The organism is Natronomonas marina (genome assembly GCF_024298905.1).
GTDB lineage: Archaea > Halobacteriota > Halobacteria > Halobacteriales > Haloarculaceae > Natronomonas > Natronomonas marina.
The window spans coordinates 1,093,403-1,311,113 of the sequence record NZ_CP101154.1 but is presented as its reverse complement, the minus strand read 5'-3'; the positions used below and the strand labels follow the sequence as shown (position 1 = coordinate 1,311,113).

Below are 217,711 nucleotides of genomic sequence, written 5' to 3'. Positions count from 1 at the left end.
ACTGGCCAGGGACGCGCCGTCCGTCCTCGGCGGTCTCTTCCGCGGACAGGCGTGGCTCGCCGAGCGGCTCGACCCCTCGTTCGTCGTCGGGCAGTACACGGCGGACGGTGCCGGGGCGGTAGCCGACGACGTCGCGGCGGTCGTCGTCGCCGACTTCCTCGAGGCGTTCGCCCGCCACCGCAGCGGTGCTGTCCGGGAGTTCCGGGAGACGACGACGGACTGGGGCATCGATTTCGAGGCGATAGACGCACCGGTGCGGTTCTGGCACGGGGACGACGACACGAACGTGCCGCTCTCGGGCGTCCGGCAGTTCGAATCGCGGGTCCCCGGCGCCGAACTGCACGTCCTCAAGGACGCGGACCACCTCCGGACGCTGCTCCGGAGCGTCCCCGACGTCCTGGCGGAACAGGTACGGTAGCGCCGCGTGGACGGTCACCGTCCTCCGATCACGAACCGCCGACAGCGGCGTTCCGGGCGAGGCGCCGGCGAACCCGTCGATTGATGTGGCGGTCGGACGAACGCTTGCTCGACCGTGGCATGAAACGGGCCGAGTTCTCCGTGACCTACCCCGACCGGTTCGTCCATCCCATCCAGCGGCGACTCACGGAGGTGCCGTCGCTCGGGCGGGCGGAGCTTCTGATGTGGAGTCCGACCGAGGACGCGACGACGCTACTGTGGTGTGACGGCGGGCGGGAGGCGACGGAACGGGCGGTCGAGGCGGTCGACTCGCTGCTCGTCACCGAGTTCGTCGAGGACGTCGACGGGACCTACGCGTTCCTCCGGCAGCGCGACTACGAACTGCCGGCCGCGTTGCTGGACCTGGTCGCGGAGTCGCGGGCGATATTCCTGCCGCCGGTCGTCTTCCTCGACACGGGGGAGGTACGGTTCGAGGCAGTCGGCGAGGCGACGGCGCTCAGCGCGTTCTACGGGGAACTGTCCGACCTCGGCGAACCCACCATCGAACGGGTTCGGGAGTTCGAGCGGACGCACTCGCCGTCGTCGCTCACCGACCGACAGCGAGCGGCCCTGGAGGCGGCGGTGTCGCTCGGTTACTACGAGATACCCCGCGAGGGAACGGTCGCGGACGTCGCGGCCGTTCTGGACTGCTCGACGAGTACGGCCGGCGAACTGGTCCGGAAGGCGGAGGCGGCGGTGGTCCGAAACTACACCGAACGGCGCTGACGGGGACTGCCGCCGGACGAGCGTGCGCCTACGGCTCTCCGTCTTCGGACGTAGGATCTCGGTCCTCGGGGATGTGCTCGTCGAGTTCCTCATCGAGGCGCCGCACGCCGAGCCGCTCCAGCAGGTAGTTGAGCCCCTGCCAGAGCTTCTCGACCTGCGGGATGTTGGCGATAGTCACCGCGAGCTGGCCCGCGCCGAGCAGGCCCATGAGGGCCAGCCCGGCCGCGAAGAACGGGTCGCCGTCGAAGTAGGCGTTGGCCGCAAAGACGAAGAAGCCGAGGCTGAAGCCGGCCTCTATCTTCGCCTCCAGCAGGTTGATCGTCCGATCGACCTTGTCGAGCCGGCGGTCGACCGCCCGGAGCGTCTCGTTGGCCTCCCGGACCGCTTCGGCCGCCTCGTCTTCGATGCGCTCGACGCGGTCGAGGGTCTCGTTTGCGTCCTCGACGAGTTCCTCGGCCTCGGTCAGAGCCTCGGTGAACCCCTCGTCCCCGAGGAGCATCATCAGCTTCCGGGCGTTGTCGATGTCCGAGAGCATACCTCATCCTCCGGCGCGCGCCGTATCCGCTTTTGGGTGGTGCCCCGATTCCGACGACGGTATCGTACTCGACCGCCCCGGGCGGATACACTCGCCGTCGCCGCCGACCGACCGGCAGCGAGCGAATCACGGCGGGCGGCCCCGAAACGCTCAGTTCGGCCCACTCACTGCCCGAGATGCGCTCGTAGGTGCTAAGCGAGCCTTTAATACCACAGCGGCCGAACTCTCTCGCAATCGGAGGGGTCGGCCACCGCGGGGGTAGTACGATTCCCGTCGAGGGTACCATGAACGACCGTTTTCACAGGCCAGCAACCACCTCGCCAGTCGCCGAACTCTCCCGCGCTCCCGTCGAGCGGGGCGCCCCGACCGGACCCCGACCGACCCGTCGGCGACCGGTCGGCCGTCGGCGGTCGCGGCGGGGCCGCCGTGCGGTCGCGTTCGTGGTGGTGCTGCTCGTCGCAGCCGTCTTGGCGGTCGGAATCGGCGCGGTCCCGGCGGCCGCGGCGCCCACGACGCACGTCGTCGACGCGAGCGGCGGCGGCGACTACACGACCATCCAGGCGGCCCTCGACGCGAGCGCCGACGGGGACACCGTCGAGGTCCGTCCGGGCACCTACCGCGAGCAGGTCGTCGTCGACACGAACGTCACGCTCGTCGCGCCGGATGGTGCGACGCTGAACGGGTCGACGTTCGCCGGTGAGTCGGTCGGTATCGCGGTCGACCCGTCGCTCTCGACGGGTCTGGTCGTCGAGGGGTTCACCATCGAGCGCTACGGGGACGGTATCGGCTCGGGCACGTCGGCCACCGAGGACGCACCCGGATACCACTACGACGATTACGACGAGTCGGCTATCACCGGCGGCTGGACGATCAGGGAGGTCACGGTCCAGCACAACGCCGAGGACGGCATCGACATCGCGGCAGCCTCCGTCGCGTGGACGATTTCCGACGTTACGGCGCTCCACAACGGTGACGACGGCATCGAGGTGGGCGGTTACGACGGGAGCGCCGCCTGGACCATCCGCGGGGCCAACGCCTCCCTGAACCGGGACGTCGGTATCACGGTCGGCCTCTCGGAAGGCGACTGGCGCATTCTCGACTCCACGACGAACGACAACTTCGACGGCCTCGGCATGGGCGTCTACATCCTGAGCCGCGAGAGCGCATGGACGATCGGGAACCACACGGCGTCGGGTAACTCCTTCTACGGCATCGACGTGGCGGGCAGTTTCAGCGGCGCGTGGACCATCCACAACTCGACGCTCTCGGACAACAGCGGGTCGGGACTCAACGCGCACGACGTCGAGAGCAACTGGGTCGTCCGTGATACCGTCCTGCGCGGGAACTACGACTGGGGGCTCAGGGCGGGGAACTCGCCCGACGAGTTCCGCCTGGAGCGAATCACGGTCCGCGACAACAGCCTGGGCGGCATCGCAGCCACGTACACCACCGGGCAGTGGCGCATCGAGAACTCCACCATCGAGAACAACGGCGACTACCGCGGCAGGTTCGGACTCAACGCCGAATACACGGAGGGGCTCTGGACCGTCACCAACACCAGCATCACAGGCAACGTCAACGGCGGCATCAACGCCGAGGAGGGCGCGACCGACCGCCCCGTCGGGGACGCGACCGACAACTGGTGGGGACAGTCCAGCGGACCGGCGGCCGGACAGTGCGTCGGGAACGTCGACTGCGTTCCATACCTCGATAGCTCGCCGGCCGGCGACGCCGGAACCGAACTCGACCCCTACCTCGACGGGGGCGTCGTCGACACCGACGGGCTCCGCCGGGCCATCGACGACTGGCGGGCCGGCGATATCGGCACCGACCTGTTGCGGGACATCATCGACTACTGGCGCACCGGCGAGAACGTCGAGTAGAGCTCCGACCGGACGGTCGCTACTCGTCGCCGCGGCGCTGTCGCATCTGCTGGCGGGTGAACTGCGGGGTCGCCCGGAGGCCCTTCTTTTGGCGGAACGACCGCCACAGCATGACGGCGACCGGGACGGCGACGGCGGCGGGCACGAGCGCGGCCACGAGCGTCGAGAAGGCGTACAGCACTGCCGAGGCCATGATCGTCGCCGACAGCAGGCCGCCGAGGATGAGCCGTTTGGCCAGCCGATCCAGTGCTCGTTCGTCGTCGGAGACCTCGAACTGGACGGTGACGTCGCCGCGGTCGACGCTGTCGAGGGTCCGCTCGAGCTTCGGCGGTACCCGGACCATCGACTGTCCGAACTCCTGGAACTCCGTGGCCCGCTCCGCTACGAAGTCGCGGGCGCTATCCTCGATGAACCCCTCCTCGCCGAGGTAGTCGGTCGCGACCGCGATGAAGTCGAAGTCGGGGTCCAGCGTCACGCAGACGCCCTCGACGACGGTGGCGACCCGCAGCACCAGCGCGAGGTTGGGCGGCAAGCGGAGCGGGAACTCGTAGATGGTGTCCTCGACCTGCTGGATGATCTGCTGGACGCGGTACTGTTCGATGTTCTCGCCGCGGGCGTCGGCGATGGCCAGTTCCATCACGTTCGACATCACCTCGCGGTCGGCCTCGGGGCTGAGCGTCCCCATCTCGATGAGCGTGTCGAGGATGGCGTCGGTGTCCTGGCGGGCGACGGCCATGTAGAACTCGACGATCTTCTCCTGGATGAGCGGGTCGACCCGGCCGGACATCCCGAAGTCGTAGAAGACGACGGTGCCGTCGTCCTTGACGGCGAGGTTGCCGGGGTGGGGGTCGGCGTGGAAGACGCCGTCCTCGACGATCATCTGAAGGTAGACGCGCTGCAGCGTCGTCGCCAGCGCGGTCCGGTCGACACCCAGCGCGTCCAGGTCGTCGATCTGGGAGATCTTCGTCCCGCCGACGTACTCCATCGTCAGGACGCGCTTACTGGAGAGTTCGGGCACCGCCGCCGGGACCCGTACCCGGTCGTTGTCGGCGAGGTTGGTTCCGATCTCCTCGAGCATCCGGCGCTCGCGCTCGTAGTCCATCTCCTCGCGGATGGTCTTCTCGAACTCGTCGGCCAGCGTCTCCAGCGAGAACGACCGCGCCCGGTCGACGAACCGCATCAGGATCGGCAGCGACCACCGAATGACCCGGAGGTCGGCCTCGACGAGTCGCTCGATGCCGGGGCGGCGGATCTTCACGGCGACCCGACGACCCTCGTAGGTGGCGACGTACACCTGCCCGAGGCTGGCGCCGCTTATCGCCTCGGTCGTGAAGTCGTCGAACGTCTCCTCAACGCGGCCGATGTCGGCCTCGAGTATCTCCCTGGCGTCGGCCCACTCGGCTGGCGGGACGTCGTCCTGCAGGGACTCGAACTCCTCGACGTACTCGGGGGGCAACACGTCGGGACGCGTCGACAGCAGCTGGCCCAGCTTGATGAACGTCGGCCCCAGCGTCAGGAGCGAGTCCAGGAGCGAGCGTGCCCGCTTCCGGCGGGTTTCGGCCGACACCTGTCGGCTCGCGCCGAACAGGAGAAACCGGTTGCGGTCACGGGCGTACGCCAGGAGTAGCGGCAGGAACTGGTAGGCGACGACGACGAACCGCCGATAGGAGCGGAGGGTCACCCACGTCCACCTCAGGAGATCGGAATACGCTCACCGCCGTCGTCGGCCGACTTGGGCAATCGAAGCCGGAGGACGCCCCGCTCGACATCGCCCTCCGCGTCGGCCCCGGTCGCGTCCGGGGGGAGCGGCAACTCGGCGTCGAGAAACAGCGACCGCTCCTCGGTCACGTAGCGGAACGACGCCGGGATCGACTTCTCCCTGCGCGCCTCGACGCGGAGCCGTCCGTCCTTGACCGTCACGTCGACCGTGTCGGCGCTGGCGCCCGGTAGATCGAGAACGAGGAGGTAGGCATCGTCACTCTCCAGCATGTCCGCAAACACCGTTTCCGGCAGGTCGCCCAACGCCTCGCGCAGTTGCATACGACCACGTACGGCCGGCGGCGCGTTAAAGCCCCCGGTGGCGGAGGCTCCGGGACCGAAACCGTCGATAGATACTTGATAACACACACCAGAGATTTACTGATGGCACGCGCGAGCAGGTCGCCGGGAGGTGGGGCGCGGGGCGCGATGATCTACAACGACGGCCCGAAGGCGGTTACGCTCCGGGTGATGGTCGGCGGCCGACAGCGGCCGGATTCGGTGACGCTCCCGCCGAAGGAATCGGTTACCGTCCCGGCGACCCCACCGGGGGAGGTCACGGTGGACGCCGACGGCGGTACCGCGACGGCTCCCGCATCGATCGCGCCCACCTTCGTCGTCCGGCCCGACTCGGTGCTCGTCGTCCCGGAGTGAGCCTTTTGACGCCGGCACCCTCAGTGGGCATATGAGCGACGTACGTCGGTCGGGCTTCAAGGAGCGGACGCGGGTGGCGACGGCACGCCAGCGCCTGCTCGAGACCGACCGGATCGAGCGAACCGAGCGGATTCCACTGTCGGCCGCCGACGGACGCGTCGTGGCCGACCCGATAGACGCCGCCCGGGACGTGCCCCACTACGCCCGCGCCGCGATGGACGGGTGGGCGGTCCGCGCCGAGGACACCTTCGGCGCCTCGGACCGCTCGCCGTCGGTGCTGCGGCCCGCCGACTCGGTCGGTCCCGACGCCGCAGTCCGGGTCCACACCGGGAGCGAACTGCCGGCCGGTGCCGACGCCGTCGTGAAAGTCGAAGACGTCGAGACCGTCAACGACGACCTGGAGGTGTTCGACGCCGTCGCCGGCGGCGAGAACGTCGCCCCCGTCGGCGAGGACGTCGAGGCGGGCCAGCGCCTCTACGACCCCGGCGACCAGTTGCGGCCCTCGGACCTGGGCCTGCTGAAGGCCACCGGCGTCGACGTCGTCGAGGCGGTCGCCGAACCCGAGGTGGCCGTCGTCCCGACCGGCGAGGAACTGGTCCAGGCCGACCCCGCCCCCGGGGAGGTAATCGAGACGAACCGCTTTACCGTCTCCCGACTTGCCGAGCGGTGGGGCGCCGACGTGACGCGGCGCAACATCGTCACCGACGACTTCGAGGCGCTGCGGGCGGCCGTCGAGCGGGACCTCACCCGCGACGTCGTCGTCACCACCGGCGGCTCCTCGGTCGGCGAGCGGGACCTGATCCCGGAGGTGGTCGAGGAACTGGGCGAGGTGTTCGTCCACGGCGTCGCGCTGAAGCCCGGCCACCCTGTCGCGCTGGGCCGAGTGAACGGCGTGACCGTCGTCATGCTGCCCGGCTACCCGGTCGCGGCCATCGTCAACGCCGTCCAGTTCCTCCGGCCGCTGATCAAGCACCTGGGCCGGATGCCCGCCCACCCCCTGCCCACGAGGGAGGCGACGCTAACCCGGAAGATACGTAGCGAACCCGGCGTCAAGACGTTCGCCCGCGTGAAACTGGAGCGCGTCTCGCAGGGCGACCAGAACGGGTCCAGCGGCGAGGGGAACGGGCCACGAGACGAGAGCGACGACGGCCTGGAGGCGACGCCGACTCGGGCCAGCGGGGCCGGTGTCCTCTCCAGCGTCGCCCTGGCGGACGGCTGGGTCGTCGTCCCCGAACCGCGGGAGGGGATACCGGCCGGCGAGACCGTCGCCGTCGAGAACTGGGAGTACCATGAGTAGAAAGGAGTTCCGCGACCTCGCCGACCCCGAGGCGGCCCGCGAGGCCATCGCGTCGCTGGAGCTGCGGCCGGACGACGAGACGGTCCCGCTCCGTGAGGCCCGCGGCCGCGTGCTCGCCGAACGCGTCGACGCGGAACTGGACGTGCCGGGCTTCGACCGCGCCAGCGTCGACGGCTACGCGGTCCGGGCGGCCGACACCTTCGGCGCCGACGAGGCCGAGCCCGCCCGCCTCGAACTGGTCGGCGAGGTCCACGCCGGCGTCGAACCCGACGTCGAGGTCGGCGACGGCGAGTGCGCCGAGGTATCGACCGGCGCCGTCCTGCCGCCCGGCGCCGACGCGGTGGTAATGGTCGAGCGAACGGACAGGGTGTCGCGGAGCGACACCGAACGGTCTCGCGGAGAGGGCGAGCGGAGCGAGTCCGAACCGCGAGACGCGGAGGGTGACGACGTCCTCGTCCGCACGTCGCTGGCGCCGGGCGACCGCGTGATGTTCGCCGGCGCGGACGTGGCGGCCGGCGAGCGCGCGCTCGGGCCGGGAACGGTGCTCACTTCGCGGGAAATCGGCCTGCTGTCGGCGCTCGGCGTCGACGAGGTGCCCGTCCGCGGGAGGCCCACGGTGGGCATCATCTCGACGGGCGACGAACTGGTCCGGCCCGGCGACCCGCTGAACAGCGACGCCGGCGAGATATACGACGTCAACAGCTACACGACGGCGACGGCCGTCGAGGAGGCCGGCGGCGAGGCGCGGCTCTACCCCCACGCCGGCGACGACTACGACGCCATGGAGTCCGTCCTCCGGGAGGCCGCCGCGGAGTGCGACCTGGTGCTGTCCTCGGGGTCGACCTCGGCGTCGGCCGTCGACGTCATCTACCGCGTCGTCGAGGAGTCCGGCGAACTCCTGCTGCACGGCGTCGCGGTCAAGCCGGGCAAGCCGATGCTGGTCGGCCGGCTCGCCGGGAGTGCATACGTCGGCCTGCCCGGCTACCCCGTCTCGGCGCTGACCATCTTCCGGACCTTCGTCGCACCGGCCATCCGCGAGGCCGCCGGCCTGCCCGAACCGCAGACGGCGACCGTCGAGGGGTCGATGGCCGTCCGGGAGCGCTACGAGGAGGGCCGCCTGCGGTACATGCCGGTCGGCCTCGTCACGGACGGCGACGGCGAGACGCTCGTCTACCCGGTCGACAAGGGCAGCGGCGCGACGACGAGCCTCGTCGAGGCCGACGGCGTCGTCGCGGTCCCGCCCGACGTCGAGTACCTCGACGCCGACGAGCGCGTCGAGGTCCAGCTGTTCTCGCCGGACGTCCGGCCGCCCGCCGTCTTCGGTGCCGGCGAGGACGACCCCGCCCTCTCCCGGTTGCTCGACCGCGTCGAGCGGCCGCGCTACCTCGGCGTGGGCAGCCGGCAGGGGGCACGCCGACTCCGCGACGGCGTCACCGACGTGGCCGTCCTCACGGGCGAGGCCGACCCCGACGGCGCCGTCGAACTCGGCGGCTGGTCCCGCGAGTGGGGGCTACTCGTTCCCGAGGGCAATCCGAAGGGAGTCGAGGGGGTGGCCGACCTGGTCGACCGCGAGGTGCGGTTCGTCAACCGGACGACCGACTCGGGGCTGCGGACGACGCTCGGGAACGCCGTCGCCGACCTGGCCGACGAGCGCGGCGTCGACCGCCACAGTCTCGTCGAGGGAATCGACGGCTTCGAGTTCGCGGTCCGGGCCCACGAATCGCCCGCGAGGAAGGTGCTGGCGGGGGCGGCCGACGCCGGTCTCGGCCTGCGGGCGACGGCCGAATCGCTCGGGATGGGCTTCGTGGCCTGCGGCGAGGAGTCCGTCCGGGTTGTCGCCAGCGAGGCCCGCCGCGAGAAGCCGGGCGTCCGGGACTTCGAGACCGCCCTGGCGTCCGTCGAGGACGTCGTGGCCGACCTGCCGGGCTATCGGGCGGAGTGACCGAGCGCCCGGCGACGTATCGCGGTCCGTAGCGGTCGCCCCGAGTCGGCGCCAACTATTCGGCGGATACGCGGGCCCGGAGCTTCTCGAGGCGCCGTTCGGGGGTGGGTTCCAGCCACCGCTGCCAGACCGCTCGGGACGGGTCGACTCGCGTCTTCGTCTCGAGGAACTCCAGATACGTCCCGCGTCCGCAGTTCGCCGCTGCCCGGCGGTCCGCACGATAGACCAGCCACCGTTCGATCACCGGCAGGCAGACCGCGAAATACCCGACTGCGGGGAGGAACCCCGCAACCGGAAGGAGCCGGTTCAAACCCGGTGGGAACGCGGCACCGATCCGCGGAGCAGCGAGTACCAGCACCACGCCGACTCCGATTGCCACGTTGTGTATCGCTCGACCGTGACTGCGGACGTGGGACGAGACGTGCGAAATCAGACACTCCAGTTCGTCTCGGTCGAGCGTCTCGACCGCGGTCGAACTCACCACCCATCGCGGCGGAAGCGTGCTGAACCGCGTCGCCGTGATCCGGTCGCCGTCGACTACCTTCCTCTTCGATCCCCGGTCGATGTCTTCGGGTAGAGCGTCGACCGTGGTCCCGACGTCGGTCGCCGAATCTCTCACGGCCCAGACGACGTAGCCGACGGCGGCTTTTATGAAGTACGTGCCGACGACGATGACCGAGAGAGCCAGTAAGCTCCCGAGGAGTGAACGGGTGACCTCTCCGAGGACCATACGCGAAGGGGACTAGTCGACGACAAATTATTAAATTTTCTATAATATAGAGAGATAATAAATCCAGGTCGCAACTGAATCCTCGGTTACGGCGGACGGCCCGGTTACGTGACGAAGAAATCCGACTTCGCGTCGGGGTCGCCCGCGTCCTGGAGCCGTTCGATCTTCGAGGGCGCGCGGTTCCGGATGATGACGATGTCGTATCCGCCACGGCTCGAGATATTGCCGCCGACGCTCGTGACCGAGGTGACGATGCGACCGGCGTTCTCGCTGCCGAGAAACACCATCGAGGCGTCCTCCTGACGGGCGGCCTTCGAGATCTGCGTGCTTATCGTCCCGGTCGGGGCGTACTTGTCGACGGTGATGTGGCGGAAGTCGGCCTCGGGGACGAGGTCGACGACCCGTTCGTGGAGCGACGAGATGATGGACTTCACGTCGAACGGTTCCTCCGGGCCAAGCCAGCCGTGTTCGCGGGCGTACTGCTTGTTCCGGCGCGGGACGACCGTCACGGCCAGGACCCGCTCGTCGAGTACGTCTGCGAACTCGCTCGCGCGAACGAGCGCGGTCTCGGCCAGTTCCGAGCCGTCGAAGGGGACGACGAACGTCATGTGTGAAGTTGTACGGGATCGAGAATAAATGAATCGCCGGTCCCTTCCGGGGGTGGCGTTCGAACGAGAGTGTTTACCGAGTGGTCCGGTAGACTGGCTTCGAACTCGGCGTGATGACCTCGAAAGCCCTCGGCCCTTTCAGTCCACCAGGGACCGCCGGGGTCAGCCGACATCCTGGCGGACTGAAAGGGCGAGCGGCGGTCGGCCCCTCCCGGACGACGCAAGCACCGCAGGGAGCGGAGCGACCGAGGCGCGCAGCGAGTCCCGGAGGGTCGAGCGCCGCGAGGGCTTTCGAGGTCGTCAACGAGTGAGTTCGCTCCGATATCCGTGAACCACCCACTACATTCGCACGCTCATCCGAACACCGCCCTTCCGCACCGCGCGTTCGACGAACGCTACGACTGGACGAGTTCGTCGACCCCTTCGAGGCGGTGGTCGCCGACCACACAGAGACCGCGCCGTTCGTGGCCGTGGCGCTCGACGTGGGCGCCGTCGAGACCGGCGTTCCAGGCGGCACCGACGTCCTGCGGGCCGTCCCCGACCAGCACGCCCGACCCGCCGCGGGCGCCGGCCGCGTGTAGCGCCATGTGGACCGGTTCGGGGTCGGGTTTCCACCCCGTCTCGGGCGTACAGCAGACCACCGCGTCGAACCAGTCCCGGATGTCCAGCGTCTCCAGCACCGGGTCGGTGAGGTGCTCCTGGCAGTGGGTCACCAGCACCGTCGGCGCCTCGAGTTCGCCGACGACGGCCGCGTCGTCGTGGAGGAAGGTCGCCTCCGCGCGGGCCTGGCCGTCCTCCTCGGCGTGGAACGCCTCCCAGAAGGCATCGACGTCGACGCCCCACGCCTCGAGCTGGTCGTTGCGGACGCCGCCGAGACCGTGCCAGATGGTCTCGGCCTGCTCGTCGGTGAACCCGTAGCCGAGGCGGTCGCCCACCCGCCCGAAAACGTCGTGGATGTACGCCGGTTCGACGTCGACGAGCGTCCCGTCGAGGTCGAACGCCCAGTGGTCGTACGGCGGGACAGTCATGGACTCGTACGGTAGCGGGCTGTCCGGTAAGTGTCTTCCGGGTCGGACCGGTCCCGCTCGCCCGGTCGTCGGACGGTCACCGGGTCGCCGGTCATCGGTCGACGACGTGGACCCGCGAGCCGAGGTACTTCTTGACGACCTCGGCGGCGTCCTCGGCCCGGAAGAGCGCGAGGTCGTCGGCGATTTCGGCCTTCAGCGCCTCGAAGTACGCCGCCTCCGTCCGGAGTTCGCGGAACTCGATGGAGACGACGTCGGCGTCGAGGGCCGCCGCCGCCGACTGCCGGAGGTAGTCGGGGTCGTTCACTTCGCCCCGCCAGAGGTTGTCCCGGAAGAACAGCCAGCCGTCCTCGCCGGGGTCGGCGGCCCGCCTGAACAGCGTCGTCTCGACGGTCGCGGGGTCGAGCCGCAGGTCCGGATCGTCCGGCGAGAGGTCGACCCGCACCGAGAAGACGTACTCCGCCTCGCCGGTCGCCATCAGTCCGCCAGTTCGTTCAGCCGGGCGGCGAGGTCGGTGTCGTTTTCGGTGATGCCGCCGGCGTCGTGGGTGGTCAGCCGGACCTCCACCTCCCGCCAGCCGACGGTCATCTCTGGGTGGTGGAACGCCTCCTCGGCGAGACCGCCGGCGCCGGCCGCGAAGCCGACGCCCTCGAGGTAGGAGTCGAACTCGAAGGTGCGGGCGATTTCGTCGCCGTCGCGCTCCCAGCCGTCCGGTAGCCGTGCCTCGATTTCCTCGTCAGAGAGCAGGTCGCTCATGGCCGAACGGAGGGCCGCAGCGGGCATAAAACCACGCCGTTCAGCCGACGAGCGTCTCGTAGGCCTCGGTCACGCGCTTGAACTCCTCCTCGTCGCCGCCGCGGTCCGGGTGGACGTCCTTGACCTTCCGCCGATAGGCCCGTTTCACGTCGCTCTCGTCGGCGCCGGGGTCGAGGTCGAGTCGCCGGTAGGCCTCGGCGGGGCTGAGACCGGTCGCGGCCTGACGGCCGGCGGGTCCACGCTGCCGTCGTCCCCGACGCTGGCGTTGCCCCCGACGGGCCCGCTCCCGGTCGCGGCGCGCCTCCCGGCGGGCGCCGGCGCCGAACCCGCCGCCCGGTCCGTCGGCGGTCCCGCGGCGCCTGCTCCGGGCGACCCGCTCGCGGAGCTTTCCGGATGACTGGTACCAGAAGAGGGCCGTCGCCGCTCCCAGCGGGACCGCGAGGACGAACAGGACGGGCTCGAAGGCCGCGACCGCGATCAAAAGGACCGTCGCGGTCATCGCCGCGAAGACGAACGTGAGGCCGACGAGGAGCCGGTCTTGCTGCACGGCCGCTCTAGGGGCCACACCCACGTAAGCCTCCGGCTTTATCAGCCTGCGGACACAACGTCCGGTATGAGCGTCGCGGGGCTCTGTGAAATCTGTGAGGCGGCCACCGTCGAGGACAGCTGTGACCGCTGTGGACGGCTCGTCTGTGCGAAACACTACGACACCGAGACTGGGCTCTGTACGGACTGTCTGGCCGACCTCCGTGACGTGCCGGCCGACGAGCGCGAGGAGCGCGACTACCCCGACGGCGTCGACGAGTATCGGTTCTAGGACCCCCACTTTTTGCACGTCGCGGCTTCGCCGCGCCGGCAAAAACGTGGGGAAAATATGCGCGCGTGCTCCTTTCGCTCGCTTCGCTCGCTCCAGTCCGCGCGCGCTACGGCGATTCGGCGCCTTCGGCGCCTCATCGCCGGGAACCGCGAGCGCGCCCGCGGCGCGCTCGCGGATGCTGGTCGGCCGCTCCGTCCTACCGATACCGGTTCAGCCGCCGCTTCAGTTTCTTCGCGGCATCGCCGGCCGCCCGGAAGTAGGCAGCCTCGTCGTCGGCCCCCTCGCCGGCGAAGATGACGCCCCGCGAGGAGTTGACCAGGCCGACGCCGTCGGCGAGACCGTACTCGATTGCGGCCTCGGCGTCGCCCCCCTGGGCGCCGACGCCCGGCACGAGGAAGGGCAAATCGACGAGTTCCCGGACCGCCTCGAGTTCTTCGGGCGCCGTCGCCCCGACGACGAGGCCGACGTTGTCGTGCTCGTTCCACTCGGCGGCGCGCTGGGCGACGTACTCGTAGAGCGGCTTGCCGTTGCCGACCTCGAGGTTCTGGAAGTCGGCGCCGCCGGGGTTGGAGGTCCGACACAGCACGATGACGCCCTTCTCCGGCATCGAGAGGTACGGCTCCAGGGTGTCTCTGCCCATGTAGGGGTTCACCGTCATGGCGTCGACGCCGAGGCCGTCGTCGTCCAGCAGGTCGGCGTACTGGCGGGCGGTGTTGCCGATGTCGCCTCGCTTCGCGTCCAGCAGGACGGGAACGCCCTTCCCGTGGGCGTAGGCGACGGTCTCTTCCAGCGCGCGCCAGCCGTCGGGGTCCTCGTAGAAGGCGGCGTTGGGCTTGAAGCAGGCGGCGTGTTCGTGGGTCGCGTCGATGATTCGGCGGTTGAACTGCCACCGCGGGAGGTCGCCGTCGAGGAACTCGGGGAGTCGGTCGCGGTCGGGATCCAGGCCGACAGAGACGACGCTGTCGACGGCCGCGATGCGGTCCCGGAGGTCGTCGAAGAAGCTCATCGGCGGCGATGCTCGGGCGGCCACCAAAACGCTGCCGCTCGACGGCCCGCAGAAGCTATACCCCACAGGCTCCAATCCGTGACCGTGTTCCAGGCCGTCGCGTTCGACCTCGACGACACGCTCGCGGTGACGAGCCGCGACCGTGCGACGCTGCTGGAGGACGCGACGGCCAGCGCGGACGTCGACGCCGGCCTCGACCGGGACGCCTACCTCGAGGCCCACCGCGAGCACAGCGGCTCCGAGAGCCGCCGGCCGGTGTTCGAGGCGCTCCTCGACGAGCGGGCGGACGCCGGCGCGCTCACCCGCGCCTACCGCGAGGCCGTCGGCGAGGCCATGGAGCCGGTCGAGGGCGCGGCGGACGTCCTGGCGACCCTCCGCGAGCGCTACCGGGTCGGTCTCCTGACCGACGGTCCCGAGCGGACCCAGCGGGACAAACTCGGGCGACTGGGGTGGGGCGACGCCTTCGACGCCGTCGTCGTCACGGGCGGCATCGACGCGCCGAAACCCGAACCGGGGGGTTTCGTCGCGCTGGCCGACGCCCTCGGCGTCTCGGCCTCGACGGTCGCCTACGTCGGCGACGACCCCGACCGCGACGTCGCCGGCGCAGCGACGGCCGGGATGACGCCCGTGCAGGTGGTCTACGACGGCGGACCCGCGGTCCACCCGCTCGCGGCCGCCACCGTCGAGCGCTCGGCGTTGCGGTCGCTACCCGGACTCCTCGAGCGCCTCGGCGACGGCGCGGACGACGCGTAGCGCGGGCTTTACCTCGGCACCGTTCTCGACGAAGACGAGCGTCCGCGGCGGGGCGACCGCCTTCGGCCGGACGCGGAGGCCCTCACCGTGGCCCGCGTCGGCGGCCCGCTGGACGCCGACGAGGAACTCGATGTGGGCCCGGTCGGGGTGGACGTACGCTTCCGCGAGTCGGCGGCCGTCCTCGATTTCGACCGCGTAGGCGAAGGTGCCGGCCTCGGTCTGCTCGACGTCGTCGCGGGCGTCGACGACCGACAGCCGACCGAGGACGCCCCGCTCGTGGCCGTGAACCTCCGAGGAGAGCAGCCGCGCGATGCGTTCGCCGTCTCCGAGTTCCTCGTCGACCATTACAGCTCCGAGCGGGCGGCTTCGGCGTGTTCCTGGACGTCGATACCCTGCCGGTGTGCGTAGAGGACGGCCGCCGCCTCGACGGTGACGGCCAGTTCCGACTGCAGGCCGTTGACGGCGGCGACGGCCTCCTGTTTCTCGTGGCCCGCCTCGACCAGTTCGTCGAGCACTCGCTCGAACGTCGAGCGCGCCTGGAGGATGGACTCGCCGGGAGCGAACCCCTCCGGAACGTCGACCTCGCCGGGGTCGAAGGCGGCCCGCACCTGGCCGTCCCCGCGCTCGAGCAGCCCCTCGCTGGCGGCGACGTCGACCAGGCGCTTGGCCTGGTCCGGCGAGAACCAGTCGCGGTCCAGGGAGAGAGCGACCACGAACGCGCTCTCGCCCATCTCGCTGGCTCCCTCCTCCCGGAAGGGGGCCGCGACGGCGCGCTTGAGGCTCATGGACGCCGAGAGTGGCGGCGCCAGCAAATAGGCGTCGGTCGACCGGTGGGAGTCGGCGTCGAGCCGGACGGACGGACGGACGGGACCGCTGTCGGGCGCTTCAGTCGGCGCCGACCTCGTGGCCGGCGTCGGCCGCCGCCTCGCCCGCGTCGACGTCGAGACTCGTCCGGACCCACGGTGCGAGCTGGCTGACCTTCGTCGACCCCTCCTTCGTCTGGACGACGATACCGTCCTCGGAGAGTCGCTCGAGGTGGTACGACACCGTGCTGTAGCTCCTGTCGACCGCCTCGACCAGGTCACCGACCGTCGCCGTCCCGCAGTCGCGGAGCTCCTCGATGATGGTGCCGGGCATCTCGTCTTCGAGCGCCGCCACCAGCTCCTCGTTCTCCACGCCGTGCGGGAAGAACCGACGGTTGCCGCGTATCTTGTCCGACCTGACGAGTCGCTCGCGCTCGAGGACCCGGGCGTGGTGTCGGACGGTCGAAAGCGACGCGTCCGAACGCTCCGACAGCTCGGTCAGTGTGATCCCCGGCGAGTTCTCGATCCACCGCTTCATCCGTGCCCGGAGGTCGTGCTCCAGGGGATCCTTGCCGTCGTTGCCGAACCGGAACGCGACCGCTAGCCGACCTCCCCAGTCGGCGAGGACGGCCGCGGCCGCCGAGAGGGCGCTCGCAAGCGGCTTGAGGAGGACGACGACGACCAGAGCCCCCACCGGCAGTACCGCGTCCGGGATCGGAACCCCGGCGAACGGCGCCAGCGATCCGATCAACGTCGGCGAATTCTCGGTCGTCCCGATGGAGCCGCTACCGGCAGGTTCGGAGGCGTCGGCCTCCGGACGGGCCTCGCTGTCGGCCGCCGTCCGATCCGGTCGTGAGGCCTCCCGGGAGAGCCCGTCCTGGGAGCCGCCGGTGCTCTCGTCCGCGACAGACGGCCCCATCTCGGCCGGCGCGGTCGGCGCGACCGGCGCGGCCGACTCCGGACTCTCGAGGTCGGGCGAGGTCGGGTCCACGCTCGGGGACCGCCGATCGAAGGAATCCGGCCGGAGGACGACGGGGACGTCCCGCAGGTCGGCCTCGGGGAGCCGGGCCAGAACGGTCAGACGGACCGGAGCGGACAGTCGGTTCGACCCCGTTTTGCGGTCCGTGACCGAGCGCGAATCACCGACTTCCACCTCCAGTGCCGCCGTCTCCTCTCGGCTCTCACTTCGGTCGGTCGTTTCGCCGCCACTCTCGGATTCGGTTCCGTCAACGGAGATGCCGACGGCGTCCACGGACTCGACGGTCCGCTCGGAGGCGGTATCGACGGTGTCACGTACCACGTCGACGGCTCCCGAGACCGTCCGATTCTCCTCCGAGTGGTTCCCGAAGCGTCCGTCGTCCCCGGACGAATCGTCGTCGGCCCAATCGTCGTTCCCGTCCCAGGCGGCCGCCGTTCCCACGAGCGGCCCGGCCAGGAGGGCAACGACCACCACCAGCCCGATTGCGACTGTTCTCGTTCGGGTTCCCATTTGCGCCACCGATGGTTGGCTCTTCGACTGTGTCTGTATCACGCTTCTTCCGGGCATGCACGGTCATTTATTACCCCGGTCGGTGGACGACTGCGAGGCGCTCGGATCGGGTCGCACGCAATCGTTTCGACGGCGTTGTTAGAACGTTCATATCCGTAAACGCCGTCCGTCCGGTAACGGCATGACCGACGACTCGAAGTTGTCACGACGCACCTTCCTCAAGGGTGTCGGAGCGACCGCGATAGCTGCCGCCGCCGATCCGGCGCTGGGCGCCGAGACGGCCGGCGGACTGGACGAACGGTTCCTCAACTGGCGGGCCGTCGAGGCCCGGAAGGTCTGGGACCGCGGCTTCCGCGGCCGACGGGACCGGACGCTCGCACTGACCGATTCCGGCGTCGAGGGGCGCCACCCCGACCTCGGTCCCTGGAACGGCGTTCGCGCCGAGATCGAGGACGGCGAGTTCTCGCTCGTCCGGGGCGACGATGGCAGCGACGGAGGCGGCGGCGCAGTCCCCGAGTTCGAACCCGTCACCGGACCGGACGGCGAGCCGCTCACCGAATCGGACAGCGGGACGTTCACGCCCGGCGCCTTCGTCGCGCCGAACCAGCAACTCAGCGAGGTCCGGGGCGCGACGTTCACCGCGAAGACGACGAGCAAGCTGGACGCCTCGCTGTCGTGGACGCCGCCGGGCAACGACCTGGAGTTCCGCATCGACAACGTGACCGACGAGCGGACGGAGGTCGGCCGCGTCGCCTCCGCGAACAACCCCGAGGAGCTACTCGTCGACGTCACCGAGGGCGAGGAGTACCAGTTCGTCATCGAACTGTACGCCTCCGTCGCCGGCCAGTACACCGTCGAGGCGACGTACGTCGAGGCGGTCTCGGCGGACGCCGGCACCGAGACGAGCACCGCCGACGTCACCGACGTCGACCCCTTCGCGGACCTCTCGCACAAGACGTTCGGCTGGTACGACGCCGGCAGCCGCTACGGCTCCTTCGACAAGCCGCGGGACCAGAACGGCCACGGAACGCACGTCTCCTCCATCATGGCCGGCTCCGGCCGGGCCAGCACCCTCGAGGAGTCGACCGTCCACGAGGAGAACGCGACGCTTTTGCCGGGCGACTTCCGCGAGTACGAGGTCGAGGCGAGCGCCGGACGGAGCGTCTGGGCCTCGGCGTTCGGCTCCAACATCAACCTCTACATCATCGACGAGGACGGCCAGGAACTCGACCAGTCGCCGGTCCGGAAGGACTCCATCATCCTCGAGCACCCCATCGAGGAGGACGGCACCTACACCGTCCAGGTGCGGCCGCGCGAGACGGACACCGTCGTCGAGGGGGTGGGCGAGCAGGCACAGGCCGGCAACCCGACGGCTGGCACCCTCGAACGCATCGCCGTCGGCACCACGAAACTGCCGGCCGAGGCCACCGGCGAGGCGGCCGCCGCCAGCGACGACGCCGAGACGGCGCTGCACCCCGGCGTCGCGCCCAACGCCGGCGTGGTCGGTCTCCAGGGACTCGGCACCCCGACTGCCGACCTCGGCACCCACGCCGAGGCGTTCAAGGAGGCGTTCAACATCCGCTCGGTCAACATGTCGTGGGGCCCGCTCGCTGGCGCGCCGCTGGGCCAGGTCGAACAGCTCGACAGCACTCGCGCGGACGTCCGCCGCATCACCGAGGGCGGAATATTGGTGTGTGCCTCCGCCGGGAATTTCTTCACGCCCGCGAACGGCAACGGCGGGCCGGCGGCGGCCGACGAGGCCATCTCCGTCGTCGCAACGGGACCGTTCGACGGCATCGCCACGTACTCCTCGGGCGGCATCGGCGGGATCGACGAGCAGAGCGACCCGACCTCGGAGTCCAGCCCCGTCTACGCCAAGCCGGACGTCACCGCGCCGGGCGGCGATATCTCACCGGACGCGCTGGCGAACATCGCCCTCGGGCTGGCGACGAACCCGCCGGCCGTCCCCGTTCCGGAGCCGCCGGTCGGCATCAGCTACCCCATCCCGTCGAACTACGAACTCGCGCGAGCGGCGAAGAACGGCTCGCCGGAGAAGACCTACGGCGACGCCGACGGGCGACCGGATTCCGGCGCCGACGAACCGTTCGCGCCGCGGGACTACACCGACAAGGCCGGGACCTCGATGTCGTCGCCGTACGTCAACGGCGTCGCCGGTCTCCTCGCCGAGGCGATGGAGTTCGGCCGCCCGGACGGTGGCGAGCGCCCCGAGGCCATCACGCTGCCCGAACCGGCCGAGACGACCGAGAGCGACGTCTACCGGCTGAAGGCCCTCCTGCTTGCGACGGCGAGCGAGTCCGTGTTCACGGCGGCGCCGTACCACGTCGCCCAGAACCCGCCGAAGGCACCCACCTACGACTTCGGTGGCCGCGACCCCTTCGAGGGGTTCGGCCGGGTGAACCCCGACGCCGCCGTCGACGCCGTCACCCGCGACCTGACGCCGGAGTTGACCGCCGGCAGCGACGACGACCCGACGACCGGCGCCTCGACGACCGAGGAGACGCTCGGGCTGTACGTCCCCGAGGACTCCCGGGCGACCGCGGGCTACGTCACCGCGCCGACCGGCTCGATGACCGTCAGCGTCGATCTATCGCACCTCTCGGGCGGCAACAAGGGCAAGGCGGCGGGCGACCCCCACGTCGACCTGTTCGTCTACGACCCCGCCTCACCCTCCGACCGCGGTGAGCCGACCATCGTCGCCCGCGGGCAGGGCCTCACGGGTGCGCCCTCGGTCTCCGTGACCGTCCCCGAGACCGAGTCCGGCGAGAAGACCTACGTCGTCGTCGCAAAGCTGGTGAACGTCCCCGGCGTCGTCAACGGTCACGACGTCCAGAGTCACTTCGATCTCACGGTCGAACTCGACGCGACGGGCGAGAGCTTCGCCGTCTCGGGCGGGGCACGGACCGGCGACGGGACCCTCTTCACCGCCGGCCAGACCAACCGGATGACCGTCGAGGTAACCGACCCCGACGAGGCGGCGGTCGTCCGCGACGTCGTCCCCGGCGCCTGGGAGGTGCTGGAGCAGTTCTCCGAGGACGTCGACCGCGTCGAGCAGCCGACCGATGGCGGCCCGAAGTACGTCTACTTCGATTCGTCGGCCGCTACCGGCGAGACCACCTCCTACACCTACTTCGTCGAGGCCCCGGACACGCTGGCCGACTCCGGTCAGTACCAGTTCGGCCCCGCGGAGGCCGCCCCGGCCGCCGAGGCCGACGACCCCGAGACGACGTTCGTCGCGGTGCCGAACACCTCCAGCACGGTCGGCGTCATCGGCATCGACACGAACGACCCGACCGGTAGCCTCCCGGAGGCCCCCGGCGGCGACCCGCCGGAGCCGCCGACCGGCGACCTCCCGGACGGCTCCGACTGAGGACCTCCAACCCCACCGGAGTCACGAACCCTTTTCACCCGAACCACCCGACAACGGGGTATGGAGAGTCTCAACCGGATGGCCGTCGAACTCGCCGACGAGGCCATCGACTTCGCTGACGAACTGGCCATCGAGGTCCACGAACTCGACAACGGCGCCGTCGTGCTGGACTTCGGCGTCGAGGCGGTCGGCGGCATCGAGGCCGGCCTCCTGCTCGCCGAGATACAGACGGGCGGGCTGGCGACCGTCCAGACCGGCGTCGACGAGGTGGCCGGCGCGCCGCTGACCCACGTCGAGACCACGACGGACCACCCCGCGCTGGCGCTTCTGTGCGCCCAGAAGGCGGGCTGGGAGCTGTCGGTCGAGGGCTTCGAGGGACTCGGCAGCGGTCCCGCCCGCGCGCTGGTCGCCGAGGAGGAGGAGTTCCAGCGGGTCGGCTACCGGGACGCCGCCGACTTCGCGGTGCTGGCCGTCGAGAGCGACGCGTTGCCCGGCGAGGCGGTCGCCGAACACGTCGCCGAGATGACCGGCGTCCCCGTCTCCAGCGTCTTCCTGCCGACGTTCTCGACGGCCAGCGTCACCGGCAGCGTCGCGCTGGCGAGTCGGGCCGCCGAACTCGCGGTCTTCCGGCTGTCGGAACTCGGCTACGACCCTCTCGACGTGCTGTCGGTCGCCGGCGCTGCGCCGGTCGCGCCCGTCGCCGAAGACGACGAGGCGGCGATGGCCCGCACCAACGACGCCCTGGCGTACGGCGGGCAGGTCCACGTCACCGTCGACGCCGCCTTCGACCGCTTCGGCGAAATCACCTCGACGGTCGGCGAGGCTTACGGGACCACCTTCGCCGAGGTCTTCGCCGAACACGACTGGGACTTCTACGACGTTCCGGTCGAGGTGTTCGCGCCCGCGCAGGTGACCGTCGACGTGGCGGGCGAGGGCGTCGAGGTGGTCGGCGGGACCGACGAGGCGCTCCTGGCCGAGAGTTTCGGCCTGTCGCCGTGAAGTTCAAGGTCCTCCCGGAGCCCGCGGCGTCGGTCGAGTCCGTCGCCGAGATGCAGGCGGCGGTTCCGCTGGTCCCCGACGGGGAGACGTCCTGCTGTGCGCGGCTGATGCGGCGGACCGACGTGGCCGCCCAGGACGCCGCCAAGGAGTGGCTGACCTTCCTCCGGGCGCTGGAACTCGTCGAGGAGACGGAGGGCCAGTACCGGCGGCTCCCCCTCGAGGCCGACCCCGAGCGGCTCCGGGGGGCGTTCCGCGAGCGGGTCTACCTCGCCGAGGAGGTGCTGTCGGTGCTTTCGGCCGTCGAGGAACCGATTGGCGTCGAGGCGGTCTTCGAGCGACTCGAGGACCGGGTCCCGCAGTGGGAACGGCTCCGCCACACCGACGAGGCGGGCGTCTGGCGCGAGCGCGTCCGGCGGCTGCTGGAGTGGGCGGTCGTGCTCAGCCTCGCGGAACGGGCCGACGGCGGCTACGTCGCGGCCTGACGGCCCGGACGGTTCCAAACCGTTTATACTCCGCCGACGGGAACCGGTGGGTATGCCGAAAGAGCAGACCGAGGTCCGAGACCTCCAGGAGGGCAACTACGTGATGATCGACGACGTTCCGTCGAAGATCTCCTCCTACAGCACGTCCAAGCCCGGAAAACACGGCAGCGCGAAGGCCCGCGTCGAGGGTCAGGGCGTCTTCGACGGCCAGAAGCGCAACTTCACCCAGCCGGTCGACGCGAAGGTGTGGGTGCCCATCGTCAACCGCAAGCAGGGCCAGGTCGTCTCCGTCTCCGGCGGTGACATGCAGGTGATGGACTTAGAGACCTACGAGACCATCACGATGCGCATCCCCGAGGACCTGGACCCCTCGCCCGACGACGAGATCGAGTACCTCGAGTACGAGGGCCAGCGCAAGGTCGTCTGAGGTCGCATGGGCGAGTTCCCCGGCGCGAGTGCCGACCCCGAGGCGGCCCGCTACGCCGTCGTCGGCGCGCCGCTCGACGTCTCCACTACCTTCCGTCCCGGCGCCCGGTTCGGCCCGGAACGCGTCCGGCGGTTCGCCCGCCCGTTCGACGATTACGACCACCGCACCGACCGCCACTTCTCGGATCTCGTCGCCGACGCCGGCGACGTCGACCCCTGGAACGACGCCGCCGACTACCTCGAGTTCCTCGCCGGCCGCCTCGGTGACCACCACGAGGCCGGTCGACTCCCGCTTCTCGTCGGCGGCGAGCACACCGTCACCGTCGCCGGCCTCCGGGCGGCCGACCCGGACGTCTACGTCTGTCTGGACGCCCACCTCGACTGCTACGAGTCGTACGCCGGCGACGAGTTCTCCCACGCCACCGTCACCCACCACGCTCTCGGGGTCGCCGACGAGGCGGTGCTGCTCGGCGCCCGGACCGGCAGCGAGACCGAGTGGGACCGCGCCGCCGAGACCGACGTGACGGTCGTCGCTCCCGAGGCCGTCCCCGACTGGGAGCCCTCGTTCGACGGCGACGCCTACCTCAGCGTCGACGTCGACGCCGCCGACCCCGCCTTCGCGCCCGGAACCGGGACGCCGGAACCGTTCGGCCTCCGGCCCCGGGAGATGCGTCGGGTCGTCCGTGCGGTCGCGCCCGACGCCGTCGGCTTCGACGTCGTCGAGGTGAACGACCGCGACGACGGACAGGCGGCCTCGCTGGCGGCGAAACTCCTCCGGGAGTTCGTCTTCGCTCACGCCGAGGTGGGCGACACCTAAGCCGAAGTGGAAAGCACTACGTTCCCCACAGCAGATACACGAGCCATGAGCTTCGAGGTTCCCGACGACTGTCGGTATCTGGAGACCCACGAGTGGGCGCGACCCGACGGCGACACCGTCCGCATCGGCATTACGGACTTCGCACAGGACGAACTCGGCGACGTGGTCTTCGTCGAACTCCCGTCGGTCGGCGACGAAATCGAGCGGGACGCCGAGTTCGGCGTCATCGAGTCCATCAAGGCCGTCTCGGACCTGTACGCGCCGGTGTCAGGCGAGGTGACGGCCGTCAACGAGGCGCTGTTCGACGAACCCGAACTGGTCAACGAGGCGCCCTTCGGCGACGGCTGGATGCTGGAGGTCGAACTCGCCGAGGAGGGCGACCTCGATGCGCTTCTGTCGCCCGCCGAGTACGAGGACCAGATCGCCTGAGACCCGGCCGCACCGACCGCGGCGAACGCCTCGAGAATGACGGCTCGCTCGCGGATTCGGTCGCTTCGAAGACCGTCGGCCGATGGCCGCCGTGGAGAACGAGACCCCCGCTGGCCGCCGAAACCGTCGCCTGCGGACGGTCCCTCCTTTTCCCACTCACAAACAAATAAGACGAATCGGCACCTACGTACACGCAACCGAATGGTCGACGACACCCAACTCGCCGAAAGCAGGTCTATCCATCGGCAGACCGGGAAGACCTTCTACTTTGCGACGCGGCTGTTGCCCGAACGGGTTCGGCATCCGACGTACGTCCTCTATGCGTTCTTCCGGGTCGCCGACGAGGTGGTCGACGATCCGGGCGGGATGTCGCCCGACGAGCAGCGCGAGCGGCTACTCGAGATTCGGGACGCCGCCCTCGGCCGGGAACCGACCGACGACCCCGTTCTGGCAGCCTTCTCCGAGGTGCGCGAGGAGTACGGTATCCCCGACGAGGAGGTCGAGGTGTTCATCGACGCGATGCTGACCGACATCGAGACATCCCGCTACGAGACCTACGAGGAACTCGAAGAGTACATGCGTGGGTCGGCCGCCGCCGTCGGGGTCATGATGACCACCATCATGGAGACGGACGACCTCGAGACCGCCCTCCCGCACGCCCGCAAACTGGGCGAGGCCTTCCAGTTGACGAACTTCGTCCGGGACGTCGGCGAGGACATCGTCGACCGCGACCGGATATACCTGCCGCAGGAGACGCTCTCGGCGTACGGCGCCGAACCCGAAGCGATCGAGACCCGGCGGTTCACCGAGGAACTCGGCGACGCCATCGAGCACGAACTCCGGCGCGCCGAGAGTCTCTATCGGGAGGGCGTCGCCGGTATCAAGTACCTCCCGAAGGACTGCCAGTTGCCCGTGTTGACCGCCGCGGTGCTGTACGTCGACCACCACCGCCTCGTCCGGGCGCGGGACCACGACACCGTCACGGCGACGCCCTCGCTGGGGACGCTCCGGAAACTCGCACTCGTCGCGCGGACGCGGTGGCACTGGCTGTGGTCCGACGACCCCGAGGCCGTCTTCGAGAAGGTCAGCGGCCTCTCGATGACCGACGACCGGTCGCCAGCGGCCGGTCCCGGCGGGCCGGTTCCCATGCGCTGACGTGGCGGGGACCGACCGCGCCTACGAACTCGGATTCCAGTCGCTCTCCGAGAGCGAGGAGTACGACGCCAACCGACTGCCCGTCGATGGGTCGATTCCCGGGTGGCTCTCGGGGGCGCTGATACGCAACGGGCCCGGGAGCTTCGAGTTCGGCGACGAGCGGGCGACCCACTGGTTCGACGGTCTCGCCATGTTGCGCCGGTACGGGTTCGACGATGGCGAGGTGCGCTACACGAACCGGTTCCTGCGGACGGACGCCTACGCCGACGCCGAGGACGGCGGCACGGCCGGCGAGTTCGCCACCACCGGCGGCGTCCTCGAACAGGCCCGGCGGTGGCTGGCCGCGCTCGGCCCGCCGGAGTCGACCGACAACGCCAACGTCCACGTCGCCCGGTTCGGCGACCACTACGTCGCGCTGACGGAGGCGCCGCGCCGGGTCGCCTTCGATCCCGTGACGCTCGAGACCCGCGGAGAGTTCCGCTGGACGGACGACGTCCCCGAGCACATGGCGACGGCCCACGTCACCGTCGACCCGGTGCGCCGCGAGACGGTGGGCTACTCGACGACGTTCGGCCGGACGCCGCAGTACCACCTCTACCGCGTCCCCTTCGGCAGCGCCGGGCGCGAGCGGTTCGCCGCCGTCGACGCCGAGGGCCCGGGCTACGTCCACGACTGCGTCCTGACCGAGAACTACGCCGTCCTCGTCGAACCGCCGCTCCGCATCTCCATCCTGCGAGCGCTTTCGCCGTGGGGTGACGGCATCTTCGACGCCTTCGAGTACGACGCCGACCGGGAGACCCGCTTTCTCGTCGTCGACCGCGACACCGGCGACCTCGTCGCCGAGCGCCGGGGGCCGCCCGCCTTCGTCTTCCACCACGTCAACGCCTTCGAGGACGGCGACGACCTGGTGGTCGACCTGGTGGCCTTCGAGGACGCCGGCATCGTCGACGCGCTGTCGTTCGACACCCTCTCGGGGGACGCCTTCGCGGCGGCACCTCCCGGTCGGCTGGACCGCTACCGACTCGGTCTCGAAACCGACCGCGTCGAGCGCTCGCGGCGCTACGACGGCGGCCTGGAACTGCCGACGGTCCCGCAGTCGGTCCGTGGCCGGGAGTACCGCTACGCCTACGCGCAGGCGACCGACCGCGAGGGCGCCAACGGCCTCGTGAAGGTCGACCTCGAGCGAGGGACGGCCGTCGAGTGGTGGGAGCGAGGCGTCTACGTCGAGGAACCCCGGATGGTTCCCCACCCCGACACCGACCGCGAGGACGAGGGCGTCGTCCTGGCGCCGGCGCTCGACACCCGCCGCGAGCGGTCGATGCTGCTCGTCTTCGACGCGGAAACGCTCACCGAGCGAGCGCGAGCGCCGCTGCCGCACGCCCTCCCATTCGGCTTCCACGGGCGGTTCTTCCCCGAACTCGAGGGGTAGTGTGCCGCGGACGGGGTCAGCGCCCTCGGCCGCCAGCTGACGAAGCCGCTTGACGCAGCAATCCGGTTCTATCGATGCTGAAAACCGCTGGAAAATCCGCTCAGTACCCCTGACAATCGAGCAGGAAGGGTGACTCACAATCCTCTTTGACTCTGCAGAAAGCACTTTACGTAACTATCGAAAGGAAATTCGAATGAATCGTCGCGTGGTGCTCGAAGCAGGTCGGATCGGCCTCATAACCGCCACTGCGGGTTGTCTCGAAGAACCCGGCGACCTATACGACAGTATATAGATATGTATCGAACGGGGAGTGCAATCTTAGGAACTATCACAGGGTCGGTGATCGGATCCGTGTCGTATTTCCTCCTTATACCGAACAGATTGTATGCTATCTCGGTATTCCTACTATATTCGTTCGGTGTGTTCCTTCTAATAGACCACGTCCGTATTCTCGGAATGAAGGGAGACAGCGGTGGCAGTTGGTGGGTGATAGCGTTCGGAGGAATAATCGGTACAGCTCTGATCGTGATGCAAGAAGTGTACACGCCAGTAGAAGTGTTTGCTGTCGGGGCGATCGATATGCCGTCAGAAAACGTCGCTCAACTCTCCGTGGAGTTCACGATAATGCTTTATTTATTCGTCTTCTCCATCGCTCTGGTTTCGTTAAATATCGGTCTCGGGATGGCGATTGCTGACCTGAGTGGTGATTGAACTCCCATCACCGCTCGGGGAAGTCGAAGCGGTCGGTCCGGTAGAGACCGTAACCGTAGGCCGCCGAAAGCGCCGCCGGCACCCAGTTGCCGAAGTAGAGGTTGATCGTCCCCCACAGGATGACGAAGCTCACCAGGTCGTCGAGCATGAACCGGCAGGACTCCAGGCGCCCGAGGACGCGCTCCCGGTCCAGGGCGGCGTCGACGAGCAGGACGGAGACGGTCGCCGACAGCACCCACCCGGCGAAGTTGAGCCACGGCACGCCGTAGTAGAGGCCGCCGGCCTCGTAGGCCCAGAAGCCGACGGCGACGGCGCCGGGGTCGAGCACGAGATCCATCCCGACGACGGCGGCGGCGACGACCGGCACGCGGACGGTCGCCCGGCGGGCGGCGTCGCCGAACAGGAGCAGCGACAGGAGGTAGGCGTTGACCACGAGCGGGACGAAGAACAGCGGCAGCGCGGCCGGAATCCCTGCGACCATCGGCCCGAGGTCGATGCCGTACTCGAAGGCGCCGTAGGGGTAGCCGGTCCGGACGCCGACGAGTTCGACGGCGTAGGTGTAGCCACAGAGGGCGGCGAAACCGGCGGCGGCCCGCCGCGTGAAGACGGGCGCGAGTCCGGCCACGAGCGGCAGCCGCATCACCGCGACGCCGAACAGGAGGAAGTAGGGGTTGAAGGAGAGCGGCCCGGGTAACAGCCCCTCGGCGGAGGCAAGCAGCGTCACCGCACCCAGCGCCGGGAAGACGACGGCGATGGTGAAGCGGTTCTCGACGACGAGTTCGTCGAGGCGGGCCTCCAAGCGGCCCCGCGCCGGCAACTCGACGCTAGCCATACAGCATCACCCACAGCGCGGCCAGCGTCAGGGCCATGCCGGCGACGGTGTTGACCGCCGGGAACCACCAGTAGGCCCGGTCGACGTCGACGTCGGCGGCGACGATGCCGGCGACGAACAGCGGGTACACCCCGAGGACGGCGGCGAAGAAGGGATGGACGACCCCGAAGACGGCCGCGGCCGCCAGCCAGCAGCACCCGCAGTAGGCGTAGGTTCGCCGCTCGCCGAGGACGGTCGCCGTCGTCCGAATCCCCGCCCGGCGGTCGGGTTCGATGTCGGGAATGGCCGAGAAGGTGTGCATCCCCATCGCCCACAGCCAGCCGCCGGCAACGGCCAGGAGTGGCGGCGCCCGACCGGCGAGGGCGGCGTAGGCGACGACGCCCGGCAGGACGTACAGCCCGTTCGAGACCGAGTCGAGAAACGGCGTCGTCTTGAACCGCAGCGGCGGCGCGGAGTACTCGGCGGCCAGGAGGAGGAAGGCGACCATCGCGGCGGCGCCGGCCGTCGGCAACAGCGGGAGGAAGGCGAGACCGGCCGCGCCGGTGAGGACGACCAGCGCCGGCACGAGGCGGTCGCCCCGGTAGCGGACCTCGCGGTCGTCCTTCTTCGGGTTGCCCTCGTCGATGTCGGCGTCGAAGACGTCGTTGACGCCGTAGAGGAAGACGTTCGCCGGCAGGAGGAAGTACGCGAACAGCGCGACGGCGACGGGGGCGAACAGTTCGGCGGGCCCGTCGGCGCCGTAGGCGACGCCGACGACCACCGGCCCGGCGAGGTAGAGCCAGAAGCGCGGCCGGGACATCCGGAGGACGTAGCCCGCCCGCGTCGTCTCGCTGGGCAGCGTCCGGTCCAGGAGCGTGTCCGTCATGCGTGGAGACGTGGGTCGTTCGGACGCGGGGTAATTAGGCCTGGGTATCTTCCAGCAGCGCGTCGGCGGTGTGCTCGCCGCTGATGAGACACATCGGGACGCCGATGCCGGGCGTGGTGTAGGAGCCGGTGAAGTACAGTCCCGGGCAGTCCTCCGAGCGGTGCGGCGGCCGGAGGAGTGCGGTCTGTCGGAGCGTGTGGGCCAGTCCCAGGGCGGTCCCCTCGCGGCTGTTGTACCGGTCGGCGAACTCCGAGACGGCGAAGGTCTCCTCGAAGACGATGCGGTCCCGGAGGTCGACGCCGGTGTTGGCGGCGATGTCGTCCAAGAGGAGGTCCCGGTACCAGGTGCGGACCTCCTCGGTGTCGTCGAGACCGGGCGCGATGGGGACGAGCGCGAAGAGGTTCGAGTGGCCCTCGGGGGCGACGTCGTCGTCGGTCTTCGAGGGGACACAGAGGTAGTAGGCGGGGTCCTCGGGCCAGGCGGGGTCGTCGAATATCTGCTCGAAGTGGCCGTCCCAGTCGGTCGGCAACACCAGCGTGTGGTGCGCCAGCGGTTCGACGTCGCCCTCGACGCCCATGTACATGAGGAACGCCGAGGGAGCGTACGTCCGGGAGTCCCAGTACTCCTCGTCGTACTGCCGTTCGTGTTCGGGGAGCAGTTCCTGCTCGGTGTGGGCGTAGTCGGCGTCGCTGACGACGTAGTCGGCGCGGACGTCGCCGGCCCGGTTCTCGACGACGAACCCCGACTTCCGATTGACGATTTCGGTCACCTCGGCGTCCGTGACGTAGTCGACGCCGAGTTGCCGGCCCAACTCGACGCAGGCGTCGACGACCGACCGCATGCCGTCCTCGGGGTAGTGGACGCCGAGGTTGAAGTCGACGTGGCTCATCATGTTGTACAGCGCCGGCGTGTTCGAGGGCGCGCCCCCGAGGAAGACCAGCGAGTACTGGGCGATCTGTTTGAGCTTCGGGTGCTCGAAGTAGTCGTCGACATAGTCGTCCATCGTGCCGAGCAACTGGAGACCGATGGGCGCTGCACGCATGACGTCGAGGTCGATCCAGTCCCGGAGCCGCGGTCGGTCGGTGTAGACGAAGTCCTCCATGGCCACCTCGTAGTGGGTCTCGGAGGTGTCGAGGTACGACTCCAGGGCCGCGCCCGCGCCGTCCTCGTAGGACTCGAAGAGGTCGTACATCTCCTCGCGGTCGTCGGTCACCGCGACGGAGTCGCCGTCCTTGAAGAAGATGCGGTAGTGGGGGTCGAGCCGTTCGAGACGGTAGAAGTCCGACGGCTCGCGGCCGAAGTGCGAGAAGAACCGCTCGAAGACGTCGGGCATCAGGTACCAGGAGGGCCCCATGTCGAACCGGAAGCCATCGGTCTCCAGCACGGAGGCGCGGCCCCCAAGCTGTTCGTTCTTCTCCAGCACCGTCACGTCGAGACCGGCGTCGGCGAGGTAGCAGGCCGTCGAGAGGCCGCCGAAGCCGGATCCGACGACGACGACTGACTCGTCGGTGGACATACCTCGTCCTTTGTTCGGAACCCCCATTAAAACGGGTGTGTGGGAAATCCGGACCCCTTGGGAAACGTCCTTGTCGCCGCCGGCCGACCCGACGGTATGGACACTGCTGTCGTCACCGGTGCCTCCCGCGGCGTCGGGGAGGCGGTCGCCCGCCGGTTCGCGGCCGAGGGCGTCCACGTCGTGCTGTGTGCGAGGGACGCCGAGGAACTCGACGCCGTCGCCGGGAAGGTCTCGGCGGCGGGCGGCGCGGCGACGGCGATGCGGGCCGACGTCCGCGACGAGTACGACGTCGAGCGGCTGATGGAGACGGCGGCGCGGGCGGGCGAGACCGGCGGCATCGACTGCGTCGTCGCCAACGCCGGCGTCTACCACGGCGCCCCGGGCGAGACGCCGCTAGACGAGGAGAGCTACTCGGGGTTCGACGACACGCTCCGGGTGAACGTCCGGGGCGTCTTCACGACCATCCGGGAGGCCGTCCCGCACCTCACCGAGGGCGCCCGCGCGTTCGTCCCCTCGGGGGCCGTCGCCCGCGAGGCCAAGAGCGGGTTCGGCGCCTACGCCGTCTCGAAGGCCGGCGCCGAGGCCGTCGTCCGCCAGTTCGCCGCGGAACTGGACGCCGTCGTCGGCGTGCTCGACCTCGGCCAGGTCGAAACCGAGTTGACGAACCACATGCAGGGCCGGGCGCCCGAGGACGTCGCGCCGATGTTCTGGTGGGCGGCGACGGCGGCCGACGCCGGGACGGTCGACGGCGAGGTGGTCGGTCTCGGGGAGTGGAAGCGGGCGACCCGCTAGCCGTCCAGCCCCTCCACGGACCGGACGACGAGCACCGGGCCGACGGAGGCTGCCGCGAGGCGTTCGGCCTCGTCTCCGAACAGGAAGGCGGACAGCGACGGCGCCGCCTGGCCCATCACGATGGCGTCGTGGTCGGGGACGGCCTCGACCAGCGCGTCGAACGGGTCGCCGGCGAGGACGTGTTCGGTCGTCGTCTCGATGCCGGCCTCGCGGAGCCGGCTCGCGGCCCGCTCCAGCCGCTCGCCGGCCCCCTCGGACGCGCTGGCGAGAAAGAGGGTCACGGCGATGTCACGGTTGCCGACGAGGTCGGCGACGAACCCGAGGACGCGGTCGACCGCCACGTCGCCCGATAGCGGGACGAGGAGGCGCTCGACCTCGCCGGTCGCGCCGTTGATGGCGTAGGCACGGGCGCCGACCTCGTCGGCGACCCGGTCGACCGTCTGCTGGCGGTCGTGGGTGAAGACGAGCCGGGGTTCGGTGGCCCCGCCCGCCGCGCGGAACTCGTCGGCGACGTCCTCCAGCGCCGAGACGGCCCGCTCCTCGTACTGCTCGCGGGCCTGGTCCGGCGGCGTCTGCTCCGGCAGGACGTGGTAGCCGAGCACCGTCACGTCGACGGTGCCGAGCAGGTCCATCAGGCCGGCGGCGACCGACTCGCCCTCCAGTATCTCGACGGGAACGAGCACGCGGGTCATCAGAGAGCCCCCTTGAGTTTCACGTCCCCGGCGTAATAGAAGTACCACCCGGCCGTGGCGGCCATGATGGCGAGGCCGACGACCTGCGAGAGCCGCTGCATGAACCCGATGAGCGCGAAGCTCGCGACGGCGCCGACGACCGGTACCGCGGGGTAGCCGGGCACGCGGAAGTCCGGGTCGTACCACTCGGGTTCGTCCCGACGGAGTGCTATCAGTGCCACGCACATCAGCCCGTACATCACGAGATGGAGGAAGGAAGCGACCTCGGCGAGTATCTCGACCTGGCCCGTCGCGGTCAGCGCCAGGATGGGTCCACCGGCCAGCCCCAGCGCGACGTGGGGCGTGCCGTACCGGAGATTGATCCGGCTGGCCCGTCGCGGCAACAGCGCGTCCTTCGAGACGGCGTAGATGGCCCGCGACGTCGAGAGGACCGACGCGTTCGCGCTCGACATCGTCGCCAGCAGGCCGCCGAAGACGATGGCCAGCGCGCCTGCCGGCCCGAGCAACTCGCCGCCGACCTCGACCATCGCGGTCTCTCCGAGTCGACCCAGCGCCTCGCTGCCGATCGCGCTCGTCGCAACGAAGATGGTCGCCACGTAGAGGACGCCGACGACGAGGACCGACCCGACCATCGCCAGCGGCAGGTTCCGGCCGGGCGCCTTCATCTCGCCGGCGACGGTCGCCACCTGTGCGAAGCCGAGATACGAGGTGAAGACCAGGGCAGCCGTCGAGAGGACGGGAAAGGGACCGAACGGTGCGAACCGCTCCGGTGCGGTCGGTCGACCGACGACCCCCACGGCGTCGAGGACGCCGAACGTGAGGAAGACGCCGAGTATCGCCAAAAGCAGCGCGACGACGCCGTTCTGGAGTTTGGCGGCGTTCTCCGTGCCGGTCACGTTCAGGACTGTAAAGCCTGCGCCGACCAGCAGCGCGATGGGGATGACCAGTCCCTCGCCGGCGGCGACGCCCGCCAGTCCCAGCGCGTCGACGGCGTAGAAACCGAAGCCGACGAGGTAAAACGCCGTTGCGAACACCAGCCCGAACCAGAGCGAGAGACCGACCACGGCTCCGGCGAGCGCGCCCAGCCCCCGCGAGATGAAGTAGTAACCGCCGCCGGACTTCGGCATCGCGGTCGCCAGCTCGGAGGCCGGCAGCGCCACGAGCAGCGCGATCACCGCGCCGATGGCGAAGGAGGCCGCCGCGGCGGGCCCGGCACGCCCCGCCGCCAGGCCGGGAAAGACGAAGATGCCGGCGCCGATCATCGTCCCGATGCCGATGGCCAGCCCCCCCGAGAGGCCGAGCGTGCGCTCGAGTTCGGCGTTCTCGGTGACCGTTGCTCCCTCGGTCTCGACTACGGTCTCGGCCACCGGCGCCTCACCGTCGATGTTCTGCCCGCTCGCTTCGTCCATGTGCCGGCGGTTGACACGCCGGAGTGTTGAAACCTGTCCGGGGCGACCGGGAGCCGCCCCTCCAGCGAGCGCCTACAGCCCGGTCGGGTGTTCGAGGAACGTCGTCTCCAGCCCCCACGACTCGGCCAGGTCCGCCAGCGCCCGGACGCCGAACGTCTCGGTGGCGTAGTGGCCCGCCAGGAAGACGTTCAGACCGGCCTCGCGGGCCTCGTGGTAGACCTTCTGTTTTCCCTCGCCGGTGACGAAGGCGTCGACGCCGGTCTCGGCCGCCTCGCGCACCCAGTCGGCGCCGCCGCCGGTGACGATGCCGACGTCCTCGATGCGGTCGGGACCGAAGTCCAGCACGTCGACGGGTTTCCCGCCGGTGTCCAGGGCCGACAGCCGGTCCCGCAGCCCCTCGACCGTGTAGGGGTCGGCGGCGCTGGCCCGCTGACCGATGGTGACGCCGCCCAGTTCGCCGAACGGTCCGGTCACCTCGCAGTCGAGGAAGTCGGCCAGCCGTGCGGCGTTGCCGAGTTCGTCGTGGCCGTCCAGCGGGAGATGGGAGACGTACAGCGAGAGGTCGTTCTCGACGAGCGCGGCGACGCGGTCGTACTCCCGGCCCGTCACCCGGTCGAGACCGCCCCAGACCATCCCGTGGTGGACGACGAGCAGGTCCGCACCCGCCTCCGCTGCCGCCGTCGCGGTCGCCTCGACGCCGTCGACGGCGACGGCGACGCGTTCGACCTCGCGTCCGTCCGCGCGCCCGACCTGCAGGCCGTTCGGACTCGCGTCGACGTCGGCGTAGGCGCCGTGATCCAGCCGGTCGTCCAGCCGGTCGCAGAACTCCGAAAGCTCCATACACGCTCCCTCTCGCCGGGGACTCTTGTATCGCCCGGCCCGGCGGTTCGCTCGGGGTTATTAAGAATTCTCCTGTATTTGTGAATCGATGGTATTATCAGTTCCTATGTTAGTAGTTTCGGGTAGATGGGAACGGATACCGGAAGCGCGAACATCGGACTGGACCGCCCCTCCCTGGTCGGCGTCGCCGGCGTCGTCGGGCTGGTTGGACTGACGGGACTGGTACTGGCGGGCGCCCCCTGGAAGGTGCTCGTCATCTCGTGGGTGGCCTTCGCCGCGATGGCCGGCGCGGCGGCCCTGGGGGCCCGCACCGACGGGGAGGACGCCGTCGGACTCGTGTGGGGCTACGGTCTCGCCAGCGGCGCGATGGTCACGAGCGCCGCGGTCTTTCTCGTACCGCAGGCCATCGGCTTCGACTCGGCGGTCGGCGGGTTCGGCGTCGCAGCCGGCCTACTCGGGGGATACAGCGGCCACACCGTCGGGCACCGCCTCAGCCACCGCGAGGCCTTCGACAGCGCGCCGGCACAGTTGGCGGCCCACTCGCTTTCGGCCGGCGCCATCATCGGGCTGGTGTACGCGGCGCTGCCGGGGCTGGGGCTCCTGCTCGGACTGTCCATCGTCTCCCACAAGGGACCTGCGGGCTACGCGGCGGCCCGCAGGCTCCGGGGCGCCGACGAGCCGGTTTCGGTGCTGCTGTTGCCGTCGGCGGGCGTCGGCCTGACGGCGATTCCGACGGCACTGTTGCAGCCGCCCAGCACGCCCGCCGTCAACGCCGCCATCTTCGGGTTCGCCGCCGGCGTCTTCCTCCACGTCGCCATGGACTTTTTGCCGGAGTGCGAGGTCGGCGGCGAGGTGACCGAGGCGGCCGGCGTTGACGCCGACGCCCACGCGCTGCTGGACCGCATGCGCGTCCACGCCGTCGCCAGCACCGTCGCCGGCGCGCTCGCGGTGTTCGGCGCCTGGCTCGTCGTCGCCTGACATCGCCGGGTTAGGATTGCTCGTAGAAGGGCAGCGACTCGACCTCGGCCCGCTTCTCTTCGCCCCGGACGACCACCGAAAGCGCCGTCCCCGGGTCGGCGTGTGCGACCGGGACGTACCCGAGGGCGATGGCGTCGCCGAGCGTCGGACTCATCGTCCCGCTGGTGACCGTCCCGACGACGTCGCCGTCGACGACTATCTCGTGGCCGTGGCGCGCGATGCCGCGCTCGCGGAGACGGAAGCCGACGAGCGTCTCCTCGACGCCCGTCTCCTGCTGCCGTTCGAGGGCCTCGCGGCCGACGAACTCGGTGTCGAGGTCGACGACGAAGCCGATGCCCGCCTCGAACGGCGTCCGGGGGTTCTCCTCGGGGTGGAAGTCCTGCCCGGACAGCAGGAACCCGGACTCCAGACGGAGCGTGTCGCGGGCGCCGAGTCCGCAGGGCTGACACTCAAGCGCCGCCCAGACGGCCGCCGCGTCGTCGGCGTCGAACAGCACCTCGACGCCGTCCTCGCCGGTGTAGCCGGTGCGGGCGACGAGACAGTCGGCGCCCCCGATCGTCCGGCGCTCGGCGGTGAACCGACCGATATCGCCCGGCGACTCGCACAGGTCGCCGAGGAGGTCGATGGCGTCGGGGCCCTGGAGGGCGACCATCCCGTACTCGTCGGTCCGGTTGTCGACGGTCGCCGTCAGGTCCCACGCCTCGGCGTGGTCGACCCACCGCTCGTGGGTCTCGGCGTCGTGGCCCGCGTTCGGGACGAAGAGGTAGCCGTCCCCCTCCGGGAGTCGGTAGACGACGGTGTCGTCCAGCATGTGACCGTCCTCGTCGGTGATGGCGGCGTACTGAGCGTCACCGGGGCCGAGGGCGGAAATATCGTTCGTGGTCAGGCGGTCCATCAGTTCGGCCGCGTCCGGTCCCGACACCTCGATCTGGCCCATGTGGGAGACGTCGAACTTGCCGGCGGCCGTCCGGACGGCCTCGTGTTCGGTGCGGATGGAGTCGAACTCGACGGGCATCTCCCAGCCGCCGAACTCGGTCAGTTTCGCGCCCGCGTCGGCGTGGGCGGCGGCCAGCGGCGGCGCTCTGAGTGACATACCCGGGGCCTCGGCGGCCGGGGAGTAAGTCCTTCCGTCCGACCGTCAGCGATTTGACGAGGGCCCCCGGAGGCCGAATATGGGACTGCTGGATCGACTCCGCGGCCGGGCGAGGCGGGTCGGTATCTTCGTCGACGGCCCGAACGTCTTCCGCTCGGAGTTCGACGTCGACCTCGATGACCTTCGGGAGATAGCCCGCGAGGAGGGGCCGGTCGCGGTCTCGCGGGTCTACGTCGACGAGAACGCCAGCGCCGGCCTGATACAGGCCGCGGAGGCCCGCGGGTTCGAGGTGGTGACGACCAGCGGCGACGTCGACGTGAAACTCGCCGTCGACGCCGTCGAGGGCGTCACTGCCGGGCAGTTCGACACGCTCGTGGTCGTCTCCCGGGACACGGACTTCAAGCCGGTGCTGGAGACGGCGGCAAAGCGTGGCCTCCGGACGGTCGCGGTCGCGCCCGGCGTCCACGGCCGCTCGGACGCGCTCAGAAACGCCGCCAACGACGAGATAACCCTGGAGTGACCATGGCTGCCGGTATCACACTCCCCGCGCCCGGCGCGGTCGTTCCGGCCGTCGGCCGGAACGACACCACCCCGACGGAGGGCTGCCGATGACGGTCCTGGGCGGTCTCCTGCCCGACAGTACGGCGGTGTACGTCGCCGTCGTCGCCGTCACCACGGCGATGATATGGGCCGGGAGCGGGTGGCTGGAGCGCTCCGCCGAGGACCTCTCGGCGTACTACGGGCTGCCGCCGGTGGTGCAGGGGTCGGTCGTCGTGGCCGTGGGGTCGAGTTTCCCCGAACTGGCCAGCGTCGTCATCACTGCCCTCGAAGACTCCTTCGGGATGGGCGTCGGCGCCATCGTCGGGTCCGCGATCTTCAACATCCTCGTCATCCCCGCCGTCTCCGGCATCGTGACGAAGAACCCCCTCGACGTGGACCGGACGGTCGTCTACAAGGAGGCGCAGTTCTACATGCTCGCCGTCTCGACGCTCGTCATCACGTTCGCGCTGGCCATCATCTACTTCCCGGTCGACGGCGGGACGACCCTCGACGGGAGCGTCACCCGGCTGCTCGCAACGATTCCGCTCTCGGTCTACGGGCTGTACCTGTTCATCCAGTGGCAGGACGTCGGCGACTACGACGGCGACGACGCCGGCAGCGACATCGACGTGCGCCGGGAGTGGGGGTGGCTGGCGGTCGGCCTGGTCGTCATCCTCGTCGCCGTCGAGTTGCTCGTCGGGGCCGTCAACGGGCTGAACGCCACCTTCGACATCCCGGAGTTCCTCGCGGGCGTGACCATCATCGCGGCGGCGACGAGCCTGCCGGACGCGCTCGTCAGCGTCCGGGCAGCCCGGGGCGGCCGAACCGTCACCAGCCTCGGGAACGTCCTCGGGAGCAACACGTTCGACCTGCTGGTTGCGATTCCGATCGGCGTGCTCATCGCCGGCAGCGCCACCGTCTCCTTCACCGTCGCGGCGCCGATGATGGGCGTGCTGACCGTGGCGACGGTACTGCTCTTCGCGTTCCTGCGGACGGACCTCTCGCTGACCGACCCGGAGGCGTACGCGCTCCTCGTCGCCTACCTCGTCTTCGTCGGCTGGGTGGTCGGCGAGACCGTCGGCACCTTCGAGTTGCTCCGGGGGTGAGGCCCGGGCCGCCCGGAGCGTGCCGCTTTTGGCCCGACCGCTCGAAGGGGCGGGCATGTACGACGGACCCGTCCTCGACAACCACCTCCACCTCGACCCGGTCAACGGCCGGGGTGCCGAGGCCGCCGCCGAGTTCGCCGAGGCCGGCGGCACCCACCTGAACGTCCTGAACAAGCCCTCCTGGAACCTGGCCGGCGAGGTCGACGACGCCGACGGCTTCCGGGAGACGTTCGACATCACCGTCGAGGTGACGGCGGAAGCCGACGAGATACTGCCCGGCCGCGCCTGGCCCGTCCTCGGCGTGCATCCGGCGCTCGTCTCCCGACTCGTCGACCGCGGCTACGACCCCGACGAGGCCGCCGACCTCATGCGGACCGGTATCGACGTGGCCGCCGAGTACGCCGCCGACGGCCCGGCGTTGGCCATCAAGTCCGGCCGACCCCACTACGATGTCGACGACGCCGTCTGGGCGGCCTCCAACGAGGTGATGCGCCACGCCTTCCAGCGGGGCGCCGAGGTGGGCTGTGCCGTCCAGCTACACACCGAGGGCGGCGAGGACTTCCGGGAGGTCGCCGAGTGGGCCGAGGCCGCCGGGCTCCCCCGCGAGCGGGTCGTCAAGCACTACGCCGACGGCTACGTCGAGGGTCCGATTCCGAGCGTCGTCTGCGACAAGGACGAACTCGAGCGGGCCTGTGGCGGCGACTGGCCCTTCTTCATGGAGACGGACTTCATCGACGACCCCGACCGACCGGGGGCCGTCTTCGGCCCGAAGACGGTCCCGAGTCGGACGACGTGGCTCGCCCAGGAGGGCTACGGGGACGCGCTGTATCGCGCCCACGTCGAGACGCCCGCGCGGGTCTACGGCGTCGACACCGAAGGAACGCTGGCGTAATCCGGCCACAAGCCATTTTTTATACCCGGGTGACCACACGACCAGTATGTCAGTCGGGCAGAACAACGACGGTCGGCCGTACGTCGTGGGTGCAGCAGCCGGGCTCGTCGCGTGGCTCGTCGGGTACGTCCTCACGTACCTGCTCTCGGCGACGGAACTCGACGACAGCCTGATAAACAGGTTCGTCCAGTTCGCCGAGGGTGATTCGGCGACGTACGAACTCGTCGGGTGGGTGTTCTACAACGCCCACTTCGTCTCGATCCGGTACGTCAACGTCCCGATCTCGCTCCCGCAGAACTTCGTCGGCGGCGAGGACGGATTCTCCGTGGTCCTGTTCGTCGTCCCGCCGCTTTTGCTCTTCGCGGCGGGGCTTGCGATCGGTCGCTACCGCGGCATCGCCGACACCGCCGAAGGTGCCATCACGGGCGCGCTCGTCGTTCCCGGCTACCTCGTGCTGTCGGTGGCAGGCGTCTTCCTGTTCGAGGTGACCGTCGGCGACGCATCCGGGGCGCCGGCGCTGCTGCCCGCGCTCGTCCTCGCGGGGCTGCTCTATCCCGCCGTCTTCGGCGCGCTGGGCGGCGTCGTCGCCGCCGCGACGACCGACGAGCAGTCAGTCCTCTCCTAGCGGGCGGGCGACGATTTCGCCCCACGGCTCGAAGCCGTGCCGCTCGTAGAAGGCGCGGGCGCGCTCGTTGCCGGGGTCGACGTCGAGCAGCAACCGCTCCAGCGGGAGGTCCTGCGCTTCGGCCAGCGCCGTCGCCGCCGCCAAGAGGTCGTCGGCGACGCCAGTCCCGCGGGACGCCGGGGCGACGTAGAGTTCGTTCACGACCGCGGCGTCCCAGACGAACGCCAGTCGCTCGGGCAACAGGAAGACGTAGCCGACGAGTTCGCCGTCCGCCGCCTCCGCGACGGTCACACAGCGTGACTCGTCGTCGACGCAGCGGTCGACCCACGCCAGCCACCGCCGCCGGTAGTCGTCGGTCAGTTTCTCCTCGTAGCTCGCAGCCTTCTCCTCGCCGCCGCCGGCACCCAGCGCCGTCTCGAAGTCGGTCTTCAGCGCCCACAGCGCCGCCCGGTCGTCGTCGGGGTCGTACGGTCGCAGCCCGACCGAGTCCGTCGCGTCCATCTACTCGTCGTCCGGGGGCGAGGACTGTAGTCGCTTCGCACCCAGCGTGAGGAGTCCGGTGACGACGAAGTACAGCTGCCACCCCCGGACCGCGACGGGCGCCCGGCGGTCGGTCGGTCCCGGACCCGGTTCGTCGGACGGCTGGGCCGGGTTGGCGACGTGGGTGTTGCTGGTGGTCCCGCTCTGGCCGGCGTCGACGGTCGTCGTTCCGGTGTCGGGGTCGGCGGTGATCTCGACGAACGTCTGGACGAACCCGTCGGCGGTCGAGAGGTACGCCCGTCCGCCGAGCTGGAAGAACCGGTCGATGGCGGGGTAAAACAGGTTGACCCCCTCGAGGTGGTACCAGTCGAGCGCGACGTGGGCGAAGACGTGGACGAAGAGACCGACCCACGCGATTCGGGCGGCGGCGGCGCCGAACCGCGCCCGCAGCCACGACTTCTCGCGGGCGGTGTCCCAGTACAGCACCGCCCCGACGGCGAGCGGGAGGAGGAGGTTGTGCAGCAGCGCCCGGTGGGCGCCGTCGAGGACGAGTCCCGCCAGCGTGTCGGCCTCCGGGAAAAGCAGGACGCCGACGACGACGACCAGCGCCCGCCTGTCGTAGTAGGTCCCGAGCAGGCCGACCGCCAGGAGGAAGGCGAGTCCGGCGTGGACGACCGAGGAGGGCATCAGCGACCCCTCCGTTCGACGAGGGCGCGGGCCGGCAGGATCGCCGCGGCCGCCGCGACGACGACGAGTTGCCACCCCGAGTCGACGAGGTGGACCTGCCGGTCGACGCCCGGGGGGTTGGACGTGCCGGGCGTGGGGTTGACCCACGAGGCCATGTGGCGGCTCTCGGTCGTGCCCTGGGTGGCGGCGACCAGCCAGCCGTCGCCGAACTCGACGTAGGTCTGGACGACGCCCTCCTGCGTCGAGAGGACGAGTTTGCCGACGATGGCGAAGTAGCGGTTCGAGACGGGGTACAGTACGGCCGCACTCTGGATGTTGAACAGGTCCAGCCCGATACCGGCGACGGCGTAGACGGCGACGGCGACCCAGGCGATCCGGACGCCGTACCAGCCGTAGCGGGAGCGGAGCCACGATTCCTCTCGGGAGGTGTCGTAGTAGAGGACGGCTCCAGCGGCGAGGGGGACGAACAGCGTGTGGAGGGCGGCGTTGGTCGCGCCGTGGATCCACAGGCTGAGGAGGGCGTCGAGGTCGGGCAGGGCGGCGGCGGCGACGACGACGGCCATCGACTTCCGGTCGAAGGCGGCCCCGAGCAGCGCGACCCCCAGGAGGACGCCGACGGCGACGGTCACGAGGGTCGGCGGCATTGCCGGAACGTGGGCCCAGGGAGACATAAGTTCGCTGGCGACGAGGCTCCGGCGGTCGTTCGTCGCGCCGTCGGGACCGCTGCGTCACTCCGGCGTGAAGATGTCCTCGATGCGGCACTCGAAGTGGGCGGCCAGCTGAAAGGCCAGCTCCAGGGAGGGATCGTACCGCTCGCGCTCGATGGCGTTTATCGTCTGTCGCGTGACGTCGACGGCCGCCGCCAGGTCGGCCTGGCTCATGCCGGCGGCCTCCCGTCGCTCCCGGAGGTCGTTCTTCATCGGTACCGGTAGTAGAGGACGACGAGTCCGAGCGTCCCGTAGAGACCCGCGGTTGCGAATGCCACCGCGCTACTCGCGGGCCCCCACGAGAACTGTCCGGTCGCCGACAGCGCGACCAGCGAGGGGTAGACCAGCGCCGACAGCCAGCCGAACAGCGTCAGTGTCGTCGCGCTCGCCCGGCCCATCAGTTCGTCGTCGCGCTCGTCGTAGATTCTGGTCTCGGTCACCGCCGGCAGGGCGAAGACCGTCCCGAGCGCGAGGACGTAGATGCCGATGCCGACGAACGGTCGCTGCAGGACTGTCCCGGCCGCCAGCGCGACGGCAGCGAGCAGGCTGAGACCGACGGTAGCACGTTTGTACGTACCGGGGTCGAATCGTGTCGTAGTCGTGCTCATTGTCGTGTATTGGGGTGTCGTTCGATGGTTGTTCAGGAGCGCAATACGACGGCGGTGTACACGAGCCCGTAGACGCCGAACATGCCGGCGTAGCCGTAGAGCGCGCCCATGGCGAGGGGCGGCAGCGCGTATCCGGCCGCCTGGAGGGCGGGCGTCGCGGGCGCGACTGCGATGAGGACGATGGCAATGATACCGACCGTCGTGGTCGCAGTTTTCGCCTCCATCCGTTCGTGGCGCTCGTCGTACAGCGTCACCGAACTGCCCTTCCAGACGGCGACGAAGCCCAGGAAGCCAGCCCAGTAGACGCCGAGTGCGACGAGCGGTAGCTCGAGGCGAAGGCCGGCTATGTAACTGACGATTCCCACCGCTAGCGCGCCGTACATCGCGATCCGGTAGCGCCGTCGCCTGGAGGGCTGATTCGTCGTCGGGTTCGCGTTTCCGGTCATGGTATCACCTGTAAAGGGCACTTGTCGTAAAGCTCCCTTTACAGTAAAGCGTACTTTACACACCTACTTCAATCCTGTGGTCGTCCCACCGGTGCTGTTCGGGTACGCCCGAGAATGATTCTCCGGATCACGTCGAACGCTCCGACTCGCTGGCGTCGGGGGCCTCGCTCGGCGCGCTCGCGTCGCTCGCGTGCGTCGTCCGAGACGGACGTTCACCAGCGAGTCCCCGGTACCGAGCAGGCGAGGGGTTTCGAAGGGCCTCCAGCCGTTGCAGCGTCACGCCACCCGCACGCTACGCACTACCCGACCGGTAGTACTGGTTCAGGAAGCGAGCGAGAACCGGCAGGTCACGGAGGTGGAGGAGTTTCGTGATGGCCCGGAGGTCGCCGTCGTTGGCCCGCGTGAGGGTGTCGTGATCGAGGCGGTTGAGGTCGGCCAGGAGCCGGTCGTACCGGTCGTTCGGCGCGAGGTAGAGGAGATGAGTCATCCGCAGCCGCGAGTTCATCCGCGGGGCGACGTCCTCGTGCCAGAGGTCGTCGTACGTCGAAAGCGCCTCGGCGGAGGTGTCCGGCTCCGAGCGGCTGAAGCAGTTGTCGATGGTGATCGCCGCAGCGCGCCCGGACTTCATCCCCTTGTGGATGCCCTCCCCCCACAGCGGGTCGATGGTGGGGACGGTGTCGCCGACCGCCATGAAGTTGTCCGTGCTCAGCGACGCGGGCGGCTGGATGTGGGCGGAGCCGCGGTGCTGTCTCCCCTCGATGCGGGTGGCGTCCTCGAAGCGCGGGTCGGTTTCCAGCCAGTGATCGAGGTAGCCGTCGATGGTGCGGTCGACCTCCGAGTAGCGCTGGTAGCTGTCGTTGCGGATGTAGCAGAGCCCGACCTTCGCCGTGTCCTCGCCCGTGTGGAAGATCCACGAGTAGCCGCCGGGCGCGTACTCGTGGTCCAGGCGCAGCATCATCGCGTCGTGGAGGTCGGCGTACTCGTCGTGGTCGATCGCCACGCCCTCGAACTCGTACTCGATGCCGATGGCTTGGTTGTTGCGGTCCAGATCGCAGACGTCGAGTGCCTTCGCAAGCGGTGCCGCCGGTCCGGTCGCGTCGACGACGACATCGGCGTAGACCTCCTCGGAGCCGTTGAACCGGACGCCGACCACCTCGCCGTCCTCGATGATCGGCTTCGAGACACGGGCGTCGAACCAGTACTCGGCGCCCTTCTCGCGGCTGTCCTCGACGAGGAACCGTTTGAACGCGCCGAAGTCCAACACTGCGCCGGGGTTGTGCTGGACGAAGTAGTCGTTCGGGGACTCGATGACGACGTTGTCGGTGAAGTTCATCACCACCTCGTCGGGCACGTTGAACGACGCCATCATCGAGGGGAAGGTGCCGCCGGTGGACTTGTTGCTCTGACGTGGGAACTCCGCCTCCGGTTCCGTCTCGAGGACGACGACGTCGTAGCCGCGGGCCGCGACGTCGCGGGCACACTGTGCGCCCGCCGGTCCCGCGCCGGCGACGACCACGTCAAAGCGCTCTGGCATAGTGGTTTCCTCTCGCGTGGTGGTAATTAGTTTTCCTGACTCTAACCGAAAGAACCGACCTCAGTCGTCCGCCGGGGCGGCGTCCGCGCCGGTGTCGGCCCCCGCGGTGACGGCGGCACCGTTCGCGTCGAGGGCCTCGACGATGAGTTCCGCGACGTCGACGATTTCGATGTCCTCCTCGAAGCCGCCGGTCTTGCGGCCGTCCTCGTACATCGTCATGCACATCGGGCAGGCGACGACGAACTTCTCGACGGCGTCGCCGGCCTCGGTGTCCTCCAGGGCCTCCCGGAGGCGTTCCTCGCTCGGTTTCTCCTCCTCCTCGAGGTCCATCCAGAGACCGCCGCCGCCGCCGCCACAGCAGAAGGAGTTCTCCCGGTTGCGCGGCATCTCGTGGAGGTCACAGCCGGTCGCGCGGACGAGTTCCCGCGGCGCCTCGTACTCGTCGTTGAACCGTCCGAGGTGACAGGGGTCGTGGTAGGTGACCGTGTAGTCGAGTTCGTTCCCCGCGAGCCCGAGCGCGTCGACGCCGACCAGTTCCTCGACGGCCTGCGTCCAGTGGTACACCTCGACGTCGCCCTCGCGGTTCCAGTAGCCCTCGATGGCGAACTCCATCATCGGGTCGTCGGCGAACTCCTCGAAGTCGACCTCCGGGTACTCGTTTTTGAACGTGTTGTACGAGTGGGGGTCCGTACAGACGATCTTCTCGTAGTCGCACTGCTGGAAGCTGTCGACGAGCGTGCCGGCCTGTTCGACGAACAGGAACTCCTCGCCGATGCGCCGGATGTCGTTGCCGTCGTACACCTCGTCCTCGTAGAGGATGCCGACGGAGACGTCGGCGTGCTCGAAGATGCGGGCAAGCGAGCGGGCGACCTTCTTGTTGCGGTCGTCGTAACTGGGGTAGTCGCCGACGTACCAGAGGTACTCGACGGACTCCTCGCGGGCGTCCGCGACCTCGAACTCCAACTCGTCGGTCCAGGCGCCGCGGTCCGACGGCGAGTCGCCGAAGGTGTTGCCCTTCGTCATCACGTTCTGGAAGGTGTCCTGAATCTGGGGGCGGACGTCGCCCTGGTCGACCTGCTGGCGGTTCAGCCGGGTGAAGCTCTTGAGGTGCTCGATTTCGACCGGGCAGGCGTCCATGCAGGCCATACAGGCCATACAGGACTCCATCGTCTCGGTGTCGATGACGCCGCTGCCGTCGGCGATTATCTCCTTGGTCTCGCCGCCGGCGTCGAGGTCCTGGCGGTACTCCTTCAAATCGAGGATGACGTCGCGAGGGTCCAGCGGTCGACCGGAGGCCTTCGCCGGACAGACCGACGAACAGCGGCCGCACTTCGTGCAGGCGTCTTGGTCGAGCAGTTCCTTCCAGGTGAAGTCGTCGATGGACTCGGCGTTGGTCGCGTCCAGGTCCGAGGGCACGCCCGGCAGGCGGGCGCCCGCTTTCTCGTCGCGGGTGACGACGTTGGCGAACGACGAGAACATGTGGAACGGCTTGGCGTAGGGGATGGCGGCGATGAAGACGAACGCCAGCAGGGTGTGGGACCACCACGCCAGCGGATAGACGGCAGCGGCCATCGAGGCGTCCATCCCGATGGCGCCCAGGCCGAGGGCGACGGCGGTACCGACGAAACTGACTGACTCGGGACCCTGCCCGAGGATGCGGAGCCCCTCCAGCAGGAACCCGCCGAGGCCGATGAGGAACAAAGACCACACGAGGAAGGCGTCCTCCCAGTTGGTGTGCTTGCCCCACAGCCGGTCGTTCCGCCTGACGTAGCGGCGCCAGATGGCCACGCCCAGGCCGACGACGAACAGCAGTCCCAGAGCGTCGGTCACCAGCTGGTAGGAGAGGTAGAAGTCGCCGACCCAGAAGGACTCGCCGGTGGCGACTCGGTAGAGGTCGATGTCGATGAAGAGGATGGTCGTTGCGATGAGCAGCGTCAGAAAGCCCCAGAGGATGAAGGCGTGCATCAGCCCGCCGACGAGGTCGCGGTTGAACTGCTTTTCGTTGGAGCCGACGATCTTGGCCGCCGAGGCGATCCGTCTCGGCAGGTCGTCGAGACGGTCGAACCAGTCCTCGGTACCCTCCGCGTAGCGGGCGAATCGCTGGTAGATACCGATGGCGGCGACGAGAACGGTCAGCGTGGCGAGGAAGTAGAAGACCACCTTCTGGACCGGGCCGATCTGCCAGTAGGTCTCGCGGGCGACCTCACCCCCTGCCTGGAGCGGAAGCGGCGATGGCATACGAAAACACGCGGGGACGTATCCGCTTAAGTTTTGTTACACGGCCCCACGAGACCGCCACACGAGAGGGTTTCAACCGCTGACACTGTTGATTGCCGGCTCCCTTATATTGCGCCGTTGAGGGCGACGACGAGAAGGCCGGCAGCGAGCGCGAGCGCCGGCCCGTCACGGTAGCCGAACCGCAACTCGGGGAGGGTCGGGTTCCAGGCGAAACAGCGAGCCTGTAGCGCGAGCGCGAGACGGTCGGCCCGCTCGAAGGCGCGGTTCAGCGCGGCGACGGTCAGGAGCCGGATTCGGTCGACTATCGACCGCTCGGTGCCGAGGCGTGCACGCTGGGCGTCCCGGATGCGGGCGACATCGTCCTGCAGGACGGGGAGAAACCGGAAGACGAACGCCGCACCCATCCCGAGAAACTGGCCCGCCTTGCCGGGCACCGTCCGCTGGATCGCCGCCCGGGACTCCCGGACTGGCGTCGTCCGGACGTAGGCGGCGGTGAGGAGCAACACGAGGACAACACGATAGCTCGCAAGCGCCGGCCCGACCGCGTCGGCGACGACGAACCACGGTGACCCGAGCGTCGCGCCCTCCAGAAGCGGTGCCACGACGACGACGGGCAGGGCGAACCGGAACTCCCAGAGGCTCCCGAGCGGCGACGTCCGGGCCACCGCAAGTATGCCGCCGACGAGGGCCGTCAGCGCGAGGAGGCCCCGGGGCGTCGTGTAGACGAAGGCGGCCGCGACGAAGGCCACCTGCACCAGAAGCTTCGACCGGGGGTCGAGCCGGTGGACAGGCGTCGCCCCCGGTTCGTAGGCCAGCGTCATGGCGGCCGGACGTCGAGCGCCTCCAGGTCCGACTCGACCGCCGCGGGCGGGCCGTCGACGGCGATCTCGCCGTCGGCGAGGACGACCACCCTGTCGGCGAGTTCGCTCACCGCTCCGAGGTCGTGGGTGACGACGACGACGCTCGTTCCGGTCTCGTGGAGGGACGCGAGGCGGTCGAACAGTTGCTCCCTCGCGGGCCAGTCCAGCCCGGTGAACGGTTCGTCCAGCACGAGGTGGGACGGCTCCATGGCCAGCGCGCCGGCGATGGCGACCCGGGCCTGCTCGCCGCCCGAGAGCCGGTCGATGCGTTCGTCCAGCCGGTCGGCCATCCCGACCGCCGACAGCGCCGACCCGACGCGGGCGTCTATCTCCTCGCGGGGCAGTCCCAGGTTCTCCGGGCCGAAGGCGACGTCGGCGCCGACGGTGGCGGCGACGAAGCAGTCACGGGGGTTCTGGAAGACCATCCCGACGGCGGTTCTGGCCGCCACCAGGTCCTCGCCGACCGGGTCGCCGTCGACGTACACCTCGCCCTCGTCCGGTTCGAGGAGACCGTTGAAGTGCCTGACGAGGGTCGTCTTGCCGGAGCCGTTGGCGCCCGCCAGGACGAGAAAGGAACCGTCCTCGACGGTGAGGGAGACGCCGTCGACGGCGGTGGTGTCGCCGTAGCGGTGGGTCAGCCCGTCCGTCCGTATCATCCGGCGCGGATGGCGTCGGTCTGCACGACGAGGATTGCGGCGACCATCTTGATTATCTCGGCGGGGACGAACGGCACCACGCCCGCCAGGATGGCCGCGACCGGACCGATGGCCTGGACGTACATGATACCGAGAGTCCCGAGGGCGTAGATGACGACGGTTCCGGCGGTCATCGCGGCCACGAGCCGTGAAACGGGAACCGCCGACGGCTCCCGGAGTTCCGACGTACCGTGAACGACGTAGCCGACGAGGGCCGCCGCCGGCGGGTACGACCAGAGGTAGCCGAAGGACGGGTCGCCGCCGAGGAGGTTGGCGAGCCCCGCCGAACCGCCCTCGAAGACGGGCGCGCCGACGGCGCCCGCCGCCAGGTACAGGACCATCGCGCCCCCGCCCCACACCGGGCCGAGCAGGATTCCCGCGAGGAACACGCCGAGAACCTGTAGCGTCACGTTGATGGACGTCACGGGAATCGGGAACGAGACGAACGCGAACGCGCCCGTCAGCGCCGCGAACAGCGCCGCCCGCGCGATGTTGAGCGTGGTTTCGTCGCCGACGAGGTCGACCTCGGAAGTCGTGGCATCGGCCATGAGCGGCCTCGCTCGTCAACCGACTTCACTGTACCGATTGACAGCGAACGATACGTTTATATATTGTCAAGACACAATTAAATGGCCACTGTGACCGAAAACACGGAAGAGTTGCGGGATATATTCAAGGATGTCGCGGACGAAGATACCGTGACAGAAACCCAAGAGGAACCCCGAGGCTCGCTGACCGCCGAGCGCGCGTCCGAGGAACGACTCGTCGAGATAGTCGAGCGGATGCGGGCCGACCACGAGTTCGAGACCGCGCTGTCCGACGAGGAACTCGCAGGGGTCGTCGAACGGTTCTACGAGGGCGACTCCGACGCCGCTATCGCCGACGCCCTCGACGTCTCGCGCCGCGACGTCTTCCGCGCCCGTATGGACCTCCATCTCGTCCGCGACCGGGATACCGACCCCCCCTTCGAACTCACCGACCTCCGGGAGTTGCTCGCCGAGGAGTACCCCACGAGCGAGATCGCCGAGCGCCTCGACGTCTTCCGCGCCCGTATGGACCTCCATCTCGTCCGCGACCGGGATACCGACCCCCCCTTCGAACTCACCGACCTCCGGGAGTTGCTCGCCGAGGAGTACCCCACGAGCGAGATCGCCGAGCGCCTCGACGTCTCCGCGTCGACGGTCCGGCGGTATCGCCGGGTCGTCGAGGCCCAAAACGAATCACGACGCGTCAGCGAACGCTTCCAAAGCGAGTTCGAGGACGTCCTCCTCGAGACCGAGATGAGCGAGCAGTTCACCGACGACGTGGCCGAGGACGGCCTCGAAGAGGCGACCGAAGGCACCGAGACGAACGTCTCCTTCTGAGCCCGACGCCACACCCCTGTATTCAAGTACCGGGACGGGACCACCGTGCCCGTGCGCTGACGATTGCCGGCAGTCCGCCGAAGCGATAGTGCGGGACACGGGCTGTCACAAAAGCGATGTCCCGCCTGCTCGTTACAGTTCGACGCGGACGTCGCGTTCCTCGACGTACCGTTCGACGCGGTTCCGGAGGACACCGTCGCCCGGCCAGGTGACATCCACCCCGAGAGCGTCGGGGTCGCCGACGTAGGTCCACACCTCGCCGCGGTCGCTCGGCACCCGGACGCGGACGTAGAGCCCCCGGTCGAGACCCTCGTAGGCGTCGAGCGTATCAAGGTCGCCCTCGGCCAGCCGTAGCACCCGCCCCTCAGTCTCCCCGCCCGGCGCGAGCGTCGGATACCGGCTCTCGACGCGACGGAGACCGACGAGCCGTGCGTCCGGCCCGAAATCGGCGTGCCCGAGCACCTCGCGGGCCCGGTCCGGGTCCCGGAGCGTCCCGTAGACGAAGGCGTCCATGGGGTCGCGTTGGCGTCGCCGCTACAAGAAAGGTCTAACCGGGGGCGTCCGAAGGACCGCCGATGCGCGAGCGGCTCCTGTCGGTGTGGCGCCGCGTCCTGTCGCTGTCGTGGCCGGTGATGGTCGAGCAGACGACGCGGACGCTGATGCGGACCGTCGACATCGTCGTGACGGCGCTGTTCTCGCCGGTGGCCGTCGCGGCGATCGGTCTCGCGGACCTCTACGCCAGGTTCCCCCTGTGGGTTGGCCTCGGGATGGGCAGCGGTGCAATCGCGCTGTCCTCGCAGGACACCGGGAGCGGCGCGACCGCGAACCGCGACGAGGCCATCTCGCAGGCGCTCGTCGTCGGCGCCGTCGTCGGCGTCCCCTTCGCCGTTCTCGGCGTCTCGTTCGGTCGACCCGCGATCGCGCTGCTCGGTGCGCCCGCGGAGGTCGCCCGCGTCGGCGGGCGGTACCTCGCTATCGTCCTTGCGACGGCTCCCGCCCGTCACGTCGGTCTCATCGCCGCCCGCTCGCTCCAGGGGACGGGCGACACGCGAACGCCGATGTACGTCAACATCGTCGCCAACGGCCTCAACATCGCCGGGTCGGTGATCCTCGGACTGGGGCTGTTCGGGGCGCCGCGGCTGGCCGTCGTTGGCGTCGGAATCTCGACGGCGACCGCGAACGTGTTCACCGCGACGATGCTCCTCGTCGCGCTCGCGACCGACTGGGCCGACGCGAACCTCACCCGACCACGGGACCTCGTCATCACCAGCCAGTTGCTCCGCGTGAGCGCGCCGTCGGTCGCCGAGGGCCTCGCCTCGACGCTGGCGGAGTTCCCGCTCAACGCCATCCTGCTCGGCTTCGGGACGGAGATAAACGCCGCATTCCACATCGGCCGCCGGCTCTACCAGCAGGTGACTGGGCCGCTCTCCCGGGGGTTCTACGTTGGCGCGAGCGTGCTCGTGGGGCAATCGCTCGGCGAAAGCGATCCAGCCGAGGCCCGGTTCCGGGGCTGGGCGACCGTCGCGCTCGGCGCCCTGACGGTCGGGAGCGTCGGCGCGCTGCTGGCCGTCGCGGCCGAGCCCGTCGTCTCGGCGTTCGCCGACGACGCAACCACCGCCCGGCACGCGACGAACTTCGCCCGCGTCTACGGGCTCACCGCGCCATTCCTCGTCACGTTCGCGGTGCTACAGGGGTCGCTGGCGGGCGCCAGCGAGACGCGCCTGCCCTTCCTCGCACGTACCTCCGGGATGGCCCTCTTCATGCTCGGGTTCACCTACCTGGTCGGCGTCGTGCTCGGGTACGGCGTCGTCGGCGCGTACGCCGGGATCGGGCTGACGTTCGTCTGGATGGCGCTCGTCGTCACCGTCGGCTTCTACGGGGGCGGCTGGGCCGAGCGGGCGGCCTCGATGCTCGAGGAGCGCGGGAGCCTCCCCTCGGAGTGAGCGGCCGGTCGAGCCTCGGCGCGTCGGTGCCGGCCCGACCGGGAGCTGCTCGGTCGAAGCCCTGAATACACGGTAGGCGAATATGGAAACGAATGCTGCCGTCCTCCTGGAAGCGAGACATCGCGAGCGGGCTCGTCATCCTCGTGCCCCTCATCGTCACGGCGTACGTCGTCGCCGTCATCTACCGGACCATAGCGAGCATCCCCTACGTCGATAGCGTGCTGACCAACCAGGACCCCATCGTCCAGGTGGCCATCACGCTCGTGCTGTTCGCACTCCTGGTCCTCTCCATCGGGTACCTGATGCGGACCACGCTGGGTGACCTTCTGGAGGCCGCCCTCGACAATATCATGAACCAGTTGCCGGGGCTCCGCGTCGTCTACAACGCCTCGAAGATGGCCGTCGAGACCGCGGTCTCCGGTCCCGAGGACCTCCAGACGCCCGTGAAGATAGAGACCTGGAACGGGATGCGGATGACGGCGTTCAAGACGGGAAAGACGACGCCGGACGGCCGAGATGTCCTCTTTTTGCCGACCGCCCCCAACATCACGACCGGCTTCGTCGTCGAGGTCGAACCCGACCAGTACGAGGAGGTAAACGAGAGCGTGGAGGACGCCCTGACGCGAATCCTCAGCGCCGGCTTCGGCGAGAACCAGAACACAGGCATCGCCATCGACGTGACGGAGGGCGGTCCGGTCGCCAGGGCCGACGAGAAGGAGACCACCGACGACTGACCCCACCGTACCACCGCCCGAACGTCCGACCCGCCGTCCCGCCCGGAGGACCTACCCGCTCACGACCGCCCGCAGCGCGAACAGGGCGTTCTCCTTGCGCTCCATGACGCGACGGTAGAAGTACGACAGCCACCGGGTCCCGTAGGGGGCGTACTGGTAGACGGTGACGCCGTCGGCGGCCAGTTCTCGCTGGGCGTCCTCGCGGACGCCCATCAGCATCTGTACCTCGTAGTCGGTGCCGTACGCCTCGTGGAGGTCGCCGGCCAGGGCTATCATCTCGGGGTCGTGACTTCCGACCGCGACCCCGCCGTCGAACGTCTCGAAGGCGAGTTCGAGGAGGTCGCGGTAGGCCGCGTCGACGCGCGCCTTGTCCGTGTAGGCGATGTCGGCCGGTTCCTCGTAGGCGCCCTTCACCAGACGGACCTTCCCCGGCAAATCCGCCAGCCGTTCGACGTCGCCCGGCGTCCGTTCGAGGTTCGCCTGCAGGCAGAGCCCCATCTCGGGGTAGCGCCGGACCTGGGTCTCGAAGGCGTCCAGTGTCGCGTCGGTGGTCGTGTGGTCCTCCATGTCCACCCAGACGAACCGGTCGTGCTCCGCGGCGGCGTCGACGACGCGCCCGAGGTTCTCCCGGAAGAGTGCCTCGCCGACGTCGAGACCGAGCTGTGAGGGCTTCACCGAGATGCAGGCGTCCAGGTCCGTCGCGCCGAGTTCCGCCAGGAGGTCGCGGTAGGTGTCGGCGTCCTCGTCGGCCGGGCCGCGCGCCTCGTAGTGCTCGCCGAGGAGGTTGAGAATCGCGCCGACGCCGTCGTCGTTGAGCTGGCGAGCGTGGTCCATCGCGGCGGCGGCCGTCTCGCCGGCGACGAACCGTCGGGCGATTGGCGGTATCATGCTGGCAAATACTGCCGGGCTGCTCAAGAGCGTACCCCTTTCCGGGCGGACTCGCCGGTCTTTTAGGCGGGCCGCGCGGACCCCGGCACATGGTAGTCGAGACGGTCGTCGTCGCGGTGTGGGCGATGCTGCCCGCGTACGTCCCGAACAACGCGGCGGTGCTGGCCGGCGGTGGCCGCCCGATTGACGGCGGTCGGACCCTCTCGGACGGGAAGCGCGCCCTCGGCGACGGCAAGACCTGGCGAGGGACCGCCGTCGGCACCGCCGTCGGCGTCGCCGTCGCCCTAGTTCTCAACCGGCTCCGGCCGGTCGCCACCGACGCGACCGGGGTCGGCGTCCCCGAGTTCCCGCTGCTCGCGGCCGTGGCGCTCGCCTTCGGTGCGATGCTCGGTGACATTCTCGCGTCGTTCCTCAAGCGCCGGACCGGCCGGGAGCGCGGCGCCGCCTTCCCGGGCGTCGACCAGCTGGACTTCGTGGTCGTCTCGCTGGCACTGACGCTTCTCGTGGCGACCGAATGGTTCCTGGCGACGTTCACGCTGCCCGTCCTCGTCGCCGTCGTCGTCCTCACGCCGCTGTTGCACGTCTCGACGAACGGTATCGCGTACGCGCTGGGACTGAAGGACGAACCCTGGTAGCGGCCTCCGGGAAGACGGCGAGGGTAGAGCGCGTCGGCGAGAGACGGCTGCGAGACCAACCACTGCGCGTTCGATAAATGGAGAAACGTTCGGAAGGCGGTACGAGGGTCGGTCGGGTGGTGTGGCTGTGGCGTGGCCCGGGGATTACATCATGCCGCCCATGCCGCCGCCCATGCCGCCCATGCCGCCGCCCATGCCGCCCATGCCGCCGCCGGGGCCGCCGGCACCGCCGGGCATGTCCTCGCCGTCGTCGTCGTCGGAGCTACCGCCCTTCAGGTCGCCGGCGGCGATGACGTCGTCGATGCGGAGGATCATCACGGCCGCCTCGGTGGCGGACTCGATGGCCTGGGTCTTCACGCGGAGCGGCTCGACGACGCCGTCGTCTTCCATGTCGACGACGTCGCCGGTGTAGGCGTCCAGCCCGAAGACGGAGCCGTCGTCGGCGTGCTGGCTGCGGAGGTCGACCAGCGAGTCGATGGGGTCGAGACCGGCGTTCTCCGCCAGCGTCCGCGGGATGACGTCGACGGCGTCGGCGAAAGCCTCGACGGCCAGCTGCTCGCGGCCGCCGACGGAGTCGGCGTAGTCACGCAGGCCGAGCGCCAGCGCCGTCTCGGGGGCGCCGCCGCCGGGCAGGACCTTGCCCTCGTCCAGCGTCGTGCGGACGACGCCGAGGCTGTCCTCGACTGCGCGCTCGACCTCGTCGACGACGTGCTCGGTGCCGCCGCGGAGGATGAGCGTGACCGCGCGGGCCTCCTCGACGTCCTCGACGAAGATCTTCTCCTCGCCGGCGATGTCCTTCTGGGCGACGGAGCCGGCGAAGCCGAGGTCTTCCTCGGTGATGTCGTCGATGTTGGAGACGACGCGGCCGCCGGTCGAGCGGGCCAGCGCCTTCATGTCGGACTTCTTCGCCCGGCGGACGGCGATGATGCCCTCCTGGGCGAGGTAGTGCTGGGCCATGTCGTCGATGCCCTTCTGGCAGAAGACGACGTCAGCGCCGACCTCCTTGAGCTTGTCCACCATCTCCCGCAGTTGGCGTTCCTCCTGCTCGAGGAACTGCTCGAGCTGATCGGGGTCGGTGACGTTGACCTCGGCGTCGATCTCGGTCTCCTTGACCTCGATGGGCGTGTCCAGCAGCGCGATGTCGGCGTCCTCGGCGAAGTACGGCATGTTGTCGTGGACGCGCTCCTTGCCCACGATGACGCCCTCGACGAGTTCGGACTCGTCGACGGCGCCGCCGACGACCTTCTCGATCTTGATGTTGTCCGTGTCGATGTCGCCGTCGTCGGCGACCGCACGGACGGCCTGGACGGTGAGTTCCGCCAGCAGGTCCTTCGAGGCCTCGGCGCCCTTGCCGGTCATCGCCGTGGCGGCGATGGACTCGAGGATCTCGGTGTCGTCGGCGTCGACGTCGATGGCGATGTCCTCGAGAATCTCCTTGGCCTCGGCGGCGGCCTGCCGGTACCCCTGTGCGAGGATGGTGGCGTGGATGTCCTGTTCGAGGAGGTCCTCGGCCTTCGAGAGGAGTTCGCCGGCGATGACGACCGACGTGGTCGTGCCGTCACCGACCTCCTCCTCCTGTGTCTCGGCGACCTCGACGATCATGTTGGCCGCCGGGTGCTCGATGTCCATCTCGCCGAGGATGGTGACGCCGTCGTTCGTGACGACGACGTTGCCCGTCGAGTCGACGAGCATCTTGTCCATCCCTTTGGGACCGAGCGTCGTCCGTACGGACTCGGCGACCGCCTTGCCGGCGGTGATGTTCATCGACTGGGCGTCGCGCCCGGACGTTCGCTGGCTCTCCTCCGAGAGAACGATGAGGGGCTGGTTGCCCATCTGTTGTGCCATGGTCGTCTGAACGATTGTCTGTGGTTCTATATAAAAGTTGCTGAAATCGGCTCCGGAAACCGCCGGAAGGGGCCGCTGTGAGGATGTGAACACGTTACACACAATATTTATATATTACTTTTTCGCAGTTCGGTCGGCGACGCCAGCCCGGGACGATCCGGTGACGATCTCCCCGAAATGCGTCGGCACAACGCCTATTCGTCGGGCCCGCCAACGCCGTAGCGATGACCTTCGACCCGAACGAACCCGAACTCGACGCCGACGCGGTGGCACAGCGCGTCGACGGCGCCATCGAGAACAACGAGGTCGCACTGTTCATGAAGGGCGACGAACTGATGCCGCAGTGCGGCTACTCCGAGCGCGCGCTCGGACTGATAAAACAGTACCGCGACGACGTCGAGGTGATCGACACGCTCCAGAACCTCGACGCCTTCCGGGCAGAACTGGAGGCCCACAGCGGCTGGGAGACGATCCCGCAGACCTTCGTCGACGGCGAGTTCGTCGGCGGCAGCGACATCCTGACGGAACTCGAGGAGCGCGGCGAACTCGCGGAGACGCTGAACGTTCCGGACGCGACAGCGGAAGAAAGCGCAGCGACCGACGACGCCGAGGCCCCGTTCTGAAGCCGGCCGGCGCTCAGCCCGTGAACTGGTGGTACTCGATGTCGTTGGACTTCATCTCGCTGTGGCGGCGCTCCAGAAACGAGTAGACCGCCCCGTGAGGCGCGCCGTCGAGTATCATCTCGGCGGCACTGCGGACGGCCTCGACCTGTTCGGGCTTGCCGATGATGCCGAGCGTCGTTCCGTAGATGACCACGTCGGCACCGCTGAGTTCCTCCATCAGTTCGCGGGTCCGGCCGTCCTCGCCGATGAGACGGCCCTTCTGCCGCCGGAGGTCGTTCTTGTTCCGCGTGGCCGCCTCGATGTCGACGATGTCGAACAGTTGCATCTCGTCGTCGAGCAGGCGCATCGCCTCCTCCGGAGCGAACCCGCGGCCGATGGCCTCGACGATGTCCGGCCCCTTCAGCCCGAGGATGGGGTCGCCGACGGACTCGATCTTCACCGACCCCGTCTCGCTGTCGATGTCCAGACGGACCTCGGCGCGGGACTCGATCTCCCGCATGGTCTCACCCCCCTCGCCGATGAGCACGCCGATGCGGTCGTCGGGAACAGTGACGTGTTTCATACCCTCGCTTGGGTGGGCGCCCTTTTAAGGGTTCGCCGGGGCGTGTGTTCGATACCCACGGACCGGGACCCGACGCGCCGCTACAACTCCAGTTCGAACTCGTACTCGGGGTGGAGTTCGCCGCCGACCTCGCCGCGGGCCTCGAGCCCCCGGGTGAACCCCCGCGCCTCGAAGAACCCCACGCCGACGGCGTTGTCGGCGAGGACGCCGCAGGCGATTCGGTCGACGCCCACCTCGCGCGCCCACTCCGCTATCTCGTCCAGCAGCGCCGACCCCACGCCCTCGCCCCAGCGGTCGGGGTGGACGTAGAGGGTGTGTAACTCCACCTCGTCGGCCCACGTCCGCTCGGCGCTGGCAAAGCCCACCACCTCGCCGTCCGCGACCGCGACGAGGAACTCGACGTCGTCGTGGTCGACGGCCGCCGCCAGTAGCTCCGCGTCGTAGTTCTCCGCCAGCCCCGCCTCGACGGTTTCGGGGGCGAGGAAGCCGCCGTAGGCGGCGTACCACGCGTCCCGCGCGACAGCCTCGACGGTCTCGATGTCCTCCTCGCTGGCCGGCCGAACGGTCACGCTCATACGGAGTCCTCGACGCCGAGGAACTCGACGTCGTCGGCGTCCGTGTCGACGACGGCGACCGTCCGGTCGTCGTCGCCGACGGTCGGGAAGTGCGCCCCGGGGTTGACGACCGTCGTCTCGCCGACCTCACGGCGCTCCCGGACGTGCCAGTGCCCGTGGAGGACGTAGTCGTACTCCCCCGAGGCTGCAAGCGCCTCGATGACCGGCCGCTGTTCGCCGTGCAGGACAGCGAACTCAAGGCCGCCGAACTCCAGTTCCGCGAACCGGCCGTGGAGCCGACCGCCGTCAAGCGATCCGAAGGCGTCGATCAGCCCCTCCCGTTCGCCGTCGTTGTTGCCGCGGACGGCGTGGACCGGCACGCCATCCAGGTCCAGGTGCGGGACGACCGGCGGCGAGATGAAGTCGCCGCAGTGGACGACGGCCTCGACGTTCGCGGACGCAAAGCGATCCATTGCCGCCTGCACTGCCGGGACGTTGTCGTGGGTGTCGGAGATGACGCCGAGCTTCATGTGGGGGTCTTCGTCGCCACCGGAAAAGAAGCCTCGGGCGACCGCCGGGGCGGTGTTCAGAGAGGCGTCGGAGACGGGGTAGAGAACGGCTCGAAAGCCCTCGCCCGTTCAGTCCACCAGGGCACCCCACGTCGGCCAGCCGTCGCTTCTCTGAACAGGACCCGTCGCCCACTGCATAGCTTTTACTTCGTTCGATGTCTGTGGAAGGTATGCCAACAGACCTCATCACGTTGAGCGCGGACGGTAGCGTCTCGGACCTAGCGGTCCGGGCCGAAGCACTGGGGTACGACTGTCTGTGGACCGGTGAACTGTGGGGCCGTGACTCGCTCGTTGCGCTGACGGCCGCCGCGGAGGCGACCGAGGGGATCGATCTGGGAACCGCCATCGTCAACACGTACGGGCGAACGCCCGCGACGCTGGCCCAGGCCGCAGCCACCATCCAGAGGATTTCCGGCGGCCGCTTCCGTCTCGGTTTGGGGACGAGCACCGGCAAGGTCGTCGAGGACCTCCACGGCATGGCCTTCGAGAACCCGCCGCGTCGCTTCCACGAGACCGCCGAACTCACCCGGCGGTTCCTCACCGGCGAGGGACGTATCGAATACGACGGCCAGGTGTTCTCGGTCGCGGACTTCCCCTCCCTGGAAACCGACGTGCCGGTCTACGGGGCCGCTCTCGGGCCGGCGATGCGCCGTGCCGTCGGCCGGACCGTCGACGGCTGGCTCCCGCACAACATCCCGTTCCACGACCTGGGGGCGGCCTTCGAGACGGTCGCCGAGGCCGCCCGCGAGGCCGACCGCGACCCCGCCGACATCACGGTCGCCCCGTACGTCCCGTCGGCTGTCAGCGAGGACCCAGAGGAGGCCGTCGAGACCGTCCGGGGACACATCGCGTACTACGTCGGTAGCGGGGCGGGTTACCGGGCCGCGGTGGCCGCCCACTACGAGGGAACGGACGAGATCGCGGCGGCCTGGCAGGCAGGCGACCGCGCCGGCGCGCGGGAGGCAGTCACCGACGAGATGGTCGAGGGACTGGCGGTGGCGGGCACGCCCGACCGGGCCCGCGAGCAGTTCGACGACATCGCGGCGCTCGATGTCGTCGACCGGCCGATCGTCGCCGTCCCCGGAGGCGCCAGCGACGCCGTCACCGACCGGACCGTCGAGACGCTGGCCCCGGCCCGGAGGTAGGCGTCCGGCGCCGGGCGACCGGGGTCACATCCCGATCCCGGTCGCCATCAGGAACAGCGCGATCGAGATGACCGAAAAGAGGACGCCCACGCCCTTCTTGATCACGTCGGTGTCCAGGGCGTTCGAGACGTAGGGGGCTATCTGGCCGCCGGTGACGGTCGCCGGCACGGTGAAGACGACCATGTTCCACGGCGTCTTGGCGATGCTCAGCGCGTGGCCGCCGGGAACGATGGCCCCGCCGAATATGTGGACGAGCGAGGCCAGGATGGCCGTGGCCGCGACGACGATGTGGTTCGTCCCGATAGCGATCCGGGTCGGGACCTCCGTCCGGAGCTGGGAGATGATCCCGAGTTCGCCGATGCCGAAGCCAGCCAGCCCCTGAAACGTCCCGCCGATGCTGTAGTTGGCGAACCGTTCGAGATAGCCCGTCAGCGAGTACCGGTAGGTCTCGCCGACGCGGTCGACGCGAGTGACCTGTCCGTCGCCGTCCCTGCCGACGCCGGCCGGCCCGAGTTTGCCGTCGTCGTCGGGCAACTCCTCGGACGTACCGCCGTCGGCCGCCGCCGTCGCGTCGCTTTCGGCGGCCTCCTCGTGGTCGAGGTCCGCTTTGAACATGAGGTACGCCGCCGTCAGGAGCGCAACGCCGAGTGCGGCGTGGAACAGCGGCTCCGGGATGAAGAACGACAGGATGGCGCCGGCCACGACGAACGGGACGCTGCCGGCGACGAGCGTCAGCGCCAGTCGCCGGTCGACGAGGCCGTGCTTGACGAACGCGATGGCGGAACTGGACAGTCCGAAGGACTCGCTGATCAGCCCCACCTTCACCAGCGTCTCCGGTTCGAGGGGATACGCGAAGACCGGGAAGATGAAGATCAAGAACGGGACGAACAGCGCCGACCCGCTGATGCCGACGGTGTTGACGATGGTCGCCCCCAGCAGGAAGAAGGGGAACAGCCACCAGTACTCCAGCCAGTATCCCGAACCGCCGTCGCCCGAGATCGGGGCGGCGAAAAAGACGAGCAGTACGAACAGCACCGGCGCCGTGAAGACGAAGAGGTGCTGATACTTCAGAAACGACTTCTGGAGCCGTTGACTCGTACTCGTACTCATCGGTTTAGCGTATCAGGAGAGTGTCCGTCGCCGTGGTTGCGAGGTGCTCGCCGGGTCGCGCCGCACCGTCCGCCTGGAGGGAACGGCATCCGGCCGCCGTGGGGGACCGTCTCGCCGGCATTCAGGTAAATCCTCCCGACGAAGACATCACGATTCGAAACGCATCGACGCTCTCGTCGACGTGGCGAACCATAATCTGGTTGCCCGGAAGTAATCCCCGAATAAAAAACCTGTGAGGAAGGTGTCCTTTGGTAAATGAACGCATGGAAGGCCAGCAGCGGTATTTACCGGTATTTCGCGCTCTTCGGAGCCGCGTCGCGCCACGTTTGCCGCCCCCCGGAGAGAAGAGCCGGTGGAAGGAATGGTTGAACCTTCTACGCGCCGGGACAGTGTACCGTCCCGCGTGTACCCGGAGGACTGGGACGCCTTCGACGGGGACGATATCACCACCCGGCTCCACGAGTGGTACGAGAGCGACCCCTTCGACGTCGGGCTGATGACCGCCGACGCCCTCCGCCAATACGGAACCAATCAATCGTGGGGTGACGCCGGACGCGAGGTCCGGCATCGGGTTCGGATCCCCGACGGAGCACTCTTCCGAACGAACGGAGTGAGAGAATTAGTCGAGTCTGACGGCCGTACCGTAGGCGATAACTTCCGAAGCGCCCTGGGTCACCTCGGACGTTTCCATTCGGACGTTCACGACGGCATCGGCTCCCATCTCGACGGCGTCCGCTTCCATCCGCTCGATGGCCTGATCGCGGGCATCGGAGAGCAACGTCGAGTAGGCCTTCAGTTCCCCGCCGGCGAGGTTCCGTATTCCCTGGGTGATGTCTCGGCCGACGTTCCGCGCCCGGACGGTGTTGCCGCGGGCGATACCGAGCACCTCCACTATCTCGTGCCCGGCGACGGTCTCGGTCGTGACGGTGGCGACGAGCGACCGCTGTACGTCTGTCGAAACGGCTTCTGAGGACATATCTACCACCGAAACGTCGGCAGAGGTGATAAATCAGTAGTGACCCGTGCGTTCACGGAGCGCGGCCGTGCCCCCGAAGAGAGGGACCGCGGCGCCCCGGTCGCCGACGTCGACCGCCGCGGCCGTTAGCCGTCGAGCGCCTGTTCCGGCAGGCTGATGTACCGGGAGAAGTCCTCTCCCTCGCAGTTGAAACACGACTTCGGGCCCGTCGTCGACGATGTCGCAACGACGTTCCCGCAGTGCCGGCAGACGTGGAGGTGGTTTCTGTCCGCCATGCTTACTCGAGGACGCTTTCCTCGACCTCGCCGAACGTCATCACGGGTGCGATTCGGCCATCGTGGTCCTCGAGGAACGGTGAGCCGAGGAAATTGGTGACGTCGTCGAAACGCTCGGCTTCCAGCACGAAGTACATCCTGTGCTCGTTAGGCGTCACGTACGAGCCGTGCAGTTCCGCGTCGTGTTCCGCTGCTCGCTTCTCTGTACTCCCGATCCACGCTCTGGCCGTCTCCTTGAGCTCTTCCCGTGCCCAGCAATTGTCGGCGGAATGTTCGAGTGTCGCGACGAATTTCATTGTGTTACACCGTCCCACCCGACTGGACCCCTTCACCTTGTTATAGGCTGAACAGGCGCAATACCACGCCGTTCACGGCGTGGATACGCGCCGTCACTCAGTGACTCTTTCCACCGACTCCGACAGGCCGGATATTCCACGTCAAACACATATTTTAATAGACTTTGTTTCATAACTAGTTATGAACACAGTACGATGCTGGAGACGACCCGCACCTACGTCGCACGCATCACGAACCACAGTCAGGTTCGTGACGACCTCGACCAGTGCGGGTTTGCCGCATCGAAACTGTGGAACGTCGGTCGCTACTATATCCAACAACGGTGGGATGACGATGGCGAAATACCCGACGAAGCCGAACTGAAATCGGAGTTGAAAGACCACGAACGCTACAGTGACCTCCATTCTCAGTCAAGTCAGCGAGTTCTCGAAGAACTTGCTGAGGCGTTCACGGGCTGGTACAACTCCGACGACGGCAACAACCCACCGGGCTACCGGAAACGTGGCGATGACCATCCACGCTCGACCGTGACGTGGAAACAGAAGGGCATCAAACACGACGACAAGCACGGCCAACTCCGGCTCTCAAAAGGCTTCAACCTGAAAGAGAATCGGTCTGACTACATCCTCGCGGAGTACGAAACCCGCTCCGACGTACAGGTGGAGAACATCCAACAGGTGCGTGCCGTCTGGAACGGCAACCGCTGGAAACTGCACCTCGTCTGCAAGAAGGAAATTCCCGTCGAGGACGCCCCCGGCGAGAAGACGGCGGGTATCGACCTCGGCATTAGCAGATTGGGCGAGAAGCCCCCACCCTCAAGGAGCGACCGGATGGGAGCGAGTAGGGTGGGGATGAATCGCCCTGCGAGGGATGCTTATCTTTAAGTTTCTACAGGTGGATAATCGAGGTACGGCGCATGGATTACGCACTCAAGTATCGGTTGTTTCCTGACAGTCAGCAGCGGGAGCAACTGGACTGGGTGCGTGACACCGTGCGACAACTCTACAACCACAGTCTGTACCGCTACAACCGGATACCCGAAACCGAGGGCACTGTCAAACAGCGCGTCACACAGGTCAGAGATGAGATCCCCGATTTGAAAGACTGGTGGACTGATCTGACGAACATCTACTCGACAGTCCTTCAACAGGCTGTTGAGCAGATTGCCACCAACATCGAAAACCTCGGGAAACTCAAGCAGAAAGGCTACTCGGTTGGGTCGTTAAACTGGAAAGCGCCACAGGAGTATCGGAGTTTCACGTATCGCCAACGGGGTTTCGAACTCGATGAGAAGAGTGGCCCCAATGGACGTGGACTCCTGACACTCAAGAAAGTCAACGGCGACACCATCGACGTTCCGATACGGCTCCATCGACCACTCCCAGACGACGTTGACGTGAAACACGTCACGGTCAAAAAAGACCAGACGGGTGCATGGTATGCCTGCCTCAACATTGAAGAAGGCGCACCTGAGAAACCGGCCCCCGACGAGATTGACACCGAGGATACTGTCGGGTTGGACCTCGGCATCACGAACTTCCATGACTCTGATGGACGCCAAATCAGTCGTCTCGACTTATCCAGTGACCGTGAACGCTTGGAGCGGGAACAACGGAAGCTCTCCCGGAAAGAACACCGGTCGAACAACTGGGAAAAACAGCGACAGACGGTGGCTGAAGTGCATAAGCGGATGCGGCAGAAGAAACTGGACTTCAAGCATAAGGTTGCGGCGTTCTACACCAGCGAGTTCGACGCTGTGTTTGTGGAAGACCTCAACGTGAAGTCACTGCTTGAAGACGACAAGAACGGTCGGAACACCCACGAAATTGGATGGCGAGCCTTCATCACTATTCTCAAACACCACGGTAACAAGCGTGGGTGTCACGTCGTGGAAGTTGACCCGGAAGACACGACGAAAGAATGCAATCAGTGTGGTGTGAAAACCGAGAAGCCGTTGTGGGTCCGGGAACACTCATGCCCGAGTTGCGGTTTTGAAACCGACCGTGACTATAATGCCGCGTTGAACGTCTGGGAACGGGGCTTGCGGAAGCTAGGAGTGGTTCACTCCGAAGCAACGCCTGCGGAGACTGGAACCGCTGTGGACACGGATGCCATCCATGAAGTGTCTGCAAGTTCCGTCGTGGAAACAGGAAGCCCCTGCCTCAAGGAACGAACGGCATAGCCGTGAGTGAGTAGGCAGGGGTAGTTCACGAATACTAGAAATCGTTTCAACACCTGAACCAAATAGCTATTACAAACTAGATGGGGAGGAATTGACTGATATTCAACAAGAACATATTGAATGGGCGATAACGCAGGACGAGAAAGATAAACATGCGGATGGTCCTAAGATACATGACTACGTCACCGACGAAGAGCCGCCAATTCAGTCGCTCCACCAGATTCACTGTATCTACCCGCCGCTAAACGAATGGCGGATTTTCGGTCGCTATACGACACACCACTAACAGATGAAAAGGCCAGGCGAGTCGTCGATGCCGTGTTGCATGACGACCTCACCCGACTTCAAGAATCTGATTCGTCAGAACAACATGCCGGAATACCTAATTTCGATTAACTATTCTGATACGGCAAACGTCTCCAACTAGACTAAAACTACCGTCTAATTATGTCCTCCAGTACAGGGTAGGACAGTATAGATGATCACTCGGGACCATACTCATGGAGGTGGTCAATCCCCGCACGGGGACCGTCATTAACGTACATCCGCTGTGTGATTTCTACTGACGGATGCCCCATCGCTCGTGATACCTCCCATAGTCCGGCGTCAGTCTCAATGACCATGTACGTACTAAACCCGTGGCGTACGTTATGAGCGGTAATTTTCCATCGGTTCGGAATCTTATTGCCTTCTCCATCGGTTCCGGCATTCGCATCCGCGTAGATTTTCCGGTTGATTCCAGCTTCATTCAGTAGTTGAGACTGGCCGTCTCAATGCATACGGTTCCGAATCTACTGGAAGCAACTTATTCTTGTCACTCGCTGAATCTTCTGGAGTGATCGCTCTTGAAATAGGCTGGGGCTTCAATCACCGATTATTTCTTGGAGACGGGTGTTGATATGCTGAAAAAGAACCTCTAGAAGGGTGCGGTCGGGGCTCCATCGTCCTCTCCGCCGCTTTCTCCGCTGTCGGTTGTTTCTCCAGGGAATGACGGGCTCTTGCCGCCGTGGCCACTCCCGCCACCACCGCCGGTATTAGCGTGAACGGTCTCTATTTCGGCAATCTCGTTCACCATCCGTTTCTTGATGGCCTGAATCGTCATCGGAGAGATACCGCACCCGCTGCACGCACCTCCGAGTTGGATGGACACCTCGCCGCTTTCCCGGTCAAGGTTCTGGATCGCTGCCGACCCGCCGTGCATTTCGATCTGTGGAAAGTTCTTCTGTAGGAAGGTACCGATTTCCTCGCGCAGGTCATCCTCACTTTTCGCTTCGGAACTCATACCCCGCTGTTTCGACTCTGGCCGTATAACTCTGAATCAACATGATTTTTTGACATGTTCTAAAGTGATATCATCAGCGGTATAATTAGTCCCCCAACTCCCGAGTGGCCAGGGGTGTAGTCACTGCCAGGTCCGGGCACTGAATCTTTTATTCTTCCGACCGTCGATCCAGTGATGACCGAATTCGACCCGGAGAAATTCGAAGACAAATACGTCCATTACTTCGAAGAACTGGAGACGGCATACTCGAATGCGTACCAGCAACTCCACGGACAGGCCGACTCAGAGGTTCTTCGCGCCATCGACCGACAGGTGCTCAACGAGAGTGAACCGGTCTACGAGGGCGATGGACAATTCCGTATCACCTTACCTGACGATATTGAAGAGCGGAAACAGACCTTGCCCGGCGACGAGGAGACCTTTGATGCCCTTCTCACTGAATTCGTCGATCGGATCGAAGATGAATTGCGCCAGATCTTCGGATTTGAAGAGTAAGCGCGGGGCAGGGTCCCTTGATCTGGAGGGTGGATCAAAAAATAGTCGCCACGAATACAGCGGTAGTGATATCGTTTCGCTCTCGCCCCCTGAGCTACTGAATTGAATTAGACCGGATCGCTCCGCTCGCGTGTCGCTTCTCCGATGCCAGCATTCGCTGAACAAGCAGGACACGCGTACACTACGCCTGACTCATCGCCAAACACTCGTATGAACCGATCCGAAACGTGCTCTCCGCAGGTGCTGCATTCTGGCATGGTGTTATCGATACGAAAGGCATCCAATCCCGGATCGGGGAGTGTCGTCGTCTACGCGATTCAGAATAGGCGCAATGTTGATCAGAGCGTCTTCGCATCCACGATAGTTCGACACGACACCGGTTGGGACAGCGGGCGAACGGTGAACCGACATGTCAGTATCTGTGATCGCTCAGTAGAACTCTCCGACGAGGTCCATCGCGTCGTCCGGGGCGCCGTCGGGAATGTCGGCCATGTTCTCGGTGAGTCCTTCGCGCTGTTCCCAGGGGGTGGAGTTCTCGTCTCGGTAAATGATGACTTGGTACTCCTTGTCGGCGTCGAGGATGGCATCTTTGGCATCGTCGTAGTCGGTGGGGTCGTGGTCGCTTTCTTGTAGATCGACGATGGAGTCTCTGAAGTAGTCGTAGGTATCCACGTCGTTGGACGTGACACATGGTGAGTAGACGTTGACGAAGCCGAAGCCGTCGTGTTCGACCGCCTGCTGGACGATCTCGGTGTGGCGCTGTGCGTCCGACGAGAACGACTGAGCAATGAACGTCCCGCCGGCAGCCAGCGCGAGCGCGAGTGGGTTGACCGGCGGCTGTTTCGGACCATCGGGCGTCGTCAACGTCTCGAAGTCCTCACGCGATGTCGGCGAGGCTTGGCCTTTCGTCAGCCCGTAGATGCGGTTATCCATGACGACGTAGCTCATGTCGACGTTGCGGCGGACGGCGTGGATGAAGTGGCCCGCACCGATCGAGTACCCGTCACCGTCACCACCGGCGACCATGACCTCCAAGTTCGGGTTGGCCAGCTTCGTTCCAACACAGGGAGCGCGCGGCCGTGGACGCCGTGGAGCGCCTAGCTGTGCATGTAGGTACCGATCTTCCCCGAGCACCCGATACCGGCGACGACGAACGTGTTGTCCGGGTCATTGCTGGTGTTTGCGAGCGCTTTCATCATCCCGTTCATCGTCCCGAAATCACCGCAGCCGGGACACCAGGTGGGCTGCTTGTCGGATTTGAAGTCGGTGAATCTGACGTCTGAGCTCATGTTGTTATCCTCTCTGCCTCCCGATCTTGACAGCCGGATTCGCCGGCGTATTGTTTCTCATTCCCGGTCACCAGTCGCTCAAATGAATGCTTGTCATCACTTCGATTGTTTGAGTGTATTGGGATCTACTCGTTCAATTCCTGCGTCAGCGAGTTCGGTGTTCACTGCCGGAGGAAGCGTTTCGAGTGTCTCGTCTACTTGTGGAGCAACGGATATACCGTCGACTCGCAGTGCCACTAACTTTCCACGGTTGCCCTGTGCGGCGACCTCGAATTCGAACGGGCGATCTCGTTCGTCGAGCGCATACACCCAGACTTTCGAGAGGCCGTTTGCGCTCTCCCAGTGAGCGCTGTTGAGGACGCTGAGGCTCCCTGCAGGGGGAACACACGGCGAGCCACACGCCTGGCACTGGCCTGGATGAGGCGAGGTGCCAACGTACTCGTAGTCGGTCCCGCACCGGTAACACTGTAATGTCAGAATCATCGTCAGCGCTCCTCCTCTCGGGGGTCAGAGCCTCCCAGCACGTCCCGGGTCAACGTCGATGGCGTCGACAGGGCAGACGTCGACACAGAGCATACAGTCGATGCACTGGTCCTCGTAGGTGGGGTCGGCCTTGATTTCGGACTCGGGGTGGCCAGGGGTATCGGTCCACTCGAATACGTCGACGGGGCAATCCTCCAGACAGGCCCCATCCGCGATACAGATGTCGAAATCCACTGCGACATGGGTTCCGTGGATGCCCTGTTTATCCTCCCTTGGTTCCTCGCCATCTGTCGTCCATACCCGGTGGTCCTCGTGGCGGTCAACTTCCTCGTGGGTGGTCTCGAAACTCGGATCGATAGCCATTGAGATATCCTCTAGTAGTTTAGCGTTCAGCCGCCCTGGTCACTACCCGAGCGATCCCTCCATCTCGAGTTCGATGAGCCGGTTCATTTCGACCGCGTACTCGATGGGCAGTTCCTCCGTGAGCGGCTCGATGAACCCCGAGACGATCATCTGCTTTGCGTCGTCGTCGTCCAGCCCACGTGATTCGAGGTAGAAGACGTCCTCGTCACCGATCTTGCCGACGGTCGCCTCGTGGGCGACGTCGACTTTCGACTCCTCGATCTCCATGTACGGCATCGTGTCCGACGTCGACTCGTTGTCGAACATCAGCGCGTCACACTCGACGGCCGTCGAGGAGTCAGTAGCGCCGTCGGCGATGTGGACGAGGCCGCGGTAGTTGGTGCGGCCGCCGTCCTTGGCGATGGATTTGGACTCGATGGTCGACTTCGTGTTCGGCGCGTTGTGGTACACCTTCGCGCCGGTGTCGATGTTCTGTCCTTCGCCAGCCATGGCGATGGTGATGTGGTTGTCCGTCGCGCCGGGGCCCTTGAGGATGGTCGAGGGGTACAGCATCGTGGCTTTCGAGCCCATCGACCCCGACACCCACTCCATTGTGGCGTCCTTCTCGGCGATGGCGCGTTTGGTGTTGAGGTTGTAGGTGTTCTTCGACCAGTTCTGGACGGTCGAGTACTGGACGTGAGCGTTCTCCTTGACGAACACCTCGACGCCACCGCTGTGGAGATTGAACGCCGAGTATTTCGGCGCGGAACAGCCCTCGATGTAGTGAACTTCGGAGTTCTCCTCGGCGACGATGAGGGTGTGTTCGAACTGGCCCATCCCCTCAGAGTTCATCCGGAAGTACGCCTGCACGGGCATGTCGACGTTCGTGTCCTCGGGGACGTAGACGAACGAGCCGCCCGACCAGATCGCGCCGTGTAGCGCCGCGAACTTGTTGTCGCTCGGTGGCACGGCCTTGGTCATGAAGTACTCCTTGACGATGTCTTCATGCTCCTGGACGGCCTTGTCCATGTCACAGAAGATGACGCCCTTGTCCTCCCAGCGCTCTTGCATGTTCTGGTAGACGATTTCGGACTCGTACTGGGCGCCGACGCCCGAGAGGGCGTTCTTCTCGGCCTCGGGGATGCCGAGTTTGTCGAAGGTGTCCTGAATCTCCTCGGGAAGGTCTTCCCAGTTCTCGGCGCCGCCGCGCGTCTCGATGTCCGGGCGAATGTAGGGGACGATCTCGTCGATGTCGACCTCGCTCAGGTCCGGCTGACCAGGCCAGTCGGTCGGCATCGGCATCTCCTGGAACTGCTTCAGCGCTCGCAGCCGGCGCTGGAGCATCCACTCGGGCTCGTCTTTGTCTTCCGAGATCAGGCGGATAGTCTCCTCGGTGAGCCCTTTCTCAGCCTCGAAGGCCGACTTCTCCTCCTTCTTGAACTCGAAGCGAGCTTCGGTATCAGTGTCTTGAAGATGGTCTTGTTCTGAACTCATGAACTTACGTTGAGACTCTGGCCCCATAAGTTTGATTCATAACTATCTTTAATAGCTATCTCTATGAATATTCTCTTAATCTCCGAGTCTGAGTAGTCAGATCGGTAATCGATTTTTGCGATATAAAAACTTACTATCGTACGGGGTCAAAAGCCGTACATGGTATCATTATCCCCTGCTCGTCAGTCCAGGAAGCAGTCTGATAGCCGACCTCCGCTCAGAGTCGGTATACCCCGTTTGTCTGCCACTTTCCAGAGTTACCGGGTTTGGGATATCCGCTTGTCCCGCCGGCAGCGACGCTCCCGCTCTGTTATCGGGGGGAGCTGAACGTGACTGAATCATTTACTACGCCAAGGGTTCGCGAAGAAGGCTCTCCCGAGGAACACGGTGAGACGGCCGAAGAGGAGCAGAATGAACCATCGGCCAGAACGTGTCCGGAGTGCAGTGGACGCATCGTCCACGACGAGGCACAGGCCGAAACCCACTGTCAAGACTGTGGCCGCGTACTCGAATCAGATCAGATTGACCGCGGACCTGAATGGCGTGCGTTCGATTCGCGCGAAAAGAATGACAAGTCGCGGGTCGGAGCCCCCCAAACCCAGCAATTACACGATCGTGGCCTATCGACGGTTATTGACTGGCGAGACGAAGACGCGTATGGACGGTCGCTCTCGTCCCGTCAGCGAAAGAAAATGCAACGCCTCCGGAAATGGGACGAGCGGTTTCGGACGAAAAACAATCGGGAACGGAATCTAAAGCAGGCGCTGGGGGAGATCAACCGGATGGCCTCCGCGCTTGGATGTCCCGATCCGATCAGGGAAACGACGAGTGTGTTGTATCGGCAGGCACTGGAAAAGGACATGCTCCGGGGCCGGTCGATCGAGGGAATGGCAACAGCAGCCCTCTACGCCGGGTCACGTCTGGAGAATGCGCCCCGGACACTCGATGAAGTTGCTGCCGTGAGTCGTGTCGATAAAATCGAGATCGAGCGCACCTATCGCTATCTGGCAGATGAACTGGAGCTCGAAATGGCCCCGACGGATCCTGAAGCATACATTGCCCGGTTCGCTTCCCAGCTGGAGTGTCCCGATGAAACGGAACGTCGAAGTCGGGAACTGACTCAAGCCGCGGTCGAAGCGGGTGTTCACAGTGGGCGAAACCCAGTCGGGATTGCAGCATCAGCGCTATATGCAGCTGCCAAACTCACAAATCAAGACGTCATCCAGGACGATCTGGCCGAAATCGCTAACGTGAGCAAGGTCACGATTCGGAACCGGTACACGGAAATTCTTGAAGCGGCAGACGAGGTGTCAAGTGGGTGAATAGATCTAAGCGGAAAGCAGTCCTCTTCTGTTCGTCATGTGGGCACGAAAGCCCCATTGAAGGCGATTGGAACGTTCCTTCTGATGGTGGCCAGTACCGGCTCGAATGCCCAGACTGTGGAGCTCGACTATTCGCCGTTAGCTAAAGTACTGTGAGGGTGCAGCCTGTATCTTAACAGTCTTGAGCCTCTACTGGTAGATCATGAGAGAAACCGATCCGGATCACCCTGAAGGAACGGTGTATGTGTGCCGAGAGTGTGGAACCGGTGTTAAAAACGCGGGGCAGGGAAACAAGTGTCCCGATTGTGGTGGCCCAATGCGAAACACAGCTGTCCCGCATGACTAATCGTTCATTATTCTGAACAGTACATCATAGCCAGTTGACTCAAACGACCGCTCGTGACTCCGCCGATCAAGTGGAACCCACCGGGATCAAGGGCTTTATCCGATGAAATCAGGCATCTAAACAAGACCCAGAGAGTGTATGCAGCAAACACTCCGAACAAGAATTACTGATCGCTGACCACTAATTGCAGACGGTATGTGAGTCTCAGTGCGAGTTCCGTCCGGACGAGTGCGGTCAAACGTCGTGTTCGTTACTAGCGTTTATCTTTCCAAGTGACAGTGCGCCCCCACGTCGTCGCCTTGCCCCACAGGCCCGAGCGCATACACTCCAGCTCGACGATCTGGCTGTTGTCGACGAACAGGTTCACCTCGGGGCCGAAGTTCTTGATGTACCACTCGAACATCTCCGGTCCTGGCGCCTCGAACACCAGATTCTCCGTGCCGAGTTCGTTGGCGATCCGGTAGGCGACGTCGGTGCGCCACTCTTCGACCTCTTCGGTAATCCCTTCAGCCTCGACCATCAGCAAGTCCGCGCCTGCGTCGAGGTGCTTTCGCCCCTCCTCGATTGCCTGTTCGGGGTCCTGCTGGCCTTGACGCTCCAGTTCCTCGGGATCAGAGGCACCGCCCGCGCCGAACTGGACATTGATTTCGGGTTTCGGTTCGATATCGTACTCCTCATCTGCCACCTCGGTCAGGCGGACGATGTCGTCGCTACCCATTGCGAGGAATCCACTGGAGATCTCGACGATGTCGAACCCAAGGCGCTCGGCTTCCTCAAAGTACTCGTGAATCTTGTCGTTGTCCCGCACGAGGACGTTCTCGATGTACCCTCCAGTGGAGACCTTCATGTCGTGTTCGTGGCAGATGTCGATGAGGTCTGTGACGGCGTCTTCGGGCATCAGCGCGAACGACCCGCCGGAGAACTTGTAGATGTCGACGTACTGGCCCATCGTCTCTAGGATATCCCGTAGCTCCCGAGGGCCCATCGGATCGTAGTAGGGCCCCCGAATCTCCGTGATGCCCCTCTCGCGTGGCTTCTCCTCCCTCTCGTTGTGGTGCAGGAACTCGAAGGTGCGCTCAACCATCGTTCATACGGACATTCGTCCGCTTGGCACTTAGAGACAGCGTCAGAAGGGAAGCGGACTGCCGTTGCCACGTATGGCCAGGACCTATGCCAGCAATCCTACGAGGTCGTCGAGGTCGGTCGATTCGAGATCTCGCACCGTTTCGACGACCTCCGTGCGACGGCGCTCGTCGAACTGGCTCGCCGTGGCATGGAACTTCGCCTCGACCTGGTCCCAGTCCATCGGCTGCGTGGGATGGCCCTGGAAGGCATTCTTTTCGACGACGTACGTGGTACCGTCGGTCATCGTGATCTCGATGCGCGCAGGCATCTCGCCGCACTCGAACCGTTCGGTGAACGTGCTGTCCTCCTCGACCTCGACCGTCCGTAGCAGCCGCTGGACATCGTCGGCCCGGATGCGCTCAGCCTCGTACTGCTCGTTGCCCATCTCCCGGTCGATGAGCGCGGCCGCGAGCATGTAGGGCAGCGAGTGGTCGGCTTGGGCCTTCGTCTCTACTGCGTATCGGTCCCCCTCGCCACCGCCGATAATGAGAGCCGCGCCGCCGAACGTGTCCAGGTGGATAGAGTCGACCCGCCCGTGGTCGATGTCCTCGGCCTCGGCGAGTTCGATGATGCCCTCGACGGCCGACTGCGCGTAGGTCTCGGCGACGTATCGCTTGGTCATTACGTCGTGGACCCGCGAGCAAGCGGGGTCGAGATCGACCGTGAAATCGCCGCTGATGACCTGCTTCCAGCCCTTCTGGCCCTCGAAGAGGTTCTTCGGCCCTTCCATGCCCTCCTGCGCGAGTAGGCAGGCGTACGTCGCATTGCGTGCGGCGTTTGCAGACGCGATGCCTTTCCACTCGTTGATACCGCCGGTTCGGGTGACCCGGAGAGCGTTGTGGGCGGTACCCGCGATGCCAATGGCGTTCCTCGTCGCCTCAACGTCGAGGTTCAGCATCTTCGCGACGCCGCAGGCGGCCGAGATGACGGTGTGGGTCACGTGGTCGAATCCTTCATCCCGAACCGGTGCATTCCAAGCGAGTTCCCCTTGGACCTCGTAGGCCACGCCGATGCCTTCCAGCAGTTCCTCCCCTGTGGCGCCGGCCTCCTCTCCAGCGGCGACGACGGCACCGATGTTGTCGCTGGGGTGGGGCGTCTCTCCCGGCGCCAGAAACGAGTCCATGAAGTCGAGGTACCGGGTGAGAGCAGTGTTGTGCATCGCGGCACCGACCGGCGAAGCTGACTCGCTGCGCCCCCATAACGTACAGCTGGTGCCTGGATTCGCCCGGCGGCAGGTGTCGTGGATGTCCTCGACCGGTTCATGACCTAGCGCGGCGATGCCGATTCCGAGGGAATCCAGTGTGCGTTTCTTTAGCTCTTCGCGTGTGTTCTCCGAGAAGTCCTCGTGGGAGACGGCGTCGACGAACGCGGCGAGTTCTTCGGTAGTTGTCATGGACGTGTGAGTACGAATCCCAAACGGAAACCGCTTGGCCGTCCTTGTTAACGGACGTCCGTAGTCGGCATCAGTAGCTCTTACCCCTCCCTGTGTCATACAACGGTCATCACGCTACGGAGGATGAACACCGAAGCGGGAGCCGCAGACGCCGTCGGCATGATCGCGCGACATCACGCCCGTCGGCTGCTCACGCGTCGTAGGCGTGGCTTTCGAGCGTCTCCAGATCCACGGAATCCAGCACTGCCTCGTTGGTCGCTTCGAGAACAACGGGTGGGACGGTCGTCTCCGGGAGGCGTTCGGCTCGCGTGGCTTCAAGCGCCTCGATCCACCGTCCGAGACAGAGACACCAGCGATCGCCAGGGGAAAGCCCGGGAAACTCTAACTCCGGACGCGGCGTCACAAGGTCGTTGCCCTGCGCTTTGCTGAACGACAGGAATTCGTCGGTCATGACCGCACAGAGCTCGTGTCTGCCTCGATCGTTGGGATGCGTTCCACAGCAGCCATCGCGATCGAAGCCAGTCCTCGGATCAGTGCTACAGGTGGCAAGTTCCTCGCCGAGGACGTTTCGTTCGGGCATACCGATAGAGCGTGATCCATGGCCAAAAGCCTCCCCGTCGGTGATTGTTTCTATGTCACCCTCGTTACTCCAGCCTACATCATGTCATACGTAACCGTGCAAGGGTGGTGATGGGGTTAACGGGCTTGAGGCATAACTCGACTGCATGGACGTCGTCAATCCTTCGACCGGTGAACGGATCGAATCGTACGAAACTCATACGAAAGACGACATTGACGGTTCTCTTGATCAAGCCACGACAGCCTTCGAGGAGTGGCGAAATCGTCCGCTCAGGGAACGCGAAGAGCTGCTCGAGAGCGCAGCTGAAGTCCTCCGCGAGAACAAACAGGAGTACGCCGAGACGATGACCCGAGAGATGGGTAAACCCATCACTCAGGCCGTCTCCGAAGTCGAGAAGTGCGCGTGGGTCTGTAACCACTACGCCAAGTCGGCCAGCGAGTATCTCCAGCCAGAAGGCCACTCCAGTCCGTCTGGCTCGAGCGTCAAGACCGTCTACGAACCGCTCGGCCCGGTTCTCGCAGTCATGCCATGGAACTTTCCCTTCTGGCAGGTCTTCCGGTTCGCCGCGCCGTACCTGACTGTGGGCAACGTCGGCCTCCTGAAACACGCCTCGAATGTCCCCGGCTGTGCCAAAGCCATCGAGGATGTTTTTAACGAAGCCGGCTACCCCGACGGTGTCTTCCAGTCGCTGCTGGTTCCCTCCGATCTCGTTGACGACATCATCGCCGACGACCGTCTGCGAGCCGTGACGCTCACGGGAAGCGGTCCGGCTGGTCGGGCCGTCGCATCGACAGCCGGTGAGCACCTCAAAAAAACCGTCCTCGAACTCGGTGGGAGCGATCCATTCGTCGTTCTTGACGACGCCGACGTCGCTGAGGCCGCCGAGATGGGTGCCTGGGCTCGCAACCAGAACGGCGGCCAGTCTTGCATCGCCGCCAAGCGCTTCATCATCCACACGGACGTTTACGACACGTTCGTCGACGAACTCGTCTCGGAAATCAAGTCCTACACGGTCGGCGATCCGATGGACGAAGACACGGACATCGGTCCCCAGGCCCGCCAAGATCTCATGGAGGAACTCCACGAGCAGGTCCAGCAGAGCGTCGACGCCGGCGCAGAAATCGCGACCGGCGGTGAACCGCTTGATCGGGAGGGGACCTACTACCTGCCGACCGTCCTGACTGACGTGCCCGAAGGCTGTCCTGCTGATGCCGAAGAGACATTCGGTCCAGTGGCCGCTGTATATGAGGTGGCCGACGAGGAGCGGGCGATTGCGAAGGCCAACGACACCGACTTCGGACTGGGTGCAAGCATCTGGACCGAGGACCGCGACCGCGGCGAGCGCGTCGGCCGGGAAATCAACGCCGGTTGTGTCTATGTAAACCAACTCGTCAAATCAGACCCCCGCGTGCCCTTCGGCGGCATCAAGGAGTCCGGATACGGCCGTGAACTCTCCGGTGACGGTATCAGGGAGTTCGTCAACAGGAAGACGATCTGGGTGGAATAAATGAAGGCATCGGACCTGTTGGTCGCGGCACTGGAACGCGAGGGTGTCGAGCACGTCTTCGGCCTGCCAGGCGAGGAGATGGAGGACCTGCTGTTCTCGCTGCGAGACTCGAAGGTGACTTTCGTGCCAGTGCGCCACGAGCAGGGCGCGGCCTTTATGGCCGATGTCTACGGACGGCTGACCGGCGAGGCCGGGGTCTGTCTCTCGACGCTTGGACCCGGTGCGACGAATCTGCTGACCGGCGTCGCCGACGCGCATCTGGACAAGAGTCCGCTAGTGGCCATCACCGCGCAGGGTGGTCTTGAGCGGCTCCATCAGGAGAGTCACCAGGCGATAGACGTCGTCGATATGTTCGAGCCGGTCACGAAATGGAACACCCAGATCGATGCCCCAGACATCATCCATGAGTCGGTCCGGAAGGCGTTCAAGCTAGCCGAGCACGAGAAACCGGGCGCGACTCACCTCGAACTCCCCGAGAACGTCGCAGCCGAGGAGACACTAATGGAGCCGCTCGCTGTCCGCGAGAGAGTCGAGTCCGCCGCACCCAACGCGCACGCTCTCGACCGGATGAAGGAGTTACTCAAGAATGCACAGCGTCCGATCATCATCACGGGCAACGGAGCCGTGCGGACCCAGGCAGCGGAACAACTTCGCGAACTCGTCTCCGTGACGGACCTGCCGGTCGTCTCGACGTACATGGGCAAGGGTGCGGTATCGGACGCCGAACGGCACTCGTTGATGACGCTCGGCTCCGGTGCACAGAAGGAAGCGACGAGCGCTATCGACGAGGCCGACCTGGTGCTTACCGTCGGGTACGATATTGCCGAACACGACCCGGCTGACTGGGGACACGGGAACGCCGATATCGTTCACGTCGACAGCGAACCGGCCGAGGTGTACGAAGCCTACTCGCCTGAGGTTGAAGTCGTCGCCGACATCGGACAGACGCTCCAGGAACTGGTCGACTGGTGTCGGGAAGCTGGACTCTCCTTCGGCACTGACTGGTACACCGATTACCGGGAACGAATAGTCACTGATGTCGACCGTGAACCAGGGTCGGATCCTCCTTTCACTGTTCGAGACGTGTTGCCAGTACTCCGGGACGCGATGGCTCCCGAGGACGTGCTCATCTCGGACGTTGGCAGTCACAAGATGGCGATCGCACAGAACTTCCCGACGTACGAGCCGAACACCTGCATCATCTCGAACGGTCTCGCATCAATGGGGATCGCGGTTCCGGGGGGTCTCGCAGCCGACCTGGCGGTCGATGCGAACGTCGTCGCAGCAACTGGAGACGGGGGATTCCTAATGAATGCCGCCGAGATCGAGACGGCGACCCGGTCCGGTTGTGGCTACACCATCATCGTATTCAACGACGACAATTACGGACTCATTTCGGAGAAACAGCGCGACCACACAGGTGAGTCGTTTGGAAATCAGCTAACCAATCCAGATCTCGTGGCCTTCGCCGAGAGCTTCGGTATCGACGGGTACCGGCCCGAATCGAGACCCGACCTCCAGGAGGTGCTCACGTCTGCAGTCGGTGATGACATGGCACTCATCGAAGTTCCCGTCGAATGAACACCCCCACCGATTCACAGAGCGAAGAATACGTCGCAATCATCGATCAAGACGAAGTCACCGACGAAGTACGGAACATCGCAGTCAAGTACGATCCGTTGAATCGGTCCGGACACGAGGGCTTTCACATCACCGATGATGGCGAACTCCACATCGACGAGAGCAAGGTGATGCGAGAGCACAAGCTAATCGAAAAGAAAATTCCCAACGACGCGATTCGAATCGTCCCGCTTCCGTCCGAAACAGGCCAGCTCGTTCACCAGTACGCCGAAAACGGATTTCGACTGGATAACCTCCCGGCTCCAGACGATGGGGCGGTTATCGGCCTCCTCGGCCGGAACGGAATCGGGAAGACCACGGCCTTGCGTATCTTGGCCGGTGAGTTGGTTCCGAACTTCGGAACACAAGACCGGATCGACTGGGACAGGGCGGTCGAATCGTTTCGGGGGACAACTCTCCAGACGCATCTCGAACGGCTCCGTGACGGAACGGTTACAACGGCCTACAAAAGCCAGCGAGTCGACTCACTGTCCGATACGGACGACGAGACGGTTCGACAACGACTGCTCTCGCGGTCGACCGACCCCGATGACCTCATCGATACACTTGGCCTCCAATCAATCAGTGGCCGGTCGCTAGGTGACCTCTCCGGTGGTGAACGACAGCGTGTCGCCATCGCAACGACGCTGTTGAGCGATGCAGACCTCTACTTGTTCGACGAACCGTCGTCCTTCCTAGACGCCAAACAGCGGTCGACTGTTTCGCACGTAATCCACGAACGTATTCAGGATACCGATGCGTCAGCGATCGTCATCGAACACGATCTGGCGATGCTTGACCTACTCTCCGACGGGGTCCATATCTTGTATGGGGCCCCGGGTGGCTTCGGAGTCGCCTCCCAGCGACTCTCGGTTCGTGCAGGTATCAATCAGTTTCTGGACGGATACCTGGCCGAAGAGAACGTTCAGATCCGCGGCGATGCTATCGAGTTCCCTTCAGCCAGCGAGCGTGGGTTACCCAACAAGGACCCAGTCTTCGAATACCCGGAACTACAGAAGGAATTCACCGGATTCGCGTTGTCAGTCGATTCAGGCCAGATTTACGCGAGTGAATCGATCGGTATCGTCGGAGAGAACGCTCTCGGAAAGACGACGTTCGTGAAACTACTCGCAGGGGGTATTGAACCTGATAGCGGAGCTGTTCCGGGTACTCTTTCTGTCTCATACAAACCACAGTACATAGCGCCGGATAGCCAGGCGACAGTGCGCGAACAGTTCGCAGCGGTTACTGACATCCACTCCCGGCGCTTCAAAACATGGATCCGAGACCCGTTCGATCTCGAGGTGCTGTACGACCGACATCTCGATTCCCTCTCCGGCGGCGAACTACAGCGAGTCGGTGTCGCACTGTGCCTCGCTCGCGATGCCGATCTGTATCTCATCGACGAGCCGTCTGCGTTTTTGGACGTTGACCGGCGTGTGTCCCTCGCTGACCAGATTCATCAATTTAGCAAACGAATTGATCAACCGGTTTTTGTTGTTGATCACGATCTCTTCGTAATTGATCGATTCGCCGATCGCTTAGTCGTGTTCGAAGGAACCCCAGGAGAACGTGGGCACGCGAAGGCACCACAATCGATACGAGATGGGATGAACACGTTTCTCTCATCGCTTGAGATTACGTTCCGTCGCGATGAGCGCACGGGACGTCCCCGAGTCAACAAGCCTGGCAGCCAACTTGACCGAGAACAAAAAGCCAATAGAGAATACTACTATGATCGGCGTCGTTGATCAGGCCCACGCCGCCCCGTGCGAAGAGCATGTCGACCGAGACGGGAGCTCTCTCGGCAATCCACTCCTCGAACTCGTCAAGGGTGTCGTAGTACTCGAGCATGTTCGGGTGGAACAGCAACGCGGCCCCCGGCCGGGTCTGGTCCCCGATCCGGCCTCGCCGAGGCCCGCGGCGCTGTGGGGTCGCGCGTCCGTCCGGTAGACCCCCACCCGCCGGAGCATCACCGTCGGTCCCGCGACGGCTTCGCCGTCGAAAGTGAGTATTTGTGATCGGTGCAGGCTACTCTGGAGCGTATTCTTCGTGAATCCGATCCATCCGCGCCGCCATTACGAAGTCGGTTTTGTGCAGTCCGTCGATTTTGTGCGTCCACATTTCGACTCCCACCTCGCCCCATTAAAGCGAGATATCTGGATGATGCCACTCTTGTTCAGCAAGTTCCCCGATCTCGTACGTGAACTCAAGTGCATCGCGGAAATCTTCGAACGGATACTCCGCTTCAAGATGATGGTCATTAACGACTTCCCAGACATCATCGTCGATTTCAGTTAGGTACTCGGCGTACTCTGCCTCTGTGAGCGGTTCGTCCTCTGATGTACAGGCCTCACATGCTTCGTCGGCAAGTGATGATGCCATGCCCATACGTTCGACGCGCTCGATACTTGTGTGTTCGTTCTTCGGTAGGCTGGCGGAAGTGGCCGGAACCAGTAGTGCACCCCACTGAAGACGGGGCAGTTCCACGGACATACTTGGCCTTACCTCGACGGGGATGCCCTGATCTCCTGATCTGGTCCCGCTACGCTACAGGAGAGCAGTCTAATCTGCTGTGTTGAATAGCGGCCTCTGAGCCGAGGTGAACCGAACTCAATTTTGAAATCACTCGCAGCACCTGCTTACAAGCCGACTCAATGTCCGACCCTCCACGCCAGCACCGCTATTCAACAGAGCAGTCTAATCAGATATTCAGAACGTTCCAACTCCGTCGTGAACTATACTGTAGCCCCGGACGAGGAGTACTCGTACACGCGGTCGAAGCCACTCTCTGAATCCGACGACGGTCTTGCCCGCACGGGACAGCGCGACGAACTGGTCGTTGTTCACCGATTGGGGGTTCGATCGCTGCCGGCCCGCTTACCGATGTACTCGCGTTTCTCCGGGGATCTATTCGATGATTTCCGGGCCTGGCCGGTTATCGTGCAGGACGATATCCGCCGTTTCGAGCAGCCGTTTGGCCTTAACCGTCAGCAGCTCCGGCTCACCGGGACCGCTTCCGATGAGATACACAGTCCCTGGTTGATCCATCTCACTCATCGTAGACGTCCCGGTCGCGTGTCGTGTCGGCGGCGTCGATAAGCTCGGCGGCACCCCGGTCTGCGAGATCATCGGCGAACGCGCTGGCCTGCTTGACGTACTGTTTGGTCGAGAGATCGCGGCTCGCCGTTACCGATTCCTCGCCGTCCTGGCTATACACCTGCACGACGACGTGGACGAAGTTGCTCTCGACGATCGCATAGACCCCGATCGGTGCGATACAGCCACCCCCGAGGGTCCCGAGGATCACGCGTTCCGTCGTCGTCTCGATTCTTGTCCGGGGATGATCGACAGCGTCGTGAATCGCCTCGCTGGCGTCACTGTCATCGAGGGCCGTGACGGCGATGGCACCCTGGCCGGGGGCCGGCGCGACTGTCCGCGGCGGCAGTGTGACGTACTCGAGGTGTCGATCGAACCCGCTCCGTTCGATACCGGCGGCCGCGAGAACGATCGCGTCGAACTCGGTCTCGACGGTCCGTTCCATCGCCCGCCGTTCGATCTCGGCGAGATCGTTGAACCACTCGTCGACGGTGAGATTGTCATCGATCGCGCCGGCGGTCGCCGTTTGTGTTCCGTCCGTATTCTCGCCCTCGCTCTCGATGGCCTCGTCCTCCTTGGCGTCGAGTCGTGCCTGGTGTTCGGCCTGGAGGTGTGGCGCGAGGAGTTTCTCGATGCGGGTATCGATGTTCCCCCGGAGTGGTTCGACATCGAGATCCGACCGTCTGGCGAGCAACTGGGCACGCCGTCGGAGGCTGGCGGTCCCAACGCGTGCCCCTTCTGGGAGTGTCTCGAGGTCGTAACCGTCGGGAGAAATGAGGACATCCTCGGGCGATGCCCGTTTGGGGATGCCGGCGACAGTTAGCTCCTCGGGCTGTTCGGTCGGCATGTCCTTCATCGAATGAATCGCCCCGTCGAGTTCGTCCTCAAGAAATTCCTCATCGAGCGCGCGGACGAAGGCACCGGTCTTCCCGAGCCGATGGATGAGTTCGTCTCTGAGTTGATCGCCGCGAGTTTCGACTTCGACGAGTTGGACCTCGTATCGGCGATCCTCGAGGGCTTCCTTGACGATTGCCGCCTGTCGCTGGGCGAGGTCGGATCCCCTCGTCGCCAGCCGTAGGGTCCCGCAGGTGCTCATATCCTCGCATCGGCCGTCAGGAATAAAACCTCCTTCCTCATCGATGGCTGCACGCCACCGGCTGGCGTACCCGGTCTGATCCGTTCGAGTGTTACTGAGACTATATTTCCCAAGCGATCAAAGAACGGATGCATCGACACCCACGGGCAGGTGTCAAACGCGTATTCTCGAGGCTGAAGTCGTTCACCGGTTTTGACCGCGTCCGTGCACGCAAGGAAAACAAACGTCAACGTTGAGAGTCAAGCTGTTCTCTCGGCGGTGGCGCTGGTTGCAGCATCGCTGACCGCAAAACGGCAGGGAAAAACAGGATTGATACGATCACCAAGTCGGCTTATCTGACCAACAGTGCAGGGCCTTTCGACTCAATATTATCGTGTCACTCATGCTCTCCATCTTGCACGTCCTCAGCTTCGCATATGGTTTCTATCACAAATGGGGTACAAGATGCAGAGGGGCGCAACCGCGAGCCACTCATTTCAGCGAGCGCGTCAGCGCGAGCAGGGTAGGGTAGTTCACAAGGAACAACTTATTAAAATGGAAACCTTAGACACTAAAGATAACACATGTCCCTTTCCTTTGACACAACGTACAAAGATTTGGACTCCAACCTCTATTCGAGAGTGACGCCTGAAGATATCAATAATCCGGAGATTTTACTTCTTAATGAAGATTTGTGTGATGGCCTTGGATTAAATAAAGAGGATTTGAACAGTCAGATTCTTTCAGGGCAAAAACTTCTGGAAGAACCGATTGCTCAAGCATATGCAGGACATCAATTTGGAAGTTATACTGTACTTGGCGACGGAAGAGCGATGATACTAGGCGAACATGTGCACGATGGTAATAGATACGATATTCAACTGAAAGGGTCTGGTCGAACGCCGTACTCCGGAAGAGGCGATGGGAACGCAACTGTTAGTTCCATGCTCAGAGAGTATATTTACTCATACGCGATGCAAAATCTTGGTATAAAAACATCTAGGAGTCTGGCAGTAATCGAGACCGACGGATCAGTTCAGAGACGTAGAACAGAACCCGGAGCCATCCTTGTAAGAGTGATGAGAAGCCACATTAGATACGGCACTTTCCAATATGTGGCAAGTCAAGCATCTGAAGAACTTGAGGAATTCACTGATTATGTAATCGACAGGCACTATCCTCACTTGAATAACAAGGATAAAAAATACACAGATTTTTTTGATGAAGTTATGCGATCTTCTATAAATATGGTAGTTGACTGGATGCGTGTAGGATTCATACACGGCGTCATGAATACAGACAACATGAGTATAGATGGGGAAACATTTGATTACGGACCATGTACATTCATGAATTATTACGACGAAGATGCTGTCTTCAGCTCTGTGGACAAAAGAGGTAGATACTCTTTCGGGAATCAAAAACCTATTTTGAAATGGAATCTTGGACGTTTCGCAGAATCCCTAAAACAGCTTTTTCAAGAATCATCTCACGCTTTTGATGAACTAGAAGCCAAGCTAGACAATTTTGAAGAAATATTCGATGCTAAATACTATAGTATGATGAGAAAGAAACTAGGGATCAAATCAGACGGAGAGGAAGCAATAGTAGATGCATTCTTAGACTGGCTTCGTGAATCTAGAGCAGACTACACGAATACATTCATAGAATTAGAAACTCCTGGCTCCTTTGATGACCCAGTCTATTCATCTGAAGATTTCAAACATATCCGAAATGAATTATCTGGTATCGGCTTGGATAGGAAGATGATGAAGAAAACTAATCCCCGTTATATTCCCCGCAACTACTTGATAGAAGAGGCACTAAATGAGTATCTAGAAAAAGAAAATCTCTCTAAATTCAAGGATTTATTGAATGTCTTGAAAAATCCTTATGAATCGAAAGATGCGAATTCACAATTTCAACAACCGCCTTCAGAAAAATTTGATTCAGAGTACACAACTTATTGCAACACGTGATAGGGGTTTTATAAGGGATTTTTATTATCAAAAGTCGTTTTATTTAATTCACTGAATACCCAGAGAACGTTAGTAAAAAGATCATAAGACTCGCTCCCTCTATTCAGCACTCGATTCCCGATAGAGATTGGGAAGGTTCCTGGTCACAGCAGTATGTGTTTTCTCCGTTACCGTCGGCAGAGACGTGCGAAACTCTTCTCTGACACCGTTCAGGTTTAGCTAAAGACCAGGGAGATGAGGACAAACGACGAGCCATCCTGAGAGGATCTTCGTATGATATACTTAGATGAATATTGATAAATAAATATATTTAAACGAATATTGCAGAAGGGCATCCGTCTTATTTGAGCCGTTCTTGAAGAACAGCCGGGCAAGCCGTGGTCACGCCCTGGATGGAGAGGATCTGATCGCTAACGATTTCATTCAGCTCGGTACTTCCTGTCGCCTCGAGTTCGGCCATCAACATGTGGTCCCCGGTCGCGGTATATAACGCAGTCAGCGAGTCGAGATCTCTGAGTTTACTCGTCGCCTCAACGTACTGGTCGCTCTCGACGTCAATTCCCACCATCGCAATGCTCTGGTGGTTGACTTTCTTTGGGTCGATCTCGACAGTGTACCCGACGATAGCGCCTTCCTCCTCGAGTTTCTGGATATATTTTCGGGCGGTAGGTCGCGCGACGCCAGCCTGGTCGGCGATCTCTCCGAGAGAAGCTTTCGGATCCTCTTTGAGAATGGAGAGCAGACGATGCTCGAGTTCCTCAGCGTCCATTGTACCTGATTTTATATGAAGCGGTGATCATCGTGCTGGCAGTCGTGTTCAGGTGCGGAAAGATTCGCCACAGCCACACTCCGAGACCACGTTGGGATTTTCAACATCAAAGCCTGCGCCTTGGAGACCCGTCTCATACTCAACAACACTCCCCGCAATATATTGGATACTCGCGGGATCAACGAACACTCGCAGGCCCTGGTGCTCGTAGATCATATCATCTTCGTCGGGACTCGTATCGAACCGCATCCCATATGACAGACCCGCGCATCCTCCTTGCTGGACGAATAGCCGAAGTCCTGCCGTGTCAGTGTCCAAGCTCTCTTCCTCTAAGAGAGCCAGAGCCTTATTCGAGGCAGCTTCTGAAACTTCGATTTCAGGTTGTTCACTCTCCTGGGCCGTCGTACTCATACGTTGAGTTGATTGGGCCAGGGTGTTAACCATGACGCTCAAATCTGTGACGTAGAGTTAAGGCTCGAAATTGTCGAGAGACAGCTATACGCGTGGTCTCAGAGCGGTAGATTCCGCTGAAGACAGCCATCGCTGGACATCATAGAAATCGATCGTCGGACCGAGTTGACCGGATCATGGGCCGTGAGGCGTCAAGCCACCCTATTTCTGCCGTGTTGAATAGCGATCTAATCCGCTTATATCGCGGAGTAGAAGGGCGAAGCCGAGGAAATCGATTCTGTCCATGGAAGTCGATCTCCTCGACTTCGTTGAGCAGTGTCGGCACCTAGTCAAACAAGCGTTGGGGAAGCACGCGGGCGAGCCCGCCAGCGGCGGGTTCGCCCGCTGGAAACACGTCGTTCTGCACTGTTTTCGGCTCGAAGAAGACCACAGCTACCGCGAAACGCCGAATCGGCTGGAGTATATCGCCGAGATTCGTGACGTACTCGACTTAGATCGGGACGATCTGCCGGACTACAGCACGATCTACAAATCGTTCGACCGGCTGAAAATGTGGGTGTGGCGGGCGCTGCTGCGCGTTTCAGCGCAGCAGCACCCGCAGTCCGGACACGCAGCACTCGATAGTACGTTCTTCGACCGCCGCTCGGCCTCGTCGTACTATCGCCAGCGGTCGGGAAGTAACGTTCAAACACTAAAAGTGACGACATTAACCGACAGAGAGTCTCTTGCCGTCCTTGACGTACATATCTCAGCCCGGTGGAAACACGATACGAAGACCGGGCCGCGGGTCGTCCGCCGGAACGCGGACGACCTGCTGTCCGTGGCTGCTGACAAAGCGTTCCACAACTGGATCACGAAATACGAGTTCTACGCGCTCGGTGTCGAGCCACTAATTTTACAGCGTGGATCGAGACCGTTGACGGTGGGACATAACGCTCTCATCCGGACAAAAGGCTATTCTCAGCGCTGGATGGCCGAGACTTCGTATTCGACAACGAAGCGCTCGCTCGGCGATGCCGTGCGAGCGCTCGGCTGGTATCGACAGTTCCGTGAAATCGTCCTGATGTTCGCCGTCTCGAACATAGAACCGCTCTGTGAGCCACTCTAACCGCGACTCAGCATCTATTCAACACGGCAGAATTTTCAGTCATTTGCAGCTGAATCCTAGTATAGTATTGTGGCGGATATTCAACACTGGTGTTATACGTGTGGCGACCCATATGTATGTATGAGACAAAATGTCGGCTCAGTAGACGAAACGCTCAGAACGGCAGTTGGTGCAGTTACGGGAACAATATCGATTGCAATACTCACTGGGACTCTTTCGCTTCCAACAGTGCTCTCTCCCGTGCTGGGAATCGTTGCGATTATGATGCTCGCTACGGCGACGGTGGGAACCTGCCCCATCTACTCGATGTTCGGCATCGACTCCTGTTCGCGCAACTCCAGTCCGTCATGACGGTCGATACCGTCCGCTCGAAGCGGTGAGTTGGTACGCCTTCATTTACTCTACAGTCGCAGCTGCTGTGTTGAATAGCGGCCTCTGAGCCGAGGTGAACCGAACTCAATTTTGAAATCACTCGCAGCACCTGCTTACAAGCCGACTCAATGTCCGACCCTCCACGCCAGCACCGCTATTCAACAGAGCATTCTGGAGATCCCTATAGGGTATCCACTGTTTCCAGTTCCGAAGCCCAGCTGCCGTCTTCGTCCGAATCGGTAGTGTCCCAGCGCCACGCTCCCGGGTTTTTATATGTCAAGCGCCGCAAATCAGGGCTGAAGCAGGCCAAAACCCGGGATATGGCGAGGAGATTCGAGGGGTATGCGGATACCCGTCGTTCGCAACGGCGGGGCTTCCCAAGCCACTAGCCCGGGTTCAATTCCCGGACGGCGCATGCGCGGCGTGAACGCAGTGAACGCCGCGTGCGAAACGAACGGCGAGCGGAGCGAGCCGTGAGTTGCGAGGCGCGACCAGCGGGAGCGCCTCGATCATGTCGAGCGGCGACCGCAGGGACGCCGCGAGCGCATCTCTCGAAGGCGGGGGCGGTTCCGAACGGCCCGCTCGGATTCGCCCGCCGGCGCGCCGGTCGGGGGTATCGTTCAGACCGTTCAAACCGTTCACGACCGGCCGAGTCGCTGGACGTTCGCGGGCCTTTAAGACGATTCCGCTTGACGTGTCGATTACGATGACCGACACGCGACCGGGAACGGAGGAGACGCTGCAGAGCCTCGTGAGCGAGATGAACGGACTCGGCGGCGGGGGCGAGGACGGGGACGCCGAGCCTGCGGCCCGCACCGAGGCGGTCGTCGAGGAGACGGCGGCGACGCTGTACGACGGCGACTCCCTCTCCATCGAGGAGGGCCTGGTCAAGGAGTCGCTGCCGAACCTCCTGACGGCGCTCGTCGAATTGCGGCGCAGCGAGACCCACGGCAAGGGCGTCATGGAGGACCTCGAGCGGTTCTTCGGGGTCGATCTGAGTCCGGGGACGGTGTATCCGGTGCTGCACGACCTCGAGGAGGGGGGCCTGCTGTCGGTCCACGAACTCGTCCAGACGAAGGAGTACAGCATCGACGACGGCGACGCCGCCCGGCAGCGACTCGAGGACGCGATGGGACAGCACCTCGCGCTGGGGCTGGTCTTCCGCCGGGCGCTCGAAGGACTCGACGAGTCCGACGACGGCGACGACACGACGATTCGGCTCTGAGCGCGGTCACTCGACGGCTCGTTCCCGGTCGTCCGACTCGCGTATCGCCAGCAGTTCTTCGGTCCCGTCCCGGTCGAAGGTCATCGGCCGGCGCCACCACGGCCCCTTCCCGGAGTCGCTGGACAGCTCCGTGACGAGGCGGTTGGCGTCGACGCCGGCGCTTCGACTCGACAGCGGGACGGCCCGTTCGTACAGTCCCGAGTCGGCGTCGTCGCCGTACAGCAGCACCTCGGCGTCGAAGGTCGCTCGCTTGCGGTGGGCGTTCGTCTCGAATATCGCCCGCTCGTCGGCCGGGAGGTTCCGGTACGCCTCGGGCGTCAGGGGGTCCCGTGCCAGCCGGAACTGCCCGATGACGTAGGCGCCCCACTCCGGCGCTATCCAGTCGGCGGGAGTGTCGCCGACCGTCGAGAGCGTGGCGTAGAAGAAGACGTGGTCGCCGGCCGACAGTTCCAGCAGCGGGCGTGCCTTCACCCCGTGGGGGTCGCCGTAGGTGTAGCGGTCACAGCCGTGGACGCCCGCGAAGGTCGGGTCCAGGTGGACGGGCCGGTCGGCGACCGAACTCGCGTCGATTGTGAGGTCGAGATCGCCGTAGGTCGGGACGGCGGCGTCCTCACGGGTCGGTTCCGACTCGGGGATGGGGACGTACTCGAAGCGGCCGTCCCCGTGGATGGGCCCCCGGAACCCGGGTTCGTTCGTGTTCGCACCGACGTTGATGGCGACGCTCCGCATGCCCCGAGTTCGAGCGCCGGCAGGAAAACGGCTTCCACTGGGGGCGATGGCCGGTCCCGAACCAGCAACGGTTTTGTGCTCCGCCGCCTGTGCCGCACCAATGCGACAACAGCGCGTCGTCGTCCTGGGCGTGCTCCTCCTGCTTTCGGTCGGCGTCCTCGGCGGTCTCGCGGTGACGGCCGACGACGCCGTCGAGGCCGAGGGTGACGAACCGTACCCGGGGAAGACGCTCGTGTCGGTGCAGGCGTACGGCTGGTTCGGCAACCACAACGGCGACGTCTTCATCGTCGACCGCTCGGGCGAGCGCGTCTGGGAGTACGCCCCGGGCAACGCCGCCGTCTTCGACGCCGAGATGCTCGACAACGGCAACGTGATGGTCTCCTTCGGCCAGAAGGTTCCGGACCCCGACTGTCCGGAGCGGTGGGCCAACACCACCGGCGACCACTGCGTGCACAACCGGGTCCAGGAGGTCGACCCCGACACGAACGAGGTGGTCTGGGAGTACGACTGGTACGACCGGCAGATCTCCTACCACGAGGTCCACGACGCCGACCGCCTCGAGAGCGGCGAGACGGTCATCATCGACATGGCGCGGCACCGGACGTTCACGGTCGCCCGCAACGGGACGGTGACCTGGGAGTGGTCCGCCAAGGAGCACCTCGACGAGGGCAGCGAGTTCTGGGCCGAACACGTCGAGGGCACCTCCCGCGAGGACCACGCCTACACCGGGCCGAGACAGGACTGGACCCACATGAACGATGTCGACCGCCTCGAGAACGGCAACTTCCTGATGTCCATCAGGAACTTCGACGTCGTCGTCGAGGTCGACCCCGACACCGACGACATCGTCGAGGTGTACGGCGAACCGGGCAACCACAGCATCATGTACGAACAGCACGACCCCAATTACCTCGAGGCCCACGACAACCTCATCGTCGCCGACAGCGAGAACAACCGCATCGTCGAGTACGACGCGGAGACGATGGAGGAGGTGTGGCGCTACGAGGGGCCGAGCGCCGACGACCGGCTCCAGTGGCCCCGGGACGCCGACCGGATGCCGAACGGGAACACGCTGGTCGTCGACTCCCGGAACTTCCGGGTGCTGGAGGTCAACGCCGACGGCGAGGTCGTCTGGGCCCACGACATGTCCGGTCGGCGGGGCATCGTCTACGACGCCGACCGCATCGGTCCCGACCGCAATCTCGGGGAGGAACCGGAGTCGGTCCCGCCGGGCGGGAACCTCGAGGGCACCGACCACGGCGGCCTGAGCGGCGCCATCGCCGTCGCTGACTCCTGGGTCGGGTTCGTCCTGCCGCAGTGGGTCGGGGTCTACGGGCTGGTGGCGATTCTGGTCGGCCTGGGTGCCGCCGGTGGCCTCGCCTGGGAGGGCTACCGGCACCGCCGGGCGACCTGACTCACTCCGGTGGCGCCCGGTCGCGCCCGAACTCGTCGAAGACGTCGATGTCGTCGGGCACCTCGTAGGGGAGGCGGCGCTCGTCGCGGCCGTCGGGGTGGTCGCCGTCGAGGGGTTCGGCGACCGACTCCCAGCCCGGTTTCACGCGGACACTCTTTGCGGGCGTCCCGACGGCGACATGGTGGGCCGGCACGTCCGACTGGGCGACCGCGCGGGCCCCGAGGATGGCGTTCTCGCCGACCTTCACGCCCGCCCGGACCATCGAGTCGTAGGTGAGGCGGGCGTCGTCCTCGACGACGGTGTGGAAGTTCTCGACGTGAGTCTGGTCGACGACGTCGTGGTCGTGGCTGTAGACGTGGACGCCGTCGGAGATGGAGACGCGATTGCCGACGGTGAGTTTCCCGCGGTCGTCGAGGTGGACGTCGTCGTGGACGATCACGTTGTCGCCGACGGAGATGTTGTGGCCGTAGGTGAACGTGATGCCCTTGAAGAACCGACAGTTCTCGCCGCACTCCGCGAAGAGGTGATCCGCGAGCATCCGGCGGAACCGGAGCGCGAACTCGACGTTGTCGGCCATTGGCGTCGCGTCGAACTGCCGCCAGAGCCACTGGAGGTGTTTGGAGTCCTCGAAGGCGTCCTCGTCCTTCTCGGCGTAGTACTCGCTCTCCAGCGTCGCGTTGCAGGGGTCGTACCCCTGGAGTCGGACCCGTTCGGCCGGCGAGACCGCCTCGCCGGCCTGCCACCGCTCGTAGGCGTCCCGGTCGCCGTGGAGGTCGACGAGCACGTCCTCGACGACCTCGCAGGTGTCTTCCTCGCTTGCCAGCCGACGGTCGACCTGCCCGAGGAACTCCTCGAGTCCCTCCTCGGCCTCCGGCGGCAGCGAGACGTGGCGCTTCGTCATACCGTCCCGCAAGGGACCCGCAGTGTTAGGGATTGCTGTTGTGCGACCGGCACACGACCGACGGCGGGGACCGCTCGCGGCCCGCATCGAGCCCCGACACCGTCGGTGGATTTTTACTCGGAGTTTCCCATACGTGGAGTATCGATTCGTGGGGGGAACCAAACATGACAGGAATCCGGGGAGACGAGCGGGCACCGAGTGACGTGCGTCGGGGCGACCGTCGCGGGGACGAGAGGGGGACGCGAGGGGGTACCGTCGCGGACGGCGGTTCGCACCCGTCGCTCGAGTCGACGCTGTACGGCCTGTCGAGGGCCGACGACGCGGCGGCGTACGCCCGTCGCCACGGTCTCGACGTCGAGGAGGGAACCGTCGCCGTCGAGGTACGCCTCGCGGCGGGCGCGTCGGCACCCGAGGACCGCCTCGAAACGGTCGGGGCACGCTTCGAGGATCGTCTCGAAGCCACCGTCGCGGTGGACGAACTGCTCCCGCTCGCCGAAGCACCGTCGGTCAGCTACGTCGACCGACCCGAGGTTCCTCACCGACACCCCGACAGATGAACGAACGCAGATCGCTGCTACTCACGGTGGTCGTCGTGGCGGTTCTCGGCGTCGCTGCCGGTGGGCTGGTCGTCGCCGGCGCCTCGGGTGCCGACGGCGGGTCCGACGTACCGGGCGTCAACAGCACCGGCCATCCGAACGTCGAACACGGCCTCCTGGCCGGCGACGGGAGCGTGGCGGCCGAGTCCGGCGACACCGACGGGATCCGGGTCGTCGTCGAGGCCACGGCGGGTCGCGGCGACGAGGCCGCCGACGCCGCCGCCGACCGCGGAACCGTCGAGGCCCACCACGGCAATCTGATACAGGCCACGGTGCCGCGGGACCGCATCGAGTCGCTCGGCGAGGAACCCGCCGTGGCGTTCGTGCGGACACCGCTGCGGCCCGAGCAGGCCGAGTTGACCAGCGAGGGCGTCGAGACGATCCGGGCCAACGTCGCCGCCGACCGGAACGCGACAGGTGACGGCGCGACGGTGGCGCTCATCGACCTCGGCTTCGACCCTGACCACCCGCCCATCGCCGACAACGTCGTCGAGACGAAGGATTTCAGCGGCGAGGGCATCGAGGGGCCGCCGTACATCCCGACCTCACACGGCGACGCCGTCGGCGAGATCGTCGTCGACGTCGCGCCCGACGCCGACCTGATCCTCGTGACCGCCGAGACGGGGCTACAGCTGTTGAACGCCATGGAGTGGGTCAACGCCCACGAGGATGTCGACGCCGTCGGGATGTCGCTGGGCTTCAAGGGCGGCGTCCCGAACGACGGCACCTCGGTGTTCGACCAGGAGATAGACGACGGGGTCGAGAGCGGGACGGCCTGGTTCGTCTCCTCGGGCAACGAGGGCGACGGTCAGCACTGGCACGGCCAGTGGCGCGACGAGGACGGCGACGATCTGCTGGAGTTCTCCGATCCGGGCGCCGACGCCGACGAGTGCAACGACTTCCAGGCGGCCGGGTTCGTCGAGGCGACGCTGCAGTGGAACGACTGGCCCACCTCCGACCAGCGGTACGCCCTCGAACTCCTGAAGTACGACGACACCAGCGGCGCGTTCGAGCGCGTGGCGTTCTCGAACAACGCCCAGTCCCCGGACAACAGCGTCCGACCCCGAGAGCAAGTGTCCTACTCGCCCCAGGAGTCCGGCGTCCACGACTACTGTCTGGCCATCCACCGCGAGAACGCCGACGGGACCGCCGACTTCGACCTCTTCACCAGCGACGGCATCGACCTCGAGTACAGCACCGTCGAGCGGAGCGTGACGCCGCCGGCGACGACGAAACGGGGCATTGCCGTCGGCGCCGTCTACTGGGACACGGAGACCCTGGAGCCGTACTCCTCGCGGGGGCCGACCATCGACGGGCGTCTCAAGCCGGAAATCGTCGCCCCGGCGCGGGTCTCGACGGAGGCCTACGGCCAGAACGGGTTCGCCGGCACCTCGGCAGCGGCGCCCCACGCCGCCGGCGCGGCGGCGCTCGTCCACGGCGCCAACGCCTCCGCGACGGGCGCCGGCCTGCAGGACCGCGTCGTCGAAACCGCCGTCGCCCCCGACGGCGAGAACTACGGTTCGTACCCGAACGACGCGGTCGGGTACGGCCTGACCGACGCGGCGCTGGCCGTCCCGCCGCAGAACCCCCGGAACGTCTCCGTGGCCGGCCCCGTCGACAACGAGTCGGTCGACGCCGTGTCCGTCACCGTCGCCTTCGGCGCCGAACCGAAACCCGGAGACGTGACGGTCCGCTTCGAGGACGGGGTCGGCGACACCGTCACGGCGACGGCGCCGACCGACACGACCGACGGGACGACGAACGTGACGGTCAACGCCACGACGCTCGCCGACGGCACCCTGACCGTCACCGCGTCGGCGACCGGCGACCAGGGGTGGTCGAACGCCGCCGGCTACACCGCCACCGAGACCGTCCAGAAGGACGTCGGCCCGAGTCTCGACGACTACGCCGGCGAGAGCGACGTCGTGCAGAACGCCGGTCTCCGGCAGGCGGTCGACGACTGGCGGGCCGGCGACATCGAGACCGGCCTGCTCCGGGACGTGGTCGACGCCTGGCGGACGGGCGAGACGGTCGCCTGATCCCGCTCCTGCGGGCCGGGACCGAACCCCGATGGCTAAGTGCTTCAACGCCCTACCGCCGGGCATGAACTACCGGACGCTGGGCGACTCCGGCGTGGAGGTCTCCGAGATCGGCTTCGGCGCGTGGGTCGTCGGCACCGACTGGTGGGGCGACCGCAGCGAGTCACAGGCCAAGGAGATGCTGCAGTACGCGGTCGACCAGGGCATCACCTACTTCGACACCGGCGATGTCTACGGCCACGGCCGCTCGGAGGAACTGGTCGGGGAGGCGCTCGCCGAGATGCGCGAGGAGGTCACCGTCGCCACGAAGATTGGCTACGACTTCTACGACAACCCGCAGGCGGGCCACGGCGAGTTGCCCAAGGAGATGCACCGCGACTACCTCGAGGAGGCCTTCGAGAAGTCGCTGGACCGCCTCGGCATGGAGCGGGTCGACGTGCTGCAGTTGCACAACGCCAACGCCGAGGAGATGGACGCCGAGGTGCTGGAGTTCCTCGACGAGGTCCGCGAGTCCGGCCGTGCCGACGCAATCGGGCTGGCGCTCGGTCCCTCCATCGGCTGGCTCGCGGAGGGCGACCTCGCCATCGAGGAGGAGTTCGACGCCGTCCAGCTGGTGTGGAACCTGCTGGAACAGGAGGTCGGCAACCACTTCCTCGACACCATCGAGCGGACCGGCTCCTCGACGAGCCTGATCCCGCGGGTGCCGCACTCCTCGGGGCTCTTGAACGAGCAGGTCACCCCCGAGACGGAACTCGGCGAGGGCGACCACCGCGCCTACCGGCCCGACGAGTGGTACGAGTCCGGCTGGGAGAAGATCGAGGCGCTTCGGTTCCTCGAAGGGGATGGCCAGCGAACGATGGCGCAGGCCAGCCTCCAGTGGCTGCTGTACCACGACGAGGTGGCGACGGTCACGCCGACGTTCCGGACCCGCGAGGACATCGACGAGTGGGCCGCCGCGAGCGGGGTGCCGCCGCTCTCCGACGCCGAGTACGAGCGGGTCCAGGGGCTGTACGCCGACGACTTCGGCATCGAGCGCGACGACGGCATGGACGCGCTGCGGTCGTCGGTCGGCGGCGAGGACATCGAGGCCGCCGGTCTCGAGAAGGAGTCGGCCGGGACCTGACCGTGCCCGACCGCCCACCGGGTCGGCGCCCGGACCGGGGACGGTCTCCCGCGTGAGCCGACCGACAGAAGGCGAGACCTACACGTTCGAGCGGACGTTCACGACCGACGAGGTCCGCCGGTTCGCCGACCTCTCGGGGGACACCCAGCCGCGGCACACCGAGCCGGATTCGGAGGGCAGACTCCTCGTCCACGGCCTGTTGACGGCGACGCTGCCGACGAAGATCGGCGGCGATCTGGAGATGCTCGCCCACACGATGGACCTCGAGTTCCGCCGGCCCGTCCACACCGGCGAGCGGATTCGCTGCGAGTGGACCCACGAGCGCGTCGAGGAACGCGCCGACGACTACGCGGTCACCGCCGGCGTCGTCTGCACGAACGAGACCGGCGAGACGGTGCTGACCGCGAGCATCGACGGACTGCTCCGGAAGGACGGCTGAGCGACGGGGCGCCCCGCTTTAGCTCCCCCACCGTTCCGAAACGCGGTTATGTCTCGGCCGTCCAACTCCGGGTAATGGGACTCATCCGCGTCGTCTGGGGCACAGCGACGGGGTCGACGGCGATGGCCTCCTATGACGCCGCCCTCGCCGAGGCGAACGTCCACGACTACAACCTCGTGTCGGTCTCGTCGGTCGTCCCCGCGGCGGCGACCGTCGAGGCGGTCGGCGAGGCGCCGGACCTGGGCCCCGCCGGCGAGCGTCTCACCGTCGTCGAGGGGCGGGCCACGGTCGGACCGGACGAGCCGGGACCGGCCGTTGCTTCGCTCGGCTGGTCGCGGGAACCGGACGGCCCCGGCATCTTCTACGAGGCGTCGGGGACCGACCCAGAGGCCGTCGAGGCGCGCGTCGAGGCGGGGTTGGCCGCCGGCCGAAAGCTCCGCGACTGGGACTTCGACGTCGAGGGACGGCGGACGGTCACGGCTTCGGCCGACGACGAGGCGTACACGAGCGCGGTCGTCCTCGCCGTCTACGGCGAGAGTACGCCGATCCTGTGACCTCCGTGTGCGTACGTCTCTCACCCGAGCCGACGGGTTTTTAACGGATTGCCATGTAGAGCGGGCAAGCCACATGCACGGAAACTCCCCCCACGCCGGGCCCGCCGAGGCCGAGCCCTCAATCGAGAGCCGCCGTGCCCTCCGTCGGGAACTGGTCGACGTCGCCACCTCGACGCGCGCGCTGCTGTCCGACGAGTTCGTCGTCGGCGCCGAGATATCCGGCAACACCGACGGTCTCCAGGCGACCGTCGCCGTCCAGCCGCCCGCCGGCTCCGTCGTCTCGGCCGGGTTCGACCCCGACGAGGACGACGCCACTGCCGAGACGCTGGCCCAGGAACTCGCCGCCGGCGCCGTCTTCGAGGCCAAACGCGCCGCCCGCGAGGGTCCCCGAGCGGCCCGGTAGGTCCCGTCGCCTTCTCCCGTCGTTCGTTCTCGAACGCGTTACCGACGGTCACCGGCGGGTCGTCGGTCCTACCTTCGACCGCCGGGCGCTCCGGCGCCGAGAGGCCGCCGCCGTCGGTTTTCCGTCCCCATCCCGACCCCGCCGCCGGGGACCCGGCCACTGATATGCGTCGCCGCCGAGGCACCCGTATGCTCGTCACGCTCGAGGGCATCGACGGCAGCGGCAAGACGACCGTCGCGGAGGCCCTCCGGGACAGCCTCCCGGCCGAGGAGACGGTGTTCACCCGGGAGCCGACCGATTCGTGGTACGGCGAGGCGGTCGACCGCTCCATCGACGACGACGGGGCGGACCCACTGGCGGAACTGTTCCTCTACACCGCCGACCACGCCGACCACCTCTCGCGGGTCGTCCGGCCGGCCCTGGAGTCGGGGAAACTCGTCGTCTCGGACCGCTACTCGGACTCCCGGTACGCCTACCAGGGCGCGACGCTGGAGGGCGTCGTCAAGCGGCCGATGGAGTACGTCCGGGGCATCCACCAGCCGTTCACTCGCCCGCCGGACCTGACGCTTTACTTCGACGTACCGCCGGAGACGGGCGCCGAGCGGGCGGGCGCGACGAACAAGTTCGAGACGGCCGGCTATCTCGCCCGGGTGCAGGACAACTACGAGCGGCTCGTCGAGACCGACCCGGACCGGTTCGTCCGCATCGACGCCACGCGGTCGCCGGAAGCGGTTCTCGACGCCGTCGAGGACACCCTCGAGCGGGTCCGCTAGACGGTGTCGGGCACCTCGACCTCGTCGGGCGAGGGCATCCAGAAGTAATCGAAGGCGATGCCGAGCGTCAGCGGCACGAGGACGGTCACGCCGAGGACGGTCGCGGCGTCGCCGAGGTTGGGTCCGAGGATCTGTCCAAGGAGGAGCGTCGCCACGACGAGGACGACCGGCGTCAGGAGTAGTGTGTAGAGGACGCCGCCCCAGCGGGTCTCCATCCGGACCCGGAACATCCGGGTGAGGACCGCCGCGAGGAACGTGTTCAGGCCGAGGAGGACGACCAGCCCGACCGCTTCGAAGACCGAGACCATACCGTACGTAGGGAGTCGAGGCTCTTTGCTCTGTCCGTCCGTCACGGCTTTGCCCCCGGGCGACGGAGTCCCGGTATGCACCGCGTTATCGGCGAGCGCGACCCCGAGCGGGCCGACGACGAACTGGCCCGGACGCTGCTGCGGGAGATGGTCCGGGCCCGCCTCTTCGACGAGCGGGCCTTCGCCCTCCAGCGACAGGGCTGGATGAGCGGCTACCCCCCGTTCCGGGGACAGGAGGCCTCACAGGTCGGGGCGGCGACGGCGCTGGCCGACGACGACTGGCTGGTGCCGACCTACCGCTCGAACGCCGCACAGTTGACCCGCGGCGTGCCGATGGCCGACATCCTCCGATTCCGGCGCGGCTACCCCGAGTTCGGCTCCGGCCACGATGTCCCGGTCCTCCCACAGGCGGTTCCCATCGCCTCCCAGATACCGCACGCGACCGGGCTGGGGATGGCGGCGAACTACCGGGAGAGCGACGAGGCCGTCCTCTGTTGTTTCGGCGACGGCGCCACGAGCGAGGGGGACTTCCACGAGGGACTGAACTTCGCCGGCGTCTTCGAGGCGCCGGTCGTGTTCTTCTGTGAGAACAACGGCTGGGCCATCTCGACGCCGGAGACGAGACAGACCGCCAGCGAGACCATCGCCGCGAAGGCGGAGGCCTACGGCATCGACGGCTACCGCGTCGACGGCAACGACCCCCTGGCGGTCCACGAGGCCGTCGACCGCGCGCTGGCGGACGCCCGGGCCGGCGCGCCGGTCCTGCTCGAGAGTCTCACCTACCGGCAGGGACCCCACACGACGAGCGACGACCCCGACCGCTACGACGACCGGGCGACGTTCCCCGAGTGGCGGACCCGCGATCCAATCGAGCGCTTCGTCGAGTACCTCGAGGCGGGCGGCGTCGTCGAGGCGGGCTTCGTCGAGGCGGTCCGGGAGGCCGCGGCCGAGGACTTCGAGGCGGCCCGCGAGGCCGCCGAGGCCGCCGAACCGGACCCCGACGACGTCTTCGAGTACGTCTACGAGGAACCGACGCCGGCGCTACGGCGACAGCGGGCGGCGCTGGAAGAACACCTCCGGCGACACGGCGACCCCTACGAGTAGCTACTCGAGACAGACGTAGGTCTTCGTGTCGACCACGTCGTCGAGGCTCCGGATCTCGGTGGCGACCGAGTTGATGACGTCGTACACCTCCTCGGCCTCGGCTTCGACGATGAGGTCGTAGTCGCCGGCGACGATGTTGGCGTCGGCGACGTGGTCGAACCCCCGGACGGTCTCGAGGAGGGCCTCCGCCTGCCCGGTGCCTGCCTTGACCATGATGAACGCCCGAACCATGGGACCGGTTCGCAGAGGGCGGCGAAAAAACTTTCCCGGTACGGGGGCGGCCCGTGCGACGGAGTAACATTATTGGGTCCGGTCGTCGTAGGGGGTTCCATGCGATTCGTAATCGTCGGAGCGGGTCGGGTCGGGATGCGAACCGCTCGGGTCCTGCGGGAGGAGGGCCACGAGACGGTCATCATCGAGCCCGACGAGACGAAGGTGAACCGCCTCGAGGACGAGGGGTTCGAGGTGGTCCACGGCGACGGCAGCGACGAGGAGACCCTCCTGGCGCAGGACCTCGACGCCGCCGACGGGGTTGCGGCGCTGTCCGGCGACCTCGTCGTCAACTTCGTGGTCTGCATGATCGGCACCGCCCACGACTGCCGGACGGTGATGCGGGTCGACAACGACTACCGCGAGTACGTCGTCCAGAAGTACGCCTCCGACGTCGACGAGGTGATCTATCCCGAGCGGCTGGGCGCTATCGCCGCGAAGAACGCCCTGGTCGGCGGGAACGTCCGCGCGGTCGCCGACGTCGCCCAGAACCTCCAGCTCGTCCAGCTGACGGTGACGCAGGACTCGCCGATGCGGGGGTACTCCCTGTCGGAGATAGAGCTGCCGGCCGACGCCCGCATCCTCGCGTTCGGCAAGGCAGACGGCCCGCTTGCGATCCCGGACCCGGACCTCTCGATGGAGGCCGGCGACCGCCTCGTCGTCATCGCCGACTTCAGCGTCCTGCGGGACGTCCAGCAGATCATCGTCGGCGAGCGGGGCGCCTCCGTCGCCAGGGGGGGTGCCTGAGATGGTCGTCGCCTACGTCATGGTGAAGGCCCACACCGGCGAGGCCGACCGCCTCCGCGACGACATCGAGGCCGTCGACGGGGTCACCTCCGCCCACATCGTCGCCGGCGACGTCGACATCATCGCCAAGGTGGAGGTCGACTCGCCGGGCGAGGTCAAGACCATCGCCGCGACCACCATCCAGAACCTCGACGGCGTTGAGGACACCCACACCTACGTCGCCATGGACTCGTAGTCGGCACACGGCTTTTACCCGCGCCCGCCGTAGCTCGTGTATGCTACAGATTCGCGGCTCGGCCCGCGGCACCGACCTGACGGGGACGCTGTACGAACGCGGCGAGGAACCGCCGCAGTTCCGGGGCGCGCCCGACGACGACGCGCCCTACGTGTGGGTCTGCGACGCGTTCTACGAGGTCGACAGCGGGGGGACGACCCAGCAGCTCGGCGACCGGACGGTCCAGGTCGCCTTCGAGTCGCCGATGCCGCGCGGCTTCGAGACCCGTGAGGCGGCCGTCGAGGCCGCCACCGAGCACGTCCGCACCCAGTTCGCCCGCCTCGGCGTCCCCGCCGAGGAGGTCACCGTCGACGTCATCGAGGTCGCCGAGGACGTCGCCCCCTAGACGACAAGCCCCCACCGCTCGTCGTCGTAGCTGCGGTCCCGTTCGGCGTCGAACCGCTCCTCGATGGCGCGGCCCAGCGCAGCCTTCTCCTCGCGGCTGATGCGCGCCAGCTCGTCGGCCTTGGCGACGGCCAGCGGCGGCCCGCGCTCGCCCGCGACGTCCCGGAGCAACTGCGTCGTCAGCGCCTCCCGACGGTCGGGGTCCCGGGTGAAGACGGCCGGCGCCTCCACCCGGAACAGCAGGTCCTCGCGGGGGTCGTAGATACAGAAGAACGTCACCTCGTAGTCGGCGGGGTCGAGTTCTCGGTCGAGTCCCAGGGCGTCGCCGTCGGCCGAGAGCGGTTCGTCGACGCCGCACCGCGAGACGAACCAGTTGGTGAACGTCAACTGGTCGGTCCGGCGCTCGCCCTCGTCGTCGGTCCGCTCTAAGGCGCGCCTGAAGAAGGCGGCGTCGTCGACCCACGGCGCCCGATTTTCGCTGCGGACCGCCCGCGTGATGGCCTTCGAGCCGCTGTTCTTGACGAAGCCGACGAGCGGGACGTCCCGCTCGGCGAACGTCTCGACCAGTTCGATGTAGCCCGCGACGACGTCGCGGGGCCGCTTTTCCTCGACGAGGAGGTCGGCCAGTTCGGGGTGGCGGTCGCTCCAGGCGAGCAGTCCCTTCGGGTAGATGGGCCCATCCAGCACGAGCAGGTCCTCGACCACCTCGGCCTGCATCCTGGCGTGGGTCGCCTCCGCGAGGTACAGCGACAGCGCGTGGACGACGGCCTCCTCGTAGCGGCTGACGCGGGGCGCCTGCAGGATGCGCCCCCGCGAGTAGCCGCGGTCGAACATCGTCCACTCGTCTTCCTCGCAGTCGACGGTTGCGTCGTTGGAGTGGACCGTCGCCACGACGGACCGGGCGCGGTGGAGTTCGAGGTCGGAGGGGACGGCCGCCATCGCGGCCTGGGCGACGTCGAGTACGAGGCCGTTGGTGAACGTCGTGGGGTTGATCGTCCCCGAGTCGAGGCCGTGCTGGGTCGGGAACGGGGCCGCCTGCAGGGCCGCGTCCTCGACGTCGACGCGTTTGCGGCCCAGCTCGTCCAGCGGCTCGATGACCCGCCGGCCGCCGTCCCACAGGGGGTCGAGGAACTCCTCGAAGACAGTGTCGGCGAACGTCTCGTGGTCGGTGGCGTCGACCCGCTGGTCGATGCGGCCCGCCAGTTGCGCGATGCCGTCGAAGTGGACGGGGTCGAGGGTCATGGTTTCCCTGGGTCGCTGTCGGTGTTAAATGGTGGCCAGGGCTCCGGGAGGCGCCTTCGGGGGCCGGGCCAGCCGGGTCACCGGTCCCGCTGGCGGTCGAGGAGGCGTTCGATGGCCCGCTCGGGGTCGTCGTCGCCGAGGGCGGACTCGACGAGGAGCCGCCCGCCCAGCACCGCGGGGCTCAACACGGCGTCGGCGCCGGCACGCCTGAGCTTCGGGACGTTCTCGCGGTCGGTCGCGGCGGCGACGATGCGGAGGTCGGGGTTGAGTTCCCGGGCGGTCAGGATGGCCAGCGCGTCCTGGGCGTCGTCCTCGGTCGCCGCGAAGAGGGCGGCGGCGCGCTCGACGTGGACGCGCTGCTGCGGTTCCTCGTCGCTTGGGTCCCCCGTGACGACCTCGATGCCGCGTTCGTTGAGCCGCTTTGCGGTCTCGGGGTCGTTCGTGATGACGACGGCGGGAACGTCGCCGAGGCTCTCGAGTATCGGTTCGGTCAGGTCGCCGTAGCCGGCGAGGACGTAGTGGTCATCCAGGAGTTCGAGCTGTCTGTCTGTCATGTTTCCGAGCGCCGTCGCGAGGCGGGCCTCGATGAGCGGGCCCAGGAGCGTCCCCAGTGCGACGGCGAAACTGGCGACGCCGGCGAGCAGCACGGACATAGAGAAGAGGCGGCCGACCTGCGTGGTGGCGGTGGTGTCGCCGTACCCGACCGTCGAGGCGGTGACGAGCGTGAAGTAGAAGGCGTCCAGCACGGTGTTCACGCCCGCGAACTCCTCGCGGAGCGCGTAGGTGCCGACGGTGCCGTACAGCTGGACGCCGACGATGGCCGCGAGCGAGGCCAACTGCGACAGGCCGAGGTTCACGCGGCGGTCGAAGTACCGGCGGTTGGCCGCCACCGCGGGGATGGAGACCACCGAGAGGACGACGAGCGGAAACGAGAGGATGCTGGACTGGACGAGTCCCTGGGCGGCGGTGACCGGGAGCAGTACGACGGCCGACAGCCAGGCCATTCGGTAGCCGCGGCGGAGGCCGTAGGCGCCGAACAAAAGCAGGAAGCCGGTCATCGTCCCGGTGAAGCCGGCCGCCCGGGCGGCCGTCGTCGGGACGAACGACGCCAGCGGTCCCGACACCTCCGTCGCCCCGATGTTGACGATGCCGGTGAGGACGGAGAGGACGGCGGCGATAGCAGTCAACAGCACGGCGGCCCTGACGCGGAGGAGTCGACCGCCGGACGGCGGGTTTCCCGAGGACCCTGCCATACCGGGCTACTCGACAGCGGGTCGAATAAACCCGCCGGTCGCTGGTGGAGACCCCCGAACCGCCGGCACTCCGGCCTCCGACCTCGCCGGTAGTAGTTTACCGGAGGCCGGTGTGGTGGCGGGCATGGCGCAGCCGCTTCCCGTCGAGATACTCTTCGGCATCTATCTCGGCGTCCTCACGGGGGTGTTTCCGGCTCTGGTTTCGTGGGGGCTCGGCTTCCTGTTCAAGTACGTCACCGGTGTCTCGATTCCGGCCTTCGGCGTGGTCGTGCTCGCCCTGGCGCTGGCCGGCATCAACGGCGGGCTGCTGGCGCTGAACGACCCCGCCGTCGTCGGGTCGGGCTTTCGCGTCGTCGTCGCGCTCATCGTCGTGTCGATGGTGTCGATGTACGCCCACGCGAGGGGCGACAGGATGGGCGCGGAGTTCCCGCGACGGCTGTCGCTGTCGAAGCTCCGCGATCGGACCCTCTCGAACGAGGTGGTCGAACTCGTCGGCTCGCGCGGGGAGGTCCACGTCGAGGTCACCGGCGAGGTCGTCGACATGGAGGGATACCCGCCGCTGTCGGCGGCCACGAGGGAGGCGATCAGGACCGGGGAGTGGCGGTTTCCCGCCGACCTGCCGCTCTCGGAACTGGAGACCCGCTTCGAGGACCGGTTGCGGACCGAACTGGACCTGGCCGACGTCTCGGCGACCATCGACGAGCGCGGGACCGCAACCGTCGTCGCCGCGCCGCCGCTCTCGGGGGTGTCGAAGCGGGTCCCGTCCGGCAAGCGGGCGGTCTCCGTCGAGGCGCTCGTCCCCACCGGTCTCGCCCGGGGCGATGAGGTCACGCTCTCCGCCGGAGGGGTCTCGGTCGACGGCACCGTCGTCGCCGCGCGGACGGGGGCCGCGAGCGGCCGGACGGCGACGACCGACGGCGGGACACCGGCGGAGCCGGCGCCGCCGGTCGCCGCGCCCACGACGACCGGGGGCGAGGGACGGCTCACCGTCGCCGTCGCGCGGGCCGACGCGGAGACGCTGCTCGGCGTCGACCGGCCGACGGTCGTCGTCACCGCCCGCGGCACCCGCCGGGAGTACGAACTCCTCTCGCTGTTGCGGCGGGCGGGCAAGCGGTTCCGGAAGGTCACCGTCCGGCAGACGAGCGGCCTCGTCGGAACGCGGCTGGGCGACGCCGACCTGCGAAACGCCCACGCCGTCGCGGTACTCGGCGTCGAGCGGCCGGACGGCTGGCTCGTCGCCCCCGACGGGGACGTCGAACTGCGGGCCAGCGACGAACTGTTCGTCGTCGGAACCGCCCAGGCGCTCGACGCCTTCGAGGAGGTACTGGCGTGACCGCTGCCGTCCTCCAGGGCGCTGTCGGGGAGAGCCTCGCCGTCGACGCCGCGTGGCTCGTCGTGCTCACGGTGCTGTCGGCGGTTCTCGGGGCGGGCATGGGGCTCCTCCACCGGTGGTACGCCAACGAGCGCGTGCCGGATGGCCTCGCCGTCCTGGTCGGACTCAGCGGCGTCGCACTGTCGCTGAACACCTCCGGCGCGCTGGGCGAGGTCATCGGCGGACAGGGGGAACTGGTGGCGACCGGGACGGCACTTTTCAACGTCGTCGTGTTCTTCGTCGCCGCGGTCGCGGCCGACGTCGGCGGGCGGGCCGGCGACCGGCTCGGTCTCGGTTTCTTCGCGGTCTCCGGGGCCCGGACCGTCGAACGGGACGTCAGCCGCATCGTCAAGACCGTCGGCCGCGTCATCACCGTCGAGGTTCCCGAGGAGATCGGCGACATCGACGGCTACGACCCCGTCGACCCGGTCGTCAAGGAGGCGCTGGCCGGCCAGCAACTGGTCTTTCCCCGGCGGCTCACGCTGGAGGCGCTGCGGGCGCGGTTCGTCGAGCGGCTCCGGACCGACTACGGCGTCGGCCACGTCGACGTCGACTTCGCCGACGACGGGAGCGTCGAGTACCTCGCGCTCGGGAGCCGCGAGGCCGGCCTCGGCCCGACGCTGCCGCCCGGCAGCGCCGCCGTGGCGGTCAGGGCCGACCCGCCGAACAACGCCAGTCCCGGCGACGCGGTCCAGGTGTGGGCCCTCGGGGACCCGAGAGCCGGCGACGGTCCCGAGCGGGTCCTCACGGCCGAGATCCGGGGCACCGCCGACGACGTCGTCACGCTCGCGGTCGACGAGGCGGAGACGGACCTCCTCGACCCCGAGGCCCGCTATCGGCTCGTTACGCTGCCCGCCGAGGTGCGGGCCGACCGGGAGTTCGCCGGCCAGTTGCGCTCCGCCGCGGAGACGATGGGTGCCGTCAACCTGGCGGTCGGGAGCCCGCTGGCCGCCAGCACCGTCGGCGCGCTGGATCTCGCCGTCGTCGCGGTCCGGCCGGCCGACGGCCCGATAGAGGCCATTCCGCCGCGGGACCGGCCGCTCGCGGCCGGGGAGACGGTGTACGCCATCGCCCGACCGGAGCGCCTCCGGAAGTTCGAGGCGGCTGCCGGCGGGACCCCGGACGCGCCGGGGGTCCCCGCCGAGTAGTCGTCAGAGCCAAATCGGTCGGGCCCGGAGTACGGGTATGGCCGACGACCCCGTCGACCCGAGCGAGATCGGCGAGCGGGACGCACCTCCAATCGAGGAGGCCCCCTACAAGATCATCTTCGAGGCCAACAAGTGCATCGCCGCGGGCAAGTGCGCGGAGGTCTCGGACAACTGGGAGATGGAGCTCTCTACGGGTATCGCCCAGCCGAACGTCTACTTCTTCGACGAGGCGGACCTCGATCACAACGTCCGGGCTGCGGAGGTATGCCCGGCGAAGAAGGACCGGGGCGTCATCCACGTCGTCGACCGACGCACCGACGAAGAGATAGCGCCCGACCCGGAGGGCGACGGGAGCCTCTCGGTCGACTGGTGACGGGGGGCGACCGAAACGCCCATTGGCGGCGCTCCCGGATTCACGATCGCGCGAGGGTGGCCGAGTCTGGACAAAGGCGGCGGACTTAAGATCCGCTCCTGTAGAGGTCCGTGGGTTCGAATCCCTCCCCTCGCACTTATCGGTCGAGGAAGGTGAGAGCCCTGCGAGTGGCGGCGGAGTACGAAGCCGACGGACCGCAGTCCGGGGCCGCGGCGCAGCGAGGTGTCCGGTGCGTCTCGGCTCGGTTCGAATCCGGTGATCGAGCGATTGTGGCAGCAACAAACGAAGAGTGCGCACGTACGCGGGGGTTGCCGAGCAGCGGGGGGTCGTTCGTCCTGTCGATGTACTCACCTGTACATCGGTACTCACTCGTGGTAACGACAGCCATATCTGTCGATTAATAGGCCGGCGACCCGCCTCCGTGGAGCGCAAATTTCCGCGCAATACTCAGTCCCAATACCTAGTCATTTATAAGGGGCGAGGGATATGGAACGGACGAGATGACAGGGGATAGTAGCCTTTCCCGACGTAAGTTCCTCACAGCAACCGGCGGTACGGCGGCCGCGGTGGCCGTAGCGGGCTGTGGGCAAGGTAACGGAAACGGCGACGGCAACGGAAACGGCGACGGCAACGGGAACGGTGACGACCCGACCGCGACCGAGATGGAGGGCCCGGTCCTGGCCACGGAGGCCCAGAAGGCCCAGGACGCCTGGGAGAAGTACCAGAACAACCAGGCGCCCGACCAGGAGGAGGCCCGCAACGAGGCCTTCGTCACCGTCGAGGAGGCCGTCCGAGACGACATGGTACTCTTGCCGCTGTACCACCGCCTCGGCGAGCGGTTCTCCTACGACTGGGCCAGCGTTCCCAAGCGCGGCTCGCTGGGGAGCCACCGCCAGCAGCTCCAGAACGCCACGGTCGACACCTCCAGCGACCAGAAGTCGGAGAACGTCCTCAACCTCCGCAACGCGCCGATGTCGTCGCTGGACCCCATCCAGTCGACGGACACCGCGTCGGGTATCGTCATCGGACAGATGTACGAGAACCTGACGAACTACAAGAACGGCATCGCGACGCAGCTGGAGAACCAGCTGGCCACGGAGGTCGAGGTGTCCGACGACCTGCTGACGTACACCTTCACGCTCGAGGAGGGCGTCGAGTACCACAAGGGCGGCGAGGTGACGGCCGCCGACTTCGTGTACGCGTTCCGCCGGCTTGCGGAGTCGCCCAACAGCCAGCGGGCGAACTTCGTCCTCGACGAACTCGGCGTCGAACACGAGACGGAGACGGTGACGGTGACGCCGACGGCCGAGGACGGTGAACCCTCCGAGGAGGAGCGGCTCGTCCCCGGTTCGCTCGCGGTCGAGGCCACCGGCGAGTACACCCTCGAGATGACGCTGATGAGTCCCCAGCCGTTCGCGCTGGACATCCTCGCGTACGACTCCTTCGCCGCCATCCCGGAGGGCTACGTCGGCGACGTCGAGGGCTACGACGGCGAGGTCACCCAGGACGAGTTCTCGACGTCGGTCGCCAACGGCTGTGGGCCGTTCCAGCTGAACGAGTGGGTCCCGGACGACCACGCGCAGGTCGACCGCTTCGACAACTACCACGGCTCGACCGCGGAACTGGACTCGGTCCACTGGCAGATCATCTCCGACGACAACGCCTACTGGACCGCGATCAACGAGCGGAACCTGGACGTCTTCGGCATCCCGACGACGTTCTACAACCCGGACAACGTCGAGGCCGAACAGGACGACCTGGGCCGCCAGGTCGGTACGTACGGCCCGCTCGAGAACGGCGACACGGTTAACTACCTCGGCGTGCCGGAGCTGACGACCTTCTACGTCGCCTGGAACGTCCCGCAGGCTCCGAAGGCGGTCCGACAGGCCGTCGCCTACGTGACCGACCACCAGCAGCTCATCGACGAGGTGTTCAAGGGGCGCGGCCAGCCGGCCTTCAGCTTCACGCCGCCGGGCATGTGGCCCACCGGCACCGACGGCTACAACGAGTGGGTCGAGAACTGGCCCTACGCGCGCAACGAGACCGACCGCGAGTCGGCCACGCAGGTGCTCAACGAGGCCGGATTCACGTCGGACGACCCCTTCGAGATCACGCTGACGACCTACGACTCGGAGGTCTTCCAGCAGTTCGGCCAGATCACGCGTGACAAGCTCAGCGGGACCGGCGTCTCGCTGAACCTCGAGAAGGCGCCGTTCAACACGCTCATCAGCCGCGGACAGAGCGGCGAACTCGCCTTCTACTCGCTCGGCTGGATCTGGAGCTGGGTCTCGCCGGCCTACGGTCTTTTCGGCTTCGAGCCGAAGAACACCGACACCAGCACGATGCCCGCCGAGACGAACGGCTACTACCTCGACTGGCAGGTCGGCCTCGAGGACGAAGGCTAACTCGGCGCAGTCTCGCTTTTTCGTCTCCGACGCCCCGTCCCGGGGAACCGTGGCCCATAAGGTCATTGAACCTATACCCATCGGATAGCACAAATATGACCACTGCTACAGCAGCAAGTGAGAAGGCATGAGTCGCTGGCGATACTTCTTCAAGCGGCTCCTGCTGTCGATTCCCGTCCTCTTTTTGGTGATGACGCTCATCTTCGTCATCCTCAGGATGGGGCCGCTGGACCCCGTCGCCGCGATACTCGGCCCGGACGCCGGCGCGGCGTCCGGCAACCGGATACGCGAGCAGCTCGGTCTGAACCAGCCCCTCTGGAAGCAGTACGTCGACTACATGTGGAGCCTGCTGACCTTCGACCTGGGACAGTCGTGGGTCGTTCAGGAGAACCGCAAGGTCACCACCCTCCTCCGCATCTTCGGCCCGCGGACCCTGTGGCTGGGCTTTTGGGCCATCCTGCTGCCGCTTTTCGTCGGCATCCCGCTCGGCTTCTACGGCGGGCTCAACCCCAACAGCTGGGGCGACTACCTCGCCTCCTCGGGCGGCATCATCTGGCTGGCGATGCCGAACTTCTGGCTGTCGATCATGCTTCTGATGGTGCTTCGGCGGAGCGACGGGGGCGGGCTCTTCGGGTTCGACTGGTACACGTTCGGCCCGAACACCGAGTCGATAATCGGGTCGCCGCCGCTGGACTTCTTCGTACTCACCGACTGGGCGAGCCTCGGCGTCCTCTCGGTCCCGACGGGGGTGAACTTCGACCCCACGGGGCTGTTCGTGGCCATCAAGGTGATACTCCCGCCGGCCATCGTGCTGGGGTCGGCGTCGATGGCGACGGAGCTCCGGATCGGCCGGACGGCCATCCTGGAGACTATCAACTCCAACTACGTCGAGACGGCCAAGGCCAAGGGACTGCCGAGCCGCGTCATAGTTTGGAAGCACGTCTTCCGGAACGCGATGATCCCGCTGCTTCCGGTCATCACCACCGAGGCGTTCCTGCTCATCGGGGGGTCGGTCATCGTCGAGGTCATCTTCAACATCAACGGCATCGGTGCGCTGTTCTTCCAGGCCGCGACCCAGGGTGACCTGCCGCTGGCGGGCGCGTTGCTCTTCATCTTCACCCTGATAATCATCGGCCTGAACATCCTGCAGGACCTGCTGTACACGATTCTGGACCCGCGCGTGGGGTACGACTGACAATGAGCACGACCAACGACACGGACGACAGGCCGCTTCGAGAACGAATCGCTGAGAACCCGCGACCGGCGCTCGTGTGGCTGGCCGGCGCCCTGCTGTTGCTCGCCGCCGAACTCGGCCGTCTCGCCGGCGCGCTGGTGAAGGCGGGTGACGCCATCCTCTTCACCGTCGGTGGTCTCTCGACGGTGCCGAGCTGGGTCGCCAGCAACGTCGGGCAGACGCTCGGGGTCATCGTCGGCAGCGTCGCCTACTGGATCGCCATCCTCCTCATGCTGTTTCTCGCCGGGGTCGTCGTCAAGTGGCTATTCGTGCCGATATCGCTCGTCGGCCGGCTGGGAATCGACCGCAGCGCCGCCCAGGAGGAGATCCTCGAACGGGGAATCATCGCGGCGGTCATCGGGGTCTTCACCGCCCTGGTCGTGTTGACTCCATTCGGGGCGGTGTTCGACGCCGCGCTTGGCGCGCTGGCCGGTCTCGGGGACGCGGTCGCACAGTTGCCCTCGGTGACCAGCCGCGAGGTGATCCCCAACCAGGGGTACCGCGACCCCAACGGCAGCGGCTGGGAGGGCACGTTCCTCGGGCTGTCGCCGGCGTGGGCGTGGGCGCTCCGGGTGTTCGTCGTCTACGCCTACGCGTTCCTCGTTTTGGCGTGGGTCTGGAAGGGGTACAACGTCTTCCGGGACCACTACCGGGAGGCCGACTGGACGCCCCGCGACGACACCGTCAACCGATTCCGGGGCCACTACTGGGGACTCTTCGGTTTCGCCATCATCTTCGCGTTCGTCGTGATGGCGCTTTGGGCACCCGCCCTCGGTCCCGCGACGGCCCAGGAGAACATCTACAACCCCTACGAACACGAGGTCCAGTACGTCGAGGACGGCGAGGTCAAGACGACCACCCACGGAGTGGCAAACATCAACAGCCGCTCGCAGGGCGGCGACCAGAACGTCGGCCCGCTGAGCTACGACGAGTACAGCCGGTGGGCACCGCTCGGAACCAATCAGGCCGGCAAGGACATGGCGACGGAGGTGGTATACGGGGCTCGTACGTCGCTCTTCGTCGCCCTGCTCGCCATCGGGCTCGGGGTCATCATCGCGCTTGTGCTGTCGCTGGTGACGGCCTACTACAAGGGGCTCGTCGACCTCCTCACGATACTCACCAGCGACACCATCATCTCCATCCCGGCGTTCCTGCTCGTGTTGCTGTTATCGGTGCTGTTCAGGAAGGCGAACCACCCGATAATCGACATCTACGACGGTGGACTCCTGCTCGGACTCATCTTCGCGGGGGTGTACTGGCCGTCGCTGTGGCGCACGATACGCGGTCCCTCGTTACAGGTCGCCGAGGAGGAGTGGGTCGACGCCGCCAAGAGCTACGGCCAGAGCCCGTTCATGACGATGCGCAAGCACATGGCTCCCTACGTCGGCACGTACCTGATGATATACGGGTCGCTGCTGCTCGGCGGCATCATCATCTCGACGGCGGCGCTGTCGTTCCTGGGGCTGGGCATCGGCCGCCCGACCCCGGAGTGGGGCCGTATCGTCAGCGGCGGCCGGTCGTACATCTCGACGTCGTCGTGGCACATCTCGACCATCCCGGGCATCATGATCGTCTTCGTCGTCATGGGGTTCAACGCCCTCGGTGACGGCATCCGCGACGCCATCGACCCCGAGAGCGACATCGGTGAAGGTGGCGAGGCCGCGGCAACCGGTGGTGGTGGGTGATGGCGGTCGAGACGACCGTCGAGCGGACGGCCGAAGAGACCGACGCCATCGTGACCGTCCGGAACCTCCAGACGGCCTTCTTCACCCAGAAGGAGACCATCCGGGCGGTCGACGGCATCTCCTTCGACCTCACGCCCGGCGATACGGTCGGCATCGTCGGCGAGAGCGGGTCCGGCAAGAGCGTCACGGCCCGCTCGCTGATGGGGCTCATCGAGTCGCCGGGGCGGGTCCTCCAGGGGTCGAGCATCCGCTACCGCGACGTCGAGACGGTCCGGGAGTTCGCCGACCGCTTCCCCAAGCGGACCGTCGACGTCGCCTCGCTGCCCGACCGGGACCCGGAGGAACTGTTCGCGGATTCGTCGGTCGACGCCACGCCCTCGGACTTCGGCTACGACGAGGCGGGCGAGGCCTCCGTCGTCGACTTCGCCGCGGCGGGCTACACCGACGCAATCGACGGCGTCGACGCCAACGACTGCGTCTTCGTCACCGACGGGGACCCGGCGTCGCCGGCCGACATCCAGGACGGCTTCGTCGAGATCTCGCGGCTGGAGGGCAAGGCCCAGCGCGCGATGCGGGGCGGCAAGATAGCGATGGTGTTTCAGGACCCGCTGACGAGCCTCAATCCCGTCTACACCGTCGGCAACCAGATCAAGGAGGCGCTGGACCTCCACCAGGACATCAGCGGCCAGGAGGCGACCCGGGAGGCGATCAACCTGCTGGAAGCGGTCGGCATCCCGGACGCCCGCCGTCGGGTCAGGGAGTATCCCCACCAGTTCTCCGGCGGGATGCGCCAGCGGGCCGTCATCGCGATGGCGCTGGCCTGCGAGCCCGAGGTGCTCATCTGCGACGAGCCGACGACGGCGCTGGACGTGACCATCCAGGCGCAGATCCTCGACCTGCTGGCGGACTTACAGGCCGACCGGGACCTCTCGATCATGTTCATCACCCACGACATGGGGGTCATCGCGGAGGTCACCGACCGTGTGAACGTCATGTACGCGGGCGAGATCGTCGAGCGGGCCGACGCCGAGTCGCTGTTCGGCACCCCGAAACACCCCTACACGCAGGGGCTGCTCCGGTCGATACCCGGCAGCCAGTCCGGTGAGCGCCTCGAGACGATTCCGGGCAACGTGCCGACGCCGAACGAACCGGCCACGGACTGCCGGTTCGCGCCGCGGTGTCCGAAGGCCTTCGAGGAGTGCGAGCAGGTCCACCCGACCCACGTCCCCGTCGACGCCGACGCCGAGGGGCACACGGCGGCCTGCCTGCTGTACCCCGAGGGGATGCCGACCGACGAGGCGGTCAGACACCACATCGAGAAGCAGTCCGGCGGTGAATCACGATGAGTTCGGAAACACAGGCGACCGGACGGGTCGAATCGGCCGACGAGGAGGACGTGATGGTCCGGGTCCGCAACCTGCGGACCTACTACGAGAACGACTCGCTGTTCGGCGATCCGCCGGTCAAGGCGGTCGACGGCGTCTCCTTCGACATCCGTCGCGGCGAGACGCTCGGGCTGGTCGGCGAGTCGGGTTGCGGGAAGAGCACGCTCGGCCGGACGCTGGTCCAGCTTGAGTCGGCCACCGGCGGCGAGATCGAGTTCGACGGCCGGGACGTCACATCCCTGTCGGGCAAACAGCTCCAGCGGTGGCGGCGGAACGCACAGATGGTGTTCCAGGACCCCGACTCCAGCCTCAACGACCGAATGACCGTGGGGGAGATCATCCGCGAACCGCTGGATGTCCACGACTGGAAGACCCCGAAGGAGCGCCGCCAGCGCGTCCGGGAACTGCTCGATACGGTCGGGCTCCAGCGGGAACACTACTACCGGTACCCCCACCAGTTCTCCGGCGGCCAGCGCCAGCGAATCGGCATCGCACGGACGCTGACGCTCGAACCGGAGTTCATCGTGCTCGACGAACCGGTCTCGGCGCTGGACGTCTCCGTGCAGGCGGAGGTCATCAACCTCCTGGAGGACCTCCAGAACGAGTTCGGCCTCACCTACCTCTTTATCGCCCACGACCTGAGCGTCGTCAGGCACATCTGTGACCGCGTCGCGGTGATGTACCTCGGTCACATCATGGAGGTCGGCCCGACCGAGGAGCTGTTCACGGACCCGTCGAACCCCTACACGCACGCGCTCCTGTCGGCCATCCCCGAGGCGGACCCGACCGCCGAGAAGGACCGGATAACGCTGCACGGCACGCCGCCCAATCCGCGCTATCCGCCCGAAGGCTGTCCGTTCAGCACCCGGTGTCCGGCCCGCATCCGCCCCGAAAAGTACGACGACCTCGACGACGAGCTGTGGAGTCAGCTCAACACGCTCCGGGAGGCGCTCCGCGAGCGTGACCGCGCCGAACGGACCATCAAGGAGCGCTTCGGCGAGCTACTCGGGCGGGACCCCCGGTTCGGGACCATCGACGAGGTGTACGACGAACTGTTCGGCGACCTCGAGGTGCCCGAGGAGGTCCAGTCGGTCCTCGACGAGATCGCCGACCACGTCCGGAACAAGGACGAATCCAGCGCGCTCGCGCTGATCAAAGAGGAGTTCGGCGGGGTCTGTGAGGAGTCTGCCCCCGAGTACCACACCGTCAGCGACTCCGGCCGACAGAGCTTCTGTCACCGCCACACCGAGGAGTACCGCTCGCCCGAGCAGACGCTCGAGGACCGACACCACTGACGAGACTCGATGGAATCGATTCGGACCCGGGTCAGAACCGCCGCGCTGGTCTGTCTGGACACCGGCTCCTACGTGGCCGTCGTGGCCGCCGCGACGACGGTGCTCGCCTTCCTGTTCGGCATCGTGACCGGCGGCGGGTTCGTTCGCGCGAAGGCGCTTCTGTTCGTCGCGGGGTTCGGCCTGATGGCGTACTCGACGGCCCGGCTGTGGCCGACCTCGCCCGAGGACACCGACGGAGGCCGCATGCAGGGCGTCACCGCCGAGAACGGCCGGTCCATCCCTGCCCCCCACCAGCAGACCCGGTTCGAGGAGATGGCGCGCCGGCTGCCGCCGGCGCGGTGGGCGCGACTCCCGCCGGCCGACCGCCGGCTGACGCCGGCCGGCAAGCTGTTCTGGAGCAGCCTGGCCGTCCTCGTGGTGTCGTACCTGATGGAGAGCGTCTTCGGAATCGTGTAGCCGGCCGTCGACGCCGGTGTAGGCGGCCCGTAGCCGGCTGCCGACGAGGATTAAGAGTTATCCGGCCGCTCGCCGGAGTGGGGGACATGAGCTTCGAACAGGACAACGACGACGACAGGAAGGGCATGACGCCCACCTCGGACGCCGAACGGGAGGCCTGGGAACTGACCCACGAGGACATGGAAGCCATCGCGGCCGAGCGCCGCGAGGAGGGCTGGGAAGTCACGACCGCGACGGCGCTGCACACGAACCCCGTGGGCCGCAACACGGGCGAGGACCCCGAGCGGTTCGGCATCGAGTACATCGTCGCCGACAACCACGCCGACGACCTCCGGGCCGCCTACGAGCGGGCCGACGGGGAGTTCCCGGAGTTCGTCGTCTACCGTCGGGAGGTCGGTCCCTCCGTCTTCATCGTCGTCGAACTGATGGACCCCGACACGGAGACGGAGATCGTCGTCGCCGGACACTACGACGGCCGCCGCGCCGGCGGTCTCGCCAACGCGGCCATCGAGACCGGCGAGATGTACAGCTACGCGAAGACGCTCGACGGCACGGAACTCGGCTCGTTCTACCACGAGGAGTACGAACCCTTCTTCCCCGACGTTGAGGCCGCCGACGGCGACGACCCCGCCTGAGTCCGGCAGGGCCGTCCACGCTCCGTCACGACGGGCTTTTCAGCGACCCTCCCCTATCCGTTCTCGATGACCGACACGCCCCCCGAGCGGGCCGTCCGGGCCTTCGACGCCCACGACGCCTTCGAGCGCGACGGCGAGTGGTTCGCGGTGACGACGACGACCTTCGACGGCCGGGTGACCGCCGAGGCGACCGACGAGTGGGCGCTGTACTACACGCTGGAGGTGCGCGCGCCGACGCTCGCTGCGGCCACGGCCGACGAGGTGGGACCCGCCGTCGAGTCGGGGTGGTTCGACACCTACGAGCGCCGCCTGGAGGACGCGACGATGGCCGTCCGCGAGGACGTCGAACTCGACGAACAGCGGGTCTTCGAGGAGGCCGGCGACGCCGTCGCCGTCTTCGGCTTCGAGTGGGGCAACGCCGACCGCGCGCCCGACATCGCCAAGGCCATCGCCGAGTTCGTCGAGGGGACCTACGTGGAGGGCGTCGTCCCCGGCTACGAGTACGAACCGCCGGTCTCGGAGTTGCTCTCGCGGGCCCGCCAGTCCGGCGGCGAGGGCGGGGAGCGCGGCCCGATGCCACTTTGAGCTACCCACCGCTAAAGCGGTGGGATTCTTCAGCATGGACTCCCGTTCCGGCCGAAACCTCGGCAGGTGATTCATAGTCACCGTTCACGTTCAGCGTCCCGCTGTTCAAGCGCACGCCCAAGGGTGCGCCTTCGCCGCCCCCAGTTTGGTTGCGACGAAGATACCGCAGACCGATGTTCTTCGCGGCGTTGTAATCGGCGTGGTTTTCGTAGCCACACTTCTGGCAGTCGAATGATTCACTCTCGCGGTTGTCCGGATGGGTGAACCCACAGTGTGAACACCGCCGCGAGGTGTTCTCGGGGTCAACCTGTTCTACGCCGATGCCGTACTCTGCGGCTTTGTACTCGACGTATTCGTAGAGGCGGCGGAACGCCCACTCGTGGCCCCACGACGCACCAGTACGCTCACGAATGTCCGTCAAATCTTCAAACGCGATCACTGAACACTCGTGGTCGCGGGCTTCAGCGACTAACTCGTTTGATATTCGGTGAAGCGTCATTTTGAACCGGCCTTCTTCTTTGCGTCCGACTGCCTGCATATTCTCGTGTGCCCACCGTGTTCCGCACGCTTGCAGGTCCCCACGACGCTTCTCGTACTCTCGCCGCCAGTGGTCGAACTCGTCACCCGTCCAGAACGTGCCGGTACTGGTGACGGCGAGATTATTCACGCCGAGGTCAACGCCAAGCACCGTCCCGTGCGTGGTCGTTGCCTGTCCCGGCGTGTCAGCCTCCACGTCCGTCTTGCAGTGGATGTGAAGTTGCCACTCGCCGTGCTTGCGGTGTAACTCCGCCCCGGTCGTCTCGTACTCGTCGGAGAACAGGTATTCGCTATGGGGCGTGTCACTGTCTTCGTCTGGTAGCACATAGTCGGCTTCGATACGACCGTCTGTGGTGGCGAGGGACACGTAGTCGTCGTAGAACGTGGCGGTACGGTGGTCGTAGACGACGTGTGGCGAGGTCATGCGCGGCTTCGACGCCTTCTTTCTCTGTTTCCACCGCTCAACCACGCTCTTACAGGCTTCAGCGGCTTTATTTCGGGCGGCTTGGACAAGGCCTCCGTTGAAGCCATTTGTCGCTTCTCGCACATCATCGTAGGTCTCGTCGTTCAGCGTGGTCTTGCTGGTGGTGACGTACTCGCCTTGGAAGGCGTGGTCGACGACGTATTGAGCGCACCAGAGAAACGTGTCTACGGTGTCTTCGAGAAGCGCGGCATCGTCACTATCCACGTCAAGCGTGACGGGAACAGTACGCCGCACTTCCATATCTTATATGTACAGCCTGTGCTTCTTAAATACTGGGGAGTCAGCCTGCTACTGTCTGTTGGTTTGATTCCCAGTCGTCGGCTTCATCCCACCCCTAAAGGGGTGGGTTTTCGCCTCGCATTTTCTATAAACCCACGTTTTTGCACGCTCCGGCGGTTCGGCGCGTCAGCGCCGAACCCGCCTCCGCGGCAAAAACGTGGGTGTAAACATGCGCGCGTGCTCCTGCCGCGCTCTCCCTGCGGTCGAGCGCGTTAGTCCGCGCGCGCTACGGCGACTCGACGGCTCCGCCGTCTCGTCGCCGGGAACCGCGAGCGCGCCACCAGCGCGCTCGCGGATGCTGGCTCTCTGCGCCCGCTCCTCTACTTTTGCCCCGCCACGGGAGGGTTTTTGCCGGATGGCGACCACACCCCGGGTATGTCCGACCTGGGCGACTTCGCCAGCCACGACCCCGACGACTCCTCGGGGGGAGAATCCGACGTCGACGTCGAGACCGACGAGGACGACGACTTCGAGGAGGTGTCGGCCTCGCCGGTCGGGAGCGACCGCGGCATCGGGACGCTGTCGGCCTCCGAGGGCCTCGTCGTCAGCGAGGAGGCCGACGACACCTGCCTCCGGGCGTACGTCACCGTCCAGAACCGCTCTGCGGTCCGCATCGGCAGCTACCTCGTCGCCCCCTACCCCGATGGGGAGCGACTGTTCTGCCGCATCGTCGCCCTGGAGTACGCCCAGGAGTTCCGCTCGGACGACGCGACCGAGATTCACGCCCGGCGGGCGATGCGCCGGGACGACATCGACGAGAACGATTACAAGTTCATGGCGTCGCTGGAACCGGTGGCGGTGCTGTACACGGACGGCGAGACGGGCGGGACCGCCGACGATGGCGACCTCAAGCGCCGGATGACCGACCGAGTTCCCAAGCCGGAGACGGTCGTCCGGCAGGCCGAGGACTCGACCGAGATCAAGACCGGCCTGAAGATTCCGGAGGCGGGCGTCTTCCTGGGGCACCTCTCGGTCGGCGGCGAGAAGGTTCGCACCGCCGCCGAACCGCCGACCATCGACTACCGGCTGAAGGACGACTACGAGGCCGGCGACCCGCTCGTGTTCCGGCACACGCTCGTCGCCGGCGGCACCGGATCGGGCAAGACCCACGCCGCCAAGAACGTCCTCCGGCAGTACCTCGCCGAGGACCGCCGGTATCCCGTCGACGGCGGCCGAGAGGTCGCCCCGGCGGTCGTCCAGTTCGACCCGCAGGACGAGTACGCCCAGATGCACGACGACAACCCGACGATGGACGCCGCCGCCGAGCGCCGCCTCGAACGGGAGGGAATCGCCCACGGCGGCGTCGAGGACACGAAGGCGTTCGTCCCCAAGGTGGGCGACGCGACCTACGCGGCGGCCCACCACGGCGCCGAGCAGGTCGAGTTCACCATCCCCTTCGGGATGGTCGAAACCAACCCCTGGCTCATCGCCGGGTCGGACCTCAACGACAACCAGTACACCGCCCTGCGGTACCTGCTGAACCGCTTCTTCGACGGCCGCGACGGCGGCACCTACGAGGCGTTCATGTCGTTCCTCGACGACCCGGCGCTGAAGGAGGAACTCGACGAGTCCGGCCGGGTCCACGAGGCGACCTTCGACGCCGTGCGGCGGCGGGCCTACGGGTTCGGCGACGTCTTCGACGCCGAGGCGCGTCCCATCACGGAGATGGTCCGGGAGTTCGTCCGCCCGGGCGGCCTGACGACGGTCCCGACCTACCACATCAACGACTCCAGGGCGACGACGACCGTCGTCCTGGCGGTGGCCTCGCTGCTCGTCGACCAGAAACTCTCGAACGACCCGACCTACGAGCGCATCGAGGAGACGCCGCTCGTCCTCGGCGTCGACGAGGCGCACAACTTCCTGACGGACGCCGACAGCGTCCAGGCCAGGAAGGTCATCGGCAAGTTCGCCGAGGCCGCAAAACAGGGCCGCAAGGAGCGTCTCGGGCTCTTTCTCATCACGCAGGACCCCCAGGACATCGCCGACCCCATCTTCAAGCAGATCAACACCACCGTCGTGTTGAACCTCGGCGACGAGGACGCCATCTCGGCGGTCAACATCCCCTCGAACCTGGAGGGGAAGGTCCCCTACATGGAGAAGGGTCAGATGGTGGTGTACTCGCCGGACAACTCCGAACCGGTCGAACTCGTCGGCCTGTCGAACTGCGTGACGCGACACGGGGACTGACGGCTCCCTCCTCCCCAGATCGAAACGGAGGGGTGAGATTCAACACGATTTCCCGGGTACGAAGCCAGTACCAGTGAGCGTCCAGTTGGAGAATCACCGTCGGTCGCGCGGCGACGAGCGAACGCAGTGAGCGAGTCGCCGTAGCGCCCGACGACTACCGCGCCGGCGAGCGAAGCGAGGCGGCGCGACTGGAGGAGGGCGCGCATATTTTCCCCACGTTTTTGCCGGCGCGCCGGAGGCGCGCCGTGTAAAAGTGGGTTAGAAGATGTTCGCCTGCCGGTACACCGAGATGCCGTCGCTCGTGATCTCGTAGGGCTTGGTCTCCCGGGAGTGGTTGGCGTTCCGTATCTTCTGGATCTCGATGGCCAGTCGCGTCTCGCGGAACTCCGAGCGGACGTACTGGAGGACGAAGACGCCGTCGGTGAGGTACTCGATGATGCCGTGCCGGGAGGCGTAGGGGTTGCCCTGGGCGGCCTCGCTGGTGAGCATCGTCGTCACGCCGGCCTGCTTCAGCGAGCGGGTGAAGTCGAAGATTTCCGTCCGGCGCTCGGCCTGGTTGTCGTACATCATCTCCAGAAGCGAGACGGAGTCGAGCACGAGTCGTTCGGCCTCGAAGGCGTCGACAAGCCGGGGGAGGTCCCCGCGGATGGAGGTGAGGCTGTTGGCCATCTCGATTGGGTCGAGGTCGACGATGGCGAGTTCGTCGGACTCGATGTACTCGTCGAAGGGCCACCCCTTCTCGGTGGCGGCCTGGATGACGTCCTCGCGGCTCTCCTCGAGGGTGATGTAGATGGCCTTCTGGTCCTTCTCGAGGCCACGCTGGAGGTACTGGAGGCCGAACGTCGTCTTGCCGGTCCCGGCGGCGCCCATGGCGACCAGAAGCGAGCGCTCGGGGATGCCGCCCTGTATCATCTCGTCGAGGCCCTCGATGCCGAGGTCGATGCGCGGGATGTCGGACTCGAAGTCCTCCTCGAAGCCCTCGCTTCCGGTCCCGCCCTCGAAGGCCGAGGCGAAGTCGTCCTCGAAGAGGTCGTCGTCGTCGAGGGAGTCGCCGCCGGCGTCCTCGAACCAGTCGTCCTCGTTCCCGCTCATGTTCGGCCCCGGCGTGCCTCGCGCATACGGGCCGTTGGACATACGGCAACGTTAATGTTACCCGTCAGGTCCGGCTTCGGGTGGCTTTTGTCCCTGGACGGAGAAGGGAGGTTCGATGCACGTCGGCATCGTCGCCCAGCAGGGAAACGCCCGGGCTGCCGAACTCGCCGACCGGATCCGCCGGAACGTCGAGGCGACCGTCTCCGTCGACGAGGCGACCGCGGCGAGTCTGGGGTGTCCGGGAACGCCGGTGGGCGAACTCGGCGAGTGCGATCTGGTCGTCTCCATCGGCGGCGACGGGACCTTCCTCTTTACCGCCCGGGAGGTGACGCCGACGCCGGTCATGGGGGTCAACCTCGGCGAGGTCGGGTTCCTGAACGTCGTCTCGCCCGAGGAGGCCGTCGAGACGGTCCGGCGGGCCGCCGAGCGGTCCCGCGAGGGCACCCTCGACTGCCAGGAACTGCCGCAGATACGGGCGACCGGCGAGGGGTGGACGCTGCCGGCGGCCGTCAACGAGGTGGCGGTGCTCGGCCCCCGACGGGGCCGGAACAACGGCGTCGGCATCGAGATACGGGTCGACGGCGCGCTCTACTCGGGGAGCCACGCCGACGGTGCGCTGGTCTCGACGCCGACCGGGTCGACGGCCTACAACCTCAGCGAGGGCGGGCCGCTGGTCCACCCGGCGGTGTCGGCCTTCGTCGTCACGGAGATGTGTGCCGAGGGACCGATGCCGCCGCTTGCGGTGCCGACGGACGCCGAGGTGACCGTCCGGGTCGAGGCGGCCGATCACGCCTTCGTCGTCGCCGACGGCCGGACCCGAGAACGGGTCACTCCGCCGACGAACGTCCGGCTACGACGGGCCGAGGAGCCGGTCCGGATCGCCGGGCCGCCGCTGGAGTTCTTCGCCGCGCTCGGGAAACTGGAGTGAGACGCGTGCCGGCGAAGCGAGCCGGAGGGTGAGACGCGCCGCCTGCCCGCGAACCCCGCCGGTTTCCGGCGCTTCCCCTTTCGAAAGCCCTAACGTCGACCGAACCCACTTAAATCACAATGAGTCAACAGCTGCCGGACGTGCAGGCGTCCACGCCCGACGTGAGCGTCGGCCTGAACCGGGTCGGGGTGACGGGCGTCGAGAAGCTCGTGAAGCTCCACCGGCCCGAGGACCGCCCCATCGTGCTGATGGCGGAGTTCGACGTCTTCGTCGACCTGCCGAGTTGGCGGAAGGGAGCGGACATGAGCCGGAACATGGAGGTCGTCGACGAGATGCTCGAGGAGGCGGTCTCCGAGCCGGCGATGGCCGTCGAGGACGTCTGCGGTGACGTCGCCGAGCGCCTGCTGGAGAAACACGACTACACGACGCAGGCGGAGGTCCGCATGGAGGCCGAGTACATGATCCGCGAGGAGACGCCGGCGACGGGCCGGCCGACGCAGGCCACCGCCGACATCGTCGCCTCCGCGACGGCGACCGAGGAGGGCACCCGCGAGGAGGTCGGCTGTCAGGTCGTCGGGATGACGGTCTGTCCGTGCTCGCAGGGGATGAGCGAGTCCCGCGCCCGCGACGTCCTCCAGGGGCTGGACGTCGATCGGGACACCATCGACCGGTTCCTCGAGGAGGTACCGCAACCGGGCCACTCCCAGCGGGGGCACGCGACGCTGACCGTCGAGACGGCGGGCGATCCGTCGGTCGACCTCAACGACCTCATCGAGATCGCCCGCGACTCGATGAGCGCCCGGATCTACAACCTCGCAAAGCGACCGGACGAGGACCACATGACCTTCGAGAGCCACAGCGACGCGAAGTTCGTCGAGGACTGCGTCCGTGCGATGGCCGAGGGGCTGGTCGAGGCGTACCCCGACCTGCCGGACGACGCCGTGGTGCGGATGGAGCAGTCCAACGACGAGTCGATCCACCAGCACAACGCCCACGCCGAGCGGGTCGCGGAGTTCGCCCAGCTGAAGCGGGAAGTCAACGGCGAGGACTGAGCGGGAGCCGGCGGTTCCGGGGACGGTGCGCTATTCTGCGGGGCGAGGCAGGTCGATGGTGACGACGTTCCCGTCATCGCCTGCTCGCCGGAATCGAATCTCACCGTCGGAGAGATCGACCACCAGGTAGACGAGCCACAGGCCGAGCCCCGTGCCGTGGTTGAGGGCGGTCGGCTCGGCCTCTCCTATCAGGGGCTCGTACTCGTTGCTCGGGATGGGGGGTGCGTTGTCCCGCAGCGTTATCTCGACCGCGTCGCTCTCCTGGTCAATCTCGACCTCGACGTCGATCGTCGGGTCGCAGTCGGCGTGCTCGGCCGCGTTCTCGAGCAGTTCCACCAGGGCGCGTCGGAGCGACGGGAGCGCGACGACGTCGGCCGCGTTTGCCCCCTCGATCGTGATCGAGCAGCTCGGGTGTGACTCCCGGATCTCGGCGGTGACCTCCTCGAGGAGGGCGACAACGTCGATCTGCTTCGGGTCGTCGAACCCGAAGAGGACGTCGATGATCTCCCGTTCCTTGGCCGCCGTATCGAGCAGGTCGTCGGCGGTCTCGAGGACGGTCGCCATCTCCTTGGCGACCGCCGCTCCGCCCTCCGTTCGGGCGAGTTCCGCGTGGCCCATGATGACGTTCAGGTCGTTGCGGATGTTGTGCCGCAACAGGTTGTCCATCACGCGGAGCTGTCGCTCGCGGCGCCGCCGGTCGGTGATGTCGCGGGCGAAGCCGGCGATCCTGGTGACCGTCCCGTCCTCGACGACGGGACGAGCCTCCACCCACACCCAGCGGCGGTACCCCAGTTCCGGATTGACGCGGTACTCGATGTCGGTCGCCTCGCCGGCGGCGACACGGTCCATCGCGTCGAGGACGCGGGGTCTGTCCTCCGGGTGGATGCCCGCCATGAAGTGGTGGGGGTCCTCGCGGAGTCGCTCGACGGACTGTCCCCAGATGTCCTCGTAGGCGTCGTTGACGAACAGCAACTCGTTCCAGTCGCCGTCGAACATCCAGAGGACGTCGGCGGCGTTGGCGGCCAGTTCCCGGAGCCTGTCCTCCGTCAGCCGTCTGTGCCGTTCGGCTCGCTTCCGGTCGGTGACATCCCGGGAACTGACGACGTAGCCCTCGATGTCGGGGACGGTGGCGTTCGAGAGCCGGCTCTCGAGCCAGACCCACTCGCCGTCGGCGGTCCGGTGGCGGTACTCGGCGGTGGCGGTCGTCGGCTCGTCGGTGGCGACGAGCCGCTCGAACCGCTCGGTGATCTCCTCGCGGTCCTCCGGGTGGATGTAGTCGGGGGCGTGTTCCCCGACGAGGTCTGCGGCCGGTATCCCGAGGATGCGTTCGCTGGCGTCGTTCGCGTACCGGTAGGTCCCCGACTCGTCGATGACGACGAGCAGGTCCCGGACGTGCTCGAGCAGCGCGGCGGGCTGGGCCGGGTCGTCCATCGTGTCGGGTTCGTGTCGAATTTGTGATGGCCCGTCTTTGGTGTTGCGCCTGGCTCGCCGGTCGTGTCACCGCGGGACTCACGCGTCGCCGGGGCCGTCGGGGACGCGGCCGGCCGGTCAGAAGCTCAGTTCGTCGGCGGCGTCCCACCGCGGCTCGAACTCCGTGCGGACGTTGCCGGCGAACTCCCGGTCCTTGAGGTCGATCATCGCAAAGACCTCCTGGCTCTTCAGGGGGTGGGGCACCTCGATGACGACCTCGCTTTCGTCGACGAGGGTGAACGTACCGGAGACGTTCTCGCTGGTGCGGACCGAGAACGTGTCGTGTTCCATCAGCGACTCCTGGTAGCGTTCGCCGATGGACTCCGGGAGGATGGGCACGAGGTCGGGCCGCATCAGGAGTCGGACCTCGACGCCGCGCTCGAGGGCTCCGGCGAGTTCGTCGAGGATGAGCGTCCCGACCGTGTCGATGTCGAAGAACTGCTCGGTGTAGGTCGAAAGCACCATCACGATCCGGGACTCGGCGGCCGAGAGCCGCTCGACGAGCAGGTCGACGGTCTCCTCCGGCCCGACGGCGGCCGTCCAGAACGTCTCCTCGACGGGTTCGGCGGTCTCCAGTTCACCGGTGAGGTCGTCGACGATCTCCTCGTACTGGTTTGCCTTCTCCTCGAGTTCGCGCTTCTTGTCGTCGAGCAGTCGGTCGAGGGCGGTCGTCGGCTCGACGGCGACGTACTTCTTCGGCCGGGAGGCGGATTGAGAGCGGACGAGGTTGTACTGTTCGATGCTGTTGAGCACGTCGTAGATGCGACCCATCGGAACGTCGCTGACCCGTGACAACTCCTTTGCGGTTGTCGGACCCGTCTTCAGGAGAGCGCGGTACGCACGAGCCTCGTACTCGGACAGGCCGAGGTCTCTCAGACTTGCCATTGTTCACTGTCTCCACCCCGGGGATTATAAACGCACCGCAAGTTTACGAGCGGTTTGAGTTGTTGTCGGCGCGGTTACCCGTCGGCCGGGTCCTCGGCGGCGCGGTCGAGCAGTTCCTCGGGAGTCGTCGCGGGCGCCGTCGCCTCGCCGCCGCGGACGACGACTGCGTCGGCCCGCTCCCCGGGCACGACGACCTTCTCGTGGTCGGCGATGCGGAGCGCGGCGCGGTGGAGGTCCGTCCCGGCCGGCGGCGTCCGGACGACGAGCGGGTCGTAGTGGGCGCGGGCGCAGGCGGCGGCGTACCCCGCGGCCTCGACGCCCATCCGGTCGTAGGCGCCGGCGAAGGCCGCCAGGGTGTCGACGGCCGTCTCGCGGTACCGCTCGGTGCCGGTCAGCGCCCACAGGTCCAGCAGCGCGTCGGCCATCTCGGCGTTGGTCTCCAGCGGGCGGAGCGGCCGCTCCAGCAGGCCGGCGCCGGTCGGTTCGCCGTCGAGGAAGGCCCCGCCCTCGTCGACGAGGCGGTCGATCGCGTCGTCGGCGACGGCGCGGGCGGGGTCGAGCCAGCCGTCGGGGCCGGTGACCTGTGCGGCGGCGGTGAGACCGGCCAGCACGCGGGCGTGGTCGACGAGCAGGCCGTCCTCGCTGTCCTCGCCGTCGAAGTGGGCGACGCGGCCCTGCTCGACGAGCGTCTCCAGGACGTACTCGAGGGCGCGCTCGGCGTAGCGTCGGGCGCCCTCGTGGTCCGTGAGGGCCGCAAAGCGGAACAGCGCCTCGCAGGCCAGGCCGTTGCGGTCGGCCAGCACCGTCGCGTCGACGGCCGGGGGCTCCGTCTCCTCGCGCTCGGTCGGTTCCAGCAGGTAGTAGTCGCTTTCGGCCTGGCTCGCGGCGAAGGCCTCGCCGGTCCAGGCCGTCGTCGTCAGGTAGTCGACGGTGCCCTCGGCGGTGTCGCGGTAGGCGTCCTCGCCGGTGTAGAGGTAGCCGGTCGTGAATGCCCGGACCAGCGCCGCGTTCTCGTCAGTCAGTTTCTCACGGTGCGGTTCGCCCCACCGGCGGGTCTCGGCGAACCGGTAGAAGCCGCCGCCGTAGGTGTCGTGCAGGTGCGTCCGGACGGCTTCGAGGGTCCTCGTCGCCCGCCCGCGGTCCCGCTTGCAGGCGAACTCGACGGTCCGGGCCAGCGGGAACTTCGCGCCCGACCCCCACCCGCCGAACTCCTCGTCGAAGGCGGCGGCGACCTGCTCGACCATGTGGGCCTCGATCTCGGCGGTCACCTCGCCGGGTGGGGTCTCGGCGTCGGAAAGCGAGCGCGGCACCCGGCCGGCCGCCGCGCCCTTGGCGTCCCACGATTCGCGGACCCGGTCGAGTACCTGCCGCAACCCATCCGTGCCGAGGTACGTCGCCCCGGAGAGCACCTCGCCGTCGGGGGTCAGGAAGGCCGTCGTCGGGAAGCCGCCCATGTTGTACCGCTCGCGGACGCGGGGGTGGCGGTCGACGTCGACGCGGACGGGGACGAAGCTCTCGCCGACGTTGGCGGCGAGTTTGGGGTCCGAGTAGGCCTCCTCGTCCATCCGCCGGCACCACTCACACCACGGCGCGGTCAGCGAGAGCAGGACGGGCTTGCCGGCCCGGTCGGCCGTCTCGAAGGGGTCGGGACCCCACTCGTGCCAGTCGACGAGGGTCCCGTCTCGGAAGGTCATACCGGCCGTTTCGGCGGGACGAGGGAAAGCGTGTCGAAGTGGGCAGTCAGTCCCGTCGGCGCAACACGAGCACCCGGAGGATGTCGCCGTAGGCGGGCCGGGTGATGAGGACGCCGACGAGGACGCCGACGATGGTGACGATGGCGAACCCGCGGAGGTCCCCGAGCGACAGGACCGCCAGCGGCGACATGGCGATGATGGTCGTCGCGGCGGCGGCCCCGATGACCCAGAAGGCCTTCCGGAACCGCGATTCGAACACCTTCGAGGTCTCGATGTTGCCCCGTTGCATTATCTCGTCGGCGATTATCACGAGGTCGTCGACCCCCGTCCCGATGACGGCGATGAAGCCGGCGATGTGCGATAGTTCCAGCGGCAAGCCGACCGCGGCGGCGAAGCCGAGCAGGACGTACACCTCCGCGGCCGCCGTCAGCACCATCGGCGCGGCGACGTCGGCCCGCCGGTACCGGAAGAACACCATCAGCGAGACGGCGACGACGGCGGCGGCGCCGGTCAGAAGCGACAGCGGCTTGAACTGCTGGGCGAGGCTCGGCAGCAGGAAGAACGTCGTCCCTTCCTCCAGGTCGAGTTGGGTCGGCAGCGCCCCGACCTTCAGGTTGATCTCGAGTTCGCGCGCCTCCTCGAAGTTGGTCGTCTGGGTGATGTACCCCGGGTCCTGAACGAACTGACCGCTCCTGAAGGAGCTAGCGAGGTCGTTGCCCACGCTCGCAGCGTAGACGACCTCGCCGTCACGGACGGTGAGGAGACAGCGGCCGGGGCTGCTCTGTCTGTTCTCCTCCAGCGACTGATTGAGGTCGTAGTTACACCGGGTTCCGCCCTGTCGGTCGAAGCCGTACTCCTGCATCGCCGACTGGAACCCCGGGGCGGCCTCGTCGGTCAGCGTGACCGGGACGAACGGCGGGTCGTTGCCCTCCGGAATGGTGGCCTGGCCGACGTTTGCGAAGTCCTCCTGTGTCGTGAGGTTGGCCGTCCGGTACTCGGTTTCGTTGCCCGTCTCGACGGGGTAGAGTGCGACGGTCTGGACGAGCCCCTGTTCGCCGATGAGGTCGAGGACGTCCTCGCGGTCGGCGCCGGGCACCTCGACGAGGATGAACGTCTCGCCCGGCGACGTCGCCTGCGTGACCGTGCCGCCGCTGAGGCCGCTGCGGTCGATCTTGCTGCTGAGGACGTCGACGGCGTCCTCGCGGGTCTCGGCGGTGACGCCCTTCCGGACGTCGTCCTGGCTGGCCGAGAGATCGGCCGCCTGCAGCGCGGCGGCGAACTCCGCCTGGGTGACGTTGCCGTTGTCCGCGTCGACGAACACCTCGACGGTGCCGTCCCGGGGGTCGGCCCGGACGTCGCCGGGACCGATGTCCAGTTCGGCCTGGAGCGTCTCCTCGATTTGGCCGGCCTGGTCGGCGTCGAACGTCAGGCCCTCGGCGGTCATCCCGACCAGCGGCGCCCGGACCTGGGTGCCGCCGGCCAACTCGAGACCGAACCGGAGGTTGGTGTACTCGGAGGCGGTCGACTGGGGGGCGGCGCTCCCGTTCGTCGCGTTCGTCGCGTTCGTGTCGCCGCCGGGACCGCCCGCGCCGAGCGGCGCGAAGATGGCGACCGTACTCACGACGACGAAGACGACCAGAAGCCAGATACGCCAGTTCTCCCTGATATTGAGTTTCATTTCGCTATTGCCTCGTACTTGTAGTAGCGCAGCAGGCTCACGTTGAGCAGGTAGGTGTTCATCAGGTCGGCGGTGAGGCCGAACACGAGTACGATACCGATTTCGGGCAGCAGCGGGATACCGAGCAGCGTGGCGGCGACGGCCATCACCACCATCGCGGCGATGGAGGTGATGGTCATCGTCACCCCCGTCCGCATCGCCCGGAAGGTCGCGGTGTAGAAGTCACCGCGCCGCCGGATGACGTGGTTGTTCAAGAGGAGATCGGAGTCGACCGAGTACCCGATGAGCATCAGCAGCGCCGCGACCGTCCCGAGCGACAGCTGGATGCCGAACAGCCGCATCAGCGCCAGCGGTATCATGATGTCCGAGAAGGCCGACGCCACGACGGCGATGGAGGGGATGAACGTCCGGAACATCAGGAAGACCAACGCGGCCATCCCGGCGAAGGCCACCAGCAGGCCGATGATGGCCTGCCGCTGGGAGTCGGCGGCGAAACTGGCCGACCGCTCGCTGATTTGCGGGACTTCGTAGCCGGCCTCCTCGGCCTGCTGGGCCAGCGGGTCGGCGTCGTCCGTCTGGAACGTCAACTGGTAGGTGTTCTCCTGTGTCGCGATGGGCGTCAGCGACTCGATGTTCTCGTCGAAGGTGGCCTCGATTTCGGCGGGCGAGTCGTCGGTGACGATTCGTAGCTCCGTGCCGCCGGTGAACTCGATCCCGAGCGGCACCGGCGAGCCCACCATCACCGTTGCGACGGCGAGCACCCCGATAGAGAGCGCCAGAAGCGCCAGCGGTACCGCGACCAACTGGCGGTTGGTGTAGTCGGAGTAGTCTACCTTCAGTACCGACAGGTCCATGAATCCCGGTGTGCGTGCCCCGTGAATAAGGGTTGTCGTTTGTGCGTCGAAACGGTCCGAGGCGGCGCTCTCGGGCGGCGCGACTCGCCGCCGGCCGCGTCCCGAACCGTTAATCCCCGCCGCCACCACGTTCCCGTCGATGGCGACGCCGACGCTGGAACGCATCACCGTCTACCCGGTCAAGTCGCTGGACCCCCACCGGACGCTGGAACGCGTCGAGGTCCGCGAGGACGGCGGGCTGGCCTACGACCGCGAGTTCGCTATCGTCGACGAGTCCGGCGAGTACGTCAACGGCAAGAACGAACCGCGCGTCCACGCGTTGCGGTCGTGGTTCGACCCCAAGGCAGGCCGCCTGACGCTCCGTGGCCCGGACGGCGACCCTGCGGCCTTCGACCTCGAGGCGGTCGACGCCATCGAGTCGTGGCTCGCCGAGTTCTTCGGGCGGCCGGTCGAACTCCGCCGGAACGAGCGGGGCGGCTTCCCGGACGACACCCACGCGTCGGGACCGACCCTCGTCGCCGAGGCGACCGTCGAGGCGGTGGCGGGGTGGTTCGACGGCATCGACGCCGACGAGATGGAGCGGCGCCTCCGGCCGAACCTCGTCGTCTCGGGCGTCGAGGCCTTCTGGGAGGACCGCCTCTACGCCGACCGCGAGACGGCGGTCGCCTTCCGGGTCGGCGACTGCGAGTTCCTCGGCTCGAACCCCTGTCAGCGCTGTGTCGTCCCGACGCGGGACCCCGAGACGGGCGAGGAGACGCCGGGCTTCCGCGAGCGGTTCGTCGAGAAGCGCCGCGAGACGCTGCCGGTGTGGGCCGACGACGCGTGGTTCGACCACCACTTCCGGCTGATGGTCAACACCTTTGTGCCGGCCGGAAGCGTCGGCGAGACGCTGCGCGTCGGCGACGAACTCGAAATCCTCGGCGAGCGACCGTACCCGGAGTGACGCCTACGGCAGGTAGCGGACGCTGACGATTCCGGGCTGGCTACGAACCTCGACGCGGGCGACGCCGAGTCTCGCCGCCCGCGCGAGCGTCGCCTCGTCCTCGAGCACGTCGGTGACGGCCCGCTCGGTGCCGTCCTCGGGGACGGTCAGGACGTGGAGTTCGCCGGTCCCGGCCCGCTCCCGTCTCGTCACCTCGCCCTCGGACTGGTCGGCCGCGACGTCGCGGGCCTGCGTCGTCGGGGGTTCGGGGCTCTCCTCGACGGTGAGGCTCCGCCGCTCGTCGACGTCGACGAGCGCGTAGGCCACCTCCATCGGCGGTTCGGGTTCGACGGCGCCTTCGACGACGTCGCCCTCCTCGATTCCGGGGTTGTCCGCGAGCGTGTGTACCTGCCCGCGGTCGACGTCCTTCAGGACGGCCGAGTCCTCGTCGGCGTGGGTGACGAGGAAGCGACCCTCTCGTCGTTCGGCATCCTCTTCGGTGCTCATACCTCGACGGACGGGTTCGGATGTCTTCGGCGTTTCGTCCGACGCCGGTCCGTCCGCTAAGAGTCGCCTACCGACCGTATATCCTCTATAACAAATATCCGATCTACCGATTCCGTTCACGATGAATACCGAACTCAGTCGTCACGAACTCACAGCGCGCGAACCGGGAGGAACCGACGGATGACCGACGAGTCGGCGGCGGGGATACTATCGGTTCTGGGAGTTCTGTTGGTGGTGGTCCTGTTTCTCGTCGGGGTCACCGCCGGTTTCGGTTCTATCGGCCCTCTGGACGGGTCCCAGTCGCAATCGCTCCAGCAGGACGACCGAACGCCGGATAGTCCCTGCCAGGGCGACGAGGAGCTGCTGGCCAAATACAACTGGGAGCAGTCCGACGGCACATACCAGTTCGTTCTGGACGACGGCGCTGACGTGGTGACGTTCGATATCGTCGCGTTGGACGACGGCGACCCTGCTTCCGGTCCGGTCGAGGTGAACTGGACGGCCCAAGAGCCGGTCGACGTCGTAGTGGTCCAGGCGGGAGGAGGAGCCGCACCCGAGCAGGTGGTCGAGATCGATCCACCGGCGACTGACGGCACCATCGTGACGGAGCAGGGGATCAGCTTCCTGGCGTTCTGTGTGATACCGGCAACGCCGACGCCAACGCCGACTGCGACACCAACACCGACGCCAACGCCGACTGCGACACCAACACCGACTGCGACACCAACGCCGACACCGACCGAGACGCCGACACCGACCGAGACGCCGACGCCAACGCCGACACCGACCGAGACGCCGACGCCAACGCCGACACCGACCGAGACGCCGACGCCAACGCCGACACCGACCGAGACGCCGACGCCAACGCCGACACCGACCGAGACGCCGACGCCAACGCCGACACCGACCGAGACGCCGACGCCAACGCCGACTGCGACACCAACACCGACGCCAACGCCGACTGCGACACCAACACCGACACCGACCGAGACGCCACAGAGTGAGACGGTGTACTGGCAGGTCGACTTCGGCCCCGGGTCGGAGCCGCCGGACCCACCGGACTACGCCGGGAACGGTCTGGACCTGATGGCGGCGCTGGGGAACTCCGACGACGGCGTCACGGACAACCCCTCGCTCCTCCGGCAGGAAGACGCCGGGGAGCTAGGTGACGTCACCATCGTCGACCAGTCGTTCTCGTTCGACGCGGCCGGCGCTCCGACCGAGGTAACGGTCGAGTTCGAGGTCGAGGAGGGGGCCCCGGAGCGGGACCTCCATCTCGCGGTGTTCGTGCTCCCGGGACCGTACGAGTACTCCGAGGTCGACCAACAGGAACTGTACGCGTCCACGAGCGTGACCGTCGAGGGCGGTGACAGTGCCGAGATGACGCTCAGTATCCCTCAGGAACCGACAGAATAGCTCGCAACCGGCGGGCCACCTCCGGCTTCGTAATGGACCGGGAATTGCGGCGACTTCTCCGGCGGGCGGCTACGGATCGTCCCTCGGCCTGCGATGGCGGGTGAAGACCCGCACCGGTTCAGCCCAGCAGGTAGCCGAGCCGGGGGTACCGCTCCAACAGCGGCTGGCCGCCGATCTCGTAGCCCTCGACGTAGGCGTCGAGTCCTAGGATGCGGCCGGCGCCGAAGGCGGCGACCGAGAGGAACACGAGCATGTACATGAAGTCGCTGTTGATGAACCCGTGAGCCATGTCCCAGTTGCCGAAGTAGAACAACAGCATCATGAGCGCCCCGAAGAACGCCGCCAGCCGGGTCAAAAGCCCGGCCATGAGACCGAGACCGATGGCGACCTCGCCGTACGGGACTGCGACGTTCACGAACTCGACGAACCACGGGGACGCGGCCATCCAGGCGAACATCGCTTCCAGCGGGTTGCCGTTGGCCGCCGCGACGTTCGTCAGGTAGCCGCCCGCGGCGAAGCCGTTCAGCACCTTCTCCGCGCCCGAGTAGAGGAACGCGAAGCCGATGACGAGCCGGAGCGCCAGGACGAACCAGGCGCTGAGACCGTGTGCCTTCCCCCGGACGGTCAGCCCGCCCAGCGTGCTTTCGAAAACGTTCGTGCCGTTCAGTGTGTTCTTGGTGGACATACGTTTCTCCTATATCCGGAGAGACGCGTCGTTCGGACGTATAACCTCCCCGTGAGTCCCGGGAGCCGGGACAGCGCCGCAGTGCGGTGGTTCTCCCGGCTTCCGCTCGTCAGTCGCCGTCAGCCGAGCCACCGGTGGACGACGAGGATGAGTACGGCACCGGCCAGCGGGATGGTCCACGACAGCGCCTCCGGGACGGCGTACAGCGCCTCGACCAGCGGCGCGGCGAGCCCCGACGGATCGGGCCGGGTCGACACCTGGCCGTCTATCTCGAAGCGGGCCGGCATCGAGGCGACGGCGCCGAGATACAGCGTCACGAGGTAGACGACGCCGGCGCCGGCCAGGCCCGCGTCGTAGCCGGGGTCGCCGCCCTCGCGCCTGTGGTGGCGGGCGACGAACAGCACGGGCGCGACCAGCGGCGCGACGACCAGGAAGCCGAACAGGACGAACACCGACCGGACGAAGGTGATGGTCCCGCCGGAGAGGTTCGCCGTCGAGGCGACGGTGACGACTAGGGCGAAGGTGAAGAAGATCGCGAGGATGGCGGCCAGCAGGCCGCCGACGGCGGTGTAGGCCCGGAAGAGCCGGGAGTCGCTCCGCCGGAAGGCGTAGGGGAAGGCCCCGAAAAATCCCGAGTAGTCGTCGCTCATCACCGGCCGTAGGGCCGTCCGGTGAATAAGCGCCGCGATTCCGGGCGACGGTAGTGTTCAGGGCGAGTCCCACATCAAAGCCCCTCCCTCAACGAGCGAGGTCGCAAGACCGAGCGAAGTAGGGAGAGGTCGGTTACACGAGAGGAACGCTGTATCACTCCGATCGATTCCCTGTTCTGTCGAAGCGGGGGCTGCCGGAGTCGTTGGTGAATCTACCCGCAGGCTTATTTGATGGGCGTCAAAAGAGGGATGTATGTCGGACGCAGATACAAATGATACACCGGATCCGGACAAGACGAATATCAACATCCGGATCACCGAGTCGTTTCTGGAGGACATCGACACGACGTGGGAGCAAGAGGGGTTCAACTCCCGAAGCGAGTTCATCCGGTACGTGCTCCGGGACGCGGTGAAACACCCCGCGTTCACGCGGGCGACCTGGAAGGAGATCGCTTCCGAGGAACACAAACTGCGGACCGGGGAGGGCGAGGGCGTCAGCAGCGAGGAGGTGAAGGCCCAGTTGGAGCAGGATGACTGACGACTGGGACTGGGAGCTCCGGGCGTCCGCCGAGGACACGTTCGAAGGGCTGGACGACCACCAGCAAGACCGCCTCGTCTCGAAATTGGACGAGATTGTCGACGACGAGTGGCGGACGCCCGACGAGTATCTGGAACCGCTCACCGGGTCGCCGTATTCGAAACTCAGAATCGGATCGTTTCGGTTGGCATGTTCGGCCCGCCAGGATGAGCAGCTACTCCGCGTCTACAGCATCGAACACCGGTCAGGCGCATACACCGCGGACGACGATTGATTGACGATATCCGACAGGAACGACAGCGGTATGTTGGCACGCTTATCCGGACACCGCCCCGGCCGACACCGCCAAGGCCTTACTCCAGCGGCACGCGCCCGGTGGCATGAACGTCGACATCGGCAACGCTCTGGCGGTCGAGGCCTCGCCGGGGGTCGCAGCGGACTCCCTGGAACGACTCGACGAGCGGGTCGCCCGTGCCCACGAGCGGGTCGCGGACGGCATCGAGGACCGGGAGTTCGGCTACGCCAGCCTCGCGCTGCCGGCCGACACCGACGCCGGGGAAATCCGGGCGGCCGTCGAGGGGTTCGACCCCGAGGCGGTCCTGACGGTCGGCATCGGCGGGTCCGCGCTGGGCGCCGAGACGATCACGGCCGCGCTGGGTCTCGAGGGGCACCACACCCTGGACAACGTCGACCCCGCCGAGACGACCCGCCTGCTGGAGGAACTGCCGCTCGAGGAGACGCTCGTCAACGTCGTCTCTCGGTCGGGGACGACCGCCGAGACGCTGTCGAACTTTCTGGTCGTCCGGGCGGCGATGGCGGAGGCGGGCGTCGACTGGACCGAGCGGACCGTCGTCACGACGGGCGAGTCGGGCCCGCTGGCGGAACTGGCGGCGACGGAGGACCTGCCGACCTGTTCGGTCCCGGCGGGGGTCCCGGGCCGGTTCTCGGCGCTGTCGGCCGTCGGACTCGTTCCGGCGGCGGCGCTGGGCGGCGACATCGAGGGCGTCCTCGCCGGTGGCGCCGAGGGGCGGGCGGCGCTGGCCCCGTCGCTGTTCGACTGTCCGGCCTACGCCTACGGCGCGGTCGCCTACGCCCTGGAGTGTCGCGGCGCGACGACGAACGCCGTGGTGCCGTACGCGGAGGCGCTGGAGCCGTTCGCGGAGTGGTTCGCACAGCTGTGGGCCGAGAGCCTCGGCAAGGACGGCCTCGGGCAGACGCCCGCCCGCGCGCTGGGCGCGACCGACCAGCACTCCCAGCTGCAGCTGTACCGCGCCGGCCGGAAGGACAAGCTGGTCACGCTGTTGCGGCCCCGAGAGCGGGTCGACCGTCCCATCCCGGAGACGGACGTCGAGGCCCTGTCGTACCTCGGCGGGTCGACGCTCGGCGAACTGCTGGACGCGGAGTTCGAGGCGACGGAGGCGTCGCTGGCGGCCGCGGGCGTCCCGAACGTCCGCATCGAGTTCGACCGCCTGGACGCGGCGAGCGTCGGCCGCCTGCTGTACGACATGGAGGCCGCCTGCGTGCTGTGCGGGGAACTGCTGGAGGTGTCGACGTTCACCCAGCCGGCCGTCGAGTGGGGAAAGCGGGCTGCGAGGGGCCTGCTCGGTGGCGGCGAGTTCGAGGAGAGCGAGGCGGTCGCCGAGAAGACGACGCTGGACATCGAGTAGCGGCCAGGGGTGGTCGCCGTCGCTCGGCTACAGCCCGCCGGTCAACTCAAGATAGTTGACGGCGAACGTGACGGCGTTGTACACGCCGTGGGCGACGGCGGGTACCAGGAGGTTGCCGGTGTGCTCGTAGAGCGCCCCCAGCAGGCCGCCGAGGACGAACAGGACGACCAGCGTCGTCGCCAGCGACTCGACGGAGCCGCCGCCGAGGCTGTAGGCGGGGACGTGGACGGCGGCGAAGACGACGGCGGCGATGCCGACCGCGGGGGCGGTGCTGAACGCCTCCTTGAGCCGGGTCTGGACGACGCCCCGGTAGAGCAGTTCCTCGACGGGTCCGGTGATGAGGATGGAAAGCGGTATCAGCGGCAACAGCATCGCCGGGTTGTCCGCGGCCGACTGGGAGACGGAGTGATCGGTCACGGAGAGGCCGAGCTGTTCGGCGACGAAGGTCGCCGCCGCCAGCGTCCCGAACAGCGCGAGGACGCCGGCGACGATCCAGGCGAGGTCGCGGGCGGTCGGCCGCCCGACGCGGAGGTACGACAGCGACCGGTCGGAGGCGTCCAGGTAGAAGGCCGCGACCGCGAGGATGCCGCTGTACTGTGCGAGCATCAACACGGTGGCCCGCTCGGGCGACCCCTCAGCCAGCGGAACGAGGGCACCGACCAGCGACACGGCGAAGGTGACGAAGACGAGGCCGGCGAGGAAGCCAGCGAGGCCGACGCCCGCGGCGGCGACGACGGTCGAGACGGGATCGCGCTCGGCGGAGACGCTCATTGCCGGCCGTAGGGTTCGACGGCCGATTAATCTTGTCAGTCCGCCGTCCGTCGCCCGTCTGACGGGTATTTATGCTAGACGGTGACATACCTACCGGCATGCGTCGCTACACGCTCGTCTGTGACGACGACACGGCGCGGCGTGTCGAGGGGCTCGCCGCGGAGTACGACCTCACCGAACAGGAGGTCCTCGAACAACTGGTCGGGGTCGGGCTCGAGGAACTCGACTAGGGGCGCTTCCGTTCGAGGTCGCTGCCGCAGATGCTACAGCGGTCGCGGTGCTCGTCGAAGGTCCGGCCGCAGCCCTGACACTGGAACTGCCAGTCGCGCCGCTCGTCGATGCCCTCCTGTGCGATGACGTCGACGGCGACGTCGAGCTTCTCGGCGACGTTCTGCATCGCGTAGTCGTCGGTGACGAGCGTCGCGTCGAGTTCGAACGACGCGGCCAGCAGACGGACGTCGGTCCGCGAGAGGGTCTCGGCGTCGCCCGTCTCGCGGGCGGCCCGCTCGACGCGTTCGACGGTCTCGGGTTCGGGGATGTGGATGCGCATTCCCGACCCCTCCAGCGCGTCGAAGCGGTAGCCGGCCTCGTCTTCGAGTTCCTCGCGCACCAGCGGGATGGTAGCGATGGACTCCTCGGTGGTGTGATCGTGAATGAACGCCGACGAATCGAGAACCTGCATCGAGATCAGCGGTCGACGACGACGGTGTCCTTCACCGCCTGCACGCGGCTGACGGGGATGAGGTAGTTGCCGTGGTCGTCGCGCGGGAAGTCGGGTTCGACGGTGGCGTTGGCAGGGTCGACCACCAGGTCCCGCAACGTCCCCGTCTTCAGGTCCATCGTGATGTTGTACAGCGTTCCGAGGCTGGCACCGTCCGAACCCATGACCTCCTTGTCGGAGAGGTTCTCCGCGAGTATCTCGGGCATGGGTCCCGCTTGCAGGGCGCTCGCTATCAACGTTCGGGTCCGCGGCGACGATTTCGGAGGAATTTGGGTCAACGTTGAAGGGCCGGGCCGACCCCCTCCCTGGTATGGAACGTCGACGATACCTCCAGTTGGTCGCGGCCGCCGGCGGTGCCGTCTCGATTGCAGGTTGTACGGACGACGGCGGCAACGGCGGCGGAGAGCCGACGGACACGGCGACGGATACCGACGAGGGGATGGACACGGCGACGGATACCGACGAGGGGATGGACACGGCGACGGCCACCGAGACGGAGACGCCGACCGAGACGGCCGAGCAGACGGAGACGCCGACCGAGACGGCCGAGCAGACGGCGACGCCGCCGTCCGACCCCGACCAGCGGGTCGCCGTCGGGGCCAACGGCCTCAACTTCGAGCCCGCGGGCTTCGAGATATCCGTCGGCGACACGGTGTTGTGGGAGTGGGTGGGTTCGGGACACAACATCGCCGTCGAGAGCAAGCCCGACGGCGCCGACTGGTCCGGCAAGGCCGAGGAGTTCAGCTACGGCGAGGGCACCGTCCACGCCCACACCTTCGAGGTCGCCGGCGAGTACGACTACGTCTGTGAGCCGCACCAGAGCAACGGCATGACGGGAAGCTTCACGGTCAGCGAGTGACCGGCCGCCCCGGGAAATCGAATCGACCGGCCGACAACCGGCAAATGACCGACGAACCGACATTGAAACCGTTATATGCCGGCGACGGCCACTGTTCGACAAGAGGGACCGTCTATGTCTGATGCCGACGCTACCGACGCCGGGGACGCCGCATCGCTACGGACGCCCATCGTCGCCGTACTCGGGCACGTCGACCACGGCAAGACGAGCCTGCTCGACGAGGTGCGCGGCTCGGCCGTGACCGCCGGCGAGTCCGGTGCCATCACCCAGCACATCGGCGCGACGGCCGTCCCGCTGTCGACCATCTCCGACATCGCCGGCAAGCTCGTCGACCCCGAGGACTTCGATCTGCCCGGCCTGCTGTTCATCGACACGCCCGGCCACCACTCGTTTTCGACGCTGCGCTCCCGCGGCGGGGCGCTCGCGGACATCGCCATCCTCGTCGTCGACGTCAACGACGGCTTCCAGCCGCAGACCCTGGAGGCCGTCGACATCCTCAAGCGGACCGAGACGCCGTTCATCGTCGCCGCCAACAAGATCGACACCATCCCGGGGTGGAACCCGAACCCGGACGCGCCCGTTCAGGAGACGCTCGAAAAGCAGAGCGACCGGGCCGAGTCACGGCTCAACGAGAAGCTCTACGAACTCATCGGCGACCTCTCCGACAACGGCTTCTCGGCGGACATGTACTGGCGGGTCCAGGACTTCCGGGCGAACATCGGCGTCGTCCCCGTCTCCGCCGAGACCGGCGAGGGCGTCCCCGACCTGCTGACGGTGCTGATGGGTCTCTCCCAGCGCTACCTCAAAGAGGAGATGTCCATCGACGTCGGCGGTCCCGGCGTCGGCACCGTTCTCGAGGTCACCGAGGAGCGCGGCTTCGGGACGACGCTGGACCTGGTGCTGTACGACGGCACCGTCCGGGCGGACGACACCATCGTCGTCGGCGGAACGGGCGAGCCCATCGTCACCGAGGTGCGCGCACTGTTGCAGCCGCGGCCGCTGGCGGAGATACGGACCGAAAAGCAGTTCGAGCAGGTCGAGGAGGTCCGGGCCGCCGCCGGCCTGAAGATAGCGGCCCCGGACCTCGACGACGCGATGGCGGGCGCGCCCGTCCGCGTCGTCCGCGACCGGCCGCTGGAGGACGTCATCGAGGAGGTCCGCGCGGAACTGGCCGACATCGAGGTCACGACCGAGGAGGACGGCGTCGTCGTCAAGGCCGACACCCTCGGCTCGCTGGAGGCCATCGCCGCCGCCTTAGAGGAGGCGGAGGTGCCCATCGTCCGGGCGGAGGTCGGCGACGTGGCACCGCGGGACATCGCGGTCGCCTCCACCGCCGAGGAGCCGAAACACGAGGCCGTCCTCGGCTTCAACGTCGACGTGCTGGACGACGCCGAGCGCGAGGCCGAGGAGAAGGACGTGCGGCTGTTCGTCGACGACGTCATCTACCAGCTGGTCGAGTCCTACGAGGAGCACGTCGAGACCATCGAGCGCGCCCAGCAGGAGCAGGTGCTCGACAAGATACAGCGACCCTGTCGGTTCCGGGTGCTGGAGGACCACGTCTTCCGGCAGTCCAACCCCGCCGTCGTCGGTGTCGAGGTGCTGTCGGGCACGCTGAAGCGCAACTCCCGCGTCGAGAAGTGGGCGGGCAACGAGCCCGAACGCGTCGGCGAACTCAAGTCCCTGCAGGACGCCGGCGAGGACATCGACGAGGCCCGAACCGGCGAACAGGTCGCCGCATCCATCGACGGTCCCACCGTCGGCCGACAGATCGAGGAGGGCGACGAACTCTGGACCGAGTTGCCCGAGAAACACGCGAAGATCCTCGAGCAGGAACTGTCCGACGAGATTCCCGCCGACGAACTCGAGGCGCTCGGGATGTACCTCGACAAACACCGGAACCGCGATCCGTTCTGGGGGAAGTAGCGGCGCTGTAATCCGGTTTAGGCCTGCAAGAGCGGTATCAGGGACCTCCTCGTAGCCGCCGGTAATTAGATTTAATTATCCGGAGTTCCACAGGGGTGGTATGGAGGAGACGCCCACCCGGTACGACGGTCTGCTGGCGGCGATGCCCGCCTCGGTCGGCGTGGGCGTCCTCGCCGGCTGGCTCATGGCCATTCCGATGGCGCTCGGGGTGGGTCTCGGGAGTGCGCTGGCCAGCGTCTTCGTCGCCACGTCGCTGTTTCTCGTGCCGCCCGAGTGACGCTCCTGTTGGTTCTCCGTATTCCCCGCTCTACAGCTCTCGTTTTGGCCGTGTGACGACACTGTCTTTCTCTACTCCGAAGCCCTCGGTCCGTCCGTGTGACGACGGCTCTTTTCCTCCCCGAAGCCCTCGGTCGGCTGGCGGACCTCGCTGTGGGGGATATCCTCGCTCCCGTCGGTCGCTCGGATAGTGCCCCCCACAGCGGCCGCCACCCGCCCTCGCCCTTCGAGTCCGCCAGGACCCGCACCACACACCTCCCCAACCGACTCGTCGCGGGTCTCGCTGCGCTCGACCGCGCGACTCGTCCCTCGCGCGCGTTGCTCGCGCGCGCCGAGAACGAAGTCGAAAAGGCGCTATCGGGGTTCGGCGCCCGTCCCGGCTTCGACTGCCCCCAACTCGAACCGCCCTCGGGAGACGGGGACGCCGCCGTAGGGGTCGGCCTCCAGAAGCAACGAGCCGTCGAGGTCGGCGTAGTCGAGCAGCGGCAAGAGGTGGGCCGCGCCCGCGATGGCGGCGTTCGTCTCGAGCATGCAGCCACACATCACCTCCAGCCCCTGTGCGCGGGCGGCGTGGATCAACTCGACGGCGGGCGTGAGGCCGCCGGTCTTCATCAGCTTCAGGTTGGCGATGTCACACCGGTCGGCGATTTCGGGCACGTCGGCGGCGGTCCGGCAGGACTCGTCGGCCGCGATTGGCAGCGGCGAGTGCTCGTGGACGTACCGGAGGCCCTCGGGGTTCTCGGCGGGCACCGGCTGTTCGACGAACTCGACGCCGTGGTCGGCCAGCGCCTCGCAGTGGGCGACGGCTGCCTTCGGCGTCCAGGCCTCGTTGGCGTCCACGCGAATCCGGACGTCGGGCGCGACGGCGCGGACGGCCTCGACGATGCGGCGGTCCCGGTCGGTCCCCAGTTTCAGCTTCAACACGGGGTAGCCGGCGTCGACGGCCTCGCGGGCACGCCGCTGCATCACGGCCGTCTCGGCGATGCCGACGGTGAAGGAGGTCGCGGGCCGGCGCTCGGGGTCGGCCGACAGCCCCAGCAGGCGGTAGACGGGTTCGCCGAGCAACTTCCCCGCGAGGTCCCACAGCGCCACGTCGACTGCAGCGCGGGCGGCCGGGTTCCCGCGGGCGACGGCCCGCATCCGTTCGGCTATCTCCCGACGCGCGTGGGGGTCGGCGACGGCCTCGGCCGCGGCGAGCAGGTCGGGCAACAGCGCCTCGACGGTCCCCGTCGTCTCGCCGTAGTGAGCCGCGGATGCGGCGGCGCCGTAGCCGGTCTCGCCGCCGTGCTCGAGTTCGACGACGACGTTCTCCGCGGTCGTGGTCGTCCCGCGGGCGATGGTGAACGGCACCGAAAGCGGGAGTTCGACGGTCTCGACGCGCCAGTTCATAGCTGCTCGACGAGCCTCCCGGCGCCGTCCCGGACGGGGTCGACGGCCGGCGCGCCGATGGCTTCCCCGTAGTCCGTCAGGGCCGCCTCGGCGGCCGACTCCCCGAGGCCCGAGGTGTTCAGCGCGCCGCCGAGCAGGTCGGTCGGGGCGACGGGGTCGGCCACGTCGCAGTACAGTTCCGCGACCCGTCCGGGGTCGGGTATCGGGAACGACTCGTAGCCGTGAATCGCCTCGCGTCCGGCCTCGTGGCACAGCACCAGGTGCTCGGGCATGGCGCCGTGGAGGATGCCGCAGGTGACCGCCGAGTACGCCGGGTGGACGATGGCGCCCTGCCCCTCGACGAAGAGGTAGTCGTGCTCGTCGGCCCGCTCTTTCAGCATCCGCTCGACGGCGCCGTTCGTGAAGTCGCTGATCGTCCGGTCGACGGGGATGCCCCACCCGGCTATCACGATGCCCGTCTGCCCGGTCGGGACGAATCCGGCGTCGAACCCGGCCTCGCGGGCGGCCTCGACGAGTTCGAGCGTGGTCGTCATCTTGCCGGTCGAGCAGTCGGTGCCGACCGTCAGGACCACCTCGACATCCAACTCGCGGGCGACGCCCTCCGCGACGGTGAGGTCGTCGGGCGGCTTCCGGACGTCGCGCAACTCGACGCCGTACTCGTCGGCCAGGGCGACGAACTCCTCGTCGTCGTTCAGGAAGTAGTGCAGGCCGGCGATTACGTCTGCGCCGCGCTCGATTGCGGCCCGGACGTCCGGCCGCCAGGAGTCCTCGAAGCCGCCGCCGATGGGCGCGATGCCGATTATGAGGGCGTCGAAGTCGGGCGCCTCGGCGACGCTCTCGACGACCGGCACCGCCGAGTCGAGGTCGGGGAGGTGGTCGCCGACGGTCGTGCCCGCCGTCTCTCGGTCGAGAACGGCGACGACGTCGTGGTCGGCGTACCGGAGGACGCCGACGGCGGTCTTGGCGCGGTCGGGGAACTGCTCGTGAGCGAGGACGGCGACGCGCATACGCCCGACAGGCGGGCCGAAAACATAAACGCACCACTCACCGAGTGAGGCTGTTCTTCAGGGCCACAACCCGCGGAGTTCGTGGGCCCGAGCAACCCGGGAGAGAGCGACGATGTAGGCGGCGGTCCGCCAGGAGACGTCGCGGCGCTCGTATTCGTCCCGGATCGATTCCCAGGCAGCCATCATCTCGGCTTCCAGTTCCTCGTTTACGCGTTCGCGGGACCACTTGCGGCGGTTGATGTCCTGGAGCCACTCGAAGTACGACACCGTCACGCCGCCGGCATTGGCGAGGATATCGGGAACGACGGGAATGCGGCGCTGCTGAAGGATCGACTCGGCGGCGAAGGTGACGGGGCCGTTGGCCCCCTCGACGACGAGGTCGGCCTGGATATCGCTGGCGTTGGCGCCGGTGATGGCGTTTCCGACTGCACACGGTGTGAGTACATCGACGTCCAACTCGAGGAGTTCCTCGTTGGTGATGGCGTCGCCGTCGCTGTCGGTGACCGCCTCGGGCGTTTCGTCGTGGGCGGGGATTTCCTGAACGGCCAGCCCCTCCGGGTCGTAGGCGGCACCGTTGACGTCGCTGACGGCGACGATGTCGGCGCCCCACGACTCCAGCAGACGGGCGGCGTTGGCCCCGACGCTGCCGAACCCCTGGACGGCAATGGTCGCTCCCTCGACGGGGCGGTCGTAGTACTTGCAGGCTTCCCGCACCACGATGGCGACGCTGTAACCGGGTGCCTCCTCTCGACCGTAACTGCCGCCGATTTCGGGCGGCTTGCCGGTGACGACCCCGGGTGTCGTCTCGCCCTGCTGGACGCTGTAGGCATCCATGAACCACGCCATCGTCTGTGGGTCGGTCCCCATGTCCGGCGCGGGAACGTCGGTGTTCGGGCCGACGATGTCCCGTAGCTCCTCGGCGAAGCGGCGCGTCAGTCGTTCTCGTTCGTTCTCCGAGAGGTCCTTCGGGTTCACGACGACACCACCCTTGGCACCACCGAGCGGCAGATCCATCACCGCCGTCTTCCAGGTCATCCACATCGCCAGGCCGATACACTCCGCCTCGGAGACGTCCGGATGAAAGCGGATACCGCCCTTGAACGGCCCGCGGACGTCGTCGTGCTGGGCCCGGTAGCCCTCGAGAACCTCGACCGTCCCGTCGTCCCGCTCCAGCGGTATCGAGACGCGCTGAACCCGCGCCGGGTGTTTCAGCCGCTCGACGACGTTCGGGTCGAGGTCCAGTTCGGCAGCCGCGTGTTCGAGCTGGCGTCGGGCCGTCTCCAGCGCCGACACCGGCGCCGAGCGGTCGGTTCCTGCGCCCTCGCCCGACCGGGTGGATTCCGAAGCCATCTATTCGAGCGGCATCGAACAGTTCCTGATGTCGTCGCCACACTCGGGGCACGTCCCTGGATTCGTCGCGGCGCGCTCGGACCACCCACAAGTCAGGCATTCGTAGAGTAACCGGTCGTCGCCGGCTGCGACGTCCCAGACGGTGCAGACACTACCGGAGTCTTCGGTACCCATGACCGCAAATTTTGCGCTCGCCGGGATATGTCCAACCCTGTTTTATCGAACGTGTCGGCACCTGTCACCCTTCGTTATCAAACCCATTTCCGTCGAACAGGAACGAAAGCAGATTCCGCTGGGCCTTCCGGTTGAGCTGGTAGAACGCGCTCGAGGAGACCTCGAGCGCCTCGGCGATGTCCTCGCCGGTCGCCTCCCGCGGCGCCTCGAAATAACCGCTGTGGTATGCCGTCCGGGCGGCCTCGAGTTGGCGGTCGGTTAGCCTGTCGGCGAGGCGCGACCGGAGCTTCGGACCGCTGGCGTGCCGTCGGTCACGCTCGCGCCGGGCGCGGAGCTCGGGCCGCTCGTACCAGCCCTCTATCACCTCGTCGATTCTTCGCACGTCGGTCGACCCGGGAACGGTGACGACGAGCGTCGCGCCGTCACCATCGGCTCTCAACCGACGCAGCACTGCGCCGTGGTCGGCGAGGGTCGTCCCGATGAACGGCTCCGAGAGTTTCAGTCGGAGCGTGCCGCCGTCTTTCTCGTCTGCGATGACCCGTGCCTCGTCGACGGAGACGAACGCTCTGGCGGCCCGTGCGACTTCCTCGACGGTCCCCCGCTCTACCGTGACGAACAGCAACACCCGGTCGTCGAGGCGTTCGGCTCCGCCGTCGACGGCCAGTTCGGTGTCGGTGCGCGTCGCCAGCCCGTACAGGAGACACTCCTCGTCGGTGACACCGTAGGTCAGTTCCGTGACCGTGCCGCCCAGGAGGGCGTCGCGCTGTCTGGCCGAACCTATCGCCGAGGCGATGGTCTCGCCCAACTCCACGAGGACGCTGTCGATGGGGTCGTCGATGGCGTTGGCTCCGCTGGCGTAGACAGTCAACGCGCCGTAGGTCGCACCTTCGTACTTCAGCGGGACGCTGATGACCGACTGAAGACCAAGCGAAAGCGCCTCGACGCGCCAGTCGTCGCCACGAGGGTCCGAAGCGACGTTCGATACCGTCGTTGGCTCGCCGCGCCGTATCGTCTCGGCGGAGGGCTCGGTCGTCTCGTCGACCGTTTCGGGCAAGGCATCGAGGTAACTCCGGCCGGTACCCGACCACGCGCGCACCTCCAGGCCGGTTGCGGTCCGTTCGCCGACCCAGGCTAGCTCGAACCGTCCGGCCGCAGTCAGTCGGTTGCAGACGGCCGTCTCGATCTCCTCGCGGGTTTCCGCGCCGACGAGCGCCCGATCGATCTCGCGGATGATGTCGTTGGTCCGGTTGATCTCGACCAGTCGCTCGTTCCGCCGCTGCAGGGCCTCTTCCTGCTCGCGGAGTTCCGACTCTCGATCGATGCGGTCCAGCGCCGCCTCGGCCGTGGCGGCAAACAGGTCCGCGAGCTCGATGGTCACGTCGTCGACGCCGCTGGGGGTCTCACAGCCGACCACGAGTACGCCGTTGTCACCAACCGGCAGGTACGCCGCAGCCCGCAGATCGGTCGTCGGGTTCGAGAGGCGGTCGGCCCGCCGAACGTCGTCGAAGTACGCGACCTCGCTACGGACGAACGCCGTCCCGACGAGTGTGTTCGTGTCCGGTGGCAGCGACGGCAACTGACCGTGTAGCTCCGAGAACGGTTCGGTTACTGCCGCTGGCTGCAGCAGGTTGTCGTCCCCGTCGAAGAGGTAGCAGGCAGCGCCGTCGACGGGCAGTCCCTCGGTTACGTCGCCGACCAGCAGTTCGACTGCCTCCGTCCGGGATTCAGCGGCCAGAAGCTGACGGCTCGTGTCGTGCAGCGTCGTCAGCGCCCGCTCCCGCTCCTTCCGTTTCGTGATATCGCGGCAGCTGTAGAGCCGCGTCCCGCCCTGAATCGAGACTTCCTTGACGTTCACCAGCAGAGTGTGTTCCTCGCCATCGCTGTCGGTCACCGTACATTCGATGTTCGTGAGAACTCCCTCCTCGGCTAGCCTCTCTTCGGCGAAGACGTCCTCGCCCAGTAGCTCCGCTATGCTCCCGAGTTCGTGTATCTCCTCGGCCGTGTAGCCGAAAATGAAGTGGACGTTCGGACAGACGTACGTGAACCGTCCCGCCTCGTCGGTAACGAGGACGGTGTCGGTCATGTTGTTCAGCGTGATGCGGTGGAGCCGTTCGGATTCCCTGAGCTCCGCCTCCAGCCGGCGCTGCTCCGTTGCGGTCTCGAGGGCGTGCTCGACCCGTTCGGCGAGACAGTCCCGGACGTCGCCGGACGGGACGTACTCGTCTGCCCCGGCAGCGACGGTGTCGCTCGCTAGTCGTTCTGACCCTTCCTGCGGTGCGACGACGACCGGAACGCGGCCGTTCGCCTCTCGAATTGCCGAGACTGCTTCCGAACCGCTGGCGCCCTCGAGCGCGGCACCGACGACGATGCAGTCGATTTCCGGGCCGGCGGCTTCCAGTTCGTCGCAGGCCGTTTCGACCGTCGTCGCCGTGACGAACGCCGTCCCATCGGCGAAGGACGCGCGGGCGTCGCCGAACCACTCCCCACGACCGGCAAGCAGGATTCGCCGGCGGCTGTCCCGCGCGGTGGCGCCGTGTCCCATAGCTACCTGCTCCGTGCGGGAGGAAAATAAGCCTGTTAGTCCAGCGGGCTCACACGTCGCGGTCGGACGAGTTGACATCCTCCCACGGCTGAAGCCGTGGGCTTTCGTCTCGTAATTCTGTAAACGGCGGCACGGCGGTCGGCAGTTCGAACGCCTCGGGGCCGCGAACTTCGCCCCTCAGAGACCGTACAGCGGGACTGCCCAGAAGTCGTCGTAGGCGTCGCCTAACGCCGCCTCGGGCTCGCCCGTCGCGTCGACCGCAGCCGTCGCGTCGGCGTCGAACTCGCCGACCAGCCGGCGGTCGCCGGTCACGTACAGTCGGTCCGCGTCGACGCCGGACAGCGCCGCCTCGCATCGTTCGACGTGCTCGGCGATCTGCTCGTCGCGGAGCCGTTCGAAGCGGGATTGTGAGAAGCCGCCCTTCGAGTGGTCGCTCTTGACGTCGCTCGTGAAACCCTCGAAGTCGACGCGCTCGTCGCCCTCGTAGACGCCGACGGCGAAGACGTCCGACCGCACCAGCGCCAGCGCGTAGCGGCCCGTCGGCTGCAGCCACGCGCGGTCCAGTTCCGGGCCGTCGCTCCAGGTGGTGAACGGCTCGGGGGCGACGGGCGGCCGCAGCGCCGCCGCGACCAGGCCGGCGTCGTCGGCACAGACCAGACAGGGCGCCGCCCGCGAGAGGAGTCCGGCACGGCCCTCCAGCAGATCCGCGACAGCGTCGGGAACCGCCTCGTCGACGTAGGCGGTCAGCACGCTCTCGGGACCGTTTTCCAGACGTTCCAGCCGCGAGAGGACGGTCTCGAGGCGGCGACCGCGAACCGACTCCCGGTGACGGAAGGTCAGGTCGACCGATTCCTCGGTCTCCTCGAGTTGGCCCTCGAGGTCGGCGATGCGGTCCTCGAGGCGGTTGACGCGCTCCTCGGCCTCCTGGCGTGCGCGTGCCGCCTCCGACCGCCGCTCGCGCTCGGCGTCCAGCTGTGCCTGCAGGCTCTCGCGTTCGTCTTCGAGTTCCGCGATGCGCTCCTTCAGCTCCGTCCGCCCGAGGAGGTCGTCGAGCATCGGCGGACCGAGGGCGGGGGCGGCCTAAAACCCCGCGGGGTCGTCGCCGCCGACGGACCCGAGGTCCAGCAGCTGTGCGGCCCGGTCGGCCTTCGCCAGCAGCACCTCGCTGAGCGCGGGCGGGTTCTCGACGCCCGTCGCGGGGAGGACGGACGGCGGGAGCGCGACGGTCCGACCCGGCACCCCGTCGGCGGCGTGAACCGGGACGTGCGTCGATCCGATCTTCATCACCAGCGGCGCGGGCCCGTCGCCGTCGTAGAGCTGCTCGCTGACCTGTTCGTGCTGCTCGCGGTGCATCACGGCGCGCTCGTCCTCGTGGGGCTCGACGTAGAGCCGGCCCAGGTAGTACCCGCTCGAGAATCGTTCGAACATGCGGCCACATGTATGTGGGTCGTTACCACGGATAAAGCTTGGCCGGGAGGCTTTTGCCGTCGTGCAAACAGCGTCGATGGCCGCCGACACGAATTCCGGGGTGGATCGGCGGTCCGAAACCATCTCGTCGCTCTATGAACTCTCTGCGGCAATCTCGGGCGTTCGTTCCCGTGATTGAACGATCAGAACGGATGTCGGGTTTTTACGAGGTCGAGGTTCGAACCTCCGGTAATGAAACGAGCTGCTGTCGTGGCCGGATTCGCCGTGGGCGTCGCGCTGCTCGCGGCCGTCGCCGTCGGCGGTGCGGGATCGACGGCGGCGCAGGCCGACGCCGACGGGAACGCCTCCTTCGGTGCGGACGTCTCCTCGTTCATGCAGGCCAGCAGCGCCGAAGCGGAAGGCGAGGTCGAAAGCGAGATGTTCGCCGCCGCGCTGAACCGAACCGAGAACCCCGACGAGCGCCGCAAACTCATCGAGCAGCGCCAGGAGGCGCTCGAAGAGCGCCAGCAGCGCCTCCAGAACCGCCAGGCGGAACTGAACGGGAGCGGTCCGGTCGCCCAGACCGCCATTGCGACGCAGGTAGCGGTCGGCGCAACCGAACTCCGGGAGTCGGTCAACCGCACCGAACGCGCCGCCGTGGCAGCGGGGCTCGACACCAGCGCGCTGGCAGCGATACGGGCCAACGCCAGCGAGATGCGCGGCAACGCCGTCGCCGAGATAGCGGGCGGCATCGGCGTGTCCTCGAACCCCGGCGGCGGACCACCGGTCGACGTCCCAGGAGCGGCGGGCGACGACGAGGCGGACTCGAACGAATCCGAGAGTGAAGACCGCCCTGGGGCGGGTGAGGGGTCGGATGGAGACGGGGGGCCCCCGGAGGATGCCCCCGGGAACGGCACGGAGGGAAATGAGGGACCGCCGGAGGATGCCCCCGGGAACGGCACGGAGGGAAATGAGGGGCCGCCGGAGGACGCTCCTGGGAACGGGGACGGCGACGAGGAAGACGAAACCGACGAGGACGATCCGGGGAACGGCGGTCCGCCGGACGACCCCGCCTGACGGGCGACGGCAGGGCCTCCGGTTCGCGTCACCCTTTTTCGTGCGGGGTGTGAAGGGTCACACGATGGACTCGGCGGCGTTCCTCGACTTGCTCGGCAACGAGAACCGGCGGCGCATCCTCCGGCTTCTCGCCCGCAAGCCCTGTTACGTCACCGAGATAAGCGAGTACCTCGGCGTCAGTCCGAAGGCCGTCATCGACCACCTGCGGAAGCTCGACGAGGCCGGCCTCGTCGAGTCCCACGTCGACGACGGCCGCCGGAAGTACTTCTCTATCGCACGGAACCTCCGGCTCGAGGTCAACGTCTCGCCGTACGATTTCGGGACCAAGAGCGCCTACTCCGCGTCGCCGAACCTGGACATCACCTCCTGGCGGTACGTCTCGCTGGACATCGAGCGGGCCGACGACCCCGAGGAGGCGTCCTCGGAGACGGACCTGTCGGCGCTGGCCGAGGAACTCGGTCGCCTCGAGCGACTGGAGAACGAACTGTCGATGGCCCAGCGGTGGGTCCAGGGGCGACTCACCCAGACGCTCGACGAGATAAGCGCTCACTTCGAGGGCGTGGACGGCCGATTCTACGGCGAGTTGCTCCGGGGGCTGGCGACCGGCCCGGCGACGCCGGCGGAGTTGAGCCGCCGCGTCGAGGCGCCGCCGGACGTCGTCGCCGACGCCCTCGAGGGACTGGCCGCCCACGGCGTCGTCGAAGAGGACGGCGAGCAGTGGCGGCTGACCGACTGACCCGTCAAACCTCCCGCGTCAGGCCGTCCCGCAGGTCACGGCCGAAGTAGTGGCCGAGGGCGCCGACGGCACAGCCGACGCCGCCAGCCACCGCCGCCAGCGGCACGCCGAACCCGCCGAGGGCGGCGACGACGGCGTAGCCGACGAGCGTGCTCGCGCCGAAGCTAACGCCGCCGGCCACCGCCGTCTCCAGGTAGCGGCGGCGCTCGGCCACCAGTCCGAAGAGGAAGGTGGCGGCGAAGACGCCGACGAGTCCCGCGCCCGGCAGCGGGACGACGGCGTTCGCGGCCACCAGTCCCCCGACCGACAGCAACAGTGCCGCGAGGAAGGCCCGCGGCGAGAAGACGCGTTTGGCGCGAGTGCCGACCCGCTCCGTGCCCCCCGGCTCGGACGCCGATTCGTCGGTCCGTCCGTCGGAATCGTCGAGACCGACGTCGAACTCGGTGGCGTCGACCTCCTCGACCGACGAGCGGTCGCGGGTCCGGGTCCGGTCGCGGCTCATACCTCGGCGGAGGGCCGCCAGCGGTATCGGTCTTTTCCCGGCCGAAGGGTGTCTTTGAAGGTGACCGGGCCGGTACGGGCGGGTATGAACCCAGGGGACCGCGTTCGCGTCGACCGCGGCACCGCCACCTACGAGGGCGTGCTGATGCCGTCGACGACGGCCGACAACCTCGTCGTCAAACTCGACGGCGGCTACAACGTCGGCGTCGACCGCGCGGACGCCGCAGTCGAGGTACTGGAGACGGACACCTACGACGTCGAGAGTCCGGGCGACGCCGGCGGCACCTCCGAAATCACCTTCGACGAGGAGTTGCCGACCGTCGCGCTCATCTCGACGGGCGGCACCATCGCCTCGACGGTCGACTACCGCACCGGCGCCGTCACCGCACAGTTCGACGCCGAGGACGTCCTCCGGGCGGTGCCGGAACTGGCCGGCCGGGCCAACTATCGCGGCCGGGTCGTCGCCAACATCCTCTCGGAGAACATGACGCCCGACGTGTGGGTCGACCTCGCCGAAGCCGTCCGCGAGGAAATCGAGGCCGGCGCCGACGGCGTCGTCGTCATGCACGGCACCGACACGATGCAGTACACGGCGTCGGCGCTGTCGTTCGTGCTCGACACGCCGGTGCCGGTCGTCTTCACCGGCAGCCAGCGGTCGGCGGACCGTCCCTCCTCGGACAACGTGATGAACGCGGTCTGTGCGGTCGAGGCGGCGACGGCCGACCACTCGGAGGTGCTGGTCTGCATGCACGAAGACGAGTCCGACGACGTCTGTGCGCTGCACCGCGGCACCCGGGTCCGGAAGAACCACACGTCCCGACGGGACGCCTTCGAGACCGTCGGCGCGAGACCGCTCGGCGAGGTCGAGTGGGAATCCGGCGAGGTGACCTTCCGGCGCGAGGTGGCCGACCGCGGCGCCACCGACCTCGACCTGGCGGCCGACCTCGAGCGGGACGTCGAACTCGTGAAGTTCGTCCCCGGGACTGGCCCGGCGGCGCTGGACGCCGCCGCCGATGCCGAAGGAATCGTCCTCGAGGGCACCGGTCTCGGCCACGTCAACACGGGCTGGATCGACCGCATCGAGGAACTCGTCGCGGACGGCACCACGGTCGTGATGACGAGCCAGTGTCTCGAGGGCCGGGTCTGCGACCGCGTCTACGACACGGGCCGGGACCTGCTCTCGGCCGGCGTGGTCGAGGCCGGCGACACGCTGCCGGCGACGGCCTACGTGAAACTGATGTGGGCGCTGGCGAACGTTGACAGCGTCGAGGAGACGATGCGGCGGTCGGTCGCCGGCGAACTGCAGGCGCGGTCGGTTCCGTGGACGTGACGACCGTCGAGACGCGGCCGGCCCGTCACGCCGACCGCGAGGCCGTCGTCGCCTTCACCGAGGACACCTGGCCGGAACTGGGCGGCGACTACATCCCCCGCGTCTTCGACGAGTGGGTCGACGCCGACGGTCCGGACCAGCGGACCGTCGTCGCCTGCGTCGACGACCGGCCGGTCGGCATCTGTCAGGGCGTCCTGCTGTCGGACCACGAGGCGTGGGCCCAGGGGATGCGCGTCGACCCCGACTACCGGGGTGCGGCGATCAGCCCGAACCTGAGCCACGCGGTCTTCGAGTGGGCGGCCGAGCGGGACGCGACCGTCTGCCGGAACATGGTCTTCTCGTGGAACGCCGCCGGTCTCGGACAGTCCCGGGCGGTCGGCTTCGACCCGGTCACGGAGTTCCGCTGGCTCGAACCCGACCCGGACGCCGACGCCGACCACGACCTCGACCGCAGCGACGACCCCGCCGTCGCCTGGAGCGCCTTCCAGGGCAGCGAGGCCGCCCGCCACCTCCGGGGGCTGGGGCTGGACCTCGCCGAGTCCTGGGCGCTGGCCGAGGTGACGAGGGAGCGTCTCGCGGACGCGGAGGCGGCCTTCGCCCTCCGGGACGACGACCGCAGACGGGCCACGACCTACCGGACGCGGACCTTCGAGCGGGAGAACGACGACGGCGTCGAGGAGACGTGGGCCGAGTACGGCGTCGGCGCCTGGGACGACCACGAGGCGTTGGGTGCGCTGGCGGCGGCCGTGGCCCGCGACGCCGCCGCAGTCGGTGCCGAGAACGCCCGAATGCTGGTCCCCGAGACCCCGCGACACGTCTCCGACGCCGCGTACGCACGCGTCGCGTTCGCCGACGACCCGGACTTCGTGCTGGAGCGGGACCTGACGGAGTACGGCGGCGCGTAGCGGCGTCAGTGGTTCCGGTCGCTCCCGGCCGAACCGACGGTGGCGTCGCCGTCCTCGTCGATACCGATGGTGGTGGTGGTGGCCGACCCCTCGCCGTCGAAGGTGTGGGTCCGGACGGTCGATTCGCCGTCGACCGTGATCTTCACCTCGTACTCGCCGGTCTCTTCGAAGGGGTCGATGTCGACATCGGACTCCGCGTCGACGGTCCGGCCCGCGGCGTAGACGGGATCGGGGTCGTCGGCGAGGGCGCCGATCTCGACGACGACCGCGTGGGCGACGTCGTCCTGATTGACGAGGATCAGGCTGGTGGCCGACTGCTCGTTCGACTGTATGGCGCTACACCCTGCGGTGAGGACGAGTCCACAGAGGAGCAGGCTGACCGCGACCGACCGCGTGGAGGGCTGCATACGGTCCGGTTCCCCGCCTCCGGTAAGTCCCTTCCGGTCGCCGGACCGTGTGCCGCCCGCGCTTCGCGGGTCGCGGCCCACGGTTACAGCGATAGCGAGGCGAGGGCTTCCCGTTCACACCTCCAGATCGAAGGCGACGGCGACGGCGCCCTCGCCGACCCCGAAGTAGGCTAGCCGGTACCGCCCGGCCTGCAGGTCGGGACAGACCTCCGCCTCTCCCTGGACCGACGCCTCGACGATGCCCGCCTCGGTCAGTTCTATCGACCAGTCGAACCCCTCGCCGGGGCCGTGAGAGACGGCCTCGTCGGTGTAGACGAACGCCTCGGTCTCGTCGATGACCCTCACGTCCTGCCAGCCCGCCTCGGTGCGAACCTGGAGGTTGTACTTGGCGCTGTTGCCGGTCTCGACGGGTTCGTCGGCGACGTTCGTCAGGCCGACGTTGAGCGTGTCGCCGTAGTCGTAGGCCAGGTCGTCGACGCGGAGCGAGAGCGTCGTCCGACCGTCGCGCTCGTAGTCGCCCCACTGGCGGTCGTCCTCGTCGAAACGCTGGTCGTGCCGCTCGACGCCGGCCAACTCACACGACAGCGAGGCGACGGGGTCGGCGTCGGCGTCGGGCCGGACGTTGCCCGGCAGGTCCTCGGGGGCCGGCGACAGCGAGTCGTCGACGCTCGCGGCGACGGTCGAACTCTCGCCGCGGCCGTCGGTGACATCGACGACGGCGCGGTCCGGCGGGTCGGCGTTGAACGCCACCCGGAGCAGCGACGAGGGGTAGACCAGCGCCTCCGTACAGCTCTCGCCTCCGGTGCTGGTGTCACGGACGGTCGCCGAGGCCCGGATGCCCTCGTCGCCGACGCGGACGCCGTCGATTTCGAGTTCGTCGTGGCAGCCGTCCGGGCCGACGGACTCGACGAGGACGAGCCGTTCGGACTCGTAGTCGACGCCGTCGACGAACTCGAGTATCCGGTCGCGGCGCTCCTCCGGGAGGTCGTACTTCGTCAGGAGGGAGCGCTGTCGCGCCTCGGAGTCGACGACGACGACGTAGCCGGTGGCGTCGTCCCAGCCGACGGCGCCGCGGACGGCGAAGGGGGTCGTCTCCGCGTCGGTGACCGAAAGCACCGCCCGCGGGGGACTCTCGGTCGGGACCCGCTCGCCGTCGCCGCCGAGACAGCCGGCGAGCGCCGCGCCGACCCCGAGACAGCCGGCCCGGAGTGCGTCTCGTCTACCGATGTTCATTCGTCGGGTGAAGGACGGGCGGACCCAAGTGGTTTCCGACCGCGGGCTACCGGGCGCCGCCGCTGACGGGCGGGAACAGCGCCAGTTCGTCGCCCGCCTCCAGGACGGTGTCGTGGCCCGCGTCCTTCACGAACGGGTCGTGGTCGTTCCGGAGGACGCGGATGTGGTCGCGTATCTCGCCGTCCTCGTCGAGGACCTCCGCCTCGAGTTCGGGGTGGGCCACGAGCAGTTGCTCGAAGGCCTCCCCGAAGGTGTCGCCCGGCCCCGCCTCGACGGTGACGCGCTTCGTGCCCGCCGCCTCCGCGAGGTTGGCGAACAGTCGCCAGTCCATAGCGGAAGTCGGGTCGGGTCGCTCTTCAGGCTGTCGACACGGCGGTCCCGAGCAGGCGGTCCCGGTAGGTCCGGTAGGCGTCCTCGTCGAAGACGAGCTGGAGGTGGGTCCGCCGGCGGGCGGGCCGGTTCTCGTCGGCGCCCCGCCGGACGTCGTCGGGGAGTTCCGCGCGCCGGGGGCCGACCACGAGCGGGTCGAGGCTCCCCCAGACCGCGGTGTAGCGGACGCCCTCGGCCGTGGCGCCGTCGTTGAGCGTCCCGAGGAACTCGCTGCCGGGCACCATGTCGCGGCCGCCGGGCGTCCGGGTCGCGAGGTGGGCGGCTCTGGTGCCCTGGTGTGGCGTCCCCAGCGTCACGAGTTCGCGGACGTACGGCGCCGCGCCGAGTTCCTCGAGGGCCCACCGCGTCCCGAGGCCGCCCATCGAGTGGGCGACGACGTCGACCGGACAGCCCCGCTCGTCGTGGACCGACTCGACCGTGGCCGCGACGTCGGCGCCGTACGTGCGGGGGGAGTCGCTGGCCTCCCCGACCCGGTCGCCGAAGCTGACGGTGTGGAGGTCCGCCTCCTCGTAGCCGTCCCCCCGGAGGTGGTCCCTGAGTCGGCGCCACCAGGCTGTCTCGCCGGTGTCGGCGAAGCCGTGGACGAGGACGACCGGCCGGCGGTCGGCGCCGCTCGCGCCGACCGGAACGGCGGCGCCGCTCGCCCGCCGGAGCAGTTCGCGTCGGTTCCGCTCGGTCACGGTCGGGCGTTGCCCGTCGAGGCGTTACACCTTTTCGCCACGGATCGGCGGCGCTTTTAACGTCGGGAGGGGGACGTAACCCTTACCGCCGTCGGCGCGGAACGGCGAGCAATGCGAGACATCTTCGAGGTGCGGGACTTCGACGGTCTCGGTCGCATCGGCGAACTCGAGGTCCCGCGGGCCGGCGTCACCGTCGAGACGCCGGCGCTCCTGCCGGTCATCAACCCCCACATCCGGACAATCGAACCGGCGACGCTCGAGTCGGAGTTCGGCGCCGACGTCCTCATCACGAACGGCTACGTCCTCTACAAGAGCGACGAGTACCGCGAGCGGGCCCTCGAGGAGGGGCTTCACGACCTGCTGGACTTCTCGGGGGCCATCATGACGGACTCGGGATCGTTCCAGCTGTCGGAGTACGGCGAGATATCGGTGACCAACGAGGAGATACTCCGCTTCCAGCACGAGGTGGGCTCCGACATCGGGACGCCGGTCGACATCCCGACGCCGCCGGATGCGGGCCGAGAGCGGGCCGAATCGGAACTGGCGACGACGCAGGAGCGCCTGGCGGCCGCCGAGGACGTCGACGTCGGCGAGATGCTCGTCAACGCGCCCGTCCAGGGGTCGACCTACCCGGACCTCCGGGAGGCGGCCGCCGAACACGCCTACGGGACGAGCCTGGACGTCTTCCCGGTCGGCGCGGTCGTCCCGCTGATGAACGGCTACCGGTACGCCGAGATGGTCGAGGTGGTGCTGGCGGCGAAGCGGGGGCTGGGCGCCGACGCGCCGGTCCACCTGTTCGGCGCCGGCCACCCGATGATGTTCGCGCTGGCGGTGGCGGCGGGCTGTGACCTGTTCGACTCGGCGGCCTACGCGCTGTACGCCCGCGACGACCGCTACCTGACCGTCTCGGGCACCGACCACCTCGACGACCTCGATTACCTCCCCTGCGGGTGTCCGGTCTGTGCGAGTCACACGGCCGCGGAACTGCGCGCCCTCGAGGAGCGACCCCGCGAGGAGCGACTGGCCGAGCACAACCTCCACGTCAGCTACCGCGAGTTGCGGACGGTCCGGCAGGCGCTCCGGGAGGGGAACCTGCTGGAACTCGTCGAGCGCCGCGCCCGCGGGCACCCGGCGATGGTCGACGGCTACGAGGCGCTGCTGGACGGCGCCGACCAACTGGAGGCCGCCGACCCCGTCTCGAAGGGGACCTTCTTCCACCTCTCGTCGGCCTCGGCCCGCCGGCCGGAGGTCCGGCGACACCACGAACGGCTCGCTCGGCTGTCGGTCGAGGGCGACGACGTGCTCCTGTCGGAGGGCGACGACAACGACCGCTTCGACGAGACCTGGCGACTCCGGCCGCCGTTCGGACCGTTCCCGGCGGCGCTGTCGGACAGCTACCCGCTGACCGCCGAGACCCCGGAGCGACTCGACCGCGACGCCTACGAGGCGGCCGCCGCGGGCGTCCGGCGACTCATCGAGGCCAACCCCAACGTCGCGTTCACCGTCGCCCACTGGGAGTGGCCCGACGCGGCGCTTTCGGCGCTGCCGGACGGCGTCGGGACGCTGGAACTCGGTCCCGACAGCGAGCCCCCCTCCGACGCCGACGGCTGACCGGGCCGGCCGCGGGGCTTTTGCCGCTCCCGTGCCAACCGTCCGCATGGACGAGGCGCCGTCGCTGCACCCCGAGGTCCGCGAGACGGCCGGCCGAATCGCGGCGATGGAGACCCGCGGAGCCGCGGCCATCGCCGACGCGGCCGCCGCGGCGCTGGGCGCCCAGGCCGAGACCAGCGACGCCGACTCCGCGGCGGCGTTCCGCGCCGAGATGCGGGCCGCCGCCCGGACGCTGCACGACACCCGGCCGACGGCGGTCAGCCTGCCCAACGCCCTCCGGTACGTCCTCGCGGATCTGTCCGGCGAGGACGTGGAGACGCTGCGGGCGACCGTCGCGCGACGGGTCGAGCGGTTCCGGGCCGACCTCGAGGACGCACGGAAGCGACTCGGCCGCATCGGCGCCGGCCGACTCCGCGACGGCGACGCTGTGATGACGCACTGTCACTCGACGGACGTCCTGGCGTGTATCGAGGCTGCCGTCGAGCGGGGCGCCGACCTCGAGGCGGTCGTCAAGGAGACCCGGCCGCGCAACCAGGGCCACGTAACCGCCCGTCGGCTGCGGGAACTGGGCGTCCCCGTGACGCTCGTCGTCGACAGCGCGGCCCACCGTTTCCTCGACGAGGTCGATCACCTGCTGGTCGGCGCCGACAGCATCGCCGCCGACGGCAGCGTCGTCAACAAGATCGGGACCGCCGGCCTCGCCGTCTCGGCGCGGGACCGCGGCGTCCCCGTCGCCGTCGCCGCCCAGTCGATCAAGCTCGCGCCGGGGACGCTGACGGGCGAGGCCGTCGAAATCGAACGCCGCGACGCCGGGGAAGTCCTCGATTCGGCGACCCGCGAGGAACTCGACGTCGAGGTGGCGAACCCGGCCTTCGACGTGACGCCGCCGCGTCACGTCGACGCCATCGTCACCGAACACGGCCAGTTCCCGCCCGAGAGCGTCGTCGTGCTGATGCGGGAGCTGTTCGGCGAGGAGGTCGCCGAGCCGTGGCACGGGTGAGGGAGATGATGGAAACGCCTTTCCGGGCTCACCGACTCGCCTCCGGTAATGACCAGCGTCAAGGACTTCCGCGTCGAGGAGCCCGCGACGGCCGACGGTCTCGGGCGCGGGGCGTTCGTCTTCACCGACGACTACTCGGTGTTCGACTGGGGGAAGATGCCCGACTCCATCCCGAACAAGGGGGCGTCGCTGTGCGCGATGGGGGCGGCCAACTTCGAGCGGCTGGAGGCCGAGGGCGTCCCGACGCACTACCGGGGCGTCGTCTCGGGCGGGGAGGTCGTTCCGCTCTCGGCGGTGGCCACGCCCCCCCGCGAGATGGCCATCGAGCTGACGCAGGTCCCCGATCTGCCCCACGACGGCCGCGAGTACGACTACGAGGCGTTCCACGCGGCGGCCGCGGAGAACTACCTGATCCCGCTGGAGATCGTCTTCCGGAACACGGTGCCGGTCGGGTCGTCGCTCCGGGGGCGGGCCGATCCCGACGAGTTCGGCCTCGAACACGACACCTGGCCCGACGAGCCGGTCGACCTCCCGGAGCCGGTGGTCGAGTTCTCCACGAAGTTCGAGGAGTCCGACCGGTACCTCTCCCGGGCGGAGGCCGACGACATCGCCGGTAGAGCCGACGTCGAGGACCTGGAGGCGGTCGCCCGCCGGGTCAACGACCTCGTCACGGAGACGGCCGCCGAGGCCGGCCTGAAACACGAGGACGGCAAGATCGAGTGTTGCTACTTCGACGGCGAGATACGGGTCGCCGACGTCGTCGGCACCTTCGACGAGAACAGGTTCTCCCACGGGGGCCAGCAGCTCTCGAAGGAGGTCGTCCGGCAGTACCACAAGCGGACCCAGCCGGAGTGGGTCGAGGCGGTCGAGGCGGCCAAGGCAGCCGCGAAGGAGCGCGACGTCGCCGACTGGCGGACGCTCTGCGAGCGCGAACCGGAGCCGCTCGCCGACCACGTCGTCGACGCGGTCCGTGACATGTACTCGGCGGGCGCAAACGCCTACCTCGACCGGGAACTGTTCGACGCGCCGCCGCTGTCGGCCGCTGTCGAGACCGTCCGAGAACTGTAGCGCGGTGCTCCCGTCGGCGTCGCGGGCGAATCCCGGACGTTTTTACTCGTAGACGGCGAACCGTCGTGTATGTACCCGCTGCAGACCATCTCCGACCCGGCGATGGCCGTCGCAGTCCTCGTCATCGCCCTGAGCATAGTCGTGCCGGCGGCCTTCGTGTGGGCCTACGGGAAGATACGGGAACCCCCGGAGACCGAAGACGAAGAGGACGACCGTCGGCGCGTCGGCGTCTGATCACTCTTCCTGTCGCAGGATGACGACCATCGACAGCCCGGAGATGACGAGCAACAGCAACGCGGGGATCGCCACGTAGCTCTGGTAGCCGGCCGCTCTGGCCGCCCAGATTCGGGTCACGAGCGTCTCGAAGCCGATCGGCCGCAAAAGCAGCGTCGCGGGCAGTTCCTTCATCGTCGTGAGGAAGACCAGCGCGGCGCCGGCGACGATGCCGGGCGCGATGAGCGGCAGCGTCACCCGCCGGAACGACGAGAGCGGGCCCTCGCCGAGCGTCCGGGCAGCCTCGTTCAGCCGGGGGTTCACCTGCAGGACGGAGGTCCGGGTCGACCCGACCGCCTGCGGCATGAAGCGGACGACGTAGGCGAACACGAGGATGGGGAGCGTCTGGTAGACGCCGATCTCGATTCCCGCGACCTCGATGGAGCCGTATCTGGCGCCGAAGAAGACGAGCGCGAGCCCGATGACGATGCCGGGGACGGCGTAGCCGACGTAGGTGGTCCGCTCGAACAGCGACCCGAGACGACTGTCGTACCGCGCCGAGAGGTACGCGACGGGCAGCGCCGCCAGCGCCGCGAACAGCGCGGCCAGCCCGCCGGCGGTCGCGGAGTTGAGCAGCCACTCCCACTGGAAGACGAACTCCCTGGAGGGGCTCGTCTGGCTCGTGACGAGGAACCACACGAACACGCCTATCGGCATCCCCAGCGTGACGGTTCCGAGCAGGGCACAGAAGCCGACCGCGGGCCACTTCCAGCGCCCGAGTTCGATGTCGGTCGTCGACCCGCCGGCGCCGGCCGTATAGAGGGTGCCGGTCCGGCGGACGCGGGATTCGATCGCGAGGATGAACACGGTCAGCGCGACCAGCTGCAGCGAGAGGAAGGCGGCGAAGTCGTCGCCGCCGATGGACTGCTGCTTGAGGAATATCTCGCGGGTGAACACGTCCGCCTGGAGGAAGGCCGGCGTCCCGAAGTCCGAGACGGCGTACAGCGCCACGAGCAGGGCGCCGGCGGCGATGGCGGGGCGTATCTGCGGGAGCGTCACCCGCCGGAACGTCGACAACCAGCCGTGGTTCAGCGTCCGGGCGGCGTCGACGAGCGACTTGTCGAAGGTCTTCAGCGCCGCCCGGGTCGTGATGAAGACGTAGGGATACGTGTAGAGGGTGATTATCAGGACCGCCGAGGACAGCCCGTAGACGTCCGGCAACTCCTGTACACCGAGCGGTTCGAGCCACCCCTGGACGATGCCCCGGGGCCGGAACATCGTGACGAACGCGAAGGCGCCCAGATAGCTGGGAATGGCAAGCGGCAGCGAGACGATGATAGTCCAGAACCGACGACCGGGCAGGTCGGTACGGACCGTAAGCACCGCCAGCGGCACCGCGAGCAGGACCGAAAGGACCGTCACGCTCACCATCAACAGCAGACTGTTGAGGAATATCTCGACGGTCCTGTCGTTGAACAGGAGGCCGCTCGCCCGATCGGGAGGGACGGTGCTCGCCCGCATGACGACCCAGGTCAGCGGGAAGACGAGCGCCGCCGCGACCGCGCCGCTCAGCAGCGTCAACGCGAGCGGTCGTTCCGTCGAGGAGTCGGCGGTGCCTGTCATCGTTCGAAGCGAGGGGTTCGGAGTCGGTTAGGTCTTCCCAAACGGCGCGGACGCTATCGGTCTGGGTTCGTTCCCCGGTCCACCAAGGGAGCCGGGGACGACAGGGGACAGACGCGAAGTCGGCGGGTCGGACCACACCCCGGGTGATGCCCACGGCGTCCGGGGTCGTCCGCGCGTGGGGCGGCGGGTGCTCGTGCCCGGTGGATCGCCGCGCTCCCACGCTATCGGTTTAGGCGTACCTAAAACACAAAAAAGTGTCGACTCCGCTCAGTCGTCGCCGGTGACCACGTCGCCGAGGCCGTCGATTGGTCGGTCCGGCAGGCGTTCGTCGACGCTCTTCGGCAGCCCGAGCCGGTAGTCGTCGGGGTCGACCTCGCTGCGGAGCTCCGTCCGGCCGCGGTACACCGAGACGGCGTCTTCGAGGTGGAGCCGGACGGCCTCCAAAAGCGCCTCGGCCTCCAGCGGCTGGCCGCGCCGCTCCAGCTGCTCGACGTCGGCGCCCGGCGGCGCGTTGAATGCCCGCTGGGTGATGATGGGTCCCTGGTCGAGGTCGGTGGTCACGTAGTGGGCGGTCACGCCCGCGATGCGGACGCCGTCCTCGCGGGCCTGCCGGTAGGCTTCCGCGCCGGGAAACGCTGGCAGAAGCGAGGGGTGGACGTTGATGATGCGGTCCTCGTAGCGGAAGACGACCTCCGGGCCGAGGATGCGCATGTAGCGGGCCAACACGATGAGGTCGGTCTCGTACTCGTCGAGCAACTCCAGCAGGTGCTGTTCGTCCGGCGTGCCCTTTTCGTCGCCGACGTCGTGGAAGTCTATCCCGTAGTGTTCGGCCAGCGGCTGGAGGTCGTCGTGGTTCCCGATGACGACCTCGATGTCGGCGCCCAACTCGCCGTCGGCCCACGCCTCGAGCAGCGCCTCCAGGCAGTGCGACTCCTTGGTGACCAGCACGGCGATGGTCTGGGTCTCCCGCTCGGCCGGGAACCGTACCCGGATGTCCTGACCCAGTTCCTCGCCGAGTTCGTGCAGCGCCTCCCGGAGTTCCGCCTCCGTACAGGTCATCTCGGTGGCGTCGACGTGCATCGTCATCCGGAAGACGCCGTCCCGGACCGCCTGGTCGAGGTCCTCGATGTTGATGTCCCGCTCGAACAAGAGCGTCGTCACCCGCGCGATGAGTCCCGTGTCGTCGTCGCCGACGACCGTTATCTCGGTGTAGTTGCGGCTCACGGTCGTCGCCTCCGGGCTCGGATGTGGTTCGTCATACACCCCCGTGGGAGGGCGGCGGTCAAAAGGGCGACGTTCCGGGCGTACGGCGGTTTTTATGTTAGGACGACCGACGGGCCCTCGAGAACCCGCTCGTGGCCCGCTTCGACGGACACGAGGTCAACGTGGGGTCGCTCGAACAGCAGATAGCGTACAAACTCTTTCTCGGAACCGAGAAGGACTTCGAGGACGCGCTGCACCTCCATACGGTCTTTCGGGAACAGCTTGATACCGATGCGCTCGAAACGTACGTCGAGGAACTGGAGGTGTCGGACCGATATGCCGAACTTAGAGGAGCTTAGGGACCAACAGCGGGCCAACGTCGCACAGCGACGCGAGTTCGTCAAGCGGTGGGCGGAACACGTCAGGGACACCGCCGACGAGGAGTGGTCGGCGGAGGTCAACGTGGTCATCGACTCCCAGTACGAGGGGTCAGCTACCCACGACTGAAGTCGTGGGCTTGTCGGTGAGGCGCGTGGCCGACGCCGCTTCGTGGCCGAACCAATACACGAACGTGAATACCTCCCCGAAGACACAACCGTTTTCACGCACGAACACGCCTCGTCAGGTATGACCGCCTACACCGCGACCGTGACGGTTCGGCTCAAGCGGGGCGTGCTCGACCCCGAGGCCGAGACGACACAGCAGGCGCTGCAGCGACTCGGGTTCGAACTCGACGACCTCCGCTCGGCGGACCGCTTCGAGGTCGACCTCGACGCCGCCGACGCCGCCGACGCCGAGGAGCGAGCCACCGAGATGGCCGAGCGCCTGCTGGCGAACCCGACCATCCACGACTACGACGTCGAGGTCGCCGAGGCGTAGATGACGGTCGCGATACACACGACGGCGACGCCCGGTTCCCACCCGCGACGGCGGTGGTCACTGTGACCGTCGCAGTCATCCGGTTCGGCGGCTCGAACTGCGACCGCGACGCCCGCCGGGCCCTGGAGCACCTCGGCGTCGACGCCGAAATCGTCTGGCACGAGGACGGACTCCCCGAGGACACCGACGGCATCGTCGTCCCCGGCGGCTTCTCGTACGGCGACTACCTCCGGGCGGGCGCGATGGCGGCACGGGCGCCTATCATGGACGAGGTCCGCGCCGCCGCCGCCGAGGGCACGCCCGTCCTCGGCGTCTGCAACGGCGCCCAGATCGGCTGCGAGGGCGGGCTGACCCCCGGCGCCTTCACCACCAACGAGAGCGCCCGCTTCCAGTGCGAGCCGGTCCACCTGCGCGTCGAGAACGCCGACACCCCCTGGACGGCCGCCTACGAGGAGGGCGACGTCGTCGAGGTGCCCATCGCCCACGGCGAGGGCCGCTTCGAGATTGCCGACGAGCGTCTCCAGGGACTGGTCGAGACCGACCGAATCCTCTTTCGGTACTGCGAGCCCGACGGCGAGATTACCGAGGCGGCCAACCCCAACGGCTCGAAGGACAACGTCGCCGGCGTCCTGGGCACCGAGGACCACGTCGCCGTCCTGATGCCCCATCCCGAGCGCGCGACGCTGCCCGACATCGGGCCGACGGACGGCCAGGGCGTCCTGCGGGCCTTCGAGTGAGTCCCGGCGGTCACTCGCCCGTTAGCTCCTTCACCAGCCCGATCAACCCCATCAGGGCGAACAACAGCGGGAACGCCACGGGGACGTAGTCGTTCCACTCGATGGGCTCGGTTTCGAGGAACGACCGGTCCGGCCGGTCGCCGTCGATGTGTACCGTGACGGTCGAGCCCTCCGGGTACCGGTCGACGACGGCCTGGGCCTCCGAGCGGTCGCAGTACGCGGTGCCCTCGCTCGGGCCGGGATACAGGTTCTCGCTCCGGTAGGTCGTCCCCTCGTACGTGTAGCGATACGTCACCGAGGGGCTGTACGTGGTCGAGCGGGCCTCCCCGCAGTCGGCCGTTCCCCGGGCGAGCTCGGTGTCGACGACCGTTCCCTCGACCTGGGTGTCGGCGTTCTCGGCCGCGGCGCTCGGTGCGGCGATGACCAGTTGCCACAGCGCCACGGCCGCGGCGAGCGATACGACGATCAACGCGAGTGCCCCCAGTACCCGCTTCATAGCCGTCCATGAGAGGTTTCTCTACTAAAAGTGTCGGTGAGATAACCACCGCTCGGGGGTGAACCGATGTCGGCGACCCGGCCGGGTCGTTCCGGGTGGCGACGGTCGAACCAACATGTTGGGACAACTCCCATCCCGCTGGTCACCGACCGACCGATATGGCGCTCGGAGACAGCCTCCCGGTCGAACTGCCCACGACGGACTCCAGTCTGACGCGACTGTTCTACCTGTTCGTCCTCGTCCCGACGGTGCTGGGAGCGGCCCACCACGTCGACCACGTCGTCCGCGGCAACCACGTCGGGTGGCCGCTCACCCCCGAGGTGAACGCCTTCACGTACAGCCTCGCCATCTACCCCCTCCTGGCGGTCAGCCTCTACCTGACGGTGACCAGACGGGTCGAGGCGCGGTACTGGGCCGGGTTCTTCGCGTTCAGCGCCGGCATGCTCGCGTACTTCCACGTCAGCCCGTGGGCGGTCGAACCGCCGCAGGACGTCGTCGTCCCGTACGCGAACCCGGTCGTCGGCTACGCCGCCTTCGCCGTCCTGCTCGCGCTCATCGCCTCGACGGTCGTCGGGTCGGCCTACGGGGCGTTCCTGTGGTATCGGAGCGGTGCGGGAGGGGACGCGGCGGAGTAAGACGTATTCCCGGGAGGTTTCCCACCCACACGACACTTCCGCGAAGACGGAGGGGTCTTGCCGGAGGTCGAAGTCCTTGATGACGGTCCGGACGCGGTCGTCGCGGTCGCGGCAGTCGTAGGGTCCCGGTCGAGCCGTGTCCGACGGACGCTCACCCGAGAGGACTCAGATATACGTACTCTGACATTCCATTTCGCGCCAATTATCAACGGATACGTTTCGAAATCTTCCAGAAGCTTGTTACGACCCTGTACGGTATCCCGAGTCAGCAGGGAACGCTGAACGTGAGGGGTCTCTCAGACGATATATCTCCGACAGTAGTGGTACCGACCGAAGCCGAGTGGAGCGGACTACGTTCGCGGCGAGACGTGGGGCGGACGGGCTCTCCTCGCCTATGACCGGCGACGACCAGCCGCGGGCGGAGCGACGGGACGGGTTGCCGCGACCGCACCGTACGGCCGTCGCTCTCGCGGTCGGCGTCGCGCTCGTGGTCGTGTTGGTCGGCGGGGCACCCGCCGTCGCCGCCGCCTCGGCGCCGGGGGACGCTCGCCAGGCCGTCGGCGTTACGCCCGCCTCTGCCCCCGCTCTGGCGGACGAAACCGGCGACAACGCGACGGGGGCGACGACCGAGTCGACCGACAGCGGAATCACGCCGGTCCGACACGAGTTCGAGCTGCTCGGTAACTCGATGCCGCCGCGGGACCTCGACGCCGCCGGAACGGACGACCGCGAGCGGATCGAACGACCCTGGGACGCCGGCCTCCTGGACGACCGGGCGACGGTCAACGTGTATTCGGTCTACGCCGACGGTTCCGAGTGGTGTTCGGGCACGCTCGTCGACGAGACGCATGTGCTGACCGCCGCCCATTGCGTGTACAACCATTCGACCGAGGCGTGGGCGGAAGAGGTACGGGTTCGGCCGGCCGCCGACAACCGGTCGGGAACGGTCGTCGAACCCTTCTCGCGAGCACGGGCCCGGTGGGTCTGGACGTACGAGGAGTACATCGCGAGCAACGGACCGACGGACGAGGTCCGAAACGACTTCGCGCTGCTGGCGCTCGACCGCCCCATCGGGAACCACACCGGGACGGTCGACTGGCAGTCCTACCCGTCCGACGCTGCCGTCTACCGCAGTGGAAACAACATCACGGCCCAGGGCTACCCGGCGACCCCGCCCGGCGAACCGCTGTTCCCGACGCTGTGGACCGACAGGGGCCCCGGACAGGGCCACTACGACGGGGACGAGGCGACCATGCAGGCGAACATCGAGTTCTCACAGGGCCAGAGTGGCGGGCCGTTCCTGAATTACGACGCGTCGACCGGGACGTACGAACTCGTGGGCGTGGGGACGGTCGGCCCCAAGAAAGACGGCTGGCTCGCGCCCGAGCCGGCCGGCCCCCGGATAACCGAGCGGAAGGACGACGACCTCGAGTCGTGGATCCAGAACGGTTCGGAGAACCCGCCCGCGGACAGGCCCGAATACGTCTTCGAGAACGTCACGTTCACCGGCGAGGAGCGAGCGTGGTACGACGTCACCCCGGCCGAGAACGTCACCGGCGGACTGACCAACGTGACGTTCGAACACACGATACGGAACGTGGGCACGGCGGCCGGCCCCGACGAGATCTCGGTGGAGGTGTACGTCCGCGACGCCGGGGCGTCCTACACCGATTCCTGTGGCAATCTGATCCCCCTCGAGGATCCGATCCACACCGAGACGGTGTCCGCCCCGGACCCGTTCGTGGCGACCGACGTCTCCGTCTCGACGACCCTCCCGGAGGGTACCGAGCCCGGGGAGTACGCCACCTGTCTCCGTATCGCGACCGGCGTCGACGAGTTCAGCATCTACCCGCGGAACGACGAAAGCGACGTCGAGACGCTCACCGTCGTCGAGGCACCGTCGCTGGAGGTCGACGTCGAACACGAGGACGGAACCGACGCCAGCGACGTCGGGGCGCTGCTCGCCTACCAGGACGGCGAGGTCGTCGAGGAGGTCACCGCAGAGGATGGGATCGACCTGCCGTACGAGTTCGGGCGTCTCGACACCGGACACACGGTCGTGGAGGTCTACAGCCAGGGCATGTTCGTCGGGACCGTCCTCGCCGACCTCGCTCCCGGCGAGAACGCCTCGCGGACCCTGACCGCGCCGTCGCTGACGCCGGTCGAGTACCAGGTGTACCACGAGGACGGCGAGGTCCCCCTCGAGGGGGCGAACGTCACCGTCAGATCACAGGGCGGCGACGTCGTCCGGGAGGGGACGACGAACGGCGACGGGAACGTCACGTTCGAACTCCAGGAGCAACTCGAACACGACGACGGATCCTACGACGCCGACGAGTTCTACGACGTGTCCGTCGCGTACGAGGGCGAGGTCGTCGCGACCGACCGGATAGACACCCTCGGTGCCGAGGCGGAGTCACGAACCCTCGTCGCTCCCGTCCCCGCGACGGTCGAGGCGTGCGGGACGGTCGACCACGGCGGCAGTTACGACCTGGTGGCCGACCTCGCGTCGGCGGAGGCCACGTGTCTCTCGATCGAGAGCGACGACGTGGTACTGGACGGCAACGGGCACACGATCAAACTGTGGGGCGAGGACGTCTTCACCACCGACGCCGGTCTCGACGTCGCCGGCTCGAACGTGACCGTCGAGAACCTCACGCTGCAGGGCCCCACCGGCGAGCGAAGCGGGCGGGGGATCGACGTCGGCGACTCGAGCGACCTCACGGTCGCCGACGTCGGCGTCGCCGGCTTCCGGTACGGCGTGATCGGCGACGCCGCCGACGAGGTACGCGTCCGGAACGCGACGCTGGAGAACAACGAGCGCGGCCTGGCCGCAAGCGATGTCACGGCGCTCTCGGTTACCGACGTCTACGTCGCCAACGGCTCTGCGGGCATCATCGCACGCGCCTCGCCGCGCATCGAGAACAGCACGGTTCGAAACACGAGTTCGTGGGGGCTTTACGTCGACGGGTCGGAGGCGGTCGTCGAGACGACGACCGTCGTCGACAGCTGGATCGAGGTCTACGACGGCACGATCCGCGACGGGACGATCCACAACACGTTCGTCTGGGTCAGGGGCGACGGAGTCGCCATCGAGAACGACACGCTGACCGAGGGTACGTCCGTTACCGTCAACGCCGACGACGTCCGCCTCGCCGGGAACGCGATCTCGTCACCGCCGAACTCGGCTTCGGCCATCGTGGTCAGCGACAGTGCGAACCTGACCGTCGCGGCGAACGTACTGAAGGACGTCGACGATACCGCAGTCGAGATCAACCACCAGTCGGCCGGCTTCCTCGTCCGCGACAACGAGTTCGTCGCCGTCGAGCAGGCCGTGAGCATCGGCGGCGACGGCACGACGGACGGGCGGGTCGAGGGCAATACCGTCCGGGATTCGACGTTCGGCGTCCAGATCATCGCGCCGAACCAGACCGTCGCCGGGAACACGATGACCAACGTCTCCCAGGGCGTCAGCGGGTTCGGCGAGAACGTGACGCTCCGCAACAACACGATCGCCGGCGCGGACCCAGGCATCCAGATCGAGGGACGCAGCGTGACCGTCGAACGGAACGTCATCGAAGACGGGGGAGACGGTATCCGTGGGTGGGGTGCGACGGACCTCAGGTTCGTCGACAATCACCTGCGAGACCTCGACGGGACGGCCGTGAGCCTCGTCGATGCCACGAACGTGACGCTCGAAGGCACCGCCATCGAGACCACCGCGGGTGACGACGTGCACGTCGAGAACACGACCTGCGTGCGGGGACGATCCGTCCGCCTCGAGACGGGGACCGTTTCGTTCACCGGCGAGGAGTTCACGCTCAACGCGGTCACGCCGGCGGTGTCGCCGGACGACGAGGTCGTGAGAACCGGCTCCTACGTCGCCGTGGACGTCCCGGTCTGGAGCGACGAATCCGACGCGTGGATCGATCTGCGAGTGTCCTACCAGGAGGGGGCCGTCCCCGCGGCGGACGAAGCGGACCTGCGGCTGTGGCGCCTCGACGATGAGCAAAACGAGTGGAACCCGATAGCGAACTCGACGGTCGACACGACCGACCGATACGTGGCAGCGAACGTCCAGCCGCCGGCGGTCGTCGGACCGATGGCCGGCGACGCACCCGGGTTGACCGACTACGCGAACGAAACCGGCGTCGTCGGGACCGACGGCCTGCGCGATGCGGTCGACGACTGGCGGGCCGGTGCCCTCGACACGCCGTTGCTCCGGGACGTGGTCGACTACTGGCGGAGCGGCGAGCCCGTCGAGTAAGGCGCCTCCACGCGAGCCCCCGGATACCGGCCGCCGAGTCGCCGTGTGTCCTACTCCACGAGCGGCTGGTTGTACGCCGTCTCCTCGGCCATGACGTACTCCCAGGTGGCCTCGCACTCGCAGGACACTTCCCCAAACACGGAGGGGTCCTGCCGGAGATCGAAGTCCTTGATGGCGGTCTGGACGCGGTCGTCGCAGTCGCCGCAGTTGTGGGGGCCGCGGTCGGAGCCGTGACCGACCGGGTCCGAGACGACGATGGCGTCGACGTCCGCCGTGGCCTCCAGTACCTCGCAGACCGACCACAGCCACGGCGGCCGGTAGCCGCCGTCGTGGTACAGTTCCTCGACCATCGTGTGTCGCTGGACGTTGCAGGGGTTCATCGAGACGGTGTGACAGCCGTCGACGCCGGCACACCGCCGCACCGACCGCTTCATGTCCGCGACGGCGTCCGGTTCCGCCAGGAACGGCGGCTTCATCAGGAGGTAGGCCTTGACGCCCGCTCCCGCCGCCCGCGCCTCGGTACAGGCCGCCTCGAACTCCTCGAAATCGAAGTACTTGTTGACGGCGTCGTGCCGCACCCGGTCGGTCGCCGTCTCGAGACCGACGGCGACGTCGGTCTCGATGCCCCGGTCGGTGAAGTCTCGAATCTTCTCGCGGTCGACGAAGTCCGGCAGCGACTCGACGACCATCCGGTCACGGTCGGCGAAGGTCTCGGCGATGGCCGCCCGCGTCTCGGCCGGAATCTCCCGCTCGTCGAGGAACGACCCCGAGGTGTAAATCTTGACCAGCCCCGCCGTTTTGTCATCGAGGTTCTCCCGCTCGTGTTCGAGGCAGGCCTCGATCTGGGTCATCAGGTCCTCGTGGGCGACGGTGCCGCCGTCGACGCTCTCGGCGACGTAGCCGCACATCGTACAGCCGCCGGCCCGCGCCCACCGGCAGCCGCCGGTGTTGAGGATGATAGTCAGCGAGTCGTGGACGCCGTCGGGGGTGTTGTCCTCGTCGAGCCACACGCGGGTCGGTTCGGTCGGGTCGTAGGTCCGGTCGTTGCGACTCCGGACCTCGCGCATCACCTCGTTGTGGGCGTCCATTCCCCGCCCCTGTTCGTAGCCGTCGGGCGTCGGCTGACTCATTGGCGCGGCTACGCCGCCGATTCGGATAGCCGTGTCGCTTGCGACTCAGCGGGACGACCCTCGGGACCGGGCGAGAGCCGGCGTCACCCCCGTCCGTCTTCGTCCCGTGCGGTCCGGGTCCGAACGCCCGAGACGGCCAGGAGGCGCCACGCCGCGACGCCGACGAGCGCGCCGACGGCGTTGGCCGCGGCGTCTGCGACCGAGAACGTCCGGTACGGCAGCGTCGCCTGGACGCCCTCGATCCCGAGTCCGTAGGCGGCGACGACGGCCGCAACGACGAGCAGCGTCCGGCCCGCGGCGAGGGCCGCGTACGCCAGTGTCGCCGCGAGCGCGGCGTAGGCCGCCGCGTGGAGCCACTTGTCGAGCGCGACGCCCAGAAGTAGCGTCGCCGACCCGCCCGCTCCCGGCGGCCGAACGACGGAGGCGACGAGGACGGCGCCCGCACAGGCCACCGCACCCGCCCAGCGCAGGCGTCGCGGTACGACCGGACGCGTCGAGTTCACGGCGGTCGGTCGGGTTCGGCCGACTTGAACGCGTCGGGCCGGGACCGACCGCCGCGAACGGCCGTTGCCGGGGGCGCCGCGGACCGCCGATGTAACTGTTCGCGGTTACTCCCTCCCGGCAAGGATTACACCGTCTCCGGCCCACTAGCTAGTGTTATCCATTACCATGACTGACCTAGGCGGATTCCACGACCACGTCGCGCGCGTCGACCTCTCCGAGGGGCGCGTCGACTACGAGGGGGTCGACCACTCCGACGCCGAGAAATATATCGGTGCACGCGGTCTCGGCGTCAAGTACGTCTTCGACCAGGGACCCGACGTCGATCCGATGGGGCCCGACAACCTGCTGGCGTTCATGAACGGCCCGCTGACGGGGACGCAGGTGACGATGAGCGGACGCATCGCCATCTGTACGAAATCGCCGCTGACCGGGACCGTCACCGACTCCCACCACGGCGGCTGGTCGGGTGCCCGTCTCAAGTGGGCCGGCTTCGACGGCCTGCTGTTCGAGGGGAAGGCCGAGGACCCCGTCTACGCCGTCGTCGAGGACGGCGAGGTCGAACTCCGGGACGCCTCCCACCTGTGGGGACAGGGCTTCCACGAGACCCGCGATGCCCTCGAGGAGGAGGTCGACGGCGAGTACGGCAAGAACCTCTCGGTGATGGGCATCGGCGAGGCCGGCGAGAACGGCGTCAAGTACGCCTGCATCATGAACGAGGACGACCGCGCCTCCGGGCGCGGCGGCACCGGCTGTGTGATGGGGTCGAAGAACCTCAAGGCGGTCGTCGTCAAGTCCTCGACGAAGATGCAGAAACCGGCCGACCCCGAGACGTTCAAGGAGGGTCACCAGCAGGCCATGGAGGTCATCCAGGAGTCGGAGGTCACCGCGCCCAACGAGGGTGGCCTCTCGCTGTACGGGACGAACGTCCTGATGAACGCCAGCGAGGAGATGTCCGGGCTGCCGGTCCGCAACGCCAAGTACACCTCGACGAAGGACGCCCGCGACGACGGCTGGGGCGACGAGAACTTCGACGCCGAGAAGGTCTCCGGCGAGAACGTCCGGGAGAACATCCTCGTCGACGAACCGACCTGTCACTCCTGTCCGGTCGCCTGCAAGAAGGAGGTCGAGGTCGACGTGATGCACAAGGGCGAGGAGCTGAACGTCCGCACCGAGTCCTACGAGTACGAGTCGGCGTGGGCGCTCGGGCCGAACTCCGGGCACACCGAGCGCGACGAAATCGCGCTGATGCTGCAGCGGTGTAACGACCACGGCATCGACACCATCGACGGCGGCAACGTTCTGGCGATGGCCATGGAGATGACCGAGGAGGGCAAACTCGACGGACTCGGCGAGGGCATCGACTGGGGCGACACCGAGGAAATGGTCGAGATGCTCACGAAAATCGCCACCCGCGAGACGGAACTGGCCGACCACCTCGCGGAGGGCCACGACCACATGGCCGAGGAGTTCGACGCCCACGACAACTCCCTGGCGGTGAAGGGCCAGTCCATGGCGGCCTACGACCCCCGCTGCATGAAGGGGATGGGCATCGCCTACGCCACCTCGAACCGTGGGGCCTGCCACCTGCGCGGCTACACGCCCGCAGCCGAAATCCTGGGCATCCCCGAGAAGGTCGACCCCGTCGAGTGGGAGGGCAAGGGCGAACTCACCGTCACCTTCCAGGACATGCACGCCGTCTCGGACAGTTTCGACATCTGCAAGTTCAACGCCTTCGCCGAGGGCGTCGAGGAGTACGTCCTCCAGTACAACGGCATGACCGGCCGTGACCTCGGCGAGGAGGAGATGATGAAGGCTGGCGAGCGCATCTACAACCTCGAGCGCTACTACAACAACCTCGTCGGCTTCGACGGCAGCGACGACGACCTGCCGGACCGGTTCGTCGAGGGCGAGGGCGCGATGCCCGGCCAGGGCGGCGTCGAGGGCAGTCTCGTCGAACTCGACGAGATGAAAGCGGAGTACTACGAGGTACGCGGCTGGGTCGACGGCGTCGTCCCGGACGAGAAACTCGACGAACTCGACATCGAGGTCGGTCCCGGTACCGGCGTCTCCGCCGGCGACTCGGCGGCCCCGGCCGACGACTGACGCACCTCCCGTTTTTTAGCGCCCCGCGCCGATAGCGCCGCGACTCCCGACCGCTCAAACCGCTGGCGTCCCCAGCGACGACCATGACGGCGCCGAACGGCCCCGACGAGGAGTGGACCGACGGGCGGGGCCTGACCCACCGCCTCGCTACCCCGAACGGCGTCGAGATTCACTACGTCGTCGCCGGCGACCCCTCGGCGCCGCCGCTCGTCGCGCTGCACGGCTTCCCGGAGAACTGGTGGGCCTGGCGCCGGCACCTCGACCCGCTGGCCGAGCGGTTCCGCCTCCTCGTGCCCGACCTGCGGGGCTACGACCGCTCGGGGAAGCCGTCGGGGGTCGACGCCTACGCCCTCGAACACCTCGTCGGCGACGTTCGCGGCCTCCTCGAACTGGAGGGTCACGACACGGCCGCCCTCCTCGGCCACGACTGGGGCGGCACCGTCGCCATCGAGACCGCACTCGAACACCCCGGCGTCGTCGACCGTCTCGTCGTCTGTAACGCTCCGCATCCCCGGGCGCTCGCCGAGCAGTTCTCCCTCCGGCAGGCGCTGCGGTCGTGGTACGTCGTCGTCGCCCAGACTCCGCGAGTCCCCGAGTGGCTGCTGTCGCGGGACGACTTCGCGCTCCTGGAGCGGGGGTTCCGCGAGGCCCCGGCCGTCGAGGGGGCGTTCACCGACGAGGACGTCGCGGTCTACCGGTCGGGGTGGGAACGCGAGGGGTCAATCGGGGCGATGGTGAACTACTACCGGGCCTTCGCCCGCGAGGCACCGCGGCGCCTGCGGGGGCCGAACGGCCGCCTGGAGACCGAGACGCTCCTGCTGTGGGGCGAACGCGATCCGGCGCTGGGACCGACGGTTCCGGCGGTCCTGCAGCGGGCCGGCGACGACGTGACCGTCCGCCGGTATCCCGGGGCGGCCCACTGGCCCCACGCGTCCTTCCCCGAGCGGAGCTGCGAGGACATCGTGGCGTTCCTGTCGCGGTGACGGCGGACGGCCGGGGTCGGTGGGCCGGTCGCCTACAGCGCTCGATTCGACCAGTACGGTTTAGTCGGGGGCGTCCGACGCTTCCGGGAATGGTTCGGCAGGGGGCGGTGGGTTCGGCGGGTATCGGAATCGTGGTTCTGGTTTTCGTCTGTGGCGTCCTCGCGGTCGGCGTCGGGTCCGGCGCAGCGGCGGAGACCGGCAACGAGACCCTCGTCGTCGACGACGACGGCGACGCCGAGTACGCCTCGATTCAGGACGCCGTCGATGACGCCAGCGACGGCGACACCGTCGAGGTGCGGCCGGGGACGTACGGCGGGACGGTCGTCGTCGACAGGAACGTGACCATCGTCGCCCCGGACGGCGCGACGATGGACGGGGCGACGGCGAACCCGTACAAGGCGGCCTTCCAGTTCTCCGTCAGCAGCGACGCCGCGCCGACGATTCGCGGGTTCACCATCGTCGGGTACAACATCGGCATCGGCGGCGCCCAGGGGGACGCGGCGTGGGTGATAGCGGACCTCCACATCAGTGACCTGGGGCACGCGGGCGTGTTCGCGTCGGGGGCGGCCGGCGACTGGCGGGCCCGCAACGTCACCACCGTCGGCGGCAAACACGGCTTCGACGCCTACGAGACGACCGGCGACTGGCGGATTCGGGGCAGCGAGATCCGGGAGGCCAACTCCAACGGCGTCTTCGCCGAGGATTCGGCGGGGAACTGGACGGTCAGCGATGTCACCGTTGAGACGGACGCGCCGGGCGTGAGCGCGTCGAACTCCCGGGGCGACTGGACGGTCCAGGGGAGCCGAATCACGGGCAACCTCGGTCCCGGGATACACGCGGAGAACACCTCCGGCGCGTGGCGCGTCCTCGACACGACGGTCCGGGACGGCGGCGACGCCGGCGTGTTCGCCTTCGAGTCGGGCGGCGACTGGCGAATCGAGAACGCCACCTTCGAGGACAACGACGAGGGCGCCGTCTCGGCGACGTCGACGACCGGCAACTGGACGGTGGCGAACTCGACGTTCGGCCCCGGCCAGTTCTTCGCCGTGACCGCGTTCGCCTCGACCGGCGACTGGACGATTACCGGAACGACGATACGGAACCGGACCGGCGTCGGCGTCTTCGCCGAACGCGCCGGCGGCGACTGGGCGGTGCGGAACGCGACGATTCGGGACATCCGGACGCAGACGACCGGCGAACTCCCCTCCGAGGGTGTCGGCGTCTTCGCCAACGCCACGACCGGCGCCTGGCGAGTCGACAACAGCACGCTGACCGACACCGAGCGACCGGCGATCAACGCCACCGACGCCCGCATCGAAGGCAACGCGACGGGCAACTGGTGGGGAGAGGCGGGCGGTCCCGAAGCCGACGACTGCGTCGGCAACGTCACCTGCGCCGACCCGCTGTCGACCCCGCCGGGGGAGACGGCCGGCGAAACCGTCGCCGACTACACCGACGGCGACGGCGTCGTCGACTCCGAGGGGCTGCGGACGGCCGTCGACGACTGGCGGACGGGGACGACCGACACCGCTCTCCTCAGGGACGTTATCGACCACTGGCGGAGCGGCGAGTCGGTTGGCTGAGCCGTCGACCCTGGCGGGGCGGCCCGCAGTCGGTCGCCTCGGTTGCCGGAGCCGGGAGCTTTCTTCGGGTCGAACCCTTCGGAGCCGTATGGACCGCCAGGACGTCCGCCGGCAGTGGGAGCGGGTCTCGGAGGCGTACGCCGAGCGCCGGAATCCCGACGGCAGCGACGCCGCGCTTCTCGAGGACCTCCGCGAGCGGCTGCCCGCGGACCCGCTCGTCGTCGACGTCGGCTGTGGCGACGGCGCCCGGACGCTGGCGAACCTGCCCGCTGGAAGCGTCGGGGTCGACTTCGCACGCCGGGGGCTGGAACTGGCCGCCGAGACGGTCCCGTCGGCCCGTCTCCTGCAGGCCGACATGCTCCGGCTCCCCATCCGCGACGGCGTCGCCGACGCCGTCACCGCCTACCACGCGGTCTTCCACGTCGAGCGGACGCGCCACCCCGAGGTCTACGCCCAGTTCGCCCGCGTGCTGGCCGACGGTGGCGTCCTGCTGATGACGCTGCCGGGAAGCCGCTTCGAGACGGTCCGGCGGGGCTGGATGGGCGGGTCGATGTTCTTCTCGGCGCCGGGCCGCGAGCGGACGCTGCGTCAGTTGCGGGAGGCGGGGTTCGAGTCGCTGGAGACGGTGACGGCGGACGACCCGCTGGGCAGCAGCACCGAGTTCGTCTTCGCCGAACTGGGCTGACGCCGCGGCCGGTGACGCTCGACTACTTGCCGATGACGACGATCTCCCGGAGTTCCAGGGCCGTCTTGAACTCCCGACGCCGGCCGACGTCGCGGCCGAGACGCTCGAGGTGCTCGGTGTGGGCGCGCCGCAGCGCCTGCCACTCTCGCTCGTCGAGGCCCATCTCCTCGCCGAGGTCGGCCCAGTGGCCCTCCTCGACGAAGAAGACGGCCGCCGAGTCGTCCTCGTGGGCGCACTCGTAGCGGCGGCCGTACGCCGGCAGCCGTCCGCCGAGCAGGTCCTGGGCCCGGTCGACGAGGTCCGGGAGTCGCTCGCCGGAGACCGACGCCTTCGCCGCCGCGAGCACGAGCGCGTCGCCGTCCAGCGGCCCCCCGGCCATCCTACCCTCCGGCGCGCATCGCCTTCCGCGTGAAGTCCTCTATTAGCTCCTCGAGGACCGGCTCCTCGCCCTCGAAGACGACGGTCACCTCGGTCAGCTTCATCGAGCCGGCGACTTCGACGGTCTCCGCCGAGAGGTCGGCCCTCCAGCCGTCGCCCTCGATGCGGTCGCCCTCGGGGTCGGCCCGCTCGCCGCCGAGGTTCTCGAGGTAGTTGGCGGCCAGTCGCTTCGAGATGCCGCGGAACTGCTTCGTCCGCCGCATCATCCCCCCGCGACCGGCGGGAAGACGCTGACCCGGTCGCCGTCCTCGAGCGGCGTCGCGGTCCCCTCGAGGTGGACCACCTCCCGGCCGTTCTTCAGGACGGTCAACTGTGGCCTGATGTCGTCGGCCTCGTCGAGCAGTTCGCCCCCCAGTTCCGGGAACTCCGACTCGATGGCCGTCAGGACGTCCCCGATGGTCGCGTCGGGGTCGAACTCGCGTTCGATCTCCTTCTGCCCGACGGCCTCCCGGAAGGTGGCGAAGAACCGGAGTTCCAGGGATTTCGAGCCGCTCATAGGTCCGAGAGCCGGACGCCGTCCTCGACGAGCCGGAAGTTCCGCTCGCGGTCCAGCCGGGCCGCGAGCCACTCGTGGTCGTACAGCTGTGCGATGAGATCCGCATAGAGGTTGCGCCAGGCGATGGCGTAGATGGGCGACTGCCCCCACGCCCGGAGTTCGGGGACGAACTCGTCGAATCGTTCGCCGCGGGTCTCGAAGTGTTCGACGACGTCCAGCACGGCTGAAGCGGCCTCAGCCTCGTCGTCGGCGTCCTCGAGGAGTCGGGCTATCCGCTCGTTGTAGCCCTCGACGGCCCGTTGCATGTCCTGAGCGGCCGAACCGCCCTCCTCCGGGAGGGAGTCGAGAAGCGGCTCCGGGACGCCCAGCGTTATCTCGTCCATGCCTCACGGTCGTACCGCGCGAACAAAAAGCTGGCCGGGGCGAGGGCACCGCCGGTCAGTCCCCAAGGACCGACAGCGCGTACCCGCCGAGGACGAGCAGGCCGAAGGTGGCGGCGTCCAGCGTCGCAAAGACGCCCACTGCCGCGAGTTCGACCGGTAGCGAGCCCGCGCCGGAGGCGCCGGCACCGAACCGAAGGACGAGCGTCCCGGCGAGAGAGCCGAGGAAGCCAGCACCCCCTGCGACGCCGAGTACCGGCACCGCCGGGCCGTCGCCGGTCAGTTCGCCGTAGGCGTATCCCACTGCCGGGAATCCGACGACGGCGACGAGCGACCACAGCATCCGCGTGAACAGCGCGAGCGTGAAGGGGTCGAACAGTTCGCGTACCGCCTCGAAGACGACGATACTGCGTAGCGGGACGACGACGGCCGCGAGCGCCGCTACCGGGAGGGCGAGGACGAGCGGGCGGTCCATATCGGGGCGGCGACCGGGGGGAACAAAACCTTACCGCTCCTCGCAGTGCCGGACGTCACGAGGGACCGGGCGCGAGCCGGTGCGATTCCCCGCCTTCCACGGCCCGGAACCGCGGAGCGCACGATTCGCTCACCCGTGGAGCCACTCGTACCACTGGCCGAGGTCGACGAGTTGGTTCTCGACCCCGTCGACTCCGTACTGGTTGAAAACCTCGTCGACGGTTCGAGCGAGTCCTTCCGGGTCGGTGTCCGGTAGCGTCTGGTCGTAGTAGAGGAAAAGTCCGGCGTGATTGTACTGGTCGTGCAGCGGCTCGAAGTCCTTCGCGTTGTTCGTCAGGAGGACGGCGCCGTGCTCCGCACACCACTCCATCAGTTCGGCGTCGCTCGTGTGTTCCCCGAACCGGTCTTTCGCCTGCTCGACGTCGTGTCTGCGCTCGCCGAGGACTCGTTCGAAGACTCGCCCGACGTGTTCGTCGAGCAGAATCCGTGGTCCGGTCACTGCACGGTTTCTCTGGGCTGTAGCGAGGACTCTCGAACGCGCTCGAAGGCCGTTTCGTTCGCCGCCTCGAGTTCGCGCATCTCGTCGACGTGTGCGTAGTAGTAGGAGAGGGCCTGGTACACGTCGGCCAGCGGCACGCCGAGTTGGTCTGCGACGTGGGCCGGGGTCCGTCCGCCGTCGATTACCCGTGCAGAAACGTGACGAACGCCGATGCGCGTTCCGTCGATTCGGGGTTCGCCACCGAGCACTTCCTCGTCACGGGTGATACTCATGCGGGAAGGTAGGCTCCCTCGTCGGTTATATCTTTCCGGCCGCTCTACCTCTTCGAGACGTTCCCCTCCCCGACGGACGGCTCCGAGCCCCTACCGCTCCTCGCAGTGCCGCACGTCGACGACGATACCGCGGGAGCTCTCGACCATCGCCTCGCCGTGGCAGGTCGCCCGCCCGACGGCGAAGGCCTCCGGTCCCTCGACGACCACCTCGTCGCCCGGCCGAATCGAGGCGTCGGCGTCGAGGACGCCGGGCGCCAGGACGCTGCCGCTCGGGACGAAGTCGTCGATTTCGACCGTCTTCGTCGGGGCGTCGCTGTCCCGCCAGGCGCGGCCGCCGGCCGGCGTCAGCGACAGCGTGCCGTACTGCGGGACCATCGTCGCCAGTTGCTCGCCGTCCTCGGTGACCCGTAGCTTCGGGTACCGGCCCTCCGTCCGTGCGTCGGGGCCGAACACCTCGTCGCCGGCGCCCGGCCCGAACTGGAAGTCCGCGATGGCCCGAACCGTCGCGGCCTCGCGTTCGCTCTTGTAGTAGCTGTCGAGACCGTCAAGGGCCGCATCGAGGTTGGAAAGCGACGCCTCGGTCGTCGGGTGGTCCTCGACGGTGTACTCGAACTCGACGCCGATGGAGTCCTCGACCCGCTCGCAGATGTCGCGGTAGCCCTCCGGGGGGACGTGGGCGACGTGGCGGTCGTAGTCGGCCCGCTGGAGGTACCGCTCGAGGACGCTCGCGACGAACTCGATTTCCGTCTCGGTCCACCGCCCCGTGACGACGCTGTCGTAGTGCTGGGCCGGGTAGGTCGTCTCCAGTTCGTTCGGCACGACGCCGATGGGGGAGGTCATCGAGACGACGTGGCCGCGCCACTGGACGGCCCGGTTGAACTGCTCGTGACTCTGCGAGTCGCTGTAGGGCTTGCGCGCCGAACACGGCAACAGGACCAGCGGCGCGTCGAGTCGGCGGCGGTAGCGCGTCGTCACCCGGTCTGCGAAGCGCTGGATCTCGACCCGGCGGAGCGCGTCGTCAGTCGAGGCGAGCAGTTCCTCCCGCCGGAAGACGGGCGTCCTGGCCTCCAGGTAGCCGTACTGCTGGTCGAGTCGCCGGAGCGTCGCGGTCAGCCACGCCTCCTGGCGGGCCTGCCCCTCGACGTAGTCGCGGAGGCGGCCGTCGGCGACCCGCTTGCGCACCCGGGTCAGTTCCGCCCGCAGGAGGTTGGCGTTGTGGTCGGCACAGTCCGCCCGCGAGAACTCGGCGACCGGCCCGCGGCAGGCCTCGCAGGCGCAGGGCAACTCCTCGAGGTCCTCGAGGAACGCCTCGCCGTCGGTGGTGAGGTAGAAGCCCTCCAGCCCGCGGGCGCGGGCCCGCTTCTCGTCCAGCAGGTCGACGCCGGCGTAGACCAGCGTCGCGGCGTTGGCCGGCGTGGCGACGCCGGAGAGATACAGCGCCGTGTCGTCGGGGATGGCCTCGCGGACTCCGACGACGGCCTCGACGAACGCCTCGGCGTGGCCGACGTAGCCGGGCGCGCCGGCCAGGACGTAGGCGTCGGTGCCGTGGTCGTCGGCCGTCGCCGGTGAGACGACGGCCGCACTCGGAACGTCGACGTCGGGGTACTCGGGGGAGAACGCCTCGGCGACCGGTTGCTCGGTGCCCGGCGGGAGCGCGCGGTGGGGCAGCACCGTCAGGGCCCCCTCCTCGCCGTCCGGCATCTCGCGGGCCGCGTGCCAGCGACTGCCGGCGTCCTCGAGGACGTCGTCGACGAGCGCCGGCGTCCCGAGGGGTTCGGCGAGGCGCACCTCGCCGCGCCGCGCCGCCGCGTCGCGGGCGTGCACCTCGAAGTACTCGGTCATGCCACCCTCTCCTCGCGCGGGCGGTAACTGTCCGTCGGTTCGTCCCGCGACGGAAGCGATTTATGTCGCCCCGCCGCGAGCGGGAGGTATGGACCGCGCCGAGTTCGCGGCACGCATCGACCACACCGTCCTGGGGCCGGAGACGACCTGGCGCGACGTCGCGGCGGTGCTGGAGGCGGCCGACGCCCACGGCATGAACGCCTGTATCCCGCCGTGCTACGTCGCGGAGGCGGCCGACCACGCGCCCGACGTGACCCTCGTGACGGTCTGTGGCTTCCCCCACGGCCAGGAATCGCCGGCGACCAAGGAGAGCGAGGCCGAGAACGCCTGGATGGACGACGCCGACGAGATAGACGTCGTGCTCAACGTCGGCCGACTCCGCTCGGGCGACCACCACGCCGTCCGCGAGGAACTCGAACGGGTCGTGGCCGCGGTCCCCGTTCCCGTGAAGCTCATCGTCGAGGCACCGCTGCTCTCCGGAACGGAACTGCGGACGGCCTGCGAACTCGCCGCCGAGGCCGACGCGGAGTTCGTCAAGACCGCCACCGGCTTCTCGGAGGGCGGTGCGACCGTCGAGGACGTCGAGGTGATGAGCGAGTACCTGCCGGTGAAGGCCAGCGGCGGCATCGGCAGTTTCGCCGAATCCGTCGAGATGCTCGAGGCCGGCGCCGAGCGCATCGGCGCCTCCTCCGGCGTGGACATCGTCGAGGGGTACGAGGCCGGGCGGCTGTAGGCGCTCGACTCCGTCCCGTCGGCGCGAGTCCGGCGTGTCGGTTCAGACCGAGGGGTCTATCGGGTTCGTTCCGGGTTCGATCTTGCGGGAGAGCCATCCTCCGGCTTTGGCACCGATGGCCCCGAGTGCACCGACCAACAGAACGCTGATAGCTCCGAATACGATCAGTAACACACCGTGTAAAGTCGTCGTAATCGCGGGTAGATCGAACCCCGGAAGAGTACCGGCTACGGAAACGACGGGCTGCAGCGCCGGCAGTGCTCCGATCGATCCGGTTCGAAACCCGATACGCCACGTTCCGCTCGACTCCGCAAGCGTCAGCAGTCCACCGAGTAGCCCGGCCCAGAAAACGATTCCAAAATAGAACGTCCCTCCTCCCGGACTGTTATAAAAAACGTACGCCGCGGAGACGAGTCCCGCTGGTACCGCGTATGCCCAGTTGTGAGCCGTCACGAACTCCCGGAACGTTCGTATCATGTGCTCTCTATATAAATAGACGTTGTCAGTACAGTAATATAAGATTTGGTGCTCGGGTGAGTGCTCACGCGTACCGTTCCCTACGTTCCGCTGGCCTTTTGACGCCGTAGCGACTGGTTCCGGCACGCCGATGGCCACGTACCACATCGAGACGTACGGCTGTACGTCCAACCGGGGTGAGAGCCGGCAGATCGAGCGAAAGCTCCGCGACGCCGGCCACTACCGGGTCGACGGCCCCGACGAGGCGGACGTGGCCATCCTCAACACCTGCACCGTCGTCGAGAAGACCGAGCGCAACATGCTGCGCCGCGCCGAGGAGTTGGCCGACGAGACGGCCGACCTCATCGTCACCGGCTGTATGGCGCTGGCGCAGGGCGAGCAGTTCGCCGACCTCGATGTCCGGGTACTCCACTGGGAGGACGTCCCCGAGGCCGTCACGAACGGGGAGTGTCCGACGACGACGCCGGACGCCGAACCGATTCTGGACGGCGTCGTCGGCATCCTCCCCATCGCCCGCGGCTGTATGAGCAACTGCTCGTACTGCATCACGAAGTTCGCCACCGGCCGGGTCGACTCCCCGCCAATCGAGGAGAACGTCGAGAAGGCGCGGGCGCTGGTCCACGCGGGCGCGAAGGAGATACGTATCACCGGCCAGGACACCGGTGTCTACGGCTGGGACACCGGCGAGCGGAAGCTCCCCGAACTGCTGGACCGCATCTGCGACATCGAGGGCGAGTTCCGGGTCCGGCTCGGGATGGCGAATCCCGGCGGCGTCCACGGCATCCACGAGGAGTTGGCCGAGGTGTTCGCCGAAAACGAGAAGCTGTACGACTTCGTCCACGCGCCGGTGCAGTCCGGCAGCGACGCCGTCCTTGAGGACATGCGCCGCCAGCACCGCGTCGAGAAGTTCCGCGAGGTCGTCGACGCCTTCGACGAGCGGCTGGACCACTGGACGCTGTCGACGGACTTCATCGTCGGCTTCCCGACCGAGGACGAGGCCGACCACGAGCAATCGATGGCGTTGCTCGAGGAGGTCCGTCCCGAGCGAATCAACATCACGCGCTTCTCGAAGCGGCCCGGAACCGACGCCGCCGAGATGAAGGGCCTCGGCGGGACGGTCAAGAAGGAGCGCTCGAAGGCGATGACGGACCTGAAGATGGACGTCTGTCGGGAGGCCCACGCCGCGATGGTCGGCGACACCCGCGAGGTGCTGGTCGTCGAGGAGGGAACCGGCGACTCGGTGAAGTGTCGCGACCCCGCCTACCGGCAGGTCATCGTCACCGACGCGGAGTCGAAGGACATCGAGGTCGGCGACTTCCTCGAGGTCGAGATAACCGCCAACGAGAACGTCTACTGCTTCGGCGAGCCGACCTAAGCCCCCTGGGAGACGAACGCTTAACTGTCATTCCGCCCTACTGCGCGTATGGCGGACATCGAGATAACCGACGAGGTTTACGAGGCTCTCCGTCTCCCCGAAGACGAAAGGGAACTGGTTCTCCGTCGGGAACTGGCCGTGGCCTGTTATCGGCAGGATATTCTCTCCTTCGGGAAGGCCCGAGAACTCGCGGATATGTCCTCGCGGGAGTTTCAGCGACTCCTCGGCCGGCGCGGGATAGAACGCCACTACACGGACGAGGAGTTGGACGACGACATCGCGTATGCCCGGGAATGACGGTGTCGTTGCCGACACCTCACCGCTTCTCAACCTCGCGTTGATCGGTCGGCTCGACCTCTTCCGTTCGCAGTTCGACTCGATCATCATCACCGAAACGGTTCGGGAGGAGCTACTGGCTGGTGAGGACGCACGAGAACCACTGGAGACGTTCATCGACAGTGACATCGTGGGCGTGGAACAACCGACGCGCGACGACCTCGTCCGGGAGTTCCGTTCCCGTCTCGATGCCGGCGAATCAACTGCGATCGCGCTCGCCATCGAACGCGACGCCTCCCTCGTGCTGATCGACGAACGCGATGGACGGCAGGTGGCTCGCCGTCACGAGCTACCGGTCACCGGGATCATCGGGGTTCTCCTTCGAGCCGCCGACCAAGGACGGATCGATATCGAGTCCGAACTGGACTCGCTCCGGCAGGTTGGTTTCTGGATAGGCGAGGACCTCTACGACCGCGCAATCGACGCGGTCGAGAACGACGGGTGACACCGGCCAGCCGACGCCACCCGTCTCGGCGATCCCCGGCCCATCAGGTCCGGTGGGTGTCCTCACGTTCCATCGGCGTCCTTCCACTCGCCGATGCCGGCGGGGTCGAGGTGAAGGTGGACGTCGCCGACCGACTCCATGGATTCGAGCCGTTCGACCAGTTCGGACTCGATGTCGTGGGCCTCCACGAGCGTCAGGGCGCCGTCGACCTCGACGTGGGCCTCGACCTCGAGGTCGGTGCCGTCGTAGAAGACGGCGATGTCGTGGACGCCCTCGACGGCCGGGTGCTCGAGGATGGCGTCGACGACGCGCTCGCGCTCGGCCTCGGAGGGAGCGGCGCCGATCAGGTACGAGACGTTCTCGCGGCCGATTTCGACGCCCTGGTAGACGACGAGCAGGCTGACGATGGCGCCTGCGGCGGCGTCGAGGACGGGATAGCTGAAGAAGACGCCGAGGACGCCGACCAGCGCCGCCACGGAGGTGTAGATGTCGTTGCGGCAGTCGACGGCCAGCGCCGCGAGCGCCGAGGATTCCAGGCGCGCGTTGACGCGGGTGGTGTACCAGTACAGCAGGTACATGTCGGCCATCGAAAAGAGGAGCGCGCCGACCAGAAGCGGGCTGAAGGTGACGGTCGGGCCCTCGAAGAGGCCGCGCGCGGACTCGAACAGCAACTCCAGGCCCAGCAGGACGACGACGGTGCCGACGAACAGCGCCGCGAGCGGTTCGACGCGCTGGTGGCCGTGCGGGTGGGTGTCGTCGGGGTCGGCGTAGACGCTGCGCCCCCACGCGAGGACGACGGCACTGGCGACGAGGTCGCCGACGGAGTGGGCGGCGTCGGCCAGCAGCGCGACGGACCCGAACGCCAGGCCCGCGGCCGCCTCGACGAGGATTTTCACGACGTTGCCGACGACGTTGACGGCGCTGGCGCGGGTGAAGTCCCGTCTCGCGGTGTCGGTCTCGATGCCGGTCTCCGCGACCGCGGCGTCGCTCATCGTCCGTCATAGCGGAACCGCCCGGATAAGTGATAGGATTAGAGCGACCGAACGGCCCCGTTCGGCGGGAGCTAGAACTCGATTCGGACCGCGCCGTTCTCGGCCACGGTCGCGCCCGCCTGTGTGGCGAAGGCGTCGTGGAGCGCCTCGTAGGTGTCCTCGACGGCCTCGACGATGACCTTCGTGTCCGCACAGACGGGCATGAAGTTGGTGTCGCCGGTCCACCGGGGGACGAGGTGGGTGTGGAGGTGGTCGTCGATTGAGCCACCGGCGGCGTCCCCGAGGTTGAGCCCGGCGTTGACGCCGTCGGGACCGAGACCGGCCTCGAAGGCCTCGATGGTGCGCTGCTTGAGGCGGGCGTGTTCCAGCAGCGTCTCGTCGTCGAGGGCGGTGAACTCGCCGGTGTGGGTCCGCGGGATGACCATCGCGTGGCCGGGGTTGTACGGGAAGTTGTTCAGGAGGACGTAGGCGCGGTCGGACTCGGCGACGACGTTCGCCTCGCGGGCGTCCTCGCGCTCGGGGAGGACACAGAACGGGCAGCCGTCGATGTCCTCGTTGCCGTCCCGTTCGACCCACTCGATGCGCCACGGCGCGAACAACTGGTCCATGTGGCCCGGTCGAACCGGGGGCTGTTAACGCTGTTTGCCTCCGTTCTAGCATTTATATCTTTTGGCCGTTCAGCCGTAAACGATCCTCTCACGACGGCAGCTACCGGCACCTCGGCTCCGCTATCGGCCGTGGACGGCGTTTGAACGTTTTCGACGCGGAGCGGGCTTGAACGGTCAAAACAGTGCTCAACCGAAGTCGGTCTTTATGCGAATCTCGTAGCTATCGACGGGTGACAATGGCGACCCGAATGGACGACGATCGGATGGCCGAGGAGTGCGAGACGTGTAGCCGCGAGACGCCCCACGAGGTTAGCATCAAGCTCCGCACGGAGAGCCGCAAGGAGGAGAACGCGGAGTTCTCCCGGGAGCCGTACCGCGTGACGACGTGTAGAGTCTGCGGAGCGGAGACCTCGACGCGGATGAACAACGCCTGAGCGGGACGGGTCGACGGAAACGGTCACACGGCCAGTCGGCGCCGGCCGGCGGAAGCGCCGCCTACCGCGCCCGCGTCGTCACTTCACAGCCGTCCTCGGTGACGATGACGGTGTGTTCCTTCTGGCTCACGAGGTATCCGTCCTGCTCTTTCAGCACCGGGTAGCCGTGGACGACGTCGTTCTGCTTGAGGCGTCGCAGCGCCATCTCCGCCCGCGAGGTGTCGAGCCACCGGCGGGCGAAGGGCAGCGTCTTGAACTGTTCGACGATCTGTTCGAGCGCCTCGCGTGCCTGCCGGTTGCGGACGCTGGCCTCCCGCTCCAAGGAGTAGATCTCCTCGTGGGCGCCCTCGTTTACCTTCCCGCCGCCGTCGGTGGCGAACGGTTCGATGGCGACGACGTCGCCGACCTCGAGTTCGACGCCCTGCTCGACGGCCCGGTTGGGGATGTTGGGTTCGGTGTGCTGTTCCCAGTGGCCGAGGCCGTGGCCGGTGAGGTTGACGACCGGGTTGTAGCCGTAGCCGTCGATGACGCTCTCGATTTCGGCCCCGATGTCACCCGTCTCGACGCCGGCCTCGACGACCTCCAGGGCGGCCTCCAGAGCTTCCTCGGAGGCTTCCGCGAGTTCCCGGTGGCCCGAGAGGTCGACGGTGATCGCGGTGTCGGCCAGCCAGCCGTCGACGTGGACGCCGATGTCGAGGTTGACCATCTCCTCGCCGAAGGTGGTCTCGTCGCCGGGCGTCGGCGTGGCGTGGGCGGCCTCCTCGTCGATGCTGATGTTGACGGGGAAGGCGGGTTCGCCGCCGAGGTCGCGGATGCGGTCCTCGGCGAACTCCGCGACCTCGAGGTGACTCGCGCCGACCTCGACGCGGTCGGCGGCCTCCTCGCGGACCTGCGCGAGGATTTCGCCGGCCTCGCGGTGCTTCTCGTACTTCTCGGCGGTGAGGTCGGGACTCATGGCTCCGCGTTCGGTCGGTCGGATGAAATGGGTTGCGTTCGCCGCCCGGAGCGGGACCGCGACGCGTCCGACCGGGCCACGAGGCGGGACCGCAACGCTTTCGACCGGCCCAGTCGGTAGACGAGGCGTGCAGGTACTCCCCTCCGGGTTCGCGCTGCCCGCCCTCCCGTACCTGGTCGGCCTGCTGGTCGCCGCCGGCGTCGCCGTCGCGCTGCTGTACCGGCGGCGCCCGCCGGTCACCGGCCCGGTCGTGGCCGCCCTGGCGCCCTGGATGGCCGCCGGCGGCGCGCTGTACGCGCTGTTCCAGGCCGGGGGGGTCCCGTCCGCTGTGGCGCCACTGTTCGGGTCGCCCGCCGTCTACGTCACCGTCGGCGTTGCCGCCGGGTTCGCGCTGGCGGCCGTCGCCGGACGGCCGGGGGAGGGGTGGAGCCTCTCGACGGCTCCGGGCGCGCTGGCGGCGACCGGGGCGGCGCTGCTTCTCGCCGCGCTGGCGGCGGCCGCGGCGACGGCGCCGACCCTCGGTGTCACCGCAGTCGGGTACTCCGTGGCCATCCTCCTCGGCGCGGCGGTGGCGACGGCGGCAGTGTGGGGCGTGCTCCGCCGCCTCGACGCCGGCCGGGCGACCGGCGCGGTCGGCCTGGTGGCCGTCTTCGGCCACGCGCTGGACGGCGTCTCGACGGCCGTCGGCTACGACCTCCTCGGGTTCGGCGAGCAGACCCCGCTGTCGCGTATCATCATCGAGTTCGGGGCGGGGCTGCCGGCGCCCGAAATCCTGGGCGATGCCTGGCTGTTCGTCGTCGTGAAACTGCTCGTCGCCGCGGTCGTGGTCGCGGCCTTCGACGACTACGTCCGCGAGGACCCGCGGGAGGGGTATCCCCTGCTCGGCCTCGTCGCGGCGGTCGGTCTGGGTCCCGGCGCCCACAACGTCGTCCTGTTCGCCATCGTGTAGCCGAAGGTCCCGGTGTGGCGGTCCGTCACTCCGCCTTCGGCGTCACCTCGAACACCGGCGGGGCACCGCGGAGTTCGTCGTAGACCGCCAGCGCGAGCGGGACGGTCCAGACGAGCGCGTACACCGACTGCGTGAGCGGGTTCGACAGCAGGTAGTAGCCGACCTTCTGTCTCGCGCTCTCGAAGCGAACCGCGTCGCGGGTGGCGCGGTAGCCCAGTGCCGAGTAAACGGCCCAGTTGACGAGGTTGACGGTGGCGAGGACGTCCACCCACAGCGGGAGGTCGTACCCGAAGACGACGAGCGCGAACACGGCGACGCCGGCCGGCAGTCCAAGCACCGTGTTGACGGTCATGGCCTGGTTGAGCATCGTCACGCCCATCAGCCGGAGTTTGTCGGCCGGGCTCAGGGGCTGTCTGGCGAGGATGCGGTACGGGCCGCCGAGCCACCGCCGTTTCTGGGTCACCCAGTCGTCGATGTCGCTCGGACAGAGGTCCTGCACGTACGAATCGAGGACGCCGAGCCGCAGGCCGGCCTGGTAGGCGGCGACGCCGAGGGACATGTCCTCCGTGATCTCGTTGGGCTCCCACCCGCGGAGCGAGCGCAACGTCCCGGCCCGCATGAAGTACCCCTTGCCGAGCAACTGGTACGGTCCCCGTGCGGTTCGGGGGTAGACGACGTGCGACCAGGCGGCCATCCCCATCGACTCCAGTTTCGGGAGGATGCCGTCCTCGATGTTCCGGACGGTCTGTTTCGCCTGGACGACGTCGTACTCCTCGAGACCCGCCACCGCCAGCGCGAAGAGGCCCGGATCGACCACGGTGTCGGCGTCGAACACCGTGACGATGCGGTCGTCGTCGAACGGCAGGGAGTGCAGCGCGCTGGTCAGCGCCAGCCCCTTGGTCCGGGTCAGCGGCTTGCCGGTGAGCAACGGCCAGTCGTCGACGAGTCGTGCGTGGAGTTCCTCGTCGGTCGAATCGGCCGCGAAGGCCGAAAGCTCCCACTCCCGGTCGTCCGAGGCGACGAGGTCGTCGACGTAGTCCGTCACAATCGGGTCGTCGGCCTCGTGAACCAGGACGACTTCGATGCGGTCGAGGGGGTAGTCCTGTCCGGCCAGACTCGAAAGCGTCTCCTCGAGCACCGACCGCGGCTCCCGGTACAGCGCGACGAGGACGCTGACCGGTTCGTCCGGGTCGGTCGCCGGCGTCCGCACGTCGTGGCGCGCTCCGAATATCAACAGCCAGTCGAGGAGGAGCCCGCCACCGAGATAGAGGGCCTGCGTTCCGACGAATGCGGAGATGATGACAAGTATAACTATCGATACATCCATGGTACCAGTATGCTCGGAGAGGAGATAATCCTATCTGCGTGTAGGTTCGGGCACTGCCTGGCGCTTGCACCGCGCTTATAATCGCCCGGCGCGGAGACGGTGGTATGCGCGTCGTCTGCGTCGGGCACGTCAACTGGGACGTCACCCTCCGTGTGGACCGACTGCCGGGACCGGACGACGAGGCCCGGGTCCACGAGCGGCGGGAGGCCGGCGGCGGCAGCGCGGCCAACGTCGCCGCCGCCCTCGCCATGCTGTCGCGGGAGGCCCGCCTGTTCGGCAGCGTCGGCGCCGACGACCCCGGCAGCACGGTCGAAGCGACCCTCCGGGAGATCGGCGTCGAGACCCGGCTGAAGACCGTCGAGGGCGCCGAGACGACGCGGAAGTACCTCCTCGTCGACGACGATGGCGAGGTGGCGGTTCTCGGCACGGAGGGCGCGAACGAGGCGATCTCGGGGGCCGACGTGCCCGCGTCGGCACTCGCCGACGCAGACGCGCTCCACCTGACCGGGCAGTCGCCGGGGACGGCCGCTCGCCTGGCGGCAGCGGCGGCCGACCACGGCCTGCCGGTCAGTTTCGACCCCGGACGCCGTCTCGCCGACCGGGAGTACGGCGAGGTCGTAGAGCGGGTCGACCTGCTGTTCGTCACCGACCGGGAGGCCGCCGAGGTCCACGCTTCCGTGCCCTGGAAGGTGACCAAACACGGCGAGCGCGGCGCGACCCTGGCGTGTCCCGAGGGCCGGTTCGACCACGGCGGCTACGGCCTGCCGTCGGTGGACTCGACGGGTGCCGGCGACGCCTTCGCGGCCGGCTTCCTGGCCGCGTGGCTCGACGACGAGGGGCCCGAGCGGGCGCTGGCCGTCGCCAACGCCTGCGGTGCCGTGGCGGCCAGCGAGCGGGGGCCCCGGCCCGACCTCTCCTGGGAGCGAGTGGAGGGTGTGCTGTCGTGATTCCGCTCCACGCCGCCGGCGGGGCGACCGTCGGGCCGGGCGTCCGACTCGCGGTCGCCGCGGTCGCGGGACTGGCGGCGACGCTCCTCATGACCGTGGTGATGTGGCGGCAGTCCTACGGCTACGTGCCGCCGTACGTCGCGGGTTCGGCGCTGTGGGGCGAGCCGCCCAACGAGGTGCCCCGCTCGGCGGCCGACGCGGCCCATCTGGCGGCCGGCATGCTCGCCGGCGTCCTCTTCGAGGCGCTGAACCTCGCCTACGAGGCGGCACGGGCGCCGCTCGGCATCGGCGTCGAACTCCGGGTGGCCGGCGTGACGAGCGTCTCCGAGATTCTCGCGGCCGCCCTCGTCGTCTGCTTCCTGTACGGCTTCTTCTCGTGGGTCGTCTTCCCCCGGTTCGGGGGCAACGCCTACGAGACGCGCCCGGGGACGGTCCGCCGCCAGTGGGCCGTCTCGGCGACCGTCTACGGGGTCGGCCTGCTGGTCGCCGTGGTCGCCATCTACCAGGTGGTGTCGCTGTAGCCCGATTCGGTCCCCGCCGGCCGACGAACATCCGGAACGACCGGCATAGACCGGCGAAAGGGTTTATTTCGCGCGCTCCCTACCGGTAGCCGTGACCACCGGGTACCTCTTCGACCTCGACGAGACGCTCGTCACCTACGAGCCGGAGGTGCCGGGCATCTTCCGGAACGCCTGCCGGAAGGCGGGCGTCGAACCGACCGAGGCGGCCACGGAGGCCATCGGTCCCGGCTACGTCGAGACGTTCGTCGAGTTCGAGGAGAGCCCCTACGTCGGCGCGGCCCGCGCCGCCCGCGAGGCCGGTCTCGACGTCGACCCCGAGCGGTTCGCCTCGATGTACGTCGAGGCGGAACTGGAGGCCACCCACGTCCCCGAGGGCGTGGGCGAACTGCTTTCGTCGCTGGAGAACGTCGGCGTCGTGACGAACGGCTACGGACCCGTCCAGCGGCGGAAACTGTCGGCGTTCGGTCTCGACGACCGCGTCGACAGCGTGGTCTGTGCCGACGACGTCGAGGCGTTCAAGCCGGCCGACGAGCCGTTCGACGCCGTCACCGACGCCGTCGGCGCCGAGGAGTACGTCATGGTCGGCGACAACGTCGACTACGACATCCGGCCGGCCGCCGAACGGGGCTACCGGACGGTCTTCGTCGGCGAGGAGTCGGCCGCCGACCTCGCCGACTACCGCGTCGCCCGCCCCTCGGAGCTCCCCTCCGTCCCTCTGTTTCACCGGCACCGGCCGAACGTCGACTGACTTTTGGGGGACGCCCCCGACGCCCGACCATGGGCAAACAGCCGCACCTCCTGGTCGAGGAGGGCGACCTCCACGACGTCGCGCTGCTGCCGGGCGACCCCGGCCGCGTCGACCGCATCGCCGACCACTGCGAGGACAGCGAGACGGTCGCCGAGAACCGCGAGTACAAGGTCGTCAACGCGGTCTACGAGGGCCGCGAGCTGACGATCTGCTCGACGGGCATCGGCTCGCCGTCGGCGGCCATCGCCGTCGAGGAACTCGCCGCGGTGGGCGTCGAGACGTTCGTCCGCGTCGGCACCACCGGCGCGCTCCAGGCCGACATCGACATCGGCGACATGGTCGTCGCCACCGGCGCCGCCAAGGACGAGGGCACGACCAAGCGCTACGAGGCGGCCACGGTGCCCGCCGTGCCGGACTACGGGACGCTGTCGGCGCTGGTCGAGGCCGCGGAGACCCGCGAGGCGCCGGTTCACGTCGGCCCCGTGGCGACGGACGACGCCTTCTACGCCGAGACCGACGACCACGTCGCCGCCTGGAACGAGGCTGGCCTGCTGTGCGTCGAGATGGAGGCCGCCGCCATCTTCGCGCTGGCCCGTCGGAAGGGGCTGGACGCCGGCGCCATCTGCACCGTCGACGGCAACCTCGTCGAGGGCACCCAGAAGGGCGAGACCGACGCCGAGGAACTGCCCGAGAAGGCGAAGGACAACGTCGGCCGGGCAATCCGCATCACGCTGGACGCGGTCGCGGCGCTGTAAGAACGCCCGGCCCCCGCCCGGACCCGCTCCGCTACCCGTCGGGCGCGCCCTCGAGTGCCTCCTCGCGGAGCCGCCGGCACCGCTCGGTGCCGACCTGCAACTCCGGCACCTCGACGGGAGTGTTGGACTCGTCGACGGCGACGAAGACGAAGTACGAGTCGGTCGTCCGCTCTCGTTCGCCCGACCGGGGCGACTCCCGGTAGGCCCGGAGCCGAACCCGGACGCTCGTCCGGCCCGCCTCGTAGACGTAGGACTCGACGACGCAGATGTCGCCCTGCGGGACCGGCCGCTCGAAGTCCAGCCCCTCGATGCGGGCGGTCACGCAGGTCTCGCCCGCGTGTCGCATCGCCGACATCGCGCCGACCTCGTCCATCCACTTGACGACGTTGCCGCCGTGCGCCGAGGCGTAGTTGTTGGTGTCGGTCGGCTGGACCCGCTGGCGGTTCTCGATGTAGGTGTCGCTGACCGTCGACATGGTCGGCAGAGGGGCCGGCCGGACAAATCGTTTCGGCGGTCCGGGCCAACTACACGTCGCCGGCGACGACGGTCTGCATGGCGTCGCTGTTGAACGCCGCGCCGGCGTCGCCGTCCGGGGTCAGGAGGATCACGCCGGCGGACCCCGCCACGAGGTCGCCGAACTCCTCGATTGCGGTCTCGGCGGCCGCGTCGGCGTCCACGCCGTCGGCGAGGCGGTCGACCGCGCGCCGCGAGAGGGTCGTCCGGGCGATGTCCTCGCCGGCGCCGGTCGCGGAGGCGCCGCCGGCCGGCGCACAGTAGAAGCCCGATCCGACCTGCGGCACGTCGCCGACCCGGCCCGCGAGCGCCAGCCACCGGCCGCCGGTCGAGGTGGCCGCAGCGACCCGGTCGCCGTCGGTCGCCACGGCGCCGACGGTGTCGTGGTCGCCGGCGTCCAGTCCCGAGTCGGGGTCGCCGCCGAACCGCTCGGTGACCCACTCGGCGTGGGCCAGCTGGTCGCCCTCCGGGTACTCGTCGAGGTCGTCCCACCGCTTTCGGGTCCGGTCGGTCAGGAGGTCGACGCCGGTCTCGACGCCGACGGCCGCCGCGAGGTCGACGGCGTGAACGCCGGCCACGAGGACGTGCGGCGTCTCCTCCTTGACTGCGCGGGCGACGTCGATCGCGTGTTCGACGCCCGGCATGCCGCAGGCGGCGCCGGCCTCGCGGTCGTCGGTCATCAGGCCAGCGTCGGTTCGGACGTGGCCGTCCGACTGGACGGCGCCGCCGACGCCGGCGTTGAACCGCGGGTCCGACTCCAGGACTCGAACCGTCTCGACGACGGCGTCGGTCGGGCCGTCGGCGCCGGTGCCCGCGTCGACGGCCGCCTCGAGCGCGGCCTGTCTGTCCTGCGACTCCTCGGGCGGCGTTCCGGCGCCGCCGTGAGCGATGACGCGCATACGCTCGCTGCGGGCGGCGACGGATTACGGTTTGCGCTTCGGTACAGAACCTGACAGCCACGGAAACCGAGTCCTTACCGGTCGTTAATGGGAAATTCGCGGAAAGAGCGGTACGCCTTTCAGGGGGCCGGTAGAAGCAATCGCCATGGGATACGACAAAGTCGAGGTACCTTCGGAGGGCTCGAAGGTGGAGGTATCGGGTGACGACGAACTCGTCGTGCCTGACGACCCGATAATTCCGATCATCCACGGGGACGGTATCGGGGTCGACGTCGGTCCGGCCGCCCAGACGGTGCTGGAGGCGGCCGCCGACGCGACGGGCCGGGAGATCAACTGGATGCGCGTCTACGCCGGCGAATCCGCCCGCGAGAAGTACGACGAGAACCTGCCCGACGACACCATCGAGGCGCTCAAGGAGTTCAAGGTCTCCATCAAGGGACCGCTGACGACGCCCGTCGGCGCCGGCTTCCGCAGCCTCAACGTGGCGCTCCGGAAGAAACTCGACCTCTACACGAACATCCGGCCGACATACCACCTCGACGGCGTTCCCTCACCGGTGAAGCGACCCGAGCAGATGGACATGGTCACGTTCCGGGAGAACACCGAGGACGTCTACGCCGGCATCGAGTGGGAGGCCGGCACCGACGAGGTCCAGCAGGTCAAGGAGTTCGTCGAGGAGGAGATGGGTTTCGATTCGACTATCCACGACGGCCCCGTCGGCATCGGCGTCAAGCCCATCACCGAGTTCGGCACCAAGCGGCTGGTCCGGAAGGCCATCGACTACGCCCTCGAACACGACCGCGATTCGGTGACGCTGGTCCACAAGGGCAACATCATGAAGTTCACCGAGGGCGCCTTCCGCGACTGGGGCTACGAGGTCGCAGAGGAGGAGTACGGCGAGGAGGTCATCACCGAGGACACCCTCTGGGAGGAGCGCGACGGCGAACCGCCGGACGAGGCGGTCGTCGTCAACGACCGCATCGCCGACAACATGCTCCAGCAGGTCCTCACCCGCACCGACCAGTACGACGTGCTGGCGCTGCCGAACCTCAACGGCGACTACCTCTCGGACGCCTGTGGCGCCCAGATCGGTGGGCTCGGTATCGCGCCCGGCGCCAACGTCGGCGACGGCCGCGTGCTCGCCGAACCCGTCCACGGCTCGGCGCCGAAGTACGCCGGCCAGGACAAGGTCAACCCGACCGCGATGATCCTGTCGGGCCGCATCATGCTGGAGTTCATGGGCTGGAACGATGCCGCGACCCTCGTCCGGGACGCCGTCGAGCAGACCATCGTCGACCGGAAGGTCACCTACGACATCGAGCGACAGATCGAGGGCGGCGAGAAACTCGCCACCAGCGAGTACTCCGAGGCGGTCGTCGACAACCTGCGGGACCTCGCCTGAGATACGTCACTTTCTCCGTGTTCCGTTCGAGGCGCGCCGCCGCCCGAGGGGGTCGCCCGCTCCGACCGGCGTCGACGTCACCCGTTCGATCGGGGAGCCGTCCTTCAGTTCGAGGAACCAGTCGAACGTGTCCGACGAATCCGGCCGCTCGACCGTCGTCTCGCCCCGGTCGGTCACCGCCAGCCGGTAGGTGACGACCACGGGATCGCCGTCGGCCGCTCCCGAAAACCACGCCCGGAGCTCCGGCACCGTGCCCGCCGACTCGAGGCGGGCCGACAGGGACCCGACGGTGTCGCCGTCGATCCGGTCGCCCGTCGGGAGCCGGTCCGGGTGAGTGACCTCCCCGGCAGCCAGCCGGTAGCCGTCGGTCGCGGCGGTGGTCGTGGGGTCGAAGGCCGCGAGCGTGCTCACGATCCGATCGCGGTCGAACCGTTCGCCGGGCGACGGCGGGTCGAAGTCGTCCGGTTCGCGGTAGACGGACTTGCGCTGCGCTTTGACGAACCGGAACACGGCCTCGCCGTCCTCGTACCAGATCCCCCGGAAGGTCCGGGAGACGCCGTCGGGGGCGGTCCGCCGGACGTCGAACCGTCGGTAGGTGAAGGCCGCGCCGTCGACAGTGCTCAGGACGCGAGTCGACTCGAACGGCTCCCCGTCGGCCAGGGCCGCGTACTCGACGCCGACCGTGGCCGAACCCCCCGACAGCTCCCCGACGTGGGCGTCGCCGACCGTCTCGGGGACGACGCCGGACGAATCCGTCAGAGTCGCCGGTGCCTCCCCGGGGACCGGCGCCGGCGTCACCGTCTCATCGGCCTCCTCGGCGTCGTCCCCGGTCGAACAGCCCGCCAGCAGGCTCGCGGTCCCCGCGAGGCCGGCGAGGTACCGCCGTCGGCGCATCCTCACTCCGCCCAGTCGGGGTTCGGTCGCGGCGGCGCGAAGATGTCGACGCCGCGGACGGCGACCTCGCCCCGGTTCTCGGCGGCGTGTGGCTCCTTGCCCGGGATGGTGAACGAGTCGCCGGCGCTCACCGTGATCGCGTCGCCGTCGACCAGAAAGGTCAGCGCGCCCTCGTAGACGAAGCCGGTCTGTTCGTGGTGGTGGCTGTGCTCGGGGACGGTCGCGCCCGGCTCTATCTCGAAGCCCTGGACGCTCGTCCGTTCACCCGCCGCCAGCTGTGTGAGGTGGACCTGTTCGACCGCCTCGACGGTCTCCCGCTCGGAGAGTCCGACGCGTTCCATACTCGTCCGTGGCGTCCGAGCACCTTGACGGTGTTCCCCGGTCAGCAGATTCAAAGGCGGTGGCGCCCCAGTTGCAGCCATGTACTCCGTGGTCGGCTGTTCGGAGTGTCGGAACCTGTGGGTCGTCGAGGGGCGCCCGGAGACGACGCAGTGTTCCCGGTGTCGGACGCGGCACCGCTTCGAGAAGCTGAAGGCATTCGCCGAGACCGACAGCTCCGAGGCGGCCGCCCGCGTCCGGAGTTCGATGCTCGCCGACCGGGCCGACGACGGCGAGTTCGTCGACCCCGACGAGATCGACCCCGATTCGGTCGGCATGAGCGACGGGGAGTTCCTCGCGGCCTCGGGGCTGGACGCCGAGACGGTGAGCGACGCCGGCGAGCGGGCGACGGCTGCCTCGCCCTCCCGGCAGGAGGCGGTCCGGGCGGCGCTCCGTGAACTCGAGGAGCCGACCGCCGAGGAGGTGGCCGCCCGCGCCGCCGAGCACGGCGTCGACCGCGAGTACGTCGAGCGGGCCCTCGAGAAACTCCGCCGCCGGGGCGAGGTCACCGAGACCGGCGGGTGCTACCGACTGCTGTGAGCGACGACGAGTGGGAACCCGACGAGGCGTGGGACGACCCGGGGGCGTCGGGGTCGGGCGGTCGGCCGTCGCTCTCGGCGGTCGACCCTGCCTCCGCGGTCGTCGGCACGCTCGTCGGTCTCGCGGGCTTTCTGCTCGTCATCGCGCCGACCGTCCGGACGGTCTCGGTTCTCGGGACCCGGATGCCGACGTTCGTGCTCTCGGCGGGCGTGCTGTCGTTCGGGTTCGCCGTCGGCGCGCCGGTCTACCTCCTGCGGGGCTTTCGGCTCCGCGGCCTGGCGCACGCTATCGGTGCCGTCGGCTTCGGCGCGCTGTTCCTCGCGGCGGGGGTCGGCAGTCCGGGGCTGGTGGCGCTCGGACTGGCGGTCGTCCTCGGCGGGGCGCTGTTTCTGGTCGCCGAGACCCGGAAACTGTGAACTCCCTCCGGGCGCGGTCGCGCCGGACGGCGCTCGACGGGCGACCGACTCCGACGAGGATTTGTAGCGGTCGGCCCATGTGCGCGTATGGAACGAGAACCGACGACGTACAGCCGTCCGCTCGTCTTCGGCGGCCTGGGCGTCGTCCTCTTCGGCGACATCGCGTTCGACATCCCGAACGCCCTCTTCGTCGGCGTCGGCGCCACCGTCCTCCTCGGGGCGGCGGTCGTCCACTTCGTCGGCGACGAGCATCGTGCCGCCGCCGGCTGGGGGTTCTTCGCGCTCGCGCTCGCCTTCTTCGGCGTCGTCGACGTCGGCTCCGGTCCGGTCGCTCTCCTCGGGATCGGCTCGCTGCTCGTGGCCGGCCTCGCGCTGCAGGTGAGCCAGCGCATCGACGCCGCGACCTGACGGGGCCTGCCGGACCGCACTCGCCGGGCGAGCGACCGCTCCCTACCGGCCCAGTTCCTCGTGGGCGCTAGCGAGGTTGTCGGAGGCGAGCGCGCCGAGCAGCGACAGTTCGCCGCCGAGGGCGGCGGCCGCGATGACCTCCGCGAGGGCGTCGGCGTTCGAGCCGGCGGGGTCGCCGCCGCCCCGGACCCCGACGACGTCGAGGGACTCGGCCTGCGTCGGGAGCTTCGTCCCGCCGCCGACGGTGCCGACCTCCAGCGAGGCCAGCGTCAGGCTGGCGTAGAGGTCATCTCCCCGCACGTCGGCGGTCGTGATGGCGTTGGCTCCCTCGACGACCTGGGCGACGTCCTGGCCGGTCGCCAGGAACGCGGCGGCGACGGTGTTGGCGGCGTGGGCGTTGAACCCCAGCGACCCGGCCTTCGCCGACCCGACGAGGTTCTTCCGGGTGTTGGCCTCGACGATGGCCTCCGGCGTGGTGTCGAAGTAGCCCTCGACGACCTCCCGCGGCAGTTCGACGTCGGCGGCGACGGTCCGGCCGCGACCCTCGACGCTGTTTATGGCGGCGGGTTTCTTGTCCGAACAGAGGTTGCCCGACAGCGCGACCAGTTCGGCCGGCGTCTCGGACTCGACGATGTCGCAGGCGGCCTCCGTGGCGATGGTGGCCATGTTCATCCCCATGGCGTCCTTGGTGTCGTAGGCGAACCGGAGGAAGACGCTGTCGCCGACGACGTAGGGCGTCACGTCGCGCAACCGGCCGTGGCTCGTCGTCGACTCGGCGGCCTCCGCCAGTCGCTCGGCGTTGGCCCGGACCCACGACGCGACTTCGCCGGCCTCACCGACGTCACCGACCCGGAAGACGGGGGCCCGCGTCATCGCGTTCTTCAGGACGCGAGCGGTGGCACCGTCCGCAGCCCGGAGGGCCGCACAGCCGCGGTTGACCGAGGCGACGAGCGCGCCCTCCGTCGTCGCCATCGGGAGGTACTTCGACCCCTCGACGGCGCCGCCGTCGATGCGGACGGGACCGACGACGCCCATCGGTACCTGGGCCGCCCCGAGCATGTTCTCCACGTTCGGGTCGGCGTCGGCGGCGTCGAAGGTGTATGCGCCGACCGCGTCGAGGTCGGCGCCGGTTTCGGCGGCCACGAGCAGTCGGCGGGCCTCGGCGGCGACGTCGGCGTCGGCGTGCTGTTCGAGTTCGTGCAGGCGCACGTCGCCGTTCCGCACCCGGTCGGCGAGGTCCTCTGCGTCCATACCGGCGCCTCGCGGGCAGGCGACTAAGGGCTTCCGTCCCTGGCCGCGACCCCGGCGGGTTTCAAGACGCTGGCGCCCCCGCTTCCGGTATGACAGAGGCGGCCGACCGGGTGTTCGTGAACGCCGAGGTGCACACGCTGGCCGACCCCGACGAGGTCGAGGAGGCCGTCGCCGTCCGGGACGGCCGCGTGGTTCGGGTCGATTCGGAGTACGAGATAGAGTTCCTGACCGGCGTCGAGACCGACGTGGTCGACTGCGAGGGGGGCGTCCTCCTGCCGGGGTTCGTCGACGCCCACACGCACATGGAGGTGGTCGGTCGGCGGCTCGTCCACGCCGACCTCGGGGCGGCCGACGACCGCGAGGCGGCCCTTGAGTTGCTCCGCGAGGCGGCGGGCGAGGAGTGGGTGCTCGGCTACGGCTACGACGAGTCGACCTGGCCCGCCGGGACGTACCTCACCCGCGAGGAACTGGACTCGGTCGCCGCCGACCGGCCGGTCGTCGCCTTCCGGGAGGACCTCCACACCGCGTCGGTCAACTCCGTCGTCCTCGAGCGGTACGGCGAGGAGTTGCCCGAGGCGGGCGTCGTCCGCGAGGGCGGCGAGCCGACGGGGGTGGTCCGGGAGGACGCCGCGGAGTTCCTCCGCATGGAGACGGCGCCGGACCGCGAGGAGACGCGGGAGCTGATCGCGGCGGCCCGCGACTACGCCCACGAACACGGCGTCACCGGCGTCCACGACATGGTGCGACACTCGGACGCGCCGGCGGCCTACCGCGAACTGGCCGTCGACGACGAACTGGACCTTCGGGTCCGGCTCTACTACTGGGCGGACCACCTCGACGCTGTCGAGGAGACCGGTCTCGTGACGAACCACGGCGGCGAGTACGTCGAGGTGGGCGGCATCAAGACCTACACCGACGGCTCGCTGGGCGCGGGGACGGCGAAGCTCTCGGAACCGTACGCCGACCGCGAGGGAACCGGCGAGTGGGTCGTGCCGCCGGCCGAACTCGCGGAGGTGGTCGACCGGGCCGAGGAACTGGGGATGCAACTGGCGGTCCACGCCATCGGCGACGAGGCGGTCGGTGCGGCGCTGGACGCCCTGCCCGACGACCCCGAGGCGCGCCACCGCATCGAGCACGCCGAACTGCTGCCGGCGGACCGGGACGTCGAGGAGTTCCATGCCGTCGCCTCGATGCAGCCGAACTTCCTGCGGTGGGCGCGGGCGGGCGGTCTCTACGAGGAGCGCCTCGGCGAGGAACGGACCGCGGCCTCGAACCCCTTCGCCGAGGTACTCGAGGCGGGCGTGCCGCTGGCGTTCGGCAGCGATTGTATGCCGATGGACCCGCTGTACGGCGTCCAGGGGACGGTGACGGCACCGGACCCGCGCCAGCGACTGGGGGTCACCGAGGCGCTGCGGGCCTACACCTCGGGGGCGGCCCACGCCGGCCACGACGAGGACCGGTTCGGCACCGTCGAACCGGGCAAGCGGGCGGACTTCGTCGTCCTCGGGTCGTCGCCGTGGGCGGTCGACGACGACGCCATCGCCGACGTCGAGGTGGCGATGACGGTCGTCGACGGCGCGGTCGTCTACGAGGCGTGAGGGCGCCGGCAACCCGAAAGAGTCGGTTATTTGACGACGGCGTTCGAACCCGGCGACGATGCTCGCAACGCCTTCCCGGGTCGGTCTCGCCGTCGCTCTGGTGTTCGCGTTCGCGGTCGTCTGGTACTACGAGGGCCGCGGTCGCTGGCGTGTGCGGCTCTCGGACCGACTCGTCTACGGCGTCCCGTGGGGAACCTTCGTCACGGTCGCCGTCGTCGTCGGCTTCTACCTGCTGGCCCAGAGCGGCCTCGAGGCGTGGGCCTCGCCCGTCGTCTTTCCCTTCGTAACGTGGTCGTACCTCTACCCGACCGGCATCCTGACGGCCGGCATCGCCCACGGGTCGCCGGGCCACCTCGTCGGGAACATGACGGCGACGCTGGCGTTCGCCCCCATCGCCGAGTACGCCTGGGGCCACTACGCGCCCTCGCGCCGGCGCCGGACGCGGCTCGGCGGCCGGGACGGGTCGGGGGGCGTGCTCGCAAACCCCGCGGTCCGGGCGCTCGTCGTCTTCCCGGGCGTCCTGCTCGTCGCAGCCTTCCTGACGGCGGCGCTGTCCTTCGGGCCGGGACTGGGTTTCTCGGGTGCCGTCTTCGCCATCGCGGGTCTGGCCGTAGTGAACTACCCGCTGTCGACGGTTCTGGCGCTCGTCGCCGCCAGCGCAATCCGGACGGTCTACACCGCCTTCCTCGATCCGGTGGTGCGGGCGGGCGTCGAGGCCGGCGCGCCGTCGCCGCCGCCGTGGGCCTCCATCGCCTTCCAGGCGCACATGCTCGGGTTCCTCGTGGGCGTCGCCGTCGGCGCGTGGCTGCTTCGGCGTCGCGGGCGCCGGCCGGCGCTGGACCGCGTCTTCGCCGGCACGTTCCTGCTCGGGATCGTGCAGTCGCTGTGGCTCCTGGTGTGGTTCGAGGGCGAGACGTTCGTGCTGTACCGGGCCGCGGGCGTCGCGCTCGTGTCGGTGCTCTCGGTGCTCGTGGCCGCGGCGGCGGGTGCCAGCCCGCGGCCGCTCCCCAAGCCGCTCGCCGTGCTACCCCGGCGGCCGACCCGCCGCCAACTCGCGGGAGTGTGGCTCGCCGTCGTCGTCGTTGGCACCGCCGGCGCCGTCGCGGGAATCGTTCTGGAGGGCGAACTCGTCGGGCTCTCGGTCGGCATCCTCGTCCTCGTCGGCGCGGTGCTGGCGCTGCCCGCGCTGCCGCCGCTTCTGCCCGATTCGGTCGTCCGCTCGCCGGTCTCCCGGCGCCGGACCGCCGCGGCAGCCGTCGCCGTCGCCGCCATCCTCGTCGCCGCGCCCGCGGTTCCGGCGGGGCTCGTCGTCGTCACCGACGGGGGCGTCCCCGGCGCCGAGACGGTCGAGGTCCGCGACTACGATGTCGCCTACGCCGAGAACGTCACCGTCGAGCGAGACTCGCTGGTCGGCGTCGGCAACGAGACCGAGGCCGCCAACGCCTCCGGGGTAGTCGTCACGAGCACCGACCGGGAACTGTGGACGGTCGCGGTCCGCGAGGAGTCGCTGGCCTTCGCGGGCAACCGGACGGTCGTCGTCGGCGGGGTCGGCTGGCGGGCGACCGTCGAGGCCAACCGGACGGGCTGGGAGGTCGTCGGCAACGACAGCGTCTACGCCGTCGACCTGACTCACGACGGCGAGCGGACCCGGTCGTACCGCTCGCTGCCGTCCCGGGCGAGCGCCCGCATCGACGGCCACGGGGTCGAACTCGCGCCGACGACCGACGGCTTCGAACTCCGGGTCCTCGATAACGGGTCGACGGTCGGGTCGGCGCCGCTCCCGGCGACCAACGAGTCGGTCGCGGTCGACGACCTCCGCCTGGAGAACCGGGTCGTCGACGGCACCGAGCGGGTCGTCGCCACCGCCGACGGGACGGAGGTCCAGGTCGCCGAGCGGGAGACGTACGACTGAACGTCTTCCAACGGTCGCGCGGTTCACTAACTGTTCTTCTCTCTACTCTCCGGTTAGCGGCAATACCTTCTCTCCGACTCCGTCTTTGAAGACGAAATTTTATCAATAGTCCCGTTCGTAGGCGGAGCAACCCCACGAGGTACCACTCATGCCCGAAATGGAAACGGTCGACCTCGAAACCGACCTGAGTCTGTTCAAGTACGACGACCTCGAGCAGTTGCCGCCGGCGTACCGCGACCTGGAGGAAGACGAGCGGACCGAACGCATCGAGGCGGCCCGCGAGGAACTGGGCGACGACGTCGTCGTCCTCGGCCACAACTACCAGCGGCGCGAGATCGTCGAACACGCCGACTTCATCGGCGACTCCTACCAGTTGAGCAAGCGGGCCGCCGAGGCCGACGCCGACTACGTGGTCTTCTGCGGCGTGACGTTCATGGCCGAGTCCGCCGACATCATCACCGACGACGACCAGACGGTGGTCCTGCCGTCGATGGAGGCCTCCTGCCCGATGGCGGGGATGGCCGAGGCGCTGCAGGTCGACGCTGCCTGGACGGAACTGAACGAGGCCGCCCCCGACGCCGACATCGTCCCCATCACCTACATGAACAGCTACGCCGACCTGAAGGCGTTCTGCGCCGAGCAGGGCGGACTGGTCTGTACGTCCTCGAACGCCCACGACGCCTTCGAGTACGCCTTCGAGCGCGGCGACAAGGTGCTCTTTCTGCCCGACAAGCACCTCGGCGAGAACACGGCCCACCGACTCGGGATGGCCGACGCCACCGCCGAGTGGGACCCCTGGGACCCCGAGGCGGCCGACGCCACCGAGGTGGCCGACGCCGACATAATCCTGTGGGACGGCTACTGCCAGGTCCACGAGCGGTTCACCGAGGGCCACGTCGAGGCGTTCCGCGCCGAACACCCGGACGGAAACGTCATCGTCCACCCCGAGTGTCGCCGCGAGGTCGTCGAGGCCGCCGACGTCGCGGGTTCGACCTCGACCATCTGCGAGACGGTCGAGAACGCCGACCCCGGCGAGACGTGGGCCATCGGCACGGAGATCCACCTCACGAACCACCTGCAGCGGTGGCACCCCGAGGTCGAGGTGCTGCCGCTCTGTGGCGACGCCTGCATGGACTGCAACGCGATGCGGCAGGTCGACCCCAACTACCTGACGTGGGTGCTGGAGGAACTGGCCGACGGCACCGAGCGCAACGTCGTCGAGGTCGACCCCCGCGAGAAGGAACTGGCGGCGCTGGCGCTGGAGCGGATGCTGGAGGTGTGAGCATGGGGGACAGCGAGACGCCACGCGTCCCGGAGACGCGAGCGGGGAGCGAGGCGACCCGCGAGCGAACGACGGACCTGCTCGTGGTCGGCAGCGGCATCGCCGGGTGTGCCGCGGCGCTGGCGGGCGCCCGCGCCGGCGCCGACGTGACGCTGGCGACGAAGGCCGCCCGCCCGGAGGAGTCGACCTCCTACTGGGCGCAGGGCGGCGTCGCCGTCGCCCGCGGCGACCCCGAGGCACTGAAGGCCGACATCCTCGAGGCCGGCGACGGCCTGTCGGACCCCGAGGCGGTCGACGTGCTGGTCTCGGAGGCCGACGACGCCGTCCGCGACGTCTTCGTCGAGACGCTGGACGTCGAGTTCGACGGTGGGGAGTCACCCGATTACGGCCGCGAGGCCGCCCACAGCGAGGCGCGCATCCTCCACGTCGACGCCTCGACCGGCCGGCACCTGCTCGCGCCGTTCCTGAACCACCTCGCCGACCACGACCGAATCGAGGTACTGGAGGACACCGCCGCCCTCGAACTCCTCACCCACGAGGGCCGCGTCCACGGCGCCCTGCTGGAGCGAGACGGCGAGTGGGCGCCCTGCTTCGCCGGTGCGACGGTGCTGGCGACGGGCGGCATCGGCTCCTGCTACCGGCGCTCGACGAACCCACGGACGGCGACCGGCGACGGCATCGCCATGGCCGCACTCGCCGGCGCCGACGTCGCGGACATGGAGTACGTCCAGTTTCACCCGACGGCGTTCGCCCCCGGGGACGCGGCCGCGACCGGCGGCGAGGACGGCCGCGGCACGTTCCTCCTCAGCGAGGCCGTCCGCGGCGAGGGCGCCCTGCTGCGGAACGGGGACGTCTCCGCGAGCGACGCGAGCGGAGGCTCGGGAGAGCGCCGCTCACCCGGCGGCGAGCGGTTCATGCCCGACTACCACGAGGACGCCGAACTCGCGCCCCGGGACGTGGTCGCCCGCGCCGTGAAACGGGAACGCGAGCGGACCGGCGAGGTTCGCCTGGACGTCTCGCCGCTGGACTTCGCGGACGAGTTCCCGGGCCTCGCCGCCGAGTGCGAGCGCCGTGGCGTCGACCCGGCCGACGGGATTCCGGTCGCGCCCGCCGAGCACTTCCTCTGTGGCGGCATCGACGTCGACACCGAGGGCCGGGCGTCGCTGGACCGCCTCTTTGCGGTCGGTGAGTGCGCCCGGACCGGCGTCCACGGCGCCAACCGGCTGGCCTCGACGAGTCTGCTGGAGTCGCTCGTGTGGGGCCTGCGCGCGGGCGAGGCCGCGGCCGGCTTCGAGGCCGAACGCGTCGAGGCGCCCGAGATGCTGGACAGCGACCCCGACATGCCCGAGGGCTTCGCCGACGAGAAGTTCGTCCGGCTCCGCCGCGTGATGGACGAGTACGTCGGCATCACCCGGACGCCCGAGGATCTGAACCGCGCGGCGGGCGTCCTGCGGCGGCTGAAGGGCGAGGTCGACGCCTACACGCGCACCCGGACGAGCCGGTCGCTGTACGAACTGCGGGGCGCCTGCGTGACCGCGCTGCTCGTGGCGCGGGCCGCGGCCGAGAACGACCGCTCGCGGGGCTGTCACCACATCGCGGAGGGGGCCGCCGTTGACGCCGATTGAGCGCTCGCAAATCGAGCGGTGGCTCCGGGAGGACCTCGGCCACCACGACGTCACCAACGACGTCGACGGTACGACGACCGGCCGTCTGGTCGCCAAGGACACCGGCGTCGCGGCCGGCCTCGACGCCGCGGCGGCCGTCTTCGAGTACCTCGACGTCGACGTACTCGACCGCCTCGAGAACGGCGAGGTGCTCGAATCCGGCGACGCTCTCCTCGAAGTCGAGGGCCCCGCCAGCGACGTACTCCGGGGCGAGCGGGTCGCGGTCAACGTCGCGGGCCACGCCGCCGGCGTCGCCACGCGGACCCGCCGGGCGGTCGACGCCGCCCGAACCGTCGACGACGGGGTCCGGGTCGCCGGCACGCGGAAGACGACGCCCGGCCTCCGCGGGGTCGAGAAGCGCGCCATCGCCGCCGGTGGCGGCGACACCCACCGGCTCGACCTCTCGCACATGGTGATGGTGAAGGACAACCACGTCGCGGAACTGGGGATGGGGGCCGCCGTCGCCCGGTTCCGCGAGCGGGCCTCCTTTGCGACGAAGATCGAGGTCGAGGTCGAGCGCCCGGCCGACGCCCGGCGGGCCGTCGAGGCGGGCGCCGATATCGTCCTGCTGGACAACATGACCCCGGCCGAGACCGAGCGAGGCGTCGAGGCGATCGACGGCGACGCGCTCGCGGAGGCCTCCGGCGGCATCACCGTCGAGACGGTGCCGGACTACGCCGCCACGGGCGTCGACGTCGTCTCGCTGGGAAGCCTGACGCACTCGGCACCCGCACTGGACTTCTCGTTTCGCACGGGCTGAGCCCCCGTCTCAGTCCTCGTGGTCGCCGTCCTCGCTTCCCCGCCCGTCGTTGCCAGCCGCATCGGCGTCGGTCGTCCGCTCCGGGCGGGGATTCGACTCGCGGCCGCCGGCGGTATCGGTGCCCGCGGGGTCCGGGCCGGCGCCCGCGTCCGCGCTCGTCCCGGTGGCGGTCCGGCCCGTGGAAACGACCGCCGACCAGGTCGCGCGCAGCGTCTCGAGGGTGTGGAAGCCGACGAGTACGCAACCGACGAACAGCACCGTCGGCGCGTCGACGCCGTTGCGGACGAGCCACGACGGGATCACCACCTCGTACCCCGACACCGAGAACGCGATTCCCCGTCGGAGGTACGGCACCGCAACGGGATACCGGACTCCCAGCGCGTCGAGAAGCATGGTACTGCCGCCGACGACGGTGATGCCGCCCGTGCGGAGGGCCTTCTCGTGGGCGGTCAGGACGCTCCAGGTTATCACCAGCAGCCCGCCGAACGCCGAGAGCGCGTCCCAGACGCCCTCAGCGTTGTCCGGGTCGACGAACAGCGCCACGACCCGCTTGCCGACGAACGAGAGCAGCCACCGGAGAACGACGATAGTGGCACTCAGTCCGCCGAAGGCGAGGAGGGCGACCAGCGGCGTCCGCGCCCACGCCCCGGGAAACCGGGGGAGATAGAGGACGCACGCGGCGACGCCGAGCGCGAACAGGCTGCCCCCCAGGGCGTACTGGCCGCTTCGCCCCCGGCGGACCACGATCGCCGTCGCCGTCGCGCCGGCCGCCAGCGCCACCGTGACCGGCACCAGGGGCGCGAGCGCGACGACGGCGACGACTCCCAGCAGCGAACCGAGTGCCGTGATACCGATGCGCACGCCCGGCGGATGGGCGCGAACCGCAATAAACGATGCGTCGGCACGCCGTATCGAAGGGGTCGGCGGCTCCGCTGCCGCCGCAGACGGGTGGATGACAGGGGAGAACGGGGTCAGTCGTTGACGGCGCCGGAGAACGTCAGCACGCCGCCGACGCCCGCGACGACGAGGCCGCCGAGACGGACTATCTGCCACTTCATCGTCTCGCCGTCGCCGCCACCGCCCATGCCGAGGAAGCCGGAGTTCTGCTGTGCGTCCAGAAGCTCCATGTGGCCGTACACGAGGGCGATGGCGCCGGCGACGAGGGCGACCATGCCGAGTACCAAGAGCGGATTCAGGCTGCTGTCACTCATTGCATCCGTAGCCTATCGTGTTAGTAAGATAAACATTCTGATTCGGAATCAGGAAAGCAGGTTCTCGCCGGTCATCGCCTCGGGGACCGGCACGCCGACGAGCGACAGCAGCGTCGGCGCGATGTCGGCAAGCGTGCCGCCCTCACGGACGGAGCGGCCGCCGTCGTCGCCCGCGGGGGAGACGTAGACGAACGGGACCGGGTTCGTGGTGTGGGCGGTGTGGGGATCCTTGGGGGTGCCCATGTCGTCGGCGTTGCCGTGGTCGGCGGTGACGAGCAGGTGACCGCCGGCCTCCCGGACCGCGGCCGCAAGCCGGCCCAGTTCGGCGTCGACGGCCTCGACGGCCGCGACGGCGGCCTCGAAGTCGCCCGTGTGACCCACCATGTCCGGGTTGGCGTAGTTGAGGACCAGGACATCCGGGCCCCCGGCGTCGATACGTTCGAGGACCCGGTCGGTCAACTCGGGGGCCGACATCTCGGGCCGGTGGTCGTAGGTGGCCACGTCGGGGCTGTCGACGATTTCGCGGCTCTCGCCGTCGAAGGCGACCTCGCGGCCGCCGTTGAGGAAGTACGTGACGTGGGGGTACTTTTCGGATTCGGCCGCCCGCAGTTGCGTGAGACCGGCCGTAGAGATGGTCTCTCCGAGCGTCCGCTCCGGTTCCAGCGGCGGGTACGCGACGGGCACGTCGAACGTCTCGTCGTACTCGGTCATCGTCACGAGACGGACCTCCGGCGGCGCGGTGTCGTACTTCCAGACGGGGTCGATGTCGGCGAGCATCCGGACCAGCTGTCGGGCGCGGTCGGCGCGGAAGTTGAAGCAGACGACGCCGTCGCCGTCCTCGAGTGTGGGACCGCCCTCGATCAGCGTCGGTTCGACGTACTCGTCGGTGTCGCCGCGATCGTAGGAGGCCTCGACGGCCGCGACCGCGCTGTCGGCGGCGTGCGGCGCCTCCCGGTCGACGATGGCGTCGTAGGCGCGCTTCGTCCGGTCCCAGTTCTCGTCGCGGTCCATCGCGTAGTACCGGCCACAGACCGTCGCCACGTCGCCGGTCCCGCGGTCGTCGACTACCGTCTGCAGTTCCGAGAGGTAGCCGGCGCCGCTCTTCGGGGCCGTGTCCCGGCCGTCGGTGAAGGCGTGGGTGACGGTCTCGACGCCGCGCTCGGCGGCGAGGTCGATAAGCGCATGGAGGTGCGCCTGGTGGGAGTGGACGCCACCGTCCGAGACGAGACCCATGAAGTGGACCCGTCCGCCGTGCTCGCGGGCGTGGTCGAAGGCGCCCGCGATGGCGTCGTTATCGGCGAAGACGCCGGCGTCGATGTCGTCGGTGATGCGGGCGGAGTCCTGCTTTACGACCCGGCCGGCCCCGATGTTGAGGTGGCCGACCTCGCTGTTGCCCATCTGTCCCTCGGGGAGACCAACCCGTCGACCGTGCGTTTCGAGGGTGCCGAACGCCCCCGACTCGCGCAGGCGGTCGAACGCCGGCGTCTCGGCGGCCGCGACGGCGTCGGCGCCGCCGGTGTCGGGAGCATCGTCGCCGTTCCAGCCGGTTCCCAGGCCCCACCCGTCGAGGATCACCAGCGCGGCTCTCATTACCCGAGAGGAGTCGACGGCGGCCTAAGGCGGTGTCGGTGTTCCCTCGATTACAGGCCGGTACTCGCCGCCGGCCAGCGAACCCCCCTCGCTCTCCGAACCGCCCGTGACGGACCGGAGCGTCCCTCGACGGCGGCGTCTCGGAAACGTTTTCCGCGGGCCGCCGGTACCCCGAGGTATGGACCTGCGGGTCATCGGCGTCCTGCTGCTCGTTCCCCTGCTGGACGCCATGCTGCTCGTCGCCATCGCGACGCGTATCGGCCCGGTTCTCACCGTCGCCATCGTCGTGCTGACGGCGTTCATCGGACTGCTACTCGCCCGTGCGGAGGGCCGCCACACGATGGGGCGGATACAGGACAAACTCGCACAGGGCGAACCACCGACCGACGAACTGCTGGACGGCGGGCTGTTGCTCATCGCCGGTGCGCTGATGTTGACGCCGGGGCTCGTCACCGACCTCGTCGGACTGATACTCGTCCTCCCGCCGACGCGGTACCCCATCCGAATCGCGGCGAAGAAGTACGTCGTCGGTCCCTACATCGACACCAAGACCGGCGGCTTCGCCAGCGGCAACGTCTACGTCGGCGGCTTTCCGAACGAGGGCGACGGCGAGTCGTTCCCCGGACAGGGCTTCCCCGGCGACACCGACCGCGAGCGCGTCGAGGTGGGCGAAGACGAGTACGAGTTCACCGATGTCGACGAGGGGACGGACGCCGCCGGTGGCGCCGGGGACGGCGAGGACACCCGCGACCGCTGACCGTGTCAGGGCCCGCCGGGGGGCCGCCGAAAAGAAACGTTTAAACAAACGACGGCGCTACGACGAACTGCGCCTACCTAGGGCCAATAGCTCAGCTAGGTATGAGCGCTCGGCTGATAACCGGGAGGTCCTCGGTTCAAATCCGAGTTGGCCCATCCCGATTCCGCCCGGTCCTTAGCCGGACGGAATCACGGGCCAAACTCCCGTAGGCGTCTACTTTCCGGCGATGCGATAAATACCCATAAGGGTGCTTCTGAGGGATTCGATACGTTCCTTAGTGGTCCCCTTCGCCCTCCTGTGATACTAGCCTCGGCTCGTTCTGCGGGGTGATACGGGTCGAGTCGGACAGTGACGGAACCCTTCTCTCCGGGGGCCGGTCGACGCTTCCGTGCCCGCTCCGGGGGCGACGTTCACCGGGCGGCGACCACACTTATCCGGCGGAGCCGTTTAATACGCCCATGGAGAGGGGGATTTGGGTACTCCACGTCGACGACGACCCGGCCGTGCCCGAACTGGCCAGGAAGTTCCTGAAACGCGAGGACGAGCGGCTGACTGTCGAGTGCGTCTCGGACGCCGAGGCGGGCATCGAGCGGCTGACCGACGGCGAGTTCGACTGCGTGGTCTCCGACTACGAGATGCCGGGCACCGACGGCATCGAGTTCCTCGAGGCGGTCCGCGAGGAGTACCCCGAACTGCCGTTCGTGCTCTTCACCGGCAAGGGCAGCGAGGCGGTGGCGAGCGAGGCCATCTCGGCGGGCGTGACCGACTACCTCCAGAAGGGCGCCGGCACCGAACAGTTCGAACTGCTTGCCAACCGCATCACGAACGCGGTCTCGCAGGCCCGGAGCGAACGACAGCTCGCGGCCGAACGGCGCCGGTTCCAGTTGCTGTTCGAGCGGCTGTCCCAGCCGACCGTCGAGGTCGAGTACGAGGGCGGAGAGCCGGTCGTCCGGCGGGTGAATCCGGCCTTCGAGGAGACGTTCGGGTACGCCGAAGACGACGTCGTCGGGGAGTCGCTGGACGCCTACATCGTCCCCGAGGAGTACCGGGAGGAAGCCGAGGCGATCAACGACCGGGTCCGCGAGGGCGGGCGGCTCGAATCCGAGGCGGTGACCCGCCTGACCGCCGACGGCGAGCGGGAGTTCCTCCTGCAGAACGCCGCCTACTCGGACGGGTCGGGCGGATTCGCCATCTACAGCGACGTTACCGACCGGGACGCACGCGAACGGCAACTCAAACGGAGCCTCGATCTGCTCCGTCACACCGAGCGACTCGCCGGCACCGGCGGCTGGGAACTCGACGTCGAGACCCGCGAAGTCCACTGGACCGACGGCGCCTACGCCGTCCACGGCGTCGACTCCGACTCGGATTTCGAACCGACGCTGTCGTCGATTCTCGAGCTGTACCATCCCGAGGATCGAGACCGGATACAGCGGACCATCGCGAGCATCCCCCAAGGCGAGGAGCCGTCGACCGAGGAACTGCGGCTATTGCCGCGCGACGGCCGACGGCGGTGGATCCGGGTCGGCGGCGAACCGGTCACCGACGACGGTGAAGTCGTCGCCCTCCGCGGTGCAATCGAGGACATCACCGAGCGCAAGGAGCGCGAGCGGGAACTCCGGCGACAGAACGAGCGACTCGAGGCGTTCGCCTCGGTCGTCAGCCACGACCTGCGGAACCCCCTGACCGTCGCCAAGGGCCGCCTCGAACTGGCCCGGACCGAAGAGGACGGGGCGGACGAGGACCTCGAAGCCGTCGCCGAGGCCCACGAGCGCATGGAGACGCTCATCGAGGACCTCCTGGCGCTGGCGCGCAGCGGCCAGCAGGTCGACGACCTGGAGACGGTCGATCTCGCATCGGTCGCCGAGGACTGCTACGGCAACGTCGACACCGAGGCGGCCACGCTCGTCGCCGACACCACCGCGACGGTACGGGCCGACGAGAGCCGACTCCAGCAGCTGTTCGAGAACCTCTTTCGGAACGCGATCGAACACGGCGCAACGAGCGGTCCGCCGTCGGCCGAGGACGATTCGGTGACGATAACGGTCGGCGATCTCGGGGACGATGCGGGCTTCTACGTCGCCGACGACGGAACCGGCATCCCCGCAGACGAGCGCGAGCGGGTCTTCGAGAGCGGCTTCTCGACCGCCGAGGAGGGGACCGGCTTCGGCCTCACCATCGCCCGGGAGATAGCCGAGGCCCACGGCTGGGAGCTGACCGTGACCGAGAGCGCGGCGGGCGGCGCGCGGTTCGAGGTCACGGGCGTCGACACCGCCACCTGAGGGCCGTCGAGCGGCCCGGCTCACACGAGCGACCCGCCGAGGACGATGACCGAGAGGTTGTTGGCGAAGACGAACAGCCCGGCCGCCAGCAGGCCGCCGACCCACAGCTCGAAGCTCCGGGCCATCACCCACGCCTCGACGCCGCGCGTTCGCTCGAGCAGGCGTATGTACGCCGCCAGCAGCGCGACGGTGACGACGACCCCGGCCAGGTTGAGCGCGAGGAGGCGCGGTACGCCCCGTGAAAGCGCCTGCCGAACGAAGGGGTTGGCCTCGGCTCCGACCCCGTACAGCGCCGCCGCGTACAGCGTCGTCAACAGATCGAGCGAGAACAGGAGGTACAGCGCGCCGCCCGTCCACGACCAGTACTCGCGGACCTTCCCCGTGCCGACGTGCCAGTTCGCCCCTATCTCCCGTTCCATATCGTCCCCTTCGACTCGGCCGGGGTAGCCGTGTCGCCGGTGTCGTCCCGTCTTTGAAGTGGCGTCGGCCGCGGAGCGGTAGCGTTTTGGCCGTGCGCTCGGTACGTATGCTGGATGATAGAACGGCTGGCGCGACAGCTACGGAAGGAAGAGCGGGACCTTCTGGTGCTGGAGGCGGTGCTGGAGCACCACCCCATCGGGATCACCCGCGTCGCCAGCGAAACGGGCGTCGACGAACACAAGGCTCGCTACTCGCTGCGCATGCTGGAGAACGACGGTCTCGTCGAGCCGACGCCGAACGGTGCCGTGCCGGCCGACGACGTCGAGGCTCGCATCGAGGAAATAAACGGCGGCATCGACCACCTCATCGAGCGCGTCGGCTCGCTTCGAATCTCCGAAAACTGAGGCGAAACCGGAACGCTCGAATCCTTCGACTCCCTACCGGCGGGTATGTCGACCGATTCGAGGCTCCCCGGCTGGGCCGCGGGCGTCCTCCTGCTCGCCGGGACGATAGCGACCGCCGGCGTCGCCGACTACTTCCTGTCGAACTCCGGCTACGAGTTCCTCGGGACCTACGTCTGGGCCGCCTGTTACGCCGGGGCGCTGCTCGTCGTCTGGACGGTCTGGCTACGGGACATCGAGTTGACCGGCCCGGTCGACGGCTGAGCTACCCCGGTCGACGGCTAACGGAACCATTAAGACCGAAACAGCGCGATACCCGATACGGATGTTCGAGTTCCCCCTGCAGGTGGTCGACGACATTCTGCGCCAATACAGCGTCGCGCACGTCATCCTCATCCTGTTCGTCTTCGGGGTTCTGGCGGGATTCGTCAAGAAGTCGCTGAAGCTCACGGGGCTGCAGTTCACGCTGTTCGGGCTCGTCTTCTTCCTGACACCCATCAGCACGCACCCGATGTACTTCCAGTATCTCGGGCTCGGCCTCATCGTCGTCGGTCCCGTTGTCTTCATCGCCGCCGAGGACTGACCCGTCGTTCCCCCGACCACCGCCCGGCCGTCACTGTCCGTTCGTCGTACGTCCGGGACCGCCGTCACCCCACCTCTCCTCTACCCGTCGCCGACGATCTCATCGTACCGGGCGCCGGTCTGTTTCAGCGTCTCCGTCGAGTAGAGCCGCTCGTGCTCGACGGGCAGGTGCTCGGCGGCGAGTTCGTCTATCTTCGAATCGACCGCCGCCGCGTCGCGGCCGTGAATCATGGTAAAGAGGTTGTACCGCCACCCCTGCTCGGGCCGCCGCGGGCGGTGATAGCACAGCGTCACGTACGGGAGCGCGCCGACGGCCTCCCCGCGGGCGTCGAGTTCGTCGTCGGGGACGTCCCAGACGACCATGCAGTTGGCGTCGAACCCCGTGACGACGTGGTTGACGACGCAGCCGATCCGCTTGATGCACCCGGCCTCGCGGAGCGACTCGATGGCGGCCAGCACGTCCTCGACGGGCGCGTCGACGGCCTCGGCGACGTCCCGGTACGGGGTCGCCGACAGCGGGAAGCCGTCCTGAATCTCCAGGAGGAGGTCCCGGTCCAGCGCCGAGAGGTCGGCCGCCGCCGTCTCGGCGATACGCGTCGCCGATACCGACGTCTCGGCGACGGACTCGCGGGCGAAACTGTCGTCGTTGACCACCGGGAACTCCAGGTCGATGTAGAAGTCGGTCAGCATCGGGAGGTTCAGCACCTCACAGCCGGTCTCGGTCTCGATGTCGGCCAGTATCTCGTCCCGTCTCGAGAGCGACCCCGCCGTGACGACGAACCACATGTTCCACTCGTGGTCCCGGCGGTAGTTGTGGTTCACCTGCCGGTAGCCGTTGATCACCTCGGCGACCGCCTCGAAGCGGTCCTCGGGGGCCTGCACCGCCGCCAGCGTCGAGGCGCCGATGACGGGCGGGTTGAGGACGGCCCCGAACCGACGGAAGACACCCGTCTCGCGGAGGCGTTCGACGCGTTCCAGCGCCTCGTACTCGTCGACGCCGAGCGCCTCGCCGACGCGCCGGAACGGCCGCTCCTCGACCGGGAATCCCGACTGGTAGCCATCGACGAGCGCCGCGTCCACCCCGTCGAGTCCCTTTCGCCAGTCGTCGCCGTCGGCCGCTGGCGAACTCATTGTCCGCCGTAGGGACCGCGGGGATTAGGGTCCGTCGGTTCCGGAATCGGGCGGCCCGCTCGTTCCGGCGACGCTCCCCTATCGGTCCCACCACGAAGCTCATACCGCCGCCACGCGAAGACAGCCCCGGAATGGTTCCGCACGACGCCGCCCGCGTCTCGCGTCGCCGACTGCTCTCCGGTGCCGCCGCCCTCGCCGCCTCGGGCGGCGTCCTGTCGGCGCCCGCGGCGGCCGAGGCACCGACGCTGTCGGTGATGACGCGCAACCTCTACGTCGGGGTCGACCTGTTCCGACTCTTCGAGGCCGGTGACTTCGAGCAGTTGCGCGCCGTCGCCGGCGAGTTGCTCGCCGACGTCGAGGCCCATCCCTACGCCGCCAGGGCCGGGGCCGTCGCCGGCGAGATAGCGTCGACGGAGCCCGATGTCGTCTGCGTCCAGGAGGCGGCGCTGGTCCGGACGCGGGCGCCGAGTCGGTTCGACGGTGACCACGACCCCGGCGCCTCGGAGGTCGTCGTCGACCTGCTCGGGCTTCTCTCCGAACGGCTCGCCGCCCGCGGACTCGACTACGGCGTCGAGACCGAACTCGTCACGAACGACGTGGAGGTGCCCGCCGACACCGGCGACGGGACCGTCGACCTCCGGTTGACGAACCGGATCGCGGTCCTCACCCGCGAGGACGTGACGGTGACCGGCACGCGCGGCGACCGCTTCGCGGCCGCCGTCCCGGTGCCGCTGGAGGGAATCGACCTCGCCATCGAGCGCGGGTTCGCCGGCGTCGATGTCGCGGTCGAGGGCCGCCCGGCCACCGTCGCCACGACCCACCTGGCGGCGCTGTCGGCGGGTATCCGCAACGCGCAGGCGGGGGCGCTCGTCGACCGCCTCCCCGGCGACCGCCCGGTCGTGCTGGCGGGCGACTTCAACAGCGGTCCCGGAAGCGGTCCCGGCGCCTACGAACTGCTCCGGGAGTCCTTCGAGGACGCCCACGCGACCCTGCGGCCGGACGCGGCGGGGCCCACCTGCTGTCACGGCGCGGACCTCCGCACCGAGTCCTCGACGCTCTCCCGCCGTGTCGACGCCGTCCTCTACCGGGGCGGCGCCCGGCCGACGGGCATCGACCGCGTCGGCGAAACGCCCGCCGACCGCGTCGCCGCCGAGACCGACGGCGAGACGGTCCGTGTGTGGCCCTCCGACCACGCCGGCGTCGTCGGGTCGCTGTCGGTTCCGCCGACGGCCACGGCGACGCCGACCGCCACGTCGGGGACCTCGCCGACGGCGACGCCGACCGGTGGGACCGACACGCCTGCGGCGCCGACGAACGACGGTCCCGAGCCACAGCCAGGAATGGGAGTCGTCACGGCGGTCCTGGCGGGCGTCGCCGCGACACTGGCGGCGCTCCGCCGGCGAACCGACGAGGTCGAGGACTGACCGTTCGGTCGCCGAAAGAGGGACGTTTTTGGCGCGGTAGCCCCAACGCCCGACATGGCGAAAGCGACAGAGAAGTACGGCGAGTGGCCGCTGCAACGGCTGATGACGGAGGTCGTCGGCTCCGGGCACAAGTCCGCCGACGACATGACCCGCGAGCAGGCCGCCGAGGCGTTCCGACGCATCGTCGACGGGGTGCCGGACCCGACGACGCTGGGGGCCTTCTGGCTGGCGAACCGCTGGAAGCGAAACACGCCCGAGGAACTGGGCGCCTTCGTCAACGTGATGAGCGAGGACGTCGAGACGGCGTCGCCGGACTGCGACCCCGTCGACTGCGGCGCCAACTACGACGGAAAGGGCCGCAGCGCCATCTTCGGCGTCGCGGCCGGTCTCGTCGCCGCCGCGGCCGGCACGCCCGTCGTCGCCCACTCCGGGGACCGCGTCCCGACACAGAAACAGGACGCCTACAAGCACGTCCTCGAGGAACTCGGCGTCCGGACGGACCTGGCGCCCGCCGAATCCGCCGCGATGACCGACGAGGTGGGCTTTGGCTTCTACTACCAGCCCAACTTCGCGCCCGCAATCGACGCCCTCGCGGAGCGCCGCGAGAAGATGGGCGTCCGCACGTTCGTCAACACCATCGAGACGCTGGCCAACCCCGCCGAGGCGTCGACGCATCTGGGCTCCTTCTATCACCTCCCCTATGCCAAGCGCATCATCGACACCTTCGGGGAGAGCGAGACGGCCACCGTCGACCGCGTCGTCATGTTCCAGGGCATGGAGGGGTACGACGACGTCCGGCCGGGGTCGACGAAGGTGGCCGTCTGGAACGAGGGCGAGGAGATGGACGACTTCGACATCGAGACCCCCGAGTACGGGATGGACTTCGAGAGCGAGGACCTCGCTGTCGAGGACGTGGCCGCCGACTCCGCCGAAATCACCGAGGCGGTGCTCGAAGGCGAGCGGGAGGACCGCTTCGCCGACGCCGTCGCGGTCAACGCCGCGCTCCGGGTCTACGCGGGCGGCGACGCCGACGACGTTCGCGGCGGTCTCCGGCAGGCCCGCGAGGTCCTCGAGAGCGGTGCGGCCGCGGAGCGACTCGAGGCGTTGCGGTCGTTCTGAACCGCCCGGCTACCGTTCGACCGCCGGTGCGTCGGCGGCCCGCCGGAGTTCGAAGCCGTCGTAGTCGTCCTCGGCGACCCGTTCGCAGATGCCGCGGTACATCTCCAGTCCGCCGGGGAACGGCGTGAAGACGTTCGGCTTGTCGGGGACGTTCTCGCCGCGGTACCACGAGTCGGCCTCCGAGAACAGCATGTTGTCGGCCAGCATGTTGGTCTGGGAGACCCACTGCCGTTCGGCCGTTTCGGTCGGTTCGATGCGGTCGTAGCCGTTCCGGTCCATGTAGGCGATGCAGTCGGCTATCCACTCGACGTGCTGTTCGATGGACATCGGCATGTTCGTCAGCACGGAGGGGCTCTGTGGCCCGGTGATGGTGAAGAGGTTCGGGAAGCCGTGGACGCCGAGACCGAGGTACGTCGTGGGACCGCCCTCCCACTTCGATTCGAGCGGCAGGCCGTCTCGCCCCCGGATGTCCATCGCTAACAGTGCGCCGGTCATCGCGTCGAACCCCGTCGCAAAGACCAGCACGTCGAGGTCGTAGTGGTCGGCCGTCGTCCGGACGCCGTCGGGCGTGACTTCCGCTATCGGGTTCGCGTCGACGTCGACCAGCGAGACGTCCTCGCGGTTGTAGGTCCCGTAGTAGTCGCCGTAGTCCATCGGCGGGCGCTTGGCGCCGTAGGGGTGGTCGGTCGGGACCAGTTTCTCGGCGGTTTCGGGGTCGTCGACCCGCTCGCGGATCCTTTCGCGGATGAACTCCGAGATGACCTCGTTGGTCTCGGCGTTCGACAGTACGTGACCGGGTTCGAAGGCGTGGAGGAACCGGAAGCCGCCCTGCTGCCAGCGTTCCTCCAGGAGGTCCCGTATCTCGTCGTCGGAGAGTCCACGGGCGGAGTTTCGGTCCGGTTCGAACGGCATCCCGAGCCGGGAGTTGCGGGCCCGCTCCCAGATGTCGTCGTAGCGGTCGCGTATCTCGTCGTACTCCTCGTCGTCGAGCGGGCGGTTCCGCGCGGGGACGGCGTAGTTCGGCGTCCGCTGGAAGACGGTCAGGTGGCCGGCACGCGAGGCGCTGGCCGAGATGAACTGGATGCCGGTCGAACCCGTGCCGACGACGCCGACGCGCTTGCCGTCGAGTTCGACGCCCTCGTGGGGCCACCGGGCGGTGTGGTACCACTCACCCTCGAAGGTTTCGAGACCGTCGAAGTCGGGTTTGAACGGTTCGGAGAGACAGCCGACGGCGCTGACGAAAAAGCGCGTCTCGACGCGGTCGCCGTCGGCCGTCTCGACGGTCCACGTCGCCGAGTCCTCGTCGTAGCTCGCCCGGGTGACCTCAGTCCCGAAGGCGATGTCGTCCCGGAGGTCGAGTCGGTCGGCGGCGAACTCGAGGTACTCCAGAATCTCGGGCTGTTCGGGGTAGCGCTCGGTCCACTCCCACTCCTCGTAGAGCTCTTCGGAGAAGGAGTAACAGTAGATGTGGCTCTCACTGTCGCAGCGGGCGCCGGGGTAGCGGTTCCAGTACCACGTCCCGCCGACGCCGTCGCCCTTCTCGTAGACGCGCACCGAAAGCCCCAGTTCCCGGAGCCGATGCAGCATGTACAGCCCCGAAAAGCCCGCTCCGACGACGACGGCGTCGTAGTCGGCGTCGGCGGGCGTCTCCGCCGCGGTCGCTTCGGTCCGGTCGACCTCCTCAGACACGGGTTGTCACCGTCCCGTCGTCGGTTCCACGTCACCGTGAATCTGCTACCTCGTAAGCGAGGCGAAACGACGTGGGGGGCGGAGCCGACGGGCAGGGACGGTCGGGCGGTGCCCGCGGGCAGCGGCCGTCGGCGGACGGACGCAGTCGGCAGCCTTTTGCGGCGCCCACGCCTCCCGTCGGGTATGAGCGACAACCCGACCGTCACGCTGGGGACGACCCACGGCGAGGTCACTATCGAACTGTTCGCCGACCGAGCGCCCCGCACCGTCGAGAACTTCCTCGGACTGGCCCGGCACGACCCCGCCGCCGACGCCGACCCCGCGCCGGACACGAACACCTGGGAGGACCCCGAGAGCGGCGAAACTCGCGGCGACTCGCTGTACGAGGGCGCGGTGTTCCACCGGATCATCGAGGGGTTCATGATCCAGGGCGGGGACCCGACCGGCACCGGCCGCGGCGGTCCCGGCTACGAGTTCGACGACGAGTTCCACGACGATCTCACCCACGACGGTCCCGGAGTCCTCTCGATGGCCAACTCCGGGCCGGACACTAACGGCAGCCAGTTCTTCATCACCCTGGACGCCCAGTCCCATCTGGACGGCCGCCACGCCGTCTTCGGCGAGGTCGTCGACGGCATGGACGTCGTCGAGGAGATCGGCTCGCTGCCGACGGACCGCAACGACCAGCCCCGCGAGGAGGTCGCCATCGAGTCCGTCCACGTCGACGAGTAACGCCGACTCCCTCGAAACGCTCCGCCGACTGGCTCGCGGTCGCCGTTTCCTCCGACTGCTCTACCTGCGAAGCCCTCGGGCGGCTGGCGGCTCCGCCGCCACGCAGCCCCCGCCCTTCGATTCCACCAGGGACGGCACCGCGACGGCAACCGCGCGGCGCGTTCGGAACGCGGTCGCCAGGCGTGTTCGCGCGAGTCAGGACGACCGACCCGGCGAGAGGGCAGCCGAGACAACGAGACGACCGACGCGGAGCCTCAGACCCGCCGGTCGAGGAAATCCACGAGCAGGCGGAAGGTCCGTTTCTTCTGGTCGATGTCCGAGGAGGCGTGGCCCTCCTCGCCGAGTTCGCGGTACTCGAAGTCGGCGCCTTCGCCCTCCTCGTAGCCCAGTTCCGTCAGTCGGTCGCGGAACAGTCGCGCCTGCGAGACCGGCACCCGGCGGTCGTTGACGCCGTGCAGGACGAAAAGCGGCGCCGCGAGGTTGTCGGCGTGGGTGATCGGCGAGCGCTCGCGGTACAGGTCCGGGTTCTCCTCGGGCGTCCCGAGGTACTTCTCCATCAACTCCGTCCGGAAGTGCGGCATCGTCTCCTCGTACATCGCCTCGAGGTCGGTGAGACCGATCCAGGCGACGCCGGCGTCGTACAGCGACGGGTACTGGACGAGTTGCCAGTACGCCGAGTAGCCGCCGTAGGACCCGCCGAAGACGGCGACGCGGTCGTCGTCGACCCACTCGCGGTCGGCGAGGACGGTCTCGAGGCCGACGGCGACGTCGCCCTGCTCGGCGCCGCCCCAGTCGTCGTACAGTTCCTCGACGAACTCGCGCCCGCGGCCGGTCGACCCGCGGTAGTTGACCTGCAGCACGGCGTACCCCTGCTGGACGAGCACCTGCGTGTAGAGGTCGAACGCCTTGCTGTCGC

General features: G+C 67.9%; 232 protein-coding genes, 3 tRNA genes and 7 pseudogenes (2 of these 242 cut by a window edge). 125 read left to right on the top strand and 117 right to left on the bottom strand.

What is annotated here, in order from left to right:
- Window positions 1–418, top strand: partial view of an alpha/beta fold hydrolase gene (locus tag NLF94_RS07080; protein ID WP_254840762.1) — the final stretch only. Its footprint begins 470 nt before the window's first position; only the last 418 of its 888 coding nucleotides appear in the window; its start codon lies beyond the left edge, outside the window; it ends in the stop codon at window positions 416–418.
- A 119-nt stretch (window positions 419–537) separates the two neighbouring features.
- Entirely contained in the window at window positions 538–1,182 is a 645-nt protein-coding gene (locus NLF94_RS07075; RefSeq protein WP_254840761.1) for a helix-turn-helix domain-containing protein, read from the top strand.
- Between the two features lie 28 nt (window positions 1,183–1,210).
- Here the strand turns inward: NLF94_RS07075 and NLF94_RS07070 are convergent, their stop codons facing one another.
- The gene (locus NLF94_RS07070; protein ID WP_254840760.1) at window positions 1,211–1,717 is read right to left on the bottom strand and encodes a hypothetical protein; all 507 of its coding nucleotides are present in this window, start codon (window positions 1,715–1,717) and stop codon (window positions 1,211–1,213) included.
- A 284-nt stretch (window positions 1,718–2,001) separates the two neighbouring features.
- On the opposite strand from NLF94_RS07070, the gene NLF94_RS07065 reads away from it, so the two are divergent.
- Window positions 2,002–3,600 carry a right-handed parallel beta-helix repeat-containing protein gene (locus tag NLF94_RS07065; RefSeq protein ID WP_254840759.1) on the top strand — a complete coding sequence of 533 codons (1,599 nt, stop codon included), beginning with the start codon at window positions 2,002–2,004 and terminating at the stop codon, window positions 3,598–3,600.
- Window positions 3,601–3,619: 19 nt separating this feature from the next.
- Here NLF94_RS07065 and NLF94_RS07060 read toward each other — a convergent pair whose 3' ends face one another.
- A complete protein-coding gene (locus tag NLF94_RS07060) occupies window positions 3,620–5,281 on the bottom strand; it encodes an ABC1 kinase family protein (protein ID WP_254840758.1) in 1,662 nt (553 codons plus the stop codon).
- 11 nt (window positions 5,282–5,292) lie between these two features.
- Entirely contained in the window at window positions 5,293–5,640 is a 348-nt protein-coding gene (locus NLF94_RS07055; RefSeq protein WP_254840757.1) for an Hsp20/alpha crystallin family protein, read from the bottom strand.
- A gap of 102 nt (window positions 5,641–5,742) precedes the next feature.
- Between NLF94_RS07055 and NLF94_RS07050 the strand changes: the two genes are divergently transcribed.
- From NLF94_RS07050 to NLF94_RS07040, 3 genes are read left to right on the top strand one after another with little or no spacing between them, the layout of a single operon-like run.
- Window positions 5,743–6,012: a hypothetical protein gene (locus NLF94_RS07050; RefSeq protein WP_254840756.1), complete on the top strand. Its 270-nt coding sequence runs from the start codon at window positions 5,743–5,745 to the stop codon at window positions 6,010–6,012.
- A 31-nt stretch (window positions 6,013–6,043) separates the two neighbouring features.
- Entirely contained in the window at window positions 6,044–7,309 is a 1,266-nt protein-coding gene (locus NLF94_RS07045; RefSeq protein WP_254840755.1) for a molybdopterin molybdotransferase MoeA, read from the top strand.
- Complete coding sequence (locus tag NLF94_RS07040) at window positions 7,302–9,251, top strand: molybdopterin biosynthesis protein (protein ID WP_254840754.1); 1,950 nt, start codon at window positions 7,302–7,304, stop codon at window positions 9,249–9,251. Before NLF94_RS07045 ends, NLF94_RS07040 begins: the two co-directional genes overlap by 8 nt.
- 55 nt (window positions 9,252–9,306) lie before the next feature.
- Here the strand turns inward: NLF94_RS07040 and NLF94_RS07035 are convergent, their stop codons facing one another.
- From NLF94_RS07035 to NLF94_RS07010, 6 genes are all read right to left on the bottom strand, one after another.
- Complete coding sequence (locus NLF94_RS07035) at window positions 9,307–9,981, bottom strand: M48 family metallopeptidase (RefSeq protein WP_254840753.1); 675 nt, start codon at window positions 9,979–9,981, stop codon at window positions 9,307–9,309.
- Window positions 9,982–10,085: 104 nt separating this feature from the next.
- Complete coding sequence (locus NLF94_RS07030) at window positions 10,086–10,589, bottom strand: universal stress protein (RefSeq protein ID WP_254840752.1); 504 nt, start codon at window positions 10,587–10,589, stop codon at window positions 10,086–10,088.
- A gap of 395 nt (window positions 10,590–10,984) precedes the next feature.
- Window positions 10,985–11,617 carry an HAD family hydrolase gene (locus NLF94_RS07025; RefSeq protein WP_254840751.1) on the bottom strand — a complete coding sequence of 211 codons (633 nt, stop codon included), beginning with the start codon at window positions 11,615–11,617 and terminating at the stop codon, window positions 10,985–10,987.
- 91 nt (window positions 11,618–11,708) lie between these two features.
- Entirely contained in the window at window positions 11,709–12,092 is a 384-nt protein-coding gene (gene lwrS / locus NLF94_RS07020; protein ID WP_254840750.1) for an LWR-salt protein, read from the bottom strand.
- Window positions 12,092–12,370, bottom strand: coding sequence for a 4a-hydroxytetrahydrobiopterin dehydratase (locus tag NLF94_RS07015; RefSeq protein WP_254840749.1), 279 nt, complete (start codon window positions 12,368–12,370; stop codon window positions 12,092–12,094). The genes lwrS and NLF94_RS07015 overlap by 1 nt, the downstream gene beginning before the upstream one ends.
- 40 nt (window positions 12,371–12,410) lie before the next feature.
- On the bottom strand, window positions 12,411–12,917 hold the full coding sequence (locus NLF94_RS07010) for a J domain-containing protein (RefSeq protein WP_254840748.1): 507 nt from the start codon (window positions 12,915–12,917) through the stop codon (window positions 12,411–12,413).
- 66 nt (window positions 12,918–12,983) lie between these two features.
- On the opposite strand from NLF94_RS07010, the gene NLF94_RS07005 reads away from it, so the two are divergent.
- Entirely contained in the window at window positions 12,984–13,187 is a 204-nt protein-coding gene (locus NLF94_RS07005) for a hypothetical protein (protein ID WP_254840747.1), read from the top strand.
- A 196-nt stretch (window positions 13,188–13,383) separates the two neighbouring features.
- Here NLF94_RS07005 and pyrF read toward each other — a convergent pair whose 3' ends face one another.
- The gene (gene pyrF / locus NLF94_RS07000; RefSeq protein ID WP_254840746.1) at window positions 13,384–14,193 is read right to left on the bottom strand and encodes an orotidine-5'-phosphate decarboxylase; all 810 of its coding nucleotides are present in this window, start codon (window positions 14,191–14,193) and stop codon (window positions 13,384–13,386) included.
- 84 nt (window positions 14,194–14,277) lie between these two features.
- Between pyrF and NLF94_RS06995 the strand changes: the two genes are divergently transcribed.
- Entirely contained in the window at window positions 14,278–14,946 is a 669-nt protein-coding gene (locus NLF94_RS06995; protein WP_350355848.1) for an HAD family hydrolase, read from the top strand.
- Here the strand turns inward: NLF94_RS06995 and NLF94_RS06990 are convergent.
- From NLF94_RS06990 to NLF94_RS06980, 3 genes are all read right to left on the bottom strand, one after another.
- On the bottom strand, window positions 14,899–15,291 hold the full coding sequence (locus tag NLF94_RS06990) for a DUF7993 family protein (RefSeq protein ID WP_254840744.1): 393 nt from the start codon (window positions 15,289–15,291) through the stop codon (window positions 14,899–14,901). The genes NLF94_RS06995 and NLF94_RS06990 overlap by 48 nt on opposite strands.
- On the bottom strand, window positions 15,291–15,731 hold the full coding sequence (locus NLF94_RS06985; protein WP_254840743.1) for a DUF2240 family protein: 441 nt from the start codon (window positions 15,729–15,731) through the stop codon (window positions 15,291–15,293). The genes NLF94_RS06990 and NLF94_RS06985 overlap by 1 nt, the downstream gene beginning before the upstream one ends.
- Before the next feature lie 100 nt (window positions 15,732–15,831).
- A complete protein-coding gene (locus NLF94_RS06980; RefSeq protein WP_254840742.1) occupies window positions 15,832–17,238 on the bottom strand; it encodes a winged helix-turn-helix transcriptional regulator in 1,407 nt (468 codons plus the stop codon).
- Between the two features lie 181 nt (window positions 17,239–17,419).
- Between NLF94_RS06980 and NLF94_RS06975 the strand changes: the two genes are divergently transcribed.
- The 9 genes from NLF94_RS06975 (at window position 17,420) to NLF94_RS06935 (ending at window position 27,074) form a co-directional block, all read left to right on the top strand.
- Window positions 17,420–20,626, top strand: a complete 3,207-nt coding sequence (locus NLF94_RS06975; RefSeq protein WP_254840741.1) for a S8 family serine peptidase — start codon at window positions 17,420–17,422, stop codon at window positions 20,624–20,626.
- 60 nt (window positions 20,627–20,686) lie between these two features.
- Window positions 20,687–21,625 (top strand): methenyltetrahydromethanopterin cyclohydrolase, encoded by a 939-nt coding sequence (gene mch, locus NLF94_RS06970; RefSeq protein WP_254840740.1) that lies wholly within the window; start codon window positions 20,687–20,689, stop codon window positions 21,623–21,625.
- On the top strand, window positions 21,622–22,107 hold the full coding sequence (locus NLF94_RS06965; protein ID WP_254840739.1) for a double winged helix-containing putative transcriptional regulator: 486 nt from the start codon (window positions 21,622–21,624) through the stop codon (window positions 22,105–22,107). The genes mch and NLF94_RS06965 overlap by 4 nt, the downstream gene beginning before the upstream one ends.
- 52 nt (window positions 22,108–22,159) lie before the next feature.
- Complete coding sequence (locus NLF94_RS06960) at window positions 22,160–22,534, top strand: translation initiation factor IF-5A (RefSeq protein WP_254840738.1); 375 nt, start codon at window positions 22,160–22,162, stop codon at window positions 22,532–22,534.
- Between the two features lie 6 nt (window positions 22,535–22,540).
- Window positions 22,541–23,350 carry an arginase family protein gene (locus tag NLF94_RS06955; protein ID WP_254840737.1) on the top strand — a complete coding sequence of 270 codons (810 nt, stop codon included), beginning with the start codon at window positions 22,541–22,543 and terminating at the stop codon, window positions 23,348–23,350.
- A 45-nt stretch (window positions 23,351–23,395) separates the two neighbouring features.
- A complete protein-coding gene (gcvH, locus tag NLF94_RS06950; protein WP_254840736.1) occupies window positions 23,396–23,779 on the top strand; it encodes a glycine cleavage system protein GcvH in 384 nt (127 codons plus the stop codon).
- A 201-nt stretch (window positions 23,780–23,980) separates the two neighbouring features.
- Complete coding sequence (locus NLF94_RS06945) at window positions 23,981–24,934, top strand: phytoene/squalene synthase family protein (RefSeq protein ID WP_254840735.1); 954 nt, start codon at window positions 23,981–23,983, stop codon at window positions 24,932–24,934.
- Window position 24,935: 1 nt separating this feature from the next.
- Window positions 24,936–26,363, top strand: a complete 1,428-nt coding sequence (locus NLF94_RS06940) for a carotenoid oxygenase family protein (RefSeq protein WP_254840734.1) — start codon at window positions 24,936–24,938, stop codon at window positions 26,361–26,363.
- Between the two features lie 456 nt (window positions 26,364–26,819).
- Window positions 26,820–27,074 carry a hypothetical protein gene (locus tag NLF94_RS06935; RefSeq protein ID WP_254840733.1) on the top strand — a complete coding sequence of 85 codons (255 nt, stop codon included), beginning with the start codon at window positions 26,820–26,822 and terminating at the stop codon, window positions 27,072–27,074.
- A 7-nt stretch (window positions 27,075–27,081) separates the two neighbouring features.
- Here the strand turns inward: NLF94_RS06935 and cruF are convergent, their stop codons facing one another.
- Genes cruF through crtID form a run of 3 tightly spaced genes read right to left on the bottom strand, consistent with a single transcriptional unit; the run spans window position 27,082 to window position 30,287 of the window.
- Window positions 27,082–27,906, bottom strand: a complete 825-nt coding sequence (cruF, locus tag NLF94_RS06930) for a bisanhydrobacterioruberin hydratase (protein WP_254840732.1) — start codon at window positions 27,904–27,906, stop codon at window positions 27,082–27,084.
- Window positions 27,899–28,771: a prenyltransferase gene (locus tag NLF94_RS06925; RefSeq protein WP_254840731.1), complete on the bottom strand. Its 873-nt coding sequence runs from the start codon at window positions 28,769–28,771 to the stop codon at window positions 27,899–27,901. Before NLF94_RS06925 ends, cruF begins: the two co-directional genes overlap by 8 nt.
- 34 nt (window positions 28,772–28,805) lie before the next feature.
- Entirely contained in the window at window positions 28,806–30,287 is a 1,482-nt protein-coding gene (gene crtID / locus NLF94_RS06920; RefSeq protein WP_254840730.1) for a bifunctional phytoene desaturase/3,4-desaturase, read from the bottom strand.
- A gap of 96 nt (window positions 30,288–30,383) precedes the next feature.
- On the opposite strand from crtID, the gene NLF94_RS06915 reads away from it, so the two are divergent.
- Window positions 30,384–31,079: an SDR family oxidoreductase gene (locus NLF94_RS06915; RefSeq protein ID WP_254840729.1), complete on the top strand. Its 696-nt coding sequence runs from the start codon at window positions 30,384–30,386 to the stop codon at window positions 31,077–31,079.
- Here NLF94_RS06915 and NLF94_RS06910 read toward each other — a convergent pair.
- The 3 genes from NLF94_RS06910 to NLF94_RS06900 all read right to left on the bottom strand — a co-directional run bounded on the left by NLF94_RS06910 (window position 31,076) and on the right by NLF94_RS06900 (window position 34,020).
- Window positions 31,076–31,771: a universal stress protein gene (locus NLF94_RS06910; RefSeq protein WP_254840728.1), complete on the bottom strand. Its 696-nt coding sequence runs from the start codon at window positions 31,769–31,771 to the stop codon at window positions 31,076–31,078. The genes NLF94_RS06915 and NLF94_RS06910 overlap by 4 nt on opposite strands.
- Window positions 31,771–33,180, bottom strand: a complete 1,410-nt coding sequence (locus tag NLF94_RS06905) for an APC family permease (RefSeq protein WP_254840727.1) — start codon at window positions 33,178–33,180, stop codon at window positions 31,771–31,773. Before NLF94_RS06905 ends, NLF94_RS06910 begins: the two co-directional genes overlap by 1 nt.
- A gap of 72 nt (window positions 33,181–33,252) precedes the next feature.
- On the bottom strand, window positions 33,253–34,020 hold the full coding sequence (locus NLF94_RS06900) for a Nif3-like dinuclear metal center hexameric protein (RefSeq protein ID WP_254840726.1): 768 nt from the start codon (window positions 34,018–34,020) through the stop codon (window positions 33,253–33,255).
- A gap of 126 nt (window positions 34,021–34,146) precedes the next feature.
- Between NLF94_RS06900 and NLF94_RS06895 the strand changes: the two genes are divergently transcribed.
- On the top strand, window positions 34,147–34,998 hold the full coding sequence (locus NLF94_RS06895) for a ZIP family metal transporter (protein ID WP_254840725.1): 852 nt from the start codon (window positions 34,147–34,149) through the stop codon (window positions 34,996–34,998).
- Window positions 34,999–35,008: 10 nt separating this feature from the next.
- Here NLF94_RS06895 and gcvT read toward each other — a convergent pair whose 3' ends face one another.
- A complete protein-coding gene (gcvT, locus tag NLF94_RS06890) occupies window positions 35,009–36,091 on the bottom strand; it encodes a glycine cleavage system aminomethyltransferase GcvT (protein ID WP_254840724.1) in 1,083 nt (360 codons plus the stop codon).
- A gap of 79 nt (window positions 36,092–36,170) precedes the next feature.
- Between gcvT and NLF94_RS06885 the strand changes: the two genes are divergently transcribed.
- The 4 genes from NLF94_RS06885 (at window position 36,171) to NLF94_RS06870 (ending at window position 39,254) form a co-directional block, all read left to right on the top strand.
- Window positions 36,171–36,611 carry an NYN domain-containing protein gene (locus NLF94_RS06885; RefSeq protein WP_254840723.1) on the top strand — a complete coding sequence of 147 codons (441 nt, stop codon included), beginning with the start codon at window positions 36,171–36,173 and terminating at the stop codon, window positions 36,609–36,611.
- Between the two features lie 88 nt (window positions 36,612–36,699).
- Complete coding sequence (locus tag NLF94_RS06880; RefSeq protein ID WP_256558716.1) at window positions 36,700–37,737, top strand: sodium:calcium antiporter; 1,038 nt, start codon at window positions 36,700–36,702, stop codon at window positions 37,735–37,737.
- Between the two features lie 55 nt (window positions 37,738–37,792).
- Window positions 37,793–38,629 (top strand): TatD family hydrolase, encoded by an 837-nt coding sequence (locus tag NLF94_RS06875; RefSeq protein ID WP_254840722.1) that lies wholly within the window; start codon window positions 37,793–37,795, stop codon window positions 38,627–38,629.
- A 46-nt stretch (window positions 38,630–38,675) separates the two neighbouring features.
- On the top strand, window positions 38,676–39,254 hold the full coding sequence (locus NLF94_RS06870) for a DUF7978 family protein (RefSeq protein ID WP_254840721.1): 579 nt from the start codon (window positions 38,676–38,678) through the stop codon (window positions 39,252–39,254).
- On the opposite strand, the gene NLF94_RS06865 is transcribed toward NLF94_RS06870, so the two are convergent.
- From NLF94_RS06865 to NLF94_RS06815, 11 genes and pseudogenes are all read right to left on the bottom strand, one after another.
- A complete protein-coding gene (locus tag NLF94_RS06865) occupies window positions 39,240–39,755 on the bottom strand; it encodes a GNAT family N-acetyltransferase (RefSeq protein WP_254840720.1) in 516 nt (171 codons plus the stop codon). The genes NLF94_RS06870 and NLF94_RS06865 overlap by 15 nt on opposite strands.
- A complete protein-coding gene (locus tag NLF94_RS06860; protein ID WP_254840719.1) occupies window positions 39,756–40,421 on the bottom strand; it encodes a metal-dependent hydrolase in 666 nt (221 codons plus the stop codon). It abuts the gene before it with no gap.
- Window positions 40,421–41,065, bottom strand: coding sequence for a metal-dependent hydrolase (locus NLF94_RS06855; protein ID WP_254840718.1), 645 nt, complete (start codon window positions 41,063–41,065; stop codon window positions 40,421–40,423). Before NLF94_RS06855 ends, NLF94_RS06860 begins: the two co-directional genes overlap by 1 nt.
- Window positions 41,066–41,149: 84 nt before the next feature.
- Entirely contained in the window at window positions 41,150–41,341 is a 192-nt protein-coding gene (locus tag NLF94_RS06850) for a helix-turn-helix transcriptional regulator (protein WP_254840717.1), read from the bottom strand.
- A complete protein-coding gene (locus tag NLF94_RS06845) occupies window positions 41,338–41,736 on the bottom strand; it encodes a DUF2178 domain-containing protein (RefSeq protein WP_254840716.1) in 399 nt (132 codons plus the stop codon). The genes NLF94_RS06850 and NLF94_RS06845 overlap by 4 nt, the downstream gene beginning before the upstream one ends.
- A 32-nt stretch (window positions 41,737–41,768) precedes the next feature.
- Window positions 41,769–42,128, bottom strand: a pseudogene (locus NLF94_RS06840) (DUF2178 domain-containing protein); the annotation flags it as partial.
- Window positions 42,129–42,474: 346 nt separating this feature from the next.
- Complete coding sequence (locus NLF94_RS06835) at window positions 42,475–43,716, bottom strand: digeranylgeranylglycerophospholipid reductase (protein ID WP_254840714.1); 1,242 nt, start codon at window positions 43,714–43,716, stop codon at window positions 42,475–42,477.
- A 60-nt stretch (window positions 43,717–43,776) separates the two neighbouring features.
- A complete protein-coding gene (locus tag NLF94_RS06830; RefSeq protein ID WP_254840713.1) occupies window positions 43,777–45,954 on the bottom strand; it encodes a heterodisulfide reductase-related iron-sulfur binding cluster in 2,178 nt (725 codons plus the stop codon).
- 104 nt (window positions 45,955–46,058) lie between these two features.
- Window positions 46,059–46,775, bottom strand: a complete 717-nt coding sequence (locus tag NLF94_RS06825) for an energy-coupling factor transporter transmembrane component T family protein (protein WP_254840712.1) — start codon at window positions 46,773–46,775, stop codon at window positions 46,059–46,061.
- The gene (locus tag NLF94_RS06820) at window positions 46,772–47,470 is read right to left on the bottom strand and encodes an energy-coupling factor ABC transporter ATP-binding protein (protein WP_254840711.1); all 699 of its coding nucleotides are present in this window, start codon (window positions 47,468–47,470) and stop codon (window positions 46,772–46,774) included. The genes NLF94_RS06825 and NLF94_RS06820 overlap by 4 nt, the downstream gene beginning before the upstream one ends.
- On the bottom strand, window positions 47,467–48,057 hold the full coding sequence (locus tag NLF94_RS06815) for a biotin transporter BioY (protein ID WP_254840710.1): 591 nt from the start codon (window positions 48,055–48,057) through the stop codon (window positions 47,467–47,469). The genes NLF94_RS06820 and NLF94_RS06815 overlap by 4 nt, the downstream gene beginning before the upstream one ends.
- 90 nt (window positions 48,058–48,147) lie before the next feature.
- Here NLF94_RS06815 and NLF94_RS06810 point away from each other — a divergent pair, with 90 nt between their 5' ends.
- A complete protein-coding gene (locus NLF94_RS06810; RefSeq protein ID WP_434085387.1) occupies window positions 48,148–48,873 on the top strand; it encodes a helix-turn-helix transcriptional regulator in 726 nt (241 codons plus the stop codon).
- A gap of 132 nt (window positions 48,874–49,005) precedes the next feature.
- Here NLF94_RS06810 and NLF94_RS06805 read toward each other — a convergent pair whose 3' ends face one another.
- A complete protein-coding gene (locus tag NLF94_RS06805; RefSeq protein WP_254840708.1) occupies window positions 49,006–49,386 on the bottom strand; it encodes a gamma-glutamylcyclotransferase family protein in 381 nt (126 codons plus the stop codon).
- 62 nt (window positions 49,387–49,448) lie between these two features.
- On the opposite strand from NLF94_RS06805, the gene NLF94_RS06800 reads away from it, so the two are divergent.
- Window positions 49,449–50,816, top strand: a complete 1,368-nt coding sequence (locus NLF94_RS06800) for an MATE family efflux transporter (protein WP_254840707.1) — start codon at window positions 49,449–49,451, stop codon at window positions 50,814–50,816.
- A gap of 92 nt (window positions 50,817–50,908) precedes the next feature.
- Window positions 50,909–51,550, top strand: a complete 642-nt coding sequence (locus NLF94_RS06795; RefSeq protein WP_254840706.1) for a DUF502 domain-containing protein — start codon at window positions 50,909–50,911, stop codon at window positions 51,548–51,550.
- 51 nt (window positions 51,551–51,601) lie between these two features.
- On the opposite strand, the gene NLF94_RS06790 is transcribed toward NLF94_RS06795, so the two are convergent.
- A complete protein-coding gene (locus tag NLF94_RS06790) occupies window positions 51,602–52,438 on the bottom strand; it encodes a proline dehydrogenase family protein (protein WP_254840705.1) in 837 nt (278 codons plus the stop codon).
- Window positions 52,439–52,527: 89 nt separating this feature from the next.
- Between NLF94_RS06790 and NLF94_RS06785 the strand changes: the two genes are divergently transcribed.
- A complete protein-coding gene (locus NLF94_RS06785; protein ID WP_254840704.1) occupies window positions 52,528–53,073 on the top strand; it encodes a CDP-2,3-bis-(O-geranylgeranyl)-sn-glycerol synthase in 546 nt (181 codons plus the stop codon).
- Between the two features lie 144 nt (window positions 53,074–53,217).
- On the opposite strand, the gene thsA is transcribed toward NLF94_RS06785, so the two are convergent.
- Window positions 53,218–54,906 (bottom strand): thermosome subunit alpha, encoded by a 1,689-nt coding sequence (gene thsA / locus NLF94_RS06780; RefSeq protein ID WP_254841406.1) that lies wholly within the window; start codon window positions 54,904–54,906, stop codon window positions 53,218–53,220.
- Window positions 54,907–55,142: 236 nt separating this feature from the next.
- Here thsA and NLF94_RS06775 point away from each other — a divergent pair, with 236 nt between their 5' ends.
- Window positions 55,143–55,541, top strand: coding sequence for a glutaredoxin family protein (locus NLF94_RS06775; RefSeq protein WP_254840703.1), 399 nt, complete (start codon window positions 55,143–55,145; stop codon window positions 55,539–55,541).
- Between the two features lie 13 nt (window positions 55,542–55,554).
- Here the strand turns inward: NLF94_RS06775 and NLF94_RS06770 are convergent, their stop codons facing one another.
- The 3 genes and pseudogenes from NLF94_RS06770 to NLF94_RS06760 form a co-directional block, all read right to left on the bottom strand.
- Window positions 55,555–56,103: a KH domain-containing protein gene (locus NLF94_RS06770; protein ID WP_254840702.1), complete on the bottom strand. Its 549-nt coding sequence runs from the start codon at window positions 56,101–56,103 to the stop codon at window positions 55,555–55,557.
- Between the two features lie 80 nt (window positions 56,104–56,183).
- Window positions 56,184–56,681: pseudogene (locus NLF94_RS06765) on the bottom strand (GNAT family N-acetyltransferase); the annotation flags it as partial.
- On the bottom strand, window positions 56,675–57,187 hold the full coding sequence (locus NLF94_RS06760; protein WP_254840701.1) for a metallophosphoesterase: 513 nt from the start codon (window positions 57,185–57,187) through the stop codon (window positions 56,675–56,677). The pseudogene NLF94_RS06765 and the gene NLF94_RS06760, both read right to left, overlap by 7 nt.
- A gap of 209 nt (window positions 57,188–57,396) precedes the next feature.
- Between NLF94_RS06760 and NLF94_RS06755 the strand changes: the two genes are divergently transcribed.
- Complete coding sequence (locus NLF94_RS06755; RefSeq protein ID WP_254840700.1) at window positions 57,397–58,371, top strand: LLM class flavin-dependent oxidoreductase; 975 nt, start codon at window positions 57,397–57,399, stop codon at window positions 58,369–58,371.
- A gap of 24 nt (window positions 58,372–58,395) precedes the next feature.
- Here the strand turns inward: NLF94_RS06755 and NLF94_RS06750 are convergent, their stop codons facing one another.
- From NLF94_RS06750 to NLF94_RS06735, 4 genes are all read right to left on the bottom strand, one after another.
- Window positions 58,396–59,481, bottom strand: coding sequence for a sulfite exporter TauE/SafE family protein (locus NLF94_RS06750; protein ID WP_254840699.1), 1,086 nt, complete (start codon window positions 59,479–59,481; stop codon window positions 58,396–58,398).
- Window positions 59,482–60,100: 619 nt separating this feature from the next.
- Complete coding sequence (locus NLF94_RS06745; protein WP_254840698.1) at window positions 60,101–60,457, bottom strand: YbjQ family protein; 357 nt, start codon at window positions 60,455–60,457, stop codon at window positions 60,101–60,103.
- Window positions 60,458–60,582: 125 nt separating this feature from the next.
- Complete coding sequence (locus tag NLF94_RS06740; RefSeq protein WP_254840697.1) at window positions 60,583–60,732, bottom strand: hypothetical protein; 150 nt, start codon at window positions 60,730–60,732, stop codon at window positions 60,583–60,585.
- Window positions 60,733–60,734: 2 nt separating this feature from the next.
- Window positions 60,735–61,028, bottom strand: a complete 294-nt coding sequence (locus NLF94_RS06735; protein ID WP_254840696.1) for a DUF3303 family protein — start codon at window positions 61,026–61,028, stop codon at window positions 60,735–60,737.
- Between the two features lie 195 nt (window positions 61,029–61,223).
- Between NLF94_RS06735 and NLF94_RS06730 the strand changes: the two are divergent.
- Window positions 61,224–61,820 (top strand): annotated as a pseudogene (locus NLF94_RS06730) (nuclease/transposase family protein); the annotation flags it as partial.
- Between the two features lie 125 nt (window positions 61,821–61,945).
- Window positions 61,946–63,211 (top strand): RNA-guided endonuclease InsQ/TnpB family protein, encoded by a 1,266-nt coding sequence (locus tag NLF94_RS06725; protein WP_254840695.1) that lies wholly within the window; start codon window positions 61,946–61,948, stop codon window positions 63,209–63,211.
- 916 nt (window positions 63,212–64,127) lie between these two features.
- Here the strand turns inward: NLF94_RS06725 and NLF94_RS06720 are convergent.
- Window positions 64,128–64,493, bottom strand: coding sequence for a NifU family protein (locus tag NLF94_RS06720; RefSeq protein ID WP_254840694.1), 366 nt, complete (start codon window positions 64,491–64,493; stop codon window positions 64,128–64,130).
- 174 nt (window positions 64,494–64,667) lie between these two features.
- On the opposite strand from NLF94_RS06720, the gene NLF94_RS06715 reads away from it, so the two are divergent.
- Complete coding sequence (locus NLF94_RS06715; RefSeq protein WP_246989810.1) at window positions 64,668–64,988, top strand: DUF5783 family protein; 321 nt, start codon at window positions 64,668–64,670, stop codon at window positions 64,986–64,988.
- A 107-nt stretch (window positions 64,989–65,095) separates the two neighbouring features.
- On the opposite strand, the gene NLF94_RS21075 is transcribed toward NLF94_RS06715, so the two are convergent.
- The 5 genes and pseudogenes from NLF94_RS21075 to sufB all read right to left on the bottom strand — a co-directional run bounded on the left by NLF94_RS21075 (window position 65,096) and on the right by sufB (window position 68,596).
- Window positions 65,096–65,245, bottom strand: coding sequence for a DUF7563 family protein (locus tag NLF94_RS21075; RefSeq protein WP_434085386.1), 150 nt, complete (start codon window positions 65,243–65,245; stop codon window positions 65,096–65,098).
- 172 nt (window positions 65,246–65,417) lie between these two features.
- Window positions 65,418–66,277 (bottom strand): annotated as a pseudogene (locus NLF94_RS06710) (2-oxoacid:ferredoxin oxidoreductase subunit beta).
- Between the two features lie 96 nt (window positions 66,278–66,373).
- Window positions 66,374–66,760: a hypothetical protein gene (locus NLF94_RS06705; RefSeq protein WP_254840693.1), complete on the bottom strand. Its 387-nt coding sequence runs from the start codon at window positions 66,758–66,760 to the stop codon at window positions 66,374–66,376.
- A 24-nt stretch (window positions 66,761–66,784) separates the two neighbouring features.
- On the bottom strand, window positions 66,785–67,123 hold the full coding sequence (locus NLF94_RS06700; protein ID WP_254840692.1) for a 4Fe-4S dicluster domain-containing protein: 339 nt from the start codon (window positions 67,121–67,123) through the stop codon (window positions 66,785–66,787).
- 42 nt (window positions 67,124–67,165) lie between these two features.
- On the bottom strand, window positions 67,166–68,596 hold the full coding sequence (sufB, locus tag NLF94_RS06695; RefSeq protein WP_254840691.1) for a Fe-S cluster assembly protein SufB: 1,431 nt from the start codon (window positions 68,594–68,596) through the stop codon (window positions 67,166–67,168).
- Between the two features lie 329 nt (window positions 68,597–68,925).
- Here sufB and NLF94_RS06690 point away from each other — a divergent pair, with 329 nt between their 5' ends.
- Genes NLF94_RS06690 through NLF94_RS06685 form a run of 3 tightly spaced genes read left to right on the top strand, consistent with a single transcriptional unit; the run spans window position 68,926 to window position 70,264 of the window.
- Window positions 68,926–69,918, top strand: coding sequence for a transcription initiation factor IIB (locus NLF94_RS06690; protein WP_254840690.1), 993 nt, complete (start codon window positions 68,926–68,928; stop codon window positions 69,916–69,918).
- Complete coding sequence (locus NLF94_RS21115) at window positions 69,915–70,064, top strand: DUF8106 domain-containing protein (RefSeq protein WP_474509145.1); 150 nt, start codon at window positions 69,915–69,917, stop codon at window positions 70,062–70,064. Before NLF94_RS06690 ends, NLF94_RS21115 begins: the two co-directional genes overlap by 4 nt.
- Window positions 70,065–70,120: 56 nt before the next feature.
- The gene (locus NLF94_RS06685) at window positions 70,121–70,264 is read left to right on the top strand and encodes a rubrerythrin-like domain-containing protein (RefSeq protein WP_254840689.1); all 144 of its coding nucleotides are present in this window, start codon (window positions 70,121–70,123) and stop codon (window positions 70,262–70,264) included.
- Between the two features lie 253 nt (window positions 70,265–70,517).
- Here the strand turns inward: NLF94_RS06685 and NLF94_RS06680 are convergent, their stop codons facing one another.
- The 3 genes from NLF94_RS06680 to NLF94_RS06670 form a co-directional block, all read right to left on the bottom strand.
- Complete coding sequence (locus NLF94_RS06680) at window positions 70,518–71,348, bottom strand: phosphosulfolactate synthase (protein WP_254840688.1); 831 nt, start codon at window positions 71,346–71,348, stop codon at window positions 70,518–70,520.
- Between the two features lie 84 nt (window positions 71,349–71,432).
- Window positions 71,433–72,782, bottom strand: a complete 1,350-nt coding sequence (locus NLF94_RS06675) for an MmgE/PrpD family protein (protein WP_254840687.1) — start codon at window positions 72,780–72,782, stop codon at window positions 71,433–71,435.
- A 190-nt stretch (window positions 72,783–72,972) separates the two neighbouring features.
- Window positions 72,973–73,362, bottom strand: a complete 390-nt coding sequence (locus tag NLF94_RS06670; RefSeq protein ID WP_254840686.1) for a DUF2237 family protein — start codon at window positions 73,360–73,362, stop codon at window positions 72,973–72,975.
- Between the two features lie 145 nt (window positions 73,363–73,507).
- Here NLF94_RS06670 and NLF94_RS06665 point away from each other — a divergent pair, with 145 nt between their 5' ends.
- Genes NLF94_RS06665 through NLF94_RS06655 form a run of 3 tightly spaced genes read left to right on the top strand, consistent with a single transcriptional unit; the run spans window position 73,508 to window position 78,240 of the window.
- The gene (locus tag NLF94_RS06665; RefSeq protein WP_254840685.1) at window positions 73,508–74,869 is read left to right on the top strand and encodes an NAD-dependent succinate-semialdehyde dehydrogenase; all 1,362 of its coding nucleotides are present in this window, start codon (window positions 73,508–73,510) and stop codon (window positions 74,867–74,869) included.
- Window positions 74,870–76,450: an acetolactate synthase large subunit gene (locus tag NLF94_RS06660; RefSeq protein ID WP_254840684.1), complete on the top strand. Its 1,581-nt coding sequence runs from the start codon at window positions 74,870–74,872 to the stop codon at window positions 76,448–76,450. It begins immediately after the preceding gene.
- Window positions 76,447–78,240: a ribosome biogenesis/translation initiation ATPase RLI gene (locus NLF94_RS06655; RefSeq protein ID WP_254840683.1), complete on the top strand. Its 1,794-nt coding sequence runs from the start codon at window positions 76,447–76,449 to the stop codon at window positions 78,238–78,240. Before NLF94_RS06660 ends, NLF94_RS06655 begins: the two co-directional genes overlap by 4 nt.
- Window positions 78,241–78,520: 280 nt before the next feature.
- Here the strand turns inward: NLF94_RS06655 and NLF94_RS06650 are convergent.
- The 3 genes and pseudogenes from NLF94_RS06650 to hemC form a co-directional block, all read right to left on the bottom strand.
- Window positions 78,521–78,874: pseudogene (locus NLF94_RS06650) on the bottom strand (4a-hydroxytetrahydrobiopterin dehydratase).
- A 414-nt stretch (window positions 78,875–79,288) separates the two neighbouring features.
- Window positions 79,289–79,549 (bottom strand): annotated as a pseudogene (locus tag NLF94_RS21070) (SAM-dependent methyltransferase); the annotation flags it as partial.
- The gene (gene hemC, locus NLF94_RS06640; protein ID WP_254840682.1) at window positions 79,542–80,684 is read right to left on the bottom strand and encodes a hydroxymethylbilane synthase; all 1,143 of its coding nucleotides are present in this window, start codon (window positions 80,682–80,684) and stop codon (window positions 79,542–79,544) included. The pseudogene NLF94_RS21070 and the gene hemC, both read right to left, overlap by 8 nt.
- A 563-nt stretch (window positions 80,685–81,247) precedes the next feature.
- Between hemC and NLF94_RS06635 the strand changes: the two genes are divergently transcribed.
- Complete coding sequence (locus tag NLF94_RS06635; protein WP_256558713.1) at window positions 81,248–82,642, top strand: protein adenylyltransferase SelO; 1,395 nt, start codon at window positions 81,248–81,250, stop codon at window positions 82,640–82,642.
- Window positions 82,643–82,982: 340 nt separating this feature from the next.
- On the opposite strand, the gene NLF94_RS06630 is transcribed toward NLF94_RS06635, so the two are convergent.
- Entirely contained in the window at window positions 82,983–83,411 is a 429-nt protein-coding gene (locus NLF94_RS06630; protein ID WP_246988981.1) for an Lrp/AsnC family transcriptional regulator, read from the bottom strand.
- Window positions 83,412–83,459: 48 nt separating this feature from the next.
- Window positions 83,460–83,822, bottom strand: coding sequence for a HesB/IscA family protein (locus NLF94_RS06625; RefSeq protein ID WP_254840680.1), 363 nt, complete (start codon window positions 83,820–83,822; stop codon window positions 83,460–83,462).
- Window positions 83,823–84,105: 283 nt separating this feature from the next.
- On the opposite strand from NLF94_RS06625, the gene NLF94_RS06620 reads away from it, so the two are divergent.
- The 4 genes from NLF94_RS06620 to NLF94_RS06605 all read left to right on the top strand — a co-directional run bounded on the left by NLF94_RS06620 (window position 84,106) and on the right by NLF94_RS06605 (window position 86,527).
- Window positions 84,106–84,930, top strand: coding sequence for an IS5-like element ISNph4 family transposase (locus NLF94_RS06620; protein WP_254840679.1), 825 nt, complete (start codon window positions 84,106–84,108; stop codon window positions 84,928–84,930).
- 120 nt (window positions 84,931–85,050) lie between these two features.
- Window positions 85,051–85,281, top strand: a complete 231-nt coding sequence (locus NLF94_RS06615; protein WP_254840678.1) for a YgaP family membrane protein — start codon at window positions 85,051–85,053, stop codon at window positions 85,279–85,281.
- 325 nt (window positions 85,282–85,606) lie between these two features.
- A tRNA-Gly gene (locus NLF94_RS06610) sits at window positions 85,607–85,717 on the top strand.
- Window positions 85,718–86,008: 291 nt separating this feature from the next.
- Entirely contained in the window at window positions 86,009–86,527 is a 519-nt protein-coding gene (locus NLF94_RS06605; RefSeq protein ID WP_254840677.1) for a PadR family transcriptional regulator, read from the top strand.
- A gap of 6 nt (window positions 86,528–86,533) precedes the next feature.
- Here the strand turns inward: NLF94_RS06605 and NLF94_RS06600 are convergent, their stop codons facing one another.
- The gene (locus NLF94_RS06600) at window positions 86,534–87,256 is read right to left on the bottom strand and encodes an Nmad3 family putative nucleotide modification protein (RefSeq protein WP_254840676.1); all 723 of its coding nucleotides are present in this window, start codon (window positions 87,254–87,256) and stop codon (window positions 86,534–86,536) included.
- Between the two features lie 100 nt (window positions 87,257–87,356).
- On the opposite strand from NLF94_RS06600, the gene NLF94_RS06595 reads away from it, so the two are divergent.
- On the top strand, window positions 87,357–88,670 hold the full coding sequence (locus NLF94_RS06595; RefSeq protein ID WP_254840675.1) for an arylsulfotransferase family protein: 1,314 nt from the start codon (window positions 87,357–87,359) through the stop codon (window positions 88,668–88,670).
- A 1-nt stretch (window position 88,671) separates the two neighbouring features.
- Here the strand turns inward: NLF94_RS06595 and NLF94_RS06590 are convergent, their stop codons facing one another.
- The gene (locus tag NLF94_RS06590; RefSeq protein WP_254840674.1) at window positions 88,672–89,571 is read right to left on the bottom strand and encodes an acyltransferase; all 900 of its coding nucleotides are present in this window, start codon (window positions 89,569–89,571) and stop codon (window positions 88,672–88,674) included.
- Window positions 89,572–89,735: 164 nt separating this feature from the next.
- On the opposite strand from NLF94_RS06590, the gene NLF94_RS06585 reads away from it, so the two are divergent.
- The 7 genes from NLF94_RS06585 (at window position 89,736) to tmk (ending at window position 95,498) form a co-directional block, all read left to right on the top strand.
- Window positions 89,736–90,128: a hypothetical protein gene (locus NLF94_RS06585; protein WP_254840673.1), complete on the top strand. Its 393-nt coding sequence runs from the start codon at window positions 89,736–89,738 to the stop codon at window positions 90,126–90,128.
- Entirely contained in the window at window positions 90,125–92,206 is a 2,082-nt protein-coding gene (locus NLF94_RS06580) for a S8 family serine peptidase (protein WP_254840672.1), read from the top strand. Before NLF94_RS06585 ends, NLF94_RS06580 begins: the two co-directional genes overlap by 4 nt.
- Window positions 92,207–92,270: 64 nt before the next feature.
- Window positions 92,271–93,329 carry an aldo/keto reductase gene (locus NLF94_RS06575; protein ID WP_254840671.1) on the top strand — a complete coding sequence of 353 codons (1,059 nt, stop codon included), beginning with the start codon at window positions 92,271–92,273 and terminating at the stop codon, window positions 93,327–93,329.
- A 52-nt stretch (window positions 93,330–93,381) separates the two neighbouring features.
- The gene (locus NLF94_RS06570; RefSeq protein ID WP_254840670.1) at window positions 93,382–93,768 is read left to right on the top strand and encodes a MaoC/PaaZ C-terminal domain-containing protein; all 387 of its coding nucleotides are present in this window, start codon (window positions 93,382–93,384) and stop codon (window positions 93,766–93,768) included.
- 74 nt (window positions 93,769–93,842) lie between these two features.
- Window positions 93,843–94,322: a pyruvoyl-dependent arginine decarboxylase gene (locus tag NLF94_RS06565; RefSeq protein ID WP_254840669.1), complete on the top strand. Its 480-nt coding sequence runs from the start codon at window positions 93,843–93,845 to the stop codon at window positions 94,320–94,322.
- A gap of 73 nt (window positions 94,323–94,395) precedes the next feature.
- Window positions 94,396–94,725 (top strand): DUF5811 family protein, encoded by a 330-nt coding sequence (locus NLF94_RS06560; RefSeq protein WP_254840668.1) that lies wholly within the window; start codon window positions 94,396–94,398, stop codon window positions 94,723–94,725.
- A gap of 188 nt (window positions 94,726–94,913) precedes the next feature.
- Window positions 94,914–95,498: a dTMP kinase gene (gene tmk / locus NLF94_RS06555; RefSeq protein ID WP_254840667.1), complete on the top strand. Its 585-nt coding sequence runs from the start codon at window positions 94,914–94,916 to the stop codon at window positions 95,496–95,498.
- Here tmk and NLF94_RS06550 read toward each other — a convergent pair.
- Window positions 95,495–95,806 carry a DUF7991 family protein gene (locus NLF94_RS06550; RefSeq protein ID WP_254840666.1) on the bottom strand — a complete coding sequence of 104 codons (312 nt, stop codon included), beginning with the start codon at window positions 95,804–95,806 and terminating at the stop codon, window positions 95,495–95,497. The two genes, tmk and NLF94_RS06550, sit on opposite strands and share 4 nt — an antisense overlap.
- 75 nt (window positions 95,807–95,881) lie before the next feature.
- On the opposite strand from NLF94_RS06550, the gene NLF94_RS06545 reads away from it, so the two are divergent.
- The gene (locus NLF94_RS06545; protein ID WP_254840665.1) at window positions 95,882–96,910 is read left to right on the top strand and encodes a thiamine pyrophosphate-dependent enzyme; all 1,029 of its coding nucleotides are present in this window, start codon (window positions 95,882–95,884) and stop codon (window positions 96,908–96,910) included.
- Here NLF94_RS06545 and NLF94_RS06540 read toward each other — a convergent pair whose 3' ends face one another.
- Window positions 96,911–97,141: an Lrp/AsnC family transcriptional regulator gene (locus tag NLF94_RS06540; RefSeq protein WP_254840664.1), complete on the bottom strand. Its 231-nt coding sequence runs from the start codon at window positions 97,139–97,141 to the stop codon at window positions 96,911–96,913.
- A 99-nt stretch (window positions 97,142–97,240) separates the two neighbouring features.
- Here NLF94_RS06540 and NLF94_RS06535 point away from each other — a divergent pair, with 99 nt between their 5' ends.
- From NLF94_RS06535 to NLF94_RS06525, 3 genes are read left to right on the top strand one after another with little or no spacing between them, the layout of a single operon-like run.
- Window positions 97,241–97,927 (top strand): potassium channel family protein, encoded by a 687-nt coding sequence (locus NLF94_RS06535; protein ID WP_254840663.1) that lies wholly within the window; start codon window positions 97,241–97,243, stop codon window positions 97,925–97,927.
- Between the two features lies 1 nt (window position 97,928).
- A complete protein-coding gene (locus NLF94_RS06530; protein WP_254840662.1) occupies window positions 97,929–98,162 on the top strand; it encodes an Lrp/AsnC family transcriptional regulator in 234 nt (77 codons plus the stop codon).
- A 40-nt stretch (window positions 98,163–98,202) separates the two neighbouring features.
- Window positions 98,203–98,547 carry a DUF7113 family protein gene (locus NLF94_RS06525; RefSeq protein ID WP_254840661.1) on the top strand — a complete coding sequence of 115 codons (345 nt, stop codon included), beginning with the start codon at window positions 98,203–98,205 and terminating at the stop codon, window positions 98,545–98,547.
- Here the strand turns inward: NLF94_RS06525 and NLF94_RS06520 are convergent.
- Both NLF94_RS06520 and NLF94_RS06515 read right to left on the bottom strand, forming a co-directional pair.
- Window positions 98,544–99,788, bottom strand: coding sequence for a DNA double-strand break repair nuclease NurA (locus NLF94_RS06520; protein WP_254840660.1), 1,245 nt, complete (start codon window positions 99,786–99,788; stop codon window positions 98,544–98,546). The two genes, NLF94_RS06525 and NLF94_RS06520, sit on opposite strands and share 4 nt — an antisense overlap.
- A 77-nt stretch (window positions 99,789–99,865) precedes the next feature.
- Window positions 99,866–101,041: an NAD-binding protein gene (locus tag NLF94_RS06515; protein ID WP_254840659.1), complete on the bottom strand. Its 1,176-nt coding sequence runs from the start codon at window positions 101,039–101,041 to the stop codon at window positions 99,866–99,868.
- 124 nt (window positions 101,042–101,165) lie between these two features.
- Here NLF94_RS06515 and NLF94_RS06510 point away from each other — a divergent pair, with 124 nt between their 5' ends.
- The 12 genes from NLF94_RS06510 (at window position 101,166) to NLF94_RS06455 (ending at window position 113,614) form a co-directional block, all read left to right on the top strand.
- Window positions 101,166–102,374, top strand: a complete 1,209-nt coding sequence (locus NLF94_RS06510) for a potassium channel family protein (RefSeq protein WP_254840658.1) — start codon at window positions 101,166–101,168, stop codon at window positions 102,372–102,374.
- Entirely contained in the window at window positions 102,371–103,561 is a 1,191-nt protein-coding gene (locus tag NLF94_RS06505; protein ID WP_254840657.1) for a DUF8167 domain-containing protein, read from the top strand. The genes NLF94_RS06510 and NLF94_RS06505 overlap by 4 nt, the downstream gene beginning before the upstream one ends.
- A gap of 37 nt (window positions 103,562–103,598) precedes the next feature.
- On the top strand, window positions 103,599–103,934 hold the full coding sequence (locus tag NLF94_RS06500) for a ferredoxin (RefSeq protein ID WP_254840656.1): 336 nt from the start codon (window positions 103,599–103,601) through the stop codon (window positions 103,932–103,934).
- Between the two features lie 50 nt (window positions 103,935–103,984).
- Window positions 103,985–104,069 (top strand) — tRNA-Leu (locus tag NLF94_RS06495).
- A 431-nt stretch (window positions 104,070–104,500) separates the two neighbouring features.
- The gene (locus NLF94_RS06490) at window positions 104,501–106,339 is read left to right on the top strand and encodes an ABC transporter substrate-binding protein (protein ID WP_254840655.1); all 1,839 of its coding nucleotides are present in this window, start codon (window positions 104,501–104,503) and stop codon (window positions 106,337–106,339) included.
- A gap of 127 nt (window positions 106,340–106,466) precedes the next feature.
- Window positions 106,467–107,534 carry an ABC transporter permease gene (locus NLF94_RS06485; protein WP_254840654.1) on the top strand — a complete coding sequence of 356 codons (1,068 nt, stop codon included), beginning with the start codon at window positions 106,467–106,469 and terminating at the stop codon, window positions 107,532–107,534.
- A gap of 2 nt (window positions 107,535–107,536) precedes the next feature.
- The gene (locus tag NLF94_RS06480) at window positions 107,537–109,258 is read left to right on the top strand and encodes an ABC transporter permease (RefSeq protein WP_254840653.1); all 1,722 of its coding nucleotides are present in this window, start codon (window positions 107,537–107,539) and stop codon (window positions 109,256–109,258) included.
- Window positions 109,258–110,604: an ABC transporter ATP-binding protein gene (locus NLF94_RS06475; RefSeq protein ID WP_254840652.1), complete on the top strand. Its 1,347-nt coding sequence runs from the start codon at window positions 109,258–109,260 to the stop codon at window positions 110,602–110,604. Before NLF94_RS06480 ends, NLF94_RS06475 begins: the two co-directional genes overlap by 1 nt.
- The gene (locus NLF94_RS06470; protein ID WP_254840651.1) at window positions 110,601–111,938 is read left to right on the top strand and encodes an ABC transporter ATP-binding protein; all 1,338 of its coding nucleotides are present in this window, start codon (window positions 110,601–110,603) and stop codon (window positions 111,936–111,938) included. Before NLF94_RS06475 ends, NLF94_RS06470 begins: the two co-directional genes overlap by 4 nt.
- A gap of 9 nt (window positions 111,939–111,947) precedes the next feature.
- Window positions 111,948–112,394, top strand: coding sequence for a DUF7555 family protein (locus NLF94_RS06465; RefSeq protein WP_254840650.1), 447 nt, complete (start codon window positions 111,948–111,950; stop codon window positions 112,392–112,394).
- Between the two features lie 86 nt (window positions 112,395–112,480).
- Window positions 112,481–113,029 carry a DUF7529 family protein gene (locus NLF94_RS06460; RefSeq protein ID WP_254840649.1) on the top strand — a complete coding sequence of 183 codons (549 nt, stop codon included), beginning with the start codon at window positions 112,481–112,483 and terminating at the stop codon, window positions 113,027–113,029.
- Window positions 113,030–113,095: 66 nt separating this feature from the next.
- The gene (locus tag NLF94_RS06455) at window positions 113,096–113,614 is read left to right on the top strand and encodes a DUF5813 family protein (protein WP_254840648.1); all 519 of its coding nucleotides are present in this window, start codon (window positions 113,096–113,098) and stop codon (window positions 113,612–113,614) included.
- 1 nt (window position 113,615) lies between these two features.
- Here NLF94_RS06455 and NLF94_RS06450 read toward each other — a convergent pair whose 3' ends face one another.
- Window positions 113,616–114,875 carry an RNA-guided endonuclease InsQ/TnpB family protein gene (locus tag NLF94_RS06450; protein ID WP_254840647.1) on the bottom strand — a complete coding sequence of 420 codons (1,260 nt, stop codon included), beginning with the start codon at window positions 114,873–114,875 and terminating at the stop codon, window positions 113,616–113,618.
- Window positions 114,876–115,289: 414 nt separating this feature from the next.
- Between NLF94_RS06450 and NLF94_RS06445 the strand changes: the two genes are divergently transcribed.
- A complete protein-coding gene (locus NLF94_RS06445; protein ID WP_254840646.1) occupies window positions 115,290–117,101 on the top strand; it encodes an ATP-binding protein in 1,812 nt (603 codons plus the stop codon).
- Window positions 117,102–117,359: 258 nt separating this feature from the next.
- On the opposite strand, the gene NLF94_RS06440 is transcribed toward NLF94_RS06445, so the two are convergent.
- Window positions 117,360–118,235, bottom strand: a complete 876-nt coding sequence (locus tag NLF94_RS06440; RefSeq protein ID WP_434085385.1) for a KaiC domain-containing protein — start codon at window positions 118,233–118,235, stop codon at window positions 117,360–117,362.
- 73 nt (window positions 118,236–118,308) lie between these two features.
- Between NLF94_RS06440 and NLF94_RS06435 the strand changes: the two genes are divergently transcribed.
- Window positions 118,309–119,121, top strand: a complete 813-nt coding sequence (locus NLF94_RS06435; RefSeq protein ID WP_254840645.1) for an NAD(+)/NADH kinase — start codon at window positions 118,309–118,311, stop codon at window positions 119,119–119,121.
- A 119-nt stretch (window positions 119,122–119,240) separates the two neighbouring features.
- Complete coding sequence (mptA, locus tag NLF94_RS06430; protein ID WP_254840644.1) at window positions 119,241–120,173, top strand: GTP cyclohydrolase MptA; 933 nt, start codon at window positions 119,241–119,243, stop codon at window positions 120,171–120,173.
- A 30-nt stretch (window positions 120,174–120,203) separates the two neighbouring features.
- On the opposite strand, the gene NLF94_RS06425 is transcribed toward mptA, so the two are convergent.
- The 5 genes from NLF94_RS06425 to secF all read right to left on the bottom strand — a co-directional run bounded on the left by NLF94_RS06425 (window position 120,204) and on the right by secF (window position 126,754).
- Window positions 120,204–121,604: a PAS domain S-box protein gene (locus NLF94_RS06425; RefSeq protein WP_254840643.1), complete on the bottom strand. Its 1,401-nt coding sequence runs from the start codon at window positions 121,602–121,604 to the stop codon at window positions 120,204–120,206.
- Between the two features lie 117 nt (window positions 121,605–121,721).
- Window positions 121,722–122,528 carry a TrmB family transcriptional regulator gene (locus NLF94_RS06420; protein ID WP_254840642.1) on the bottom strand — a complete coding sequence of 269 codons (807 nt, stop codon included), beginning with the start codon at window positions 122,526–122,528 and terminating at the stop codon, window positions 121,722–121,724.
- A 74-nt stretch (window positions 122,529–122,602) separates the two neighbouring features.
- Window positions 122,603–124,222 (bottom strand): DUF255 domain-containing protein, encoded by a 1,620-nt coding sequence (locus NLF94_RS06415; protein WP_254840641.1) that lies wholly within the window; start codon window positions 124,220–124,222, stop codon window positions 122,603–122,605.
- Window positions 124,223–124,268: 46 nt separating this feature from the next.
- Window positions 124,269–125,900, bottom strand: a complete 1,632-nt coding sequence (locus tag NLF94_RS06410; RefSeq protein ID WP_254840640.1) for a preprotein translocase subunit SecD — start codon at window positions 125,898–125,900, stop codon at window positions 124,269–124,271.
- On the bottom strand, window positions 125,897–126,754 hold the full coding sequence (secF, locus tag NLF94_RS06405) for a protein translocase subunit SecF (protein ID WP_254840639.1): 858 nt from the start codon (window positions 126,752–126,754) through the stop codon (window positions 125,897–125,899). The genes NLF94_RS06410 and secF overlap by 4 nt, the downstream gene beginning before the upstream one ends.
- Before the next feature lie 139 nt (window positions 126,755–126,893).
- On the opposite strand from secF, the gene NLF94_RS06400 reads away from it, so the two are divergent.
- Window positions 126,894–127,697 carry an MOSC domain-containing protein gene (locus NLF94_RS06400; RefSeq protein ID WP_254840638.1) on the top strand — a complete coding sequence of 268 codons (804 nt, stop codon included), beginning with the start codon at window positions 126,894–126,896 and terminating at the stop codon, window positions 127,695–127,697.
- A gap of 3 nt (window positions 127,698–127,700) precedes the next feature.
- On the opposite strand, the gene NLF94_RS06395 is transcribed toward NLF94_RS06400, so the two are convergent.
- Window positions 127,701–128,183, bottom strand: coding sequence for a DUF5812 family protein (locus NLF94_RS06395; RefSeq protein ID WP_254840637.1), 483 nt, complete (start codon window positions 128,181–128,183; stop codon window positions 127,701–127,703).
- A 180-nt stretch (window positions 128,184–128,363) separates the two neighbouring features.
- Between NLF94_RS06395 and NLF94_RS06390 the strand changes: the two genes are divergently transcribed.
- Window positions 128,364–129,599 (top strand): hypothetical protein, encoded by a 1,236-nt coding sequence (locus NLF94_RS06390; RefSeq protein ID WP_254840636.1) that lies wholly within the window; start codon window positions 128,364–128,366, stop codon window positions 129,597–129,599.
- 118 nt (window positions 129,600–129,717) lie between these two features.
- On the opposite strand, the gene NLF94_RS06385 is transcribed toward NLF94_RS06390, so the two are convergent.
- A complete protein-coding gene (locus NLF94_RS06385) occupies window positions 129,718–130,284 on the bottom strand; it encodes a DoxX family protein (protein WP_254840635.1) in 567 nt (188 codons plus the stop codon).
- Between the two features lie 119 nt (window positions 130,285–130,403).
- Window positions 130,404–130,934, bottom strand: coding sequence for a DUF8056 family protein (locus NLF94_RS06380; RefSeq protein WP_254840634.1), 531 nt, complete (start codon window positions 130,932–130,934; stop codon window positions 130,404–130,406).
- Window positions 130,935–131,187: 253 nt separating this feature from the next.
- On the opposite strand from NLF94_RS06380, the gene NLF94_RS06375 reads away from it, so the two are divergent.
- The 3 genes from NLF94_RS06375 to NLF94_RS06365 all read left to right on the top strand — a co-directional run bounded on the left by NLF94_RS06375 (window position 131,188) and on the right by NLF94_RS06365 (window position 133,139).
- Window positions 131,188–131,472 (top strand): ribbon-helix-helix domain-containing protein, encoded by a 285-nt coding sequence (locus tag NLF94_RS06375; protein WP_254840633.1) that lies wholly within the window; start codon window positions 131,188–131,190, stop codon window positions 131,470–131,472.
- On the top strand, window positions 131,465–131,746 hold the full coding sequence (locus tag NLF94_RS06370; RefSeq protein WP_254840632.1) for a type II toxin-antitoxin system RelE family toxin: 282 nt from the start codon (window positions 131,465–131,467) through the stop codon (window positions 131,744–131,746). The genes NLF94_RS06375 and NLF94_RS06370 overlap by 8 nt, the downstream gene beginning before the upstream one ends.
- A 106-nt stretch (window positions 131,747–131,852) precedes the next feature.
- Window positions 131,853–133,139 carry a phosphoglucose isomerase-related protein gene (locus NLF94_RS06365; RefSeq protein ID WP_254840631.1) on the top strand — a complete coding sequence of 429 codons (1,287 nt, stop codon included), beginning with the start codon at window positions 131,853–131,855 and terminating at the stop codon, window positions 133,137–133,139.
- Between the two features lie 27 nt (window positions 133,140–133,166).
- Here the strand turns inward: NLF94_RS06365 and NLF94_RS06360 are convergent, their stop codons facing one another.
- Window positions 133,167–133,910: a CPBP family intramembrane glutamic endopeptidase gene (locus NLF94_RS06360; RefSeq protein WP_254840630.1), complete on the bottom strand. Its 744-nt coding sequence runs from the start codon at window positions 133,908–133,910 to the stop codon at window positions 133,167–133,169.
- A 98-nt stretch (window positions 133,911–134,008) separates the two neighbouring features.
- Between NLF94_RS06360 and NLF94_RS06355 the strand changes: the two genes are divergently transcribed.
- Window positions 134,009–134,140: a CopG family transcriptional regulator gene (locus tag NLF94_RS06355; RefSeq protein ID WP_254840629.1), complete on the top strand. Its 132-nt coding sequence runs from the start codon at window positions 134,009–134,011 to the stop codon at window positions 134,138–134,140.
- Here the strand turns inward: NLF94_RS06355 and NLF94_RS06350 are convergent.
- Window positions 134,137–134,592 carry an NOB1 family endonuclease gene (locus NLF94_RS06350; protein ID WP_254840628.1) on the bottom strand — a complete coding sequence of 152 codons (456 nt, stop codon included), beginning with the start codon at window positions 134,590–134,592 and terminating at the stop codon, window positions 134,137–134,139. The genes NLF94_RS06355 and NLF94_RS06350 overlap by 4 nt on opposite strands.
- Window positions 134,593–134,597: 5 nt before the next feature.
- Window positions 134,598–134,837: a PRC-barrel domain-containing protein gene (locus NLF94_RS06345; RefSeq protein WP_254840627.1), complete on the bottom strand. Its 240-nt coding sequence runs from the start codon at window positions 134,835–134,837 to the stop codon at window positions 134,598–134,600.
- 104 nt (window positions 134,838–134,941) lie between these two features.
- Here NLF94_RS06345 and NLF94_RS06340 point away from each other — a divergent pair, with 104 nt between their 5' ends.
- From NLF94_RS06340 to NLF94_RS06330, 3 genes are all read left to right on the top strand, one after another.
- A complete protein-coding gene (locus NLF94_RS06340) occupies window positions 134,942–135,490 on the top strand; it encodes a plastocyanin/azurin family copper-binding protein (protein WP_254840626.1) in 549 nt (182 codons plus the stop codon).
- Window positions 135,491–135,604: 114 nt separating this feature from the next.
- Window positions 135,605–137,413, top strand: coding sequence for a translation initiation factor IF-2 (gene infB / locus NLF94_RS06335; RefSeq protein WP_254840625.1), 1,809 nt, complete (start codon window positions 135,605–135,607; stop codon window positions 137,411–137,413).
- A 100-nt stretch (window positions 137,414–137,513) separates the two neighbouring features.
- Window positions 137,514–137,690 carry a DUF8015 family protein gene (locus NLF94_RS06330; RefSeq protein ID WP_254840624.1) on the top strand — a complete coding sequence of 59 codons (177 nt, stop codon included), beginning with the start codon at window positions 137,514–137,516 and terminating at the stop codon, window positions 137,688–137,690.
- A gap of 353 nt (window positions 137,691–138,043) precedes the next feature.
- On the opposite strand, the gene NLF94_RS06325 is transcribed toward NLF94_RS06330, so the two are convergent.
- The 7 genes from NLF94_RS06325 to NLF94_RS06295 all read right to left on the bottom strand — a co-directional run bounded on the left by NLF94_RS06325 (window position 138,044) and on the right by NLF94_RS06295 (window position 145,579).
- The gene (locus NLF94_RS06325) at window positions 138,044–139,078 is read right to left on the bottom strand and encodes a dipeptide epimerase (protein ID WP_254840623.1); all 1,035 of its coding nucleotides are present in this window, start codon (window positions 139,076–139,078) and stop codon (window positions 138,044–138,046) included.
- Window positions 139,075–140,085, bottom strand: a complete 1,011-nt coding sequence (locus tag NLF94_RS06320) for an N-acetyltransferase DgcN family protein (protein WP_254840622.1) — start codon at window positions 140,083–140,085, stop codon at window positions 139,075–139,077. Before NLF94_RS06320 ends, NLF94_RS06325 begins: the two co-directional genes overlap by 4 nt.
- A gap of 57 nt (window positions 140,086–140,142) precedes the next feature.
- Window positions 140,143–141,435: a glutamate dehydrogenase GdhB gene (gene gdhB / locus NLF94_RS06315; RefSeq protein WP_254840621.1), complete on the bottom strand. Its 1,293-nt coding sequence runs from the start codon at window positions 141,433–141,435 to the stop codon at window positions 140,143–140,145.
- Window positions 141,436–141,609 (bottom strand): rubrerythrin-like domain-containing protein, encoded by a 174-nt coding sequence (locus NLF94_RS06310; protein ID WP_254840620.1) that lies wholly within the window; start codon window positions 141,607–141,609, stop codon window positions 141,436–141,438.
- A gap of 64 nt (window positions 141,610–141,673) precedes the next feature.
- Window positions 141,674–144,151, bottom strand: a complete 2,478-nt coding sequence (locus tag NLF94_RS06305; protein ID WP_254840619.1) for a bacterio-opsin activator domain-containing protein — start codon at window positions 144,149–144,151, stop codon at window positions 141,674–141,676.
- Between the two features lie 177 nt (window positions 144,152–144,328).
- Window positions 144,329–145,207: a Vms1/Ankzf1 family peptidyl-tRNA hydrolase gene (locus NLF94_RS06300; RefSeq protein ID WP_254840618.1), complete on the bottom strand. Its 879-nt coding sequence runs from the start codon at window positions 145,205–145,207 to the stop codon at window positions 144,329–144,331.
- Between the two features lie 24 nt (window positions 145,208–145,231).
- Entirely contained in the window at window positions 145,232–145,579 is a 348-nt protein-coding gene (locus NLF94_RS06295) for a DUF5802 family protein (RefSeq protein ID WP_254840617.1), read from the bottom strand.
- A gap of 231 nt (window positions 145,580–145,810) precedes the next feature.
- On the opposite strand from NLF94_RS06295, the gene NLF94_RS06290 reads away from it, so the two are divergent.
- Both NLF94_RS06290 and NLF94_RS06285 read left to right on the top strand, forming a co-directional pair.
- Entirely contained in the window at window positions 145,811–146,635 is an 825-nt protein-coding gene (locus NLF94_RS06290) for an ICP22 family protein (protein WP_254840616.1), read from the top strand.
- A 64-nt stretch (window positions 146,636–146,699) separates the two neighbouring features.
- A complete protein-coding gene (locus NLF94_RS06285; RefSeq protein WP_254840615.1) occupies window positions 146,700–147,371 on the top strand; it encodes an ArsR/SmtB family transcription factor in 672 nt (223 codons plus the stop codon).
- Window positions 147,372–147,375: 4 nt separating this feature from the next.
- Here the strand turns inward: NLF94_RS06285 and NLF94_RS06280 are convergent, their stop codons facing one another.
- Window positions 147,376–147,873: a DUF8526 domain-containing protein gene (locus NLF94_RS06280; protein ID WP_254840614.1), complete on the bottom strand. Its 498-nt coding sequence runs from the start codon at window positions 147,871–147,873 to the stop codon at window positions 147,376–147,378.
- A gap of 84 nt (window positions 147,874–147,957) precedes the next feature.
- Between NLF94_RS06280 and gatD the strand changes: the two genes are divergently transcribed.
- Together gatD and NLF94_RS06270 are read left to right on the top strand one after the other, a co-directional pair.
- Window positions 147,958–149,202, top strand: coding sequence for a Glu-tRNA(Gln) amidotransferase subunit GatD (gene gatD / locus NLF94_RS06275; RefSeq protein ID WP_254840613.1), 1,245 nt, complete (start codon window positions 147,958–147,960; stop codon window positions 149,200–149,202).
- On the top strand, window positions 149,199–150,107 hold the full coding sequence (locus NLF94_RS06270) for a GNAT family N-acetyltransferase (protein ID WP_254841405.1): 909 nt from the start codon (window positions 149,199–149,201) through the stop codon (window positions 150,105–150,107). Before gatD ends, NLF94_RS06270 begins: the two co-directional genes overlap by 4 nt.
- 5 nt (window positions 150,108–150,112) lie before the next feature.
- Here the strand turns inward: NLF94_RS06270 and NLF94_RS06265 are convergent, their stop codons facing one another.
- The 4 genes from NLF94_RS06265 to NLF94_RS06250 all read right to left on the bottom strand — a co-directional run bounded on the left by NLF94_RS06265 (window position 150,113) and on the right by NLF94_RS06250 (window position 152,817).
- Entirely contained in the window at window positions 150,113–150,514 is a 402-nt protein-coding gene (locus tag NLF94_RS06265; protein ID WP_254840612.1) for an Ig-like domain-containing protein, read from the bottom strand.
- A gap of 114 nt (window positions 150,515–150,628) precedes the next feature.
- Window positions 150,629–151,747: a hypothetical protein gene (locus tag NLF94_RS06260; RefSeq protein WP_254840611.1), complete on the bottom strand. Its 1,119-nt coding sequence runs from the start codon at window positions 151,745–151,747 to the stop codon at window positions 150,629–150,631.
- 46 nt (window positions 151,748–151,793) lie between these two features.
- On the bottom strand, window positions 151,794–152,078 hold the full coding sequence (locus tag NLF94_RS06255) for a ubiquitin-like small modifier protein 1 (protein WP_254840610.1): 285 nt from the start codon (window positions 152,076–152,078) through the stop codon (window positions 151,794–151,796).
- A 25-nt stretch (window positions 152,079–152,103) separates the two neighbouring features.
- On the bottom strand, window positions 152,104–152,817 hold the full coding sequence (locus NLF94_RS06250; protein ID WP_254840609.1) for an esterase/lipase family protein: 714 nt from the start codon (window positions 152,815–152,817) through the stop codon (window positions 152,104–152,106).
- A 111-nt stretch (window positions 152,818–152,928) separates the two neighbouring features.
- On the opposite strand from NLF94_RS06250, the gene tgtA reads away from it, so the two are divergent.
- The 4 genes from tgtA (at window position 152,929) to NLF94_RS06230 (ending at window position 156,730) form a co-directional block, all read left to right on the top strand.
- Window positions 152,929–154,428, top strand: a complete 1,500-nt coding sequence (gene tgtA / locus NLF94_RS06245; protein WP_254840608.1) for a tRNA guanosine(15) transglycosylase TgtA — start codon at window positions 152,929–152,931, stop codon at window positions 154,426–154,428.
- A gap of 46 nt (window positions 154,429–154,474) precedes the next feature.
- On the top strand, window positions 154,475–155,428 hold the full coding sequence (locus NLF94_RS06240; RefSeq protein WP_254840607.1) for a ribose 1,5-bisphosphate isomerase: 954 nt from the start codon (window positions 154,475–154,477) through the stop codon (window positions 155,426–155,428).
- 48 nt (window positions 155,429–155,476) lie between these two features.
- Window positions 155,477–156,496: a phosphoribosylaminoimidazolesuccinocarboxamide synthase gene (locus NLF94_RS06235; protein ID WP_254840606.1), complete on the top strand. Its 1,020-nt coding sequence runs from the start codon at window positions 155,477–155,479 to the stop codon at window positions 156,494–156,496.
- A gap of 69 nt (window positions 156,497–156,565) precedes the next feature.
- The gene (locus tag NLF94_RS06230) at window positions 156,566–156,730 is read left to right on the top strand and encodes a hypothetical protein (protein ID WP_254840605.1); all 165 of its coding nucleotides are present in this window, start codon (window positions 156,566–156,568) and stop codon (window positions 156,728–156,730) included.
- On the opposite strand, the gene NLF94_RS06225 is transcribed toward NLF94_RS06230, so the two are convergent.
- The gene (locus NLF94_RS06225) at window positions 156,731–158,332 is read right to left on the bottom strand and encodes an ABC transporter permease (RefSeq protein ID WP_254840604.1); all 1,602 of its coding nucleotides are present in this window, start codon (window positions 158,330–158,332) and stop codon (window positions 156,731–156,733) included. It abuts the gene before it with no gap.
- 267 nt (window positions 158,333–158,599) lie between these two features.
- Complete coding sequence (locus NLF94_RS06220; RefSeq protein WP_254840603.1) at window positions 158,600–159,556, bottom strand: formyltetrahydrofolate deformylase; 957 nt, start codon at window positions 159,554–159,556, stop codon at window positions 158,600–158,602.
- Window positions 159,557–159,687: 131 nt separating this feature from the next.
- Here NLF94_RS06220 and NLF94_RS06215 point away from each other — a divergent pair, with 131 nt between their 5' ends.
- The 4 genes from NLF94_RS06215 (at window position 159,688) to purQ (ending at window position 161,151) form a co-directional block, all read left to right on the top strand.
- Window positions 159,688–159,894, top strand: a complete 207-nt coding sequence (locus tag NLF94_RS06215) for a hypothetical protein (RefSeq protein ID WP_254840602.1) — start codon at window positions 159,688–159,690, stop codon at window positions 159,892–159,894.
- The gene (locus tag NLF94_RS06210; RefSeq protein ID WP_254840601.1) at window positions 159,872–160,042 is read left to right on the top strand and encodes a DUF8150 family protein; all 171 of its coding nucleotides are present in this window, start codon (window positions 159,872–159,874) and stop codon (window positions 160,040–160,042) included. Before NLF94_RS06215 ends, NLF94_RS06210 begins: the two co-directional genes overlap by 23 nt.
- 120 nt (window positions 160,043–160,162) lie before the next feature.
- Complete coding sequence (purS, locus tag NLF94_RS06205; protein ID WP_254840600.1) at window positions 160,163–160,414, top strand: phosphoribosylformylglycinamidine synthase subunit PurS; 252 nt, start codon at window positions 160,163–160,165, stop codon at window positions 160,412–160,414.
- Window positions 160,415–160,476: 62 nt separating this feature from the next.
- Window positions 160,477–161,151 carry a phosphoribosylformylglycinamidine synthase I gene (gene purQ / locus NLF94_RS06200; RefSeq protein WP_254840599.1) on the top strand — a complete coding sequence of 225 codons (675 nt, stop codon included), beginning with the start codon at window positions 160,477–160,479 and terminating at the stop codon, window positions 161,149–161,151.
- Window positions 161,152–161,161: 10 nt separating this feature from the next.
- On the opposite strand, the gene NLF94_RS06195 is transcribed toward purQ, so the two are convergent.
- Window positions 161,162–161,647, bottom strand: a complete 486-nt coding sequence (locus NLF94_RS06195) for a DUF3592 domain-containing protein (RefSeq protein WP_254840598.1) — start codon at window positions 161,645–161,647, stop codon at window positions 161,162–161,164.
- A gap of 158 nt (window positions 161,648–161,805) precedes the next feature.
- On the opposite strand from NLF94_RS06195, the gene NLF94_RS06190 reads away from it, so the two are divergent.
- Window positions 161,806–162,282 carry a hypothetical protein gene (locus NLF94_RS06190; protein WP_254840597.1) on the top strand — a complete coding sequence of 159 codons (477 nt, stop codon included), beginning with the start codon at window positions 161,806–161,808 and terminating at the stop codon, window positions 162,280–162,282.
- On the opposite strand, the pseudogene NLF94_RS21065 reads toward NLF94_RS06190, so the two are convergent.
- Window positions 162,274–162,427, bottom strand: a pseudogene (locus tag NLF94_RS21065) (archaeosine biosynthesis radical SAM protein RaSEA); the annotation flags it as partial. The gene NLF94_RS06190 and the pseudogene NLF94_RS21065 overlap by 9 nt on opposite strands.
- A gap of 249 nt (window positions 162,428–162,676) precedes the next feature.
- Here NLF94_RS21065 and NLF94_RS06185 point away from each other — a divergent pair.
- The gene (locus NLF94_RS06185) at window positions 162,677–166,549 is read left to right on the top strand and encodes a right-handed parallel beta-helix repeat-containing protein (protein ID WP_254840596.1); all 3,873 of its coding nucleotides are present in this window, start codon (window positions 162,677–162,679) and stop codon (window positions 166,547–166,549) included.
- A gap of 50 nt (window positions 166,550–166,599) precedes the next feature.
- Here the strand turns inward: NLF94_RS06185 and NLF94_RS06180 are convergent, their stop codons facing one another.
- A complete protein-coding gene (locus tag NLF94_RS06180) occupies window positions 166,600–167,679 on the bottom strand; it encodes an archaeosine biosynthesis radical SAM protein RaSEA (RefSeq protein WP_254840595.1) in 1,080 nt (359 codons plus the stop codon).
- Window positions 167,680–167,762: 83 nt separating this feature from the next.
- Window positions 167,763–168,182, bottom strand: a complete 420-nt coding sequence (locus tag NLF94_RS06175) for a VanZ family protein (protein WP_254840594.1) — start codon at window positions 168,180–168,182, stop codon at window positions 167,763–167,765.
- 166 nt (window positions 168,183–168,348) lie between these two features.
- Between NLF94_RS06175 and NLF94_RS06170 the strand changes: the two genes are divergently transcribed.
- The 4 genes from NLF94_RS06170 (at window position 168,349) to NLF94_RS06155 (ending at window position 173,537) form a co-directional block, all read left to right on the top strand.
- Window positions 168,349–170,286, top strand: coding sequence for an aldehyde ferredoxin oxidoreductase family protein (locus tag NLF94_RS06170; RefSeq protein WP_254840593.1), 1,938 nt, complete (start codon window positions 168,349–168,351; stop codon window positions 170,284–170,286).
- Between the two features lie 83 nt (window positions 170,287–170,369).
- Complete coding sequence (locus NLF94_RS06165; protein ID WP_254840592.1) at window positions 170,370–171,269, top strand: alpha/beta fold hydrolase; 900 nt, start codon at window positions 170,370–170,372, stop codon at window positions 171,267–171,269.
- An 89-nt stretch (window positions 171,270–171,358) separates the two neighbouring features.
- Entirely contained in the window at window positions 171,359–172,852 is a 1,494-nt protein-coding gene (locus NLF94_RS06160; protein WP_254840591.1) for a right-handed parallel beta-helix repeat-containing protein, read from the top strand.
- Between the two features lie 88 nt (window positions 172,853–172,940).
- Window positions 172,941–173,537 (top strand): class I SAM-dependent methyltransferase, encoded by a 597-nt coding sequence (locus NLF94_RS06155; protein ID WP_254840590.1) that lies wholly within the window; start codon window positions 172,941–172,943, stop codon window positions 173,535–173,537.
- Window positions 173,538–173,559: 22 nt separating this feature from the next.
- Here the strand turns inward: NLF94_RS06155 and NLF94_RS06150 are convergent, their stop codons facing one another.
- From NLF94_RS06150 to arcS, 8 genes are all read right to left on the bottom strand, one after another.
- Window positions 173,560–173,916: a DUF8048 family protein gene (locus NLF94_RS06150; protein ID WP_254840589.1), complete on the bottom strand. Its 357-nt coding sequence runs from the start codon at window positions 173,914–173,916 to the stop codon at window positions 173,560–173,562.
- A 1-nt stretch (window position 173,917) separates the two neighbouring features.
- Window positions 173,918–174,181, bottom strand: a complete 264-nt coding sequence (locus NLF94_RS06145; protein WP_350355846.1) for a MoaD-like domain-containing protein — start codon at window positions 174,179–174,181, stop codon at window positions 173,918–173,920.
- Entirely contained in the window at window positions 174,178–174,471 is a 294-nt protein-coding gene (locus NLF94_RS06140) for a ubiquitin-like small modifier protein 1 (protein ID WP_254840588.1), read from the bottom strand. Before NLF94_RS06140 ends, NLF94_RS06145 begins: the two co-directional genes overlap by 4 nt.
- Window positions 174,468–174,854, bottom strand: a complete 387-nt coding sequence (locus NLF94_RS06135; protein ID WP_254840587.1) for a DUF7971 family protein — start codon at window positions 174,852–174,854, stop codon at window positions 174,468–174,470. The genes NLF94_RS06140 and NLF94_RS06135 overlap by 4 nt, the downstream gene beginning before the upstream one ends.
- 55 nt (window positions 174,855–174,909) lie before the next feature.
- Window positions 174,910–175,326, bottom strand: a complete 417-nt coding sequence (locus NLF94_RS06130; protein ID WP_254840586.1) for a hypothetical protein — start codon at window positions 175,324–175,326, stop codon at window positions 174,910–174,912.
- Window positions 175,327–175,455: 129 nt separating this feature from the next.
- A complete protein-coding gene (locus NLF94_RS06125; protein ID WP_254840585.1) occupies window positions 175,456–175,824 on the bottom strand; it encodes a DUF5615 family PIN-like protein in 369 nt (122 codons plus the stop codon).
- Window positions 175,821–176,096, bottom strand: a complete 276-nt coding sequence (locus tag NLF94_RS06120; RefSeq protein ID WP_254840584.1) for a DUF433 domain-containing protein — start codon at window positions 176,094–176,096, stop codon at window positions 175,821–175,823. The genes NLF94_RS06125 and NLF94_RS06120 overlap by 4 nt, the downstream gene beginning before the upstream one ends.
- A gap of 90 nt (window positions 176,097–176,186) precedes the next feature.
- A complete protein-coding gene (arcS, locus tag NLF94_RS06115; protein WP_254840583.1) occupies window positions 176,187–177,938 on the bottom strand; it encodes an archaeosine synthase subunit alpha in 1,752 nt (583 codons plus the stop codon).
- Window positions 177,939–178,026: 88 nt separating this feature from the next.
- On the opposite strand from arcS, the gene deoC reads away from it, so the two are divergent.
- Complete coding sequence (gene deoC / locus NLF94_RS06110) at window positions 178,027–178,671, top strand: deoxyribose-phosphate aldolase (RefSeq protein ID WP_254840582.1); 645 nt, start codon at window positions 178,027–178,029, stop codon at window positions 178,669–178,671.
- A 42-nt stretch (window positions 178,672–178,713) separates the two neighbouring features.
- On the opposite strand, the gene NLF94_RS06105 is transcribed toward deoC, so the two are convergent.
- Window positions 178,714–179,148 (bottom strand): DUF5518 domain-containing protein, encoded by a 435-nt coding sequence (locus NLF94_RS06105; protein WP_254840581.1) that lies wholly within the window; start codon window positions 179,146–179,148, stop codon window positions 178,714–178,716.
- 130 nt (window positions 179,149–179,278) lie between these two features.
- On the opposite strand from NLF94_RS06105, the gene NLF94_RS06100 reads away from it, so the two are divergent.
- From NLF94_RS06100 to NLF94_RS06090, 3 genes are read left to right on the top strand one after another with little or no spacing between them, the layout of a single operon-like run.
- Window positions 179,279–180,523, top strand: coding sequence for a tRNA (N(6)-L-threonylcarbamoyladenosine(37)-C(2))-methylthiotransferase (locus NLF94_RS06100; protein ID WP_254840580.1), 1,245 nt, complete (start codon window positions 179,279–179,281; stop codon window positions 180,521–180,523).
- Window positions 180,524–180,571: 48 nt separating this feature from the next.
- Window positions 180,572–180,820, top strand: a complete 249-nt coding sequence (locus NLF94_RS06095) for a UPF0175 family protein (RefSeq protein ID WP_254840579.1) — start codon at window positions 180,572–180,574, stop codon at window positions 180,818–180,820.
- Window positions 180,807–181,304: a PIN domain-containing protein gene (locus NLF94_RS06090; protein WP_254840578.1), complete on the top strand. Its 498-nt coding sequence runs from the start codon at window positions 180,807–180,809 to the stop codon at window positions 181,302–181,304. Before NLF94_RS06095 ends, NLF94_RS06090 begins: the two co-directional genes overlap by 14 nt.
- A gap of 62 nt (window positions 181,305–181,366) precedes the next feature.
- Here NLF94_RS06090 and NLF94_RS06085 read toward each other — a convergent pair whose 3' ends face one another.
- Entirely contained in the window at window positions 181,367–182,296 is a 930-nt protein-coding gene (locus tag NLF94_RS06085; protein WP_254840577.1) for a cation diffusion facilitator family transporter, read from the bottom strand.
- 71 nt (window positions 182,297–182,367) lie between these two features.
- Window positions 182,368–182,904, bottom strand: coding sequence for an HIT family protein (locus NLF94_RS06080; RefSeq protein WP_254840576.1), 537 nt, complete (start codon window positions 182,902–182,904; stop codon window positions 182,368–182,370).
- 236 nt (window positions 182,905–183,140) lie between these two features.
- On the opposite strand from NLF94_RS06080, the gene NLF94_RS06075 reads away from it, so the two are divergent.
- The gene (locus NLF94_RS06075) at window positions 183,141–183,338 is read left to right on the top strand and encodes a DUF7835 family putative zinc beta-ribbon protein (RefSeq protein WP_254840575.1); all 198 of its coding nucleotides are present in this window, start codon (window positions 183,141–183,143) and stop codon (window positions 183,336–183,338) included.
- A 61-nt stretch (window positions 183,339–183,399) separates the two neighbouring features.
- On the opposite strand, the gene map is transcribed toward NLF94_RS06075, so the two are convergent.
- The gene (map, locus tag NLF94_RS06070; protein ID WP_254840574.1) at window positions 183,400–184,293 is read right to left on the bottom strand and encodes a type II methionyl aminopeptidase; all 894 of its coding nucleotides are present in this window, start codon (window positions 184,291–184,293) and stop codon (window positions 183,400–183,402) included.
- A 127-nt stretch (window positions 184,294–184,420) separates the two neighbouring features.
- Here map and NLF94_RS06065 point away from each other — a divergent pair, with 127 nt between their 5' ends.
- Window positions 184,421–185,242, top strand: a complete 822-nt coding sequence (locus tag NLF94_RS06065) for a DUF63 family protein (RefSeq protein ID WP_254840573.1) — start codon at window positions 184,421–184,423, stop codon at window positions 185,240–185,242.
- Window positions 185,243–185,267: 25 nt separating this feature from the next.
- Here the strand turns inward: NLF94_RS06065 and NLF94_RS06060 are convergent, their stop codons facing one another.
- On the bottom strand, window positions 185,268–186,569 hold the full coding sequence (locus tag NLF94_RS06060; protein WP_254840572.1) for a glycosyltransferase family 2 protein: 1,302 nt from the start codon (window positions 186,567–186,569) through the stop codon (window positions 185,268–185,270).
- A 104-nt stretch (window positions 186,570–186,673) separates the two neighbouring features.
- On the opposite strand from NLF94_RS06060, the gene NLF94_RS06055 reads away from it, so the two are divergent.
- The 4 genes from NLF94_RS06055 (at window position 186,674) to NLF94_RS06040 (ending at window position 189,540) form a co-directional block, all read left to right on the top strand.
- Window positions 186,674–187,516 (top strand): ATP-dependent ribose-1-phosphate kinase, encoded by an 843-nt coding sequence (locus NLF94_RS06055; protein ID WP_254840571.1) that lies wholly within the window; start codon window positions 186,674–186,676, stop codon window positions 187,514–187,516.
- On the top strand, window positions 187,513–188,037 hold the full coding sequence (locus tag NLF94_RS06050; protein ID WP_254840570.1) for a hypothetical protein: 525 nt from the start codon (window positions 187,513–187,515) through the stop codon (window positions 188,035–188,037). Before NLF94_RS06055 ends, NLF94_RS06050 begins: the two co-directional genes overlap by 4 nt.
- Window positions 188,038–188,128: 91 nt before the next feature.
- Window positions 188,129–188,785, top strand: coding sequence for an HAD family hydrolase (locus NLF94_RS06045; RefSeq protein WP_254840569.1), 657 nt, complete (start codon window positions 188,129–188,131; stop codon window positions 188,783–188,785).
- A 29-nt stretch (window positions 188,786–188,814) separates the two neighbouring features.
- Window positions 188,815–189,540, top strand: coding sequence for a guanosine phosphorylase (locus NLF94_RS06040; RefSeq protein ID WP_254840568.1), 726 nt, complete (start codon window positions 188,815–188,817; stop codon window positions 189,538–189,540).
- A 31-nt stretch (window positions 189,541–189,571) separates the two neighbouring features.
- Here the strand turns inward: NLF94_RS06040 and NLF94_RS06035 are convergent, their stop codons facing one another.
- Both NLF94_RS06035 and NLF94_RS06030 read right to left on the bottom strand, forming a co-directional pair.
- Window positions 189,572–190,015 carry an acyl-CoA thioesterase gene (locus NLF94_RS06035; protein WP_254840567.1) on the bottom strand — a complete coding sequence of 148 codons (444 nt, stop codon included), beginning with the start codon at window positions 190,013–190,015 and terminating at the stop codon, window positions 189,572–189,574.
- A gap of 49 nt (window positions 190,016–190,064) precedes the next feature.
- Window positions 190,065–190,952 (bottom strand): isoaspartyl peptidase/L-asparaginase, encoded by an 888-nt coding sequence (locus NLF94_RS06030; RefSeq protein WP_254840566.1) that lies wholly within the window; start codon window positions 190,950–190,952, stop codon window positions 190,065–190,067.
- A gap of 145 nt (window positions 190,953–191,097) precedes the next feature.
- Here NLF94_RS06030 and icd point away from each other — a divergent pair, with 145 nt between their 5' ends.
- Window positions 191,098–192,354, top strand: a complete 1,257-nt coding sequence (gene icd, locus NLF94_RS06025; protein ID WP_254840565.1) for an isocitrate dehydrogenase (NADP(+)) — start codon at window positions 191,098–191,100, stop codon at window positions 192,352–192,354.
- Between the two features lie 6 nt (window positions 192,355–192,360).
- Here icd and NLF94_RS06020 read toward each other — a convergent pair whose 3' ends face one another.
- Entirely contained in the window at window positions 192,361–193,248 is an 888-nt protein-coding gene (locus NLF94_RS06020) for a hypothetical protein (RefSeq protein ID WP_254840564.1), read from the bottom strand.
- A 2-nt stretch (window positions 193,249–193,250) separates the two neighbouring features.
- Window positions 193,251–193,589: a cupin domain-containing protein gene (locus tag NLF94_RS06015; RefSeq protein ID WP_254840563.1), complete on the bottom strand. Its 339-nt coding sequence runs from the start codon at window positions 193,587–193,589 to the stop codon at window positions 193,251–193,253.
- A gap of 79 nt (window positions 193,590–193,668) precedes the next feature.
- Between NLF94_RS06015 and NLF94_RS06010 the strand changes: the two genes are divergently transcribed.
- From NLF94_RS06010 to NLF94_RS06000, 3 genes are all read left to right on the top strand, one after another.
- Window positions 193,669–194,166: a DUF5817 domain-containing protein gene (locus tag NLF94_RS06010; protein ID WP_254840562.1), complete on the top strand. Its 498-nt coding sequence runs from the start codon at window positions 193,669–193,671 to the stop codon at window positions 194,164–194,166.
- Window positions 194,163–194,582 carry a hypothetical protein gene (locus tag NLF94_RS06005; RefSeq protein WP_254840561.1) on the top strand — a complete coding sequence of 140 codons (420 nt, stop codon included), beginning with the start codon at window positions 194,163–194,165 and terminating at the stop codon, window positions 194,580–194,582. The genes NLF94_RS06010 and NLF94_RS06005 overlap by 4 nt, the downstream gene beginning before the upstream one ends.
- Window positions 194,583–194,669: 87 nt before the next feature.
- A complete protein-coding gene (locus tag NLF94_RS06000) occupies window positions 194,670–194,990 on the top strand; it encodes a hypothetical protein (RefSeq protein ID WP_254840560.1) in 321 nt (106 codons plus the stop codon).
- Between the two features lie 42 nt (window positions 194,991–195,032).
- Here NLF94_RS06000 and hmgA read toward each other — a convergent pair whose 3' ends face one another.
- Window positions 195,033–196,241: a hydroxymethylglutaryl-CoA reductase (NADPH) gene (gene hmgA / locus NLF94_RS05995; RefSeq protein WP_254840559.1), complete on the bottom strand. Its 1,209-nt coding sequence runs from the start codon at window positions 196,239–196,241 to the stop codon at window positions 195,033–195,035.
- Window positions 196,242–196,330: 89 nt separating this feature from the next.
- Between hmgA and NLF94_RS05990 the strand changes: the two genes are divergently transcribed.
- The 5 genes from NLF94_RS05990 to nadC all read left to right on the top strand — a co-directional run bounded on the left by NLF94_RS05990 (window position 196,331) and on the right by nadC (window position 203,457).
- A complete protein-coding gene (locus tag NLF94_RS05990) occupies window positions 196,331–197,839 on the top strand; it encodes an amidohydrolase (RefSeq protein WP_254840558.1) in 1,509 nt (502 codons plus the stop codon).
- Between the two features lie 58 nt (window positions 197,840–197,897).
- Window positions 197,898–199,751, top strand: a complete 1,854-nt coding sequence (locus tag NLF94_RS05985; protein ID WP_254840557.1) for a rhomboid family intramembrane serine protease — start codon at window positions 197,898–197,900, stop codon at window positions 199,749–199,751.
- 148 nt (window positions 199,752–199,899) lie between these two features.
- Window positions 199,900–201,033 carry a quinolinate synthase NadA gene (gene nadA, locus NLF94_RS05980; protein WP_350355845.1) on the top strand — a complete coding sequence of 378 codons (1,134 nt, stop codon included), beginning with the start codon at window positions 199,900–199,902 and terminating at the stop codon, window positions 201,031–201,033.
- Between the two features lie 2 nt (window positions 201,034–201,035).
- Window positions 201,036–202,658 carry an L-aspartate oxidase gene (locus NLF94_RS05975; RefSeq protein ID WP_254840556.1) on the top strand — a complete coding sequence of 541 codons (1,623 nt, stop codon included), beginning with the start codon at window positions 201,036–201,038 and terminating at the stop codon, window positions 202,656–202,658.
- A complete protein-coding gene (gene nadC, locus NLF94_RS05970; protein WP_254840555.1) occupies window positions 202,645–203,457 on the top strand; it encodes a carboxylating nicotinate-nucleotide diphosphorylase in 813 nt (270 codons plus the stop codon). Before NLF94_RS05975 ends, nadC begins: the two co-directional genes overlap by 14 nt.
- Window positions 203,458–203,466: 9 nt before the next feature.
- Here the strand turns inward: nadC and NLF94_RS05965 are convergent, their stop codons facing one another.
- The 3 genes from NLF94_RS05965 to gpmI form a co-directional block, all read right to left on the bottom strand.
- Window positions 203,467–204,318 (bottom strand): hypothetical protein, encoded by an 852-nt coding sequence (locus NLF94_RS05965; protein WP_254840554.1) that lies wholly within the window; start codon window positions 204,316–204,318, stop codon window positions 203,467–203,469.
- A 110-nt stretch (window positions 204,319–204,428) separates the two neighbouring features.
- Window positions 204,429–204,668 carry a hypothetical protein gene (locus tag NLF94_RS05960; RefSeq protein ID WP_254840553.1) on the bottom strand — a complete coding sequence of 80 codons (240 nt, stop codon included), beginning with the start codon at window positions 204,666–204,668 and terminating at the stop codon, window positions 204,429–204,431.
- 48 nt (window positions 204,669–204,716) lie between these two features.
- A complete protein-coding gene (gene gpmI / locus NLF94_RS05955; protein ID WP_254840552.1) occupies window positions 204,717–206,258 on the bottom strand; it encodes a 2,3-bisphosphoglycerate-independent phosphoglycerate mutase in 1,542 nt (513 codons plus the stop codon).
- A gap of 178 nt (window positions 206,259–206,436) precedes the next feature.
- On the opposite strand from gpmI, the gene NLF94_RS05950 reads away from it, so the two are divergent.
- The 3 genes from NLF94_RS05950 (at window position 206,437) to NLF94_RS05940 (ending at window position 209,297) form a co-directional block, all read left to right on the top strand.
- Window positions 206,437–207,015: an FxsA family protein gene (locus tag NLF94_RS05950; RefSeq protein WP_254840551.1), complete on the top strand. Its 579-nt coding sequence runs from the start codon at window positions 206,437–206,439 to the stop codon at window positions 207,013–207,015.
- Window positions 207,016–207,095: 80 nt separating this feature from the next.
- Window positions 207,096–207,170 (top strand) — tRNA-Ile (locus NLF94_RS05945).
- A gap of 303 nt (window positions 207,171–207,473) precedes the next feature.
- Entirely contained in the window at window positions 207,474–209,297 is a 1,824-nt protein-coding gene (locus tag NLF94_RS05940; protein WP_254840550.1) for a hybrid sensor histidine kinase/response regulator, read from the top strand.
- A 20-nt stretch (window positions 209,298–209,317) separates the two neighbouring features.
- On the opposite strand, the gene NLF94_RS05935 is transcribed toward NLF94_RS05940, so the two are convergent.
- The gene (locus tag NLF94_RS05935) at window positions 209,318–209,716 is read right to left on the bottom strand and encodes a DUF5658 family protein (RefSeq protein WP_254840549.1); all 399 of its coding nucleotides are present in this window, start codon (window positions 209,714–209,716) and stop codon (window positions 209,318–209,320) included.
- A 114-nt stretch (window positions 209,717–209,830) separates the two neighbouring features.
- Here NLF94_RS05935 and NLF94_RS05930 point away from each other — a divergent pair, with 114 nt between their 5' ends.
- From NLF94_RS05930 to NLF94_RS05920, 3 genes are all read left to right on the top strand, one after another.
- Entirely contained in the window at window positions 209,831–210,121 is a 291-nt protein-coding gene (locus tag NLF94_RS05930; protein WP_254840548.1) for a hypothetical protein, read from the top strand.
- Window positions 210,122–210,166: 45 nt separating this feature from the next.
- Window positions 210,167–210,382 (top strand): DUF7996 family protein, encoded by a 216-nt coding sequence (locus NLF94_RS05925; RefSeq protein WP_254840547.1) that lies wholly within the window; start codon window positions 210,167–210,169, stop codon window positions 210,380–210,382.
- A gap of 61 nt (window positions 210,383–210,443) precedes the next feature.
- Window positions 210,444–210,701 (top strand): DUF8006 family protein, encoded by a 258-nt coding sequence (locus tag NLF94_RS05920; RefSeq protein WP_254840546.1) that lies wholly within the window; start codon window positions 210,444–210,446, stop codon window positions 210,699–210,701.
- Window positions 210,702–210,781: 80 nt separating this feature from the next.
- On the opposite strand, the gene ahbB is transcribed toward NLF94_RS05920, so the two are convergent.
- Window positions 210,782–211,831, bottom strand: a complete 1,050-nt coding sequence (ahbB, locus tag NLF94_RS05915) for a siroheme decarboxylase subunit beta (protein ID WP_254840545.1) — start codon at window positions 211,829–211,831, stop codon at window positions 210,782–210,784.
- 131 nt (window positions 211,832–211,962) lie between these two features.
- Here ahbB and NLF94_RS05910 point away from each other — a divergent pair, with 131 nt between their 5' ends.
- Window positions 211,963–213,255 (top strand): endonuclease/exonuclease/phosphatase family protein, encoded by a 1,293-nt coding sequence (locus NLF94_RS05910; protein WP_254840544.1) that lies wholly within the window; start codon window positions 211,963–211,965, stop codon window positions 213,253–213,255.
- Window positions 213,256–213,309: 54 nt separating this feature from the next.
- Window positions 213,310–214,374 (top strand): anthranilate phosphoribosyltransferase, encoded by a 1,065-nt coding sequence (locus NLF94_RS05905; protein WP_254840543.1) that lies wholly within the window; start codon window positions 213,310–213,312, stop codon window positions 214,372–214,374.
- A gap of 9 nt (window positions 214,375–214,383) precedes the next feature.
- On the opposite strand, the gene NLF94_RS05900 is transcribed toward NLF94_RS05905, so the two are convergent.
- Window positions 214,384–216,063, bottom strand: a complete 1,680-nt coding sequence (locus tag NLF94_RS05900; protein WP_254840542.1) for a flavin-containing monooxygenase — start codon at window positions 216,061–216,063, stop codon at window positions 214,384–214,386.
- A 183-nt stretch (window positions 216,064–216,246) separates the two neighbouring features.
- Here NLF94_RS05900 and NLF94_RS05895 point away from each other — a divergent pair, with 183 nt between their 5' ends.
- On the top strand, window positions 216,247–216,795 hold the full coding sequence (locus NLF94_RS05895; RefSeq protein WP_254840541.1) for a peptidylprolyl isomerase: 549 nt from the start codon (window positions 216,247–216,249) through the stop codon (window positions 216,793–216,795).
- 254 nt (window positions 216,796–217,049) lie between these two features.
- Here the strand turns inward: NLF94_RS05895 and NLF94_RS05890 are convergent, their stop codons facing one another.
- On the bottom strand, window positions 217,050–217,711 hold the 3' end of the coding sequence (locus NLF94_RS05890; protein WP_254840540.1) for a S9 family peptidase. 1,237 nt of this gene lie beyond the right edge of the window; the window shows 662 of its 1,899 coding nt (coding positions 1,238–1,899); its start codon lies beyond the right edge, outside the window; it ends in the stop codon at window positions 217,050–217,052.

Excerpts from the sequence above, each read along its gene's own strand:
- NLF94_RS07075 (WP_254840761.1), top strand. The coding sequence starts at position 538 with ATGAAACGGGCCGAGTTCTCCGTGACCTACCCCGACCGGTTCGTCCAT.
- NLF94_RS07070 (WP_254840760.1), bottom strand. The coding sequence starts at position 1,717 with ATGCTCTCGGACATCGACAACGCCCGGAAGCTGATGATGCTCCTCGGG.
- NLF94_RS07065 (WP_254840759.1), top strand. The coding sequence starts at position 2,002 with ATGAACGACCGTTTTCACAGGCCAGCAACCACCTCGCCAGTCGCCGAA.
- NLF94_RS07055 (WP_254840757.1), bottom strand. The coding sequence starts at position 5,640 with ATGCAACTGCGCGAGGCGTTGGGCGACCTGCCGGAAACGGTGTTTGCG.
- NLF94_RS07050 (WP_254840756.1), top strand. The coding sequence starts at position 5,743 with ATGGCACGCGCGAGCAGGTCGCCGGGAGGTGGGGCGCGGGGCGCGATG.
- NLF94_RS07045 (WP_254840755.1), top strand. The coding sequence starts at position 6,044 with ATGAGCGACGTACGTCGGTCGGGCTTCAAGGAGCGGACGCGGGTGGCG.
- NLF94_RS07040 (WP_254840754.1), top strand. The coding sequence starts at position 7,302 with ATGAGTAGAAAGGAGTTCCGCGACCTCGCCGACCCCGAGGCGGCCCGC.
- NLF94_RS07035 (WP_254840753.1), bottom strand. The coding sequence starts at position 9,981 with ATGGTCCTCGGAGAGGTCACCCGTTCACTCCTCGGGAGCTTACTGGCT.
- NLF94_RS07030 (WP_254840752.1), bottom strand. The coding sequence starts at position 10,589 with ATGACGTTCGTCGTCCCCTTCGACGGCTCGGAACTGGCCGAGACCGCG.
- NLF94_RS07025 (WP_254840751.1), bottom strand. The coding sequence starts at position 11,617 with ATGACTGTCCCGCCGTACGACCACTGGGCGTTCGACCTCGACGGGACG.
- lwrS (WP_254840750.1), bottom strand. The coding sequence starts at position 12,092 with ATGGCGACCGGCGAGGCGGAGTACGTCTTCTCGGTGCGGGTCGACCTC.
- NLF94_RS07015 (WP_254840749.1), bottom strand. The coding sequence starts at position 12,370 with ATGAGCGACCTGCTCTCTGACGAGGAAATCGAGGCACGGCTACCGGAC.
- NLF94_RS07005 (WP_254840747.1), top strand. The coding sequence starts at position 12,984 with ATGAGCGTCGCGGGGCTCTGTGAAATCTGTGAGGCGGCCACCGTCGAG.
- pyrF (WP_254840746.1), bottom strand. The coding sequence starts at position 14,193 with ATGAGCTTCTTCGACGACCTCCGGGACCGCATCGCGGCCGTCGACAGC.
- NLF94_RS06990 (WP_254840744.1), bottom strand. The coding sequence starts at position 15,291 with ATGGTCGACGAGGAACTCGGAGACGGCGAACGCATCGCGCGGCTGCTC.
- NLF94_RS06985 (WP_254840743.1), bottom strand. The coding sequence starts at position 15,731 with ATGAGCCTCAAGCGCGCCGTCGCGGCCCCCTTCCGGGAGGAGGGAGCC.
- NLF94_RS06980 (WP_254840742.1), bottom strand. The coding sequence starts at position 17,238 with ATGGGAACCCGAACGAGAACAGTCGCAATCGGGCTGGTGGTGGTCGTT.
- NLF94_RS06975 (WP_254840741.1), top strand. The coding sequence starts at position 17,420 with ATGACCGACGACTCGAAGTTGTCACGACGCACCTTCCTCAAGGGTGTC.
- mch (WP_254840740.1), top strand. The coding sequence starts at position 20,687 with ATGGAGAGTCTCAACCGGATGGCCGTCGAACTCGCCGACGAGGCCATC.
- NLF94_RS06960 (WP_254840738.1), top strand. The coding sequence starts at position 22,160 with ATGCCGAAAGAGCAGACCGAGGTCCGAGACCTCCAGGAGGGCAACTAC.
- NLF94_RS06955 (WP_254840737.1), top strand. The coding sequence starts at position 22,541 with ATGGGCGAGTTCCCCGGCGCGAGTGCCGACCCCGAGGCGGCCCGCTAC.
- gcvH (WP_254840736.1), top strand. The coding sequence starts at position 23,396 with ATGAGCTTCGAGGTTCCCGACGACTGTCGGTATCTGGAGACCCACGAG.
- NLF94_RS06945 (WP_254840735.1), top strand. The coding sequence starts at position 23,981 with ATGGTCGACGACACCCAACTCGCCGAAAGCAGGTCTATCCATCGGCAG.
- NLF94_RS06935 (WP_254840733.1), top strand. The coding sequence starts at position 26,820 with ATGAAGGGAGACAGCGGTGGCAGTTGGTGGGTGATAGCGTTCGGAGGA.
- cruF (WP_254840732.1), bottom strand. The coding sequence starts at position 27,906 with ATGGCTAGCGTCGAGTTGCCGGCGCGGGGCCGCTTGGAGGCCCGCCTC.
- NLF94_RS06925 (WP_254840731.1), bottom strand. The coding sequence starts at position 28,771 with ATGACGGACACGCTCCTGGACCGGACGCTGCCCAGCGAGACGACGCGG.
- crtID (WP_254840730.1), bottom strand. The coding sequence starts at position 30,287 with ATGTCCACCGACGAGTCAGTCGTCGTCGTCGGATCCGGCTTCGGCGGC.
- NLF94_RS06915 (WP_254840729.1), top strand. The coding sequence starts at position 30,384 with ATGGACACTGCTGTCGTCACCGGTGCCTCCCGCGGCGTCGGGGAGGCG.
- NLF94_RS06910 (WP_254840728.1), bottom strand. The coding sequence starts at position 31,771 with ATGACCCGCGTGCTCGTTCCCGTCGAGATACTGGAGGGCGAGTCGGTC.
- NLF94_RS06905 (WP_254840727.1), bottom strand. The coding sequence starts at position 33,180 with ATGGACGAAGCGAGCGGGCAGAACATCGACGGTGAGGCGCCGGTGGCC.
- NLF94_RS06900 (WP_254840726.1), bottom strand. The coding sequence starts at position 34,020 with ATGGAGCTTTCGGAGTTCTGCGACCGGCTGGACGACCGGCTGGATCAC.
- NLF94_RS06895 (WP_254840725.1), top strand. The coding sequence starts at position 34,147 with ATGGGAACGGATACCGGAAGCGCGAACATCGGACTGGACCGCCCCTCC.
- gcvT (WP_254840724.1), bottom strand. The coding sequence starts at position 36,091 with ATGTCACTCAGAGCGCCGCCGCTGGCCGCCGCCCACGCCGACGCGGGC.
- NLF94_RS06885 (WP_254840723.1), top strand. The coding sequence starts at position 36,171 with ATGGGACTGCTGGATCGACTCCGCGGCCGGGCGAGGCGGGTCGGTATC.
- NLF94_RS06880 (WP_256558716.1), top strand. The coding sequence starts at position 36,700 with ATGACGGTCCTGGGCGGTCTCCTGCCCGACAGTACGGCGGTGTACGTC.
- NLF94_RS06875 (WP_254840722.1), top strand. The coding sequence starts at position 37,793 with ATGTACGACGGACCCGTCCTCGACAACCACCTCCACCTCGACCCGGTC.
- NLF94_RS06870 (WP_254840721.1), top strand. The coding sequence starts at position 38,676 with ATGTCAGTCGGGCAGAACAACGACGGTCGGCCGTACGTCGTGGGTGCA.
- NLF94_RS06865 (WP_254840720.1), bottom strand. The coding sequence starts at position 39,755 with ATGGACGCGACGGACTCGGTCGGGCTGCGACCGTACGACCCCGACGAC.
- NLF94_RS06860 (WP_254840719.1), bottom strand. The coding sequence starts at position 40,421 with ATGCCCTCCTCGGTCGTCCACGCCGGACTCGCCTTCCTCCTGGCGGTC.
- NLF94_RS06855 (WP_254840718.1), bottom strand. The coding sequence starts at position 41,065 with ATGCCGCCGACCCTCGTGACCGTCGCCGTCGGCGTCCTCCTGGGGGTC.
- NLF94_RS06850 (WP_254840717.1), bottom strand. The coding sequence starts at position 41,341 with ATGAAGAACGACCTCCGGGAGCGACGGGAGGCCGCCGGCATGAGCCAG.
- NLF94_RS06845 (WP_254840716.1), bottom strand. The coding sequence starts at position 41,736 with ATGAGCACGACTACGACACGATTCGACCCCGGTACGTACAAACGTGCT.
- NLF94_RS06835 (WP_254840714.1), bottom strand. The coding sequence starts at position 43,716 with ATGCCAGAGCGCTTTGACGTGGTCGTCGCCGGCGCGGGACCGGCGGGC.
- NLF94_RS06830 (WP_254840713.1), bottom strand. The coding sequence starts at position 45,954 with ATGCCATCGCCGCTTCCGCTCCAGGCAGGGGGTGAGGTCGCCCGCGAG.
- NLF94_RS06825 (WP_254840712.1), bottom strand. The coding sequence starts at position 46,775 with ATGACGCTGGCCTACGAACCGGGGGCGACGCCTGTCCACCGGCTCGAC.
- NLF94_RS06820 (WP_254840711.1), bottom strand. The coding sequence starts at position 47,470 with ATGATACGGACGGACGGGCTGACCCACCGCTACGGCGACACCACCGCC.
- NLF94_RS06815 (WP_254840710.1), bottom strand. The coding sequence starts at position 48,057 with ATGGCCGATGCCACGACTTCCGAGGTCGACCTCGTCGGCGACGAAACC.
- NLF94_RS06805 (WP_254840708.1), bottom strand. The coding sequence starts at position 49,386 with ATGGACGCCTTCGTCTACGGGACGCTCCGGGACCCGGACCGGGCCCGC.
- NLF94_RS06800 (WP_254840707.1), top strand. The coding sequence starts at position 49,449 with ATGCGCGAGCGGCTCCTGTCGGTGTGGCGCCGCGTCCTGTCGCTGTCG.
- NLF94_RS06795 (WP_254840706.1), top strand. The coding sequence starts at position 50,909 with ATGCTGCCGTCCTCCTGGAAGCGAGACATCGCGAGCGGGCTCGTCATC.
- NLF94_RS06790 (WP_254840705.1), bottom strand. The coding sequence starts at position 52,438 with ATGATACCGCCAATCGCCCGACGGTTCGTCGCCGGCGAGACGGCCGCC.
- NLF94_RS06785 (WP_254840704.1), top strand. The coding sequence starts at position 52,528 with ATGGTAGTCGAGACGGTCGTCGTCGCGGTGTGGGCGATGCTGCCCGCG.
- thsA (WP_254841406.1), bottom strand. The coding sequence starts at position 54,906 with ATGGGCAACCAGCCCCTCATCGTTCTCTCGGAGGAGAGCCAGCGAACG.
- NLF94_RS06775 (WP_254840703.1), top strand. The coding sequence starts at position 55,143 with ATGACCTTCGACCCGAACGAACCCGAACTCGACGCCGACGCGGTGGCA.
- NLF94_RS06770 (WP_254840702.1), bottom strand. The coding sequence starts at position 56,103 with ATGAAACACGTCACTGTTCCCGACGACCGCATCGGCGTGCTCATCGGC.
- NLF94_RS06760 (WP_254840701.1), bottom strand. The coding sequence starts at position 57,187 with ATGAAGCTCGGCGTCATCTCCGACACCCACGACAACGTCCCGGCAGTG.
- NLF94_RS06755 (WP_254840700.1), top strand. The coding sequence starts at position 57,397 with ATGCCAACAGACCTCATCACGTTGAGCGCGGACGGTAGCGTCTCGGAC.
- NLF94_RS06750 (WP_254840699.1), bottom strand. The coding sequence starts at position 59,481 with ATGAGTACGAGTACGAGTCAACGGCTCCAGAAGTCGTTTCTGAAGTAT.
- NLF94_RS06745 (WP_254840698.1), bottom strand. The coding sequence starts at position 60,457 with ATGTCCTCAGAAGCCGTTTCGACAGACGTACAGCGGTCGCTCGTCGCC.
- NLF94_RS06740 (WP_254840697.1), bottom strand. The coding sequence starts at position 60,732 with ATGGCGGACAGAAACCACCTCCACGTCTGCCGGCACTGCGGGAACGTC.
- NLF94_RS06735 (WP_254840696.1), bottom strand. The coding sequence starts at position 61,028 with ATGAAATTCGTCGCGACACTCGAACATTCCGCCGACAATTGCTGGGCA.
- NLF94_RS06725 (WP_254840695.1), top strand. The coding sequence starts at position 61,946 with ATGGATTACGCACTCAAGTATCGGTTGTTTCCTGACAGTCAGCAGCGG.
- NLF94_RS06720 (WP_254840694.1), bottom strand. The coding sequence starts at position 64,493 with ATGAGTTCCGAAGCGAAAAGTGAGGATGACCTGCGCGAGGAAATCGGT.
- NLF94_RS06715 (WP_246989810.1), top strand. The coding sequence starts at position 64,668 with ATGACCGAATTCGACCCGGAGAAATTCGAAGACAAATACGTCCATTAC.
- NLF94_RS21075 (WP_434085386.1), bottom strand. The coding sequence starts at position 65,245 with ATGCCAGAATGCAGCACCTGCGGAGAGCACGTTTCGGATCGGTTCATA.
- NLF94_RS06705 (WP_254840693.1), bottom strand. The coding sequence starts at position 66,760 with ATGATTCTGACATTACAGTGTTACCGGTGCGGGACCGACTACGAGTAC.
- NLF94_RS06700 (WP_254840692.1), bottom strand. The coding sequence starts at position 67,123 with ATGGCTATCGATCCGAGTTTCGAGACCACCCACGAGGAAGTTGACCGC.
- sufB (WP_254840691.1), bottom strand. The coding sequence starts at position 68,596 with ATGAGTTCAGAACAAGACCATCTTCAAGACACTGATACCGAAGCTCGC.
- NLF94_RS06685 (WP_254840689.1), top strand. The coding sequence starts at position 70,121 with ATGAGAGAAACCGATCCGGATCACCCTGAAGGAACGGTGTATGTGTGC.
- NLF94_RS06680 (WP_254840688.1), bottom strand. The coding sequence starts at position 71,348 with ATGGTTGAGCGCACCTTCGAGTTCCTGCACCACAACGAGAGGGAGGAG.
- NLF94_RS06675 (WP_254840687.1), bottom strand. The coding sequence starts at position 72,782 with ATGACAACTACCGAAGAACTCGCCGCGTTCGTCGACGCCGTCTCCCAC.
- NLF94_RS06670 (WP_254840686.1), bottom strand. The coding sequence starts at position 73,362 with ATGCCCGAACGAAACGTCCTCGGCGAGGAACTTGCCACCTGTAGCACT.
- NLF94_RS06665 (WP_254840685.1), top strand. The coding sequence starts at position 73,508 with ATGGACGTCGTCAATCCTTCGACCGGTGAACGGATCGAATCGTACGAA.
- NLF94_RS06660 (WP_254840684.1), top strand. The coding sequence starts at position 74,870 with ATGAAGGCATCGGACCTGTTGGTCGCGGCACTGGAACGCGAGGGTGTC.
- NLF94_RS06655 (WP_254840683.1), top strand. The coding sequence starts at position 76,447 with ATGAACACCCCCACCGATTCACAGAGCGAAGAATACGTCGCAATCATC.
- hemC (WP_254840682.1), bottom strand. The coding sequence starts at position 80,684 with ATGAGCACCTGCGGGACCCTACGGCTGGCGACGAGGGGATCCGACCTC.
- NLF94_RS06635 (WP_256558713.1), top strand. The coding sequence starts at position 81,248 with ATGTCCCTTTCCTTTGACACAACGTACAAAGATTTGGACTCCAACCTC.
- NLF94_RS06630 (WP_246988981.1), bottom strand. The coding sequence starts at position 83,411 with ATGGACGCTGAGGAACTCGAGCATCGTCTGCTCTCCATTCTCAAAGAG.
- NLF94_RS06625 (WP_254840680.1), bottom strand. The coding sequence starts at position 83,822 with ATGAGTACGACGGCCCAGGAGAGTGAACAACCTGAAATCGAAGTTTCA.
- NLF94_RS06620 (WP_254840679.1), top strand. The coding sequence starts at position 84,106 with ATGGAAGTCGATCTCCTCGACTTCGTTGAGCAGTGTCGGCACCTAGTC.
- NLF94_RS06615 (WP_254840678.1), top strand. The coding sequence starts at position 85,051 with ATGAGACAAAATGTCGGCTCAGTAGACGAAACGCTCAGAACGGCAGTT.
- NLF94_RS06605 (WP_254840677.1), top strand. The coding sequence starts at position 86,009 with ATGACCGACACGCGACCGGGAACGGAGGAGACGCTGCAGAGCCTCGTG.
- NLF94_RS06600 (WP_254840676.1), bottom strand. The coding sequence starts at position 87,256 with ATGCGGAGCGTCGCCATCAACGTCGGTGCGAACACGAACGAACCCGGG.
- NLF94_RS06595 (WP_254840675.1), top strand. The coding sequence starts at position 87,357 with ATGCGACAACAGCGCGTCGTCGTCCTGGGCGTGCTCCTCCTGCTTTCG.
- NLF94_RS06590 (WP_254840674.1), bottom strand. The coding sequence starts at position 89,571 with ATGACGAAGCGCCACGTCTCGCTGCCGCCGGAGGCCGAGGAGGGACTC.
- NLF94_RS06585 (WP_254840673.1), top strand. The coding sequence starts at position 89,736 with ATGACAGGAATCCGGGGAGACGAGCGGGCACCGAGTGACGTGCGTCGG.
- NLF94_RS06580 (WP_254840672.1), top strand. The coding sequence starts at position 90,125 with ATGAACGAACGCAGATCGCTGCTACTCACGGTGGTCGTCGTGGCGGTT.
- NLF94_RS06575 (WP_254840671.1), top strand. The coding sequence starts at position 92,271 with ATGAACTACCGGACGCTGGGCGACTCCGGCGTGGAGGTCTCCGAGATC.
- NLF94_RS06565 (WP_254840669.1), top strand. The coding sequence starts at position 93,843 with ATGGGACTCATCCGCGTCGTCTGGGGCACAGCGACGGGGTCGACGGCG.
- NLF94_RS06560 (WP_254840668.1), top strand. The coding sequence starts at position 94,396 with ATGCACGGAAACTCCCCCCACGCCGGGCCCGCCGAGGCCGAGCCCTCA.
- tmk (WP_254840667.1), top strand. The coding sequence starts at position 94,914 with ATGCTCGTCACGCTCGAGGGCATCGACGGCAGCGGCAAGACGACCGTC.
- NLF94_RS06550 (WP_254840666.1), bottom strand. The coding sequence starts at position 95,806 with ATGGTCTCGGTCTTCGAAGCGGTCGGGCTGGTCGTCCTCCTCGGCCTG.
- NLF94_RS06545 (WP_254840665.1), top strand. The coding sequence starts at position 95,882 with ATGCACCGCGTTATCGGCGAGCGCGACCCCGAGCGGGCCGACGACGAA.
- NLF94_RS06540 (WP_254840664.1), bottom strand. The coding sequence starts at position 97,141 with ATGGTTCGGGCGTTCATCATGGTCAAGGCAGGCACCGGGCAGGCGGAG.
- NLF94_RS06535 (WP_254840663.1), top strand. The coding sequence starts at position 97,241 with ATGCGATTCGTAATCGTCGGAGCGGGTCGGGTCGGGATGCGAACCGCT.
- NLF94_RS06530 (WP_254840662.1), top strand. The coding sequence starts at position 97,929 with ATGGTCGTCGCCTACGTCATGGTGAAGGCCCACACCGGCGAGGCCGAC.
- NLF94_RS06525 (WP_254840661.1), top strand. The coding sequence starts at position 98,203 with ATGCTACAGATTCGCGGCTCGGCCCGCGGCACCGACCTGACGGGGACG.
- NLF94_RS06520 (WP_254840660.1), bottom strand. The coding sequence starts at position 99,788 with ATGACCCTCGACCCCGTCCACTTCGACGGCATCGCGCAACTGGCGGGC.
- NLF94_RS06515 (WP_254840659.1), bottom strand. The coding sequence starts at position 101,041 with ATGGCAGGGTCCTCGGGAAACCCGCCGTCCGGCGGTCGACTCCTCCGC.
- NLF94_RS06510 (WP_254840658.1), top strand. The coding sequence starts at position 101,166 with ATGGCGCAGCCGCTTCCCGTCGAGATACTCTTCGGCATCTATCTCGGC.
- NLF94_RS06500 (WP_254840656.1), top strand. The coding sequence starts at position 103,599 with ATGGCCGACGACCCCGTCGACCCGAGCGAGATCGGCGAGCGGGACGCA.
- NLF94_RS06485 (WP_254840654.1), top strand. The coding sequence starts at position 106,467 with ATGAGTCGCTGGCGATACTTCTTCAAGCGGCTCCTGCTGTCGATTCCC.
- NLF94_RS06480 (WP_254840653.1), top strand. The coding sequence starts at position 107,537 with ATGAGCACGACCAACGACACGGACGACAGGCCGCTTCGAGAACGAATC.
- NLF94_RS06475 (WP_254840652.1), top strand. The coding sequence starts at position 109,258 with ATGGCGGTCGAGACGACCGTCGAGCGGACGGCCGAAGAGACCGACGCC.
- NLF94_RS06470 (WP_254840651.1), top strand. The coding sequence starts at position 110,601 with ATGAGTTCGGAAACACAGGCGACCGGACGGGTCGAATCGGCCGACGAG.
- NLF94_RS06465 (WP_254840650.1), top strand. The coding sequence starts at position 111,948 with ATGGAATCGATTCGGACCCGGGTCAGAACCGCCGCGCTGGTCTGTCTG.
- NLF94_RS06460 (WP_254840649.1), top strand. The coding sequence starts at position 112,481 with ATGAGCTTCGAACAGGACAACGACGACGACAGGAAGGGCATGACGCCC.
- NLF94_RS06455 (WP_254840648.1), top strand. The coding sequence starts at position 113,096 with ATGACCGACACGCCCCCCGAGCGGGCCGTCCGGGCCTTCGACGCCCAC.
- NLF94_RS06450 (WP_254840647.1), bottom strand. The coding sequence starts at position 114,875 with ATGGAAGTGCGGCGTACTGTTCCCGTCACGCTTGACGTGGATAGTGAC.
- NLF94_RS06445 (WP_254840646.1), top strand. The coding sequence starts at position 115,290 with ATGTCCGACCTGGGCGACTTCGCCAGCCACGACCCCGACGACTCCTCG.
- NLF94_RS06440 (WP_434085385.1), bottom strand. The coding sequence starts at position 118,235 with ATGTCCAACGGCCCGTATGCGCGAGGCACGCCGGGGCCGAACATGAGC.
- NLF94_RS06435 (WP_254840645.1), top strand. The coding sequence starts at position 118,309 with ATGCACGTCGGCATCGTCGCCCAGCAGGGAAACGCCCGGGCTGCCGAA.
- mptA (WP_254840644.1), top strand. The coding sequence starts at position 119,241 with ATGAGTCAACAGCTGCCGGACGTGCAGGCGTCCACGCCCGACGTGAGC.
- NLF94_RS06425 (WP_254840643.1), bottom strand. The coding sequence starts at position 121,604 with ATGGACGACCCGGCCCAGCCCGCCGCGCTGCTCGAGCACGTCCGGGAC.
- NLF94_RS06420 (WP_254840642.1), bottom strand. The coding sequence starts at position 122,528 with ATGGCAAGTCTGAGAGACCTCGGCCTGTCCGAGTACGAGGCTCGTGCG.
- NLF94_RS06415 (WP_254840641.1), bottom strand. The coding sequence starts at position 124,222 with ATGACCTTCCGAGACGGGACCCTCGTCGACTGGCACGAGTGGGGTCCC.
- NLF94_RS06410 (WP_254840640.1), bottom strand. The coding sequence starts at position 125,900 with ATGAAACTCAATATCAGGGAGAACTGGCGTATCTGGCTTCTGGTCGTC.
- secF (WP_254840639.1), bottom strand. The coding sequence starts at position 126,754 with ATGGACCTGTCGGTACTGAAGGTAGACTACTCCGACTACACCAACCGC.
- NLF94_RS06400 (WP_254840638.1), top strand. The coding sequence starts at position 126,894 with ATGGCGACGCCGACGCTGGAACGCATCACCGTCTACCCGGTCAAGTCG.
- NLF94_RS06395 (WP_254840637.1), bottom strand. The coding sequence starts at position 128,183 with ATGAGCACCGAAGAGGATGCCGAACGACGAGAGGGTCGCTTCCTCGTC.
- NLF94_RS06390 (WP_254840636.1), top strand. The coding sequence starts at position 128,364 with ATGACCGACGAGTCGGCGGCGGGGATACTATCGGTTCTGGGAGTTCTG.
- NLF94_RS06385 (WP_254840635.1), bottom strand. The coding sequence starts at position 130,284 with ATGTCCACCAAGAACACACTGAACGGCACGAACGTTTTCGAAAGCACG.
- NLF94_RS06380 (WP_254840634.1), bottom strand. The coding sequence starts at position 130,934 with ATGAGCGACGACTACTCGGGATTTTTCGGGGCCTTCCCCTACGCCTTC.
- NLF94_RS06375 (WP_254840633.1), top strand. The coding sequence starts at position 131,188 with ATGTCGGACGCAGATACAAATGATACACCGGATCCGGACAAGACGAAT.
- NLF94_RS06370 (WP_254840632.1), top strand. The coding sequence starts at position 131,465 with ATGACTGACGACTGGGACTGGGAGCTCCGGGCGTCCGCCGAGGACACG.
- NLF94_RS06365 (WP_254840631.1), top strand. The coding sequence starts at position 131,853 with ATGAACGTCGACATCGGCAACGCTCTGGCGGTCGAGGCCTCGCCGGGG.
- NLF94_RS06360 (WP_254840630.1), bottom strand. The coding sequence starts at position 133,910 with ATGAGCGTCTCCGCCGAGCGCGATCCCGTCTCGACCGTCGTCGCCGCC.
- NLF94_RS06355 (WP_254840629.1), top strand. The coding sequence starts at position 134,009 with ATGCGTCGCTACACGCTCGTCTGTGACGACGACACGGCGCGGCGTGTC.
- NLF94_RS06350 (WP_254840628.1), bottom strand. The coding sequence starts at position 134,592 with ATGCAGGTTCTCGATTCGTCGGCGTTCATTCACGATCACACCACCGAG.
- NLF94_RS06345 (WP_254840627.1), bottom strand. The coding sequence starts at position 134,837 with ATGCCCGAGATACTCGCGGAGAACCTCTCCGACAAGGAGGTCATGGGT.
- NLF94_RS06340 (WP_254840626.1), top strand. The coding sequence starts at position 134,942 with ATGGAACGTCGACGATACCTCCAGTTGGTCGCGGCCGCCGGCGGTGCC.
- infB (WP_254840625.1), top strand. The coding sequence starts at position 135,605 with ATGTCTGATGCCGACGCTACCGACGCCGGGGACGCCGCATCGCTACGG.
- NLF94_RS06330 (WP_254840624.1), top strand. The coding sequence starts at position 137,514 with ATGGAGGAGACGCCCACCCGGTACGACGGTCTGCTGGCGGCGATGCCC.
- NLF94_RS06325 (WP_254840623.1), bottom strand. The coding sequence starts at position 139,078 with ATGAACTGGCGCGTCGAGACCGTCGAACTCCCGCTTTCGGTGCCGTTC.
- NLF94_RS06320 (WP_254840622.1), bottom strand. The coding sequence starts at position 140,085 with ATGCGCGTCGCCGTCCTCGCTCACGAGCAGTTCCCCGACCGCGCCAAG.
- gdhB (WP_254840621.1), bottom strand. The coding sequence starts at position 141,435 with ATGGCTTCGGAATCCACCCGGTCGGGCGAGGGCGCAGGAACCGACCGC.
- NLF94_RS06310 (WP_254840620.1), bottom strand. The coding sequence starts at position 141,609 with ATGGGTACCGAAGACTCCGGTAGTGTCTGCACCGTCTGGGACGTCGCA.
- NLF94_RS06305 (WP_254840619.1), bottom strand. The coding sequence starts at position 144,151 with ATGGGACACGGCGCCACCGCGCGGGACAGCCGCCGGCGAATCCTGCTT.
- NLF94_RS06300 (WP_254840618.1), bottom strand. The coding sequence starts at position 145,207 with ATGCTCGACGACCTCCTCGGGCGGACGGAGCTGAAGGAGCGCATCGCG.
- NLF94_RS06295 (WP_254840617.1), bottom strand. The coding sequence starts at position 145,579 with ATGTTCGAACGATTCTCGAGCGGGTACTACCTGGGCCGGCTCTACGTC.
- NLF94_RS06290 (WP_254840616.1), top strand. The coding sequence starts at position 145,811 with ATGAAACGAGCTGCTGTCGTGGCCGGATTCGCCGTGGGCGTCGCGCTG.
- NLF94_RS06285 (WP_254840615.1), top strand. The coding sequence starts at position 146,700 with ATGGACTCGGCGGCGTTCCTCGACTTGCTCGGCAACGAGAACCGGCGG.
- NLF94_RS06280 (WP_254840614.1), bottom strand. The coding sequence starts at position 147,873 with ATGAGCCGCGACCGGACCCGGACCCGCGACCGCTCGTCGGTCGAGGAG.
- gatD (WP_254840613.1), top strand. The coding sequence starts at position 147,958 with ATGAACCCAGGGGACCGCGTTCGCGTCGACCGCGGCACCGCCACCTAC.
- NLF94_RS06265 (WP_254840612.1), bottom strand. The coding sequence starts at position 150,514 with ATGCAGCCCTCCACGCGGTCGGTCGCGGTCAGCCTGCTCCTCTGTGGA.
- NLF94_RS06260 (WP_254840611.1), bottom strand. The coding sequence starts at position 151,747 with ATGAACATCGGTAGACGAGACGCACTCCGGGCCGGCTGTCTCGGGGTC.
- NLF94_RS06255 (WP_254840610.1), bottom strand. The coding sequence starts at position 152,078 with ATGGACTGGCGACTGTTCGCCAACCTCGCGGAGGCGGCGGGCACGAAG.
- tgtA (WP_254840608.1), top strand. The coding sequence starts at position 152,929 with ATGCGAGACATCTTCGAGGTGCGGGACTTCGACGGTCTCGGTCGCATC.
- NLF94_RS06240 (WP_254840607.1), top strand. The coding sequence starts at position 154,475 with ATGGACGAGGCGCCGTCGCTGCACCCCGAGGTCCGCGAGACGGCCGGC.
- NLF94_RS06235 (WP_254840606.1), top strand. The coding sequence starts at position 155,477 with ATGACCAGCGTCAAGGACTTCCGCGTCGAGGAGCCCGCGACGGCCGAC.
- NLF94_RS06230 (WP_254840605.1), top strand. The coding sequence starts at position 156,566 with ATGTACCCGCTGCAGACCATCTCCGACCCGGCGATGGCCGTCGCAGTC.
- NLF94_RS06225 (WP_254840604.1), bottom strand. The coding sequence starts at position 158,332 with ATGACAGGCACCGCCGACTCCTCGACGGAACGACCGCTCGCGTTGACG.
- NLF94_RS06210 (WP_254840601.1), top strand. The coding sequence starts at position 159,872 with ATGCCGAACTTAGAGGAGCTTAGGGACCAACAGCGGGCCAACGTCGCA.
- purS (WP_254840600.1), top strand. The coding sequence starts at position 160,163 with ATGACCGCCTACACCGCGACCGTGACGGTTCGGCTCAAGCGGGGCGTG.
- NLF94_RS06195 (WP_254840598.1), bottom strand. The coding sequence starts at position 161,647 with ATGAAGCGGGTACTGGGGGCACTCGCGTTGATCGTCGTATCGCTCGCC.
- NLF94_RS06190 (WP_254840597.1), top strand. The coding sequence starts at position 161,806 with ATGGCGCTCGGAGACAGCCTCCCGGTCGAACTGCCCACGACGGACTCC.
- NLF94_RS06185 (WP_254840596.1), top strand. The coding sequence starts at position 162,677 with ATGACCGGCGACGACCAGCCGCGGGCGGAGCGACGGGACGGGTTGCCG.
- NLF94_RS06180 (WP_254840595.1), bottom strand. The coding sequence starts at position 167,679 with ATGAGTCAGCCGACGCCCGACGGCTACGAACAGGGGCGGGGAATGGAC.
- NLF94_RS06170 (WP_254840593.1), top strand. The coding sequence starts at position 168,349 with ATGACTGACCTAGGCGGATTCCACGACCACGTCGCGCGCGTCGACCTC.
- NLF94_RS06165 (WP_254840592.1), top strand. The coding sequence starts at position 170,370 with ATGACGGCGCCGAACGGCCCCGACGAGGAGTGGACCGACGGGCGGGGC.
- NLF94_RS06160 (WP_254840591.1), top strand. The coding sequence starts at position 171,359 with ATGGTTCGGCAGGGGGCGGTGGGTTCGGCGGGTATCGGAATCGTGGTT.
- NLF94_RS06155 (WP_254840590.1), top strand. The coding sequence starts at position 172,941 with ATGGACCGCCAGGACGTCCGCCGGCAGTGGGAGCGGGTCTCGGAGGCG.
- NLF94_RS06150 (WP_254840589.1), bottom strand. The coding sequence starts at position 173,916 with ATGGCCGGGGGGCCGCTGGACGGCGACGCGCTCGTGCTCGCGGCGGCG.
- NLF94_RS06145 (WP_350355846.1), bottom strand. The coding sequence starts at position 174,181 with ATGATGCGGCGGACGAAGCAGTTCCGCGGCATCTCGAAGCGACTGGCC.
- NLF94_RS06140 (WP_254840588.1), bottom strand. The coding sequence starts at position 174,471 with ATGAGCGGCTCGAAATCCCTGGAACTCCGGTTCTTCGCCACCTTCCGG.
- NLF94_RS06135 (WP_254840587.1), bottom strand. The coding sequence starts at position 174,854 with ATGGACGAGATAACGCTGGGCGTCCCGGAGCCGCTTCTCGACTCCCTC.
- NLF94_RS06130 (WP_254840586.1), bottom strand. The coding sequence starts at position 175,326 with ATGGACCGCCCGCTCGTCCTCGCCCTCCCGGTAGCGGCGCTCGCGGCC.
- NLF94_RS06120 (WP_254840584.1), bottom strand. The coding sequence starts at position 176,096 with ATGAGTATCACCCGTGACGAGGAAGTGCTCGGTGGCGAACCCCGAATC.
- arcS (WP_254840583.1), bottom strand. The coding sequence starts at position 177,938 with ATGACCGAGTACTTCGAGGTGCACGCCCGCGACGCGGCGGCGCGGCGC.
- deoC (WP_254840582.1), top strand. The coding sequence starts at position 178,027 with ATGGACCGCGCCGAGTTCGCGGCACGCATCGACCACACCGTCCTGGGG.
- NLF94_RS06105 (WP_254840581.1), bottom strand. The coding sequence starts at position 179,148 with ATGATACGAACGTTCCGGGAGTTCGTGACGGCTCACAACTGGGCATAC.
- NLF94_RS06100 (WP_254840580.1), top strand. The coding sequence starts at position 179,279 with ATGGCCACGTACCACATCGAGACGTACGGCTGTACGTCCAACCGGGGT.
- NLF94_RS06095 (WP_254840579.1), top strand. The coding sequence starts at position 180,572 with ATGGCGGACATCGAGATAACCGACGAGGTTTACGAGGCTCTCCGTCTC.
- NLF94_RS06090 (WP_254840578.1), top strand. The coding sequence starts at position 180,807 with ATGCCCGGGAATGACGGTGTCGTTGCCGACACCTCACCGCTTCTCAAC.
- NLF94_RS06085 (WP_254840577.1), bottom strand. The coding sequence starts at position 182,296 with ATGAGCGACGCCGCGGTCGCGGAGACCGGCATCGAGACCGACACCGCG.
- NLF94_RS06080 (WP_254840576.1), bottom strand. The coding sequence starts at position 182,904 with ATGGACCAGTTGTTCGCGCCGTGGCGCATCGAGTGGGTCGAACGGGAC.
- NLF94_RS06075 (WP_254840575.1), top strand. The coding sequence starts at position 183,141 with ATGGCGACCCGAATGGACGACGATCGGATGGCCGAGGAGTGCGAGACG.
- map (WP_254840574.1), bottom strand. The coding sequence starts at position 184,293 with ATGAGTCCCGACCTCACCGCCGAGAAGTACGAGAAGCACCGCGAGGCC.
- NLF94_RS06060 (WP_254840572.1), bottom strand. The coding sequence starts at position 186,569 with ATGGATGTATCGATAGTTATACTTGTCATCATCTCCGCATTCGTCGGA.
- NLF94_RS06055 (WP_254840571.1), top strand. The coding sequence starts at position 186,674 with ATGCGCGTCGTCTGCGTCGGGCACGTCAACTGGGACGTCACCCTCCGT.
- NLF94_RS06040 (WP_254840568.1), top strand. The coding sequence starts at position 188,815 with ATGGGCAAACAGCCGCACCTCCTGGTCGAGGAGGGCGACCTCCACGAC.
- NLF94_RS06035 (WP_254840567.1), bottom strand. The coding sequence starts at position 190,015 with ATGTCGACGGTCAGCGACACCTACATCGAGAACCGCCAGCGGGTCCAG.
- NLF94_RS06030 (WP_254840566.1), bottom strand. The coding sequence starts at position 190,952 with ATGCGCGTCATCGCTCACGGCGGCGCCGGAACGCCGCCCGAGGAGTCG.
- icd (WP_254840565.1), top strand. The coding sequence starts at position 191,098 with ATGGGATACGACAAAGTCGAGGTACCTTCGGAGGGCTCGAAGGTGGAG.
- NLF94_RS06020 (WP_254840564.1), bottom strand. The coding sequence starts at position 193,248 with ATGCGCCGACGGCGGTACCTCGCCGGCCTCGCGGGGACCGCGAGCCTG.
- NLF94_RS06015 (WP_254840563.1), bottom strand. The coding sequence starts at position 193,589 with ATGGAACGCGTCGGACTCTCCGAGCGGGAGACCGTCGAGGCGGTCGAA.
- NLF94_RS06010 (WP_254840562.1), top strand. The coding sequence starts at position 193,669 with ATGTACTCCGTGGTCGGCTGTTCGGAGTGTCGGAACCTGTGGGTCGTC.
- NLF94_RS06000 (WP_254840560.1), top strand. The coding sequence starts at position 194,670 with ATGGAACGAGAACCGACGACGTACAGCCGTCCGCTCGTCTTCGGCGGC.
- hmgA (WP_254840559.1), bottom strand. The coding sequence starts at position 196,241 with ATGGACGCAGAGGACCTCGCCGACCGGGTGCGGAACGGCGACGTGCGC.
- NLF94_RS05990 (WP_254840558.1), top strand. The coding sequence starts at position 196,331 with ATGACAGAGGCGGCCGACCGGGTGTTCGTGAACGCCGAGGTGCACACG.
- NLF94_RS05985 (WP_254840557.1), top strand. The coding sequence starts at position 197,898 with ATGCTCGCAACGCCTTCCCGGGTCGGTCTCGCCGTCGCTCTGGTGTTC.
- nadA (WP_350355845.1), top strand. The coding sequence starts at position 199,900 with ATGCCCGAAATGGAAACGGTCGACCTCGAAACCGACCTGAGTCTGTTC.
- NLF94_RS05975 (WP_254840556.1), top strand. The coding sequence starts at position 201,036 with ATGGGGGACAGCGAGACGCCACGCGTCCCGGAGACGCGAGCGGGGAGC.
- NLF94_RS05960 (WP_254840553.1), bottom strand. The coding sequence starts at position 204,668 with ATGAGTGACAGCAGCCTGAATCCGCTCTTGGTACTCGGCATGGTCGCC.
- gpmI (WP_254840552.1), bottom strand. The coding sequence starts at position 206,258 with ATGAGAGCCGCGCTGGTGATCCTCGACGGGTGGGGCCTGGGAACCGGC.
- NLF94_RS05950 (WP_254840551.1), top strand. The coding sequence starts at position 206,437 with ATGGACCTGCGGGTCATCGGCGTCCTGCTGCTCGTTCCCCTGCTGGAC.
- NLF94_RS05940 (WP_254840550.1), top strand. The coding sequence starts at position 207,474 with ATGGAGAGGGGGATTTGGGTACTCCACGTCGACGACGACCCGGCCGTG.
- NLF94_RS05935 (WP_254840549.1), bottom strand. The coding sequence starts at position 209,716 with ATGGAACGGGAGATAGGGGCGAACTGGCACGTCGGCACGGGGAAGGTC.
- NLF94_RS05930 (WP_254840548.1), top strand. The coding sequence starts at position 209,831 with ATGATAGAACGGCTGGCGCGACAGCTACGGAAGGAAGAGCGGGACCTT.
- NLF94_RS05925 (WP_254840547.1), top strand. The coding sequence starts at position 210,167 with ATGTCGACCGATTCGAGGCTCCCCGGCTGGGCCGCGGGCGTCCTCCTG.
- NLF94_RS05920 (WP_254840546.1), top strand. The coding sequence starts at position 210,444 with ATGTTCGAGTTCCCCCTGCAGGTGGTCGACGACATTCTGCGCCAATAC.
- ahbB (WP_254840545.1), bottom strand. The coding sequence starts at position 211,831 with ATGAGTTCGCCAGCGGCCGACGGCGACGACTGGCGAAAGGGACTCGAC.
- NLF94_RS05910 (WP_254840544.1), top strand. The coding sequence starts at position 211,963 with ATGGTTCCGCACGACGCCGCCCGCGTCTCGCGTCGCCGACTGCTCTCC.
- NLF94_RS05905 (WP_254840543.1), top strand. The coding sequence starts at position 213,310 with ATGGCGAAAGCGACAGAGAAGTACGGCGAGTGGCCGCTGCAACGGCTG.
- NLF94_RS05895 (WP_254840541.1), top strand. The coding sequence starts at position 216,247 with ATGAGCGACAACCCGACCGTCACGCTGGGGACGACCCACGGCGAGGTC.